General features: G+C 70.0%; 176 protein-coding genes, 5 tRNA genes and 1 pseudogene. 53 read left to right on the top strand and 129 right to left on the bottom strand.

Going from position 1 to position 196225, the window contains the following annotated elements; translation table 11 throughout:
- Positions 1 to 325: 325 nt before the first annotated feature.
- The 3 genes from OG709_RS27160 to thyX all read right to left on the bottom strand — a co-directional run bounded on the left by OG709_RS27160 (position 326) and on the right by thyX (position 3940).
- Complete coding sequence (locus tag OG709_RS27160; protein WP_250297425.1) at positions 326 to 2011, bottom strand: ribonuclease J; 1686 nt, start codon at positions 2009 to 2011, stop codon at positions 326 to 328.
- A gap of 110 nt (positions 2012 to 2121) precedes the next feature.
- Positions 2122 to 3021 carry a 4-hydroxy-tetrahydrodipicolinate synthase gene (gene dapA, locus OG709_RS27155; RefSeq protein WP_250297426.1) on the bottom strand — a complete coding sequence of 300 codons (900 nt, stop codon included), beginning with the start codon at positions 3019 to 3021 and terminating at the stop codon, positions 2122 to 2124.
- A gap of 178 nt (positions 3022 to 3199) precedes the next feature.
- Positions 3200 to 3940, bottom strand: coding sequence for an FAD-dependent thymidylate synthase (gene thyX, locus OG709_RS27150; RefSeq protein WP_329167901.1), 741 nt, complete (start codon positions 3938 to 3940; stop codon positions 3200 to 3202).
- A 199-nt stretch (positions 3941 to 4139) separates the two neighbouring features.
- On the opposite strand from thyX, the gene OG709_RS27145 reads away from it, so the two are divergent.
- Together OG709_RS27145 and OG709_RS27140 are read left to right on the top strand one after the other, a co-directional pair.
- Entirely contained in the window at positions 4140 to 4379 is a 240-nt protein-coding gene (locus OG709_RS27145; RefSeq protein ID WP_250297428.1) for a hypothetical protein, read from the top strand.
- 93 nt (positions 4380 to 4472) lie between these two features.
- The gene (locus tag OG709_RS27140; RefSeq protein ID WP_250297429.1) at positions 4473 to 5033 is read left to right on the top strand and encodes a hypothetical protein; all 561 of its coding nucleotides are present in this window, start codon (positions 4473 to 4475) and stop codon (positions 5031 to 5033) included.
- Positions 5034 to 5060: 27 nt separating this feature from the next.
- Here OG709_RS27140 and OG709_RS27135 read toward each other — a convergent pair whose 3' ends face one another.
- From OG709_RS27135 to rpsO, 5 genes are all read right to left on the bottom strand, one after another.
- The gene (locus OG709_RS27135) at positions 5061 to 5513 is read right to left on the bottom strand and encodes a tetratricopeptide repeat protein (RefSeq protein ID WP_250297430.1); all 453 of its coding nucleotides are present in this window, start codon (positions 5511 to 5513) and stop codon (positions 5061 to 5063) included.
- 6 nt (positions 5514 to 5519) lie between these two features.
- Positions 5520 to 6275 (bottom strand): 4-hydroxy-tetrahydrodipicolinate reductase, encoded by a 756-nt coding sequence (dapB, locus tag OG709_RS27130; protein ID WP_250297431.1) that lies wholly within the window; start codon positions 6273 to 6275, stop codon positions 5520 to 5522.
- A 19-nt stretch (positions 6276 to 6294) separates the two neighbouring features.
- A complete protein-coding gene (locus OG709_RS27125; RefSeq protein ID WP_250297432.1) occupies positions 6295 to 7695 on the bottom strand; it encodes a M16 family metallopeptidase in 1401 nt (466 codons plus the stop codon).
- A complete protein-coding gene (locus OG709_RS27120) occupies positions 7692 to 9917 on the bottom strand; it encodes a polyribonucleotide nucleotidyltransferase (RefSeq protein ID WP_250297605.1) in 2226 nt (741 codons plus the stop codon). The genes OG709_RS27125 and OG709_RS27120 overlap by 4 nt, the downstream gene beginning before the upstream one ends.
- 305 nt (positions 9918 to 10222) lie before the next feature.
- Positions 10223 to 10513 carry a 30S ribosomal protein S15 gene (rpsO, locus tag OG709_RS27115; protein WP_250297433.1) on the bottom strand — a complete coding sequence of 97 codons (291 nt, stop codon included), beginning with the start codon at positions 10511 to 10513 and terminating at the stop codon, positions 10223 to 10225.
- Between the two features lie 298 nt (positions 10514 to 10811).
- Between rpsO and ctaD the strand changes: the two genes are divergently transcribed.
- The 9 genes from ctaD to OG709_RS27070 all read left to right on the top strand — a co-directional run bounded on the left by ctaD (position 10812) and on the right by OG709_RS27070 (position 22971).
- Positions 10812 to 12542, top strand: a complete 1731-nt coding sequence (gene ctaD, locus OG709_RS27110) for an aa3-type cytochrome oxidase subunit I (protein ID WP_250297434.1) — start codon at positions 10812 to 10814, stop codon at positions 12540 to 12542.
- A gap of 62 nt (positions 12543 to 12604) precedes the next feature.
- Complete coding sequence (locus OG709_RS27105; RefSeq protein ID WP_266644859.1) at positions 12605 to 12913, top strand: hypothetical protein; 309 nt, start codon at positions 12605 to 12607, stop codon at positions 12911 to 12913.
- A 119-nt stretch (positions 12914 to 13032) separates the two neighbouring features.
- Entirely contained in the window at positions 13033 to 13326 is a 294-nt protein-coding gene (locus OG709_RS27100) for a DUF397 domain-containing protein (RefSeq protein ID WP_250297435.1), read from the top strand.
- Between the two features lie 397 nt (positions 13327 to 13723).
- Positions 13724 to 16933 carry an SCO5717 family growth-regulating ATPase gene (locus OG709_RS27095; RefSeq protein WP_329167898.1) on the top strand — a complete coding sequence of 1070 codons (3210 nt, stop codon included), beginning with the start codon at positions 13724 to 13726 and terminating at the stop codon, positions 16931 to 16933.
- Between the two features lie 179 nt (positions 16934 to 17112).
- Positions 17113 to 18987 (top strand): ABC transporter substrate-binding protein, encoded by a 1875-nt coding sequence (locus OG709_RS27090; RefSeq protein ID WP_329167896.1) that lies wholly within the window; start codon positions 17113 to 17115, stop codon positions 18985 to 18987.
- Positions 18988 to 18990: 3 nt separating this feature from the next.
- Entirely contained in the window at positions 18991 to 20061 is a 1071-nt protein-coding gene (locus OG709_RS27085; protein WP_250297438.1) for an ABC transporter permease, read from the top strand.
- Positions 20058 to 20963, top strand: a complete 906-nt coding sequence (locus tag OG709_RS27080) for an ABC transporter permease (RefSeq protein WP_266640480.1) — start codon at positions 20058 to 20060, stop codon at positions 20961 to 20963. The genes OG709_RS27085 and OG709_RS27080 overlap by 4 nt, the downstream gene beginning before the upstream one ends.
- On the top strand, positions 20960 to 21970 hold the full coding sequence (locus tag OG709_RS27075) for an ABC transporter ATP-binding protein (RefSeq protein ID WP_250297440.1): 1011 nt from the start codon (positions 20960 to 20962) through the stop codon (positions 21968 to 21970). Before OG709_RS27080 ends, OG709_RS27075 begins: the two co-directional genes overlap by 4 nt.
- Positions 21967 to 22971, top strand: coding sequence for an ABC transporter ATP-binding protein (locus OG709_RS27070; RefSeq protein WP_329167894.1), 1005 nt, complete (start codon positions 21967 to 21969; stop codon positions 22969 to 22971). Before OG709_RS27075 ends, OG709_RS27070 begins: the two co-directional genes overlap by 4 nt.
- Before the next feature lie 33 nt (positions 22972 to 23004).
- On the opposite strand, the gene OG709_RS27065 is transcribed toward OG709_RS27070, so the two are convergent.
- Complete coding sequence (locus tag OG709_RS27065) at positions 23005 to 24207, bottom strand: MFS transporter (RefSeq protein ID WP_250297442.1); 1203 nt, start codon at positions 24205 to 24207, stop codon at positions 23005 to 23007.
- A gap of 59 nt (positions 24208 to 24266) precedes the next feature.
- On the opposite strand from OG709_RS27065, the gene OG709_RS27060 reads away from it, so the two are divergent.
- The gene (locus OG709_RS27060; protein ID WP_329167892.1) at positions 24267 to 25229 is read left to right on the top strand and encodes a helix-turn-helix domain-containing protein; all 963 of its coding nucleotides are present in this window, start codon (positions 24267 to 24269) and stop codon (positions 25227 to 25229) included.
- 57 nt (positions 25230 to 25286) lie between these two features.
- Here the strand turns inward: OG709_RS27060 and OG709_RS27055 are convergent, their stop codons facing one another.
- From OG709_RS27055 to rimP, 9 genes are all read right to left on the bottom strand, one after another.
- Positions 25287 to 26240 (bottom strand): bifunctional riboflavin kinase/FAD synthetase, encoded by a 954-nt coding sequence (locus OG709_RS27055; RefSeq protein WP_250297444.1) that lies wholly within the window; start codon positions 26238 to 26240, stop codon positions 25287 to 25289.
- A 37-nt stretch (positions 26241 to 26277) separates the two neighbouring features.
- Positions 26278 to 29850: a serine protease gene (locus tag OG709_RS27050; RefSeq protein ID WP_329167890.1), complete on the bottom strand. Its 3573-nt coding sequence runs from the start codon at positions 29848 to 29850 to the stop codon at positions 26278 to 26280.
- A gap of 227 nt (positions 29851 to 30077) precedes the next feature.
- On the bottom strand, positions 30078 to 31004 hold the full coding sequence (gene truB / locus OG709_RS27045) for a tRNA pseudouridine(55) synthase TruB (protein WP_250297446.1): 927 nt from the start codon (positions 31002 to 31004) through the stop codon (positions 30078 to 30080).
- Positions 31001 to 31459 carry a 30S ribosome-binding factor RbfA gene (gene rbfA / locus OG709_RS27040; RefSeq protein ID WP_250297447.1) on the bottom strand — a complete coding sequence of 153 codons (459 nt, stop codon included), beginning with the start codon at positions 31457 to 31459 and terminating at the stop codon, positions 31001 to 31003. Before rbfA ends, truB begins: the two co-directional genes overlap by 4 nt.
- Positions 31460 to 31485: 26 nt before the next feature.
- Positions 31486 to 31782 carry a DUF503 domain-containing protein gene (locus tag OG709_RS27035; protein ID WP_250297448.1) on the bottom strand — a complete coding sequence of 99 codons (297 nt, stop codon included), beginning with the start codon at positions 31780 to 31782 and terminating at the stop codon, positions 31486 to 31488.
- A gap of 170 nt (positions 31783 to 31952) precedes the next feature.
- Complete coding sequence (gene infB / locus OG709_RS27030) at positions 31953 to 35072, bottom strand: translation initiation factor IF-2 (RefSeq protein WP_250297449.1); 3120 nt, start codon at positions 35070 to 35072, stop codon at positions 31953 to 31955.
- Between the two features lie 147 nt (positions 35073 to 35219).
- The gene (locus tag OG709_RS27025) at positions 35220 to 35498 is read right to left on the bottom strand and encodes a YlxR family protein (protein ID WP_266640488.1); all 279 of its coding nucleotides are present in this window, start codon (positions 35496 to 35498) and stop codon (positions 35220 to 35222) included.
- A gap of 109 nt (positions 35499 to 35607) precedes the next feature.
- Entirely contained in the window at positions 35608 to 36600 is a 993-nt protein-coding gene (gene nusA / locus OG709_RS27020; protein ID WP_250297451.1) for a transcription termination factor NusA, read from the bottom strand.
- Between the two features lie 2 nt (positions 36601 to 36602).
- On the bottom strand, positions 36603 to 37100 hold the full coding sequence (gene rimP, locus OG709_RS27015; protein WP_250297452.1) for a ribosome maturation factor RimP: 498 nt from the start codon (positions 37098 to 37100) through the stop codon (positions 36603 to 36605).
- 149 nt (positions 37101 to 37249) lie between these two features.
- Here rimP and OG709_RS27010 point away from each other — a divergent pair, with 149 nt between their 5' ends.
- Genes OG709_RS27010 through OG709_RS27000 form a run of 3 tightly spaced genes read left to right on the top strand, consistent with a single transcriptional unit; the run spans position 37250 to position 39128 of the window.
- The gene (locus OG709_RS27010) at positions 37250 to 37777 is read left to right on the top strand and encodes a hypothetical protein (RefSeq protein ID WP_329167889.1); all 528 of its coding nucleotides are present in this window, start codon (positions 37250 to 37252) and stop codon (positions 37775 to 37777) included.
- Entirely contained in the window at positions 37777 to 38229 is a 453-nt protein-coding gene (locus tag OG709_RS27005) for a ferritin-like domain-containing protein (protein ID WP_329167888.1), read from the top strand. The genes OG709_RS27010 and OG709_RS27005 overlap by 1 nt, the downstream gene beginning before the upstream one ends.
- Positions 38226 to 39128: an aminoglycoside phosphotransferase family protein gene (locus tag OG709_RS27000; RefSeq protein ID WP_250297455.1), complete on the top strand. Its 903-nt coding sequence runs from the start codon at positions 38226 to 38228 to the stop codon at positions 39126 to 39128. The genes OG709_RS27005 and OG709_RS27000 overlap by 4 nt, the downstream gene beginning before the upstream one ends.
- A 120-nt stretch (positions 39129 to 39248) precedes the next feature.
- On the opposite strand, the gene OG709_RS26995 is transcribed toward OG709_RS27000, so the two are convergent.
- From OG709_RS26995 to OG709_RS26935, 13 genes are all read right to left on the bottom strand, one after another.
- The gene (locus OG709_RS26995) at positions 39249 to 40943 is read right to left on the bottom strand and encodes a proline--tRNA ligase (protein ID WP_329167886.1); all 1695 of its coding nucleotides are present in this window, start codon (positions 40941 to 40943) and stop codon (positions 39249 to 39251) included.
- A gap of 69 nt (positions 40944 to 41012) precedes the next feature.
- A complete protein-coding gene (locus tag OG709_RS26990) occupies positions 41013 to 41636 on the bottom strand; it encodes a GNAT family N-acetyltransferase (protein WP_329167885.1) in 624 nt (207 codons plus the stop codon).
- 88 nt (positions 41637 to 41724) lie between these two features.
- Positions 41725 to 42459 carry a DUF1684 domain-containing protein gene (locus OG709_RS26985; RefSeq protein ID WP_250297460.1) on the bottom strand — a complete coding sequence of 245 codons (735 nt, stop codon included), beginning with the start codon at positions 42457 to 42459 and terminating at the stop codon, positions 41725 to 41727.
- 162 nt (positions 42460 to 42621) lie between these two features.
- Positions 42622 to 43482 (bottom strand): GNAT family N-acetyltransferase, encoded by an 861-nt coding sequence (locus OG709_RS26980; RefSeq protein WP_250297461.1) that lies wholly within the window; start codon positions 43480 to 43482, stop codon positions 42622 to 42624.
- A gap of 105 nt (positions 43483 to 43587) precedes the next feature.
- Complete coding sequence (gene ispG / locus OG709_RS26975) at positions 43588 to 44742, bottom strand: flavodoxin-dependent (E)-4-hydroxy-3-methylbut-2-enyl-diphosphate synthase (protein ID WP_250297462.1); 1155 nt, start codon at positions 44740 to 44742, stop codon at positions 43588 to 43590.
- Between the two features lie 181 nt (positions 44743 to 44923).
- Positions 44924 to 46228 carry a M50 family metallopeptidase gene (locus tag OG709_RS26970; RefSeq protein ID WP_250297463.1) on the bottom strand — a complete coding sequence of 435 codons (1305 nt, stop codon included), beginning with the start codon at positions 46226 to 46228 and terminating at the stop codon, positions 44924 to 44926.
- Positions 46225 to 47484: a 1-deoxy-D-xylulose-5-phosphate reductoisomerase gene (gene dxr / locus OG709_RS26965; protein WP_266640498.1), complete on the bottom strand. Its 1260-nt coding sequence runs from the start codon at positions 47482 to 47484 to the stop codon at positions 46225 to 46227. Before dxr ends, OG709_RS26970 begins: the two co-directional genes overlap by 4 nt.
- 21 nt (positions 47485 to 47505) lie before the next feature.
- Positions 47506 to 48282 carry a hypothetical protein gene (locus OG709_RS26960; RefSeq protein ID WP_250297465.1) on the bottom strand — a complete coding sequence of 259 codons (777 nt, stop codon included), beginning with the start codon at positions 48280 to 48282 and terminating at the stop codon, positions 47506 to 47508.
- An 88-nt stretch (positions 48283 to 48370) separates the two neighbouring features.
- Complete coding sequence (gene aroA / locus OG709_RS26955; RefSeq protein WP_250297467.1) at positions 48371 to 49600, bottom strand: 3-phosphoshikimate 1-carboxyvinyltransferase; 1230 nt, start codon at positions 49598 to 49600, stop codon at positions 48371 to 48373.
- A gap of 73 nt (positions 49601 to 49673) precedes the next feature.
- Positions 49674 to 51611, bottom strand: coding sequence for an acyl-CoA dehydrogenase family protein (locus tag OG709_RS26950; RefSeq protein ID WP_266640501.1), 1938 nt, complete (start codon positions 51609 to 51611; stop codon positions 49674 to 49676).
- A 169-nt stretch (positions 51612 to 51780) separates the two neighbouring features.
- Complete coding sequence (locus tag OG709_RS26945; protein WP_250297470.1) at positions 51781 to 53226, bottom strand: aldehyde dehydrogenase family protein; 1446 nt, start codon at positions 53224 to 53226, stop codon at positions 51781 to 51783.
- A gap of 260 nt (positions 53227 to 53486) precedes the next feature.
- A complete protein-coding gene (locus tag OG709_RS26940) occupies positions 53487 to 55055 on the bottom strand; it encodes a PucR family transcriptional regulator (protein WP_250297471.1) in 1569 nt (522 codons plus the stop codon).
- Positions 55056 to 55158: 103 nt separating this feature from the next.
- Positions 55159 to 57531, bottom strand: coding sequence for an ATP/GTP-binding protein (locus tag OG709_RS26935; RefSeq protein ID WP_266640503.1), 2373 nt, complete (start codon positions 57529 to 57531; stop codon positions 55159 to 55161).
- 225 nt (positions 57532 to 57756) lie between these two features.
- On the opposite strand from OG709_RS26935, the gene gabT reads away from it, so the two are divergent.
- Together gabT and OG709_RS26925 are read left to right on the top strand one after the other, a co-directional pair.
- Complete coding sequence (gabT, locus tag OG709_RS26930; protein WP_329167880.1) at positions 57757 to 59088, top strand: 4-aminobutyrate--2-oxoglutarate transaminase; 1332 nt, start codon at positions 57757 to 57759, stop codon at positions 59086 to 59088.
- 103 nt (positions 59089 to 59191) lie between these two features.
- On the top strand, positions 59192 to 60022 hold the full coding sequence (locus tag OG709_RS26925; RefSeq protein WP_329167878.1) for a phosphatase PAP2 family protein: 831 nt from the start codon (positions 59192 to 59194) through the stop codon (positions 60020 to 60022).
- Here OG709_RS26925 and OG709_RS26920 read toward each other — a convergent pair.
- The 8 genes from OG709_RS26920 to OG709_RS26885 form a co-directional block, all read right to left on the bottom strand.
- Positions 59973 to 61781 carry a chitinase gene (locus OG709_RS26920; protein WP_266640506.1) on the bottom strand — a complete coding sequence of 603 codons (1809 nt, stop codon included), beginning with the start codon at positions 61779 to 61781 and terminating at the stop codon, positions 59973 to 59975. The genes OG709_RS26925 and OG709_RS26920 overlap by 50 nt on opposite strands.
- Before the next feature lie 99 nt (positions 61782 to 61880).
- A complete protein-coding gene (locus OG709_RS26915; protein WP_266640507.1) occupies positions 61881 to 62360 on the bottom strand; it encodes a hypothetical protein in 480 nt (159 codons plus the stop codon).
- A gap of 255 nt (positions 62361 to 62615) precedes the next feature.
- Complete coding sequence (locus tag OG709_RS26910) at positions 62616 to 64034, bottom strand: NAD(P)/FAD-dependent oxidoreductase (protein ID WP_250297479.1); 1419 nt, start codon at positions 64032 to 64034, stop codon at positions 62616 to 62618.
- 24 nt (positions 64035 to 64058) lie between these two features.
- Positions 64059 to 64868: an ABC transporter permease gene (locus OG709_RS26905; RefSeq protein ID WP_250297480.1), complete on the bottom strand. Its 810-nt coding sequence runs from the start codon at positions 64866 to 64868 to the stop codon at positions 64059 to 64061.
- The gene (locus OG709_RS26900; RefSeq protein WP_250297482.1) at positions 64868 to 65794 is read right to left on the bottom strand and encodes an ABC transporter permease; all 927 of its coding nucleotides are present in this window, start codon (positions 65792 to 65794) and stop codon (positions 64868 to 64870) included. Before OG709_RS26900 ends, OG709_RS26905 begins: the two co-directional genes overlap by 1 nt.
- A complete protein-coding gene (locus tag OG709_RS26895) occupies positions 65791 to 66948 on the bottom strand; it encodes an ABC transporter ATP-binding protein (RefSeq protein WP_250297484.1) in 1158 nt (385 codons plus the stop codon). The genes OG709_RS26900 and OG709_RS26895 overlap by 4 nt, the downstream gene beginning before the upstream one ends.
- A 59-nt stretch (positions 66949 to 67007) precedes the next feature.
- Positions 67008 to 68255 (bottom strand): polyamine ABC transporter substrate-binding protein, encoded by a 1248-nt coding sequence (locus OG709_RS26890; RefSeq protein ID WP_250297485.1) that lies wholly within the window; start codon positions 68253 to 68255, stop codon positions 67008 to 67010.
- An 18-nt stretch (positions 68256 to 68273) separates the two neighbouring features.
- On the bottom strand, positions 68274 to 69779 hold the full coding sequence (locus OG709_RS26885; protein ID WP_250297487.1) for a gamma-aminobutyraldehyde dehydrogenase: 1506 nt from the start codon (positions 69777 to 69779) through the stop codon (positions 68274 to 68276).
- Between the two features lie 174 nt (positions 69780 to 69953).
- Between OG709_RS26885 and OG709_RS26880 the strand changes: the two genes are divergently transcribed.
- Complete coding sequence (locus OG709_RS26880) at positions 69954 to 70508, top strand: NADAR family protein (protein WP_250297488.1); 555 nt, start codon at positions 69954 to 69956, stop codon at positions 70506 to 70508.
- Between the two features lie 26 nt (positions 70509 to 70534).
- Here OG709_RS26880 and OG709_RS26875 read toward each other — a convergent pair whose 3' ends face one another.
- Complete coding sequence (locus OG709_RS26875; RefSeq protein WP_329167871.1) at positions 70535 to 71353, bottom strand: DUF4190 domain-containing protein; 819 nt, start codon at positions 71351 to 71353, stop codon at positions 70535 to 70537.
- Between the two features lie 155 nt (positions 71354 to 71508).
- Here OG709_RS26875 and OG709_RS26870 point away from each other — a divergent pair, with 155 nt between their 5' ends.
- Together OG709_RS26870 and OG709_RS26865 are read left to right on the top strand one after the other, a co-directional pair.
- Positions 71509 to 72534, top strand: a complete 1026-nt coding sequence (locus OG709_RS26870) for an adenosine deaminase (protein ID WP_250297490.1) — start codon at positions 71509 to 71511, stop codon at positions 72532 to 72534.
- A 33-nt stretch (positions 72535 to 72567) separates the two neighbouring features.
- Positions 72568 to 73248 (top strand): glycerophosphodiester phosphodiesterase, encoded by a 681-nt coding sequence (locus OG709_RS26865; RefSeq protein ID WP_250297492.1) that lies wholly within the window; start codon positions 72568 to 72570, stop codon positions 73246 to 73248.
- A gap of 18 nt (positions 73249 to 73266) precedes the next feature.
- On the opposite strand, the gene OG709_RS26860 is transcribed toward OG709_RS26865, so the two are convergent.
- On the bottom strand, positions 73267 to 74445 hold the full coding sequence (locus OG709_RS26860; protein WP_250297493.1) for a polyamine ABC transporter substrate-binding protein: 1179 nt from the start codon (positions 74443 to 74445) through the stop codon (positions 73267 to 73269).
- Between the two features lie 84 nt (positions 74446 to 74529).
- Positions 74530 to 75969, bottom strand: a complete 1440-nt coding sequence (locus OG709_RS26855) for a gamma-aminobutyraldehyde dehydrogenase (protein WP_250297495.1) — start codon at positions 75967 to 75969, stop codon at positions 74530 to 74532.
- 162 nt (positions 75970 to 76131) lie between these two features.
- Here OG709_RS26855 and OG709_RS26850 point away from each other — a divergent pair, with 162 nt between their 5' ends.
- The 5 genes from OG709_RS26850 to OG709_RS26830 all read left to right on the top strand — a co-directional run bounded on the left by OG709_RS26850 (position 76132) and on the right by OG709_RS26830 (position 81205).
- Positions 76132 to 76635, top strand: coding sequence for an Lrp/AsnC family transcriptional regulator (locus tag OG709_RS26850; protein WP_250297497.1), 504 nt, complete (start codon positions 76132 to 76134; stop codon positions 76633 to 76635).
- Positions 76636 to 76637: 2 nt separating this feature from the next.
- Positions 76638 to 77999, top strand: a complete 1362-nt coding sequence (locus OG709_RS26845; RefSeq protein ID WP_250297499.1) for an aspartate aminotransferase family protein — start codon at positions 76638 to 76640, stop codon at positions 77997 to 77999.
- 181 nt (positions 78000 to 78180) lie between these two features.
- Entirely contained in the window at positions 78181 to 78918 is a 738-nt protein-coding gene (locus OG709_RS26840) for an ABC transporter ATP-binding protein (RefSeq protein ID WP_250297501.1), read from the top strand.
- Entirely contained in the window at positions 78900 to 80072 is a 1173-nt protein-coding gene (locus tag OG709_RS26835) for a hypothetical protein (RefSeq protein WP_326693904.1), read from the top strand. Before OG709_RS26840 ends, OG709_RS26835 begins: the two co-directional genes overlap by 19 nt.
- A gap of 26 nt (positions 80073 to 80098) precedes the next feature.
- Positions 80099 to 81205, top strand: coding sequence for an LOG family protein (locus OG709_RS26830; RefSeq protein WP_329167864.1), 1107 nt, complete (start codon positions 80099 to 80101; stop codon positions 81203 to 81205).
- 40 nt (positions 81206 to 81245) lie between these two features.
- Here the strand turns inward: OG709_RS26830 and OG709_RS26825 are convergent, their stop codons facing one another.
- Together OG709_RS26825 and OG709_RS26820 are read right to left on the bottom strand one after the other, a co-directional pair.
- Positions 81246 to 81704, bottom strand: a complete 459-nt coding sequence (locus tag OG709_RS26825) for an SRPBCC family protein (protein ID WP_250297505.1) — start codon at positions 81702 to 81704, stop codon at positions 81246 to 81248.
- Entirely contained in the window at positions 81679 to 82044 is a 366-nt protein-coding gene (locus tag OG709_RS26820) for an ArsR/SmtB family transcription factor (RefSeq protein WP_250297507.1), read from the bottom strand. Before OG709_RS26820 ends, OG709_RS26825 begins: the two co-directional genes overlap by 26 nt.
- A gap of 396 nt (positions 82045 to 82440) precedes the next feature.
- On the opposite strand from OG709_RS26820, the gene OG709_RS26815 reads away from it, so the two are divergent.
- Positions 82441 to 83625 (top strand): Cmx/CmrA family chloramphenicol efflux MFS transporter, encoded by a 1185-nt coding sequence (locus tag OG709_RS26815; protein ID WP_329167859.1) that lies wholly within the window; start codon positions 82441 to 82443, stop codon positions 83623 to 83625.
- 48 nt (positions 83626 to 83673) lie between these two features.
- On the opposite strand, the gene OG709_RS26810 is transcribed toward OG709_RS26815, so the two are convergent.
- The 12 genes from OG709_RS26810 to rpsB all read right to left on the bottom strand — a co-directional run bounded on the left by OG709_RS26810 (position 83674) and on the right by rpsB (position 95775).
- Positions 83674 to 84696, bottom strand: coding sequence for an ABC transporter ATP-binding protein (locus OG709_RS26810; RefSeq protein ID WP_266640523.1), 1023 nt, complete (start codon positions 84694 to 84696; stop codon positions 83674 to 83676).
- Positions 84696 to 86351 (bottom strand): ABC transporter permease, encoded by a 1656-nt coding sequence (locus OG709_RS26805; protein ID WP_266644861.1) that lies wholly within the window; start codon positions 86349 to 86351, stop codon positions 84696 to 84698. Before OG709_RS26805 ends, OG709_RS26810 begins: the two co-directional genes overlap by 1 nt.
- Positions 86352 to 86458: 107 nt before the next feature.
- On the bottom strand, positions 86459 to 87619 hold the full coding sequence (locus OG709_RS26800) for a thiamine ABC transporter substrate-binding protein (RefSeq protein ID WP_266640525.1): 1161 nt from the start codon (positions 87617 to 87619) through the stop codon (positions 86459 to 86461).
- A 183-nt stretch (positions 87620 to 87802) separates the two neighbouring features.
- Positions 87803 to 88909 carry a 23S rRNA (adenine(2503)-C(2))-methyltransferase RlmN gene (gene rlmN / locus OG709_RS26795; RefSeq protein ID WP_250297514.1) on the bottom strand — a complete coding sequence of 369 codons (1107 nt, stop codon included), beginning with the start codon at positions 88907 to 88909 and terminating at the stop codon, positions 87803 to 87805.
- 175 nt (positions 88910 to 89084) lie between these two features.
- Positions 89085 to 89576 carry a histone deacetylase gene (locus OG709_RS26790; RefSeq protein ID WP_329167854.1) on the bottom strand — a complete coding sequence of 164 codons (492 nt, stop codon included), beginning with the start codon at positions 89574 to 89576 and terminating at the stop codon, positions 89085 to 89087.
- 456 nt (positions 89577 to 90032) lie between these two features.
- Complete coding sequence (locus OG709_RS26785) at positions 90033 to 90404, bottom strand: outer membrane protein assembly factor BamB family protein (RefSeq protein ID WP_329169213.1); 372 nt, start codon at positions 90402 to 90404, stop codon at positions 90033 to 90035.
- Positions 90405 to 90531: 127 nt separating this feature from the next.
- Positions 90532 to 90693 carry a hypothetical protein gene (locus tag OG709_RS26780; protein ID WP_326693908.1) on the bottom strand — a complete coding sequence of 54 codons (162 nt, stop codon included), beginning with the start codon at positions 90691 to 90693 and terminating at the stop codon, positions 90532 to 90534.
- Positions 90694 to 91207: 514 nt separating this feature from the next.
- Positions 91208 to 92311, bottom strand: a complete 1104-nt coding sequence (locus OG709_RS26775) for a phosphatidate cytidylyltransferase (protein ID WP_250297516.1) — start codon at positions 92309 to 92311, stop codon at positions 91208 to 91210.
- Positions 92311 to 92868 (bottom strand): ribosome recycling factor, encoded by a 558-nt coding sequence (gene frr, locus OG709_RS26770; RefSeq protein WP_250297609.1) that lies wholly within the window; start codon positions 92866 to 92868, stop codon positions 92311 to 92313. Before frr ends, OG709_RS26775 begins: the two co-directional genes overlap by 1 nt.
- 125 nt (positions 92869 to 92993) lie before the next feature.
- Positions 92994 to 93758 (bottom strand): UMP kinase, encoded by a 765-nt coding sequence (pyrH, locus tag OG709_RS26765; RefSeq protein ID WP_250297517.1) that lies wholly within the window; start codon positions 93756 to 93758, stop codon positions 92994 to 92996.
- A 157-nt stretch (positions 93759 to 93915) separates the two neighbouring features.
- On the bottom strand, positions 93916 to 94752 hold the full coding sequence (gene tsf / locus OG709_RS26760; protein ID WP_250297518.1) for a translation elongation factor Ts: 837 nt from the start codon (positions 94750 to 94752) through the stop codon (positions 93916 to 93918).
- Positions 94753 to 94845: 93 nt separating this feature from the next.
- Positions 94846 to 95775, bottom strand: a complete 930-nt coding sequence (gene rpsB, locus OG709_RS26755) for a 30S ribosomal protein S2 (RefSeq protein ID WP_250297520.1) — start codon at positions 95773 to 95775, stop codon at positions 94846 to 94848.
- A 276-nt stretch (positions 95776 to 96051) separates the two neighbouring features.
- Between rpsB and OG709_RS26750 the strand changes: the two are divergent.
- Positions 96052 to 96552 (top strand): annotated as a pseudogene (locus OG709_RS26750) (peptidoglycan DD-metalloendopeptidase family protein); the annotation flags it as partial.
- A 280-nt stretch (positions 96553 to 96832) separates the two neighbouring features.
- Here OG709_RS26750 and OG709_RS26745 read toward each other — a convergent pair.
- From OG709_RS26745 to proS, 18 genes are all read right to left on the bottom strand, one after another.
- On the bottom strand, positions 96833 to 97390 hold the full coding sequence (locus OG709_RS26745) for a TetR/AcrR family transcriptional regulator (RefSeq protein ID WP_250297610.1): 558 nt from the start codon (positions 97388 to 97390) through the stop codon (positions 96833 to 96835).
- Between the two features lie 72 nt (positions 97391 to 97462).
- Positions 97463 to 98299, bottom strand: a complete 837-nt coding sequence (gene whiG / locus OG709_RS26740; RefSeq protein ID WP_250297521.1) for an RNA polymerase sigma factor WhiG — start codon at positions 98297 to 98299, stop codon at positions 97463 to 97465.
- Between the two features lie 208 nt (positions 98300 to 98507).
- The gene (gene dprA / locus OG709_RS26735; protein ID WP_329167849.1) at positions 98508 to 99725 is read right to left on the bottom strand and encodes a DNA-processing protein DprA; all 1218 of its coding nucleotides are present in this window, start codon (positions 99723 to 99725) and stop codon (positions 98508 to 98510) included.
- Positions 99722 to 101344 (bottom strand): YifB family Mg chelatase-like AAA ATPase, encoded by a 1623-nt coding sequence (locus tag OG709_RS26730; RefSeq protein ID WP_326693911.1) that lies wholly within the window; start codon positions 101342 to 101344, stop codon positions 99722 to 99724. Before OG709_RS26730 ends, dprA begins: the two co-directional genes overlap by 4 nt.
- Before the next feature lies 1 nt (position 101345).
- On the bottom strand, positions 101346 to 101705 hold the full coding sequence (locus tag OG709_RS26725) for a YraN family protein (RefSeq protein WP_250297527.1): 360 nt from the start codon (positions 101703 to 101705) through the stop codon (positions 101346 to 101348).
- An 84-nt stretch (positions 101706 to 101789) separates the two neighbouring features.
- Entirely contained in the window at positions 101790 to 102098 is a 309-nt protein-coding gene (locus tag OG709_RS26720; RefSeq protein ID WP_003965949.1) for a DUF2469 domain-containing protein, read from the bottom strand.
- Between the two features lie 56 nt (positions 102099 to 102154).
- Positions 102155 to 102667 carry an NUDIX hydrolase gene (locus OG709_RS26715; RefSeq protein WP_326693912.1) on the bottom strand — a complete coding sequence of 171 codons (513 nt, stop codon included), beginning with the start codon at positions 102665 to 102667 and terminating at the stop codon, positions 102155 to 102157.
- Complete coding sequence (gene lepB / locus OG709_RS26710) at positions 102657 to 103403, bottom strand: signal peptidase I (protein ID WP_329167845.1); 747 nt, start codon at positions 103401 to 103403, stop codon at positions 102657 to 102659. Before lepB (OG709_RS26710) ends, OG709_RS26715 begins: the two co-directional genes overlap by 11 nt.
- Before the next feature lie 44 nt (positions 103404 to 103447).
- Positions 103448 to 104380 carry a signal peptidase I gene (lepB, locus tag OG709_RS26705; protein WP_329169212.1) on the bottom strand — a complete coding sequence of 311 codons (933 nt, stop codon included), beginning with the start codon at positions 104378 to 104380 and terminating at the stop codon, positions 103448 to 103450.
- Positions 104295 to 105356: a signal peptidase I gene (gene lepB, locus OG709_RS26700; RefSeq protein WP_329167843.1), complete on the bottom strand. Its 1062-nt coding sequence runs from the start codon at positions 105354 to 105356 to the stop codon at positions 104295 to 104297. Before lepB (OG709_RS26700) ends, lepB (OG709_RS26705) begins: the two co-directional genes overlap by 86 nt.
- Complete coding sequence (gene lepB, locus OG709_RS26695) at positions 105349 to 106116, bottom strand: signal peptidase I (RefSeq protein WP_329167841.1); 768 nt, start codon at positions 106114 to 106116, stop codon at positions 105349 to 105351. The genes lepB (OG709_RS26700) and lepB (OG709_RS26695) overlap by 8 nt, the downstream gene beginning before the upstream one ends.
- Before the next feature lie 33 nt (positions 106117 to 106149).
- The gene (gene rplS, locus OG709_RS26690; RefSeq protein ID WP_250297533.1) at positions 106150 to 106500 is read right to left on the bottom strand and encodes a 50S ribosomal protein L19; all 351 of its coding nucleotides are present in this window, start codon (positions 106498 to 106500) and stop codon (positions 106150 to 106152) included.
- A 131-nt stretch (positions 106501 to 106631) separates the two neighbouring features.
- Positions 106632 to 107453, bottom strand: a complete 822-nt coding sequence (gene trmD / locus OG709_RS26685; protein ID WP_250297535.1) for a tRNA (guanosine(37)-N1)-methyltransferase TrmD — start codon at positions 107451 to 107453, stop codon at positions 106632 to 106634.
- Positions 107453 to 107998 (bottom strand): ribosome maturation factor RimM, encoded by a 546-nt coding sequence (gene rimM, locus OG709_RS26680; RefSeq protein ID WP_250297536.1) that lies wholly within the window; start codon positions 107996 to 107998, stop codon positions 107453 to 107455. The genes trmD and rimM overlap by 1 nt, the downstream gene beginning before the upstream one ends.
- Before the next feature lie 171 nt (positions 107999 to 108169).
- On the bottom strand, positions 108170 to 108409 hold the full coding sequence (locus OG709_RS26675) for an RNA-binding protein (RefSeq protein WP_164265900.1): 240 nt from the start codon (positions 108407 to 108409) through the stop codon (positions 108170 to 108172).
- Positions 108410 to 108411: 2 nt separating this feature from the next.
- Positions 108412 to 108858 (bottom strand): 30S ribosomal protein S16, encoded by a 447-nt coding sequence (gene rpsP / locus OG709_RS26670; protein ID WP_250297537.1) that lies wholly within the window; start codon positions 108856 to 108858, stop codon positions 108412 to 108414.
- Between the two features lie 228 nt (positions 108859 to 109086).
- The gene (locus OG709_RS26665) at positions 109087 to 109680 is read right to left on the bottom strand and encodes a hypothetical protein (protein ID WP_250297538.1); all 594 of its coding nucleotides are present in this window, start codon (positions 109678 to 109680) and stop codon (positions 109087 to 109089) included.
- 285 nt (positions 109681 to 109965) lie between these two features.
- A complete protein-coding gene (proS, locus tag OG709_RS26660) occupies positions 109966 to 111393 on the bottom strand; it encodes a proline--tRNA ligase (protein ID WP_250297539.1) in 1428 nt (475 codons plus the stop codon).
- Between the two features lie 234 nt (positions 111394 to 111627).
- On the opposite strand from proS, the gene OG709_RS26655 reads away from it, so the two are divergent.
- Positions 111628 to 112491 carry a methyltransferase domain-containing protein gene (locus OG709_RS26655; protein ID WP_329167835.1) on the top strand — a complete coding sequence of 288 codons (864 nt, stop codon included), beginning with the start codon at positions 111628 to 111630 and terminating at the stop codon, positions 112489 to 112491.
- Positions 112492 to 112587: 96 nt separating this feature from the next.
- Here OG709_RS26655 and ffh read toward each other — a convergent pair whose 3' ends face one another.
- The 5 genes from ffh to nsdA all read right to left on the bottom strand — a co-directional run bounded on the left by ffh (position 112588) and on the right by nsdA (position 120238).
- The gene (gene ffh / locus OG709_RS26650; RefSeq protein WP_250297542.1) at positions 112588 to 114129 is read right to left on the bottom strand and encodes a signal recognition particle protein; all 1542 of its coding nucleotides are present in this window, start codon (positions 114127 to 114129) and stop codon (positions 112588 to 112590) included.
- 126 nt (positions 114130 to 114255) lie between these two features.
- Positions 114256 to 116727, bottom strand: a complete 2472-nt coding sequence (locus OG709_RS26645) for a [protein-PII] uridylyltransferase (protein ID WP_329167833.1) — start codon at positions 116725 to 116727, stop codon at positions 114256 to 114258.
- A 25-nt stretch (positions 116728 to 116752) separates the two neighbouring features.
- Positions 116753 to 117091 (bottom strand): P-II family nitrogen regulator, encoded by a 339-nt coding sequence (locus OG709_RS26640; RefSeq protein WP_250297544.1) that lies wholly within the window; start codon positions 117089 to 117091, stop codon positions 116753 to 116755.
- A complete protein-coding gene (locus OG709_RS26635) occupies positions 117088 to 118452 on the bottom strand; it encodes an ammonium transporter (RefSeq protein ID WP_329167831.1) in 1365 nt (454 codons plus the stop codon). The genes OG709_RS26640 and OG709_RS26635 overlap by 4 nt, the downstream gene beginning before the upstream one ends.
- Positions 118453 to 118762: 310 nt before the next feature.
- The gene (gene nsdA, locus OG709_RS26630; RefSeq protein WP_250297546.1) at positions 118763 to 120238 is read right to left on the bottom strand and encodes a transcriptional repressor NsdA; all 1476 of its coding nucleotides are present in this window, start codon (positions 120236 to 120238) and stop codon (positions 118763 to 118765) included.
- Between the two features lie 428 nt (positions 120239 to 120666).
- Between nsdA and OG709_RS26625 the strand changes: the two genes are divergently transcribed.
- A complete protein-coding gene (locus tag OG709_RS26625) occupies positions 120667 to 121323 on the top strand; it encodes a bifunctional DNA primase/polymerase (protein WP_250297547.1) in 657 nt (218 codons plus the stop codon).
- A gap of 83 nt (positions 121324 to 121406) precedes the next feature.
- Here OG709_RS26625 and ftsY read toward each other — a convergent pair whose 3' ends face one another.
- Entirely contained in the window at positions 121407 to 122627 is a 1221-nt protein-coding gene (ftsY, locus tag OG709_RS26620) for a signal recognition particle-docking protein FtsY (RefSeq protein WP_250297548.1), read from the bottom strand.
- A gap of 179 nt (positions 122628 to 122806) precedes the next feature.
- On the opposite strand from ftsY, the gene OG709_RS26615 reads away from it, so the two are divergent.
- The gene (locus OG709_RS26615) at positions 122807 to 124267 is read left to right on the top strand and encodes a purine-cytosine permease family protein (protein WP_329167827.1); all 1461 of its coding nucleotides are present in this window, start codon (positions 122807 to 122809) and stop codon (positions 124265 to 124267) included.
- A 61-nt stretch (positions 124268 to 124328) separates the two neighbouring features.
- A complete protein-coding gene (locus OG709_RS26610) occupies positions 124329 to 125309 on the top strand; it encodes an LLM class flavin-dependent oxidoreductase (RefSeq protein WP_250297550.1) in 981 nt (326 codons plus the stop codon).
- 28 nt (positions 125310 to 125337) lie between these two features.
- On the opposite strand, the gene OG709_RS26605 is transcribed toward OG709_RS26610, so the two are convergent.
- The 4 genes from OG709_RS26605 to OG709_RS26590 form a co-directional block, all read right to left on the bottom strand.
- The gene (locus OG709_RS26605; RefSeq protein WP_250297551.1) at positions 125338 to 126753 is read right to left on the bottom strand and encodes a sugar porter family MFS transporter; all 1416 of its coding nucleotides are present in this window, start codon (positions 126751 to 126753) and stop codon (positions 125338 to 125340) included.
- A gap of 125 nt (positions 126754 to 126878) precedes the next feature.
- Positions 126879 to 130790 carry an AAA family ATPase gene (locus OG709_RS26600; protein WP_329167823.1) on the bottom strand — a complete coding sequence of 1304 codons (3912 nt, stop codon included), beginning with the start codon at positions 130788 to 130790 and terminating at the stop codon, positions 126879 to 126881.
- 260 nt (positions 130791 to 131050) lie between these two features.
- Positions 131051 to 131266, bottom strand: a complete 216-nt coding sequence (locus tag OG709_RS26595; RefSeq protein ID WP_250297553.1) for a hypothetical protein — start codon at positions 131264 to 131266, stop codon at positions 131051 to 131053.
- A gap of 372 nt (positions 131267 to 131638) precedes the next feature.
- On the bottom strand, positions 131639 to 131920 hold the full coding sequence (locus OG709_RS26590) for an acylphosphatase (protein ID WP_250297555.1): 282 nt from the start codon (positions 131918 to 131920) through the stop codon (positions 131639 to 131641).
- Between the two features lie 133 nt (positions 131921 to 132053).
- On the opposite strand from OG709_RS26590, the gene OG709_RS26585 reads away from it, so the two are divergent.
- Positions 132054 to 132959, top strand: coding sequence for a CAP domain-containing protein (locus OG709_RS26585; protein ID WP_329167819.1), 906 nt, complete (start codon positions 132054 to 132056; stop codon positions 132957 to 132959).
- Positions 132960 to 132979: 20 nt separating this feature from the next.
- On the opposite strand, the gene OG709_RS26580 is transcribed toward OG709_RS26585, so the two are convergent.
- The 5 genes from OG709_RS26580 to OG709_RS26560 are packed head-to-tail and all read right to left on the bottom strand — an operon-like array spanning position 132980 to position 136503.
- Complete coding sequence (locus tag OG709_RS26580; RefSeq protein WP_329167818.1) at positions 132980 to 134215, bottom strand: tyrosine-type recombinase/integrase; 1236 nt, start codon at positions 134213 to 134215, stop codon at positions 132980 to 132982.
- Positions 134215 to 134412 (bottom strand): helix-turn-helix transcriptional regulator, encoded by a 198-nt coding sequence (locus OG709_RS26575; protein WP_329167816.1) that lies wholly within the window; start codon positions 134410 to 134412, stop codon positions 134215 to 134217. Before OG709_RS26575 ends, OG709_RS26580 begins: the two co-directional genes overlap by 1 nt.
- On the bottom strand, positions 134409 to 135842 hold the full coding sequence (gene repSA / locus OG709_RS26570) for a replication initiator protein RepSA (protein WP_443068552.1): 1434 nt from the start codon (positions 135840 to 135842) through the stop codon (positions 134409 to 134411). The genes OG709_RS26575 and repSA overlap by 4 nt, the downstream gene beginning before the upstream one ends.
- The gene (locus OG709_RS26565; protein ID WP_329167814.1) at positions 135839 to 136051 is read right to left on the bottom strand and encodes a hypothetical protein; all 213 of its coding nucleotides are present in this window, start codon (positions 136049 to 136051) and stop codon (positions 135839 to 135841) included. Before OG709_RS26565 ends, repSA begins: the two co-directional genes overlap by 4 nt.
- Complete coding sequence (locus tag OG709_RS26560) at positions 136048 to 136503, bottom strand: hypothetical protein (RefSeq protein WP_329167812.1); 456 nt, start codon at positions 136501 to 136503, stop codon at positions 136048 to 136050. Before OG709_RS26560 ends, OG709_RS26565 begins: the two co-directional genes overlap by 4 nt.
- Positions 136504 to 136685: 182 nt before the next feature.
- Here OG709_RS26560 and OG709_RS26555 point away from each other — a divergent pair, with 182 nt between their 5' ends.
- The 4 genes from OG709_RS26555 to OG709_RS26540 all read left to right on the top strand — a co-directional run bounded on the left by OG709_RS26555 (position 136686) and on the right by OG709_RS26540 (position 140061).
- Positions 136686 to 137552, top strand: a complete 867-nt coding sequence (locus tag OG709_RS26555) for a winged helix-turn-helix domain-containing protein (protein ID WP_329167810.1) — start codon at positions 136686 to 136688, stop codon at positions 137550 to 137552.
- Positions 137542 to 138240, top strand: coding sequence for an HAD family hydrolase (locus OG709_RS26550; RefSeq protein ID WP_329167808.1), 699 nt, complete (start codon positions 137542 to 137544; stop codon positions 138238 to 138240). Before OG709_RS26555 ends, OG709_RS26550 begins: the two co-directional genes overlap by 11 nt.
- Positions 138241 to 138471: 231 nt before the next feature.
- Positions 138472 to 139464 (top strand): DUF4145 domain-containing protein, encoded by a 993-nt coding sequence (locus tag OG709_RS26545; RefSeq protein ID WP_329167806.1) that lies wholly within the window; start codon positions 138472 to 138474, stop codon positions 139462 to 139464.
- A gap of 183 nt (positions 139465 to 139647) precedes the next feature.
- Positions 139648 to 140061: a winged helix-turn-helix transcriptional regulator gene (locus tag OG709_RS26540; protein ID WP_250297557.1), complete on the top strand. Its 414-nt coding sequence runs from the start codon at positions 139648 to 139650 to the stop codon at positions 140059 to 140061.
- 64 nt (positions 140062 to 140125) lie between these two features.
- Here OG709_RS26540 and mutM read toward each other — a convergent pair whose 3' ends face one another.
- The 9 genes from mutM to OG709_RS26495 all read right to left on the bottom strand — a co-directional run bounded on the left by mutM (position 140126) and on the right by OG709_RS26495 (position 149202).
- Complete coding sequence (gene mutM, locus OG709_RS26535) at positions 140126 to 140986, bottom strand: bifunctional DNA-formamidopyrimidine glycosylase/DNA-(apurinic or apyrimidinic site) lyase (RefSeq protein ID WP_250297558.1); 861 nt, start codon at positions 140984 to 140986, stop codon at positions 140126 to 140128.
- Between the two features lie 98 nt (positions 140987 to 141084).
- Positions 141085 to 141888 (bottom strand): ribonuclease III, encoded by an 804-nt coding sequence (gene rnc, locus OG709_RS26530; protein ID WP_250297559.1) that lies wholly within the window; start codon positions 141886 to 141888, stop codon positions 141085 to 141087.
- Positions 141889 to 141907: 19 nt separating this feature from the next.
- Positions 141908 to 142081, bottom strand: a complete 174-nt coding sequence (gene rpmF / locus OG709_RS26525; protein WP_250297561.1) for a 50S ribosomal protein L32 — start codon at positions 142079 to 142081, stop codon at positions 141908 to 141910.
- Positions 142082 to 142083: 2 nt separating this feature from the next.
- Positions 142084 to 142728, bottom strand: coding sequence for a YceD family protein (locus OG709_RS26520; RefSeq protein WP_250297612.1), 645 nt, complete (start codon positions 142726 to 142728; stop codon positions 142084 to 142086).
- 169 nt (positions 142729 to 142897) lie between these two features.
- Complete coding sequence (locus OG709_RS26515) at positions 142898 to 144013, bottom strand: cell division initiation protein (protein ID WP_329167803.1); 1116 nt, start codon at positions 144011 to 144013, stop codon at positions 142898 to 142900.
- Positions 144014 to 144109: 96 nt separating this feature from the next.
- Entirely contained in the window at positions 144110 to 144592 is a 483-nt protein-coding gene (gene coaD / locus OG709_RS26510) for a pantetheine-phosphate adenylyltransferase (RefSeq protein WP_326695557.1), read from the bottom strand.
- A gap of 26 nt (positions 144593 to 144618) precedes the next feature.
- On the bottom strand, positions 144619 to 145203 hold the full coding sequence (gene rsmD / locus OG709_RS26505; RefSeq protein WP_250297564.1) for a 16S rRNA (guanine(966)-N(2))-methyltransferase RsmD: 585 nt from the start codon (positions 145201 to 145203) through the stop codon (positions 144619 to 144621).
- A 58-nt stretch (positions 145204 to 145261) separates the two neighbouring features.
- Positions 145262 to 147457: an ATP-dependent DNA helicase RecG gene (gene recG, locus OG709_RS26500; RefSeq protein ID WP_266640563.1), complete on the bottom strand. Its 2196-nt coding sequence runs from the start codon at positions 147455 to 147457 to the stop codon at positions 145262 to 145264.
- 107 nt (positions 147458 to 147564) lie between these two features.
- Positions 147565 to 149202, bottom strand: coding sequence for a DAK2 domain-containing protein (locus OG709_RS26495; protein ID WP_329167799.1), 1638 nt, complete (start codon positions 149200 to 149202; stop codon positions 147565 to 147567).
- A gap of 234 nt (positions 149203 to 149436) precedes the next feature.
- Here OG709_RS26495 and rpmB point away from each other — a divergent pair, with 234 nt between their 5' ends.
- A complete protein-coding gene (gene rpmB, locus OG709_RS26490) occupies positions 149437 to 149622 on the top strand; it encodes a 50S ribosomal protein L28 (RefSeq protein WP_028426177.1) in 186 nt (61 codons plus the stop codon).
- A 128-nt stretch (positions 149623 to 149750) separates the two neighbouring features.
- Here the strand turns inward: rpmB and thiD are convergent, their stop codons facing one another.
- Complete coding sequence (gene thiD, locus OG709_RS26485) at positions 149751 to 150572, bottom strand: bifunctional hydroxymethylpyrimidine kinase/phosphomethylpyrimidine kinase (RefSeq protein WP_405688565.1); 822 nt, start codon at positions 150570 to 150572, stop codon at positions 149751 to 149753.
- On the bottom strand, positions 150542 to 151507 hold the full coding sequence (locus OG709_RS26480; protein WP_250297569.1) for a thiamine-phosphate kinase: 966 nt from the start codon (positions 151505 to 151507) through the stop codon (positions 150542 to 150544). Before OG709_RS26480 ends, thiD begins: the two co-directional genes overlap by 31 nt.
- A 326-nt stretch (positions 151508 to 151833) precedes the next feature.
- On the opposite strand from OG709_RS26480, the gene OG709_RS26475 reads away from it, so the two are divergent.
- Positions 151834 to 152067 carry an Lrp/AsnC family transcriptional regulator gene (locus OG709_RS26475; protein ID WP_250297571.1) on the top strand — a complete coding sequence of 78 codons (234 nt, stop codon included), beginning with the start codon at positions 151834 to 151836 and terminating at the stop codon, positions 152065 to 152067.
- A 20-nt stretch (positions 152068 to 152087) separates the two neighbouring features.
- Entirely contained in the window at positions 152088 to 152558 is a 471-nt protein-coding gene (locus tag OG709_RS26470) for a DUF3515 domain-containing protein (RefSeq protein WP_266640567.1), read from the top strand.
- A gap of 57 nt (positions 152559 to 152615) precedes the next feature.
- Here the strand turns inward: OG709_RS26470 and OG709_RS26465 are convergent, their stop codons facing one another.
- From OG709_RS26465 to OG709_RS26455, 3 genes are read right to left on the bottom strand one after another with little or no spacing between them, the layout of a single operon-like run.
- Entirely contained in the window at positions 152616 to 153779 is a 1164-nt protein-coding gene (locus OG709_RS26465) for a D-alanine--D-alanine ligase family protein (RefSeq protein WP_250297573.1), read from the bottom strand.
- 35 nt (positions 153780 to 153814) lie between these two features.
- Positions 153815 to 154816, bottom strand: coding sequence for an NAD(P)H-dependent glycerol-3-phosphate dehydrogenase (locus tag OG709_RS26460; RefSeq protein ID WP_266640568.1), 1002 nt, complete (start codon positions 154814 to 154816; stop codon positions 153815 to 153817).
- Positions 154813 to 155565: a lysophospholipid acyltransferase family protein gene (locus tag OG709_RS26455; protein WP_250297577.1), complete on the bottom strand. Its 753-nt coding sequence runs from the start codon at positions 155563 to 155565 to the stop codon at positions 154813 to 154815. Before OG709_RS26455 ends, OG709_RS26460 begins: the two co-directional genes overlap by 4 nt.
- Before the next feature lie 140 nt (positions 155566 to 155705).
- Here OG709_RS26455 and cofC point away from each other — a divergent pair, with 140 nt between their 5' ends.
- Both cofC and OG709_RS26445 read left to right on the top strand, forming a co-directional pair.
- Positions 155706 to 156356 (top strand): 2-phospho-L-lactate guanylyltransferase, encoded by a 651-nt coding sequence (gene cofC, locus OG709_RS26450; protein WP_250297579.1) that lies wholly within the window; start codon positions 155706 to 155708, stop codon positions 156354 to 156356.
- 60 nt (positions 156357 to 156416) lie between these two features.
- The gene (locus OG709_RS26445) at positions 156417 to 156620 is read left to right on the top strand and encodes a hypothetical protein (protein WP_250297580.1); all 204 of its coding nucleotides are present in this window, start codon (positions 156417 to 156419) and stop codon (positions 156618 to 156620) included.
- A gap of 102 nt (positions 156621 to 156722) precedes the next feature.
- On the opposite strand, the gene OG709_RS26440 is transcribed toward OG709_RS26445, so the two are convergent.
- The 4 genes from OG709_RS26440 to leuC form a co-directional block, all read right to left on the bottom strand.
- A complete protein-coding gene (locus tag OG709_RS26440; RefSeq protein WP_250297581.1) occupies positions 156723 to 157376 on the bottom strand; it encodes an HU family DNA-binding protein in 654 nt (217 codons plus the stop codon).
- Positions 157377 to 157468: 92 nt separating this feature from the next.
- Positions 157469 to 157747 carry a hypothetical protein gene (locus tag OG709_RS26435; protein WP_250297583.1) on the bottom strand — a complete coding sequence of 93 codons (279 nt, stop codon included), beginning with the start codon at positions 157745 to 157747 and terminating at the stop codon, positions 157469 to 157471.
- Between the two features lie 104 nt (positions 157748 to 157851).
- On the bottom strand, positions 157852 to 158445 hold the full coding sequence (gene leuD / locus OG709_RS26430; protein WP_329167786.1) for a 3-isopropylmalate dehydratase small subunit: 594 nt from the start codon (positions 158443 to 158445) through the stop codon (positions 157852 to 157854).
- A gap of 5 nt (positions 158446 to 158450) precedes the next feature.
- Positions 158451 to 159875, bottom strand: coding sequence for a 3-isopropylmalate dehydratase large subunit (gene leuC, locus OG709_RS26425; RefSeq protein WP_266640570.1), 1425 nt, complete (start codon positions 159873 to 159875; stop codon positions 158451 to 158453).
- 173 nt (positions 159876 to 160048) lie between these two features.
- On the opposite strand from leuC, the gene ndgR reads away from it, so the two are divergent.
- Positions 160049 to 160765: an IclR family transcriptional regulator NdgR gene (gene ndgR, locus OG709_RS26420; protein ID WP_250297589.1), complete on the top strand. Its 717-nt coding sequence runs from the start codon at positions 160049 to 160051 to the stop codon at positions 160763 to 160765.
- A 154-nt stretch (positions 160766 to 160919) separates the two neighbouring features.
- On the opposite strand, the gene OG709_RS26415 is transcribed toward ndgR, so the two are convergent.
- From OG709_RS26415 to OG709_RS26375, 9 genes are all read right to left on the bottom strand, one after another.
- Positions 160920 to 160992 (bottom strand) — tRNA-Glu (locus OG709_RS26415).
- Positions 160993 to 161016: 24 nt separating this feature from the next.
- Positions 161017 to 161088 (bottom strand) — tRNA-Gln (locus OG709_RS26410).
- 8 nt (positions 161089 to 161096) lie between these two features.
- Positions 161097 to 161169 (bottom strand) — tRNA-Glu (locus OG709_RS26405).
- Between the two features lie 61 nt (positions 161170 to 161230).
- Positions 161231 to 161303: transfer RNA gene (locus tag OG709_RS26400), tRNA-Glu, on the bottom strand.
- Between the two features lie 34 nt (positions 161304 to 161337).
- Positions 161338 to 161409 (bottom strand) — tRNA-Gln (locus OG709_RS26395).
- An 87-nt stretch (positions 161410 to 161496) separates the two neighbouring features.
- Complete coding sequence (locus OG709_RS26390; RefSeq protein ID WP_250297591.1) at positions 161497 to 162216, bottom strand: HAD family hydrolase; 720 nt, start codon at positions 162214 to 162216, stop codon at positions 161497 to 161499.
- Positions 162217 to 162260: 44 nt separating this feature from the next.
- A complete protein-coding gene (gltX, locus tag OG709_RS26385; protein WP_326693923.1) occupies positions 162261 to 163739 on the bottom strand; it encodes a glutamate--tRNA ligase in 1479 nt (492 codons plus the stop codon).
- Positions 163732 to 164517 (bottom strand): fumarylacetoacetate hydrolase family protein, encoded by a 786-nt coding sequence (locus OG709_RS26380; RefSeq protein WP_250297594.1) that lies wholly within the window; start codon positions 164515 to 164517, stop codon positions 163732 to 163734. The genes gltX and OG709_RS26380 overlap by 8 nt, the downstream gene beginning before the upstream one ends.
- Before the next feature lie 91 nt (positions 164518 to 164608).
- Complete coding sequence (locus tag OG709_RS26375; RefSeq protein WP_250297595.1) at positions 164609 to 164803, bottom strand: hypothetical protein; 195 nt, start codon at positions 164801 to 164803, stop codon at positions 164609 to 164611.
- Positions 164804 to 165395: 592 nt separating this feature from the next.
- Here OG709_RS26375 and OG709_RS26370 point away from each other — a divergent pair.
- The 8 genes from OG709_RS26370 (at position 165396) to OG709_RS26335 (ending at position 175816) form a co-directional block, all read left to right on the top strand.
- Positions 165396 to 169163, top strand: coding sequence for a nitrate- and nitrite sensing domain-containing protein (locus OG709_RS26370; RefSeq protein ID WP_329167781.1), 3768 nt, complete (start codon positions 165396 to 165398; stop codon positions 169161 to 169163).
- A 9-nt stretch (positions 169164 to 169172) separates the two neighbouring features.
- Entirely contained in the window at positions 169173 to 169586 is a 414-nt protein-coding gene (locus OG709_RS26365) for a roadblock/LC7 domain-containing protein (protein ID WP_250297614.1), read from the top strand.
- A gap of 120 nt (positions 169587 to 169706) precedes the next feature.
- Positions 169707 to 170114: a DUF742 domain-containing protein gene (locus OG709_RS26360; RefSeq protein ID WP_250297599.1), complete on the top strand. Its 408-nt coding sequence runs from the start codon at positions 169707 to 169709 to the stop codon at positions 170112 to 170114.
- Positions 170095 to 170676, top strand: coding sequence for a GTP-binding protein (locus OG709_RS26355; protein ID WP_250297600.1), 582 nt, complete (start codon positions 170095 to 170097; stop codon positions 170674 to 170676). The genes OG709_RS26360 and OG709_RS26355 overlap by 20 nt, the downstream gene beginning before the upstream one ends.
- 336 nt (positions 170677 to 171012) lie before the next feature.
- Complete coding sequence (locus OG709_RS26350; protein ID WP_329167779.1) at positions 171013 to 174189, top strand: nitrate- and nitrite sensing domain-containing protein; 3177 nt, start codon at positions 171013 to 171015, stop codon at positions 174187 to 174189.
- A gap of 10 nt (positions 174190 to 174199) precedes the next feature.
- A complete protein-coding gene (locus tag OG709_RS26345) occupies positions 174200 to 174613 on the top strand; it encodes a roadblock/LC7 domain-containing protein (RefSeq protein ID WP_250297615.1) in 414 nt (137 codons plus the stop codon).
- Positions 174614 to 174702: 89 nt separating this feature from the next.
- Positions 174703 to 175254: a DUF742 domain-containing protein gene (locus tag OG709_RS26340; protein ID WP_250297602.1), complete on the top strand. Its 552-nt coding sequence runs from the start codon at positions 174703 to 174705 to the stop codon at positions 175252 to 175254.
- Positions 175235 to 175816 carry a GTP-binding protein gene (locus tag OG709_RS26335; RefSeq protein WP_250297603.1) on the top strand — a complete coding sequence of 194 codons (582 nt, stop codon included), beginning with the start codon at positions 175235 to 175237 and terminating at the stop codon, positions 175814 to 175816. The genes OG709_RS26340 and OG709_RS26335 overlap by 20 nt, the downstream gene beginning before the upstream one ends.
- A gap of 225 nt (positions 175817 to 176041) precedes the next feature.
- On the opposite strand, the gene OG709_RS26330 is transcribed toward OG709_RS26335, so the two are convergent.
- From OG709_RS26330 to OG709_RS26305, 6 genes are all read right to left on the bottom strand, one after another.
- Positions 176042 to 176248: an acyl-CoA carboxylase subunit epsilon gene (locus OG709_RS26330; RefSeq protein ID WP_250297604.1), complete on the bottom strand. Its 207-nt coding sequence runs from the start codon at positions 176246 to 176248 to the stop codon at positions 176042 to 176044.
- Between the two features lie 29 nt (positions 176249 to 176277).
- On the bottom strand, positions 176278 to 177861 hold the full coding sequence (locus OG709_RS26325) for an acyl-CoA carboxylase subunit beta (RefSeq protein WP_266640577.1): 1584 nt from the start codon (positions 177859 to 177861) through the stop codon (positions 176278 to 176280).
- Between the two features lie 201 nt (positions 177862 to 178062).
- Positions 178063 to 180453, bottom strand: a complete 2391-nt coding sequence (locus tag OG709_RS26320; RefSeq protein WP_266640578.1) for a polysaccharide lyase 8 family protein — start codon at positions 180451 to 180453, stop codon at positions 178063 to 178065.
- Between the two features lie 186 nt (positions 180454 to 180639).
- A complete protein-coding gene (locus OG709_RS26315) occupies positions 180640 to 184485 on the bottom strand; it encodes an endo-alpha-N-acetylgalactosaminidase family protein (RefSeq protein WP_326693928.1) in 3846 nt (1281 codons plus the stop codon).
- 115 nt (positions 184486 to 184600) lie between these two features.
- Entirely contained in the window at positions 184601 to 185110 is a 510-nt protein-coding gene (locus OG709_RS26310; protein WP_250297618.1) for a hypothetical protein, read from the bottom strand.
- 220 nt (positions 185111 to 185330) lie between these two features.
- Complete coding sequence (locus OG709_RS26305) at positions 185331 to 185780, bottom strand: RICIN domain-containing protein (RefSeq protein WP_266640582.1); 450 nt, start codon at positions 185778 to 185780, stop codon at positions 185331 to 185333.
- Between the two features lie 278 nt (positions 185781 to 186058).
- On the opposite strand from OG709_RS26305, the gene OG709_RS26300 reads away from it, so the two are divergent.
- The gene (locus OG709_RS26300; protein ID WP_250297620.1) at positions 186059 to 186667 is read left to right on the top strand and encodes a YceI family protein; all 609 of its coding nucleotides are present in this window, start codon (positions 186059 to 186061) and stop codon (positions 186665 to 186667) included.
- On the opposite strand, the gene OG709_RS26295 is transcribed toward OG709_RS26300, so the two are convergent.
- Complete coding sequence (locus OG709_RS26295; protein WP_266640584.1) at positions 186654 to 187196, bottom strand: CGNR zinc finger domain-containing protein; 543 nt, start codon at positions 187194 to 187196, stop codon at positions 186654 to 186656. The genes OG709_RS26300 and OG709_RS26295 overlap by 14 nt on opposite strands.
- Positions 187197 to 187252: 56 nt before the next feature.
- On the opposite strand from OG709_RS26295, the gene OG709_RS26290 reads away from it, so the two are divergent.
- On the top strand, positions 187253 to 188422 hold the full coding sequence (locus OG709_RS26290; protein ID WP_329167773.1) for an MFS transporter: 1170 nt from the start codon (positions 187253 to 187255) through the stop codon (positions 188420 to 188422).
- Positions 188423 to 188458: 36 nt separating this feature from the next.
- Positions 188459 to 188590, top strand: coding sequence for a DUF397 domain-containing protein (locus tag OG709_RS26285; protein ID WP_443068551.1), 132 nt, complete (start codon positions 188459 to 188461; stop codon positions 188588 to 188590).
- A gap of 59 nt (positions 188591 to 188649) precedes the next feature.
- Here the strand turns inward: OG709_RS26285 and cimA are convergent, their stop codons facing one another.
- The 6 genes from cimA to ureA all read right to left on the bottom strand — a co-directional run bounded on the left by cimA (position 188650) and on the right by ureA (position 196166).
- A complete protein-coding gene (cimA, locus tag OG709_RS26280; RefSeq protein ID WP_250297624.1) occupies positions 188650 to 190257 on the bottom strand; it encodes a citramalate synthase in 1608 nt (535 codons plus the stop codon).
- Between the two features lie 279 nt (positions 190258 to 190536).
- On the bottom strand, positions 190537 to 191940 hold the full coding sequence (locus OG709_RS26275) for an MFS transporter (RefSeq protein WP_250297625.1): 1404 nt from the start codon (positions 191938 to 191940) through the stop codon (positions 190537 to 190539).
- A gap of 97 nt (positions 191941 to 192037) precedes the next feature.
- Positions 192038 to 192640, bottom strand: coding sequence for a TetR/AcrR family transcriptional regulator (locus OG709_RS26270; RefSeq protein WP_250297626.1), 603 nt, complete (start codon positions 192638 to 192640; stop codon positions 192038 to 192040).
- 61 nt (positions 192641 to 192701) lie between these two features.
- A complete protein-coding gene (locus OG709_RS26265; RefSeq protein ID WP_326693931.1) occupies positions 192702 to 193715 on the bottom strand; it encodes an agmatine deiminase family protein in 1014 nt (337 codons plus the stop codon).
- 106 nt (positions 193716 to 193821) lie between these two features.
- A complete protein-coding gene (locus OG709_RS26260; protein ID WP_250297628.1) occupies positions 193822 to 195486 on the bottom strand; it encodes an urease subunit alpha in 1665 nt (554 codons plus the stop codon).
- Entirely contained in the window at positions 195483 to 196166 is a 684-nt protein-coding gene (gene ureA / locus OG709_RS26255; protein ID WP_250297629.1) for an urease subunit gamma, read from the bottom strand. The genes OG709_RS26260 and ureA overlap by 4 nt, the downstream gene beginning before the upstream one ends.
- Positions 196167 to 196225 lie beyond the last annotated feature (59 nt).

Below are 196225 nucleotides of genomic sequence, written 5' to 3'. Positions count from 1 at the left end.
GGAACGGACGCTTCCTTTGTACTCACCGCCGAACACTCTCCGCGGCTTTCCTCCGGGCTTTTCCCTTCGGTCTTGCGTTTCCGACTCTATCAGACTCTTTCGTGTCCGATTCCCGGTCGGCCGGGGTTCGCTTTCCAGTTCTTCGCTTTCGCGTTTCCCTTTCCGGCGATTCCGACTTTATCAGAGATTCTGAGTCGGAATTCCCCACCCGATTTTGGTTGGCCCTGGCGCACGAGTGCGCCTGCTTCCCGCTCAGGTGGAGCCGTAAACGTACTGGAGCGGGGCTCCCCGATGCAAATCGGGGAGCCCCGCTCCGGACGGCGCGTCAGACCTCGACGACGACGGGAAGAATCATCGGGCGCCGGCGGTAGGCGTCGGAGACCCACTTGCCCACCGTGCGGCGGATCAGCTGCTGGAGCTGGTGGGGCTCCAGCACGCCGTCCTGGGCCGACTTGTTGAGGGCGTCCTCGATCCTCGGCACGACGGCACTGAACGCCGCGTCGTCGATACCCGAGCCCCTGGCCTGGATGTGGGGACCGCCCACGATCTTGCCGCTGGAGCTGTCGACCACGATGAAGACAGAAATGATGCCCTCGTCGCCGAGGATGCGACGGTCCTTGAGCGAGGTCTCCGTGACGTCGCCGACCGAGAGGCCGTCGACGTACACATAGCCCGCCTGGACCTTGCCGACGATCCTCGCCTTGCCGTCCACCAGGTCGACGACGACGCCGTCCTCGGCGATGACGATGTGGTCCTTGGGGACCCCTGTCATCGCACCGAGTTCCGCGTTCGCACGGAGGTGGCGCCATTCGCCGTGCACCGGCATCAGGTTCTTCGGCCTGCAGATGTTGTAGAAGTACAACAGCTCGCCGGCCGAGGCGTGGCCCGAGACGTGGACCTTGGCATTGCCCTTGTGGATGACGTTGGCGCCCCAGCGGGTCAGGCCGTTGATCACCCGGTAGACCGCGTTCTCGTTGCCCGGGATGAGCGACGAGGCCAGGATCACCGTGTCGCCCTGGACGATCCGGATCTGGTGGTCCCGGTTGGCCATCCGGGAGAGGGCAGCCATCGGCTCGCCCTGCGAGCCCGTACAGACCAGTACGACCTCGTGGTCCGGAAGGTCGTCGAGCGTCTTGACGTCGACGACCAGGCCCGCCGGGACCTTCAGATAGCCCAGGTCACGGGCGATGCCCATGTTCCTGACCATCGACCGGCCGACGAACGCCACTCTGCGTCCGTACTCGTGCGCCGCGTCGAGGATCTGCTGGATGCGGTGCACATGGCTGGCGAAACTCGCCACGATGATGCGCTTCTGAGCGTTCGCGAAGACCGTGCGCAGGACGTTGGAGATGTCGCGCTCGGGCGGGACGAAGCCGGGGACCTCCGCGTTCGTCGAGTCGGAGAGGAGAAGGTCGATGCCTTCTTCGCTCAGCCGGGCGAAAGCGTGCAGGTCGGTGAGACGACCGTCCAGCGGGAGCTGGTCCATCTTGAAGTCGCCCGTGGCCACAGCCATACCCGCGGGGGTACGGATGGCGACCGCGAGGGCGTCCGGGATGGAGTGGTTGACCGCGATGAACTCGCAGTCGAAGACGCCGATGCGCTCGCGCTGGCCCTCGGTGACTTCGAGGGTGTACGGGCGGATGCGGTGCTCCTGGAGCTTCGCCTCGATCAGGGCGAGGGTCAGCTTGGAGCCGATCAGCGGGATGTCCGCCTTCAGACGGAGCAGATAGGGCACGCCACCGATGTGGTCCTCGTGGCCGTGCGTGAGCACGATGCCCTCGATGTCGTCCAGGCGGTCCTTGATCGTGGTGAAGTCCGGCAGGATCAGGTCGATACCGGGCTGCTCCTCCTCGGGGAAGAGCACGCCGCAGTCGACGATCAGCAGCCGGCCTCCGTATTCGAAGACCGTCATGTTCCGGCCGATCTCACCAAGACCGCCGAGTGGCGTGACGCGCAGGCCGTTCTTGGGAAGCTTCGGCGGTGCGCCGAGTTCGGGATGCGGATGACTCAAAAGACTCTCCTCACCACACACGCCACGTACCTGGGGCACGTGGCGCGCATGACATTCGTGCACTTGCTGTTGTCAGGGTGATCTTGCGTATTCAGTTGTGAAGTCTGTGTTTAAAGTTCTACCCCGCCGGCGGCAAGATCGATCTTGAGCTGCGCCGTTTCCTCAGGGGTGAGTTCCACCATGGGCAGACGCAGCGGTCCGGCAGGCAGGCCCTGGAGGGTGAGCGCCGCCTTGGTGGTGATCACTCCCTGCGTACGGAACATGCCGGTGAAGACCGGGAGCAGCTGCTGGTGGATCTCGGTCGCCTTCCCGACCTCGCCCGCGAGGTGCGCTTCCAGGAGGGCGCGCAGGTCGGGGGTGACGAGGTGGCCGACGACGGAGACGAATCCGCAGGCGCCGACCGAGAGCAGCGGGAGGTTCAGCATGTCGTCGCCGGAGTACCAGGCCAGACCACTGCGTGCGATGGCCCAGCTGGCGCGGCCGAGGTCACCCTTGGCGTCCTTGTTGGCGACGATCCGCGGGTGCTCGGCGAGCCGGACGATCGTCTCGGTGTTGATGGGGACACCGCTGCGGCCAGGGATGTCGTAGAGCATGACCGGCAGCTCGGTGGCATCGGCGATCGCGGTGAAGTGCCGGAGCAGGCCCTCCTGCGGCGGCTTGTTGTAGTACGGGGTCACAGCCAGCAGCCCGTGGGCGCCCGCGCGCTCGGCGGCGCGGGCCAGCTCCAGGCTGTGCCGGGTGTCGTTGGTACCTACACCTGCGATCACGTGGGCGCGGTCGCCGACCGCCTCACGCACCGCCCGTACCAGGTCGTTTTTCTCCGCGTCGCTGGTGGTCGGGGACTCGCCCGTGGTGCCGTTGACGACGAGGCCGTCGTTACCGGCGTCCACCAGATGGGTGGCGAGTCGCTGCGCGCCTTCGATATCGAGCGCGCCGTCCGCCGTGAAGGGCGTGACCATGGCGGTGAGGACCCGCCCGAAGGGGGTCTGCGAAGTGGAGATCGGAGCCATGGGTACCACGCTACTCGCTGCTCAGTACGTGCCGTCCCCTCGGGGGACGAGAGCTACGGAGCCCGGCACTGCCTGCTCGGGGGTTCAAGCAGTGCCGGGTCCGTTTGATCAGCCTAGATGAACTTCACCAAACGGTGCAATACGGACACCTCGCGCGGCCCAACCGTACATCTGTGCCCTATGGGGCGACCCGGCCGTTGGCATTGAAGGCCTCATGGGTGAGCGGCATGAGCTTCGTCCAGTGCTCTTCCATCTTCTCGCCGACCATCTCGATCTCCCGTTGCGGGAACGAGGGCACCTTCGCCATCTCGTGCTGGGTGCGCAGGCCGAGGAAGTGCATCAGCGAGCGCGCATTGCACGTCGCGTACATCGAGGAGAACAGGCCGACGGGCAGGACCGCACGGGCCACCTCGCGGGCCACACCGGCGGCCAGCATCTCCTGGTACGCGTCGTACGCCTGCCGGTAGGAGTCCTCCATCGCGCGGCCGGTGAGCTCCTGCTGGGCCTCGGTGCCCTCGACGAACTCGTACTTGCCGGGGCGGCCCTGCTGGACCAGCTTCCGGGCCTTGCCGGGGATGTAGAAGACCGGCTCCAGCTCACGGTAGCGGCCCGATTCCTCGTTGTACGACCAGCCGACGCGGTGCCGCATGAATTCACGGAAGACGAAGATCGGAGCGCTGATGAAGAAGGTCATCGAGTTGTGCTCGAAGGGGCTGCCGTGGCGGTCCCGCATCAGGTAGTTGATGAGCCCCTTGGAGCGCTCGGGGTCCTTCTGGAGCTCCTCCAGCGACTGCTCACCCGCCGTGGAGACTCGGGCCGCCCACAGCACGTCGGAGTCGCTCGCGCTGTGCTTCACCAGTTCGACGGTGACGTCGCTGCGGAAGCTCGGCTTGTGGTCTGGGGTGGGAGTGCTACTCACCGGCGGGGTCCTTCCAGTTGCATCGCTCGGGCGGCGCCCACTCTACGGCGCAGCACCGACAGCCGGGGTCGGACGAACCGTCAGCAGAAAACTTCTGCCCATTCCCGGAAATCGGGCACCGATCGGCGACTTCGGACGTCTGAACCAGTGGAACCACAGTGGAACCAGATGATGCGTGACCCAAGGAGAAGTGCCCCAAATGTTCCGCCGGCGAGAGGCCGTACCCTTCACATTCGTCGCTGACGCCGAACGCTTCCGAAGCAATGTCGAGCCGCCGCCCCGTCAGCGTCCCAGCAAGTCCCAGTTCGCCGGGCGCACCCTGCTCGGCCTCACGGTGGTCGCCGGTCTCGTCGGCTCGGTACTGTTCGGGCTGCCCGCCCTGGCCGCCGATCAGCCCCCCAGCCAGACGCATCAGTCCGAAGCGTCGCACGGACACTGACTCGTCCGGACCCCTGAGGTGGTCCGACGATGATCTCATCGGTAGCCTCACCGGGCACAGCCAATCGAGCGTGCTTGTGAGTGAGGATCAGTCGTGCCCCTGCCTTTCCTGACGGCCGACCGCGCGTTTGACGCAGCCGCCGAGAATGCCGACGATGTCGCGCTGCCGTTCGACGACCACGACCTGTGGCGCCGCCCCTACCGCCCCGGACCCTGGCGGGTCGGGGCGGCAGCTCTGCTTCTGCTGCTCGCCTCGTTCATCCTGCTGGCAGCGATGATCATTGCCTTCGCCGGTGCGCTGCCGGGCGCCGCCGCCTGTCTCGGCTTCGGCCTCGTGGTCGTCCTCTGCGCACTGCGACTGCTGCGCGTCGGCACCTGGGTGAGCAGGCACGGAGTGCGTCGTGTGGGCTTCCTCATGACGCATACCGTCCCGTGGGACAAGACACAGGCCGTGCGCACGGTGCAGCAGCCGGTCCGCTGGCTCGGGCTGCCGCGCACCGTGCAGGGCCAGGCTCTCGTACTCGTGCAGCAGGGTGGTGCGCAGTTGGCGCCGCTGCTCACCGACCACAACGCCGACTTCCTGTCACGTCACGAGGCCTTCGACCGGGCGGCGGACACCGTCGAGGCGTGGAGCGCGGAGTACGCGCGTACGTGAGGGAACGAAGTACCGCCCGCAGGCCCGTCAGATGCTGACGGGCCTGCCTGCGTGCAGGGCGATGGCGCGCTGCATCGCCTTGCGGGCCCGCGGGGTGTCCCGGGCGTCCTGGTAGGCGATCGCGAGCCGGAACCAGCAGCGCCAGTCGTCCGGGCTGTCCTCGGTCTCCTCCTTGCGGCGGGTGAAGACCGCGTCGGCCGAGTCACGGTCGATACGACCGCTGGGCGTCCGCACCAACTCGTCGACCGGCAGGCCGCCTTCGGCGTCCAGTTCGGCGGCGAGCCGGTTGGCCCGCTGCACGAACTGGGTGTTCTTCCACAGGAACCAGATGCCGATCAGCGGCAGGATCAGCACGGCCACGCCGAAGGTGACCGTGAGGAGCGTGCCGTTCTGGATGAGCAGGACGCCGCGGCTGCCGACCAGGACGAAGTAGAAGACCAGGACGGCGGCCGTGACGAGGTAAGTGATCTTTGCGCGCATCGTGTGTCAGCCCAGATCGAGGAAGTGTTCCAGGCCGAGTGTGAGGCCGGGGGTGGTCACCACGCGGCGCGCGCCGAGCAGGATGCCCGGCATGAAGCTGCTGTGGTGCAGGGAGTCGTGGCGGATGGTGAGCGTCTCGCCCTCGCCGCCGAGCAGCACCTCCTGGTGCGCCAGGAGGCCGCGCAGCCGTACGGAGTGCACCGGTACGCCGTCGACGTCTGCGCCGCGGGCGCCGTCCAGTGCGGTGCTCGTCGCGTCCGGCTGCGCAGCGCAGCCGGCCTTGTCGCGGGCAGCCGCGATCAGCTGTGCGGTGCGCCGGGCGGTGCCGGACGGGGCGTCGGCCTTGTTCGGGTGGTGCAGCTCGACGACCTCGACCGACTCGAAGAAACGTGCCGCCGCCTGGGCGAACGTCATGGTGAGCACGGCACCGATGGAGAAGTTCGGGGCGATGAGAACGCCCGTCGAAGGGGATGCGTCGAGCCAGGAGCGGAGCTGCGCGAGGCGCTCGTCGGTCCAGCCGGTGGTACCGACGACGCCGTGGATTCCGTTGCGTACACAGAACTCCAGGTTGTCCATCACCGAGTCCGGGTGGGTCAGGTCGACGGCGACCTGTGCACCGGAAGCGGTGAGTACATCGAGCTCGTCGTTCCGCCCGAGGGCGGCGACCAGTTCCATGTCTTCGGCGGCGTCGACGGCCCGTACCGCTTCGGAGCCGATGCGACCCCCGGCGCCGAGAACCGCCACGCGCAGCTTGTTGCTCATTGCTCGCTCTTCCTTGTGGTTAGGAGACCGCTTCGTGGAGGCGGTCGGCCTGCTTGTCCTTCAGCGGCCCGATGACGGACAGCGAGGGACGCTGTCCCAGGATGTCGTGGGCGACCTCCCGGACTTCCTCCGGGGTGACCGCCGCGATCCGCTCCAGCATCTCGTCGACCGAGAGCTGGGAGCCCCAGCACAGTTCGCTCTTGCCGATGCGGTTCATCAGCGCGCCGGTGTCCTCCAGGCCGAGCACCGTGGAGCCCGAGAGCTGGCCGATCGCGCGGCGGATCTCCTCGTCGGTCAGGCCCTCGTTCGCGGCCTGGTCGAGTCCGTCGCGGCAGATCTTCAGTACGTCGTGGACCTGGCTCGGGCGGCAGCCCGCGTAGATGCCGAAGAGCCCGCAGTCGGCGAAGCCCGAGGTGTACGAGTACACGCTGTAGGCGAGGCCTCGCTTCTCCCGCACCTCCTGGAAGAGGCGTGAACTCATGCCCCCGCCGAGTGCGGTGCTGAGGACGCCGAGCGCCCAGCGGCGGTCGTCGGTCCGGGCCAGGCCGGGCATGCCGAGGACGATGTGGGCCTGTTCGGTCTTGCGGTTCAGCAGCTCGACACGGCCCGCGGTGCGCAGGGTCCGGGAGCCGCCGCGCGGTGCGACCGGGACCGCGTCGGTGCGCGACAGGGCGCCGGCCCGGTCGAACGCCTCGCGGACCTGAGTGACGACCGTGTCGTGGTCGATGTTGCCCGCCGCCGCGACGACCAGGTTCGTCGGGTCGTAGTGCTTCTTGTAGAAGCGCGCTATCCGGCTGCGGTCCAGTCCGTTGACGGTGTCGACCGTGCCGAGCACCGGGCGGCCGAGGGGGGTGTCGCCGAACATCGTCTGTGCGAAGAGGTCGTGCACGACGTCGCCCGGGTCGTCCTCGGTCATCGCGATCTCTTCGAGGATGACGCCGCGCTCGGCTTCGACGTCCTCGGCGGTGATCAGCGAGCCGGTCAGCATGTCGCAGACCACGTCGATGGCGAGCGGCAGGTCGGTGTCGAGGACCCGCGCGTAGTAGCAGGTGTACTCCTTCGCCGTGAAGGCGTTCATCTCGCCGCCGACCGCGTCGATCCCGGCGGAGATGTCGAGGGCGCTGCGCTTGGCCGTGCCCTTGAAGAGGAGGTGTTCGAGGTAGTGCGTCGCGCCGTTCAGGGTGGGGGTCTCGTCGCGTGATCCGACGTTGGCCCAGATCCCGAAAGTGACGGAGCGTACGGAGGGCAGGGTCTCGGTGACGACGCGCAGGCCGCCCGGGAGGGTGGTCCTGCGGACCGCGCCGCTGCTCTGCGTTGCGCCTTTGCTCACTTTTCCGTCCTTGAGAAGCACTGGGGTACGGGCGACGGCCCGCGCCTCCGAGGAGGTGCGGGCCGTCGTCACGGAACTACGGGACGTCACTTGTCGGCGTCGTCCTTCTTCTCCGTGTTGTCGGAGTCGGCTTCGCCCTCGATCACGGGGACCAGGGACAGCTTGCCGCGGGAGTCGATCTCGCCGATCTCGACCTGGACCTTGGAACCGACCGCGAGCACGTCCTCGACGTTCTCCACGCGCTTGCCACCGGCGAGCTTGCGGATCTGCGAGATGTGCAGCAGGCCGTCCTTGCCCGGCATGAGCGACACGAACGCACCGAAGGTGGTGGTCTTGACGACCGTACCCAGGTAGCGCTCGCCGACCTCCGGCATGGTCGGGTTGGCGATCGAGTTGATCGTGGCGCGCGCGGCCTCGGCCTGCGAGCCGGCCTGGGCACCGATGTAGATGGTGCCGTCGTCCTCGATCGTGATGTCGGCGCCGGTGTCCTCCTGGATCTGGTTGATCATCTTGCCCTTGGGGCCGATGACCTCACCGATCTTGTCCACCGGGATCTTGACGGTGATGATCCGCGGGGCGTTCGGGGACATCTCGTCCGGGACGTCGATGGCCTCGTTCATCACATCGAGGATGTGGAGGCGGGCGTCACGGGCCTGCTTCAGCGCGGCGGCCAGGACCGAGGCGGGGATGCCGTCGAGCTTGGTGTCGAGCTGGAGCGCGGTCACGAACTGCTTCGTACCGGCGACCTTGAAGTCCATGTCACCGAAGGCGTCCTCCGCACCGAGGATGTCGGTGAGGGCGACGTAGTGCGTCTTGCCGTCGATCTCCTGCGAGATGAGGCCCATGGCGATACCGGCGACGGCGGCCTTGAGGGGCACACCGGCGTTCAGCAGGGACATGGTGGAGGCGCAGACCGAGCCCATGGACGTCGAGCCGTTGGAGCCCAGCGCCTCGGAGACCTGACGGATCGCGTAGGGGAACTCCTCGCGCGACGGCAGCACCGGCACGATGGCGCGCTCGGCGAGCGCGCCGTGGCCGATCTCGCGGCGCTTGGGCGAGCCCACGCGGCCGGTCTCACCGACGGAGTACGGCGGGAAGTTGTAGTTGTGCATGTAGCGCTTGCGGGTCACCGGGGAGAGGGTGTCCAGCTGCTGCTCCATGCGGAGCATGTTGAGGGTGGTGACGCCCAGGATCTGGGTCTCGCCACGCTCGAACAGCGCCGAGCCGTGCACGCGCGGGATGGCCTCGACCTCGGCGGCGAGCGTACGGATGTCCGTGACGCCACGGCCGTCGATGCGGACCTTGTCCTTGATGACGCGCTCACGCACGACGGACTTGGTCAGCGCGCGGTACGCGCCGGAGATCTCCTTCTCGCGGCCCTCGAACTTCGGGAGCAGCTTCTCGACGGCGATCTCCTTGACGCGGTCCAGCTCGGCCTCGCGCTCCTGCTTGCCGGCGATGGTGAGCGCCTTGGCGAGCTCGGGGCGGACCGCGGCGGTGAGCGCCTCCAGGACGTCGTCCTGGTAGTCGAGGAAGACCGGGAACTCGCCGGTGGGCTTGGCAGCCTTGGCGGCGAGGTCGGCCTGGGCCTTGCAGAGCGCCTTGATGAAGGGCTTCGCGGCTTCGAGACCGGCGGCGACGACCTCTTCGGTCGGGGCCTCGGCGCCGTCCTTGACGAGCTGGATGGTCTTCTCGGTGGCCTCGGCCTCGACCATCATGATCGCGACGTCGCCGTCCTCCAGGACGCGACCGGCGACCACCATGTCGAAGACGGCGTCCTCGAGCTCGGTGTGCGTCGGGAAGGCGACCCACTGGCCCTTGATCAGGGCGACACGGGTGCCGCCGATCGGGCCGGAGAAGGGCAGGCCGGCCAGCTGCGTGGAGCAGGAGGCGGCGTTGATCGCGACCACGTCGTACAGGTGGTCGGGGTTGAGCGCCATGATCGTCTCGACGATCTGGATCTCGTTGCGCAGGCCCTTCTTGAAGGAGGGGCGCAGCGGGCGGTCGATCAGGCGGCAGGTGAGGATCGCGTCCTCGGAGGGCCGGCCCTCGCGGCGGAAGAAGGAGCCGGGGATCTTGCCGGCCGCGTACTGCCGCTCCTCGACGTCCACCGTGAGGGGGAAGAAGTCGAGATTGTCCTTGGGCTTCTTGGAAGCGGTGGTGGCCGACAGCACCATGGTGTCGTCGTCCAGGTACGCCACGGCGGAACCGGCGGCCTGCTTGGCCAGCCGGCCCGTCTCGAAGCGGATGGTGCGGGTGCCGAAGGTTCCGTTGTCGATAACGGCCTCGGCGTAGTGGGTCTCGTTCTCCACTAGCGTTTTCTCCATACTCGTCGTCTTTCGTCCCCCTGCCCGTGTGGCGGGGAACGGTGTGGAGAAGCGCGCCTTGATTGCGGGGCCGGTCTTCGATCGAAGCACCCGGGTGATGTCCCGGGGGCCACTACCGAGGACCGGCGGCGGCGTGAGCGCGCTTCCCCTCGTTCGGTACTGCGTTGTACACCCAGATTACTGAGCTTGGTCCTGGTTCCGCACGTACAGCGGTCGTCCGTACGGAAGCCGTACGTACGGCAAAGGGAGCGGTCCCCAGGAAATGGGGCCCGCTCCCTCGCACAACGTTCTTACTTGGCGCCGCCGGCCGCACCGCGACGGATGCCGAGGCGGTCGACCAGCGCACGGAAGCGCTGGATGTCCTTCTTGGCCAGGTACTGGAGAAGGCGGCGACGCTGGCCGACGAGGATCAGCAGACCCCGGCGGGAGTGGTGGTCGTGCTTGTGCATCTTGAGGTGCTCGGTCAGGTCCGAGATACGGCGGGAGAGCATGGCGACCTGAACCTCGGGGGAACCGGTGTCGCCCTCCTTCTGGCCGAACTCGGTCATGATCTGCTTCTTCGTAGCGGCGTCGAGCGACACGCGTACTCCTCGTGAGTCTTCAGGCCACCGAGTGCCCCAGGTCGAATACTCTGGGGAGCTTCCGTTACTCGGGAGGCGGGGATCCGCTGGGCGCTGCCCCCGGAAAACCCGGAGACGCGTACACAAGCGGCCGTCACACAGCGTACCAGCCTTTTCCATGTACCTGAACGGCGTAACGCGACGCGCCGCACGGCCCCGGGATCTGATCTCCGCGATGTGAGCTGCGTCATGCTCCTCTTCTGCTCCGGGCACACAGTGCTGTCCGGGCGTGGTCAACGACAGCAGAAGGGGCGTCGCAGTGACGACGAGTACCGACGAGGGACCGGCCGAGGCGGACGACTCCTACGAGGACGAGGTGCCGGTACGCAAGAGGCGCCCCGGCAGCATTCTGGCGAGCTGGGCCAGCACCACCGATCATAAGACGATCGGGACCATGTACCTGTGCACCTCGTTCGCCTTTTTCTGCATCGGCGGGGTGATGGCCCTCGTGATGCGGGCCGAGCTGGCCCGGCCGGGCACGCAGATCGTGTCGAACGAGCAGTTCAACCAGGCGTTCACGATTCACGGCACGATCATGCTGCTGATGTTCGCGACGCCGCTGTTCATCGGGTTCACCAACTGGATCATGCCGTTGCAGATCGGCGCGCCCGATGTGGCGTTCCCGCGGCTGAACATGTTCGCGTACTGGCTGTACCTCTTCGGCGCGCTCATCGTGATGGGCGGCTTCCTCACCCCGAACGGCGCGGCCGACTTCGGCTGGTTCGCCTACTCCCCGCTGACCGACACGGTTCATTCGCCCGGGGTCGGCGGCGACCTGTGGATCATGGGGCTGGCGCTCCAGGGCTTCGGCACGATCCTCGGTTCGGTCAACTTCATCACCACGATCGTCTGCATGCGCGCGCCCGGCATGACGATGTTCCGGATGCCGATCTTCGTGTGGAACGCCCTGCTGACCGCCGTACTGGTGCTGCTGGCCTTCCCGGTCCTCGCCGCGGCGCTGCTCGTCCTGGAGGCGGACCGCAAGTTCGGCTCGCGTGTCTTCGAGGCGGCGAACGGCGGGGCGCTGCTCTGGCAGCACCTCTTCTGGTTCTTCGGCCATCCCGAGGTGTACATCATCGCGCTGCCGTTCTTCGGGATCGTGTCCGAGATCATCCCGGTCTTCAGCCGCAAACCGATCTTCGGGTACATCGGCCTGGTCGCCGCCACGATTTCGATCGCCGGTCTCTCGGTGACGGTGTGGGCGCACCACATGTACGTCACCGGCGGTGTGCTGCTGCCGTTCTTCTCCTTCATGACCTTCCTGATCGCGGTGCCGACCGGCGTGAAGTTCTTCAACTGGATCGGCACGATGTGGACGGGCTCGCTGTCCTTCGAGACGCCGATGCTGTGGTCGATCGGCTTCCTGGTGACGTTTCTCTTCGGTGGTCTGACCGGTGTGATCCTGGCTTCGCCGCCGATGGACTTCCACGTCTCCGACTCGTACTTCGTCGTCGCGCACTTCCACTACGTCGTCTTCGGCACCGTGGTGTTCGCGATGTTCGCGGGATTCCACTTCTGGTGGCCGAAGTTCACCGGCAAGATGCTGGACGAGCGGTTGGGCAAGATGACCTTCTGGACGCTGTTCGTGGGCTTCCACGGCACGTTCCTGGTGCAGCACTGGCTGGGTGTCGAGGGCATGCCGCGCCGGTACGCCGACTATCTCGCCGCTGACGGCTTCACCACGCTCAACACGATCTCGACCATCAGCTCCTTCCTGCTGGGCCTGTCACTCCTGCCGTTCTTCTACAACGTCTGGAAGACCGCCAAGTACGGGAAGAAGATCGAGGTCGACGACCCATGGGGCTACGGGCGTTCCCTCGAATGGGCGACGTCCTGCCCGCCGCCCCGGCACAACTTCGTCACTCTGCCGCGGATCCGTTCCGAGTCCCCGGCGTTCGACCTGCACTATCCGCACATCGCGGCTCTGGACGTGGCCCAGAACCACCACAAGAGCACGGCGGCCGTGGCGGGCGAGGACGAGCGGCGGTGACGCCCACACCCCGGAGCGGGCGAGAAGGGGCGGACACCGACAGGGACAGTGCGCGGGGTCTGATGCGGATCGAGGGGTACCTCCTGTGGAATGCGGAGGTCGAGGAGGCCCGGCGCCGGGCCTCCGACTTCGTCGCGCAGTTGCCGTGGCTGACGACCGCGCAGCGCGAGGACGTGGAGCGGGTCTACGCCGCGGACCGGATGGCCGCCTCACGGGACGCGCTGCTGCGGATCACGGCCCGCATCGCCGAGCTGCGGGACGAGTACACGGCGCGCTACCAGCAGCTCCAGAGGCGTTGCATGGCGGTCGCCGTCATGGCCGTGGGCGCCGCGGGCGGAACCTGCACCGCGGTCACGATGCTCATCCGGTGACCCTCCCGTCACCGGTGGGCCGTCCGTACGGGGTCTCCTTCCGAAGCCGTGAGCGGGCCGGGCTCCCCAAGTAAGGTGGGAGGGGAGCTCGTTCGCACCTCGGAAGGAACCATCGCGCCATGGCTGACGCAAGCGACAAGGCACGCAAGGAACGCGAGAAGGAGGAGCTCTACGCCCTCGACATCTCCGGTGTCGAGTGGAAGAGCGCGCCCGGCACCTCGGAGCACGAGGAGCGGGTCGAGATCGCGTACTTGCCGGACGGGGCGGTGGCCATGAGGTCGTCGATCGATCCCGACACGGTGCTGCGGTACACGGAAGCGGAGTGGCGGGCGTTCGTACTCGGCGCGCGGGACGGGGAATTCGACCTGGAGCCGGCTCCGCACAACGGCGGGCTCGCGAACGCGTCGGAGTAGCCGTCCGCCGCCAGGAGCAGTCCACGTCCCGGCGGGGCTCACGGCCGGGGTGTTCCGGCCGTGAACGTCTCCGGCCGAGACCCGATCGTTGAGTTCCTCTCCCGAAAAGGGTGACAGACCGATTTTGGAAGGCTTTTGACGCCTTCCCTCCGTTTTGCCTCAGGTGATACGGCGTAGCAGAGGCTCCTTTGGGCGGGTCCTGACGGATAGGTCACTACTCCCGGGGTGCTCCGCCATGCCGTGCCGGTGCGATTGGTGATTAGGCTGGGACCGGGCGCACGTCAGAACCCGTGAGCGGGTCGTACGCGTCCTACGGGGAGAGCCAGGCGGTTCGGACGACAACGGTCGCCCCACCACTACGGCACGAGGGTGCACGGCCACACCAGCGGGAGGCATTGTGAACAGCGATCGGGACGAGATTCGCGGGGGAACGAACTCACCCGTGGACGACCAGTCCGACGCGGATCCCGCCGAGTCGGGTGAGTTCACCATCGACTACACCCCGCCCGCCTGGTACACGCAGAATGCGTCCGAGGCGCAGGCCCAGGCCCAGGAGTCGGCACCGACCCCTCCGCCGCCCGCGCCCGTGACACCTTCACCCGCGCCGCCCGCACCGCCGGTTCAGCCGGTTCGGCCGTCGGAGCCCGCGCCGCCGGTCGGGGGTCCCGCAGCCGTACCGGGTCTGCCGTTGACCGGTGGGTTCCAGCCGAACTGGGCTCCCACGCCGCCGCCCGTCGCGCAGGAGGCGGCGGCCGACCCCGAGTTCACTGCGACGCCGGAACCCGAACGTGGGTCCGGGGCTGCGTCCGGGCCTGAGCCCGAGACCGCTTCCGAAGCCGATGTGGATGGCGATGTGGATGGCGCTCCTGTGGCCGAGGTTGCGCCGGAGGCGGAGCCGGAACCGGAGCCGGAACCGGAACCTGCGGCTGATCCTGAGCCCGAGCCCGTTCCCGAGAAGGCCGGCGAGGCGTTCGGTGGTGGGGAGTTGGAGAGCGGCGCGACCATGAAGTTCTCGCCCTCCGCGCTGAAGCGGGAGTTCGAGAAGCTCGAAGCGGCAGCCAAGGCAGCGCGGGAGCAGGCCGTCGCGCCGGCGCGCTCCGGACCGGAAAGCGCCCCCGTGGAGCCCCCCGCGCCCGCTGCCGAAGCGGTGGAGCGTCCTCCCCGCACGAGTCTGTCCGATGCGTTCGCTGAGATCTCCGCCGCGTTCGACGCCTCGGTCGCCGCGGATGCCGCAGGTACGGCGGGTGCTTCGGGTGCTTCGCGGACGTCCGCTCCGCACCCGGACGTCGAGGACGAGCCGGCTCCGGCGGTGCCCGAGGCCGAGGCCGCCGTGGAGAGCAGCGCGGAGACCGCACCGGTCGCCGGATCCGCTGAGCCCGTCGAGCCCTTCGAGCCCTTCGACGCTGTGCCCACCGGGCCGATCACGGATGCGGTACCGCAGGAGGTACGGCCCGCGCCGGAGCCGCAGGACGCTCCGCCCGCACCGGCCCAGCCCTGGTCGCCCACGCCGTCGGCGCCCCCGCAGAACGAACTGCCGCCGCTGCCGCCCGCGTTCCAGCCCGCGACGCCGGCCCCGGCGCCGCAGTGGCCGATGAGTGCGCCGACCGCAGATCAGTCCCAGCCCTACCAGCCTCACCCGCAGCAACAGCAGTCGCAGCCGCCTCAGGCCCCTCCGCTGGGCTCTCCGACGGCGCCGCCGTCCTGGCCCGCGCAACAGGCGGCCGGGGCTCCGGGTCCGTCGGACGGGTACGGATTCCCGCAGCCCACTCCGCCCCAGGCACACCAGCCCCAGGTGCCGCAGCAGCAGGCACCCCAGGCGGGTTACGGATTCCCGCAGCCCTCGGCGCCCATCCCGCAGCAGCCCCAGCCGCCGCAAGAGCACGCGGGCTACGGATTCCCCCAGCCGACACCGAATCCGCTGCCGCCCGCCGTACCCCACCAGCCCCAGGCGCCCCAAGTGCCCCCGCCGACCAGTGGCTACGGGTTCCCGCAGCAGCCCCAGCCACAGCCCCTCCCTCACCAGGCACCCCAGCCGCCGCAGGGCGGGTACGGCTTCCAGCAGCCGCCCGCGCAGCAGGCACCCCAGGGACAAGCACCTCAGGGACAGGGTCCTCAGGGACAGGGCCCTCAGGGACAGGGCCCTCAGGGACAGGCTCCCCAGGCGGGATACGGATTCCCGCAGCCGGCACCGGTTCCGGCCGCACCCGCCGTACCCCAGCAGCAACCGCACGCTCCGCAGCCGCAACCGCAGGCCCAGCAGCCCCAGGACCCCAACCAGCCGCCCCCGCCGCAGCATCAGCAGCAGCAGCCCGGCGCGCCGGTCGACCCGCGTACCGGCGCCGCCTGGCCGCAGCCCGTCGCGCACGATCAGCGGGAGCGTTCCGTTCCCGGCGCGCCTCTCGGGTACACGGCGGCCGTCGAGCTCTCCTCCGACCGGCTGATCCGCAACAAGCAGAAGGCGAGGAGCAGTCGCAGCGGCCCGGCGGGCGCGTCCCGCTTCAAGCTCGGCGGGAAGAAGGAGGAGGCCGAGCGGCAGCGCAAGCTCGAACTCATCCGTACGCCGGTGCTGTCCTGCTACCGGATCGCCGTCATCAGCCTCAAGGGCGGCGTCGGCAAGACCACGACGACGACCGCGCTGGGTGCCACGCTCGCCACCGAGCGGCAGGACAAGATCCTGGCGATCGACGCGAACCCGGATGCCGGAACCCTCGGCCGTCGGGTGCGCCGTGAGACCGGGGCGACCATCCGTGACCTGGTCCAGGCGATCCCGTACCTGAACTCGTACATGGACATCCGCCGGTTCACCTCCCAGGCGCCCTCCGGTCTGGAGATCATCGCCAACGACGTGGACCCCGCGGTCTCCACGACGTTCAACGACGAGGACTACCGGCGCGCGATCGACGTCCTGGGCAAGCAGTACCCGATCATCCTGACCGACTCGGGTACGGGGCTCCTCTACAGCGCGATGCGGGGCGTACTCGATCTCGCCGACCAGCTCATCATCATCTCCACCCCGTCCGTGGACGGTGCGTCCAGCGCGAGCACCACGCTCGACTGGCTCTCCGCGCACGGCTACGCGGAACTCGTGCAGCGCTCGCTCACCGTCATCTCCGGGGTTCGCGAGACCGGCAAGATGATCAAGGTCGACGACATCGTGCAGCACTTCGAGACCCGCTGCCGCGCGGTCGTCGTCGTGCCGTTCGACGAGCATCTGTCGGCGGGCGCCGAGGTCGACCTCGACATGATGCGGCCGAAGACCCGGGAGGCGTACTTCAATCTCTCCGCCCTGGTCGCGGAGGACTTCCAACGTGCCCAGCAGGCACAGGGGTTGTGGACCGGCAACGGTCAGGGGGCGCCGCCGCACATGGCGCCGCCGATGCCGGGCCAGCAGCAACAGCCGTACGCTCCGCAGGCACCTCAGGGGCCGCAGAGCCCTCACGGACCGCAGGCACCTCAGAGCCCTCAGCAGCCGCATCCCCCACAGCCGTATCCGCAGTATCCGCAAGGGTCGCAGCCGCAGCAGCCGTACGGTGGTCAGCAGCCTCCGCAGCAGCCCTATCCCCCGCAGCAGCAAGGCTGGCAGCAGCCGCCGGCCCCTCAGCAGTAAGGCGATAAGGGTATAGACCACTGAAGGCCCACACCGGCGGTAACGGTGTGGGCCTTCAGCCATTTACGCAGACCAGGCCGTGTCTGGAGGACCGTTGACACCTTTGGAGCACCGCTGATAAACCTTCGCTTCACCAGCTGGCGACTCCATGATTCACCCTGACGCGAGGTCAACGCCCCATGGACAGAAGAGTTCCGACCGGCATATCCCGACACCGATCCCGTTCCCGTCTGCTCCTGGCCACGGGTGTCACCGCGTTCGCCCTGGTGGCCGGGGCCGCGACCCCGCTGAACCCGGTCCCGCAGCAGGCCCACGCCGCCGAGGCCAAGGCAGGTTCCGGGTCCGGCGGCAAGAAGGTCCTCACCGTAGCCGTCAACCAGAGCGTCGACTCCATGAGTCCGTTCCTCGCCACGCGCCTGGTCTCCACCACCGCGCTGCGCCTGATGTACGACTACTTGACCAACTACGACGTCAAGGACGGCCACACCGTCCCCGGGCTCGCCACCGCGTGGAAGTCGTCGGCGGACAAGCTCACCTGGACCTTCACCATCCGCAAGAACTCCACGTGGTCGGACGGCGAGCAGGCCACCGCGGACGACGCCGCCTGGACGTTCAACAAGATGATGACGGACGAGGCAGCGGCCACCGCCAACGGGAGCTTCACCTCGAACTTCAAGAAGGTCACCGCCCCGGACCCGCGGACGCTGATCGTGCAGCTGAAGAAGCCGCAGGCCACGATGACCGCGCTCGATGTGCCGATCGTGCCGAAGCATGTCTGGGAGAAGGTCGGGGACTTCTCGAAGTTCAACAACGACAAGCAGCTCCCGGTCGTCGGCAACGGGCCGTTCATCCTCACCGACTACAAGGTCGACCAGTACCTGAAGTTCAAGCCGAACAAGAAGTTCTGGCGCGGCGCCCCGAAGTTCGACGAGCTGGACTTCAAGTACTACAAGGACAACGACGCGGCCGTCGCGGCCCTGCAGAAGGGCGAGGTCTCCTTCGTCTCGGGCCTCACCCCGGCCCAGACGGCAGCGCTGAAGACCGAGAAGAACATCAAGGTCAACGACGCTCCGGGCCGGCGCTTCTACGCGCTCGCCACCAACCCGGGGGCCAAGGCCAAGGACGGCAAGAAGATCGGCGACGGCAACCCGGCGCTGCTCGACCAGCGGGTGCGCCAGGCGCTGTTCGCCGCCACCGACACCAGGACCATCATCGACAAGGTCTTCCAGGGCCACGCCGTCGAGGGCGCCGGATACATCCCGCCGCGTTTCAGCGACTACTTCTGGAAGCCCGCCGCCGACCAGAAGATCGCGTACGACCCGGCCAGGGCCGCGAGCCTCCTCGACCAGGCGGGCTACAAGAAGAACGGTGACGGCAAGCGCGTCGGCGAGGACGGCAAGCCGCTCAGCTTCCGGCTGCTGTGCCACGCCACCGACCCGAACGACAAGGCCATCGGCAAGTACATGCAGGAGTGGTGGGGCAAACTCGGCATCGGCCTCAAGGTCGACTGCCTCGACAACGTCTCCGACCCCTGGCTGGCGGGCGAGTACGACCTGGCCTTCGACGGCTACTCGGTCAACCCCGACCCGGACTACGTCCTCTCCATCCACACCTGCGCCGCACTGCCGAGCACCCCCAAGAGCACCGGGGCCACCGACAACTTCATCTGCGACAAGCAGTTCGACGCGCTGTACGCCGAGCAGGCCGCCGAGTACGACCCGGTCAAGCGAGCCGATCTCGTCAAGCAGATGGAGTCACGGCTGTACGACACCGGGTACATGAATGTCATGGCGTACCCGAACGCGGTCGAGGCGTACCGCACCGACCAGATCAAGTCGATCGAGACGATGCCGTCGGCCGCGGGGAACATCTGGGGCCAGGACGGCTACTGGAGCTGGTGGTCGGCCGTCCCGACGAGCAGCGACGGGTCCTCCTCCTCGTCGTCGGGCTCGTCGACCGGTCTCGTCATCGGGATCGTCGCCGTCGTCGTCGTCATCGGGCTCGGAGGCTTCGTCGCCCTGCGCCGCCGTTCCACCGCGGAAGACCGTGAATAACCCATGAGCGCTGCAAGCACCACTTCGCTCGCGGAGGGTGCGGCCGACGGCCCGGTCCCGGTCAGGACCGGGCCGTCCGGCCCCCGCACCCGTAACGCGACCGCGTATCTGCTGTACGTGGCGGGCAAACTGGGCGGCGCGGCCGTCTCCCTGCTCGCCGTGCTGGTCACCAGCTTCTTCCTGTTCCGGATCATCCCGGGCGACCCGGTCCGCACGATGACACACGGCCACCCGGTCACCCAGGGCCAACTCAACCAGCTGCGCAAGCAGTTGGGACTGGACCTGCCGCTGTGGCAGCAGTTCACCGAGTACTGCACCAAGGCGCTCAGCGGCGACCTGGGCACCTCGTACCAGTTCCACGCGCCCGTCGGCGAGCTGATCGCGCAGAAACTGCCCGCGACCCTGCTGCTCACCGGGGTGGCCGTGGTGGTCTACTCCGCTCTCGGCCTCTGGCTCGGCACCCGTTCCGCGTGGGGCCACGGCGGGATCGGCGACAAGATCAGCACAGGGGTGGCGCTCACCCTGTGGTCGGTGCCGGCCTTCTGGCTCGGGCTGCTGCTGATCATCGTCTTCTCGGTGGGCATCGGCCCGATCCCGGGGATGTTCCCGACCGGCGGGATGGAGTCGGGCGGTCTGCACGGGTTCGCCTACGTCGCCGACGTGGCGCACCACATGGTGCTGCCCGTCATCACCCTCGTCGCGGTCGGATACGCCCAGACGCTGCTGGTCATGCGTTCCTCGCTGCTCGACGAGATGGGCAGCGACTACCTGACGACGGCGCGGGCCAAGGGGCTGCGCGACGATCTCGTACGCCGCCGCCACGCGGTGCCGAACGCGCTGCTGCCCACCGTCACCATGGTCTTCATCAACTTCGGTCATGTGGCGGCCGGTTCGATCCTGGTCGAGACGGTGTTCTCCTGGCCCGGCCTCGGCGGCCTCTTCTACTCGGCGCTGAGCGTGCCCGATCTGCCGTTGGTGCAGGGGCTGTTCGTCGTCTTCGCCGGCGCGATGATCCTGATGAATCTCCTCGCCGATCTGCTCTATCCGCTGCTCGATCCCAGGGTGGGCCGATGACGACCGCACATCCGACCGCGGGCTCGCTGGCCTGGACCCGGCGGCGACACTCCGTGGCCCGTTTCTGGCAGCAGTACCGCACGCACCGGGCCGGTGTCGTCGGCCTGGTGGGGCTGGTGCTCATCGCGCTGATCGCCCTGACCGCTCCGCTGCTGGTCGGTAGTGACGTCCAGAGCGTGACCAAGGCCCCCGGTACGGCCCTGGAGGCACCCAGCGGTGAATTCCCGCTGGGCACCGACCAGTTCGGGCGTTCGCTGCTCGGTCTGCTGGTGTGGGGGGCGCGGATCTCGCTGACCGTGGGGCTGCTGGCCGCCGCGCTGTCGGTGGCGATCGGCACCCTGGTGGGGATCATCGCCGGGCACTTCGGCGGCTGGTTCGCGACGGTGCTGATGCGGATCACCGACTGGTTCCTGGTGATGCCGACCCTGGTGCTGGCGATCGTGCTCGCGACCGTGCTCGACCACTCCGTGTGGACGGTGATCCTGGCGATCGGTGTCACCAGCTGGCCGACGACGGCCCGGCTGGTCCGGGCCCAGACCATCGCCGTCGAGTCGCGTCCCTACATCGAACGGGCCAGGGCGCTGGGCGGCGGTCACGGGCATGTGATGTCCCGGCACGTCCTGCCCAACGTCGTGCCGCTGGTGCTCGCCCAGACCACCCTCGGCATCTCCGGCGCCATCCTCACCGAAGCGACGCTGGCCTTCCTCGGCCTCGGCGATCCGACGGTCATCTCCTGGGGCGGCATGCTCCAGGACGCCCGCGAGGCCGGCGCGGTCTCGTCCGGGCACTGGTGGTACCTGGCGCCGCCCGGCATCGCCATCGCGCTCGTCGCGCTCTCCTTCACCCTCTGCGGCCGTGCCGTCGAGGCCGTGCTCAACCCGAAGCTGGGGGTGGCCCGTTGAGCCTCCTCGAAATCAAGGACCTCCGGGTGACCTACGGGTCGGGGGCCGCCGCCGTCCCTGCCGTACGCGGGGTGGACCTGACCGTGGGTTCCGGGCAGAAGCTCGGGATCGCCGGTGAGTCGGGGTGCGGGAAGTCGACGCTGGCGCTGGCCCTGCTCCGGCTGCTGCCCGCGTCGGCCACGCTGAGCGGCGAGATCCTGCTCGACGGCGAGGACGTCCTCACCATGAAGTGGGGCCGGCTGCGGGCCGTGCGGTGGGCGGGTGCTTCGATCGTCTTCCAGGGCGCGATGCACTCCCTCAACGCGGTGCACCGGATCGGCGACCAGATAGCCGAGCCGCTGCTCGTCCACCACCAGGCGTCCCCGGCCGCCGCTCGCAAGCGTGCCTGCGAGCTGCTGGAGCAGGTCGGTCTGCCCGCGGGCCGGGCGAACGCCTACCCGCACGAGCTCTCCGGCGGGCAGCGGCAGCGCGTGATGATCGCGATGGCGCTGGCCTGCGGTCCCCAGGTGATCGTCGCCGATGAGCCGACCACCGCGCTCGACGTGATGATCCAGGCCCAGATCCTGCGGCTGATCGAGCAGTTGGTGGCGGACCAGGACATCAGCCTGCTGATGATCAGCCATGACCTGGCGGTGCTCGCCGACACCTGCGACCGGCTGGCCGTGATGTACGCGGGCCGGGTCGTCGAGGAGGGCCCTGCCCAGGAGGTCTTCACCGCCGCCGCGCATCCGTACAGCCGGGCGCTGTCCGGCGCGTTCCCGCGGATCGGCGACCCGGCTTCCCGGCGGGCTCCGCGCGGCCTGCCGGGGGATCCGCCGGACCCGGCTTCGCTGCCCGCGGGCTGTACGTTCCACCCGCGCTGCACGGTGGCCGTGGACGCGTGCGCGACCCGGGACCAGGCGCTGCGGGACGCGGGCCCGGGCCGGCAGGCGGCCTGTCTGCTCGTGGAGCCCGGGGCCGGTACGCCCGCGCAGCACGGCACCGAGGAAGCAAGGAGTACGTCATGACCACCACTCCCCTGCTCAGCACGGCCGGACTGAAGGTGACCTTCCCCGGCCGTCGCGGTGCCGCGCCCGCCCGCGCCGTCGACGGGGTGGATCTCGACATCCGGCCCGGTGAGATCGTCGCGCTGGTCGGCGAGTCGGGATGCGGCAAGACGACTCTCGCGCGGGCGCTGCTGGGGCTCGTCAGGCCGACGTCCGGCGAGGTCACCTTCGGCGGTGAACCGCTCGACCACTCGTCCCGCGCGCTCAAGGCGTACCGCAAGCGGGTGCAGCTGGTGCTCCAGGACCCCAGCGGTTCGCTCAACCCCCGGCACACCGTGTACGAGGCGGTGGCCGAGGGGCTGCGAATACACCGGTACCAGGGCGACGAGCGGGCCGCGGTGGCCGAGGCGCTGTCCCGGGCCGGGCTGCGGCCCCCCGAGCGGTTCTTCCTGCGGTATCCGCACGAGCTCTCGGGCGGCCAGCGCCAGCGGGTGGTGATCGCGGGTGCGCTGGTACTGGAACCCGAACTCGTCGTGGCCGACGAACCGGTGGCCTCCCTGGACGCCTCCGTACGCGGGGAGATACTGGCGCTGCTGCTGCGACTGCGGGACGAACTGGGGCTCTCCGCGCTGATCGTCACCCACGATCTGGGCCTGGCCTGGAACATCGCCGACCGGGTCGCCGTGATGTACCTCGGCCGGATCGTCGAGACGGGTGAGGTGGACCAGATCCTGACCGCGCCCCAACACCCTTACACCCAGGCGCTGTTGTCGGTCATGCCGGACGCGGGGACCGATCCGGTGATCCTCACGGGGGAGCCGCCGGACCCGTCCCGGGTGCCGTCCGGCTGCCGGTTCCACGCCCGCTGCCACATTCTCGCCTCGGGCGAGGCGGAGCGCGCGGGGGTGGCCGACGCCTGCCGTACGAAGGAACTGCCGGTGCTGGCGAGCGGCGGGGAGAGCCAGGTGGCGTGCCACTGGGCGACGGCACGGAAACCCACGGGGACGGTCCCGGCGGCTTAGGACCTGTCCGGCCGGTGGAGTGGGAGCGGCGCGTCAGGGAGCCGTTCCCACCGGTGTCACGGGCCCGGCGCCCCGGACGCGCAGTCCGGGCGTCAGCGCGAGGGAGACCACGACGGAGGCGAGGGCCATCACCGTCATCGCCGTCGCGGCCGACGTGTGCTGGGCCAGGGCGCCCGCCAGCGCCGCCCCGACGCCCTGGAGCGTGAGCATCCCCGCGGTGTGCAGGCCCAGGGCCTGGCCCTGCACGTCGTCCGGGACCAGCTCCACCAGGCGTTCCATCAGCACCAGGCTCGCGGAGTAGCCGACGGAGGCCAGTACGACGGCGGCCACCGCGACCCACAGGGCGGGACGGAGCGCGAAGACCAGGTAGGGCGCGGCGAGCAACAGGCGCAGCGGGGTGGCGAGCCGGGCCCGCCACCCCGGTGGCACGATCCGGCCGACCGTCACGTCCCCGGCCAGCATCCCGAACGCCGCCACCGCGAGCAGCAGCCCCGCGTGCCGGGGCGAGTACGGCACGAAGACCGCCTCGCAGCCGACGATCAGACCGTTGGGCACCCACAGGGCGAGATAGACGTACCGGCGCGGCGCGGACGACCAGAGCACGGTGTTGACCCGCCAGGTCTCCCGGACCGGGCCCCTGCCGGGGTTGCCCGCCGAGCGGGCCGCGCGGGTCCGCAGTCCGATGAGCGCGACGAGGGCCCCGAGCAGATCGAGTGCGGCGGCGACCAGCAGCGTGCCGCGCGGCGACAGGGCCGTGACGAGCGCTCCGCCGACCGCGAACCCGGCGATCTGCATGATCCCCACCGACATGTTCAGGGCCGAACGCCCCAGTACGTACGCCTCCTTGGGGAGGATCTCGGCGAGCAGCCCGTAGCGCACCCCGCCGCCCACCGAGCCGGCCAGGCCGAGGCCGAACAGGACCACGAAGGTGCCCTGGATCGGCAGTTCCGGAACGGCGAGCACGGCGGTGCCGGCGCCGGCGGTCAGCGCCAGGCCGGTCATCGCCGCCCTGGGCGGCAGCCGGTCGGCCGCGGAGAGCAGTGCGACGGCGCCGACCACCTGCGCGAAGGAGCCGCCGAACATGCTCAGCGCGGAGAGCAGCGGCGAACGGGTCGCCGAGTAGACCAGCGAGGCCAGTGCGATCCCGCTGACGGTCGACGCCGCGACGAAGAGCGAGACGGCGGTGAAGAGCGGGGTGAACTCCGGTGCCCTGAACAGGTGTCGGTAGGTGCGCATGCGCTGGATTCTGAACAGGCGCCTCCCTGCGCGGATAATGTTTCGCGGGGAGGCGAAACATGGGGCTGTGGGTGCTCGACGCGGACACACTGGCGCGCAGCCGGTTCGTGATCTCACAGCTCACGGAGGCTTTCGCCTGTCTGGTCACGCTGGACTCCGGGCTGGCCGCGCACCCCGGCGAGCAGCACTGGCTGGCCGCGCACCGGCCCGCCTACCAGGAGCTGCTGGAGGCGGATCCGGTCACCCGGCTCCTGGTGCGGACGGCCCTGCGTCCGCACTGGATCGCGGACTTCCTGGTGCCCGCGCCGCCGCCCGACGGCGCGGAATTCCACGACGAACTGGCGGTGATCCGCGCCACCGCACCGTCCGAGGCCCGCTACGACCTGGCCATGGGGGTGGGCGGCCAGCTGCCCGCCGCGCTGTACCGGAACGATCTGCCGGAGCGCGCGGCCGACCTCCTGGAGTGGGTGTGGACCCGGACGGTGCTCCCGTACTGGCCGCGGCGCAAGCGTCTCTTCGAGGCCGACATCCTGGCGCGCACCCGGCTGCTGACCACGGGCGGCTGGGCCGCAGCGCTGGAGGGCATCCGGCCGGGGATGCGCTGGCTGGGCGAGGGCAGGCTGCAGATCAACCACTACGTCAATCCGCCGCTGGAGGTCTCGGGCGCGCAGCTGCTCTTCGTCCCGGCGAGCGGACGCACCGGCTGGGTCTCCTGGGACAAGCCGCACCGGTTCTCCGCGGCCTACCCGTGCGTGGGCCAGCTGGCGGAGCCCGACCGGAGGGCGGATCCCGGCGCGCTCGGCAGGCTGCTGGGCACCGGCCGGGCGGGGGTCCTCGTGCTGCTCGACGCGCCGAAGAGCACGACCCAGCTGGTGGCGCTGTCCGGGCAGGGGCTGGGGTCCGTGGGGCGCCATCTGAAAGTGCTGCTGGACGCCGGGCTGGTGCTCAGACGGCGGGCCGGACGGTCGGTGCTCTACTACCGCACGACCGCCGGGGACATGCTGGTGGCCGCGCAGGCCTGAGCGCTGAGCCCACGCCTCTCGGCCCACACCCCTCTGCCCACGGCCGGACAGGCCCGGTCAGCGCGCCTCGTACGCCTCGATCAGGGCGGTGCAACGCTTCACGTCGTCCGCCATGGCCACCAGCAGCGCGTCGATCGACTCGAACTTCTCCATGCCGCGTACGTACGCGAGGAAGTCGACGGCGACATGCATCCCGTACAGGTCGAGGCCGACGCGGTCGATCGCGTACGCCTCGACCGTGCGCTCCGTGCCGTCGAACTGCGGGTTGCTGCCGACCGAGATCGCCGCGGGCATCCGCTCGCCGTCCGCGGTGAGCCAGCCCGCGTACACCCCGTCGACCGGGATCGCGGTGTGCGGCAGCGTCTCCACGTTCGCCGTGGGGAAGCCGAGCTCCCGGCCGCGCTGCGCGCCCCGCACCACCACGCCCTCGACGCGGTGCGGACGGCCGAGGATCTCGGCGGCGCCCGTCATGTCGCCCTCGGCGACGAGGCGGCGGGTCAGGGTCGAGGAGAACGGCTCGCCGCCGCCCGCCTCGCCGCTCACCGAGAGGTCCACGACGTCGACCTCGTAGTCGTACGTCCCGCCCAGCTCGGCGAGGAAGCCGACGTTCCCGGCGGCCTTGTGGCCGAAGCGGAAATTGGGGCCCTCGATGACCGCCAGCGCGTGCAACTTGTCGACCAGCACCTTCACGATGAAGTCGGCGGGCGACAGCTTCGAGAATTCGCTGGTGAAGGGGAGGATCAGCTGTGCGTCCACGCCCAGTTCCGCCATCAGTTCGGCCCGCCGGTGGTGCGGGGCGAGCAGCGGCGGATGGCTGCCGGGGCGGACGACTTCGCTGGGGTGCGGGTCGAAGGTGACGACGACCGACGGCACGCCCAGTTCCCGGGCCCGCCGCACGGCCCGCCCGATGATGAGCTGGTGCCCGCGGTGCACGCCGTCGTACGAGCCGATGGTGACGACGCTGCGCCCCCAGTCCTGGGGGATGTCCTCCAAGCCACGCCAGCGCTGCACTGAGACCGCTCCTCGCCCGAACCCGTGTACGTGATCACTACTCTGTAGGTACAACAGGTCTAAGACTGCCATGTCCGGCGCGTGCGGCTTGCATCGGCATGGGCGCTGCCAGCTTCTGAACCATGTGCCGGGTACTCGGTCCGACCAGCAGCGCCCACTCCTGCGGTGCCAGGGCCAGCCAGTCGGCGAGCTGCCCGGCGAAGCCCGGCACCTCCCCGGCCAGTTCGACCAGGTGCCGGTCGAAGCAGGCCGCCCCCTCGGGCGTCCGGACCAGCAGCAGACCGGTGCGGCGTACCAGGTCACGGGTCCTGGGGTCGGTGCGGCGGTCCGAGCCGAGCGCCGCCGCCCGCAGCAGTGCCTCCAGTACCTCCAGGCCGTCCCTGGCCTCGTACCGTTCGTACTCCAGGAGTACGTCGAGCAGCTCGGCCCGCATGGCGCGCGAGCCCCGGCCGCCGGGCGCGGCGAGCACCGGCGCCAGGGCGACGCGCACCTGGCGGGGATGCCCGCGCAGCAGTCCGGTGACCAGCGGGAAGAGAAGGGAACGGGCCGCCGGGCCATCCTCCAGGCGGCGGTCGACGAACGCCGCGGCGTGCACGGCTCCCGCCGGGTGGCGGTCGACGTACTCGTGGACGAGGGCGGCGGCGCGGCGGGCGGGAGCCGGGGTACTGATCCCGGCGAGCGCGCCCAGGATCTCGGCCGCGTCCCGGGGCCGCCGGCGCAGCGCCGCCTCGAAGGCCGCGAAGACCGGCTCCGGGTGGGTGGGCAGCGCCTCGGCCAGCGCGGCGACGAGCAACGGTGACGACGGTTCCGCGGCGAACAGCGCCAGCGCGCACGGCAGATGGCGGGTGCGGGTGTGCGGATCCCGTACGAGGAGGGCCAGCGCGGCCCCGTGCAGCGCGCTGTCGGCGGGGCGGGCGAGCAGCGCGAGCGCCGCGTACCTGAGCAGTTCGCGGTCGGGGCCGGTCCGGGCGTGTACGGCGGCCCGCACTCCGAAGTCCGCTGCGGCGGCCCGGCGTTCGGGCCGGTCGTCGTGCGCCCAGCGGTCGACGGCGCGGCACAGCGCGGCCGGTTCGTCCTCGGCGAGCGCGACGAGCAGCTCGTCGGCGCGGGGGTGGGCGGTGGCGACCAGCGCCTCGGCGAGATCGTCGACGGCGAGCGCCCGCCGGGTGTACAGCAGCGCCTGGGCCGCTCCGGCGACGGTGGGCCGCAGCTCGGCGTGGGCTTCGGACGGCAGCGGCCGTTCGTCGCTGAACCACCGGCAGAGCAGCGGCTGTACGGAGCGGGGTTCGGCCGCGAGCCGCCGGGCCGCGGCATCCAGATAGCGGTCGCCCCCCTGCCCACCCGGTGCGCCGTCGGCGGGCACCAGCCGCCGCAGCAGATCGAGCCGCCCGCCCTCGCCGAGCCGCAGCCGCTCCCAGAACGCGCTGTCGAAGACGCGGAAGCCGCCGATGTGGCGCGGCCCGCCGGAGCGGACGGAGAGCAGCGTGATCCGGTCGGCGAGAAGCCGTAGCACCCCGATGTAGGGGCGGCAGTCGGGGACCCCCAGCAGGACGTCGCCCAGCAGATGTGCGGCCCACCACTCGGCGTCCCCGAGCGGCGCCGGGGGCTCGGCTGCTTCAGGTCCCCGTCCCGGCCGCGGAACCCGTGGTCCGACGGGAGCCCCGGCAGCGGACGCGTCCTGCAGCCGGTCCAGCTCCTCGATCAACTCGCGTAGCCTGCGCCCCAGTTCATGGGCCCCCTCCCGGCGTCCCAGCAGGAGCAGCGCCTGGACCACCGGGCCGATCCGGTGCCTGGGCACGGTGAGCGGGCGCTCCCTGACCTCCGTGCCGGGAGCCGGGGTGCCCCCGGACTCGGCGCCCGGCCGGGACGGCAGCCGGGTGGCGGGCCCGCCGGGCGTCTCCTCGTGGCGGCGGTGCACCAGCGCGTACAGCGCCGCGTCGACGTCGAGGTGCTCCCCCTGCACCCAGTCGGCGAGCTCGCCGTGGGCGAAGCGGTAGCCGGAGCCCGCGGGGACCAGCAGCCGTTCGGTCAGCACCGCGGACGCCCATCCGGTGCGCCAGGGGAACAGCTCCTCGAAGGAGGTCCGGTCCAACTCCCCCTGGCCGGGCCCCAGACAGCGGCGGGCCGCCTCGTGCACCTGCCCGGAGACGGTGGCGGCCAGCCGCCGCACCGCGGTGCCGCGCGGCGCCGGACGCTCCGTGGCGGCGATCCGCACGGCGATCCGCAGACACATCAGGTCCAGGTACGCGGCGAAGACGTCCTCCCGGGTGGGTCGGCCGTCCACCCCGCCGGGGAGGGCCGCCCGCACCTCGGCGAGCATCCGCAGCGTCAGCGGGTGGCCCGCGTCCCGCGCGGTGAGCATCCCCTCCGGAATGCCGTATCCCAGCCGGGCCCGCTCGGCCTCCCGGGGCGGCAGATCCCCGATCCGGACGCAGCCGCTGCCCGGCCCCTGGAGGGCCACGGCCTGCTCCCAGTACTCCGGGCGGCAGGCGACCACCATCCGCGCCCGGTGCCCGCGCAGCCACCCGGCCGTCCCGGCGGTCCACTCCGGCAGTGCGCGGGCCAGTCGGGGCGGCATCTCCTCGGGGCTGTCGAGCAGCACGAGCAGCGGCTGCCCGGCTGCGTCGGCGAGTGCGGCGATCCGCTCGGGAGTGGCGCCGTCCATGCCGTCGGTGCCCACGATGCGCCCGGCCTGGCGCACCGTACGGGCCATCGCGTCGGCGACCGAGGTGTCCTCGGCCCGCAGATCGGCGCCGCGCAGCCACAGCGTCGGGGCAGGCTGCGCCCCGCGCGCCCGTCGCGCCGCGAGGGCGGTGAGTTCCGTCGTACGTCCGGTGCCGGGGGCGCCGACCAGCCCGAGCACGGGTGCGCCGCCGTCCGGGAAGGCCGCCAACTCGCTGACGATGTCGGCCCGTTCCACGGGATCGCGGCAGAGGTCCGCTTCCGCCGACAGCCCGAGGGAGGTGGCCGTCAGCTCCAGCACACCCGCGAGGTTGAGGTCTTTTCCGTACCCCGGCACGGTGGCCGCGTTGCGCCGCAGCAGCGGGGCCAGCGCGGCCCCGCGCAGCGGGACGGCCAGACCTGCGGCCGGGTAGGTCCCGCGCAGTGCCGTGCCGAGCACCCCGAGCACCGCCCCGGTGGACGCGTCCACCACCGGTCCCCCGGCGGCCGACCCGCCCTGCCTGAGGGCGTCACTGCCCTGGGTGCCGATCGCCAACTCCACTGCGGCGCCCAACAGATGGGTGCTTCCGCCCGTGGTGTAGGTCGCCGGTGACTCGCCCAGGACGCGCGCCTCGCGCCAGCCGAGGGCGGCGACCCGTACGTAGGTGCCGGTCTCGATCCGGTCCCTGGCCGAGATGGGCAGCGGCGGGACGTCCAGACCGTCGGTCCGCACCAGCGCGAGCCCCAGGTCGGGCAGGGCGGTGATGTCATCGGATTCGGCGCGGCAGGTCAGCCCCGGCGCGCCGTGCAGCACGGCTCCGGTCAGCCCGTCGACCGCCTCGTGGCTGGTCACCACCGTGCCCCGGTCGTCGGCGACGAAGCCGGTGCCCCTCGGCCTGCCCGCCGGATCGCAGATGCGCACCAGCGTTTCCCGGTCCCCGCTTCCCATAGGTCCGACCGTAGGCGCGCAGTGATCGCGGGGAGAAGCGCGCAAGCCGAAAGCGCCCCCCAACGCTCCGGTCGTTCACTCCGAGCGCCTGCCCAAAGGAGTGAATCCAGGTGCCGGGATGGACAGACCTCTTGCGAGGGGGATCGTGGAGCGGGCAAGCGGCGCTGCCCGCTCCACGGTGGGTGGAGCGACGGGTCCCCGGCCGCCGGGCCGGGACCCGGTCGGTGTCAGCCGAAGACGGCGAGGCTCTTCGCCTTGCCGCCCTGGTCCTCGACCAGCGCGAGGAAGCGCCCCTCGGGACCGAAGGCCGCTACCGCTCCCGCGGGATACGCGGGCATGTCGAGCCGGACCCCGTTGAGCAGCAGCCGGGCCCGCCGGTCGTCCACGTCCCAGCGCGGGAACGCGGCGGCGGCGGCATCGGCGGCCGGCATCACGGTGAGCTCCTCCTGGAGCTGGTCCAGCGTCCGGGCCGCGTCCAGTCCGTACGGGCCGACGCGGGTGCGGCGCAGCGCCGTCAGATGGCCGCCGACCCCGGTGGCCGCGCCGAGGTCGCGGGCGATGGCCCGGATGTACGTACCGGACGAGCAGACCACCGAGACGACCAGGTCGACCACGGGGGTCCCGTCCTCGGCGACCTCGTGCCGCACGTCGTACACCCGGAACGAGGAGACGGTCACCGGGCGGGCCGGGATGTCGAACTCCTCGCCGCCGCGCACCCGCGCGTAGGACCGCTTGCCGTCGATCTTGATGGCGCTGACCTTGGACGGCACCTGCATGATGGCGCCGGTCTGCGCGGCCACCCCCGCGTCGATGGCCTCGCGGGTCACCCGGGAGGCGTCGGTGGACGAGGTGATCTCGCCCTCCGCGTCGTCGGTGACGGTGTTCTGGCCGAGCCGGATCGTACCGAGGTACTCCTTCTCGGTCAGGGCGAGATGGCCGAGCATCTTGGTGGCCTTCTCGACACCGAGGACGAGAACGCCGGTGGCCATCGGGTCGAGCGTGCCCGCGTGGCCCACCCGGCGCGTCCGCGCGATCCCGCGCATCTTGGCCACGACGTCGTGCGAGGTGAAGCCGGACGGCTTGTCGACGATGACAAGACCGTCCAGCGGGCCCTTCCCGGCGCCGGCCGGGGGGGTCGTGTTCTGCTGTGTCATTCGGAGGCGGTGTCCCCGTCGTTCTCGGCGTCCTCTTCCGGCTTGCGGTAGGGGTCGGCGCCGCCCGCGTACGTGGCGCCCGAGGACGCCTCGCGCACCTTGGCGTCCGAGGCCCTGGCCCGGTCGAGCAGGTCCTCGATCGCCTTGGCGTTCTCCGGCAGGGCGTCCGCCACGAAGGCGAGGGTCGGGGTGAACTTCGTCCCGGCCGCCGCTCCGACCGCCGAGCGCAGGATGCCCTTGGCGCTCTCCAGGCCCGCTGCCGCGCTGGCCCGCTCCTCGTCGTCGCCGTAGACCGTGTAGAAGACCGTGGCCTCCCGCAGGTCGCCGGTGACCCGGGTGTCCGTGATGGTCACGTGCGTGCCCAGCCGGGGGTCCTTGATGCCACGCTGCAGTTTCTCGGCGACCACCTCCTGGATGAGGTCCGCCAGCTTCTTCGCCCGCGCGTTGTCGGCCACTGGTCCGTCTCCTTCTTAAGCCGTGCTCAATCGTCTTCGTCGCCGTGCAGCCGCCGTCGTACGGACAGCAGCTCCACCTCCGGCCGGGCGGCGACATGGCGCTCGCACCGGTCGAGTACTTCGGTGAGGTGCTCCGTCTCGCCGGACACCATCGCGAGGCCGATCCTGGCCCTGCGATGAAGATCCTGGTCGCCGACCTCTGCCGCACTCACCGCGAATCTCCGCTGGAGCTCGGCCACGATGGGCCGTACGACGGAGCGTTTCTCCTTCAGCGACCGTACGTCGCCGAGAAGCAGATCGAAGGACAGTGTCCCCACATACATGCACGTCCGGATGTCCCGCCGGTTCGGGGTCGCGCCCCGCCAACCACTTGACGGGGACACCAGAACCGTACACGCAACAGCCGGGGCCGCTCGACGGATATAACTCCCGCCGAGCGGCCCCGACTGACGCTGTACGGATCAGCCGCAGTGCGGCTCAACCGCGATACGGATCAGCCGCGGGGCTTCTCGCGCATCTCGTACGTCGCGATGACGTCGTCGATCTTGATGTCGTTGAAGTTCCCGAGGTTGATACCGCCCTCGAAGCCTTCGCGGATCTCGGTGACGTCGTCCTTGAAGCGGCGCAGACCGGAGATGTTGAGGCTCTCCGCGATGACCTTGCCATCGCGCAGCAGGCGCGCCTTGGTGTTGCGCTTGACCTCGCCGGAGCGGACCAGCACACCGGCGATGTTGCCCAGCTTGGACGAGCGGAAGATCTCGCGGATCTCCGCCGTGCCGAGCTCGACCTCTTCGTACTCCGGCTTGAGCATGCCCTTGAGGGCCGCTTCGATCTCTTCGATCGCCTGGTAGATGACCGAGTAGTACCGGACGTCCACGCCTTCGCGCTCGGCCATCTGCGCGGCCCGGCCTGCGGCCCGCACGTTGAAGCCGATCACGATGGCGTCGGAGCCGGTCGCCAGGTCGATGTCCGACTCGGTGACCGCACCCACACCGCGGTGCAGGACCCGGATGTCGACCTCTTCGCCGACGTCGAGCTGGAGCAGCGAGGACTCGAGAGCCTCCACCGAACCGGACGCGTCGCCCTTGATGATGAGGTTGAGTTCCTGGACCAGACCGGCCTTGAGCGCCTCGTCCAGGTTCTCCAGGGAGAACCGGACACCCTTGCGGGCGAAGTTGGCGTTGCGCTCACGAGCGGCACGCTTCTCGGCGATCTGACGGGCCGTACGGTCCTCGTCGACCACCAGGAAGTTGTCGCCGGCACCCGGGACATTGGTGAGACCGAGGACGAGGACCGGGGTCGAGGGACCCGCCTCTTCCACGTTCTCGCCCTTGTCGTCGAGCATCGCGCGGACTCGGCCGTACGCGTCGCCGACCACCATCGTGTCGCCGACCCGCAGGGTGCCTCGCTGGACCAGGACGGTCGCGACGGCACCACGGCCGCGGTCGAGGTGGGACTCGATCGCAATACCCTGCGCGTCCTGCTCCGGGTTGGCCCGCAGGTCGAGCGAGGCGTCGGCGGTGAGGACGACGGCCTCCAGAAGAGCCTCGATGTTGAGGCCCTGCTTGGCGGAGATGTCGACGAACATCGTGTCGCCGCCGTACTCCTCGGCCACCAGCCCGAACTCGGTGAGCTGGCCGCGGACCTTGGTCGGGTCCGCACCCTCGACGTCGATCTTGTTGACCGCGACCACGATCGGCACGTCGGCCGCCTTGGCGTGGTTCAGCGCCTCGATCGTCTGGGGCATCACACCGTCGTTCGCCGCCACCACGAGGATCGCGATGTCGGTGGACTTCGCACCACGTGCACGCATGGCGGTGAACGCCTCGTGACCCGGGGTGTCGATGAAGGTGATCCGGCGGTCCTCGCCGTTGACCTCGGCGCCGACCTGGTACGCACCGATGTGCTGCGTGATGCCGCCGGCCTCGCCCGCAACGACGTTCGTCTTGCGGATCGCGTCCAGCAGCCGGGTCTTACCGTGGTCGACGTGACCCATGACGGTGACGACCGGCGGACGGGAGACCAGAGCCTCTTCGCCGCCCTCGTCCTCACCGAACTCGATGTCGAAGGACTCGAGGAGCTCGCGGTCCTCCTCCTCCGGGCTGACGATCTCGAGGACGTAGTTCATCTCGTCCGCGAGCAGCTTCAGCGTCTCGTCGGAGACGGACTGCGTGGCAGTGACCATCTCGCCGAGGTTCATCATCACGGCGACGAGCGACGCCGGGTTGGCGTTGATCTTCTCCGCGAAGTCGGTGAGGGAAGCACCGCGCGACAGCCGGACAGCCTGTCCGTTGCCGCGAGGCAGCATGACGCCGCCCACCGACGGGGCCTGCATGGCCTCGTACTCCTGGCGCCTCTGCCTCTTCGACTTGCGGCCACGGCGGGCGGGCCCGCCGGGACGGCCGAAGGCACCCTGTGTCCCACCACGGCCACCGGGGCCGCCGGGACGGCCGGCGAAGCCGGGACGTCCACCGAAGCCGCCACCGGGGGCGCCGCCACCGGGACGACCGCCGAAGCCGCCGCCACCGCCGGGACGACCGCCGCCGCCGGGACCTGCCGGACGACCAGCGAAGCCGCCGCCGCCCGGACGTGCGCCGCCGCCACCGGGACGAGCACCGCCGCCACCGGGACCACGACCGCCACCGCCGGGACCGCCGCCGGGGCGGGGGCTGGCAGCGGGACGCTGCGGCATCATGCCGGGGTTCGGACGGTTACCGCTGGGGGCACCGCCGGGACGCGGGGCGCCGCCCTGCGGACGAGGCATGCCACCGGGGCTCGGACGGGCGCCGCCCTGACCCTGGGGACGCGGAGCGCCACCGGGACCACCCTGCGGACGCGGGCCGCCGGGGCGGTCCTGACCGCCACCGGGGCGCGGGGCACCGCCGGGACGGGGCGCCTGCGGGCGCGCCATGCCGGTGGAACCGCCGGAGGTGAACGGGTTGTTGCCCGGACGGGGACCGGCCGGACGGTTGCCGCCGGGGCGCGGGGCGCCCTGGCCTGCGGGACGTGCCGGACGCTCGCCGCCACGCTGACCGCCGTCACGCTGGCCGCCGTCGCGCTGGCCACCCTCACGCTGACCGGCCGGAGCCGGACGGGCGGGACGGGGCCCAGGCGTGGCGCCCGCGGGACGCGGGGCCTGCGGGGCTGCGGGCTGAGCGGGCGCGGGGGCCGAGAACTCGGCAGCGGGAACCGGAGCCGCCGGAGCGGGCTTGGCCGCTGCGGGCTTCGGACCCGGACGCGGTCCTGCGGCAGCCGGGGAAGGCGCCGCGGGAGTGCTGGGTGCGGCGCTCTGCGGAGCCTCGGCGGCGGCCGGCTTGGGAGCCGGGGCACCGGGCTTCGGAGCACCGGGACGGGCCGCGGCAGCCGGAGAGGGCGCCGCCGCACGGGGGGCGGGGGAAGGCGCTGCCTTGCGGGGCGCGCCGGGCTTGGCAGCGGACTTGCCGGCGTTACCGCCGGGCCCCTGCAAAGCGTCAGTCAACTTGCGTACAACCGGCGCCTCGATCGTCGAGGACGCCGAACGTACGAACTCACCGAGTTCTTGGAGCTTGGCCATGACGACCTTGCTCTCAACTCCGAACTCCTTGGCGAGTTCGTATACCCGGACCTTAGCCACTTCGCTCCTTTTAGGTCCGGGTTACCGCCGGACCGTCGCTACTTCATGGGCGTACTCATCGCGTACTCATCGAGTGCTCATCGCAATCTCGACCTACTTCCAACTCGCGAGGTACCTGACCGCACGGGGACCCGTGCCGTTCTCTTCTTACGGTGCTGCCTGCTCGACATACTGGTTCAGCTCCGCACTGTCGAGCGGGCCCGGGGCCTTGAGGGCCCTGGAGAACGCCCGACGGCGGACCGCCAGGTCGAGACAGACCGAGGCGGGATGCAGATACGCACCCCGGCCGGGCAGCGTACCGCGCGGATCAGGGACGCATTTGCCCCCGACCGCGACGATGCGCAGCAGTTCGCTCTTGACCGCACGCTCCCGGCATCCCACGCAGGTTCGCTCAGGGCACGCTCGGTCGGCTGTCCGGCCAGACACGATTAAGTCTACCTCCCCGTATCGACCTCACCCATTTGGGGCAGGAATCGAACGGATGTTGTCTTGAACTTTTCTGGATCTTACGACTCCGGGCTCCGGCCGGGGACGCTCAGTCCTCGTCGGACCCCTGCTCGGTGTCCGGGCGGATGTCGATGCGCCAGCCGGTCAGCCGGGCGGCCAGACGGGCGTTCTGCCCTTCCTTGCCGATGGCCAGGGAGAGCTGGTAGTCGGGGACCGTGACCCGCGCGGAACGGGCACCCAGGTCCACGACCTCGACCTTGGTGACCCGGGCCGGCGACAGCGCGTTGGCCACCAGCTCGGCCGGGTCGTCCGACCAGTCCACGATGTCGATCTTCTCGCCCAGCAGCTCGGCCATGACATTGCGCACCCGACTGCCCATCGGGCCGATGCAGGCGCCCTTGGGGTTGAGGCCCGAACGCGTGGACCGTACGGCGATCTTGCTGCGGTGGCCGGCCTCGCGGGCGATCGCCTCGATGACGACCGAGCCGTCCGCGATCTCCGGGACCTCCAGCGCGAAGAGCTTCTTCACCAGGTTCGGGTGCGTACGGGAGAGGGTCACGGACGGGCCGCGGACCCCCTTCGCGACGCGGACCACGTACGTACGCAGCCGCAGGCCGTGCGTGTAGTTCTCGCCGGGCACCTGCTCCTGCACGGGCAGGATCGCTTCCAGCTTGCCGATGTCGACCAGCACGTTCCGCGGGTCCTTGCCCTGCTGCACGACCCCGGCGACGACGTCGCCCTCGCGCCCGGCGTACTCGCCGAACGTCAGGTCGTCCTCCGCGTCGCGCAGCCGCTGCAGGATGACCTGCTTGGCCGTGGTCGCGGCGATCCGGCCGAAGTCGGACGGGGTGTCGTCGAACTCCCGGGCCTCCTGGCCCTCTTCGAGATCAGCCGGGTCCTCCTTCGCCCAGACCGTCACATGACCGTTGTCGTGGTCGAGGTGCACGCGCGCGTGACGGCGGCTTCCCTCGGTGCGGTGGTAGGCGATGAGGAGGGCCGACTCGATCGCCTCGACCAGCAGGTCGAAGGAAATCTCCTTCTCCTTCGCCAAGCCCTTCAGAAGCTTTACGTCGATGTCCATGGCTACGCCTCCTCTTCCTTCTTGTCCTTGCGGTTGAATTCGAGCTCGACGCGCGCCTTGGCGATCTCCGCGAAAGCGATCCGGCGGGCGGTGGGCTTGCGCCCCTTCACGCCCGGCACTTCGAGATCGAGACCTTCGTCGTCCACCCCGAGGATGCGCGCGATCAGTTCGCCGCCGTCGTCCAGGGTCAGCTTGGCCAGGCGGCCGACGGCCCTGACGTAGTGGCGGTGCTCCGAGAGCGGGCGGTCCGCGCCCGGCGAGCTGACTTCGAGGACGTACTCGCCCTCGCCCATCAGGTCGCTCTCGTCGAGCTTCTCCGAGATGGCCCGGCTCAGCTCGGCGCAGGTGTCCAGTTCCACGCCCTCGTCGGAATCCACGGTGATCCTCAGTACGCCACGCCGGCCGGCCCGGGACACCTCGATCTCTTCCAGATCCAGGTCCTTGGCGGCGACGAGCGGTTCCAGCAGCCCGCGCAGCCTCTCGCTCTGGGTGGTGCTCATCCGGGTGACTCCTCGGCCGCGTGTGCTGTTGTGGGATCGTCGCGTGTCGGATCAAAGGGTATCCGGTCGCGAGGGGTGTTGCCGTCCTGCCGCCGTTGACCCGCAGGTACGCTCGCCTGCGGTGATCACTTCGGGCCGAGGGAGAACACGTGCGGCGCACGGGGACCACACGCAGGCATGTGCTGAGCGTGACGGCGGCTGCCACTGCCGGTCTGCTGACCGGCTGCTCGGAGCAGCCCGCTGCCCACCGTACACAGGGTGCGGGTGCCCCTGACGCCGAGGCCGCCCTGCGACGGCGCTCCGCGCGCACCAGCGGGACGCTCCTCGCCCTGTACGACGCGGTGCTCACACGCCATCCGGACCGGGCCACGGAGTCGTTGGTGCGACCGCTGCGGGACACGGTGGCACAGCACGTCACGGTGTTGACGGGGGCCGGCGGAACCGCTCCCGCACCGTCGCCGTCGGGCCACGGCCCCGCGGCAGGAGGACCGGCGGCGCCCGCGGTCCCCGCCGACCGGAAGGCCGCGGTGCGGGCCCTCGCGAAGGCCGAGCGGCACACCACCGACGCCCACACCACGGCGCTCGCCGACGCCCCGCCGGAGCTGGCCAGGCTGCTGGCCTCGGTCGCTGCGGCAGGCGCCGTCCACGCGTATCTGCTGACCCGGGGGGACCACTGATGAGCTCGCTGGAAGCGGCGCAGGCGGCGCTGGCCGCCGAGCACGCCGCCGTGTACGGGTACGGGGTGGTGGGCGGCCGGGTCGCCGCGGGCCGCAGGACCGAGGCGCACCAGGCGTACGACGCCCACCGCGCCCGGCGTGACTCGTTGGTCCGCACCGTGCGGGACCTGGGCGGCAAGCCGGTCGCCGCGTCGGCCGCGTACGCGCTGCCCTTCAAGGTGGCCGGCCCGGCCGACGCGGTGCGGCTCGCGGCGGAGCTGGAGGACCGGGTGGCGGATGTCTACTCCGACCTGGTGCGGGCCGCCCGGGGGCCGCTGCGGCACGAGGCCGCGCTGACCCTGCGGGAGGCCGCGGTGCGGGCTGCGCGGTGGCGGGGCGCCGGCAGCGTAGCCTTTCCGGGGCTCGTCGAGCGGGCTGCCGCAAGCGCCGGAAAGGGAACCACGCACGTATGACTTTCGAACCGCCGCAGCGGCTTGTCCGGGCGCTCGGCGAGACGTACGGGGAAGCCGCCGCCACCGACTGGCTGCACCGGATTCCGACTGATGCGCAAGTGGCCCTCGACGTACGGGAGTTGACCGCCGAGCGGGTACAGGCGCCGGGCGGCCGCAGCAGCCTGATCGTCCTGGTGCGCCGGCCCGACGGCGGCCCCGCGGTACTGAAACTGGCTCCGCCCTTCGCCAGGCCCGACCTGGAGCGGGCCGCTCTGGCGCACTGGGCCGGCTGGGGCGCGGCGCGGCTGCTGGACGAGCCGTCGCCCGACGCCACCGTTCTGCTGCTGGAGCGGCTGCACCCCGAGGTCTCGCTGCACTCCCTGCCGGAGGCCAAGGCGCTGCTGGAGGCCGCGGACACGGTCCGCAAGCTCTGGGTCGAGCCACCGGCCGGGCACCCCTTCGAGACGGTGGCCGAGCGGACGGCCCGGCAGGGCGAAGCGATGCGCGCGACGGCCGAGCCGCTGGTGCTCCCGCTGGTCGAGGCGGCTCTGGCGGCGCGCGACGAACTGCTCGCCGCTCCCCCGGAGCAGCTGCTGCTGCACGGCAATTTCCGCCAGAGCAAGGTCCTGGCGGGCGGACGCACGCCGTGGCTCGCCGTGGGTCCCGACCCGGTGGTCGGCGAGCGCGCGTACGACCTGGCGCGGCTGGTACGCGACCGGGTGGACGACCTGGTGGCCGCGGCGGTCGGGCCTTCGACGGTGCGGCGCCGGGTGAACCGGCTGGCGGACTCGCTGGAGGTGGAGCACGCGCGGCTGCACGGGTGGACGCTGTTCCGTGCCGTGGAGTCGGGGGTGCGGGCCGTTGCCGCCGGGCGGCGCCAGGACGGGGAACTGCTGCTGGAATTCGCGGGGTGGCTGTAGCCGCGCTGCCCGCGGAGGGGCGCACCGGTGTCCCTCGCCGGACGCACATGAGAACGCCGGACGGGCACGGAGCCCGTCCGGCGAGGACACAGGAGGTCCGGGGGCGCGGCCCCCGGGGGATCAGCCGACGATCCGCGCGATGGCCTCGTCCACCGTCAGCTCCTCGCGCTCCCCGGTACGGCGGTCCTTGAGCTCCAGGACACCGTCCGCGGACCGGCGGCCCGCCACCAGGATCGTCGGGACACCGATCAGCTCGGAGTCGGTGAACTTCACGCCCGGGGAGACCCCGGGGCGGTCGTCGACCAGCACCCGTACGCCTGCCGCGTTCAGCTTCTCGGCCACGTCCAGCGCCAGTTCGGTCTGGAGGGCCTTGCCCGCGGCGACGACGTGCACGTCCGCGGGTGCGACCTCGGCGGACCAGCAGAGGCCCTTCTCGTCCGCGGACTGCTCGGCGAGTGCCGCGACCGCGCGGGAGACACCGATGCCGTACGAGCCCATGGTGACCCGGACCGGCTTGCCCTGCTGGCCGAGTACGTCGAGCTGGAAGGTGTCCGCGTACTTGCGGCCCAGCTGGAAGATGTGGCCGATCTCGATCGCCCGGTCCAGCTTGAGGCCCGCGCCGCAGGAGGGGCAGGGGTCGCCCGCCTCGACCACCACGACGTCCAGGTAGTCGTCGACCTCGAAGTCGCGTCCGGCGACGACGTTGCGGGCGTGCTTGCCGGGCTTGTTGGCGCCGGTGATCCAGGCCGTGCCGGCCGCGACCCGCGGGTCGGCGATGTAGCGGACCTTCTCCAGGCCCTGCGGGCCGACGTAGCCGCGTACCAGGTCGGGACGGTCCTGGAAGTCCTCGGCGGTGACGAGTTCGACCACGGCGGGGGCCAGGTGCTCGCCCAGCTTGCCGAGGTCCACCTCGCGGTGGCCGGGGACGCCGACGGCCACGATCTCGCCGTCCACCTTCACCAGCAGGTTCTTCAGCGTGTCGGCGGCGGGGACACCGAGGTGCGCCGCCAGGGTCTCGATGGTGGGGGTGTCGGGGGTGTCCAGCTCCTCGACCGGGCCGTGCTGCTGGTCCGCCACCGGCGGGGCCTCGAAGGTCACGGCTTCGGTGTTCGCCGCGTAGGCACAGGACGGGCAGTCCGCGAAGGTGTCCTCGCCCGCCGCGGCCGGGGCCAGGAACTCCTCGGAGGCCGAGCCGCCCATCGCGCCGGAGACCGCGGAGACGATGCGGTGGTCGAGACCGAGCCGCTGGAAGATCTTGATGTACGCCTCACGGTGCAGGCGGTAGGACTCGGCCAGGCCCTCGTCCGTGGTGTCGAACGAGTACGAGTCCTTCATCTGGAACTCACGGCCGCGCAGCACACCGGAGCGCGGACGCGCCTCGTCCCGGTACTTCGTCTGGATCTGGTAGAGCATCACCGGCAGGTCCTTGTAGGACGAGCACTGGTCCTTGACGGTCTGGGTGAAGATCTCCTCGTGGGTCGGGCCGAGGAGGTAGTCACCGCCCTTGCGGTCCTTGAGGCGGAAGAGCAGGTCGCCGTACTCCTCCCAGCGGCCGGACGCCTCGTACGCCTCCTTGGGCAGCAGCGCGGGCAGCAGGACCTCCTGCGCCCCGATGGCGTCCATCTCCTCGCGCACGACGCGGGAGACGTTGTCCAGGACCTTCTTGCCCAGCGGCAGCCAGGACCAGATCCCGGCGGCGTTGCGGCGTACGTATCCGGCGCGGACCAGCAGCTTGTGGCTGAGCGTCTCCGCGTCCGCCGGGTCGTCGCGCAAGGTCTTGACCATCAACCGGGACATGCGCTGGACCTGGGCCATGGTGACTCTCCTGCTTGGCTGTGTTTTCCGGGGGAGACCCCCCGGACCCCCGTCGGTGATGTCAGGAGGTTAGCCGGGCCCGGTGGGCGGGCGGAAATCGGTCCCGTGGGCGGGACCGGGCCGACCGGGCCTGTTCAGCGGGAGCGGGGCGCCCATCACGGCGTACGGCATCGCCGCGCTCGGGAAGTGGACCCGGCGCGCGAGGTCCCGGTATCCCAGGGTCCGGTAGAGGCTGCGGGCGGGGCTCTCCTTGTCGATCGCCGACAGGATGGAGCGCGGCTGGCCGGCGCTGTCGGTGATCGTGGTGATCAGCCCGCGGCCGATGCCGCGGCCCTGGAAGCCGGGGTGGACGTGCAGTTCGGTGATGACGAAGGCATCGTCGAGCCAGGAGTCGCAGCCGGTGTTGTGCAGGTACGGCTCGACCACCGTGGACCACCAGTGGGAGCGGTCGTTGGGCATCCCGTAGACGAAGCCGACGAGCCGCCCGGTGCGGGTCGTCGCACCCAGGGCACGGGCGCCCGGGTTCTGCAGATGCCGCAGCACGATGTGGCGGCGTACGGAGACCTCGGCCTCGCTCAGCCCGAACGCGAGCGCCTGCACGGCCAGCGCCTCGTCCACGCGCCCGTCGAGATCGACCGGACCGATCCCGACGTCGTCCTGGTTCGGGGGCCGGTCCCCGGGGAAGCGCACCATGACGGGAGACTACCTGGCCCCGGACGGGTCACGCCGGGAGTCCCGGTACTCCCCCGCCGGCCCCGATCGGTGGCTGGTCGGCGAGTGGTCAGTGGGCGGGGAAACCCTCGCGGAAGACGGGAAGCTTCTCGCCCGCCTCGACGGGCAGGTGGAAGCGGTTCTGCCGGGGCGGCATCGGGCAGTTGTACTGGTCGGAGAATCCGCAGGGCGGCACGAAGGCACGGTTGAAGTCGAGGAGCACCTTGCCGTCACCGGTGTGGGTGACGAAGAGGAAGCGCCCGGCTCCGTACGTCGAGTCGCCGTTGGTCGGGTCGCCGAGGACCAGCAGCAGGGTGCCGTCGTCGTCGAAGGCGCTCAGCGTGTACGGCGTGCCGTCGACGGTGAGCACGATGTCGCCCGGGACGACGAGGTCGCGGCTGCCGCCGTTGTCCCTGATGTGCTCGAACCCCACCCGGCGCGCGCCGGGCACCGGGATGTACTCGGCCTCCCGTACCCACTCGGGGTCGTACGGGAAGACGTCGATGTGCTCGAAGTGCCGGACGGCGGGGGAGGCCGCGTCCCAGACGCGCAGTCCGTACTCCGGCTCTCCGCTGACCATGTCGGTGCGCTCGACCGCGGTGACCGTCACGGTCTCCGGCTGTCCTGCCCGGACCGCGTCGAGGTCGGGGCGTTCCCCCGCGGGCAGCCAGCGGGTCTCGACGAGTGCCAGGTTTCCGGTGGGGCCGGTGACGGAGCGGTGCCGTTCCGCACGCCAGGCCTCCCATGCCTGCTCGCCGGAGCCGGCGGGGACAGCGGGTACGGCGGGGACTTCGGGACCGGACATGGCAGCACTCATTCGCTCGGACGCTCGTCGGTTGTCGGTTGTCACACCACGAGGGATCGGACACCGCGTGAGGCTCACACCAAAGGGATTTCTTTATCGACCATAAGGCTCGCTGATGTCAAACGCCGCGAAACGGCCGAACCGCCCCCTGTGGGGCTCGTCTCAGAAGAGCACACTCATGAAGGCGCCGACCTCGCGGAAGCCGACCCGCCGGTAGGCCGCGCGCGCGGCGGAGTTGAAGTCGTTGACGTAGAGACTGACCACGGGGGCGACATCGGCGAGCGCGTACTCCAGCACCGCGGCCATGCCCGTTTCGGAGAGTCCACGGCCGCGGTACTCGGGGGCGACCCAGACACCCTGGATCTGGCAGGCCAGCGAAGTGGCGGCGCCGATCTCGGCCTTGAAGACGACCTTGCCGTCCTCGATGCGGGCGAAGGAGCGGCCGGAGCCCACGAGTTCGGCGACGCGGGCCTGGTAGAGCAGCCCGCCGTCCCCGGCCATAGGTGACACACCGACCTCCTCGGTGAACATGGCCACGCAGGCGGGCATGACCACATCCAGCTCGTCGCGGCGGATCCGGCGGACGAGCGGATCGGGGGCGATGTCGGCCGAGGGCTGTTCGGTGACCATCAGCGGCTGATTGGCGCGGACGTCACGGGCGGGGCCCCAGCTCGGTTCGAGCAGTCGCCAGAGCAGCGCGGTGGGCTCGGCGGGACCGACGATGGAGGAACAGCGGCGGCCGGCCTTCCGGGCCCGGTCCGCGAAGGCGCGTACCGCGTCGGGGCCCGCGCAGATCGGGACGAGGTTGGCGCCGGAGTAACAGAGCGAGCGGAGCCGCCCCTCCGTGTACCAGCCCCACATCTCGCCGCCGAGGCGCCAGGGGTCGAGCCCGGCGACCTGAACGCGGGAGGTCACGAAGGCATTGACGACGGGCTCGCTGTGGAGCAGTGCGAGCGCCGCGTCGAGATCGCTGGGTTCGAGGACCCGGGTGGTGGTCTGCGTCAACACGTGGGGCCTCACCATACTGTCTGCTGATCTCCGCACTGTACCTGGCGTGTCGGCCGGGCGCCGTGCATGGAAGAAGCCCCGTCCACCTGGTGGACGGGGCTTCCCGGGTACGGACCCGGATCAGCTGATGGAGACCTCGGGCTCACCGGAGGGGATGCCGTCCCGCTCCATCTGCTCGGCGATCTTCATGGCCTCTTCGATGAGGGTCTCGACGATCTTCGACTCGGGGACGGTCTTGATGACCTCGCCCTTGACGAAGATCTGGCCCTTGCCGTTGCCGGACGCCACACCCAGATCGGCCTCGCGTGCCTCACCCGGACCATTGACGACACAGCCCATCACGGCCACGCGCAGCGGTACTTCCATGCCCTCCAGGCCTGCGGAGACCTGGTCGGCCAGCTTGTACACGTCCACCTGCGCCCGCCCGCAGGACGGGCAGGAGACGATCTCCAGACGGCGCTGCTTGAGGTTCAGGGACTCCAGGATCTGGATGCCCACCTTGACCTCCTCGGCGGGCGGCGCCGAGAGCGAGACGCGGATCGTGTCGCCGATGCCCTCGCTGAGCAGCGCACCGAACGCGACGGCGGACTTGATGGTGCCCTGGAAGGCCGGACCGGCCTCCGTCACCCCGAGGTGCAGCGGGTAGTCCGACTGCGCGGCGAGCTGCCGGTAGGCGTTGACCATGATCACCGGGTCGTTGTGCTTGACCGAGATCTTGATGTCACGGAAGCCGTGCTCCTCGAAGAGCGACGCCTCCCAGAGCGCCGACTCCACCAGCGCCTCCGGGGTGGCCTTTCCGTACTTCTTCAGCAGCCGCGCGTCCAGGGAGCCCGCGTTGACCCCGATACGGATCGGCGTGCCGGCGTCGGAGGCCGCGTGCGCGATCTCCTTCACCTTGTCGTCGAACTGCTTGATGTTCCCGGGGTTCACCCGCACCGCCGCGCACCCGGCGTCGATCGCCGCGAACACGTACTTCGGCTGGAAGTGGATGTCCGCGATGACGGGGATCTGCGACTTCTTCGCGATCGTGGCCAGGGCGTCCGCGTCGTCCTGTGTGGGGCACGCCACCCGTACGATCTGGCAGCCCGACGCCGTCAGCTCGGCGATCTGCTGGAGCGTCGCCCCGATGTCCGAGGTCCGCGTCGTCGTCATCGACTGCACCGACACCGGTGCGTCCCCGCCGACGGCGACCGTGCCGACCTGGATCTTGCGGCTGACCCTCCGGTCGGCGAGCTTGGTCGGAACGTCCGGCATTCCGAGAGAAATCGCAGTCATGCGCAGTGCATCCCCAAGGGTGGATCGAGGTCCCGGATCACCGGGCTTCGGCCTCCGAGATTACGTCACCCCGGGCGCCACACGAACACCCGCGCCCACGAACCACCCAAAGCGGACGGCCGCACACGGAAGGTGTGCGGCCGTCCCGGAACGTCCGGCCCGGGGCCGTTTCCGACCGGTATCAGGTGATTTTGACCGGGTTGACGATGTCGGCGACCAGGACGAGCAGGGTGAAACAGATGAACACCCCGGCGACGACGTAGGCGACGGGCATCAGCTTCGCCACGTCGAACGGGCCCGGATCCGGCCGCTTGAAGACCTTGGCCAGATTGCGCCGCAGCGCCTCCCACAGGGCCCCCGCGATGTGTCCGCCGTCCAGCGGCAGCAGCGGCAGCATGTTGAAGAGGAACAGCGAGAGGTTGAAACCGGCCAGCAGGAACAGCATCATCGCCAGCTGGTTCTGCGCCGGTACGTGCAGCGTCATCACCTCACCGCCGATCCGGGCCGCGCCGACCACCCCGACCGGGGAGTCCGCCTTGCGCTCGCCGCCGTCGAAGGCCGCGTTCCAGAGGTCCGGGATCTTGGACGGCATGGCGATGATCGAGTCGACGCCGTTCCCGACCATGTCGCCCATGCGGCCCACCGAGGCGCCGAAGGAGAGCGGCTTGATCTCGGTGAGCGCGGCGAAGCCGAGGTACCCGGCCGGAACGTACTTGTCCGGGATCACGTCCCCGTTGGAGTCCTTCTTCGCCACCATGTTCTTGGCCAGGTCGGCGTGCAGGGTCTGCTGCTTGCCGTCGCGTACGACCGTGAGCGTGGCGGGGCCGATGGTGTCGCGGATGTGGTCGGACAGCTCGTTCCAGCTGGAGACCTTCGCGCCGTCGAAGGCGACGATCTTGTCGCCCGCCTTGAGCCCGGCGGCCTTGGCGGGTGAGACCGCGTCCCCCTTCTGGCAGGTCTGGCGCTTCTCGCTCTGCGAGATGACGCACTGCTGGACGCCCGCCACCTTGGTGGTCTGGGTCTCGAAACCGAAGGACATCGCGACCCCGACGAAGATCACGACCGCCAGGATCAGGTTCATGAAGGGGCCCGCGAACATCACGATGACGCGCTTCCACGGCTTGCGCGTGTAGAAGAGCCGCTGCTCGTCGCCCTCCTCCAGCTCCTCGAAGGCCGCGGACCGCGCGTCCTCGACCATGCTGCGCCAGGGGGACGTGGACCGGGACTCGATCCGGCCGTCCGGGCCCGGCGGGAACATGCCGATCATGCGGATGTAGCCGCCGGCCGGGATCGCCTTGACCCCGTACTCCGTGTCGCCCTTCTTCCGCGACCAGATGGTCGGGCCGAAGCCGACCATGTACTGCGGTACGCGGATGCCGAAGAGCTTGGCCGTCGAGAGGTGGCCCAGTTCGTGCCAGGCGATCGAGAAGAGCAGCCCGAACACAAAAATGACGATGCCGATGACCGTCAACAGAATCGTGGTCATGCGCGAGCCTCCGCTGTGGCCTTCTGGGCGAGTTCACGGGACCGGGCGCGTGCCCAGGTCTCCGCATGCAGGACGTCCGCGACCGTGAGAGAAGTTCCCGTACGCGGCTCGCCGTGCTCGGTCACGACCGCGGTGACCGTGTCCATGATCCCGTTGAACGGGAGTTTTCCGGCCAGGAAGGCGTCGACGCATTCCTCGTTCGCCGCGTTGAAGACCGCGGGGGCCGTGCCGCCGAGCGAGCCGACGTGGCGGGCGAGCCCGACGGACGGGAAGGCCTCGGTGTCGAGCGGGAAGAACTCCCAGCTGGACGCCTTGGACCAGTCGAAGGCGGGGGCCGCGTCCGGGACCCGCTGCGGCCAGCCGAGTCCGACGGCGATCGGGCCGCTCATGTCGGGCGGGGTGGCCTGGGCGAGCGTCGAGCCGTCGGTGAACTCCACCATGGAGTGCACGTACGACTGGGGGTGCACGACGACCTCGATACGGTCGAACGGCACGTCGTAGAGCAGGTGCGCCTCGATGACCTCAAGACCCTTGTTGACGAGGGTCGCGGAGTTCACCGTGATCACCGGGCCCATTGCCCAGGTGGGGTGCGCGAGCGCGGCATCGGGTGTGACGTCCGCCAGCTCGGCCCGCGTCCGGCCGCGGAAGGGGCCGCCCGACGCGGTGACGATCAGCTTGCGGACGTCCGCGCGCTTGCCCGCCGCCAGCGCCTGGAAGAGCGCGGCGTGCTCGGAGTCGACCGGGATGATCTGGCCGGGCCTGGCGAGTGCCTTCACCAGCGGGCCGCCGACGATGAGCGACTCCTTGTTGGCGAGGGCGAGCGTACGGCCCGCCCGGAGTGCGGCCAGGGTGGGCGCCAGCCCGATCGATCCGGTGATGCCGTTGAGCACGGTGTGGCAGTCGGACGCCGCGAGTTCGGTGGCGGCCTCGGGTCCGGCGAGGATCTCCGGGAGCGGTTCGGAGCCGTACTCCGCCTCAAGTGCCTCGCGCAGCGCGGGCACGGTGTCCTCGCGGGCGACAGCGACGGTACGGACGCGCAGCCGGCGGGCCTGTTCGGCGAGCAGGGTGACCCGACCGCCGGCGGCGGAGAGCGCCGTCACACGGAAGCGGTCGGGGTTGCGCAGCACCAGGTCGATGGCCTGGGTGCCGATGGACCCGGTCGAGCCGAGGACGACGATGTCCCGGCGTCCTTCGGTGGGGTCGAAGACGATGTGCGGGTCGGCGAGGGTGACGGGGCTGTCGCTCATGCCCCCCATTGTTGCCGCATCTGCTGTGCGTCAGGACAGTGCGCCCCGGTTCGGCCGGGCCGACGGGGTGTCCGGGCCGGTCGCGGCCAGAAACTTCTGCCACTGCTCGTCGACGACGGCCGCCGGCACTCCCCCGTCGTCGTCCGCCGAGCCGCCCCCGGAGCGGAAGGAGAGGGTGGTCGATCCGGACCGTACGACGGTCAGGTACGCGTAGCGCTCCGCCTTCCCCTCGGGTTCGCGGACGGTGAGGCGGAAGGCCTTCGCCTCGTCGCCGATCCGCGGTGACCGGATCGTCTCGGTCCTGAGGTATCCGGCCTCCACGACGGACCGGTCCTCGGTGAAGCCGCCCCTGCACCGGGTGCCCGCCACGGCGAGCGCCTTCATGACCCGGGCGGCGTCCCCGTGTGCGTACGACCGCAGTTGTACGGCGATGTCCTCGCCCAGCAGCCGGCCGGGCCTGCGGAGCTCGCGGTTGACCTCGGCGTGCGGGGCGCCGTAGCGGCTGCCCGCGTCCTTGAGGCTGACGAGGGGCAGGCAGTCGGCGGGCCGGGCGGTGTACTCGTCGCCGAAGGGGGCGCCGAGACCGTACTCGCTCGCGGTGAACGACCCCACGTCCTCGCCCGGCGTGAAAGAGGCGGCGGTGAGCCGGGCCCTGCTGAGCGGGCCGGGCACACCGGCGGGCTTCGCGGCGGCCGACTTCGCGTCCTTGCGGTCCTGGCCGCCGCAGGCCACCGCGCCCGCGCACAGGACGGTGATGAGCGCGGCAGCAGCCGCGCGGCACCACTGCCGGGTCTCCGTCTGGTACATCGTCACCCCTTGCTTCCGATCAAGGTCCGATTCTCGGGCACGGAAGTGCTCCGGGTCCGGCCGATCGGGCAATCGGCACCCGCTCCCCTCACCAGGTGCGCTGAAGCTCCGCGAACGCCTCGTGGAAACCGGGGAACGTCTTCCGTACGCAGCCGGGGTCGTCGAAGGTGATGCCCGGTGTACCCAGGCCGGTGACCGCGAACGACATCACGATGCGGTGGTCGCCGTGCGTGGTGATCCGGGCGGGGCGGGGCGCACCCGGCCGGATCTCGATCCAGTCCGGCCCGGTGGCGACGTCGATGCCGAGCGCGCGGAGGTTCTGCGCGCACGCCTCCAGCCGGTCGCACTCCTTCACCCGGGTGTTGCCGACGTCCTCGATCCGGACCGGGGACGCCGCGTAGGGGGCGATGGCGGCCAGCGTCGGCATGGTGTCGGAGATGTCGCGCATGGTGACCGTGAGCCCGCCGAGGCGGTCGGGGCCGGTGACGGTGGTTCCCGTCCCGGTCGTCCGGACGTCGGCGCCCATCCGCCGCAGCACGTCCACGAACCGCAGATCGCCCTGGAGCGCGCCGGTGCCGAGGCCGGGGACGGTGACGCTGCGCCCGGTGACGGCCGCCGCGGCGAAGAAGTAGCTCGCGGTGGAGGCGTCCGGCTCGACGGCGTACTCGGTGGCCCGGTAGCCGCCGGGCGGAACCGTGAACACCTGGCCCTCGCGGACCACTTCGACGCCGAAGCTGCGCATCATCGCGAGGGTGATCTCGATGTACGGGGCGGAGACGAGGTCCGTGACGGTGATGCGCAGACCCGTTTCGGTGAGCGGTCCGAGCATCAGCAGCGCGGTGAGGTACTGGGACGACTGGCCCGCATCGAGGGTGAGTTCCCCGCCCTTGATGCCCGTCGCGTCGATCCGCAGCGGGTGGTGCCCCTCGGCCTCCTCGTGCACCAGGTCGACGCCCAGCTCCTGGAGGGCGCGGGTGAGCGGGGCGAGCGGGCGGCGGCGCATCTGCGGTGACGCGTCGAAGCGGTAGACGCCGCGGCCCGCACTCGCGAGGGTGGGCAGGAAGCGGGCCGTGGTGGCGCCGTCCCGGCAGTACACCTGCGCCTCGGCCACCGCGGGGCCTTCGGGGCGGCCCTCGACGCGCCAGGCGTCCGGGCCGCGGTCCACCTGGTAGCCGAGTGCGGTCAGTCCCCCGGCGAACCCCTCGGTGTCGTCGGAGACGAGGGGGCGCAGCAGGGTGGTGGTGCCTTCGGCCGCCGCGGCCAGGAACAGGGCGCGGGCGGTGACGGACTTGGAGCCGGGGATTTCGATCACGGTCACGGACGGACATTCTGCCGTGCGTGCGCGCCGGGCGCCGGGGCGGTCCGGACAGTGGACCGCCCCGGGCAGGGGGTCAGCGGATTCTGCGGTGGACGTTGTCCGTCGTGGACGGTCCCGGGGTCGCGTCGGCGATCCAGGGGCCTTCGCCGGAGGGGTCGACGATGCCCTGTTCCAGCCAGGTGTACGTACCGGACAGGACCCCCGAGACCACCGTGCGGTCCAGGTCGTCGGTGTTGCTCCAGAGCCGGGTGAAGAGTTCGTCCACCCGGATGCGGGCCTGGCGGCAGAAGACGTCGGCCAGTTGGTACGCCTCGCGCCCGTGGTCGTCCGACGAGCGCAGGAGTTCGGCCCGTACGCAGGCCGCGCTCATCGCGAAGAGTTCCGCGCCGATGTCGACGATGCGGCCCAGGAAGCCCTGCTTGGTCTCCATCTTTCCCTGCCAGCGCGACATGGCGTAGAAGGTCGAGCGGGCCAGCTTGCGGGCAGAGCGTTCGACGTGGCGCAGGTGTACGGAGAGGTCCGGGTGGCCGTGCGGGTGGAACGCGGCGTACGCGCCGGGGAGCTGTCCCGGGCCCGCGACCAGCTTCGGCAGCCAGCGGGCGTAGAACGCGGTGGCCTGTCCGCCCGCCCGTGCCTTGTCCTTCAGCGAGGCGTCGGGGTCGATCAGGTCGCCCGCGACCGAGAGGTGGGCGTCGACGGCCTCCCGGGCGATCAGCAGGTGCATGATCTCCGTCGAGCCCTCGAAGATGCGGTTGATGCGCATGTCCCTGAGCATCTGCTCGGCGGGGACGGGCCGTTCGCCGCGGGCCGCGAGGGAGTCCGCGGTCTCGAAGCCCCGGCCGCCGCGGATCTGGACCAGTTCGTCCGCCATCCGCCAGCCCATCTCGGAGCCGTAGAGCTTGGCGAGCGCGGCTTCGATGCGGATGTCGTTGCGGTCCTCGTCGGCCATCTGGGAGGAGAGGTCGACGACTGCTTCGAGGGCGAAGGTGGTCGCGGCGATGAAGGAGATCTTGGCGCCGACCGCCTCGTGGCGGGCCACGGGCCTGCCCCACTGTTCCCGCTCGGCCGACCACTCGCGGGCGATTTTCAGACACCATTTGCCGGCGCCCACGCACATCGCGGGAAGCGAGAGGCGCCCGGTGTTGAGGGTGGTGAGGGCGATCTTGAGACCGGCGCCCTCCGGGCCGATGCGGTTCGCGGCGGGGACCCGGACCTGGTGGAACCGGGTCACGCCGTTCTCCAGGCCGCGCAGGCCCATGAAGGCGTTGCGGTGCTCGACGGTGATGCCCGGGGAGTCCGCCTCGACGATGAAGGCGGTGATGCCGCCCTTGCGGTCCGCGGTCCTCGGGACCCGGGCCATCACGACGAGCAGATCCGCGACGACACCGTTGGTCGTCCAGAGCTTCACCCCGTCGAGGACGTACGTGTCGCCGTCCGGGACCGCCGAGGTCGCCAGGCGGGCCGGGTCGGAGCCGACGTCCGGCTCGGTGAGCAGGAACGCCGAGATGTCGGTGCGGGCCAGCCTCGGCAGGAAGGTGTCCTTCTGCTCCTGGGTGCCGAACTGCTTCAGCGGCTGCGGGACACCGATGGACTGGTGCGCGGAGAGCAGCGCGCCGACGGCCGGGCTGGCCGAACCGATCAGGGACAGTGCCCGGTTGTAGTACACCTGCGTGAGGCCGAGACCGCCGTACTTGGTGTCGATCTTCATGCCGAGCGCGCCGAGCTTCTTGAGCCCGTCGACCGTCTCGTCGGGGATCCGCGCCTCGCGTTCGATCAGCGCGCCGTCGATCCGCGTCTCGCAGAAGACGCGGAGCTTCGCCAGGAAGGCCTCGCCGCGCCGGGCGGCCTCCGCGTCGGGCAGCGGATGGGGATGGATCAGGTCGAGGCGGAAGCGGCCGAGGAACAGCTCCTTGGCGAAGGACGGCTTGTGCCAGTCCTGCTCCCGCGCGGCCTCGGCGACCTGGCGCGCTTCACGCTCGGTGACCCGGGGCTTGTCGAGTGGTGCGGTCATGAGGGGTACTCCTCACCGCGGATGTGGGGTGGACACACCTGCCTGCGACCAGGGTGGTGCTACTCGTCCGTATCTACCCCATTCCTGCCACTGCGGCCACCCCTCGCGCGTACGAGGGGTGGCCGGGCCGGGAACAGCTGCGTCCGTTCAGGTCACGCGGTCACTACGGTCACAGCGAGACGCCCGTGAAGACCATGACCCGCTCGTAGGTGTAGTCCTCCATGGCGAAGCGCACGCCCTCGCGGCCGACGCCGGACTGCTTGGCACCGCCGTAGGGCATCTGGTCCGCGCGGTACGACGGGACGTCGCCGACGATCACGCCGCCGACCTCCAGGGCGCTGTGGGCGCGGAACGCCGCCTGCACGTCGTGCGTGAACACGCCCGCCTGCAGGCCGTACTTGGAGTCGTTGACGGCGGCGAACGCCGCTTCCTCCCCGTCGACCCTGGTGAGGGTCATGACGGGGCCGAAGATCTCCTCGCGGGCGACCGTGGTGTCCGCCGGTACGTCGGCGAGCACGGTCGGCGCGTAGGCGGCGCCGTCGCGGGTACCGCCGGCGAGCAGCTGGGCGCCCGCCTTCACGGCCTCGTCCACCCAGGTCTCGACGCGCCTGGCCGCGTCCTCGCTGACCAGCGGGCCGACGTCGGTGGCGGCGTCCGCGGGGTCGCCGGTGCCCTGCGCGGCCACGGCCGCGACGATCTTCGGGACGAGCCGGTCGTACACCGAGGCGTCGGCGATCACCCGCTGCACCGAGATGCAGGACTGGCCGCCCTGGTAGTTCGAGAAGGTGGCGATCCGGGACGCGGCCTGGTCGAGGTCCTTCTCGGAGGCGTAGTCGGCGAGGACGACGGCCGCGCCGTTGCCGCCGAGTTCCAGCGTGATGTGCTTGCGCGGAACCGAATCCATGATCGCGTAGCCGACCTTGTCGGAACCCGTGAAGGAGATGACCGGGAGCCGCTCGTCCTGGACGAGGGCGGGCATCCGGTCGTTGCTCACCGGGAGGACCGACCAGGAGCCCGCGGGCAGCTCGGTCTCGGCCAGCAGCTCGCCGAGCACGAGTCCCGACAGGGGCGTCGCCGGGGCGGGCTTGAGGATGATCGGCGCGCCGACCGCGATCGCCGGGGCGATCTTGTGGGCGCACAGGTTGAGCGGGAAGTTGAACGGCGCGATGCCGAGGACCGCACCACGGGGGAAGCGGCGCGTCAGCGCGAGGCGGCCCACGCCACCGGCGTCGGTGTCCAGGCGCTGTGCCTCGCCGCCGTTGTAGCGGCGGGCCTCCTCGGCGGCGAACCGGAACACCGAGACGGCCCGGCCGACCTCGCCGCGGGCCCACTTGATGGGCTTGCCGTTCTCGGCCGTGATCAGCTGCGCGATCTCCTCGGTGCGCTCGACCAGGCGGCGCGAGACGTGGTCGAGGGCGGCGGCGCGTACGTGCGCGGGGGTCGCCGCGAATGCGTCGCGGACCGCGTGGGCGGCGGCGACGGCCTCCTCGACCTGGGCGTCGGTCGGAACGGCGACCGTGCCGACGGTCCGGCCGTCCCAGGGTGAGGTGACGTCGAAGGTGTCCTCGCCGGTGGCCTGGCGGCCGGCGAGCCAGAAGGCATGGGTGGAAGTCATGAGATTCCGGCCCTTCCGTGGTGGTGGGTGGTTGATTCCAACGGTAGGGGTACCGGAGCGGCGTTGTGTTTGTCCGGGGTGGAGTGGTGGGGGCGGTGCGGGGTGACGGAATGTCGCGTGACAGGGCGGGGCGGTGAGTTGCGCCCCGCCCCGTCACCACGGACCGTTCCCCGATCGCGGGTCCGCCGCCTCCTGCCTGGTCACGGCTCGGCCGGTCGCGGGTCGGCCGGGCACGAGTCGGCCGGGCACGGCACCGCTGGTCACGGCATGCTGGTCGCCTTCAGCGCCAGCCACAGCTCCATGCGTACGTCCGGATCGTCCAGCGACCGCCCCAGGATCTCCTCCACACGCCGCATCCGGTAGCGCAGCGTGTGGCGGTGCACCCCGAGGTTCGCCGCCGCCGCGTCCCACTGGCCGTGGTGGGCGAGCCAGGCGCGCAGGGACGCCACCAGGTCGCCGCGGCCGGTCGCGTCGTGCTCGTGCAGCGGCCTCAGCATCCCGTCGGCGAACGCCCGTACCGCGTCGTCCGCGAGCAGCGGGACCACCGAACCGGCCGCCAGGTCCTCGTGCTCGACCAGGACCCGGCCCCGGCGGCGGGCGACCGAGAGCGCCTGTTCGGCCTGGCGGTACGCGGAAGCCGCGGCGATCGTGCCGGCCGGGGCCGACTGGCCGACGACCACCTCGCTCTCCTCGCCCGTGGGGACCGGGGGCTCCACACGAGCGCGGTCGGCCTCCAGCCCGCGGGCGTACGCCGTGCAGGCCGTGACCGCCGCTCCCGCGTCGGCGGCCAGCACGACCAGCCGTTCGCCCTCGGGGACCACGAGCACCATCTCGCCCGCGCGGGACGCACCGGACTCCAGGGCCTCGGCCAGTTCGTGGAGAGCGGTCGGTGCGCCCTCGGCGATGAGGAGTCGGTACGGAGCGTCCAGCAGACCGTTGTAGAGGTCCCCGGCGACCGTCCGCGCGTGGTCGGGCTCCCCGGCCAGCAGCATCCGGAGCACCGCCGCACCCAGCCGCTGCTCGGCCGCGCGCAGTGCACGCGAGCGCTCCGTGGTCAGGGTGAGCAGGGCGACCGCGGAGTGCACGGCGTACCGCTCGGCGGTGCCCAGGGGCGCGCCCGTGCCCACGGCGAGCGCGCCGTGCGGGCGGCGGCCGGTGCCGAGGGACTGGAGTTCGACGCGGTCGTCCGAGCCTCCGACGACGGCGCTCGCCGGGGCCGGGCGCCCGCCGAGCCGCGCCACGTCGGGGGTGAGCCGGGCGGCCCGGCGGGCGGCCCACTCCGGGGCGGCGGCCACGACGGCTCCGGACGCGTCGTACAGCGCGGCCCAGCCGTTCACGTGCGAGGCGAGCCGCGCCAGCAGGTCGCCGGGGCCGTCGCCGCCCAGCGCGGCCCGGGTCAGCTCGCGCTGGGCCTCGAAACCCGCGGTCACCGAGCGGTACTGGTCGGCCGCGATGGCCGCCGAGACCGCCTTGCTGATGGCCAGGAACGGCGTACGGCGGGGCACCTCCAGGAGGGGCAGGCCCTCCTCCTCGGCCGCGGTGACCAGAGTTGCCGGGATGTCCTCGTAGTGGACGCCCACCGCGAAGCCGAGCCCGACCACTCCGGCCTTGGCGAGCCGTCGTACGTACCGCCGCATCGCCTCCGGGTCCTCGGTGTCCAGCGTCATGGCGGTGATGAGGAGGAGCTCACCGCCCTCCATGTACGGAACGGGGTCGGCGAGCTCGCTCACATGGGCCCAGCGCACCGGCGTGTCCAGGCGGCCCTCCCCCGCTCGCACGGTCAGTTTGAGCGTGGAGTGGTGGACGAGCGAGGCGAGCGTGGGCGGCATGGCAGGACCGTAGGACCTTCGGCTGAAGAACGGGTGAGAAGTGCGCCGTCCCGTATGAACGGCTCCCCCGATTCTGCCAGGGCGTACGAGTCGCTGTACCGGATCAGCCGCGCAGATCCACCAGGAGCGGTGGCGCGTGTTCGCCGCGCACCGTGGTCAGGGACAGCACCGCGTGGCTCGCGGGCACGGAATGTGCCAGGTCGGAGGCCGACCACCGCTCGCGCTCGACCTTCCGTACCGTCACCGCGTCCGTCGTCACCGCCTTCCCTGTGACAAGTTTCCTGAACGAGTGGATGGCCCGGGTCAGCGGCTGATCTGCGAAGACCGTGCGCTGGGTGACGTCCCTGGTCTCCACCCACTCGGTGCCCCACGCCTCCGCGAACGACCGGCCCTCCCAGGTGGTCACACCGGAGAAGGCCATCCGGCAGCCGACGGCCCCGAGCAGCGCGGTGTGCAGTTCCTCCGGGACGTCGCTGAGGCTGCGCAGGGTGAGTACCGCCCCGGCGTGGGCGGAGCGCAGCCGCTGGACGGAGCGGACCGAGTCGGCGGTGACGGTACGGGTCGCGTCGTCGAGGACGAGGCAGGCGAAGAGCGAGCGGTCGGCGCGGACCGACGCGCTCGCGGTGAACTGGGCGAGCACCAGCCGTGCGAGCACCCGCGAGGCCTCGGCGTGGCCGCGCTCGGGCAGGTCGATCCGGACCCGGACGGGGTGTTCCAGGGAACGCAGCGAGAAGGGCCTGGACCTGCCGTCGGTGTCGAAGAACCCGGCGAAAGCGGGCCGGTCGAGGGTGGCGACCCGGTCGGCGAGCGCGGGTCCGGGATCGCCGGGCGCTCCGGACTGCCGGGCGCGGGCGTCGAGTTCGCGCTGGAGGCCGAAGTGGCCGCCCGCGTCGAGCGCCTCGCGCAGGGTGGCGAGCGCCGCGGGCACTCCGTCGAGGAGCTCGCGCAGCTCGGGCACGGAGGGGAAGTGGCCGTGGGCCGCGCGGTAGGGGCCGAGCAGCTGGGCGAGCGCGGTGGACGCGCGCCTGCTGTCCACCTCGGGGAGGTCGCCGGTGAAGGCCTCGGCGAGTACGGCCGCGGCCTCGTCGGGGTCGGTGGTGCCGCCGTAGAGGTCGAAGTCGTACACGGAGGCGGGGTCGCCGAACTTGACCACCACGTCGTACGCGTCGTCGGGCCCGAGCTGGGTGCCCGCCGCGGCGACGACGATGACGGCGGCCTGGCCCGCGAGCGCCTGGAGGGCCAGCGATTCGACCACGGGCCGCACCAGATGGCGGGTCTTCCCGGTGCCGGGCGGGCCGACGGCCAGCAGCGAGGTGCCGAGCAGTTCGGGGTCGAGGGCGAGTCCGGTGCCGCGCCTGGCGTACGGATTGCGCTCGCCGGGCTCGACCGTGCCGAGCCTGACCTGGCGTTCGAACAGATCGTGCCGGGCCGCGCGCACCGGCAGGTCACGGGCGCCGGAGGGGTGCACACAGGCCGCCGAGCCCATCCTGCGCACCGCGTCGGTGAAGGATTCGAGCCGGGAGGGATCCGCCTGCACGGAGCGCCAGGCCCGGCGGACCCGGGTGTAGTCGACGTCGTTCATCCGCCCGGAGCGCACCTCGTCGGAGAGCCGGTCGGCGAGTTCGACGAGGCCCTGGGCCCGCAACTCCGGCCAGTCGGCCGGGCCGGTGGCAGGTGCGTCCGGCGCGGCGCGGTGCGCGGTCGCGGCGTGCGGCGGCGCGGGGCGGTCCTGCGGGTGGCGGGCGGCCCGCAGCAGCGAACCCCAGCGGCCGAGCCTGGCGAACGGCCAGGCAATGGCGAGTGTGATCAGCGCGTACACCGTGTACGCCACGGCCGCCGCCGCGACCGGGTCGCCGCCGCCGGTCAGCCAGGGCCGCGGCAGCAGCATGAAGACCAGGTCGAGACCGGGCAGGGTGCCCGCCCAGACGAACATCCAGACGACGAACCCGACGGCCGCCGCGGCCACCGCGCGGACGCGCGGCCCCCGGCCGTCGACGGTGCGCTCGAAGAGCGCGCGCCAGTTCCCCAGGCGGCCGAATCCGTAGAGCAGCGCACCGGCGATCAGGAACCGGTAGAACTCCAGGGCCCGGACGGCACCCTCCGGCGCGGGTTCGCCCATCCGCTGGCGGCTCCACCAGTCGCCGGGGGTGAAGAGTTCCAGCGGGATGCGCCAGTACGGGATGTAGCCGTTGCGCCACAACGACCAGACCAGCACACAGGCCAGCAGCGAGATCACCGCGCCGCTGACCAGGGTGCGGCCGGGGACGTGTGCGGACTCCGGCGGGCGCTCCACGTGTCCGTACGCCCAGACGCCCGGCCCCGCGTGGTGGCGCGGGGCGTCCAGCCACTCGGTGAGCACCGGGCCGGTCGCGGGTGCGTAGGTCGGCGCGGGCGGGACCACGGGCGGCCCGGCAGGACGCGGTAAGGGGGTGGCCCCCCGGGTGCCGCGTGCGTCGTACGTGCCTTCGGTGTCCATGACCCCTGCCCCCTGTACCAGCCAGGTCTGCCCTGTGCGGTGCGCCTCGATCTCGCGCCTCAATCTAGTGCCACGTGCCCACTGCCGGGCGCCGTCACGCGCCTATGTCCGTCACGGACAACGACACGCCCCGATCACTCCCGAACGGAGCATGCCGCGGCCCGGAGCGCACCCCTAGCCTGCTGAAAAGAGGAAGCGTCCGATTTCGTCCCACAGGAGCCCCCCATGTCCGCTCTCCCGCAGGAGCGCCGCGTCGTCACCGCCATCCCCGGCCCGAAGTCGCAGGAGCTGCAGGTCCGTCGCAACGCCGCGGTCGCCGCGGGTGTCGGCTCCGTGCTGCCGGCCTTCACGACCCGCGCGGGCGGCGGCATCATCGAGGACGTCGACGGCAACCGGCTGATCGACTTCGGTTCCGGCATCGCCGTGACCTCGGTCGGCGCGTCCGCCGAGGCCGTGGTGCGCCGGGCGTCCGCGCAGCTCGCCGACTTCACCCACAGCTGTTTCATGGTCACGCCGTACGAGGGGTACGTCGAGGTCTGCGAGCAGCTCGCCGAGCTGACCCCCGGCGACCACGCCAAGAAGTCGGCGCTCTTCAACTCCGGCGCCGAGGCCGTCGAGAACGCGGTGAAGATCGCCCGCGCGTACACCAAGCGGCAGGCCGTCGTGGTCTTCGACCACGGCTACCACGGCCGTACGAACCTCACGATGGCGCTGACCGCCAAGAACATGCCGTACAAGAACGGCTTCGGCCCGTTCGCGCCCGAGGTCTACCGGGTGCCCGTGGCGTACGCCTACCGCTGGCCGACCGGCCCGGAGAACGCCGGAGCCGAGGCCTCCGCCCAGGCCATCGACATGATCAAGAAGCAGATCGGCGCGGACAACGTCGCCGCGATCATCATCGAGCCGGTGCTCGGCGAGGGCGGCTTCATCGAGCCCGCGAAGGGCTTCCTGCCCGCCGTCGCGCAGTTCGCCAAGGACAACGGCATCGTCTTCGTGGCCGACGAGATCCAGTCCGGTTTCTGCCGTACGGGCCAGTGGTTCGCGTGCGAGGACGAGGGCATCGTCCCGGACCTGATCACCACCGCCAAGGGCATCGCGGGCGGGCTGCCGCTCTCCGCGGTGACCGGCCGCGCCGAGATGATGGACGCCGCGCACTCCGGCGGCCTGGGCGGTACGTACGGCGGCAACCCGGTGGCCTGCGCCGCGGCTCTCGGCGCCATCGAGACGATGCGGGAGCTCGACCTCAACGCGAAGGCGAAGCGCATCGAGGAGGTCATGAAGACCCGCCTGGCGGCCGTTCAGGAGAAGTACGACATCGTCGGCGACATCCGCGGCCGTGGCGCGATGATCGCGATCGAGCTGGTCAAGTCCGGCACCAAGGACCCGAACCCGGAGGCGACCGCAGCTTTGGCCAAGGCTTGCCACTCCGTGGGACTGCTGGTCCTGACCTGTGGCACCTACGGGAACGTGCTGCGTTTCCTGCCGCCCCTGGTCATCGGTGAGGACCTGCTGAACGAGGGTCTCGACTTGCTGGAACAGGCCTTCGCAGGCGTGTGACCTCCGGCTACAGTCGGGCACTGTGAAGAACGTGTGGGGGGCCGATGGCGGGATGGAGTTCCGTCTGTCGGCCCCCGGGGCATCTGCCGTACGGTTGCGGCAGATGAGAGAAACACCCCGCTCACAGGTGACTGTGAGCGATTCCAGGCAAGGGCCTCCCCAGCTCACGCCTGGCTGTGCCTTCGCGCACACCACCGGAGCTTCGGACTCCGGGTCTCCTCACCGATCGGATGGCCGCTCGCCCCACACCCCCCGGGGCGCGCGGCACACCGGTCCTGGCGGCCGCCCCGGAACTACCCCCCCTGTTCCCGGGCGGCCGGCTTCCCTTCCTCCCCGGACCCCGCTGCGGCGTGTGCTGTTCTCCGCGCTCGGCTGTGCGGTCCTCTTCGCGCTGATCACCTGGCAGGTCATGTCCACGGGGCCGCTGCTGCAGCTGGACGTGCGCGTCGACCACCAGCTGGTCGGCACCGGCCCCGGTCGGCTGAGCGCGTACCTCTCGGACCTGGGCAACGCGCAGGTCGCCGTGGTGGTCCTGGTGGCCGCGATGGCGTACGCGCTGTGGCGCGGCAGCCGTTTCGACGTGCTGGCCGCCGGGCTGGCGATGGCCGCGGTGCCCGCCCTGGTGGTCCCGCTGAAGCTCTGGGTGGCGCGGCCGGGACCGCTCGACCCGTCCACCGGGTACTTCCCCTCGGGTCACACGGCGACCGCGATGGTCGCGTACGGCGGAGCGGCCCTGCTGCTGACGCCGTACACGCGGCGGAACTGGCCGGTACCCGCCGCCGTCGTCCTGACGCTGGCGACGAGTACCGGTCTGGTGCTGCACGGCTACCACTGGCCGCTGGACGTGGTGGCCAGTTGGTGCCTGTGCGGTGCGCTGCTGCTGATCAGCTCCACGGGTATGCGTCGAAGTTCTTCGAGAACTCCTCCTTGTTGAACAGGTCCCAGTTGATGGACCAGGTCATCAGGCCGCGCAGGTCCGGCCAGCTGCCGTGGGTGGCGTAGGAACCGCAGTCGGTCTTCTTCGTCAGGCAGTTGAGCGTCTTGTTCACATCGGCCGTCGAGGTGAAGCCGTTGCCCGCGTTGGTCGAGGCCGGAAGACCGATGGCCACCTGGTCCGGGCGGAGCGGGGCGAAGATCTTCGTCTGGTCGCCGGCCACCGGGAAGCCGGTGAGCAGCATGTCGGTCATGGCGATGTGGAAGTCCGAGCCGCCCATGGAGTGGTACTGGTTGTCGAGGCCCATGATCGAGCCCGAGTTGTAGTCCTGGACGTGCAGCAGGGTCAGGTCGTCGCGCAGCGCGTTGATCACCGGCAGGTAGGCGCCGGCCCTCGGGTCCTGTCCGCCGAAGGGGCCCGAGCCGTAGTACTGGTACCCGAGCTGGACGAAGAAGGTCTCCGGCGCCATGGTCAGGACGAACGTGTCGCCGTACTTCGCCTTGAGCGTCTTCAGCGCGGAGATCAGGTTGACGACGACCGGGGTGGTCGGGTTGCGGAAGTCGGTGTCGCCGGTGTCCAGGGAGAGCGAGTGGCCCTCGAAGTCGATGTCCAGGCCGTCGAGTCCGTAGTCGTCGATGATCTTCGAGACGGAGGAGACGAAGGTGTCGCGGGCGGCGGTGGTGGTGAGCTGCACCTGGCCGTTCTGGCCGCCGATGGAGATCAGCACCTTCTTGCCCGCCGCCTGTTTGGCCTTGATGGCGGCCTTGAAGGCGTCCGCCGACTCGACACCGGGGCACTCGGTGACCGGGCACAGGTTGAAGCGGATGTCGCCGGAGGTGGGCGACGTCGGTTCGCCGAAGGCCAGGTCGATCACGTCCCAGGAGTCCGGGACGTCGGCCATCTTCGTGTAGCCGGAACCGTTGGCGAAGCTGGAGTGGAGATAGCCGACCAGCGCGTGCGCGGGCAGCGCCCCCGCGCCGGTGCCGCCTCCGCCCGTCGCGCCGGTGGTGGCGGTGACGGCCGCCGACTTCGACGACTCGCCCGCGGAGTTGGTCGCGGTGACCTGGAAGTTGTACGCGGTCTGCGCGGTGAGCCCGCTCACGGTGGCCGAAGTGCCGCTCACCGAGAGGGCCTTGGCGCCGTCGCGGTAGACCGTGTAGCCGGTCGCCCCGGGCACCGCGTTCCAGGAGAGGCCGACACCGGTGGCGGTGACGGTGCCGGTCCTGAGCCCGTCGGGAGCGGCCGGGAGCTGTACGGCGGGACCGCCGGGGCCGACCAGGCTGACGTCGTCAGCGTAGTAGGCGGGGGTGCCGTACCAGCCGTGCGTGTAGATCTGCACCGATGTGGTGCTCGCGCCGGTCTTGAAGGTGGTCTTGAGCTGTTGCCAGCTGCCCGCCGACTGGGTCCAGGTGGAGACGTCGGTGGTTCCGGTGCCGGAGGCGCCGAGATAGACGTAGCTCCCCTGCACCCAGGCGCTGAGTGTGTACGTCGAGTCGGGCGCGACCGTGACGGTCTGTGCGCACTGGGCGTCGTCCCCACCGGCCGGGGTCGCCTTGAGGGCCGAACTGCCGCCGTGCACGGGCGAGCTCACGGCGGCGCCGCTGCCCGCCGTACAGCTCCAGCCGTCCAGGCCGGACTCGAAACCGCCGTTCCCGGCGAGTTCCGAGTCGGCCGCGTGGGAGACCTGGGCCGTCGCGACGAGTCCGCCCGCCGCGAGCGCGGCCGTGGCGAGCACGGCCAGGAGTCTTGAGCGTTCCACAACTGCCTCCGGACATGGGGGGATTGATGTGGTGAAGCGCGCTCAACATGGTCCAGACCAATTGGACTGTCAAGACTTCCCGCACGTGCCGACGGTGGTTCAGACCAATCCGTCACCAATGTCGTCCGCCATGAGGGCCGCCGCCTCGTGCATGGCCAGTTCGAGAAGGGCCGGATCGATGAGGGTCCCCGAACCGTCCGGGGCGATCAGCCAGCGCACCCCGCCGACCGGCCGGAAGGCCGGACGTCCGGGATGCGGCACCACGATCCAGGTGCCGTGTCCGGCGCCGCGTACGCCCGTACCGATCCAGCGGGAGGCGGTGCCCGGGGGTACGAAGAAGCCCGTCCTGGCCTCCCCGAAGTCCGCGAGGACCGGACCCGGCCGGTCGACGAGGCGGGTCAGGACGTCCAGGGTCGGATAGCCGAGCTCCCCCGGAACGATGAGTACGTCCCAGCGCAGTCCGGCGGGCAGGAGCGCGACCCCCGACGGGTTGCGCTCCCACTCCCACCGGCACGCATCAGGGTCCGGTGCCACCGAAACGAGCCACTCCACCGCGGTCCTTGCCCCCGTGCCAACCATCGCCCGGCCTCCATTCGTGTACGCGCAGATGTTGCGTGCACAAGGAGAGAGGGGCCCGGCCGTGATCCATGACGCGGGTTCCGCACCTTTCCTGCGGTGAACCGGGTCACATCCGGATCGCGGCCGGTCCCCTCGGGGCCCGCTTCGCCCAGGACCGGGGCAGGCTCTGCTCAGCACCCGGTCAGGCTTCACTCGGAAGCGCTCGGACGTCCGGAGCGCTCGGACGTCCCGGATCGCTCCGGAGCCGGAGAGCGCTCAGGAGTCGAAGCCGAGTCCCAGCTTGTCCATCGACTTCAGCCAGAGATTGCGCCGCCCGTCCCGCTCGTCCGCCCGCGCCAGCGACCACTTGGTCAGCCCGATCCCCGCCCAGGCGAACGGCTCGGGCGGGAACGGCATCGGCTTGGTGCGCACCATTTCCAGCGCGGTGCGCTCCGTCCGCTCGCCGGAGAGCAGGTCGAGCATCACGTCGCCGCCGAACCGGGTGGCCCCGACGCCCAGGCCCGTGAAGCCCGCCGCGTAGGCGACCCGGCCGCCGTGCGCCGTACCGAAGAAGGCCGAGAACCGTGAGCAGGTGTCGATCGCGCCGCCCCAGGCGTGACTGAAGCGGATCCCTTCGAGCTGTGGGAAGCACTGGAAGAAGTGCTCGGCGAGCCTCAGATAGGTGTCGGGGCGGTGGTCGAGATCGGCGCTCATCCGCCCGCCGTACGGATAGATCGCGTCGTAGCCGCCCCACAGGATGCGGTGGTCGGCGGTCAGCCGGAAGTAGTGGAACTGGTTGGCGCTGTCACCGAGCCCCTGCCTGTTCCGCCAGCCGATCGCGGCCTGCTGCTCCTCGGTGAGCGGCTCCGTCATCAGCGCGTAGTCGTAGACCGGGACGGTGTACGGACGCACCCGCTTGACCAGCGAGGGGAAGATGTTCGTACCCAGCGCGACGTGCCGGGCGAAGACCCTGCCGTACGGCGTACGGACCGCCATCCCGGTGCCCGAGCGGGCCAGGTCGAGCCCCCGGGTGCGTTCGTGGATCCGTACGCCGAGACCGAGGCAGGCCTGCTTGAGGCCCCAGGCCAGCTTGGCGGGGTGCAGCATCGCCACCCCGTCCCGGTCGTACAGCCCGCCGAGGAAGGTCGGTGAGTCGACCTCGGACCGCAGCGCGTCCTGGTCGAGGAACTCACCGCCCCCGAGGCCGAGTTCGGTCACCTCCTGGTGCCACTCGCGCAACTCGTCGACCTGGTAGGGCTGGGTGGCCACGTCGATCTCGCCGGTGCGCTCGAATTCGCAGTCGATCCCGTACCGGGCGACGGCCGCCTCGATGGCGTCGAGGTTGCGCGCGCCCAGTTCCTCCAGCTTCTTGATCTCGCCGGGCCAGCGTTCCAGCCCGTTGGCGAGGCCGTGGGTCAGCGAGGCGGCGCAGAAGCCGCCGTTGCGGCCCGACGCGGCCCAGCCGATCTCGTTGCCCTCGATCAGTACGACGTCCCGGCCGGGGTCGCGCTCCTTGGCGAGCAGCGCGGTCCACAGACCGCTGTAGCCGCCGCCGACGACCAGCAGGTCGCAGCTGGTGTCGCCGGTGAGCGCGGGCAGGGCGGCGGGCTTGCCCGGGTCCTCCAGCCAGAACGACACCGGCTCGGCGTCGGCGAGTGATGCGGCAAGGGCACGGGTCATGGCGGCTGGGGCCATGGGTTCCACTCCTTCAGGGACTGCTCAGTGCTGTGTGCTGTTCTTGCGGCGGTTGCTGATCAGCTGACCGCCGAGTACCACCAGTACCGCAATGATGAACATCGCCGTACCGATGACGTTGATCTGCACGGGCGTGCCGCGCTGCGCCGATCCCCAGACGTACATGGGGAAGGTCACGGTCGAGCCCGCGTTGAAGTTGGTGATGATGAAGTCGTCGAAGGAGAGCGCGAAGGCGAGCAGTGCGCCCGCCGCGATCCCCGGTGCGGCGATGGGCAGGGTGACCCGCAGGAAGGTCTGCACCGGGCTCGCGTAGAGATCGCGCGCGGCTTCCTCCAGCCGGGGGTCCATCGACATCACACGTGCCTTGACCGCCGTGACGACGAAGCTGAGGCAGAACATGATGTGCGCGATGAGGATGGTCCAGAAGCCCAGCTGGGCGCCCATGTTGAGGAAGAGCGTCAGCAGCGAGGCGGCCATGACGACCTCGGGCATCGCCATCGGCAGGAAGATCAGCGAGTTGATCGCACCGCGCGCCCGGAACCGGTAGCGGACCAGCGCGAAGGCGATCATCGTGCCGAGCACGGTGGAGCCGATCGTGGCCCAGACCGCGATCTCCAGCGAGAGATTGAGCGAGCCGCACATGTCCGCGACGCCGCAGGGGTCCTTCCAGGCGTCGAGGGAGAACCGCTGCCAGGTGATGTTGAAGCGCCCGTTGGGCTTGTTGAACGAGAACACCATCACGACGATGTTGGGCAGGATCAGATAGGCGAGGGTGATCAGGCCCGCGATGGTGACGAGATGGCGGCGGAGCCAGCGCGTGGAGTTCCTCAGCATCAGACCAGGTCCTCCGTGCCGGCTCGGCGGATGTAGACGGTGACCATGATCAGCACGATCGCCATGAGAATGAAGGAGAGCGCGGCGGCTGTCGGATAGTCGAGCACGCGCAGGAACTGCGACTGGATGACGCTGCCGACCATCTTGGTGTCGGTCGAGCCGAGCAGTTCGGAGTTGACGTAGTCACCGGCCGCCGGGATGAAGGTGAGCAGGGTTCCGGAGACGACACCCGGCATGGACAGCGGGAAGGTCACCTTGCGGAAGGTGGTGGCCGGGGTGGCGTAGAGGTCCCCGGCCGCCTCGTGCAGCCGTCCGTCGATCCGCTCCAGCGAGGTGTAGAGCGGCAGGATCATGAACGGCAGGAAGTTGTACGTGAGTCCGCAGACCACCGCCATGGGGGTCGCCAGCACCCGGCTGCCCTCGGTCCAGCCGAGCCAGCTGGTGACGTCCAGGATGTGCAGCGTGTTCAGCACGCCCACGACCGGGCCGCCGTCCGCGAGGATCGTCTTCCAGGCGAGCGTGCGGATCAGGAAGCTGGTGAAGAACGGCGCGATGACCAGGATCAGCACCAGGTTGCGCCAGCGGCCCGCCTTGAAGGCGATGAGGTACGAGAGCGGATAGCCCAGCAGCAGACAGAGGATCGTCGCCGTGCCCGCGTAGAGCAGGGAACGGATGAACTGCGGGTAGTACTCGTGCAGGGCGTCCCAGTAGGTCTGGAAGTGCCAGGTGACCCGGAAGCCCTCCTCCAGCGAACCGGTCTGCACGGACGTCGACGCCTGGTAGATCATCGGCAGGGCGAAGAAGACCACCAGCCAGACGATGCCGGGGAGCAGCAGCCAGTACGGGACGAGCCGCTTGCGGACCGGGCGCTTGTGGACCACGGGCCCGGCCTCGGGGGCGGCGGGCGGTGCCTCGGTGACGGTCACGCCGCCTCCTCGACACCTGCGGTGCCCGACTTCCCTGCGTCCACTGCCTGGCCCGCGTCGAGGCCGAAGGTGTGCTCGGGGTTCCAGTGCAGCACGACCTCGGCGCCGGGCCGAAGCCGTGCGTCGCGCTCGACGTTCTGTACGTAGACCTCCAGCTGCGGGCAGACCGGGCTGTCGACGACGTACTGGGTGGAGACCCCGATGAAGCTGGAGTCGGCTATCCGGCCGGTGACGCGGTTGCGTCCGTCGGCTATCTCCGCGGCGTCGTCCGCGTGCGCCAGGGCGATCTTCTCCGGGCGGACCCCGACGAGCAGCTTGCCGCCGCTGCTGGTGGCGGCCGTACATCGGCTCGCGGGCAGCCGCAGTTCGGTGCCGGACGCGTGCACGGTGATGTCCTTGCCCGCCGTGACGACCTCGGCCTCGATGAGGTTCGACGTGCCGAGGAAGTTGGCGACGAAGGTGGTCTGCGGGTTCTCGTACAGATCGGCGGGCGCGCCCAGTTGCTCGACCCGGCCGCCGTTCATCACCGCGACGGCGTCGGCCATGGTCATGGCCTCCTCCTGGTCGTGGGTGACATGGACGAAGGTGATGCCGACCTCGGTCTGGATCCGCTTGAGTTCCAGCTGCATCTGACGGCGCAGCTTCAGGTCGAGGGCGCCGAGCGGCTCGTCGAGGAGGAGCACCTGCGGGTGGTTGATGAGCGCGCGGGCGACGGCGACGCGCTGCTGCTGGCCGCCGGAGAGCTGGTGCGGCTTGCGGTGCGCGAAGTCGCCGAGCTGGACGAGGTCGAGCATGTCGCCGACCTGCTTCTTCACGGACTTGATGCCGCGCCTGCGCAGCCCGAAGGCGATGTTCTCCGTCACGTCGAGGTGCGGGAAGAGCGCGTACGACTGGAAGACCGTGTTGACCGGGCGCTTGTACGGCGGCAGGTCGGTGACGTCCCGGTCGCCGAGCCGGACCGTTCCGGTGCTGGGGTCCTCAAGCCCGGCGATCATGCGCAGGGTGGTGGTCTTGCCACAGCCCGAGGCGCCGAGGAGGGCGAAGAACGTGCCCTGGGGAACGGTCAGATCCAGCGGGTGCACCGCGGTGAAGGACCCGTAGGTCTTGCTGATCCCGGCGAGACGGACGTCGCCGCCTTCATTCGTCTGTGTCATGGGTACGGTCCCAGGTTCGTAAGGGAGGAGGAGCAGAAGGAAGCAGAGAAAGGGGGAGGTCAGGTGCCGATGAGCTTGGCGAACTTCTCTTCGTACGCCGTCTCTTCCTTGCTGGAGAGCGAGCGGAAGGAGTGCGACCTCGCGGCCATCGCCTTGTCCGGGAGGATCAGCTCGTTGGCCGCCATGGCGGGGTCGATCTTCGTCAGTTCCTCGCGCACGCCGTCGACGGGGCAGACGTAGTTCGTGTACGCGGTGAGCTTCGCGGCGACCGCGGGCTCGTAGTAGTAGTCGATGAGCCGCTCGGCGTTGGCCGTGTGCCTGGCCTTGACCGGGATCATCATGTTGTCCGTGGACGTCATGTAACCGGCGGCCGGGATCACGTACTTGACGTGCGGGTTGTCGTGCTGGAGCTGGGTGATGTCGCCGCCCCAGGCCACGCAGGCGGCGATGTCGCCCTTGTCCAGGTCGCTGATGTAGTCGTTCCCGGTGAAGCGGCGTATCTGGTTGCGGTCGACGCCCTTCTGGAGGCGGCCGATCGCGGCGTCGTAGTCGGCGTCGGTGACCTTCGCCGGGTCCTTGCCCATGTCGAGCAGGGTCATCCCGACGGAGTCCCGCATCTCGGAGAGGAAACTGACCCGGCCCTTGAGCTTCGGGTCGTCGAGCAGCTGGGTGACCGAGTCGACCTTCCGGCCGCCGGTCGCCTTGCTGTTGTACGCGATGACGGTGGGGATTCCGGCCCAGGGGTACGAGTAGGCGCGGCCCGGGTCCCAGTCGGGGCTGCGGAACTGGGCGGAGAGGTTGGCGTACGCGTGCGGGAGCAGTGACGAGTCCAGCCGTTCCACCCAGCCGAACCGGATCAGCCGGGCGGCCAGCCAGTCGGTCAGGATGATCAGGTCCCGGCCGGTGTCCTGGCCGGCCGCGAGCTGCGGCTTGATCTTGCCGAAGAACTCGACGTTGTCGTTGATGTCCTCGGTGTACTTGACCTTGATCCCGGTGCGGCGGGTGAACGCCTCCAGCGTGGGCCGGTGCTTCCCGTCGTCGGTGACGTCCATGTACTCGGTCCAGTTGGAGAAGTTGATCTCCTTCTCCTTGGCCGAGTGGTCGTCGGAGACCGGGGCCCCGCCGTCCCGTTTGGCTGCCGGGATACCGCAGCCGGTCAGGGTGGCGAGGCCGCCGGCCGTCAGCGCGCCGAGGCCCGCCGTACGCAGCAGCGCACGGCGGCCGAAGGCCCCTCTGCCGCTGGTCAGCGTGCGGTGGGCGGCGGCCAGCTGGGCCGGGGAGAGACGGTCTGGCTCGTACTGCTCCATGGGCGGTGTGCCCTTTCTTTATCGGTCCCCGAAGATCGTGCGGTGCCAGTCCTTGCGGGCCACCGCGGTGTTGTCGTACATGACGTGCTTGACCTGTGTGTACTCCTCGAACGAGTACACGGACATGTCCTTGCCGAAGCCGCTGGCCTTGTAACCGCCGTGCGGCATCTCGCTGATGATCGGGATGTGGTCGTTGACCCAGACACAGCCGGCCTGGATCTCCCGGGTCGCGCGGTTCGCGCGGAAGACGTCGCGGGTCCAGGCGGAGGAGGCCAGACCGTACGGGGTGTCGTTGGCGAGCGCGATGCCCTCGTCGTCGGAGTCGAAGGGCAGCACGACGAGGACCGGGCCGAAGATCTCGGCCTGGACGATCTCGCTGTCCTGGGCGGCGTCGGCGATCAGCGTGGGGAGATAGTAGGCGCCGTCGCCGTCGGGCGCCGCACCACCGGTCACCACCCGTGCGTAGCCACGCGCGCGCTCGACGAACGCGGCGACCCGGTCGCGCTGGGCATGGCTGACCAGCGGACCGAGGTCGGTCGACTCGTCGAAGGGGTCGCCGAGCCTGAGGGTGCTCATCAGCGCGGCGACGCCCTCCACGAAGGCGTCGTAGAGCGGGCGCTGGACGTACGCGCGGGTGGCGGCCGTGCAGTCCTGGCCGGTGTTGATGAGCGAGCCGGCGACCGCGCCGTGCACGGCGGCCTCCAGGTCGGCGTCGTCGAAGACCAGGAAGGGGGCCTTGCCGCCCAGTTCGAGGTGGATCCGCTTGACGGTGTCGGTGGCGATCTCGGCGACGCGCTTGCCGACGGCCGTCGACCCGGTGAACGAGGTCATGACCACGTCGGGGTGGCCGACGAGGTGCTCGCCCGCCTCCTTCCCGAGGCCGTTGACGATGTTGACGACGCCGTCCGGGATGCCCGCCTCGGTCGCGGCCTGCGCGAACATCAGCGAGGTGAGCGGGGTGATCTCGGCGGGCTTCAGCACGATGGTGTTGCCCGCGGCGATGGCGGGCAGGACCTTCCAGGCGGCCATCTGGAGCGGGTAGTTCCAGGGGGCGATGGAGCCGACCACGCCGATCGGCTCGCGCCGTACGTACGAGGTGTGGTCCCCGCTGTACTCACCCGCGGACTGGCCCTGGAGGTGACGGGCGGCGCCCGCGAAGAAGGAGGCGTTGTCGACCGTGCCGGGGACGTCGAACTCACGGCTCAGCTTGATCGGTTTGCCGCACTGGAGGGATTCGGCGTACGCGAACTCCTCGGCCCGCTCGGCGAGTACCGCCGCGAAGCGGTGCAGCGCGTCGGAGCGCTCGCCCGGGGTCGCCGCGGACCAGCCGGGGAAGGCCGCGCGGGCCGCCGCCACGGCGGCGTCGACATCGGCGGCACCGGCCGTCTCGTAGCTGAACACCACCTTGCCGGTCGCCGGGTCGACCACGTCCTGGGTCTTCCCTGAGGAACCGGGCCGCAGCTGCCCGTCGATGTACTGTGCGCCCGCCGCGAAGCGGTCCTGCACCTGGAAGCTGTTGACCATCGTGCTCTCCGTAGCTCACGCTCGAATTGACTGCCGATCCTGGCAGAGCAACAGATATGCAACAAGTGATTCCGTTGTTTCCTTTTGGTTACGCGACGGAATCGGTCGACCATGTGTCGCGTCGGCCAGGAAATCCACGACGGAGTGTCAGTGGCGGCTGCCAGACTCCCGTGCATGGAGAGGACCGACGCACTCGCCGCCCGGATCGACGCGGGCGAGCGGATCAAGTTCCTGGCCTTCTGGGGGCATACGCCGAGGCCGGACGGCCGTATCGGGACGAGTTGTCTCAGTCAGTGGTGGCCGTCACCGTTCGAGGTCGACGGCGTGCGGTACGCGACGGCCGAGCACTGGATGATGGCGGCCAAGGCACGGCTCTTCGGCGACGCGGACGCGGAGCGCGCGGTGCTGGCGGCGGCGAATCCCGCACTGGCGAAGAAGGCCGGGCGGCTGGTGCGCGGCTTCGACGAGGAGATATGGCAGCGCGAGCGCTACGGAATCGTGGTCGAGGGCAGCGTGCACAAGTTCGGCGCGGACGCGGCGCTGCGTGAGTTCCTGCTGGCGACCGGGGACCGCGTGCTCGTCGAGGCCAGCCCGATGGACCGGATATGGGGCATCGGGCTGGCCGCGGACGACGAGCGGGCCCAGCAGCCGGCCCGCTGGCGCGGGCTCAATCTGCTGGGGTTCGCGCTGATGGACGCCAGGGACCGGCTGCGTACGGCGACCGGCTGACGGACCGCCGCACGCGGCCGGTCCGGTTACCGTCCGGCGTCGGTGGCCAGCGCGCTGGAGTACGAGGAATCGTCCCCGTAGTCGTACGAACCGGAGTCGTCGCTGTTCGCGATGGTCCAGATCATCAGGCTGAGAAAGGCAGCGCTGAACAGGATCCCGACCGAGCCCAGGATGATCCCGGCGAGCGCCATGCCGCCGTTGTTCGCCTCGCCGCGGTTGGCCCGCTTACGGCCCAGGATCCCGAATATCAGGGCGAGTCCGCCCAGGATGATGCCCAGACCCCAGCCGCAGAAGAAGACCACGCTGATGATGCCGAGCACCAGCGCGGCGGTCCCGAAGCCGTTCTCCGGACCACGCTGGACGGTTCCCCAGCCGCCCTGGCTGCCGTACCCCGGGTATCCGGGGTAGCCACCGTAGGGAGCGGGGCCGGGCTGCTGGCCCGCCCCCGGGTAGGACGGGTAGCCGTACGCCCCGGGAGCCTGCCCGGGACCGTTCGGCCCGATCGGCGGGGGCGGTACGGAGCCGGGCGGCGGGAATCCGGGCGGTGCGAAGCCCGGCTGCGCGAACCCGGGCGGCGCGAACCCGGGCTGCGGATAGCCGGGAGGTACCGAACCGGGCTGCGGGTCACCCGGCTGCGCGGGACCCGGCTGTCCCGGAACGGCGCCGGAGGGAGCCTCCGGCACGGCCGTGACCGTCTGCTGATCGTGCACCGGACTCTGCGGCTGCGGCGGTGTCTGCGGCTGCGGCTTGTCCAGCGGCACCTTGTTCTCGCTGTTCCCGGGCGGAGCCCATGGGTCCTTCGGCGGTTCGGGATCCCCCGAAGGGTGCGGTACGTGGTCTGACATGGGCCTCCCCCATCCTCGGCTCGTCATGCTAAGGCCTGCATGCCGGACAGGTCCCGGGGCCCGCACCCCGGACCACCCGCCGGGAGAGCGTGCCTACGATGTTCTCCGACCGGCAGCACCGACCACACCCCCGACCGCACCCCGGAGGACCCCCGATGACCGACCTGCACCCCTTCGTCGCGGGGCTCCCCAAGGCCGAACTGCACGTGCACCACGTGGGTTCCGCGACGCCGCGCATCGTCGCCGAACTCGCGGCGCACCACCCGGACTCCATAGTGCCCACCGATCCCGAGGCGCTCGCCGACTACTTCACGTTCACCGACTTCGGGCACTTCATCCAGGTGTACCTCTCCGTGGTGGACCTGATCCGTACGCCGGAGGACGTGCGGCTGCTGACCTACGAGATCGCGCGCGACATGGCCCGCCAGAACATCCGGTACGCGGAGCTGACGGTCACCCCGTACTCCTCCACCCGGCGCGGCATCCCCGAGGCCGCCTTCATGGAGGCGATCGAGGACGCCAGGAAGTCGGCCGAGTCGGAGCTGGGCACCGTACTGCGCTGGTGCTTCGACATCCCGGGTGAGGCGGGGCTCGAATCCGCCGCGGAGACCGCGCGGCTCGCGGTGGATCTGCGCCCCGAGGGGCTGGTCTCCTTCGGGCTCGGCGGCCCCGAGATCGGGGTGGAGCGCCCGCAGTTCAAGCCCTTCTTCGACCGGGCGCGCGCGGCGGGCCTGCACTCGGTGCCGCACGCCGGTGAGACGACGGGCCCCGAGACCATCTGGGACGCGATCAACCACCTGGGCGCGGAGCGCATCGGCCACGGCACCAGCGCGACGCAGGACCCGAAGCTGCTGGCCCACCTCGCCGAGCAGCGCATCGCGCTGGAGGTGTGCCCGACCTCCAACATCGCGACCCGGGCCGTCCGTTCGCTCGACGAGCACCCGGTCAGGGAGATGGTGGACGCGGGCGTCCTGGTGACGATCAACAGCGACGATCCGCCGATGTTCGGCACCGATCTCAACAACGAGTACCTGGTCGCCGCCCGGCTGCTGGACCTCGACGAAGCGGGCATCGCGGCCCTCGCGAAGAACGCCGTCGACGCGTCCTTCCTCGACGACGCGGGCAAGGCCCGGCTGACCACGGAGATCGACACGTACACCGCGAACTGGCTGGCGCGGTAGCCCTCGGCGGGAGGGGTCGGCGAGGATGACTCCATGCGCACCGTCACTGCCGTCGGCCACCGCGGCGATCCCTATCTCTTCCGTGAGAACACCCTGCCCTCCGTCCGCTCCGCGGTGGAGCGGGGCGCGGACGCGGTGGAGATCGATGTCCGGCTGACCCGCGACGGCGAGGCCGTGCTGCTGCACGACGCGACACTGGAGCGGCTGTGGCGCCACGACCGACCGCTCTCCCGGGTGTCGGCGGACGAACTGCGGGGGCTCACGGACGGTGGCGTCCCCACGCTCCGCGAGGCGCTCCTGGCGGCCGGCGGCCATCGCGTCATGATCGATCTGCCGGATGCCACACCGGCCGCGGTCCGCGAGGTCGTCGCCGTCGTGCGGGAGTGCGGCGCGGGCGAGCGCGTGTACTACTGCGCGGGGCCCACCACCATGCTCCGTGTGCGGGAGGCCGATCCCGGCGCCGAGATCGCCATGACCTGGACGACGCTCGCCCCGCCGCGTCCGGTGCTGCTCGACGCGGTGAAGCCGCGCTGGCTCAACTACCGTTTCGGGCTGCTGAGTCCGCAGCTGTGCGAGCGGGTGCACCGGGACGGGCTGCTGGTCTCGGCCTGGACCCCGGACACCAAACGCGCGATGCGGCGGCTGATCGGCGCCGGCGTCGACTCGATCACCACGAACCGCGTCGACGCACTGTGCGCGGTCCGCGCGGCCTGACCGGCAGCCGCAGGCCGCTCACAGCCCCACGATCTTGTTCCACCGCTTGGTGAACTCGACCCGCTCCGCCGACGTGATGTCCCGGGCTATGGCGAGACGCTTGCGCATCGTGTCGTCGGGGAAGATCAGCGGGTCCTCGGCCAGGTCGGCCAGGTCCTTGTCCTTCGACGAGGCCAGCACCTCGCGCGCCGCCGGGACGGGGCACACGTAGTTCACCCATGCCGCCAGCTCCGCCGCGACCGCGGGCTCGTAGTAGTAGTCGATCAGCTTCTCCGCATTGGCCTTGTGGCGGGCGAGGTTGGGGATCATCATCGACTCCGCCCACAGCTCGCCGCCCTCCTCGGGCACCACGAACTCGATGTCCGGGCTGTCCGCCTGGAGCTGGATCACGTCGCCGGAGTACGCCTGGCAGGCGAGCACATCGCCGGTGGACAGGTCCTTGATGTAGTCGTTGCCGGTGAAGCGGCGGATCTGCTTCTTCCGTACGAGCTTCTCGACCTGGTCGCACATGGTGTGGAAGTCGTGCGCGGTCCACCGGGTGATGTCGGCGCCGTTCCCCTGCATGAGCAGCGCGAACGCCTCGTCGAGCCCGGAGAGCAGCGTGACCTTGCCGCGCAGGTCGGGCGCCCAGAGGTCGCTCATGTGCTTGATCTCGCGGCCGACCTTCTTGCGGTTGTACGCGATGCCGGTGATCCCGGACTGCCACGGCACGCTGTGCAGGCGTCCCTTGTCGAAGGCGGGCGAGAGGAGCTGCGGGTCCAGGTACTTGGCGACGTTCGGCTGCTTGGCCCGGTCCATCTCCTGGACCCAGCCCAGCCGTACGAACCGGGCCGCCATCCAGTCACTGATGACGATCAGGTCCCGCCCGGTCTGCTGGTGGTTCATCAGCGCCGGGCTGATCTTCCCGAAGAACTCGTCGTTGTCGTTGATCTCCTCGGTGTACTTCACCGAGATCCCGGTCCGCTTCTCGAAGGCGTCGAGCGTGGGCCGTTTCGACGGGTTGTCGTCCGCGGTGTCGATGTACAGGGGCCAGTTGGCGAAGACCAGGCTCCTGTCCTGCGCCGAACTGTCCTGCCCGGCCCGCTGTCCCGGCTTCACGTACGCCGCGGGCACCCCGCATCCGGTGAGCGCGGCCAGCGCGGCGAGCGCGCCGGAACCACGGAGGACCGTACGCCGGGAAACACCAAGATCTGCCATGCCGGACAGCCTCTCCTCATGCAGGTGGGGCGGGCAATGGACAAGGTGTCCACTGCCCGCCCCGTCGGGCGACACTCCGCCGTATCAGCTGTCCAGGGACGTCATCACGTGCTTGATGCGCGTGTAGTCCTCGAAGCCGTACGCCGACAGGTCCTTGCCGTAACCGGACTTCTTGAATCCGCCGTGCGGCATCTCGGCGACGAGCGGGATGTGGGTGTTGATCCACACGCAGCCGAAGTCCAGGTTCTTGGACATCCGCATGGCCCGTGCGTGGTCCTTGGTCCACACCGAGGAAGCCAGCGCGTACTCCACGTCGTTGGCGTAGGCGAGGGCCTGCTCCTCGTCGCGGAAGGGCTGGACCGTGATCACCGGTCCGAAGACCTCGTGCTGGATGATCTCGTCGTCCTGCTTCAGCCCGGACACCACCGTGGGGGCGTAGAAGAAGCCCTTCTCGCCGACGCGCTTGCCGCCCGCCTCGACCTTGGCGTGCGCGGGCAGCCGGTCGATGAACCCGCTGACCTGCGCCAGCTGGTTGGCGTTGTTGAGCGGGCCGTACAGCACGTCCTCGTCGTCCGGCTGACCGGTCTTCGTGTCGGACGCGGCCTTGGCCAGTGCCGTCACGAACTCGTCGTGGATCGACTCGTGCACGAGCACCCGGGTGGCGGCCGTGCAGTCCTGACCGGCGTTGAAGTATCCGGCGACGGAGATGTCCTCGACGGCCTTGGCGATGTCGGCGTCCTCGAAGACGACGACCGGCGCCTTGCCGCCCAGCTCCAGGTGAACGCGCTTGACGTCCTTGGCCGCGGACTCGGCGACCTGCATACCCGCCCGTACCGAACCGGTGATGGAGGCCATCGCGGGCACCTTGTGCTCCACCATCGCGCGGCCGGTGTCCCGGTCGCCGCAGACGACGTTGAACACGCCCTTGGGTGCGACGGCCCCGATGATCTCGGCCATCAGGAGCGTCGAAGCGGGGGTGGTGTCGGAGGGCTTCAGTACGACGGTGTTCCCCGCGGCCAGGGCCGGGGCGAACTTCCAGACCGCCATCATCATCGGGTAGTTCCACGGCGCGACCTGCGCGCAGACACCGACCGGCTCGCGCCGCACGATGGAGGTCAGGCCCTCCATGTACTCACCGGCGGAGCGGCCTTCGAGGAGCCGTGCGGCTCCCGCGAAGAAGCGGATCTGGTCCACCATCGGCGGGATTTCCTCGGTGCGGGTCAGCCCGAGGGGCTTCCCGGTGTTCTCGCTCTCCGCGGCGATCAGGTCCTCGGCCCGCTCCTCGAAGGCGTCGGCGATCTTCAGAAGTACGCGCTGGCGCTCACCGGGCGTGGTGTCGCGCCAGGCGGGGAAGGCCGCGGCAGCCGCCTCCATGGCGGCGTCGACGTCCGCCTGCCCGGAGAGCGGGGAGGTCGCGTACGTCTCGCCGGTGGCCGGATTGACCACATCGATGGTCCGGCCGTCAGCGGCGTCCCGGAATTCTCCGTTGATGTAGTTACGCAGCCGGCGAAGCTCGGTGGTCACAGCCACCCCTCCTGTCAGATGTCCGATGGGTGAGACACCCACCCTAATCGCAGAGGTGTCGCTTTCGACATAGCTGACCACCATGAACTTCGGATTCAGTTCCCAAAACGCCCTTCCGCAACGAATTTCATCGCATCGGGCTTGCGGGACGGGCGAGACCTCATGCAGAGTGTGGGCGTGGCCAGTCGCAGCGCAGACCCCAGGAACGGGAACGGCACTCCCCCGATCGACGCCGTCTCCCTGGCAATCATCGAACAGCTCCAGCAGGACGGCCGGCGGCCGTACGCGGCGATCGGCAAGGCCGTCGGCCTCTCCGAGGCGGCCGTGCGCCAGCGGGTGCAGAAGCTCCAGGACCAGGGGGTCATGCAGATCGTCGCCGTCACCGACCCGCTCACCGTGGGTTTCCGGCGGCAGGCCATGGTCGGCATGCGGGTCGAGGGCGACCTCGACCCCGTCGCGGACGCGCTGGCCGCAATGAACGAGGTCGACTACGTGGTGATGACCGCGGGCTCCTTCGACCTCATGGTGGAGGTCGTCTGCGAGGACGACGACCACCTGCTCGAACTGATCAACAAGCGGATCCGCGCGCTTCCCGGCGTGCGTGCGACCGAAAGTTTCGTCTACCTCAAGCTGAAGAAGCAGACCTACCAGTGGGGCACCCGATAGTCATGAGCAAGGACCTCAGCCAGACCGCGTACGACCACCTGTGGATGCACTTCACGGACATGTCGTCGTACGAGAACGCGCCCGTTCCCACCATCGTGCGTGGCGAGGGCACCTACATCTACGACGACAAGGGCAAGCGCTACCTCGACGGGCTCGCGGGCCTGTTCGTGGTCAACGCGGGCCACGGCCGCCACGAGCTGGCCGAGACCGCGTACAAGCAGGCCCAGGAACTGGCCTTCTTCCCGATCTGGTCGTACGCCCACCCGAAGGCCGTGGAACTCGCCGAGCGCCTCGCGCACCACGCGCCCGGCGACCTCAACAAGGTCTTCTTCACCACGGGCGGCGGCGAAGCGGTCGAGACCGCCTGGAAGTTGGCGAAGCAGTACCACAAGCTCACCGGCAACCACACGAAGTACAAGGTCATCTCCCGTGCGGTGGCCTACCACGGCACCCCGGCGGGCGCCCTGTCCATCACCGGACTGCCTGCCCTGAAGGCCCCGTTCGAGCCGCTCGTCCCCGGCGCGCACAAGGTTCCCAACACCAACATCTACCGCGCCCCGATCCACGGCGACGACCCGGTGGCCTTCGGCCGCTGGGCCGCCGACCAGATCGAGCAGGAGATCCTCTTCGAGGGCCCGGAGACCGTCGCGGCCGTCTTCCTGGAGCCGGTGCAGAACGCGGGCGGCTGCTTCCCGCCCCCGCCCGGTTACTTCCAGCGGGTGCGCGAGATCTGCGACAAGTACAACGTGCTGCTCGTGTCGGACGAGGTCATCTGCGCCTTCGGCCGTCTCGGCACGATGTTCGCCTGCGACAAGTTCGACTACATCCCCGACATGATCACCTGCGCCAAGGGCATGACGTCGGGGTACTCGCCGATAGGCGCGTGCATCGTCTCCGACCGGCTGGCGGAGCCGTTCTACCGGGACGGCAACACCTTCCTGCACGGGTACACCTTCGGCGGCCACCCGGTCTCCGCGGCCGTCGGTCTCGCCAACCTCGACATCTTCGAGCGCGAGAACCTCAACCAGCACGTCCTCGACAACGAGGGCGCCTTCCTCTCCACGCTGCAGAAGCTGCACGACCTGCCGATCGTCGGCGACGTCCGCGGCAACGGCTTCTTCTACGGCATCGAGCTGGTCAAGGACAAGGCCACCAAGGAGACCTTCAACGAGGAGGAGACCGAGCGCATCCTCTACAACGCGGTCTCCAAGGGCCTCTTCGAGAACGGCCTGTACTGCAGGGCCGACGACCGCGGCGACCCGGTCGTCCAGCTGGCGCCGCCGCTGATCGCCGACCAGTCGACGTTCGACGAGATCGAGTCCATCCTGCGCGTGGTCCTCACCGACGCCTGGGCCAAGCTCTGACCTTCCGCACGGCCCGCTGACAACCGGCCCGGCTGCACCCGTCCGAGTGGATACGGGTACGGCCGGGCCGCGTGCTGTCCGCGCACCCCGGTCCGGAGTCCTTACGGTGCCCAGTGACCGATCGGCTCCGCTTTCGTTCCCCCGTGCGGGGGGCCAGGATCAGAACCGAGGTGTGTTCGCGATGGCTGCCCCGCCCGACAACGACGTGCTCTGGACGCGCTCCGCCCACTTCTCCCACAGCGGCTCGCCCGCACTCACCAATGTCTCGCTCGGCGTCCACGACGGGGAGATCCTCTCCGTACTCGGCCCGCGCGGCAGCGGGAAGACGACCCTGCTGCGCTGCCTCTCGGGTCAACTCGTCCCGCAGGAGGGCGAGGTGTGGTTCAACAGCGGCCCCGTCCACACCCTGGGCCAGGCGGCCCGTGAGCGGCTGCGCCTCGAACGGTTCAGCTGGATCGACCCCGAACCCCGGCTCGTGCCCGAACTGACGGCCTGGGAGAACGTGGCTCTCCCGCTGCTGCTGAACGGCGCGCCGCACCGGGTGGCCAAGCGCGCCGCCGCCGAATGGCTGGAGCGGCTCGACATCGGCGCGTACGCGCGCAAGCGCCCGCCCGCCCTGCTGCAGGCCCAGCGGCAGCGGGTCGTCATCGCCCGCTCGCTGATCTCCGCTCCTTCGGTCCTCTTCGCCGACGAGCCCACCGCGTCGCTGCACCAGGCGGACTGCGGCCAGGTGCTGCGCACGCTCGTCGCGGCGGCCCGCTCGCACGGCATCACCGTCGTCCTCGCCACCCATGACCCCGAAGTGGCCGAGCACGCCGACCGGACCGTGCGGCTCCGGGACGGGCGCCTCGTCACCTCCGCCGCCGATACCGGCTCCCTGACGACGGAAGGCCGCGCCGCGTGCTCGCTCTCCGTCTAGCCCGCGGCGCACGGCCCGTGGTCCTGCTGCGGCGGCTGACGGTCGCGGCGGCATCGGCCGGTGTGGGGTTCCTCCTGCTCTCCGCGCTCGGCCGGGCGACGGGACATCCCGGCGCGGCGGCCGGATCGGGACCGCGGCTGCTCTGGTGCCTGGTCCCGCTGGCCGCGGCGGTGTACTTCGCGGTCGCGGTGGCCCGTACCGATCCGAGCACCCGGCCCGGCTCCCCGATGACAGCCGCCGGACTGGGGCCGGCCGGGCTCTCCGCGCTCTCCGCGGTGTCCACGGCGCTCTCCTGCCTGCTGGGCAGCGTGGTGGCCCTGCTGTTCTTCCTCGTCCTGCGGGGCGACGTCACCGGTCTGCCCTTCACCGGCGCCGCCGCACGGCTGCTCGGGGCGGGTTCCGCGCTCCCGGTGGCCGCGGCGCTCACCCTGCTGGCCGTCACACCGGTCGCGGCGGCGGTCGGCAGCGCCTGGACGCTGCGCCCGCGCAGACCGGCGCGGGCACGCTCGGGCCAGGACGGACCGGAGCGCGCCGGGGCGGACCCGGAGGCCGCGCCGACCGGCCTGCCCTGGGGGGTGGCGCTGGTGGCCGCCGGTCTGGCGGTCGAGGTGTACACCAGCCGCCGTCCGGCCGGTGCGCCGCTGCCCGTCCCCGGTCGCTTCGACGGCAGCCCCGCGGGGATGCTCGCCGGCTGGACCCTGACGGCGCTGGGGCTGGCCCTGGCGGGCCCGGCCCTGACCCATCTGTGCGGCCGGATCCTCCAGTCCGTGCGCCCGGGTGCGGTGCGTCTGCTCGCGGGCCGTGTGCTCCAGTACGAGGCCGGGCGGATCGGCCGCCCGCTCGGTGCGCTCTGCGCGGTGGTCTCGGGCGTCGTCGCCGCCGCTTCCGTGCACGGCGAAGGCCCGCCGCTCTTCGGCCCGTTGACCGCGCTGGGCGCCACCCTGGTGGTGGCCTGCACCACGGCCACGCTCCTGACCTCGGCCGTGGAAGCGCGTCAGGACCGGGCGGAGACGACGGCCGCCCTGGTGCGCGGATGCGTTCCGGCCGGTGTACTGCGCTCGGCCGCGGCGCTGCGTGCGGCGGCCCTGTTCGTGGTGTTCGCCACGGTGACCTGGGCGGTCGCGGCACTGGCGGCGGCACCCCTGTCGGCGTGAACCTGCCATCCCCTTACGATGACCGGATGCCGACCACACCTGAGCGTGACCGCGAGATCGCGACCCTCGACCAGTTCGACCGGGTCGTCGCCCGTGGCTCGCTCGGCGGTTACCGCGTCCAGGCCGTCGACCTGACGGACCGTACGGACATCCTGCGGTCGGCCGACACCTCGGGGGCCGTCTTCCTCGGCTGCCCGATGCTCCCCGAGGCCGAGGCCGCGGTGGGCGCGGCGGGCGCGCTCGTCTTCCCGCCCGTCCCCGGTCTGCCCTTCGCCCCGTACCGCGGACTCCTCTACCGCGCCGACGAGCTCTTCGAAGGTCTGCGGGGCAGCGGCTACGAAGCCACCCCCGACGCCCTGGCCTACGCATGGTTCCAACGGACCAGGAACAACGGCGACATACTCGCCTCGATGCTCCGCTCCATCCATGACGACGCGATCTCGGACGCCCTCGACGAGCACCTCGAGAGCGCCCGGGTGGTGGGCGTCATGGGCGGTCACGCGATGGCCCGTGGCACCGAGGAGTACGCGGGGGCGGCGCGGCTGGGACGTACGCTCGCCCGCACCGGTCTGACCGTGGCCACCGGCGGCGGACCCGGCGCCATGGAGGCGGCCAACCTCGGCGCGTACGCGTCGCCGTACCGGGACGGGATGCTGGACGAGGCCCTCGAACTCCTGGGCAAGACACCGTCGTTCGCCCCGTCCGTCTCCGACTGGGCGCGCGCCGCGTTCGAGGTCCGCGCCCGCTGGTCGGACGGCGGGGACTCCGTAGGGATCCCCACCTGGTTCTACGGGCACGAGCCGCCGAACGCCTTCGCCGGCCACATCGCCAAGTACTTCGCCAACGCCACCCGCGAGGACGGCCTGCTGGCCCGCTCCACCGCGGGTGTGATCTTCCTGCCCGGTGCGGCGGGCACGGTCCAGGAGATCTTCGACAACGCGACGTCCAACTACTACGGCTCGCACGGCGAACCCGCCCCGATGGTCCTGGTGGACCGGGCCCACTGGACCGGGGAACTGCCCGCCTGGCCACTGCTCCAGGCGCTGGCGAAGGGCCGTGCGATGGAGTCCCGTATCGCGCTCGTCGACACGGTGGCCGAGGCGCCGGAGGCGCTGGCCCGGATGGCGTTCTGACCCCGGGCGGCCGGTCCGCCCGAGGTCAGCTCCCCGCCGCTCAGCCCTCGACCAGCACCTGGGCCAGGGCGTCGAAGAAGGTGTCCCAGCCGGCCTCGGCACGTTGGTAGTCCTCGGGGCCGAGGTTGCCGCCGCCCTGGTGGAAGACCATCTCGGTGCTGCCGCCGAGGTCGGCGAAGGTAACGGTGACGATCTCGCCCTCGATGTCCGCGGGCGCTCCGCCGTCCTTGAGGGTGAAGACCAGCCGTCGCGGGGCGTCGACCTCGCGGTAGACCCCGTGGAACGGCATCTCACCATGGCCGGGGACGACCAGCACCAGGCTCCAGCTGCCACCGGGACGGACGTCCATCGAGACCCGGTCCAGGGGGGCCGGCGCGTCGCCCCCGTACCAGGCGGCGAACTGCTCGGGTGTCGTCCAGGCCCGGAAGACCAGCTCACGCGGTGCGTCGAAGACGCGGGTGATGGTGATGCCGTCAGTCGCTTCGTTGTCGGTGCTCATGATGTCCTCGCCCTTTCTGGAGCTCATTCAGATGGTCTCCGAGGCGGTCGAAGCTGTCCTGCCAGAACGTCCGGTAGGTCTCCAGCCACTGGGTGGCGTCTCCGAGCGGGGCGGCCTGAAGTCTGCAGGGCCGCCACTGTGCGTTCCGGCCCCGGCTGATCAGCCCGGCCCGCTCCAGCACCTTCAGGTGCCGGGAGACCGCCGGGAGACTCATGTCGAAGGGTTCCGCCAGATCGGTGACCGTGGCCTCGCCCTCGGAGAGCCGGGCGAGGATCGCCCGCCGTGTCGGATCGGCGAGGGCTGCGAAAACGCTGCTCAGCGGGTCCTGCTGGTTCGCCATGGTCGTTAACCACCTCGTTAATTAACCAATAAGTTCAATATAGCGCGCAGTACCTCGGATGGACACCACGGGACCGGGCTCACTATCCTGCGCCCATGTCCAGCCCCGAGGCGTCAAGACTCTAGCCACCGGTCGTCCGGTGGCCCGCCCGCCCGATCACGCCGCCCCCTCCACTGCCGTGGCCGGGGTACGGCAGGGTGCGCCCCGCCGCTGTCGGACAGCCGTGTCGAGGACCGGTCTCCATCCGCCCCACGCCCTCCGCGTGCCGGTGCGGGTGATCCCGCGCGGAGGCCGCGCCCGTCCCGCCGGAGAGTCGTCATCGACACCGGGGCGGTGACGCCGCGGCCGACCGCCACCCCGTTGTCTTTCGGTCTCACGTGGTTGTGGAGTCCTGCTGTGCCATTCGCTGTCTACCTGCTCGGCCTGGCCGTTTTCGCCCAGGGAACATCCGAGTTCATGCTGTCCGGCCTCGTACCGGACATCGCGCAAGAGATGCAGGTGTCCATCCCGGCCGCCGGGTCGCTGACCTCCGCCTTCGCAGTGGGGATGGTCGTGGGCGCGCCGCTGATGGCCGTTCTCGGTCTGCGCTGGTCGCGCAGGAGGGCGCTCCTGGTCTTCCTGTGCACGTTCCTTCTGGTCCATGTGGTCGGCGCAGTGACCACCAGCTTCGCGGTACTGCTGGCGGCGCGGGTCGTCGGGGCGTTCGCCAACGCCGGGTTCCTCGCCGTGGCCCTGGTGACCGCGGCCGGCCTGGTCGGGCCGGACGCCAAGGGGCGCGCCACCTCGACGCTGCTCGGCGGCATCACCCTCGCCTGCGTCATCGGGGTGCCCGCCGGTGCCTGGCTCGGCCAACTCTGGGGCTGGCGTGCGGCGTTCTGGGCGGTGGCCCTGCTGTCGGTGCCTGCCGTGTTCGCCATCCTGCACGCGGTACCGGCCGCCGCCCCGGACTCCGTACGGGTGGGTGTGCGTGGCGAACTGCGGGCGCTGCGCGGCCCCCGGCTGCTGGTGACCCTGCTGCTGGGGGCGCTGGTGAACGGCGCGACGTTCTGCACCTTCACGTATCTCGCCCCGCTGCTCACCACCGTGACCGGTTTCGGTACCGGCTGGGTTCCCGCGCTGCTGGCGCTCTTCGGCCTGGGCGCGTTCACCGGTGTCACCGTCGGCGGCCGGGTGGCCGACGTGCGGCCGGATCAACTCCTGTCGGCCGGTGGGGTGCTGCTGCTCGCCGGGTGGGCCGCCTTCGCGCTGTCCGCCGGAAATCCGGTGGTGGCGCTCGTGCTCGTCTTCGTCCAGGGGGCCCTCTCGTTCGCCGTCGGGTCCACCCTGATCTCACAGGCGCTCTACGCGGCGACCGGGGCACCGGCCCTGGCCGGCGGGTTCGCCACCGCCTCGTTCAATGTGGGCGCCGCGGTCGGCCCCTGGTTCGGCGGCGCGGCCATCGGAGCAGGGTTCGGCTACCGCTCGCCGCTCTGGGTCAGCACCCTGCTGGTGGCTCTCGCACTCGCCGTCGGAGCCCTGGCCCACGCGGTCCGGCACGGCGTGGCGAACCGCAGGAAGGAGCTGCCCGCGAACGTGTCGTAGCCGACCGGCCATTGGGGGGGGGAGCGGCGGTTCGGAGGCGAGCCGCCGCTACGCCCCCGCGAGCAGCACCACATCGGCGGCGTCGAAGGCCGCTCCGACCGTCTCCCCCACTCCGGGCGCGGTGAGCAGCGGGCACTCGGCCTCCAGCTGCGGGCCGTGCTCCGGGTCCAGGAGCACGGCCACGTGGTTGCCCCGGAAGGTCCGCGCCCGCACCGTGCAGCGCACCCCCTCGTCCTGCGGTACGAGGCGTACGCCCGCGGGCCGCACCAGCAGCCGGCTTTCCCCCTGCGGCGAGCCTCCCGGTACCGGGATCCTGCCCCAGGGGGTGTCGGCGGCCTCGCCGGCCACCGTCGCGGTCACCACGTTGTCGAAGCCGAGGAAGCGCGCGACGAACTCCGAGGCGGGCCGCTGCCACACCTCCAGCGGCGTGCCGACCTGGGCGATCCGGCCGTCCCGCATCACCACGACCCGGTCGGCGAGCGCGAAGGCCTCGCCCTGGTCGTGCGTGACGGCGAGCACGGTCGTACCCAACCGGCCGAAGAGCTCCCGCAGTTCGACGACGAGACGCTCGCGCAGGCTGCGGTCGAGCTGGCCGAGCGGCTCGTCCAGCATCAGCAGTTTGGGCTGCGGGGCCAGGGCGCGGGCGAGCGCGACGCGCTGCTGCTCGCCGCCGGAGAGCGCGGCCACGGCGCGCCGCTGGGCGCCCGGCAGTCCGACCAGGTCCAGCAACTCCGTTACCCGGCGGTCCCGTTCGGGCCTCGGGACGGAGTGCATCCGCAACCCGAAGGCCACATTGCCGCCGACGTCACGCTGCGGGAAGAGCTGGTGGTCCTGGAACATCAGGCCGACGCCCCTGCGGTGCACCGGCACTCCGGTCTGTTCGGCGCCGTCCAGCAGCACCCGCCCGGCAGCGGTGGGCTGGAGGCCCGCCACCACCCGAAGCAGGGTGGATTTGCCGCTGCCGCTGGGACCGAGCACACAGACGGTCTCGTGTGCGCCGACCGTCAGCTCCACCGCGTCCAGCGCGGTCCGCTGTCCGAAACGGACCGTCACGCCGTCCAGTTGCAGCATCAGAACTCTCCCGAGCGGTCGGAGGGGGTCCCCCCGGGCTGAGCCCGGGGGCGGATACGTTCCAGCACCAGCAGCGACACCGCGCACACCAGCATCAGGATCGTGGACAGCGCCATCGCCTGCCCGTAGTTGAGTTCACCGGCCCGTGCGAGCAGCCGCGCCACGGCCACCGGAAGCGTCGGGTTGTCCGGCCTGGCGATGAAGACCGTCGCACCGAACTCCCCCAGGGACACGGCGAACGCGAACCCGGCGGCGACCAGCAGCGCCCGTCGCACCATCGGCAGGTCCACCTCCCGCCAGGCCCGCAGCGGCGAGGCCCCCAGGACCGCCGCCGCCTCGCGCAGCCTGCCGTCCACCGCTCGCAGCACGGGCAGCATGGTCCGTACGACGAAGGGCACGCCGACCAGCGCCTGGGCCAGCGGGACCAGGATCCAGGACGCCCGCAGATCGAGCGGCGGCTTGTCGAGGGTGATCAGAAAGCCGAAGCCGACGGTGACCGCGGAAACCCCGAGGGGAAGCATCAACAGCGCGTCGAACCCGCGCACGAGCCGACCCGCGCGCCGGGTGAGTGCCGCCGCCGCCAGTCCGCCGACGGCCAGCGCGATACCGGTGGCGACCAGCGCGTACCGCACGGAGTTCCAGATGGCCTCGATCGGCGGGACCAGGAACGTACCGCCGTTCGCGCCCTGCGACTGGAGCGCCCGGTAGAACCCGAAGCCGTACCCGCCGGGGGTGTCCAGCGAGTGTTCGACGAGTACACCCAGCGGCAGCAGGATCAGCACGACGATCACCGCGAGCACCCCGCCGAGCAGCGTCCACTGGCCGGCGCCGCGAGGCCGGCGCGCGGTCTGCGCCGGGTCCACCAGTTTCAGCGTGCTCTCCCTGCGCCGCACCGTCCACGCGTGCAGCGCGAGGATCGCGCCGACCGCGGCGAACTGCACCAGGGTCAGCACGGCCGCCGTCGGCAGATCGAGGAGTTCGGCGGTCTCCCGGTAGATCTCTACCTCAAGGGTGGAGAAGGTCGGTCCGCCGAGGATCTGCACCACCCCGAAGGAGGTGAAGGTGAACAGGAAGACCATCAGCCCGGCGGCGGACACGGCGGGGGCCAGCGCGGGCAGCGTCACCCGCCGCCAGGCGGCGAACCGGGAGGCGCCGAGCACCCGTGCGGCCTCCTCCTGGCGCGGGTCGAGCTGCGACCAGAGGCCGCCCACGGACCGTACGACCACCGCGTAGTTGAAGAAGACGTGCGCCAGCAGGATCGCCCACACCGTGGTGTCCAGACGCACCCCCCACAACTGGTCGAGCAGCCCGCCCCGGCCCAGCAGGGCGAGGAAGGCGGTGCCGACGACCACGGTGGGCAGTACGAAGGGAACCGTCACCACCGCGCGCAGCAACTGCTTGCCCGGGAACTCCAGGCGCGCGAAGACGTAGGCGCCGGGGAGCGCGATCAGCAGCGTCAGCCCGGTCGACGCGCCCGCCTGCCAGGTGGTGAACCACAGGACGTGCAGGATGTCGGGGCTGCTCAGTACGTCGGCTATCCGCCCGAACTGCCAGGCTCCGCCCACCTTGAGACCGCGACCGACGATCGCGGCCACGGGGTAGGCGAAGAAGACCGCGAAGAACGCGACGGGCACGACCAGCAGTCCGAGCCGCACGGCGTTCGCGCGCCGTGCGGTCCGGGCCACGGCCCCGGATCCTGCTTCTGCTTCTGCTTCTGCTTCTGCTTCTGCGGCGGACTCGGCTCCGGCCCCTGCGCCGGGCTCTACCTCAGGACGAGCGAGGACCACGACTTGACCCACTGGTCACGGTTCTTGGCGATGGTGTCGGGCGCGACGCTCTGCGGGGCGGTGATCTTCGCGCCGAACTCGGTGAACAGCGGGGGCAGTTCCGCGTCCTTCGCCACCGGGTCCACGAACATGTTCAGCGGCATGTCCTCCTGGAATTTCTTGCTGATCAGGAAGTCGAGCAGCGCCTTGCCGCCCGCCTCGTTCTTCGCACCGTCCAGCAGTCCCGCGAACTCGATCTGCCGGAAGCAGGTCGAGGTGGCGACACCGGTCGGGGCGGTCTTCGGCTGCGGCTTGGCGTACAGCACCTCGGCGGGCGGGCTGGAGGCGTACGAGACGACGAGCGGCCGGTCGCCCTTGGCCTTCCTGCCACCGGCCGAGCCGGAGAACTCCTGGTTGTACGCCTGCTCCCAGCCGTCCACGACCTTCACGCCGTTGGCCTTGAGCTTCTTCCAGTAGTCCTGCCAGCCGCTGTCGCCGTACTTCGCCACGGTGCCGAGCATGAAACCGAGCCCCGGGGACGAGGTGGCGACGTTCTCGGTGACCAGGAGGTTCTTGTACGCCGGCTTGACCAGGTCGTCGAAGGACTGCGGCGGGGCGAGCTTGTGGTCGGCGAAGTACTTCTTGTCGTAGTTGACGCAGAGGTCACCGGTGTCGATGGGGGTGACCCGGTGCTTCTCCGCGTCGAGCTGTACGTCGGCGGGTATCCGGTCCAGGCCCTTCGCCTCGTACGGCGTGAAGAGCCCGTTGTCGAGCGCCCGCGACAGCAGCGTGTTGTCGACACCGAAGAAGACGTCACCGCGCGGCGATCCCTTGGTGAGGATCTCCTGGTTCAGCGCGGCGCCCGCGTCCCCGCTCTTGAGGACGTGGACGGTGTAACCGGTCTCCTCGGTGAACTCCTTCAGCACGGAGGGAGAAGCGACGAAGGAGTCGTGGCTGACCAGCGTCACGGTCTTGGACGCCTTGGCCGTCTTGCCCGACGCACCGGAGCCGCTGTCCGAACTCCCGCACGCGGCGAGCGTCGAGACACCCAGCGCGGCGGCCAGCGCGGTGACCGTCAGCTTCTTCGTGGCGAGCGTTCGCCGGGTGCGGGACGCTCTCGTGGTGGTGCTCACTGAATTCCTCCTGGGATGGGACATCCAGGAAGAGACGCGGCCCTGCCCGCAGAAAACGGGCAGGGCGCAACAGCTCGAGTAGTGACCGAACTTCCTACCCGGAATGACCCGGGCGAGGTTCAGAGGGTCTGCGGCATGGCCGCACTCTCAGCGCTGTGGCGCTCCCCTGTCGGAATATGAAAATGTGCGGCCCACGTTACACCGGGCCTACCGCTCGGAGGCCGCCAGCTGTCCGCACGCTCCGTCGATCTCCTGGCCACGGGTGTCCCGCACGGTCACCGGCACACCGTGTGCGGCGATCGCGGACACGAACGCCCGCTCGTCCTCCGGCCTGGACGCGGTCCACTTGGAGCCCGGCGTCGGATTCAGCGGGATCAGGTTGACGTGCACCGGCTTGCCCTTGAGCAGGCGGCCGAGCCGGTCACCGCGCCACGCCTGGTCGTTGATGTCGCGGATCAGGGCGTACTCGATCGAGACCCGGCGGCCGGACTTCTCCGCGTACTCCCACGCCGCGTCCAGCACCTCGCGTACCTTCCAGCGGGTGTTCACCGGGACGAGGGTGTCGCGCAGCTCGTCGTCGGGGGCGTGCAGCGAGACCGCGAGGCGGCACTTGAAGCCCTCGTCGGCGAAGCGCAGCATCGCGGGCACCAGGCCCACCGTGGAGACGGTGATCCCGCGCTGCGAAAGGCCGAGCCCGTCGGGCTCGGGATCGGTCAGCCGACGGATGGAACCGACGACCCGCTTGTAGTTGGCGAGCGGCTCGCCCATGCCCATGAAGACGATGTTGGAGAGCCGCGCGGGACCTCCGGGGACCTCACCGTCACGCAGCGCGCGCATCCCGTCGACGATCTGGTGCACGATCTCGGCGGTCGACAGATTCCGGTCCAGGCCCGCCTGCCCCGTGGCGCAGAAGGGGCAGTTCATACCGCAGCCCGCCTGCGAGGAGATGCACATGGTCACCCGGTCCGGGTAGCGCATCAGCACCGACTCGACGAGCGTGCCGTCGTGCAGCTTCCAGAGCGTCTTACGGGTGGTGTCGTCGTCGCAGCTGATGTGCCGCACGACACTCATCAGCTCGGGGAGCAGCGCCTCCCGCAGCTTCTCGCGCGAAGCGGCCGGGATGTCGGTCCACTCGGCGGGGTCGTGGGCGTACCGCGCGAAGTAGTGCTGCGACAGCTGCTTGGCGCGGAACGGCTTCTCGCCGGTCTCGGCCACGGCGTCCTTGCGCTCGGCGGGCGTGAGGTCGGCGAGGTGGAGCGGGGGCTTCTTGGCTCCGCGGGGCGCGACGAAAGTGAGTTCTCCGGGCTTAGGCATGGTTCATCCAGTGTCGCAGACACCCGGTGGTACTCACGGTCGTCGTGCTGCTGAGAGGCGAGAGAGGCCGGCTCGGGACGGTCGTCGTTGGTCGTTGCCGGTCACCCTTGGCCACCCTCCGACGGCCCACAGCCGGCCCGAACGGCATCGTCGCTCAGGCCGGCTGAGCTGCGGCTCACTCCGCGATCAGGCCCCGGATCGCCTCTTCCGACCAGTGACCGGCGGCCCCGCGCGACGAAGCGACGTAGGCCGCCACCGTGTCCGCGTCCCAGGCCCCGGCCTCAAGCAGGCCGGAAGCGACGAAACTCACGTAGGCACGAGAGGGCGGCACCAAGGTCACGTCGTCGGCTCCCCAAGGGGCTGTGAAGGTGAGAACGGGCAGTCCGTCCATCTGCCCCGCGCACACCAGAGTCTCGTACCGCCCACTCCCCAGCTGCGCGACGCCCGAGGTGAGGACCGCGCTGAGATCGAGGTCTTCGCCGGGGCTCCTGTACATCTCCTGAGCGGCGATGTCCGCGAACTGCGCCGCCGAGACAAGGTAGGCGCGGGCATAGACCCGTCCCTCCTGTTCCGGGTCGTAGAAGGCTCGTCCGCCGCCCCAGACCGGCGATTCCGTGGCGAAGTAGAGGACGCCTCTCAGCTCCACGGGCACGGATCGACTGGGCATGCGCCGGTCCCTGCACCCCGGATACGTCATGCTCCCACCGGGCGGCTGACCACCCTCGATGTAGGCGGCAAGCCGGTCAAGGTGCATGTTCGAGCCGTACGAGGTGTACCAAACGTGCTGGGGCGCGGACTCCTCCACGGCCCCTGGCTCGATGGGATGCGCGCCAACCACAGTGCCTCCACTTCTCTATCGGATCCGAACCGATGACCTACACATGACGAGGGCCTACAAGATCGTGAACGATGGTGTCGACTCCTGTCGCCGAGTCCCGTCGCTCCGGCCAGAGACCGATTACCCGAGGCCCGAGTACGGCCCGGTCCCACCTGGGACGAACTCATGTGCGGCGCTCGGAAAACGACACAGCCACTGCCCCGACCATGACGCCTCACCAGGTCGAACAACGCTTTCAGCGGTGCCGGACCCAGCCAAGACGTCATCCGGACGCCGTTGTCGCGCTCAGGCCGGGCTCGGCGCCGCGCCCGTGGCCGCGTCGAGGGCCACCACACCGTCCGCAGTGCTGACATACACGAAGCCGTACGCCGTGACCAAGCCGTCGCCCAGCGTGGCTTCGGACCTGCCGGACCAGGTCGAGGTGGACCAGCGCTCGGAGCCGTCATCGGCGTCGAAGGCATGAACGATGCCGTCGGGGGGGGCGGTCCTGCCGACGAAGACCAGGCCCCCCGCCACCACGATCTGCGTGGTGTGCGGCGTCGAGAGGTCCTTCTCGAGGGTCCACTTCTTGTGTCCCGTCGACGGGTCGAGCGTACATGTGCCTGTCCCGGCACGCGAAGTAGACGGTTCGCGGTGCGTTCCCGCGTGCGAACGGATCGGCCGTCCGCGTCGGCAACTAGGTGCGCCGCGGGAGGCTGTTCGGGAGTGCTCGGCACATATGTGGGCGGGTGAGCCGTGGCCTGGGGTATGAGGGGAGCGGCAGGCATCGCCACCTGCGCCGAAGTCAGGTCAGAGCCCGCAGTTCGTCACCGCCCAGAGCCGCGGACTGCGGTCGGTCGACCGGTCGTTTCGCGAGCAGCCGCAGGACCAGAGCGTCGAGTGCGGCGGGAAGCCCGGCGCGCAGCGACCCCGGCGTGTCAGGCGCCTTGTTCAGATGGGCAGTCATCAGGGACACCGGGTCGCTCGCCGTGAACGGCGGTTCCCCGGTGAGCAGTTCGTACAGGACGCAACGCCACCAGTTCGTACCTGTCCGCGATGACCCGCACAGCTGACCCCCTCCGTACCGCACCTGGCGCCACGCTCCGAAGCACCCACGGTCGGACCCCGTTGTACCCGAAGCGCCCGACACCCTCGCCAACCGGGTCTCCCTACGCCACTCCAGAAGGGCAAGGCCAAGCGGCCCAAGAAGTGGACCGCTTGGCCGCTCGGCTCACGCATCGCCACGCAAGCAGTTCCGCGGCATCCCCGTCGTGCGGCCCGGCATGCCCCGGGCATGAAAAACCCCAGGTCACGGCGAGTGAGTCCTGGGGTATTCCGAGACGCCTTCGGGATCCGAACCCGAGACCTACGCATGACGAGCTTGTACATGGTTCATCCAGTGCCACAGACACTGGAGGGAGGGCCCGCCGCCCTGTGGACGACGCCCCTCCCTCCGGTGAAGACGCAGGTCGGAACCGGTGTCAGGAGCCCACGAACAGCACCATCAGCAGCCATACGACCGGAGCCGTGGGCAGCAGGGAGTCCAGCCGGTCCATGATGCCGCCGTGGCCCGGCAGCAGCGTGCCCATGTCCTTGATCCCGAGATCCCTCTTGATCATGGACTCGCCCAGGTCACCGAGGGTGGCGCTGGCCGCGACGGCGAGGCCGAGCAGCAGACCCTGCCACCACTGCCCGTCGTCGATCAGGAACTGCATGCACAGCGCGCCCGCCACCATCGCGAAGGTGACCGCACCGACCAGTCCCTCGCGGGTCTTGCCGGGGCTGATGCGCGGTGCGAGCTTGTGCTTGCCGAAGCGCCAGCCGATCGCGTACGCCCCGGTGTCGCTGACCACGGTCAGCAGCAGGAAGGTGAGCACCCGCCAGGGTCCGTCGTCCGACGTGAGCAGCAGCGCCACGAAGGTCGCGAGGAACGGCACGTAGAACGCGGCGAACACGCCCGCCGTGACGTCCCTGAGGTATCCCTCGGGCGACGCGGCCATCCGCCACACCAGTACCGCCAGCGCGGTGAGCGCCATGGCGACCCAGGCGCCCTCCGCACCGCGGGCGTACCCGGCGACGACCATGGCGGCGCCGCCCACCGCGAGCGGTACCAGCGGAGCCTTGATGCCCTTGCGCTCGTCGAGCCGGGAGGTCAGCTCCCAGAGACCGACGACCACCGCGACCGCGATCACTCCGACGAACGCGGCCTTCCAGATGAAGAGCGAAGCGACGACCACCACCCCGAGACCGACACCGACCCCTATCGCGGACCGCAGATCACGGCCGGCTTTCTTCTTCTCGGGGGGCGGCGGCGGGGCGGACATGGGCTCCTGCGGCATCTCGTCACGGAACAGGGGGCCACTCGGGCGAGTGGCCCCCCGGTCGTGTGCGGCACGTGCGTGTTCCGCACGGTCGTGATCTTCGGCGTCTCTGCCTGCGTCGGGCACGATGGGCATGGGCCGAGTCTGCTCAACTTCGTGCTCGCCGTAGGCGGGACCCGCCGGGACAGGCCCCTGGTCGGGGGCCTGTCGCCATTCCCCGACGGAGTGGCCGCTCTGCGGGGCACCCCAGGAAGAGTCGTTCATCAGACCTCGAGCAGCTCGGCTTCCTTGTGCTTGAGCAGCTCGTCCACCTGCGCGACGTACCTCGCGGTGGTGTCGTCGAGCTCCTTCTCGGCGCGGCGGCCCTCGTCCTCGCCGACCTCGCCGTCCTTGATCATCTTGTCGATCGTCTCCTTGGCCTTACGGCGGATGGAACGGATCGAGATCTTGGAGTCCTCGGCCTTGGTCCTGGCGACCTTGGTGTACTCCTTGCGGCGCTCACCGGTCAGCTCGGGGAACGTCACACGGATGATGTTTCCGTCGTTGCTGGGGTTGACGCCGAGGTCCGAGTCACGGATCGCCTGCTCGATGTTGCGCAGGGCGCTCTTGTCGAACGGGGTCACCACGGCCATCCGCGCCTCGGGCACGGAGAACGAGGCGAGCTGGTTGATCGGGGTCAACGCGCCGTAGTAATCCGCCACGATCTTGCTGAACATCGCCGGGTGCGCACGCCCGGTGCGGATCGCAGCGAAGTCCTCCTTGGCGACCACGACGGCCTTCTCCATCTTCTCCTCGGCCTCGAGGAGGGTCTCTTCGATCACCACTTGCTCCCGCATGTCTTGAGTGGGCCCTGTGCTCTCAGGCCCTGGAGTAAACCCGTGTCTTGCCCTGCACGGTGTCCGACCGGCAGGTTCTTGTCCACCTTTTCGGCGGCCGTCCCCGGTGTTCAGGCCCGGGTGCCCTGGTCGTTCACAAGAGTCCCGATCTTCTCACCCTTGACGGCACGCGCGATGTTGCCCGAGGCGAGCAGCTCGAAGACGAGGATGGGCAGGCTGTTGTCACGGCAGAGAGTGATAGCGGTGGCGTCGGCGACCTTGAGGTCGCGCGAGAGGACCTCGCTGTACTCCAGCGCGTCGAACTTCACCGCACCGGGGTTCTTCTTCGGGTCGGAGTCGTAGACCCCGTCCACGCCGTTCTTGCCCATGAGCAGCGCCTCGGCGTCGATCTCCAGAGCGCGCTGCGCGGCCGTGGTGTCGGTGGAGAAGTACGGCATGCCCATGCCCGCGCCGAAGATGACGACGCGTCCCTTCTCCAGATGCCGCACGGCGCGCAGCGGGATGTACGGCTCCGCGACCTGCCCCATGGTGATGGCGGTCTGGACGCGGGAATCGATGCCCTCCTTCTCCAGGAAGTCCTGGAGGGCGAGGCAGTTCATGACCGTGCCGAGCATGCCCATGTAGTCGGAGCGGGCCCGGTCCATGCCGCGCTGCTGGAGCTCGGCACCGCGGAAGAAGTTGCCGCCGCCGATGACGACCGCGATCTCCGCGCCGTCACGGACGACCGCCGCGATCTCGCGGGCGATGGCGTGTACGACGTCGGGGTCGACGCCGAGGCCTCCGCCACCCGCGAACGCCTCGCCGGACAGCTTCAGCATGAAGCGGCCGTACTTCTTGCCGTTGTCGCTCTGATCGGCTTTATCGGCCTGTTCCATGGAGATCTCCTCGTGCGCATACGAAGAAGGCCATTGCCGGGGGTCCTTGCGGTTCCCTGTGCGGCAATGGCCTCCTCGTCAGATCTGCGGCCGTCCGGCGCGGACGCGGACGACTGCGTCAGACCCTATCGGGGTCTTCGGTGGATCGCGTACAGACTCAGATGCCGACCTTGATGCGCGAGAAGCGCTTCAGGGAGACACCGGCCTCGTCCAGAACCTTCTGGACGGACTTCTTGTTGTCCAGGGCGTACGGCTGGCCAAGGAGGGTGGCCTCCTTGAAGAAGCCGTTGACCCGACCCTCGACGATCTTCGGGAGGGCGGCCTCGGGCTTGCCCTCGGCGCGCGTGGTCTCCTCGGCGACGCGGCGCTCGGCCGCGACGACCTCGGCCGGAACGTCTTCCCGGTCCAGGTACTTCGGCGCGAAGGCGGCGATGTGCTGGGCAATACCGCGGGCGAGCTCGGCGTCGGCCTTGTCCAGCTCGACCAGGACACCGATCTGCGGGGGCAGGTCGGGCATGGTGCGGTGCATGTACGAGGTCACGTAGGCGCCCGAGAACTGCGCGAAGCGGTCCAGGACGATCTTCTCGCCGAGGTTGGCGTTGGCCTCGTCCACGAACGCCTGGACGGTCTTGCCGGCCTCGATCTCGGACGCGAGCAGCGTCGCGATGTCGGCGGGCGAGGTCGCGGCGACGTGCGCGGCGATCGCGTTGGCGACGGCCTGGAACTTGTCACCCTTGGCGACGAAGTCCGTCTCGCACTTCAACTCGACGAGGACACCGGAGGTGTTGTCGTCGGCGATGAGGGTGACGACGGCGCCGTTCTCGGCGGAGCGGCCCTCGCGCTTGGCGACGCCCTTCTGACCCTTGATGCGGAGCGCCTCGACGGCCTTGTCGACACTGCCGTCGGCCTCGTCGAGCGCCTTCTTGCAGTCCATCATGCCGGCGCCGGTGAGCTCACGGAGCTTCTTGACGTCAGCGGCGGTGTAGTTCGCCATGATCCTGAAATTCTCTCTCGAAGTCTGAAAGATCTTACGGGTGAACGGCGGAGGCCCTGAGGCCTCCGCCGTCAACTACCGAACCGGTGAAGGTCAGGCCTGCTCGGCGTCCGCGGCCGGAGCGGCCTCGGCGGCGGGCGCCTCGGCGGCGGGCGCCTCGGCGACGGCCTCGGCCGGGGTCTCCGCGGCGTCCGCGACCTTCTCGGTCTCGGCGGAGGTCTGGACGGCCTCGGCGCCGTCCTTCTTCTCACCGTCGAGCAGGTCACGCTCCCACTCGGCGAGCGGCTCGGACGCGGCCTTCTCGCCCGGCTTCTGGTCGCCGGTCGCAGCGCCGGAGCGGGCGATGAGGCCCTCGGCGACGGCGTCGGCGATCACGCGGGTGAGCAGGGTGACGGAACGGATCGCGTCGTCGTTGCCCGGGATCTTGTAGTCGACCTCGTCGGGGTCGCAGTTGGTGTCGAGGATCGCGACGACCGGGATGTGGAGCTTGCGCGCCTCACCGACGGCGATGTGCTCCTTCTTGGTGTCGACGATCCAGACGGCGCTGGGCACCTTCTGCATTTCGCGGATACCACCGAGGGTCTTCTCCAGCTTGGCCTTCTCACGCGAGAGGACCAGGAGCTCCTTCTTGGTGAGGCCGGAGGCGGCCACGTCCTCGAAGTCGATCTGCTCAAGCTCCTTCAGACGCTGAAGGCGCTTGTAGACGGTGGAGAAGTTGGTCAGCATGCCGCCGAGCCAACGCTGGTTGACGTACGGCATACCCACGCGCGTCGCCTGCTCGGCGATGGCTTCCTGGGCCTGCTTCTTCGTACCCACGAACATGATGGAGCCGCCGTGGGCAACGGTCTCCTTGACGAACTCGTAGGCGCGGTCGATGTACGACAGCGACTGGAGCAGGTCGATGATGTAGATGCCGTTGCGCTCCGTGAAGATGAAGCGCTTCATCTTCGGGTTCCAACGACGGGTCTGGTGACCGAAGTGGACGCCGCTTTCCAGCAGCTCCCGCATCGTGACGACGGCCATGGCCGTACTCCTTGAGGTGCTCGGTTGTCGCGACCGCAGGATTGCTGCCGCGCCTGACGCCCCTACGCGCCGTGCCACTGGGACCGAGAGGCGCGTCCATCGACCGCAGAAGGGGTGATGGGGGGCGTGCGAAGTCGACCCGGTGACCCGGATCGCCATCAGAAGTGTACGGGACCCGGTGGGCGCCGGGTGACGGCGTTGTCCACAACCGGCTGGTAGTCCACAGATACCGGCCATGATCCCCACGAATGGACTCGCTGCGGGACGGTTCCGTCCATGTACCTGACCCGCAATGCCCGGACGGCCGGGCAGACGACGACTCCGTCCCCGCGTACGGGGACCCTCCTGGCGGTGGCCCTCCCTGTGGTGGGCCTGCTCGCGGTGGCACTCCTGGCGGGATCGCTCTTCGCGGCGGCTCCTTCGCTGGCCGCACCCGGAGAAGCTGATCGACCGGTGGCCCACACGCTGCCCGGTGGGGACCGCAGCTGGCCGGTCGGTGGCCGCCCGCGGGTCGTGCACGGCTGGGACCCGCCGGCCTCTCCGTACGGCCCGGGTCACCGTGGGGTGGATCTGGCCGCGGCGCCGGGCACACCGGTACGCGCCGCAGCCCCGGGCCGGATCACATTCGCGGGCAGAGTGGCCGGACGCGGGGTACTGACGATCACCGTGGCCGGCACACAGCTGCGTACGACGTTCGAACCGGTACGGGCGCTCGCCGAACAGGGCGACGAGGTTTCCGCGGGCCAGGTGGTCGGGGCCCTGGAGGACGGGCCGTTCCACTGCCCGTCCGGGTGCCTGCACTGGGGGCTGCTGCGCGGGGAGACCTATCTGAACCCGCTGACGATGCTCCCGCCCGGGATGCTGCACCCGGGTCCGTCACGGCTGCTCCCGGTGTTCGGGATCCCCGTGCGGACAGCGGCGGGGACGCCGGACGCGGTCCGGGCGCTGCTCCTGGCAACGGTCGCGGCCTGGGCGCACCGGCGCCGCTCACGCCGCCCGGACGGGGGAACCAGGAGGACCGGCCCGGCCCGGCGAACCGCTGGCCCGCCCACGGGCTTCAGCCGCGGACCCCTCTCAGCGCCATCGCGACGGCAGCGTCGGCGACCGCACCGGGATCTTCCACCGCTCCCGTCTCGATCCGGCGCACCGCCGCGTCGACGACCCCTTGGAGCAGCATCGCCGCCAGCCGCGGCTGATCGTGGTCGAGCGCCTGGAGCGCTTCGACGATCATCGCGATCAGCCCGCCGTGGGCGGCACGGATCTTCTCGCGGGCACCCGCGTCCAGTTCACTGGCGGAGATGGCCACCACGGCCCGGTGCCGCTGATCGCCGACGAGCGCCAACTGCTGACGCACATACGCCTCGACCTTGTCCTCCGGCGTCGGAGCCTGCTCCATGGCAGCCTCGATCTCCGCCGCCCAGACGGGGAAGTCGACAGCACAGAGCTCTTCCACGACGGCGGCGCGTGAGCGGAAGTACTCGTACACGGAGGAGCGCGCGAGGCCGGTGCGCTCGGCGAGAGCGGGGAAGGTCAGCGCCTCCGTACCGCCTTCGGAGAGCAGGGTGCGGGCCGCGTCCAGCAGGGCGCTGCGCTGCATGGTTCGGTGTTCGGCCACGGAGGCCGCTCGAATCCTGGGCACGGCCCTACTTTACGGAAATACTCCCGGCAGGGACGATTCAGCTCCGGGTCAACGTCCGACGTCGGCCAGTTTGGCCCGAAGCTGCAGTACCGACTTGGTGTGGATCTGGCTGACCCGGCTCTCCGTGACCCCGAGGACGTTGCCGATCTCGGCCAGCGTGAGGCCTTCGTAGTAGTAGAGGGTGACCACGGTCTTCTCCCGGTCGGGGAGCGTATTGATCGCCCGCGCCAGGAGTCTGCGCAGCTCACGCCCCTCGGCCAGCTCGACCGGATTGTCCGCGGCGGTGTCCTCCAGGGTGTCCATGAGGCTCAGCCGGTCACCGCCCTCGCCACCGACGTGCAGCAGTTCATCGAGGGCCACCACGTTCGCCAGCGACAACTGACTGAAGACGGCGTGCAGTTCCTCGACGGCGATCCCCATCTCCGCGGCGACCTCGATCTCCGACGGGGTACGGCGCAGCTGCGCCTCCAGAGTCGCGTAGGCCCGCTCGACGGCCCGCGCCTTCTGCCGGACCGAGCGCGGAATCCAGTCCAGGGCCCGGAGTTCGTCGATCATCGCGCCACGGATGCGGGTGATCGCATAGGTCTCGAACTTGATCGCCCGCTCGATGTCGAACTTCTCGATCGCGTCGATGAGCCCGAACACACCGGAGGAGACGAAGTCGGCCTGCTCGACGTTGGGCGGCAGCCCGACACTGACCCGGCCCGCGACGTACTTCACCAGGGGCGAGTAGTGCAGGATCAGCTGCTCTCGCAGCCGCCTGTCGCCCGTGGACTTGTACGACCGCCACAGCTCATCGAGCGTCGATGGCGCGGAGGGCCGCATGTGGCCACGTGCAGCCGGTGGCGCTGCCGCGCGGTCAGACCCGGACGTGTGCTGGGGCATTCGTTGCCTTGAGCCGTTCTGCTGGGACCTGCGTGGGACGTGTCTCTGTGCTGGATTCCTTGTGAGCGTAGCGTGACTGTGGGGTCGCAGGGTGCGATGAGCAGGTCATCGCGCCCGTGCGACGGCATCCCGGCGACCGCATTCCGGGGGCGCTGCCGGGAGGCCCTCCCGGGCCTGCGACATCACCTTTTCACCCGATTGCCCCAGGTCAAGCACCGCCTCGCCGCGCGTCGGCACTCTGTGTCGTCCCCGAGACCAACTGCCAGCCATCACTTCGCCGTTCAACAAACCCCAACGAGTGCAGTTCGTACAGCTTCGCGAGCGCTTCATCGGCCGTCATTCCCGCTTCGCGGGCAACGTCCCGCCCGTCGGCAGCCTCCCGGCCCGGCAGCGCCTCCAACACCCGGACCGCGTCCGGTTCGAGCAGATCCCTGGCCAGCACCGGACCACGTCGGTCCGGCGCGAGGTCCCCCATGTCCCCCACCAGCTCAGCGACTTCGGCGGCGTCGGTGACCAGTACGCCCTCGCCGCGCAGCAGTTCGTGCACCCCCGCGGAGAGTCCGCTGGTGACCGGGCCGGGGACACCCATGGTGAAGCGGCCCAGTCGCTGCGCGCTGCGCGCGGTGGCCAGTGAGCCGCTCCGGTACTCGGCCTCGACGACCACTGTTCCCCTGGTGAGTGCGGCGATCACCCGGTTCCTGAGAATGAAGCGGCTCGGCGAGGGGTGGTCTCCCGGGGGCAACTCGCTGATGATCAGCCCCTGTTCGGCGATGCGGCCGATCATCTGGGCGTGGCCACGCGGATAGACCGTGTCCACGCCACAGGCCAGCACCGCGATCGTGGCCCCGCCCGCGGCGAGCGCACCACGGTGCGCGGCGCCGTCCACCCCGAACGCGGCTCCGGACACCACCACCCAGCCCAGCTCGGCGAGCCCCGACCCCATGGCTGCGGCCATGTGCGCGCCGTACGCCGTGCACGCGCGGGCCCCGACCACCGCGACCGAGCGCAGCGCCCATATCCGCAGATGGGGACGGCCCCGCACCCACAGCCCGATCGGCCGGGCATCGCCCAGGTCGTCGAGCTGGCCCGGCCATTCCTGGTCGCCGGGACAGATGAACCGCCCGCCACCGGCCGCTGCGGCCGTCAGGTCCCGCTCCGGTTCCGCCGCGGCGGCCCGAAGCCGATACCCGCTCAGTCGCCGGGCGCTCACCCGCGGGAGCGGCACCCCTTCGCCCTCTTCCGAACGCTGGGCTCTCTCACCCCCGGAGAGCTCCCGCACGTCACCCGCCGTGGTGCGGAGCCGCCGCCACAACTCCACGGCTCCGAACTGCCGCAGCAACCGCCCGCCCTGTTCGTCTCCGGGTTCGATCACCCGGGTCAGCGCGGCGCGCGCCAGCCGCTCGCCGTCGCCCACGTCCCCGTTCATCCGGCCCGGCCTCCCGAAGCCGCCAGCGCCCCCCGGTCCACCCCGGTTCGCAGTTGGAGGGCCAGCCCGACATCCGGAGCGCCCGGCCGGTCGCGGCCCGCCAGATCGGCCACCGTCCAGGCGACCCGTAACACCCGGTCGAGGCCGCGGGCCGTGAGCAGCCCCCGCTCCATGTCCCGTTCCGCCACGGCGAGCGCCCCGGGTGCGACCGTCCAGCGCGTCCGCAACTCGTGGCCCGGTACCTCGCTGTTGGTGGTCCACGGCGTACCGATCAGCCGCGCGGTCGCCCGTTCCCGGCCTTCCCGCACCCGGTCGGCGACGGCTGCCGTCGACTCACCCGCGTCCCCCTGCCCCATCAGATCGGAGCGGCGCACCGGCTCGACCTCGACCCTGAGGTCCACCCGGTCGAGGAGCGGGCCGGAGAGCCTGGCCTGGTAACGCCGGACCGCGGACGGCGGGCATTCGCACCCGGCGCCGGTCAGCGTGTGCCGGCCGCAGGGACAGGGGTTGGCCGCCAGCACCATCAGGAATCGGGCGGGCAGCCGCACCACTGCGGCGCTGCGCGCGACCACCACGTGCCCCGACTCCAGCGGCTGGCGGAGGGCATCGAGAGCGCGAACCGAGAATTCAGGAGCCTCGTCCAGGAAGAGGACCCCTCGGTGAGCCAGCGATACCGCTCCCGGCCTGGGCAGTCCGTTGCCTCCGCCGACGAGCGACTGCATCGTCGCCGAGTGGTGCGGGGCGCAGTACGGCGGCGTCCTGACCAACGGCTCCCCCGGCGGCAGAATGCCCGCCACCGAGTGCACCGCCGTCACCTCCAGGGATTCACGCCGGGTCAGCGTCGGCAGGATGCCCGGCAACCGCTCGGCCAGCATCGTCTTCCCCGCGCCCGGCGGTCCGTGCAGCAGCAGGTGGTGCCCTCCGGTGGCCGCGACCTCCAGCGCCTTGCGTGCTGCCGCCTGCCCGGCCACATCCGCCAGTTCGGGACCGCTGCCGTGCCCTGTGCCCGAAGCCAGTCCGGTACCCGCGCCGGCGCCCGGCATCATCAGCCCGGCCAGTATCGAGTCGGGCCGCCCCTCCGCGGGAGCAGCCTCCTCGGGGACCGGTTCGCCGGTCAGAACGGCGATGAGCTGCCGCAGGCTCCGCACTCCGAGGACCGAGATCCCCGGCACCAACGATGCCTCCCCCGCAGTCTGTTCCGGCACGACGACCTGGCGGTATCCGGCCTCCGCCGCCGCCAGCACGGCGGGCAGGATCCCGCGCACCGGCCGGACCCGGCCGTCGAGACCCAGTTCCCCGATGAGCACCAGGTCGGCGATCTCGCGGGGGTCGATCCGCTCGGCCGCGCCCAGGATGGCCACGGCCACAGCAAGATCGAACCCGCTGCCGCTCTTCGGTACGGATGCCGGGCTCAGCCCGACGGTGAGCTTCTTCTGCGGCCACTCGCCGCCGGAGTTCACCACAGCGGCCCTGACCCGGTCCCTGCTCTCGACCAGGCTCTTGTCCGGCAGTCCCACCAGTGCGAAAGCGGCAACGCCCGGCTCCAGATCCGCCTGGACCTCCACCACCACACCTTCGACACCGACGAGCGCCACCGAACACGCGCGTGCGAAGCCCATGTCAGGCCACCCCTCGCGCATGCTCGACCAGCGGCGCCCCGCGCTTCGGCAGCACCACGCCGACCAGGTCGATCCGTGCCCCGCCGGGTGGCGCCCCGCCATGGGCCGCGAGCCAGCGCTCGGCGAGACGGACCAGCCGCTCGGCCTTGGCCGGGGTGACGGCTGCCATCGGATGCTCGAAGGAGCCTTCCCTGCGGGTCTTGACCTCACAGACGACCAGTACGTCGCCGTCGCGCGCCACAATGTCGATCTCGCCGGCCCTGCACCGCCAGTTCCGCTCGACGACGGTCATTCCGGCCCCGGCCAGCGTCCTTGCCGCCAGCTCCTCGCCGTACCGCCCGAGTGCCCCCCGTGCGTTCATATCGGCACCACCTCCGGTACCGACTGTGCCGCGCGGGCCTCCAGTGAGTGGATCTTGGTGGACTACTCGCCGGTTGTGGACAACTCAGCCACCCGGAAGTTCGAGATCGCTCTTGTTGAGCTCCTCGATGTTCACGTCTTTGAACGTGAGTACCCGCACCTGCTTGACGAACCTGGCCGGCCTGTACATGTCCCAGACCCAGGCATCCGCCATCGACACCTCGAAAAAGACCTCCCCCTGCACCGAGTGCACCTGCATCTCGTAATCATTGGTGAGGTAGAAGCGCCGCTCGGTCTCGATCACATATTTGAACAGACCGACGACGTCGCGGTACTCCCGGTAGAGCTTCAGCTCCATCTCGGTCTCGTACTTCTCGAGGTCCTCGGCGCTCATTGGCATGTTCCCCTTCAGCCGTGCGTCCCCCTATTGTGCGCCGGTCCTCCGCACCCCTACACGATTTCCGGGGCCAGAACCACCGGCGCAACCGGGGGACCCTCGTCGAGCAGCGTGCGCAGCAGCCCGGCGAGCTTGGTCGGGTACACCGTCTCACGCGTCGTGGACAGTTCGGCGGAAGTCCACCACCTCAGACCCGCGACACTGCGCTGCTCCAGCGGCGTCAGCCCGTCCATGGCCGTGTCCGTCTGCATGGTTCGACCGAGAAAGTACTGCTCGTCCTGGTTCCAGCGCCGCCCGTCGAACGGAAACGAGCACACCCGCGTCCAGAGCACGGGCCCGAGCTCGATGCCGGCGATCCCGGTCTCCTCCCGCACCTCGCGCAGCGCGGCCTCTTCGTGGCTCTCGCCCTCCTCGACGCCGCCTCCCGGTGTGAACCACCAGGTACTCGCCGGATCCGCGGGCTCGAACCCGTGCATCAGCAGGATCCGGTCCTCGGGGTCGAGCAGAATCACGCGCGCGACCCTGCGCAACGCTCCCGGCGACTCCGCCGCCGGCTCAGCCGACACCAGCAGTCACCTTTTTCCGTCCCAGCCGTCGCGCCACCGGCCCGTACGCGGTCCCGCCCAGGATCAGCACGGCCCCGGCGAGCACCGCGCCCAGCACCAGTTTCAGCGGCCCCGGCTGCGAGACCCCGCCCGGCAGCGCGGCGAACCCTTTCGGGCGCTCCAGCACCCCGCCGCTCAACGGCCACGCGATAGCGTCCACCCGGCCGGTCACCGTCGAGCGCGGCACGGCTCCGTGGTCCGCGTCCTGGAGATGGACGCGCGAGTCCATCGAGTTGGTGCGCTCGTCGCCGAGCAGGAAGAGCTGGCCCTCCGGCACCTTCGCGGTGAAGTCGACCGCCGAGGCCCGCCCCTTGGTCAGCGGATTGGCTTGGAGATACGGTTCTGCGATCCCCTTGCCGTTGATGGTCAGCTGGCCCCGGGAGTCGCAGCAGGCGATCTCGTCCCCGCCGGTCCCGACCACCCGCTTCAGCATGGGCACGTCGCCCCAGTCGGGATCCTTGAAGACCACCACGTCTCCGCGGTGCACGTCGCTGCCGTCTATTCGCTGTGCCAGTACCCGGTCCCCCACCTTGACGGTCGGGGTCATCGAGTCGGTCGGCACGGTGTACGGCTTGTACTCCACCGCTCCCCAGGCGAACCCTCCGAGAAAGAGCACACAGCCGACGGCCACAGCCAGACCCGACAGCGCGCTGCCGAGCCGGCCGCCGCCGTCACTCGTACGTACCGTTCCGCTCATCCCAGGGCTCCCCCGCATCGGAGATCGACATCTGGGAGGGCACCCTACCCGGCAGTACCCTCACGGGTCAGCTTGCGCCTGCGGCGGATCACGATCGGCAGGGCACCTGCGAGACCCAACGCCCCGGGTCCCATCGCCGCAGCGGCGTTGATGCCCTTCTGGTCGAAGGTGCTGGGGATCCCCAGCCACGTCCAGTGGTTGACCGGCCAGGCCACGACGAAGGCCCGTCCGACGACCTCCTTGTTGGAGACCGTGCCGCCGCCCGGCAGTTGCTGGTGGTAGCGCGAGTCCAGCGAGTCCTGACGGTGGTCGCCCATCACCCAGATCCGGCCCTTGGGCACATGGATCGGGCCGAACGGCTGGTCGTTGCAGGGAGTGTTGCCGGGGAAGATGTACGACTTCTCGGAGAGCGCCTTGCCGTTGACGACGACAGGGCCCCCCGCCTTGCACGAAACCGTGTCACCGCCGACCGCGATCACCCGCTTGATCAGGTCCTTCTCCTCGGCCGACGGCATCAGGCCGATGAAGCTGAGGAACTTCTGGGCCACGTTCGGATGCGCCGCGGGCTCGCCTTCGAGCCAGCCGCCCGGGTCGTGGAACACCACGACCTCGCCACGCTCCGGCTCCGATCCGAACCATGGAGTCAACTTGTCGACCAGTACCCGGTCGCCACGCTCCAGCGTGTCCTGCATCGAGTCGGAGGGGATCGAGAACGCCTGGACCAGAAATGTCTTGATCAGCAGAGCAAGAATCAGTGCGATGCCGATGAGGAGCGGAAGCTCCTTCCAGAAGGACCGTTGCTTCTTCGGTCCGCTTGCCTCGTTCTCCTCGGCCGCTCCGTCGGCTCCGCCGTGCTCGCCGGAGCCGTCGACCGGGCCGGAGGGCCCCATGTCAAAGGCTTCGGTCCCGGCGCCACCAACGGGCGATCCGGGCCGGTCCTCCGGCTCCTCGTGTCCGGATCGTGCGCCGACCGCCACGTCCCCCACATCCACTCCTCACTCCGTGCCGTCGCCCGCGTCCGATGAGACGCAGGCCCACCACTCCCATAACGAGCGGGAGTTCCGCAGGAGTCGGGAGTTCTCCCATTGGGTGCCGATCCTGGGAGGTCACACTATTCGACGTCCCGCCCGCGCCGGACGGCAAGCCCGAGGCGTCCGTCACCGATGAGAAGGTGGGCGGCTCCTTGAGCCGGCTCCAGTGCCCGAACGGCCATGCGATGACCACTGCCCGTCCCACCACCCCGCTCACCGGGACCGTTCCCTGGTACGGCCCGTCGAGATGGAAGCGCGAATCCGCCGAGTTGGACCGGTGGTCCCCCATCACGAAGAGCCGTCCGGCCGGCACCTTCACGTCGAACGTCAGCTCTGAGGGCGGATTCCCCGGATGCACATAGGGCTCGTCGAGGGGTACGCCGTTGACGGTGACCTGGCCGTTCTTGTCGCAGCACTTCACGGTGTCCCCGCCGACTCCGATGACCCGCTTGATCAGGTCCTGTTCATCGTCGGAAGGCAGCAGTCCGATGAAGGTGAGGCCCTGCTTGAGCTCCTTGACCACGAACGGGGAATCCGTCGTCCTCGCCTCCCCCGGCGGCAGCCAGTGACCGGGATCCTTGAAGACGACCACATCGCCGCGGTGCGGTTCCGAACCGAACCACGGTGTCAGTTTGTCCACCAGCACCCGGTCGCCGATCCGGATCGTCTCCTCCATCGAGCCCGACGGGATGACGAAGGCCTGCACCAGGAAGGTCTTGAGTACGAGCGCTATCAGGACCGCGAAGACGAGGAGGGCCGGTACCTCCTTCACCGTGGAACTGCGCCGTCGCCGCTTGACCTTGCGCGCGAGTCTGCGTCGCTCGGCCCGTGTGGGCAGGGCCCGTTCGCCGGGCGGCCGGGGCTCCAAGTCCGTCCGGCCACTGCTCTCGGCACTCCCCCGCACTCGTCCCCGGTTACCCATGGCCCCCGCCGGGAGGCGGTACCCGCGTGAAGGCCGTGGTCTGCGAGAGTGCGGTCCAGCGTCCGGGGGGCCAGCCGATCCAGCCGGCCCGCCCGATCACATGGTCGACCGGGACCATCCCGCCGCCCGGATCACCGAGATGGTCTCGGGAGTCGCTGGAACGGGACCGGTGATCACCCATCACCCAGAGCGTGCCGTCGGGCACGACGATGTCGAAAGGCACCTGCGACGGCGGGTTGCCCGGATACACATAAGCCTCGTCCACCGACCGCCCGTTCACCTCGAGCCTCCCCCGCTTGTCGCAGCAGACGACGTGATCGCCGCCGACTCCCACCACACGCTTGATGTAGTCGGTATCGGCGGGCGCCGCCAGCCCCAACGCCGCAGCAGCACCGTGCACCACACGGGCCACAGGGTTCTGCGGCGGCTTCTCCCGTACGAAGGAGTCGGTGCCGTCGAAGACGATCACGTCGCCGCGCCGGGGCACGGCGCCGAACCGGTAGGCCAGCTTGTTCACCAGCACCCGGTCCCCCACCTGGAGTGTGGGTTCCATCGAGCCGCTGGGGATCAGGAACGGCTGCATCACATACGTGCTCAACAGCAGCAGGAACACGGCGCAGAGCAGCACGAGCAGCCCGGCCCTGCGCCAGGGCCCCTCCAGCCAGGCGGGGAAACACGCGGAGCGCGACCCCGCCGCCTCACCGGACGTATCCGGTTCGGCGGAGAGATCGCGCTCCGTGTGCTGTGCTTCGGTGTCCATCGCGGCCAGAGCCTATCCGGCCGCCCTGTGGACTCAGTGGTCGCGCTTCTCCTTGATCTTCGCGGCCTTGCCGCGCAGCTCACGGAGGTAGTACAGCTTCGCGCGGCGGACGTCACCACGGGTGACGAGCTCGATCTTCTCGAAGATCGGGCTGTTCACCGGGAAGGTGCGCTCGACGCCGACGGAGAAGGAGACCTTGCGGACCGTGAAGGTCTCGCTGACGCCCGCGCCCTGGCGGCGGATGACTACACCCTTGAACTGCTGGATACGCGAGCGGTTGCCCTCGATCACGCGGACGTGAACGTTGACCGTGTCACCGGCGCGGAAGGCCGGGAGGTCGCTCCGCAGCGAAGCGGCGTTGACGTCATTGAGCAAGCTGGACATGATCTTCTGCTTTCTTCGCCGATGCCACAGGTCATCGACGGCATCATCGTGATGAGTTTCGGGAGCTGATCGCGTCGGGCGGACGTCGTTCCCCCTGTGGCAGGGGCGCACGCCGGACGTACAGCAGCGGCCTATTCTTCCACGGCTTCGGGCTCACGCCCAAATCGCCCGTCGGGCCCCGGCTTCCAGCCCAGGATCGAGAGCATTTCCCGGTCCTTCTTCCCGAAGGAAGCGGGGTCGCTGCGCTCCAGCAGATCCGGCCTGTTGAGGTCGGTACGGCGGAAGGCCTCGTCCCTGCGCCAGCGCGCGATCTTGCCGTGGTGCCCGCTGAGCAGCACGTCGGGGATGCCCCGGCCGCGCCACTCGGGCGGTTTGGTGTAGACGGGCCCTTCGAGGAGGTCGGCCATCGCTCCGGTGGCGAAGGAGTCGTCCTGGTGCGATTCGGCGTTGCCGAGGACACCGGGAAGCAGCCGTGCCACGGCTTCCGTGATCACCAGCACGGCGGCCTCGCCACCCGCCAGGACGTAGTCACCGATGGAGACTTCGTACACCGGCATCCGGGTCGCGTACTCGTCGATGACACGCCGGTCGATGCCCTCGTACCTGGCGGGCGTGAAGATCAGCCAGGGGCGCTCGGAGAGTTCGACCGCGACCTGCTGGGTGAAGGGGCGTCCGCTGGGGGTGGGCACCACCAGGACCGGCTGGTTCGCGCCCGCCTCGTAGCCGGCGGCCAGCGTCTCGTCCAGCGCCTCGCCCCAGGGCCCGGTCTTCATGACCATGCCGGGGCCGCCGCCGTACGGGGTGTCGTCCACCGTGTTGTGCCGGTCGTGGGTCCAGTCACGGAGGTCGTGCACCTGGACGTCGAGCCGACCGCGGGCCCGCGCCTTGCCGACGAGCGAGACGTTCAGCGGTTCCAGGTACTCGGGGAAGATCGTGACGACGTCGAGCCGCATCAGTCGTCGTCCCTGCCGGACGCGGTCTCCGCCTGGCTCTCGTCGATCAGCCCCGGCGGCGGGTCGATGACCGCCCGCTGCTCCTCCAGGTCGATCGAGGTCACGATCTCCTCCACGAAGGGGATCATCACCTCGCTGCCGTCGGGGCGCTCCACGATGAACAGGTCCTGCGAGGGCAGGTGCGTGATCTCGGTGATCCGGCCGATCTCCGTGCCGTCCGCCAGGACCACGTCGAGGTCCATCAACTGGTGGTCGTAGAACTCCTCGGGATCCTCCGGCTTCTGCTGCGGATCGACCTCGGCGATCAGCAACGTGTTACGGAGGGCCTCGGCGCCCGTGCGGTCCGTGACACCGGCGAAGCGCAGCAGCAGCCTGCCGCTGTGCACCCGGCCGGTCTCGATCGTCAGCGGCCCGGTGGCCGCCGGGTCGGTGGCGAGTACGGCACCGGGCCCGAGCCGCAGCTCGGGCTCGTCCGTGCGCACCTCCACGGTGACTTCGCCCTTGATGCCGTGGGCGCGCCCGATCCGCGCGACTACCAGCTGCACGTTCCGCTCCTTCTCCTGCTTCTTGCTGCGTCTTGCTGCCGAACCGCCGCCGCTCGCGCCGGGTGGCCGAGGACCGTCGTGGTTCCTCGATGCGCCTGAATGGTGGGGGACGACAAAGGCCGGGGACGGCTTGGCAGCCCTCCCCGGCCCGAGCCGGTGTTCAACTTGTTCTCAGCGAACCTGATCCACATCGACGAGGTCGACGCGGATACCACGGCCACCGATGGCGCCCACGATGGTGCGGAGGGCGCGCGCGGTGCGGCCGTTACGGCCGATCACCTTACCGAGGTCGTCGGGATGTACCCGGACCTCCAGCACCTGCCCACGACGGAGGTTGCGCGAGGCGACCTGTACGTCGTCGGGGTTGTCGACGATGCCTTTCACGAGGTGCTCGAGAGCCTCCTCGAGCATGCTCAGGCCTCGGTCGACTCGGTGGACTCAGCGGCAGGAGCCGCCTCGTCCGCCTTCTTGTCGGCCTTCTTCGCCTTGGGGGTGATGGCCTCACCCTTCGGCTCGTCGCCCTCCATGGACTTGGCGAAAGCCTCGAACGCGGCGCGCTTGTCGGCCTTCGGCTCCGGCTGGAGCAGCGGCGCGGGGGCCGGAAGGCCCTTGTGCGCCTGCCAGTCACCGGTGAGCTTCAGGATCGCCATGACCGGCTCGGTCGGCTGGGCGCCGACGGACAGCCAGTACTGCGCGCGCTCCGAGTTGACCTCGATACGCGAAGGGTTCTGCACCGGGTGGTACAGGCCGATCTCCTCGATGGCCCGGCCATCACGGCGGGTACGGGAGTCGGCGACGACGATGCGGTAGTGAGGCGAACGGATCTTGCCCAGACGCTTCAGCTTGATCTTGACTGCCACGGAAGTGGTGTCTCCTGGTCTTGACGTGGTTGGGCACAACGAGATGCCACGTGGGGTTGCGGTACTCGGGTGCCCGATGGACGCGTCAGCCGGAGGACGAGAGGGTTCCTGTGCGGCTGTCGAGTACAGCTAGCCATTGTGCCATACGTCCGGAGCACCCGGTGCCCCGGTCACCACACCGCCGACCGGCGGCCGGGGGTGGCACGGAAGCGGGGGCGACGTCCGGGATCACCCGGCCGCGGCCACCACTTCCGGGATACGGAAAGCCTTCCCGCAGCCACCGCAGACGATGGGCGCCTGGGCCAGCACGGACGGAACGACCCGCACATTGCGACCGCAGTCGCAGACCGCCTTCACGCGCACGCCACCACCGGAGGAGCCGTGCCGGGCGGCAGGTCCGCGGAAGGAACGCTTGGTGTCGGCGGCCGTCGCGACGGTGTGCGCCTTGAGCGCACGCTGCAGTCGCTCGATCGTCTGGCGGTATCTGCGCTTCGCCTCGGGGTTGAGCGAGACCAGCGAGAAGCCGCTGCTGGGATGCGGCTCCTCAGGGTGGTCGAGGCCCATCTCCTCTGCGATGGCCAGGAATCGACGGTTGTGATAGCGGCCTGCGCGTGAGGTGTCGCGGACACCTCGCGCGGCGGCGATGCCGTGGACTGCCTCATGGAGCAGTCGCTCGAAGGAGAGTTCAGCGCCACAGGCGGACGAGGACTCGCCGATCAGGGACTCGGGCGCGGCTAGATCCGGCAGCTCGGGGTGGTACCGCTGAATGTCGGCCCACGCCTGCGCCAGTTCTGCGGCGAGGACAGTTGGTGTCGTGCTCACGTCGTGACAACGAGCCGGGGTGCCGCTGTGTTCCTATTCCGGGGCATCCCAAATAATTTGCACGTACCCGTCAGTTGCCCTTGATGCGTCCGGACGCGGGCGGGTGCGCTGATCTGCGGAGAAGCCTCACAGCTCCCACCAAGGTGGTACTTAGGACTGCGCGGAGTCGTCGTGGTTGCGTGCGCCCCGGCGCGCGGTCCGGGGCGCACGCCGGTACAGCACACTCTCCTGCGCGCAAGGGCCGTTCCGGCCTCGTCGGGCGCTGCCGCCACCGGCCGGTCGCTCTCAGTAGGCGCGCGCGACCAGAGCGACCGTACCGGGAGCATCGTCCGAGTCGGGCACCGACCCGTCCTCGGCGACCAGGCACCGTACGGACACCGAGTGCCCGGCGAGCTCCGCCTCGCCGTCGGGGCCGAGTTCGGCCCACGGGATGCGCGCCCAGCCCCCGGCGGTCGCGGCCTCGACGGCCTCCCCGACGGTGGCGACCTCGCTCGTCCGGGACGCCCGGCGCTCGCGGGACTCCCGCAGCAGCTGCGTCTGGGCCTCTTCGAGCACCGTGGGCAGCAGCTCGGTCAGTTCGTCGATCCGTACGGACTCCTTGCCGCCGGGGCTGTGCGGGTCCACCACCCGGCGGACCAGGACCGCGGTGCCCTCCGCCAGATCGCGCGGGCCGACCTCGATCCGTACCGGAACGCCCTTGAGTTCCCAGTCGACCGCCCGGCGGCCGAAGGGGGTGTCGGTGCGGTCGTCCACCTGGGCGCGGATGCCCGCCGCCCGCAGCTTCGCGCCGATCTCCCGGACCTTCGTCACCGCCTCGTCCCCCTTGATCGCGACGACCACGACCTGGACGGCGGCCAGCCGCGGCGGCACCCGGAGCCCGTTGTCGTCGCCGTGCGACATGATCAGCCCGCCGATCAGCCGGGTCGTGGCGCCCCAGGAGGTCTGCCAGACCAGCTCCTGCTTGCCGTCCTTCGACAGGTACTCGGTGTGGAAGGCCTTGGCGAAGTTCGTCCCGAGTTCATGGCTCGTACCCAGCTGAAGGGCCTTGCCGTCCCGCATCATGCCTTCGAGGGTCAGGGTGTTGATCGCTCCGGCGAAGCGCTCCCTGGCGGTCTTACGGCCCAGTACGACATCGATGCCGAGCACATTGACCATGAAATCCGCGTAGACATTCCGGTGGATGTGCGCAGCGTAGTCACGGGCCTCCTCGCGGGTCGCGTGAGCGGTGTGGCCCTCCTGCCAGAGGAATTCCGTCGTACGCAGGAAGACCCTCGGCCGCAGCTCCCAACGGACCACATTGGCCCATTGATTGATGAGCAGCGGAAGATCCCGGTAACTCTGCACCCATTTCGAGAAGTATTCGTTGACGATCGTCTCGGAGGTGGGCCGTACCACGATGGGCTCTTCCAGCTCCTTGCCGCCACCGTGTGTCACCACCGCGAGCTCGGGTGCGAATCCCTCGACATGCTCAGCTTCGCGAGTCAGGTAAGACTGGGGGATGAAGAGCGGGAAGTAGGCGTTCTGAGCGCCCGCGTCCTTGATGCGGGCGTCCAGGTCCTGCTGCATCCGCTCCCACAGCCCGTAGCCGTACGGGCGGATGACCATGGTGCCGCGCACCGGTCCGTTGTCCGCGAGTTCGGCCTTGTTGATCAGGTCCTGGTACCAGCGGGGAAAGTCGTCCGCCTGGGGCGTGAGAACGGGAGCCTTTGCCATGGCGCGAATGGTACGGCGAGTACCCCGGGGCCCGCGATTCGATTTTCCTCGTGGGACGCACGTCCAGGGCGCATATTCGGGGTTCGCAAGCATTGCCTCGCCACCCCTGGACTTGCGTGCGGATGCGGAGTTCTCTGGCTTACGGGGAGTCTCCGTCTCACGGGGACGCGCACACCGGCACGGAGATTTGCAGTCGGAGCACCACTGATCTCTCGGCGAATTGGGGCGCATTCGATGTCATCAACGCTCGTCCGGAACCACCGGCAGACGGCTGCGGCTCCTTCTGCCGAGGCGATCACGCGTGCCCGCGACTGGGCCGAGATCCAGGAGCGGATGCTCGTACCGCTCTACGAAGCGGTGTACAAGCGGCTGGACGCGGGCAGCGCCACCCGGCTGCTCGGCATCGGCTGCGGTTCGGGCCTGGCCCTGCTGATCGCCGCCGCCCGGGGCGCGAGCGTCACCGGCGTGGACTCGCACGCCGAACGCATCGCGCTGGCCCGTGAGCGACTGCTGCCCGGTGCGGACGGCGAAATGGCCCCGGCGGGCGGCCGGGCGGGCCGAACGCGCCTGGTCCACGGCGGCCCCGCCGACGCGTCCGACGCGGGGTCCGGCACCTGTGCGGGGCCGCCCTTCAACCTGCTCACCGCCTTCGAGCCGATCGGCTGCACGGCGGGCGATTCCGACGGGCTGGTCCCGGCCGTCGAGGACGCCGTGCCCCTCATGGAGCGCGGCAGCGCGGTGGTCCTGACCGGCTGGGGGCCGCCGGAGCGCTGTGCGACCTCGGCCGTGCTCCGGGTCGCCGCCCGGCCGGCTGACGAGGCGCGCCGCCCGCTCAGGGACGATCTGGAAGAGGTCGCGGCGCGGGCGGGGCTGCAGCTCGACGGGTCCGGCCGGGTGGCGTGCCCGTTCGGGTACGCGGACATGAAGAGCGCGGTACGGGGGCTGCTGTCGACCGGGCTGTTCGACGCGGCGATACAGGCGGCGGACCGGGCCCAGGTGAAGAAGGAGGTTGCCGAGGCGCTCCACCCCCATCTGCGGCGTGACGGCACGGTGTGGATGCCGAACGTCTTCCGTTACGTGGTCGCCCGCTCCGCCTAGTACACGGCGGAGCGGCCCCCCGCTCGGTGGAATTCACCGAGCGGGGGGCCGCTCCGCCGAGTCCGCTCCACGGGAGCGGGGCGTACCGGTGCGGGATCAGCCCATGAACTTCTTGAACTCGTCGGGAAGTTCGAAGTTCTTAGCTTCCTGACCGGCCGGCAGCCCCGGCACGCCGCCCTGCTCACGGCGCTCGGCCGCCGCCTGCTCCTCGGCCTTGCGCTTCATCGGGTTGCCGCTCTTGCGCTTCCCCTTGGCCTGCTTCTGCTGCTTCTTCTGCCGGCCGGGACCGCCGCCCATGCCGGGGATGCCCGGCATACCGGGCATCCCGCCGCCCTGAGCCATCCGCGACATCATCTTGCGCGCCTCGAAGAACCGCTCCACCAGGCTCTTCACCGCGCTGACCTCGACACCGGAGCCCTTGGCGACGCGGGCCCGGCGCGAGCCGTTGATGATCGTCGGGTCCTGGCGCTCGGCCGGGGTCATCGACTTGATGATCGCGGCGGTACGGTCCACGTCCCGCTCGTCGATGTTGTTGATCTGGTCCTTCATCTGCGCCATACCGGGCAGCATGCCGAGCAGCTTGGAAATGCTGCCCATCTTCCTGACCTGCTCCATCTGGGCCAGGAAGTCGTCGAGCGTGAAGTCCTTGCCCTTGCTGCTCGCCAGCTTGGAGGCCATCTGCTCGGCCTCGGCCTGGCTGAAGGTCTGCTCGGCCTTCTCGATCAGGCTGAGCATGTCGCCCATGCCGAGGATCCGGGACGCCATGCGGTCCGGGTGGAAGGTGTCGAACTCGTCCAGCTTCTCGCCGTTGGAGGCGAACATGATCTGGCGGCCGGTGACGTGGGCGATCGACAGGGCCGCACCACCGCGGGCGTCGCCGTCGAGCTTCGACAGCACGACGCCGTCGAAGCCGACGCCGTCACGGAAGGCCTCCGCGGTGTTGACCGCGTCCTGGCCGATCATCGCGTCGACGACGAACAGGACCTCGTCGGGGCTGACGGCGTCGCGGATGTCCGCGGCCTGCTGCATCAGCTCCTGGTCGATGCCGAGGCGGCCCGCGGTGTCGACGACGACGACGTCGTACTGCTTGGTCTTCGCGTACTCGATCGAGTCCTGGGCGACCTTGACCGGGTCACCGACGCCGTTGCCCGGCTCGGGCGCGTAGACCGCGACACCCGCGCGGTCGGCGACGACGCTCAGCTGGTTGACGGCGTTGGGGCGCTGGAGGTCGCACGCCACGAGCAGCGGGGCGTGGCCCTGGCCCTTCAGCCAGAGGCCGAGCTTTCCGGCCAGGGTGGTCTTGCCCGCGCCCTGCAGGCCCGCGAGCATGATCACGGTCGGCGGCTGCTTGGCGAAGCGGAGACGGCGGGTCTCGCCACCGAGGATGCCGATGAGCTCCTCGTTGACGATCTTGATGACCTGCTGGGCCGGGTTCAGCGCCTGGGAGACCTCGGCACCGGCCGCGCGCTCCTTGATCTGCTTGATGAAGGCGCGGACGACGGGCAGGGCGACGTCCGCTTCCAGCAGCGCGATGCGGATCTCGCGTGCGGTGGCGTCGATGTCCGCCTCGCTGAGGCGCCCTTTGCCACGGAGGTTCTTGAATGTCGCTGCAAGGCGGTCGGAGAGGGTATCGAACACGGCGGTCGCGGATCCTCGGGTCAGGGGGCGGGGGGACGGTTTCCCCCAGGGTATCCGGACGCCGTGGGTGGGGTCTGCCCCTGTCCCGGTTAGGGCCTGTTCCGGCCCGCCCCCACCTCTCCGCCCTCACCTCTCGCGCAGCGCGCTCTCCATCTCCTGGACCAGCCCGGCCGCCCGCTCCCCCGACAGCGGCTCGCCCTTCTCGCACGTCACGTAGAACGCGTCCACCGCATTGGCGCCCAGCGTCGAGACGTGCGCGCTCCGTACCCGCACCTCCGCCGCCTCCAGCGCCCGCCCGATCCGGTGCAGCAGCCCCGGGGCGTCCTGCGCGCGGACCTCGATCACCGTGGCCAGCCGCGATCCCGCCGGTGCGACCTTCACCGTCGGCGGCGGGGCCTGCGTGCCCCGGCGGCGCGGGTACGCCGCCTCCCGTTCCGCCAGCCTGGCCCGGATGTCGAGCGAGCCGTCCAGCGCCCGTACGAGATCCGCGCGCAACCGCGCCGCCTGCGGCAGCGATCCGTACTCCGCAGCCACCCGCCAGCTCAGCAGCAGGACGGCCGTCCGCCCGACCGGTTCGGGCAGTTCGACGGCGCGCAGGTCGGCCGCGCGTACGGTCAGGCGGTGCAGTGCCAGGACCCCCGCGACGGCCGGCAGGACGCCCGGCTGGTCGGGAAGGGCGATGAGGAGTTCCACGCCGACCGGTTCGGGGGCGCCGGTGACCGCGCCGTCGCCGGGCCGGGTCTCCGTGCGGGCGTGCAGGGCCAGGACCGGACCGCCGGTGCGCACCGCCTCGACCGCGAGCCGTTCCTGTTCCGCTCCCGGAGCGGCGGGCTCGGGTTCGTCGGGGGTCTCGCCCGCCAGGACCGCGGCCACCTTCTTGACCAGACCGGCCACCAGCGAGGCCCGCCAGGACGACCAGGCCGCGGGCCCCGTCGCCAGGGCGTCTGCCTCGGTCAGCGCATGCAGCAGCTCCAGAGTGGGGGCGGACTTCACCGCTTCGGCCACCGAACGCACCGTCGCCGGGTCCTCCAGATCGCGTCTGGTCGCGGTCTCGACGAGCAGCAGATGGTGCCGTACGAGCGTGGCGAGCACCTCGGCGTCCGTACGGTCGAAGCCGATCCGGCCCGCCACGTCCCGCGCGATGACCTCACCGGCCACCGAGTGGTCGCCGGGCCAGCCCTTGCCGATGTCGTGCAGCAGCGCGGCGACGAGCAGCAGGTCGGGGCGGCCCACCCGGCGGGTGAGTGACGACGCCCGGACCGCGGCCTCGACGAGGTGCCGGTCCACCGTCCAGGTGTGTACGGGGTTGCGCTGCGGCCTGCACCGCACCCGCTCCCAGTCCGGCAGCAGCGCGGTGATCAGCCCCTCGGCCTCCAGCGCGTCCCAGACCGGCACCATGGACTCGCCCGCGCCGAGCAGGGTGACCAGCTGTTCGCGCGCCTCGGCCGGCCAGGGCACGGGCAGCGGGCGTGCGTCGTGGGCCAGGCGCCGCACGGCGTGCAGCGAGACCGGCAGTCCGGCCTGGGCCGCCGCGGCGGCGGCCCGCAGGGGCAGTACGGGGTCACGCTCGGGCCTGGCCGTGCGGGCCAGCACCACCTCGCCCTCCAGCTCGACGACCCCCTCCGCCAGCGGGGTCCGCTCGGCCGCGGGCCTGCCGCCCACGCCGAGGAGGGCCCGCAGCCGGGGGCGCGCGGAGCGGGCGCGCAGGACGCGGTTGACCTCGCGCCAGGTGACGTCGCTCGCGTACGAAACGGTGCGTGCCGCCTCGTACACCTCACGCAGCAGCACATCGGCGTCCAGCAGTTCCAGCTCCGCCGCGACCTGCTGCTGTTCCTGGAGGGCGAGCCGGTCGGTGGCCCGGCCGGTCACCAGATGCAGCGCGTCTCGCGCGTCGAGGAGGTGCCTGCGGGCTCCGTCGAGCCCCTCGCGGGGGGCGTCGGCCAGCCAGGAAGCGGCGACGGCCCGCAGCGCCGTCGCGTCCCGCAGCCCTCCCCTGGCCTCCTTGAGGTCGGGTTCGAGGAGGAACTGGAGCTCGCCGTGGCGCTCGGCCCGCTCCTGGCACAGCTCGTACAGTCCGGGCAGCCGCTTGGGCGCCTGGTTGCGCCAGTCGGCGAGCACGGTCGTCCGCAGCGCGGTGGTCAGCCCGAGATCCCCCGCGACGTGGCGGGCGTCGAGCAGCCCGAGCTGGACCTTGAGGTCGTCGCCCGCGGCCTTCCGCGCCTCGCCCGGGGTGCGTACGGAATGGTCCAGCGCGAGCCCCAGGTCCCACACCGGGTACCAGACCCGGTCCGCGAGGGCGGCGACGGCGGCCGTGTCCGCCTTTCCGTCGTGCAGGAGCAGCAGGTCCAGATCGCTGCGCGGCGACAGCTCACCGCGTCCGTACCCGCCGACGGCGACCAGGGCCGCGCCGCGCACCCCGGCCGAGGTGGCCGCGGCGGTGAAGAGCGCGCCCGCCCAGTCGTCCGTCAGCCGGGCGAGCGCGGAACGGCGCGGCGGCCCGGACCGCGCCTTCTCCTGGAGGAGGCGCAGCCGGGCCGCCGCGTAGCCGCCGGGTCCCTGTTCGTCCGCCTGACCGGTCGTCCCATCCGTACGAGTCACCCGGCAGCTCCCGTCTCTCGATCGTTCAGAGTGCGTCCGGACCGCGTTCGCCGGTCCTGACACGGATCGCCGTTTCGACCGGAATGCTCCATACCTTGCCGTCCCCGATCTTGCCGGTCCGGGCGGCTTTCACCACGACATCGAGGAGCTGTTCGGCGTCCGCGTCCTCGACGAGGACCTCGATACGGATCTTCGGAACCAGGTCCACGGTGTACTCGGCGCCGCGGTAGACCTCGGTGTGGCCGCGCTGGCGTCCGTATCCGCTGGCCTCGGTGACCGTGAGCCCCTGGACGCCGAAGGCCTGCAGGGCCTCCTTGATCTCGTCGAGGCGGTGCGGCTTCACGACTGCGGTGATGAGCTTCATACGTCCACCTTCTTGTTCCTGGTCCCTGCCACGGCCTTCTTGTCCCTGGTCCCGGTGTCCGCCGTGGGTACGGCCGTACGGGAGCCGCCGCCCGCGCCGCTGTAGTCGTACGCGGTCTCGGCGTGCTCATCCTGGTCGATGCCCGCGACCTCGACGTCCTCGGTGACCCGCATCCCCATCGCCTTGTCGATCAGGAAGGCCAGGACCGCGGAGGCGACCAGGGAGTACCCGAGGACCGAGAACACCCCGATGGCCTGGATGCCGAGCTGGTGGAAGCCGCCGCCGTAGAAGATGCCCGCCACGTCGGACTGCACCCCGCCGGTGGCGAAGAAGCCGATGAGCAGCGAGCCGAGGATCCCGCCGACCATGTGGACGCCGACGACGTCGAGCGAGTCGTCGAAGCCGAAGCGGTACTTGAGGCCGACGGCCATGGCGCACACCACACCCGCGACGACACCGATCGCGATGGCGCCGAGCGGGCTGACCGCGCCGCCGGACGGGGTGATGGCGACCAGGCCGGAGACGGCGCCGGAGGCCGCGCCGAGGGTGGTGAAGGAGCCGTGCCGGATCTTCTCGTACGCGAGCCAGGCCAGCATCGCCGCGGCGGTGGCGACCTGCGTGTTGACGAACATCACCGCGCCGACGCCGTCGTCGTTGCCCAGCCAGGATCCGGCGTTGAAGCCGAACCAGCCGAACCACAGGAGCGCGGCGCCGAGCATCACCAGCGGCAGGCTGTGCGGGCGCATCGGGTCCCGCTTGAAGCCGACCCGCCTGCCGATCACCAGGATCACGCCGAGTGCCGCCGCTCCGGCGTTGATGTGGACCGCTGTGCCGCCGGCGAAGTCGATGACCCCCTTCTTGAAGAGCCAGCCGTCGGAGGCCCAGACCCAGTGCGCTACGGGGAAGTAGACGAGGGTGACCCACAGCGTGATGAACAGCGCCCAGGCGGTGAACTTCACCCGGTCGGCCAGTGCACCGCTGATCAGCGCGGGTGTGATGATCGCGAACATCAGCTGGAAGACGGCGAAGACGTACACCGGGATGGTGTAGCCGGGCCACAGCTCGGTGAGTCCGATGCCGCTGAGCCCGAGGTAGTCCTTGGACCAGCCGAGGAATCCGTTGCCGGTGCCGAAGGCGATGCTGAACCCGTACAGCACCCAGAGGATCGTGACGATGCCGAGGCTGATGAAGCTCATCATCAGCATGTTCAGGGTGGATTTGACCCGGACCATGCCTCCGTAGAAGAAGGCGAGACCCGGTGTCATGATCATCACCAGGGCGGAGCAGATGAGCATGAACCCGGTGTTGGCAGATGACAGTTTCGGGGCATCTGCAGCAAGGGTCATGATGCCTGAGGGCATCGGCGTCTCCTCGTCGTCGGTGCGGCCCGCGGGCGGGCGGGGCTGCGGGGAAGCCGCGGGAAGGTGCGAGCCGGTTATGCGCCACGAGACTGACGCAGCGCGGTTTCCGACGATGCCACTCGATGTTTCGCCGCAGTGACGAAGAGGACGGGCGTGTTACGCCCGGATGAAGCGCGGGGTCGGCCCGGGTGTCCGCCGATACCCTGCGCACAGCGTGGACCGGCCACGACAACCACCCTGGTGACCTGGCGCGGGGGAGCCGAGTCGGGCATCACGGGGTGAGCTGTCGTGGCCGGGGTTCGGGTGCTGCTCAGACCGCTTCCGCGGTCTCCGGCAGTTGTTCGGCGAGACGGTCGGTGAGGGCGATGACCGCGGGCACGTCCCCGAAGTCCCGCACCGCCGTGGCGACGGTCTTGCGGAGCCTGGTGTTCACCCGCTCGGAACGGATCCGCCCCGCGATCTCCAGGGCCTCCCCGGCGAAGCGGGTGGACTGCTCGGGCTCCCGCCTCAGCAGCTGGACCGTGGCCATGCCGACGAGGTTCAGGGCGTAGGAGCGCTGGTGCTCGTTGTCCTTGCCGAAGAGCGCGACCGCGTTGTCCAGGACGGGTTCGGCGAGCGAGGCGTAGGTGGGGCTGCGGCCCGCCACATAGGCGAGATCGCGGAACGAGTGGCCGTTCTCGCCGTTCAGCTCGGCCTCGGAGAAGAAGCGGATCCAGTCCGGCTCCGGCTCGCCGTCCAGGCCCGCGTCCGAGAAGGTGTCCTCGGCCATCCGCACGGCCCGTTTGCACTTGCTGGGCTGCCCCATGTTCGCGTATGCGCGGGCCTCCATCGCATACAGCATCGCCTGGGTGCGGGGGGTGGCGCATTCACGGCTGCCGTACTGCGCGAGATGGACCAGTTCCAACGCGTCCTCGGGGCGGCCCAGATGGATCATCTGGCGGCTCATGGAGGACAGGATGTACGAGCCGAGCGGCTTGTCCCCGGCCTCCTTGGCGGCGTGCAGGGCGAGGACGAAGTACTTCTGCGCAGTGGGCTGGAGCCCCACGTCGTAACTCATCCACCCGGCCAGCTCGGCCAGTTCGGCCGCGCAGCGGAACAGGCGCTTCGAGGTGGCCACGGGCTGCGGCTCCTGGAGCAGGTCGGTGACCTCGTGGAGCTGGCCGACCACCGCCTTGCGGCGCAGTCCGCCGCCGCACTGCGCGTCCCACTGGCGGAACATCGCGGTGGTGGACTCCAGGAGTTCGAGCTCGGGCTCGGAAAGCTTGGACGGGCGCCGCGAGTGACCCGCGGGCTCCTCGGCGACGGGCTCGCCCCCGGGTGTGGGTACCAGCCAGCGCTGCATCGGTTCGATGAGCGTCGGACCGGCGGCCAGCGCCAGTGAGGTACCGAGGAATCCGCGCCGCGCGAGCATCAGGTCGCTGCGCGAGAACTCGCTGAGCAGGGAGACGGTCTGCGGGCCCGCCCACGGCATGTCGACACCGGACACCGAGGGTGACTGGTGCGCCGCGCGCAGCCCCAGGTCCTCGATGGCGACCACGCTGCCGAACCGTTCGGAGAAGAGTTCCGAGAGGATGCGCGGAATCGGCTCGCGCGGCTGCTCGCCGTCGAGCCAGCGCCGCACCCGCGAGGTGTCGGTGCTGATGTGATGGGCGCCCATCTGCCGCGCCCGGCGGTTCACCTGGCGGGCCAGCTCCCCCTTCGACCAGCCGCTGCGCACGAACCACGAACCCAGTTGCTCGTTCGGGCGCTTGCCGGCACTCGTACTGCCGTCGCCACTGCCGCCCACTGGAACGCCCCCATCCCGCTGAAGCCTCATTACGCCAACCCATATCAGAATGCCGTGAGTTGAGGTCCACTGTCCGGCGCTTGTGCCCTGTCGAACAGAGAACCGACTTGCCCCCGGCATACCCGAGCGGGCACTGGATCCGAGGGTTCGTGCACTGAACGTAATCCCACGATCACTGACCCGGCGAGGTCGATCCCGGAAACGCCACCATTCGCCACCCCCACGAATGAACCCGCCCACCTCCGGGCGCGATTGACTGGATACCTGACGATCAGAGGCGGGCGGAGCGGTGTGCGCCGGGGCGCGCGAGCCGTTCCGCACCACCACCCTCGTCACTCCACACCGCCGGGACCAGGGTGTTTGCGACGTAGAGTGACGGAGAGACTCCAGGTCGTAACCACCGACGAGTTCGACCTGTTGGAGGGGGCATGGGCTTCACCATCGGCGGCATCCGGGACATCCGCTCCGGCACACGGCGTCGCAGCCGCACACCGGAGGGTACGGCCGTGGCCGAGTTCACCGGACTGTGGGGCTGGGACGTGGTCCCGGGCGCTCGCGCCGTGTCCGGGAGTTGTTCCTGCGGGGACCCGCTGTGCGCCTCGCCGGGCGCCCACCCGCTCGGATTCACCCCGGAGGTTCCGGCCGGGGCCACACTCGACGAGGCCACCAGAGTCTGGTCCGAGACGCCGGGCGCTGCGGTCCTTCTGCCAGTCGGCCGCCGCTTCGACATCATCGACGTCGCCGAACCCGCCGGGCGCACGGCCCTGGTCCGGATGGAGCGGATGGGGCTCCCCCTGGGCCCGGTCAGTGCCACACCGGACGGACGCGCCCAGTTCTTCGTCGCTCCCGGGGCCGCCCGCGCACTCCCCGAACTGCTCTACCGCATGGGCTGGGACGACGCGGACCTCGATCTGCACTGCCTGGGTCCCGGGGACCACATCACCGCCCCGCCGTCGCACCACGCGGGGCTCGGCCCGGCCCGCTGGCTGCGCCCGCCGTCGCTGGAGACGGCCGGTGGCCCGCCGCAGGCCCGGCTGCTGCTCGGCACCCTGGCGTACATCTGCCACCGCCAGTTGTCCGCCTGATCAGCCCGGCACGGCCCGGCTTGGCGAAGGGGTACGGAAAAGGCCCCGCCGCACCGTGCGACGGGGCCTTCGTGCGACGGATGTCAGTCTCCGACCAGGGCGTCCACGAACGCCTCCGGCTCGAACGGCGCCAGGTCGTCCGGTCCTTCACCGAGACCGACCAGCTTCACCGGTACGCCGAGTTCCCGCTGGACCGCGATCACGATGCCGCCCTTGGCGGTGCCGTCCAGCTTGGTCAGCACGATGCCGGTGATCGCCACGACCTCCGCGAACACCCGCGCCTGCACCAGGCCGTTCTGCCCGGTCGTCGCGTCCAGTACGAGCAGCACCTCGTCCAGCGGGCCGTGCTTCTCCACGACGCGCTTGACCTTGCCGAGCTCGTCCATCAGCCCGGTCTTGGTGTGCAGCCGTCCCGCGGTGTCGATGAGGACGACGTCCGCACCTTCCTTGATGCCTTCCTTCACCGCGTCGAAGGCGATGGACGCGGGGTCGCCGCCCTCGGGACCGCGCACGGTACGCGCCCCGACCCGGTCACCCCAGGTCTGGAGCTGATCCGCGGCGGCGGCCCGGAAGGTGTCGGCCGCGCCGAGCACCACGCTGCGGCCGTCGGCCACCAGCACGCGCGCGAGCTTGCCGGTGGTGGTGGTCTTGCCGGTGCCGTTGACGCCGACGACCATCACGACACCCGGGGTGTCCAGACCGCTCTCGGTCCTGACCGCGCGGTCGAAGTCCGTACCGAGCAGGTTCAGCAGTTCCTCACGCAGCAGGGTGCGCAGCTCCTGCGGTGTACGGGTGCCGAGGACCTTGACCCGCTCGCGCAGCCGCTCGACCAGTTCCTGGGTCGGCGCGACACCGACATCCGCGGTGAGCAGGGTGTCCTCGATCTCCTCCCAGGTCTCCTCGTCGAGGTTGTCCCGGGAGAGCAGGGTGAGGAGTCCCTTGCCGAGCGAGTTCTGCGAGCGGGCGAGCCGGGCGCGCAGCCGTACGAGACGGCCCTCGGTGGGCTCCGGGATCTCGATCTGCGGAGCCAGTGGCTCCGCGACGACCGGGTCCTCGACGGCGACGGGCGTCCCTGCGGCCTCGTCGGCCGTCGGGAGCTCCACCTCTTCGATGGTGCGGCGCGACTCGTCGCGCGGTGGGGCAGCTTCCTCGCCGACCTGCGGTTCGGCGGGCGCTGTGATGGTCGGCGCACTCGGCGGTGCCGTGGGCAGCTGCTTCTTCTTCTTGCGGCTGCTGACCACGAGCCCGCTGATCGCGCCGACAGCGACCAGGGCGATGACTACAGCAAGGATGACGATTTCCATAACCCACCCAGTATCAGTCACCGGTCAGCGATCATTCACAGCCCGGCCGCACGAGCCTTCGCAGGATCACACAAGGGACTAAATCCTCTATGTGAAAAATTCGCGGCGCCCCTACGATGATGTCGCCTTCTACGCGCGTCACCTCCCCCATTCCCCCTCACGCCTGCACGGAGCCCCCCATGCCCCACGCCTCCGACGTTACCGAAGGCGCGGTGGAAACCCGCGGTCTCGAACCGGTCCCGGACAGCGAACGCAAAGGCCGTGTCCGCGATCTCATTCCGACCTGGGTCGCCGCCAATATCAGCGTGCTGCTGCTCGCCATGGGCGCGAGTCTGGTGGTCGCCGACAAACTGAACTTCTGGCAGGCGCTGATCGTCGCCTTCGCGGCCCCGGTGATCAGTTACGGGCTGGTCGGCTTCATCAGCATCGCGGGAAAGCGCGGCGGCGCTCCCGGCATGGCGCTGTCGCGTGCGGTCTTCGGACAGCGCGGCAATCTGCTGCCCGGTTCGCTGATCTGGATCGCCCGCTGGGGCTGGGAAACGATCAATGCGGTGACCGGTGCGTACGCGCTGCTGACCGTGCTGGACATCTGCTTCGGCATCCACAGCAGCACCCCGCTGATCGTCGTGACCCTGGTGCTGTTCGTCGCCGCCACGTTCCTGATCTCGGGCCTCGGCATCAACGCCCTGCACGTGTGCAACAAGTGGTCCACATATCTCTTCGGGGCCTTCTCCGCCCTGGTGCTGGTCTATCTGATCGCCGACACCGACTGGTCGGCCGTGTTCGCCAAGCCCGCCGGTACCACCGCGTCGCTGGTCGCGGGTATCGGCCTGATCGCCGCGGGCGGTCTCAGCTGGGTCCCGTCGGGCCCGGACTTCGCGCGGTACCTGCCGCGGCGTTCCTCCGGCGCGGGCATGATCGGCGCGTCGATCGGCGGCGCGGGCATCGTCGTCCTGCCGATGGTGCTGATGGGCGCCGTGATGGCGGTCTCCACCCCGGACCTCGCGGGCGCTGCCGACCCGGTCTCCTTCCTGGGCAAGGTCCTGCCGATGTGGATCGCGGTGCCGTATCTGCTGATCGCCCTGGTCGGCATGGTCCTGATCAACGCGATGTCGATGTACTCGGCCGGTTTCACCGCGCTGACGCTGGGCATCAAGGTCCCCCGCGCCTGGGCGGTCTCCGTGAACGCCGTGATCAGCGTGGTGCTCGGGCTGGTGCTGATGCTGGCGGCCACCAGTTTCCTGGGCTCCTTCATCGCATTCCTCTCCCTGCTCGCCGTGGCCTTCTCCGCCTGGATAGGGGTGTTCGGCGCGGACATGCTGCGCGGACGCAGGTACGACGCGGTGGCCCTGATGGACACCACCCGGACCAGCGCCTACTGGTACCGGGGCGGGTTCAGCCCCGCCGCCGTCGGCGCCTGGCTCGCCGCGCTGATCACCGGGATGCTGTTCACCCGGGCGGGCACCGCGGACTCCGCGTGGTTCAGCGGACCGTTCGCGGACAGCTGGCTCGGCCGCAACGGCCTCGGCTGGGTGGTCACCATCCTGGTCTCGGCCGCGCTCTACGCCGTACTCCCGAAGCCGAAGGCGGACGTCAGCGGGCCTGACGCGGACCGTGAGCCCGCGACCCTACCCATCTGACGCTACGTCAGCTACCGTCCCCCTTCGCCAGCTCCCACCCGGCGAAGGGGGACTTCCCGTCATGGCCTTCACAGTCGTCAGGTTCAATCTCGTCGATCCCCGGGCGACTCCCGAGTCCCTCTCGACCCGCTACCGGGCCGCCCTGGAGATGGCCGTGTACGCGGACGGCCACGGCATCGACACCGTCCAGACCGAGGAACACCACGGCGTCGCCAACAACTGGCTGCCCTCCCCCTTCGTCTTCGCGGGCTCCGTCTTCGGCGCCACCCGCCGGATCGCGGTCACCGTCTCGGCGATCATCGGCCCGCTGTACGACCCGCTGCGGCTCGCGGAGGACATCGCGGTACTGGATCTGATCAGTGCGGGCCGCCTGGTGACGGTCGCGGGCATCGGGTACCGGCAGGAGGAGTACGCGCAGCTGGGCGCCGAGTGGGGCAGGCGCGGGAAACTCCAGGACGAGCTGCTGGAAACCCTGTTGAACGCCTGGACCGGCGAACCGTTCGAGTACCGGGGGCGCACCGTCCGGGTCACTCCGCGTCCGTACACACAGCCCCATCCGCTGCTGCTCGTCGGCGGCTCGTCCCGGGCGGCGGCCCGCCGGGCGGCCCGGCTGGGGCTGCCGCTCTTCCCGAGCGCGCATCTGCCCGAGCTGGAGGCGTACTACCACGAACAGCGCGCCGAGCACGGCACCGACGGGTTCTGCATGATGCCCGCGGCGGAGGTCCCGCTGCTGCACGTGGCCGAGGACCCGGACCGGGTCTGGGCCGAGTACGGCGAGCACTTCCTGCACGAGGCGCGGACGTACTCCTCCTGGCAGTCCAAGGACATCCGGTCCGCAGTGCGTTCGTCGGCGGACACCGTGGCGGAACTGCGCGCCGAAGGGATCTACCGGGTCGTCACACCCGACGCGTGCGTGGCGCTGGCCGAGTCCGGCGCCGACAGCCTGGTCCTGCATCCGCTGTGCGGAGGAATGCCGGTGGACGAGGGCCGGCGCAGCCTCCAGCTGTTCGCCGAACAGGTACTGCCCCGGCTGAAGAGCTGAGCAGGGTGGCGGAGAGGGGGCGCTGCGGTCAGCCCATGGACTCCAGCGTCCTGCCCTTGGTCTCCTTCACGAACAGGAGCACGAACGGGATCGAGAGCGCCGCGAAGAACGTATAGATGACGTACGTCGCGGAGAGGTTCCAGTCGGACAGGCTCGGGAAGCTGGCCGTGATCGCCCAGTTGGCGATCCACTGGGCGGACGCGGCCACACCCAGGGCGGCGGCCCGGATCTTGTTGGGGAACATCTCGCCGAGCAGCACCCAGACGACCACACCCCAGGACATCGCGAAGAAGAAGACGAACCAGTGGGCCGCGATCAGGGCGACCCAGCCCTGGGCGGTCGGCAGCTTGCCGTGGACCAGGTGGTACGAGAAGGCCCAGGCCTCCAGCGCGAGTCCGATGACCATGCCCACGGAACCGATCAGCACGAGCGGCCTGCGGCCGATCCTGTCGACGAAGATCATCGCGACGACGGTGCCGATGATGTTGATGATCGACGTCGTGAACGAGTAGAAGAACGAGGTCGTCGGGTCGATGCCGACCGACTGCCACAGCCTCGACGAGTAGTAGAAGGCCACGTTGATGCCGACGAGTTGCTGGAAGGCGGAGAGGCCGATACCGATCCAGACGATCCGCTTGAAGTAGAAGCCGCCGCCGAGCAGGTCCTTGAAGGTCGACTTGTGCTCGCGCCGCATGGCGTGCTCGATCTCGGCCACGCGGGCGTCCAGATCGATGTCCGTGCCCTCGACGTCGGCCAGCACCTGCTTGGCCCGCGCCTCCTTGCCCGCCGAGATCAGATAGCGCGGGGACTCGGGGATCGCGAAGGAGAGCAGACCGTAGATGACGGCCGGGATGACCATGACGCCGAGCATCACCTGCCAGGCCTCGACGCCCAGCAGCTGTCCGCGCTGGTTGCCGTTGGCCGCCTGCAGGATGCCGTAGTTGACGAGCTGCGAGACGGCGATACCGATGACGATCGCCGCCTGCTGGAAGGACCCGAGCCGGCCGCGGTAGGCGGGCGGTGAGACCTCGGCGATGTAGGCGGGACCGATCACCGAGGCCATCCCGATACCGAAGCCGCCGATGATCCGCCACATGGCCAGGTCCCAGAGAGCGAAGGGCAACGCGGAGCCGATGGCGCTGATGGTGAACAGCACCGACGCGATCTGCATGCACCGGATCCGTCCGATGCGGTCGGCGATGCGGCCCGCGGTGGCAGCGCCGATCGCACAGCCGATCAGCGCGATGGCGATGACCTGGGCCAGGGTGGCGGACCCGATGTCGTAGCGACTCTGGATGGCCTCGACCGCACCGTTGATCACAGAGCTGTCGTAACCGAAGAGGAACCCGCCCATGGCGGCAGCCGCGGTGATGAAGATGACGTGCGCGAGGTGCTCCGTGGCAGCCGGACTGCCCCCGGGCTGCGGTGTCGCCGTGCTGGTCACATGAACTCCTCGGGCACGTCCGCTAGGACGGGCATGGGGGTACGAGCCCCTCCAGTTGGTCACAGCTTCCGGGAGGTCACCACTCGGCGGACCGGCAGGTGGAGAGCCCGCCGGACGCTGTCCTCTCAGCGCAGGCGCTGGCTGATGACCTTGGACACCCCGTCGCCCTGCATGGAAACGCCGTAGAGCGCGTCGGCCACTTCCATCGTCCGCTTCTGATGAGTGATCACGATCAGCTGGGAACTCTCCTGGAGCTCCTCCATGATCCTGATCAGCCGCTGCAGATTGGTGTCGTCCAGCGCGGCCTCGACCTCGTCCATCACGTAGAAGGGGCTCGGCCTGGCCTTGAAGATCGACACCAGCAGGGCCACGGCGGTCAGCGAACGCTCCCCGCCGGACAGCAGCGAGAGGCGCTTGACCTTCTTGCCCGGGGGCCTGGCCTCGACGTCGATGCCGGTGGTCAGCATGTTGTCGGGGTCGGTCAGGACCAGCCGCCCGTCGCCGCCGGGGAAGAGACGTGCGAAGACCCCTTCGAACTCGCGGGCGGTGTCGCGGTACGCCTCGGTGAAGACCTGTTCGACCCGCTCGTCGACCTCCTTCACGACCAGCAACAGGTCGGCCCTGGTCTTCTTCAGGTCCTCCAGCTGCTCGGAGAGGAACTTGTGCCGCTCCTCCAGGGCCGAGAATTCCTCCAGGGCGAGCGGATTCACCTTCCCGAGTTGCTGATACGCCCGTTCGGCCGACCGGAGCCGCTTCTCCTGGTCGGCCCTGACGAACGGCACGGGCTGGTTCCGCGGGTGGTCCGGGTCGTCGGGCAACTCCTCGCCCTCCGCGGCCGGGGACGGCGGTACCGGCTGGCCCGGCCCGTAGTCCGCCACCAGACCGGCCGGTTCCACACCCAGCTCCTCCAGGGCCTTCTCCTCCAACTGCTCGATCCGCAGCCGCTTCTCGGCGCCCAGCACTTCGCCGCGGTGGACCGAGTCGGTGAGTTTGTCCAGCTCGCCCTTGAGGTCCCGGCCGCGGTTCCGCTCGGCCACCAGTTCCTGCTCGCGCCCGGCCTTCGCGGCCTCGGCCGCGGCCCGCTCCTGCTCGGCCCGTACGAGGGACACCTCGACATGGGCGAGCAACTGCCGGGCGCCGTCCGCGACGGCCGACGCCACCTCGGCCTCCTGACGCAGCCGGGCCCGGCGCTGCTCGGCCCGCGCCCGCGCTTCCCGCTCGGCGCGCGCTCCCCGGTCGAGTGACTCGGCCCGCCCCGCGAGCCCCTTCACGCGCTCCTCGTGCGTACGGGCCTGGAGCCGCGCCTCCATCTCGGTCTGCCGGGCGTTGGCGCCGTCGGCGGCCAGCCGGTCCCGTACGGAGGTGTCCGGCTCCTCGTCCCCGACGGGGCTCGCCTCCTCGGCCACCAGCAGCCGCTCGGCCAGTTCCTCGGCCTCACCGGTCGCACGCTCCAGCGCGTCCTGCGCCTTGGCAGCAGCCGCCGCCGACCGCTCGGCCTCGCCCGCCGCACCGCGCGCCTGCCCGGCCAGCCGCCCGAGCTGCTGGGCGACACCGGACTTCTCCCGGTCGGCGGCGCGCCGCAGCTCCACCAGTTCCTCGACGAGGGCCGCACACTCCGTACGACGCTCGCCCGCGGTGTGCTGGGCCGCCGCCAGTTCCTCGCACCGCACGGCCAGATCGGCCAGTTCGGCGGCGGCCTCGTCGACGGACGCCTGGACTTCGAGCAGACTGGGCGCGCCCGCGGACCCGCCGTGCGCGAAGTGCGCCCCGAGGACATCTCCCTCGGCGGTGACCGCGGTCAGTCCGGGACGGGCGGCGATCAGATCCTCGGCGTCCTCCAGCGTCCCTACGACCACGATGTCCCGCAGCAGCCTGTGTACGGCGGGCAGTAGCCCGGCGGGCCCGTCGACGAGATCCACGGCGAGGGGCGCGACGAGCGGGACGGTGCTGCGGGGGTGCTGCGCCGGTTCGCCCGACAGCTCGGCGGACGTCCCTGCGGACGGTTCGCCGGACAGCCCGTCGGACGGTGGCTCCGTGCGGCCCCTGCCTGCGCCGTCGGTCCCCGCCACGCGCGCCACGGCGCCAGATGTGTCCCCGCCGGCCTGCCCGGGAAGTGCCACCGGCGCCGGGCCGTCGGGTGCCGTGTGCTGTCCGGGGACGGTGTCCGGGGAAGAGGACAAGGACAGGGACGAGGACGAGGACGGGGACGAGGACGGGGACGGGGACGGGGACGGGATCACGGCGTCGGCCGCGGGTGCTCCGCTCTCCCCTGCGGCCTGGCCGGGAAGCCCGTTCACCCGGTTCTCCTGCGGCGCCGCGGCCGTACCGGGCAGCAGCGTCGCCCGCCCCGCGTCCCGTTTCCGCAGCAGCCGGATCGCGTCCGCGGCCGTGGCCGGGTCGCGCACAGCGAGCGCGTCGGCGGCGACGCCCAGTGCCGCCGCCACCGGGACCTCGTACCCGGCCGTCACCGTCAGCAGTTCGGCGGCCGGACCCAGCAAACCCTCGGGCCGGTCCTCGGCTCCCAGCAGGACGCCCGTACCGTCCTTGCGACGCAGCCCCAGCGCCAGCGCCTCGCGTCTGGCCGCCACCGCGGCGCGCTTGCGCTCGGCGGCCGTCGCCGCCTCCCGGGCGGCGGTGAGCCCGGCCTCGGCTTCCACGAGGGCGGTCTTCGCCGCGCTGTGCCGGTCGGCCAGCTCCCGGTCGTCGACATCGAGGCCGTCCACCTCGGCCTTGAGCTGCTCGTACTCCTGCTGCGCGGCGACGGCCCGTTCCTGCGCCCCGTCCCGTGCCTCGGCGAGCCGGTCGATCTCGGCCTGGGCCGAACCCGCCCTGCTGCGGGCCGCGTTGACCTGCCCGTGCAGCCGGGCGAGACCCTCGCGCCGGTCGGCGATGGCCCGCGCCGCGTCCTTGAGCCTGCGCTCCTCGGCCGCCAGGTCCCGCTCCAGATCGGCCCGGTGGGCGGCGGTGTCCTCCAGCGCGCGCTCCGCCGATTCGAGCGAGGCCTCCAGTTCGGCCTCCTGCTCCCGGATCCTGGCGGCCTCGCGCTCCATCTCCTCGGGGTCGCGCCCCCGCCGCTCCTCGTCCGGGGCGGCGGACGCGCTCTTCACGCGCGCGTCCGCGAGCGAGACGGTGCCACGCACCCGTTCGGCCAGCTGCGACAGTTCGTACCAGGTCTGCTGGGCCTGCTGGAGCCGTGGCGCCAGCCGCCGCACCTCGTCCTCCAGGCCTGCCTCGCGGGACAGCGCGGCCTTCAGCGCCGCCTCGGCCGTCTCCCTGCGCTGTTTCAGCGCGGCCTCGTCGGCGATCTCGGTGCGCAGGGCCTCCCGCATCGTCACCAGGTCGTCGGCAAGCAGCCGCAGTCTGGCGTCGCGCAGATCGGCCTGGATGACGGCGGCGCGCCGGGCGACCGCGGCCTGCCTCCCCAACGGCTTGAGCTGGCGCCGCAGTTCATCGGTCAGGTCCTGGACACGCGCGAGGTTGGCCTGCATCGCGTCCAGCTTCCGCAGCGCCTTCTCTTTCCGCTTGCGGTGCTTGAGCACGCCCGCCGCCTCTTCGACAAAGGCTCTCCGCCCCATCGGGTCGGCGTGCAGGACGGAGTCGAGCTGGCCCTGCCCGACGATGACGTGCATCTCACGGCCGATACCGGAATCCGAGAGCAATTCCTGGATGTCGAGCAGCCGGCAGGTGTCGCCGTTGATCTGGTATTCGCTGCCACCGTTGCGGAACATGATCCGGGTGAGCGTGACTTCGGCGTACTCGATGGGCAGCGCGCCGTCCGAGTTGTCGATGGTGAGCGAGACCTCGGCGCGTCCCAGCGGCGGCCGGCCGGTCGTCCCGGCGAAGATCACGTCTTCCATCTTGCCGCCGCGCAGCGACTTCGCCCCCTGCTCGCCCATGACCCAGGAAAGCGCGTCGACCACATTGGATTTACCTGATCCATTGGGCCCCACGACGCAGGTGATGCCCGGCTCGAACCGCAGTGTGGTGGCCGAGGCAAAGGATTTGAACCCGCGCAGGGTCATGGCCTTGAGGTGCACGCCGCCGGACTCTACCTTTCGCTGTCGGTTTCACCCACGAAGGTGCAGGGCACATCAGACGGTAAAGGACGTACGCGCGACGAAGCGATGTACAGCGGGGGAAGTCCGCGTCTGCGTGATGCGGCCATCGGCAAGCGGGGGAGAGTGAGCAGAAAGAAGGGACGCCGAAGCGTCCCTTGCATATCCTTGCGCATTGGATCTCAAGCGGCTGACGGATCAGCCCGACCGTCCCTTGTGGGGCTTCCTTTGTGAGGCTTCGGTCAGGTGAGCGCAGGCTCCGCGTGGGGTACGTCGATGTCGATACCGTCGAGCAACGAGTCTCCGTGGTGCTGAACAGCGGCGGCCAGCGCGTCGTTCTCGGACTGAATCCGTACGAGCTCGGATTCGAGGTCCTGGACGCGCTGCTGAAGCCGTCGCATCTCGGAGAGAAGTCGCGGGTCGGAACCGCCGACGTAACCGAGAAGCGCCTTTGCCATGATGGATGGTCCTCCACACTGAGTGACCGACCGGAGAAGTGGCGGGTCATAGGGGGAATCGCACCCGCGGTACTCGGCAGCCTCTAGAGTCTCTGCGTTTTCCTACTGCCAAGCAGCTGAGGTGCGCGGGGCTTCCAGGGTCTCACCAAAAAGTTTGACGGTCAACACGATCACAGCCCGTATCGAAGGGCAGACCCGGGGGCGCACGGCAGGGCGACCTGCGGTGCGGCTCTCCTGCGGGGCCCTGAGGGCGTGGAGATCATCGCTACCGCCGCAGCCTGGCACGGAGTGCGCTTCTTGGCAACCACCAGGCATTTTCTGCCTTACGTATATGCCAGGGGCAGATGGTCCGTCCGGCGCGCCCCGGCCGGGTCAGCGGATCGCGAAGGTCGCGTACCCACCGCGCGGAGTGTCCCAGATCTCAGTGACACCGTCGACTCTGCCGGGTGTGTCGGACGACCTCAGCCACTCCAGCAGAAGGTGACACTTCTCGCGCGGGCCCTCGGCCACGATCTGCACTCTGCCGTCCTCCAGATTGAGGGCGAATCCGGTGAGGCCACCGATCTCCAGCGCATTGGCCCTGGTGAACCAGCGGAACCCCACTCCCTGGACCTTGCCGCGCACCCAGGCGGTAAGCCGTGCATCTTCGTTCATAGCCGAAACGCTAACCGGCCAATCGGCTCACCCGCACCTCGCCCCCACGCCTCATGGACTACAGTCCCGACCCAATGCGCCTCACCCGTACGGGTGAATTTCGTTGACGTCGAGCTTGAGGAAGGCACCGCCTGTGGGACGCCATCGTCGCTCTGCCGCCGTACCGGCGCCCGCCCCTGACCACCCGGCGGCCCCGGACAGCTCGCACCACGGCCGCGCGCGCCGCAAGGAGCGGAAGGCCACGCCCGTACGCGCCGGGCTGCTGGGGGTGTCGGCCGCCGTCGCGGTCGGCGCCGTGGCCATGGCATCAGGGCTGCTGCCCGGCGGGGACACCTACACGGTGGGCGGTTCCGGCGGCAGTGACCAGGTGCGCGCCGACGGGGTGCCGGACCTCCAGACGCAGGGCGGATCGTCCGCCACACCTACATCGGGCACCCCCTCCGCCCCGACCGGCTCGGCCTCCGCCCACGCGCCGTCGGCCGCTCCGTCGCCACGTAAGGAGAAGGCCTCCGGTTCGCCCTCGGATTCCCCCTCGGAGCGGACCGGCCCGAAGGCGAAGCAGAGCAGCGGGGCCGCGGCGCACAGCGCCGCCCCGACCCGTACCACCACTGCGACGCCCGAGCGTACGGAGTCCGCGCGGCCCCGGGCAGCGACCAGCTCCGAGAGCGCTGCGGCGGCAGCGGTGCTGAGCCTGGTCAACCAGCAGCGGGCGCAGGCCGGTTGCCGGCCCGTACAGGCCGACGGCGACCTCGCCGCGCTGGCCGGGGCCTTCAGCGACGACATGGCGGCGCGCGGCTTCTTCGACCACACCGACCCCGACGGCGCCACCCCCTGGGACCGGGCCGACAAGGCCGGGGTCACGGGTCTGGGCGGCGAGAACATAGCGAAGGGGCAGAGCGACGCCACCGCGGTGATGAACGCGTGGATGAACAGTCCGGGCCACCGCGCGAACATTCTCAACTGCGACTTCAAGACGCTGGGCGTCGGCGTGCACTTCGGGTCCGGCGGTCCCTGGTGGACCCAGGACTTCGGCTTCTAAGAATTCCGCAGGTCAGCGACCTATGAACTCTCGTGGGCCGTCTCGGGGCCGTCATTGGCGACCGGGGCGGCCCACACTGCGTCCACGGCTGCTCGCGTACGCGTCTGACTGGCCGGCATGAGGTGCGTGTAGGTCCGCAGCGTGAAGCCCGGATCGTGATGGCCGAGGTACTCGCTCAGGGCCTTGATGCTTTCCCCGGCGTCCAACAGCACGGATGCATAGAAGTGCCGTAGCGCGTGCATCCCGTTATCCCTCCCGTTGGCGATACCGGCAGCACGGAGACCAGGGCGCCACTGCCGGTCGTTGAAGCGATTCCGGTTCAGGGAAAAGCCCTCAGGGCTCCGGAAGATCAGAGAAGCGGTAACCGGCGGGCCGTCCAAAGACTTCCAGGGCAAGGTGACCTCCGCCGCCGGGTACTGCGTGAGGTGGCCGGCCAACGCGAAGGCGATGGACTCCGGCAGGGGAACCTCCCGCTCCTTGCCACCCTTGGGCGGTGCGAACACGGGCCGGTTGCGCAGAAGCTTCACCTGTCGGACCACATGCACGACACCGCCGAGGAAGTCGACATCCTCGACAGCCAGGCCGAACACCTCCCCCTGTCGAAGACCGCACCCGGCGGCGGGGTCGACAAGCGCCCGATACCGCTCAGGCAGGACAGCCCGCACAGCCTTGACCTGATCACCAGACCAAGGCTTGACCTTGCGCGGGTCGAGGCGGGGAGCCTTCACAGACCTTGCGCTGCATGGATTGGCCCGGATCACCCGGTCTTCGACAGCGGCCGTGAAGACGGTCGAGACGTGAGCGAAGATGCCGCGCCGATACGCAGGCGAGAGCCCCGCGTCCTCAAGGATCCGCATCCACAGTCGAATGTGTGTCGGGTTGAACGAACCGATGGGGCGCTTGCCGATGTGCGGGAGCGCGTGAAGACGCAACCGCATCTCGACAGACTCCCGAGTGGAGGGGTCGGTCATCTGCGTCTTCATCCACTTCGTGGCGTACTGCTCGAAAGTGGCCTTACCAGCCTCAGGAGCGATGTAGTCGCCACGGGACATGTCGGCCTCGATGTTCGCCAACCAGGTCTCAGCCTTGCGCTTCTGCTTGTCCGGGAAGCTCTTGGACTTCTCGCTGCCATCGGGACCGACGTAGCGGGCGCGGTAACGCAGACCGACTCCATGTCGTTCGGTCGCAACCTTGACCGTCTTGCCTTTCGGCCCCGGCTCGGTCTTATACCAGCGGTCTTGGATGTGTCCGGCCATCAGACAGCCTCCTTGTCCATCAGTGCGGCGACCCACACGCGGACGTCTTCGGGGTCGTAGCGGAGGTGCCGGCCGACGCGGAAGCCACGGGGCCCGGTGTCCTTGCGCCGCCACTGATAGACCGTCTCGACCGGAACGCCGAGGAGGTCAGCCAGATCGAGCGGTGTCAGGTAGCGATCGGGGAGCGGCCGCCTCATGCCCACACCTCCGGTCCGTCGACGTCTTCGAGTTCGGCGCGTGCTTCGCGGGCGGTCTCGCGGTTGGTGTGGATGTCGCGGTGGATGGTGGCGGCGAGCCAGGATTCGCCGGGGGTGTGGCCGTGTCCGGCGTAGGTCCAGTGGGCGAGGGTGAGTGTGGAGCCCTCCGGGGAGTCGTCCGAGTCGGGCAGGCCCCGTTCGCGGCGTTCCTGGCGGGCGCGGAAGTCGGCCCGGACCTGGCGCAGGGCGCCGAGGGTGGTCGAGTAGCGGCGGGACTTGGTGGAGAAGTGGCCGCGGAAGCCGAGCATGTGGGCCCACTGCCAGAGCTTGCGTTCGGGGTAGGCGTCGTCCAGGTCGAAGCACGCTTCGATCAGGCACCGGGCGTGGTCGGGGAGGTCGGTGAGCTTGTCGAGTTCGGCCAGCTCTCCGATGCGCCGGTCCACGGTGCCGGTCGTCTCGGCTGCCTTGGTGGCGTACTTCGCGACGTACGCGGCCACGGCCTGTTCGGTCAGGTCGTCGTTCGCGTTGTCCGAGCCGATCGGCCGTACGTCTACCTGAGCACCCCACCGCAGGGTCCGGGCCGGTTGCTCGCCCGAAGGTGGGACGGGCACGCTCACGCGGGCAGCAGCCGCCTGGATCGCGTCCGACAGCAGGCCGACGCTGGCCCAGGGCGGCGGGGTCGTGTCGGGGCCGTCGGGTCCGTCAAGTCGGACGATCGCGTGGAAGTGGACCGCGCCCCTTTTCTGGAACTCCGCGACCTTCCCGAAGGAGATCCGGCACTCCTTGGCCGAGGCTTTCTGGGAGAGGCCGGCGCGGGCGGCGACCTCCCGTCGGAGGTAGATGGTGAAGCGCCGCCACAGGTCTCCGGCGTGGTTGTTCCACAGCACCGCACCCGCGTAGTCGTACGTGGCCGGGTTCAGCGCCGAGCCCAGCAGCGGGGAGCCATCGGCGTGGTCGGTGCCGCATCGGCAGGCGCCCTTGGTGGGGCGGTTGTGGACCGGGCCGAACGACGGGGCGGTGAGGGTCGCGAAGACCTTGGGGTGCGTGCGCACGGTGACCGGGGTGCCCTTGTTCACGTCGCCGGTCAGTCCGGCGCGGATCAGGTGGAAGGTGTCTCCGGCGTAGGTCCAGGCGCAGGAGGGGCACCGGGAGGCGCGACGGTTGCCGCAGGCCACCCGCAGCCGTCCGCCGGGCTCGCCCTGGGTGCTGTAGGAGTAGAGCACCTGCCCCGACTTCGCGTCGCGGGTCGTGGTCATGCCCTCCAGGTGGATCGGGTCCGAGCAGCCACCGGTACGGCGAACCTGTTCCTGCCACCGGTCGAAGCCGGGGGCATTGGCGACGCGTAGGAGGTCGGCCAGGGTCAGGGGGTCGGTGCCCACGACCGCAGCAGTACCGGCCACGGCCGACGGCTCGACGGGGAAGACCGTCACTGGTCCTCCCTCGGGTAGCCGTGCCCGATCGGCGGGTAGAGCCCGCGCACCTTGGCGTCTTCCTCGGCGTAGTGGGCGTCATCGATCACGGTGAAGAACCGGGTGTAGGGGCGGACGTCATGAGCGTCGAGGTACATGCCGATCTGCTCGGTACGCCTCTCGTCCGCCCACTCAGCCGCGTGCAGGGCGTCATCGGGGAAGGCGGTCACACGCCCACCTCGTCCACGTCATCGCCGTAGGCGCGATACACCCGGAAAGTGTCGTCCCCGACGTAGCCGGAGACCGGCTCGTAGTCGCCCAGGCGGAAGGTCAGCATGGCGTTGGCCTGCTCCACACAGTCCAGCCGCGCACGGTCGGGGAAACGACCACGAAACCAGCGCCGCGCCGCTGCCGAGACCTGACCGGCCAGACGCAGAACCCTGTAGTGCTGCGCCTCCACACCGGAGCGGTACACGTCGTCGAAGCCGAGGCGGTCAACGCCCTGCATGACCCAGGCGATCACCTGCGGTGTGATGCCCCTCGACCAGGAGAAGCCCGTGGGCATGTCCGAGGCGTACAGCGCGACCGTCCGTTCAGCACCCGTCATCCGCAAGGTTGTGCGCAAGTCACGCTCAGCGGAGGTGTCCGGACTGGTACGCGCAGCTAAGAGTGTTGCATGCATGATGGAAGCTCCCTCAGGGGACGAGGGGCGGCACATCTGCTTGGCCGTAGGGTGCCGCCCCGACGTGACCAACCTGACTAGCTTGGTTGGCCATGTCCCAAGTTAGAGAGCATGGCTAGCCATGTCAACAACTTGGCTGACATGACTGTCCTAGTCCGCCTCCGGTCACCTACCATCGAGAAATGACCTACGTTCCCGACCCGTTGGATCCAGACGACGACCGACCGCCGTACGAGCAGGTGGCAAGCAGCCTGAGCGCCGCCATCCGCACCCGTCGAATCGCCCCCGGAGAGAAGCTCCCCTCCCACAAGGAGCTAACCGAGCTGTACGGCTTCGCGCGGGCCACGATCCAACGGGCCTTGCGGGACTTGGAGGACGAGGGCCTTGTCATCTCCCGAAAGGGCAGCGGGGTCTACGTCCGTAACCGCACCGAGCGTCCCTCTGGTCTTCGCCCGTATGTAGAGCAGGCGTTCAGCCGGGATGAGGTCACCATCGACTTCGCTGGGTTCTCCAGCGAAACCCTGCATGGTGCACTCCAAGAGCCACTGGACAAGATCCGAGTAGGCAGGCTGACGCCGCAGAGCATCACCATGCGGATACTCGTCCCGGACATGTCGGTGCCCCAGGCCGCGCCGGTCCGGATGACGGACGGCCAGGATGATCAGCGTCTCCGCGACCGTATGCGGGAGATCATGATCAGCTACACCCGCAGCATCCGTGACTCCGTCGCTGAGCTGAAGCACCTGGGCCTCGTCTCAGAAACCCGCATCCAGGTGCGCGTCCACAGCGGGACGCCCTTCTTCAAGCTGTACGTCATCAACGGCGAGGACGCCTTCTTCGGGTACTACCCGATCCGGCCCAACAAGGTCGTCGCCCAAGGCGAAACCATCGAGATCTACGACTTGGTGGGCAAGGACACTGTGCTGTTCCACCACTCCCTCAACGATGGTGCATCCTCCAGCGGCGCCCAACAGGTGCAGCAGGCTGGCATGTGGTTCGACAGCGTGTGGGGAACCATCGGAAGGGACTTCGATCTCGATGCCCACTGACCCTCTCAGCCAGGCGCTCATCGGAGCCCGTGTCCTGTTGTTCGACTTCGACGGGCCTCTCTGCGACGTGTTCGCCGGACTGCCGGCACCGCAAGTTGCCAGCGAGCTGGCGGGGCTGCTTTCGGCTGAAGATGGAGCTGCGGCGGCGAAGGCGATGGGAACGACCGACCCCATCGAGGTACTCAGCATTGCCCACGAGGCGGATGCAGCCTTGGGCCAGAGGATCGAGCAGGCCCTAACGGCAGCAGAGGTTCGGGCGGTTGAGGTTGCTGGAGCTCCGACGCCGGGTTCTGTGGCTGCGCTGCTGGCAGCTAGGAAGTCCAACCGAGGGATTGCGGTGGTGAGCAACAACTCTGCCCAATGTGTAAAGGCCTTCTTGGACCGTCATGGGTTGGGGGGATACGTCGCCGAGATCGTGGGCCGCCCATCCGAGCAGCCGCATCTCATGAAGCCGAACCCGTATCCGCTGATACACGCCGCTGAACTGATGCACGTAGACGTCTCTGTATGCGCTCTGATCGGTGACTCAGTGACTGACATCCAAGCTGCGCGAGCTGCTGGAGCCAGCGTGATCGGCTACGCCAACAAGCCCACCAAGGCCGAGACGTTCGCTTCTCTGGGTGCCAACGCCATCACCCATGAGATGCAGGCCATCGCGGACGCCCTCTCCGCCGAGCAGATCTCCTAGCCAGCGCGCAGGCCGGGTTACAGGTTTCTCTACCTCATCAAGGCACCCGGCTGCGCTCCGCTCCGCCGGGCGCGCTTCCCGGCTCTGGCCGCTCCCGCGCTCCTGCCTTCGGCCCGCTCGTCGCTGCCGCCGCCGACGCGCGCCCGCAGTGGATAGGCCCGGAGGGCATGAGACGAGAACCAAGCCCGCGGCTCAAGGACATGCCTCCGGCGGGGGCGCTCAGACTCCGGGATGGGAGGGGCGCCGTTCGCGGGTGCCGGCCGGAGCGTTGTGAGCGTTGTGGGGCTCCCATCCCGTCCGCCTTCGACCCAGGCAGAGCCGAGCAGTCGCGGCCCAGGGCGTCAAGGTCGTTCGTACAGTGGCGCGCTCCACCTTGACGCCCTGAACCACGCCCGCTCCACGGTGTGTGGGTCGAAGGCGGACGGGATGGGAGCTGAGGTGAGTGGTGGGTTTCGGAGCTGGGCTCGGCCTCTGAGACCCCGTCGACGCTGCACCCGGCAACCTCTGCCATTGAGGACACAAGCGACTGGACACCCCGCTAGTCTCCCAAGAATGACGACCGCGAATGGGTGGGGGGCCGCCCCCTTACCACCGATGTTGATCGAGTGTCCTCGCTGCGACGGGCACACACTGAGCACCCAGCGAGGAACTTATACGCTGGCGCCCGAGGGCGATGAGGGGTTCGAGCCTCTGCTCTACACACTTGTGTCGTGCGACGGGTGCCGAAACCCTCAGCTACTCATGCAGATGTCAGAGATGGTGGCTGGTGGCCACTGGGGCTGGACAAGCCCGACGCAGGAATGGCCTAGCAGTGCTACAGGACCGCTGAGCCCGAGCATCCCCCTACCGATAGCCCGCGAAATGCGCGAGGCTCGGGCCTGCTTCAGCGCCAAGTTGTACACCGCCACTGCCGTTATGGTCCGACGCACTCTTGAGGGCATGTGCTTCGACCAGGGAACAGGCAAGAAGGCGCTTTTTGCTGCGCTGGGTGAGCTGCGTGACGCAAAAAAGATCGAGGGGCGTCTCTTCGACTGGGCGCAAGCACTGCGCGTGCTCGGCAACCAAGGAGCCCACTTCAGCAAGGAAGCATTGGGCCGGGAGGACGCCCAGGACGCTCTAGAACTCGCCGAAGCGCTTCTTGACTACATCTACGTCTTCACCGCCAAGTACGACGAATTCCAGCAGCGTCGCACAAAGGCTTCGGAGGATAAGTCTTCCAGCTAGGTATGACGGTGCGGGCCGTCTGTGGGCCGTCCGCGGCCGCACAGCGATGACCAACGTTGACACCCATCGACACCCCAGCCGCAGGTCACAGCATTGATCGTCAAGAAGTCCGCAGGCTGCGAACCCGCACCGTCACTTCTTCGGCTTCTGAACCGCGGCGCGGTACCGCAGTAGGCTGGCCGTATGGAAAGCACGGTTCGCGACGACAGCGCCGCCGACCTGCCGTTCGACGTGTTCGCCAGAGCGTGCCCTTCGCGCGGCACCCTGGAGAACGTCACGGGCCGCTGGGGCAGCCTGACGGTCGGCGCCCTGCACGAGCACCCCTTGCGCTTCAACGAGCTGCGCCGGCGCGTCGACGGCATCAGCGAGAAGATGCTCTCCCGGACGCTGCACGCGCTGGAACGTGACGGCCTCGTGCACCGCGAGGCGCAGCCGACCAATCCGCCCCGCGTCGACTACGAACTCACGGCCCTGGGCCACGATGTCGCGGAGCGGCTGCTCGGGCTGATCGAGCTCGTCGAGGGGCGGATGGACGAAGTACTCACAGCACGCGGGCGGTACGACTCGGCGCACGGCGATCCGCAGGAGCGCGCGTAGCGTTCCGGGGCCCGAAGCTCACTCACTGGATTCCAGCAGGTCGGAGCCTTCTAGCCGGAGCCTTCTAGAGCGAGCCGGCCGGTGGGCGCTGGCAGCGCGGGCAGAAGTAGCTCGACCGGTTCATCCAGGGGCGGCGGCGCATGGCGGTGCCACAGCGGCGGCATGGTTCGTCCTCGCGCCCGTAGGCGTCCAGCGACCGTTCGAAGTAGCCCGATTCACCGTTCACGTTGACGTAGAGGCTGTCGAAGCTGGTGCCGCCGACAGCGAGCGCCTCGTTCATCACATCCCGTACGTGACCGAGGAGTTCCGCGGTGCGCGGGCGGGTGAGGGTGGCGGTGGGGCGCTCGTAGTGCAGGCGCGAGCGCCAGAGCGCCTCGTCCGCGTAGATGTTGCCCACCCCGCTGATCAGCGACTGGTCGAGCAGAGCGCGTTTGATGGTGGTACGGCGCAGGCGCAGCGCCGTGTGGAACGCGGCGTCGTCGAACTTCTCGTCCAGCGGATCGCGGGCGATGTGCGCGATGACGTCCGGCAGCCCGTCCGCGGTGTTGGGGTGCAGGGAGAGCCCGCCGAACGTGCGCTGGTCGACGAAGCGCAGCTCGGTGCCCAGGGTGTCGTCGAACCGGATACGGATCCGCAGATGCTTCTCGTCGGTGGCGTCCTCGGGCTGCACGAGGAGCTGTCCGCTCATCCCGAGATGGCCGAGGACCGAGGAGTCGGTGTCCGCCAGCGGCAGCCAGAGGTACTTCCCCCGTCGGCTCGCCACCCCGAACCGATGGCCCCGCAGCGCCGCCGCGAAGTCCTCGCCGCCCGCGGTGTGACGGCGTACGGCACGAGGGTGCAGCACCTGCACCTCGGCGACGGTACGGTCGGTGACCCAGCGCTCCAGCCCGCGCCGGACGACTTCCACCTCGGGCAACTCGGGCACGACTGATCCTCCGAAGGTCTGGCCGGTCAACGCGACGATGGCCGGTGCATGCGGAACCGCCCGCCCCCGTGAGGGGACGGGCGGGGAAAGAACCGGCGTCAGGCCGAAGCCGTACCGGCGGCAGGGGCCGAAGAGGTGTCGGCGTCCTCTTCGGGGGCGTCGGCAGCGGTCCTGGCCGCCACCGCACGCTCTTCCGCCGCGGCGCTGATCTCACGCCACGCGGATTCCGCCGCCTGCTGTTCCGCTTCCTTCTTGCTGCGGCCGGTGCCGGTGCCGTACGAGACACCACCGACGCGAGCAGCAGCGGTGAAGGTCTTCTCGTGGTCCGGACCGGTCTCACTGACCAGGTACTCCGGAACCCCGAGACCTTCGCTTGCGGTGAGTTCCTGAAGACTGGTCTTCCAGTCCAGGCCCGCGCCGAGGTTGGAGGACAACTCGATGAGGGGGTCGAAAAGCCGGTGCACCAGCTCCGATGCCGCTTCGAGGCCCTGATCGAGATAGACGGCGCCGATCACCGCTTCCAGGGTGTCGGCGAGAATGGACGCCTTGTCCCGCCCGCCCGTGCCTTCTTCACCGCGGCCGAGCCGGATGAAGAGACCGAGTTCGAGCCCACGGCTGACCCCTGCGAGCGCACGCGAGTTGACCACCGCGGCCCGGAGTTTGGCCAGCTGGCCCTCCGGGAGATCGGGGTGGGTGCGATAGAGCGTGTCCGTGACCACCAGGCCGAGCACGGAGTCCCCGAGGAACTCCAGTCGCTCGTTGGTGGGCAGACCGCCGTTCTCGTACGCGTACGAACGGTGGGTCAGCGCACGCACCAGAAGGGCGGACTCGAGTGTGTACCCGAGCCGCCCTTCCAGAAGCGTGTGGGACGAGGCATTGTCCGTCTTGTTGACGTCAGACATTGCGCCTCTCACCAGCCGCTCAGACCTCGAGGACCTGGCGCTTGTTGTAGGTGCCGCAGCTCGGGCACGCGATGTGCTGGAGCTTCGGCTCCTGGCAACGCTCACACGTAACCAGGGTGGGGACCGCAGCCTTCCACTGCGACCGGCGGTGGCGCGTGTTGCTGCGCGACATCTTCCGCTTCGGAACAGCCACGGCTACTTCTCCTGCTTCTCGTCGACGCCAGGCTCGGCGCCGTCAACGTTGTCCTTCTCGTCGACCTGGCCGGTCCCGACGAGTCCCTGCAGCGCCGCCCAACGTGCGTCGACGGCGTCATGGTGGTGACCGGGTTCGTCGTCCAGCCTGATTCCGCATTCGGAACACAGGCCGGCGCAATCCTCCCGGCACACCGGCTGCATCGGCAGTGCGAGCACCACCGCATCACGCAGCACGGGTTCGAGGTCGAACAAGCCGTCCTCAAGTGGGGTGATTTCCTCGTCCTCGTCGTCGGCACTGTCAGCCGGGTCCGCCTTCTTGCTGCGGCCCCGGTCGTCGGCTTCGGGGTACGAGAACATCTCCTGGAAATCCGCTTCGAGCTCTCGCTCCAGCGGCTCCAGACACCTTACGCACTCCCCCTTGGCGGATGAACGGGCGGTGCCTGTGACAAGCACCCCGTCCATGACCGACTCAAGGCGGAGCTGGATTTCGACCGGAGCGCCCTCGGGCACTCCGATGACCCCTTCGATACCGAAATCCTTGGGGGCTGCGACCGAGCGGGTGAGCCGCTGGAGCGCACCGGGACGCCGACCCAGCTCGTGTGTGTCGAACACGAGGGGGTTGCGGTGGTCGAGGCGGGCGTTCAGGGCTCTTCCTGCTTTCGGATCGCTGAAGAATAGGGCGCCGCCACGTCGGAAACCGTCCGGAGACCATCGGAACGGGCAGCACGGATCGCGGAGATACGGGCGACCGAAGAGCCAGGATACTGGACCGGCCGCCATAGACCCAATCGGCCCCTTCGGGACCGGAAAGCTCCTAGCGTCCCTGTTCGTACTCGCGGAGCTGATCGAGGTTGATCATGCTCGTGTCGAAGAGGCTGGTCTCGTCGAGGGCGCTCTGCTGCGGGGCCTGCTGCGGGAGCTGCTGCGGCTGGATCTGCTCGGGCTGCTGGTACGCGTAGGGGTCCTGCTGCTGGGGCTGCTGATAGCCGTACGGGTCCTGCTGGTATCCGTACTGCTGCTGGTACGCGTAGGGGTCCTGCTGCTGGGGCTGCTGGGGCTGCTGGGGCTGCTGGGGCTGCTGATAGCCGTACGGGTCGTACGTCTGCTGGGCCGGGACTTCGGTCTGCCGCTGCGGAAGGGCCTCCGGCTGCGCCTGGGCCGCCAGCGGCGCGGGCATCGACGCGGGCTGCTGAGCCGGAACGGCCGGCTGCGGCTCGGCCAGGTCCGACAGGAAGTCCGCGTCGCTGCTGTGCCGGTGGCCCATCTCGTCCTGCTCGGCCATGTGCACACCGAGCTCGTCGGAGGCGACCCGGCCGTGCAGCTTCTGCCGGCCGCGCCCCACCGCTTCGAGCGTCTTGGCCAGTACGGCCTCGAAGGCGCCCAGCTTGGTGTCGACGTACTCGTCGGCCCGCTCCCTGAGCGTCTCCGGGTCGTGACTGCGCTCCGGGGCCTCCGGGTCCTCGTACCCCTGTTCGTCCAGACCCGGGCCGCGGCCGAGCAGCTTCTCGCGCCCGCGGTCGACGGAGCCGATGGTCTTGGTGAGGACGACCTCGAAGTTCGCCAGCTTGGAGTCGACGTAGTCGTCGGCCTCGGCGCGGATCTCCTCGGCGTCCCGGCGGGCCTCCGCGAGGACGCGGTCGGCCTCGTCCTGGGACTGCCGGGCGACCTCCGTGTCGGAGATCAGGGAGCCGCGATGGGCATGGGCCGCCTCGATGATCCGGTCGGCCTCGATACGGGCCTCCTCGACCATCTGCTCGCGGCCGCCGATCAGTTCCTGTGCCTGCGCCAGGGACCCCGGCAGGGCCTCGCGCATCTCTTCGAGCATCGCCAGCAACTCGGCGCGGTTGACCACGCAGGAGGCCGACATGGGCATGGACCTGGCGCTGCCGACCGTGTCGACGATCTCGTCGAGTTTCTTCTGCACGTCCACCGTGTGCTCGCCACCTGTTCTTCCGGCCTGGAGACGGACGGGGACGACTGTACGGCCAGTCGGCGCCCGCCCGACACCGGGTGACGCATGGTCAGTTCATCGCTTCTCGCCGAGGCGCTGCACCAGGGCCTCGTGGACGAGCGACGGCAGCAGGTGCGAGACGTCTCCGCCCCAGGTCGCGACCTCTTTGACCAGACTGGACGAGAGGAAGCTGTAGGTGGGATTGGTGGGGACGAACAGCGTCTCGACACCGGAGAGCCCGTTGTTCATCTGGGCCATCTGAAGCTCGTAGTCGAAGTCGCTGACGGCACGCAGCCCCTTCACGATGGCCGGGATGTCGCGCTGCTTGCAGAAGTCGACGAGCAAGCCGTGGAAGGACTCGACCTCGACGTTCCCGAGATCGGCGGTCACCTCACGGATCAGCTCGATCCGCTCGTCGATGGAGAACAGACCCTGCTTCGACTGGTTGATCATCACGGCCACATGTACGACGTCGTACAGCTTCGACGCTCGGGCGATGATGTCGAGGTGTCCATTGGTGATGGGGTCGAACGACCCCGGACAGACGGCGCGGCGCAACTGAAGTCCCTCGTTCCCGGGTCCGGTCATCGTGCGTCTTCGCACGTAAAGGCGGCGCGACCGTACCAAAGCGTGCCCTCGCCGTAGCGACGGGCCCGCAAAGGCTCAAAACCCTTGGGCCACTTGAATTCTCCGCCTCGTGTGCTCCGTTCCACCGTGACGAGGGCATCGCCGCTGAGCCACCCCTGGGCACGGAGTGTGAGCAGGATCTCGCGAAGATCGCCATCGGTCACGGCGTACGGGGGATCGAGGAAAATCACGTCGTACGGGGCTTCGGGCGCCGGTCCCGTCACGATCTGCTCCGCTTTGCCCGTCCGTACCTCCGCCCCGGGGAGACCCAGGGTGCGTACGTTGTCACGGACGGTCGCCGCGGCCCGGACGTCGGCCTCGACCAGTAGGGCGTGCACCGCGCCGCGGGAGAGCGCCTCCAGACCGACGGCGCCGGATCCCGCGTACAGATCGGCGATCCGGGTCCCCTCCAGGGTGCCGAGGAGCGCTTCCCAGGTCGAGAAGAGCCCTTCGCGCGCGCGGTCGGATGTGGGGCGGGTGCCGTTGCCCGGCGGAACGGCGAGGCGGCGCCCGCCGGCCGTACCGGCGATCACGCGGGTCATCTCAGTCCTTCTCGGTGAGCGGAGTCAGTCCTGGTCGGGCTCCTGTCCCGTCAGTCTCTCAGCCCTTGTCGAGATACTGCTCGCGGTCCTGGTCGAGGAGGGCGTCCAGCGCGGTCCTCAGCTCGGGCAGGTTCGTCAGCTCGGGGTCGGCGGCGACGACCCTGGCGGCCTCCTCACGGGCCGCGGCGATGACTTCCTCGTCCTCGATGACGGCGAGCATCCGCAGCGAGGACCGCACACCGGACTGCGCCTGGCCCAGCACGTCGCCCTCACGGCGCTGTTCGAGGTCGATGCGGGAGAGCTCGAAGCCGTCGAGCGTGGCGGCCACCGCGCTGAGTCTGGCCCGGGAGGGGCCGGCCTCGTGGGCCTCGCTCACCAGCAGACAGAGACCGGGTGCCGAGCCGCGGCCCACCCGGCCGCGCAGCTGGTGCAGCTGGGATACGCCGAACCGGTCAGCGTCCATGATCACCATGGCGGTGGCATTGGGGACGTTGACGCCGACCTCGATGACGGTCGTGGCGACCAGCACGTCCACCTCCCCCGCGGCGAAACGGCGCATCACGCCGTCCTTGTCGTCGGGCGCCATCCGGCCGTGCAGCATCTCGATGCGCAGCCCCTTCAGCGGGCCCCCGGAAAGCTGTCCGGCGATGTCCACCACGGCGAGCGGCGGCCGTTTGTCCGCCTCCGGCTCGTCCCCGGCGGCCCGCTTCTTGTTCTTCGGCTCGTCCTCGCCGTCCCCGATGCGCGGGCACACGATGTAGGCCTGGTGTCCGTTCTCCACCTCTTCGCGCACCCGCTCCCAGGCGCGGGCCAGGAAGTGCGGCTTGTCCTTGGCCGGTACGACGTGGGTGGCGATCGGCGAGCGGCCCGCCGGAAGCTGGTCGAGGACCGAGGTCTCCAGGTCGCCGAACACCGTCATCGCGACCGTGCGGGGAATGGGCGTCGCCGTCATGACGAGCAGGTGCGGCGGCTGCTTGCCCTTGCCGCGCAGGGCGTCGCGCTGCTCCACCCCGAACCGGTGCTGCTCGTCGACGACCACCAGGCCCAGGTCGTGGAACTGCACCTTGTCCTCGATCAGCGCGTGCGTCCCGATGACGAGCCCGGCCTCGCCGGTGACCAGGTCGAGCAGCGCCCTGCGGCGGGCGGGCACCCCCATGGAGCCGGTCAGCAGGACCACCTTGGTGGACTCCTCGGCGCCGCCCAGTGTCCCGCCCTCGGCCAGCTCGCCCATCATCTCGGTGATGGACCGGTGGTGCTGCTGCGCGAGCACTTCGGTGGGCGCGAGCATCGCGGCCTGACCGCCCGCGTCGACCACCGCGAGCATGGCCCGCAGCGCGACCATCGTCTTCCCGGAACCGACCTCGCCCTGGAGCAGGCGGTGCATCGGATGCTCGGCCGCGAGCTCGCCGAAGATCTCCGCGCTGACCTTCTGCTGCCCTTCGGTGAGGGTGAACGGCAGCTTGGCGTCGAAGGCGTCGAGCAGCCCGCCCGGTACGGGTTTCCTTGCCACGGCGGGCAGTTGGGTCTCGGCGTGCCGTCGTCTGGCGAGCGCGACCTGGAGGACGAATGCCTCGTCCCACTTCAGCCGGTCCCGTGCCACGGCGACATCGGCCCTGGACTGCGGGCGGTGGACCTTCAGCAGCGCTTCGGGCAGCGTGGTCAGCCCCCGTCCGTCGCGCAGCGCGGGCGGCAGCGGATCGGCGGCCTCCCGGGCGCTGGGCAGCACCGCGGAGACCGCTTTGGCGATCTTCCAGGACTCCAGGCCCTTGCAGGCGGGGTAGATGGGGATCAGTTCGTTCGCCCAGGCCTCCACGGCGTCCGCGTCGGTGTCGTCGTCCAGCAGCTCGTACGTGGGGTGGGCGAGCTGGAGCTTCTGGTTGAACTTGGAGACCTTGCCCGCGAACATCGCACGACGGCCGGGAAGCAACTCCTTGTGCGGCTTGTGGATGCCCTTGCCGAAGAAGACGAGCTGGAGACGGCCACTCCCGTCGGTGATGTTCACCTCCAGACGCTTTCCCCTGCCCTGGTTGAAGGTCAGCACCCGGGCGTCGGCGACCTGCGCGAAGACGGTGACGTGTTCGTCCAGGGGCAGTTCGGCGAGCGGGGTCAGCTCGCCGCGCTCCGCGTATCTGCGGGGGTAGTGGTGCAGGAGGTCGCCGACCGTGTGCAGGTCGAGGTGCTCGGCCATCACCTTCGCGGTGGGGGCTCCGAGCGTGTTCTTGAGTGGTTCGTCGAGCGCGGGCACAAGGTCCATTGCACACCATGGGTGTGACAGCGGGTGGTTCCCGGCGCGGGGTGCGGGGACGGGGGGTGCGGGGGCGGGGCGGCGGGCCGGGCTCCGTGCCGTTCCGCCCACTGCGCCTACTCCACGCCGATGAGCAGCGGCGCCGCCTGCACGCCGCCGTCGTAGACCACCGTGTCGACCGCCAGGTGCCCGCCCCGTACGAACGCCTCCAGCCGGTCGGCGACAGCCACCGGCACCCCGTCGCCCAGTACCAGCGTGACCAGTTCGCCGCCTGCGGACAGCATCCGGTGCAGCACCGTCTCCGCCGTCGTGGCCAGGTCCGCCCCGATCACGGCGACATCGCCGTCGATCAGGCCCAGTACGTCGCCCGCCTGGCAGATCCCCGCGCTCGTCCAGGACTGCCGCTCGGCGACGGCCAGTTCGGCGTAGCGGGTGGCGCCCGCCGCGGCCGTCATGGCGACCACGTCCTCGTCGAAGCGGCGTTCGGGCTCGTGCACGGCCAGGGCCGCGACTCCCTGGACAGCCGCCCGGGTGGGGACGAGCGCCACCCGTACGCCCTCCGCCCTGACCTGTTCCGCCGCCGCGGCGGCCGTGTGCCGCAGCGCCGCGTCGTTGGGCAGCAGGACGACCTCCCGGGCGTGTGCGCGCCGGATCGCGTCGACCAGTTCGCCGCTCGCGGGCGGCTCCCCGGGGCGGGCGAGCACCGTGGTCGCGCCCGCCTCCCGGCACAGCCCTGCCAGGCCTTCGCCGGGCACGACCGCGACGACCGCGCGCTGTACCTGTTCGCGCTCGGGTGTTCCGGCGGAGCCGAAGTGGGTGATGCGGATCCGGTAGGGGCGTCCTGCGTCGACCCCGGCCTCCACGGCCGCCCCCGCGTCGTTCACGTGCACATGGACGTTCCAGAGACCGTCGCCGCCGACGACGACGAGTGAGTCACCGAGCGCGTCGAGCCGGGTACGGAGCCGGGCCACCGCGTCGTCCGCCGCCTCCAGGAGGTAGATCACCTCGAAGGCCGGTCCGCCGTCGGCCGGGCAGTCCTCGGTGAAGTGGGGTGGCAGGACCGGCGCGGCCCGCCGCCGCTCGGCCACCGGGGCCTCGCCGGAGAACGCCCCGGCCAGCGCGGCGAGCACATCGACCAGGCCGCGCCCGCCCGCGTCCACCACGCCCGCACGCCCGAGCACGGCCAGTTGTCCGGGGGTCGCGTCCAGTGCCGCGCGCGCCCCCGCGTGGGCCGCGCGCGCGACCGCCGTACAGCCGCCTCCCGAGCCACCGGCCACGACGGCCGCCTCGGCCGCTGCCGTGGCCACCGTCAGGACGGTGCCCTCCACGGGGTGGGCGACCGCCTGGTACGCCGATTCGGCCGCCCGGCGAAGTGCGGCGCTCAGCAGTTGTGAGTGATCATCGTCACCTGCCGGAGTACCGAGGACCTCGGCCATGCCGCGCAGCAACTGGGCCAGGATCGTCCCCGAGTTGCCCCGGGCGCCGATGAGCGCGCCGTGCGCCATGGCCCCCATCGCGTCGGCCAGCGCGGGAGCGGATGCGCCGTCCACGGTCCCGTGCGCGGTGAAGACCGCTTCCACCGCCTGAGCAGCGGATTCCACGGTCAGGTACAGGTTGGTGCCGGTGTCCCCGTCCGCGACCGGATAGACGTTGATCGCGTCGATCTCCTCGCGGTCCCTGCCCAGCGCTTCGAGCGCCAGTGAGCACCAGGTGCGGACCACGACGGCGTCCATCTCGTCGGGCAGCTGCGGCACCTGGAGCCTCCTTGAGCAGCGGGGTTGCACCGCAGGGTAGACCCGGGTCCGGGAGAGGCTGCCGGGAAGGGAGCGGTGCGGGTCATGGTAGTTTCGTTCTACCGACGCAGTCGTTGTATGCTGCTTCGGTTGCCCGATGAGAATCGGGCCATTCCCCCGGTACCGCCACTTCAGTTAATGATTCCGGCGCGCCGGAATTCACTGTAAGTGCATCTGAAGTCTTTGGAGTGACCCGTGGCTGCCAACTGCGACGTCTGCGGCAAGGGGCCGGGCTTCGGCAATAGTATTTCGCACTCGCACCGCCGTACGCCGCGTCGCTGGAATCCCAACATCCAGCGCGTGCGTGCCGTGGTCGGTCGGACGCCGAAGCGGCTCAACGTCTGCACATCGTGCATCAAGGCCGGCAAGGTCTCGCGCTAACGCCGACGGTTCGTCGTTGCGCAGCCCCTTGCGGTTGCCTTGAAAAGCCGGTCCACCTCGGTGGACCGGCTTTTCTCATGCCCGCACGCTGTCTCATGCCCGCACGGCGTCTCCTGCCCGCACGCCGTCTACGCGGAGCGCAGCCGCCAGCCGTGGTCCACCGGGCCGATGCCGGCCCCCAGCGGGAAGCCGGCCGCGATGGCACCCGTGACGTACTCCTTGGCCGCGACGACCGCGTCGGGTACGGCACGGCCGTGCGCCAGATACGAGGCGACCGCCGAGGCCAGCGTGCACCCGGTGCCGTGCGTATGGCGGTTGTCGTAGCGGGGCGCCCGCAGCCAGTGCTCCTCGCCGCCGTCCGTCAGCAGATCGACCGCGTCGCCCGCGAGATGGCCGCCCTTGATCAGCACCCACTTCGGGCCGCGGGCCAGTACGGCCGCCGCCGCCCGTGGCAGGTCCGCCTCCGACTCCACCCGTACGCCGGTGAGCTGGGTCACTTCGTCCAGGTTGGGCGTCGCGACCGTCGCCGTGGGCAGCAGCTCGGTCCGTACGGATTCGAGCGCCTCCGCCGCGAGCAGCGGATCCCCGTGCTTGGAGATCCCCACCGGATCGACGACCACCGGGGCGTCCGTCCCGGACAGCAGCGCGGCGACCGTCTCGACGAGTTCGGCGGACGACAGCATTCCGGTCTTCACCGCCTGCACGCCGATGTCGTCGACCACGGCCCGGTACTGGGCGCGTACGGCGTCTGCGGGCAGCTCCCACGCCCCGTGCACACCCAGCGAGTTCTGTGCGGTGACCGCGGTGAGCACGCTCATCCCGTGCACGCCCAGCGCCAGCATCGTCTTCAGGTCGGCCTGGATACCCGCACCGCCGCCGGAGTCCGATCCGGCGACGGTGAGGACCAGCGGTGGCGCCGTCACGAGGGGTCGTCCCCGAAGTGGTCCCAGCCGCCCTTGCTGGTCCACGGCGCTCCGTCGACCGTCACATGGGGCAGCGCCGACGGGTTGAGCACCTCGCCGATCACCTTCCAGCGGGCGGGCAGCTTCACGTCCGGCGGGAAGGTCGCCACGATCGCGTGGTCCTCTCCCCCGGTGAGCACCCACTGGAGCGGGTCGACACCGACCGCCTGGCCGATGTCGCTCATCTGGGTCGGGACATCGATCAGCCCGGCCCGCAGGTCGATCCGGACCTTGCTGGCCTCGGCGATGTGACCGAGGTCGGCGACCAGCCCGTCGCTGACGTCGGTCATCGCGGTGGCGCCGAGTCCGGCAGCCGCGGGGCCCGCGTGGTACGGCGGTTCGGGGCGACGGTGCGCCTCGACGAAGGCGCGCGGCGAGCGGAATCCGCGGGAGAGCACCGCGTAACCGGCGGCCGACCAGCCCAACCACCCGGTGACGGCGACGACATCGCCGGGCATGGCTCCGGATCTGGTGACCGGCTCGTGGTTGCGGAGGTCGCCGAGGGCGGTGATGGAGACGGTGATGGTCTCGCCGCGTACGACGTCACCGCCGACCACGGCCGCGCCGGCCACCTGGCACTCGTCGCGGATGCCGTCCATCAGCTCGGTCGGCCAGGTGACCGGGAGTTCGGCGGGCACCACCAGGCCCAGCAGAATCGCGGTGGGCACCGCGCCCATGGCCGCGATGTCCGCCAGGTTCTGCGCGGCGGCCTTGCGGCCCACGTCGTACGCCGTGGACCAGTCCCGGCGGAAATGCCGCCCTTCGAGCAGGATGTCCGTGCTGGCGACCACCCGCCGGTCGGGTGCGGCCACGACCGCGGCGTCGTCGCCCGGTCCCAGCCGTACCGCCGGCGTGGTCGTGAGCCGGGAGGTGAGCTCTCTGATCAGCCCGAACTCCCCGAGCTCCCCCACAGTGCCCTTCATCGCCCCTCGCCTCTCATCGTGATCCCGGACATCAGGTCCGGCCTGCTTGTCGGCTTTTTCCCGCCGGGGCCCCGGGCGCGGTCCCGGCAGGGGACGGCGTCCCCGTGCGGACAGCGCATCGCCGTACCCCTTCGGCCCCGGTCCACTCGCGGTCGCGGGCCGTCACTGCTGTAGGTACCGTCAATCGGGTACGTCAACCCTGTATCCCATACGCCCCGAACGCGTGGCACTGCCGGGCGCGCAGGTCTCCCCGCTGCCCGGAACGACGCGATACCGTGGCGTCCCTTTATCCCCCACATGATCCTCGTGGCCGCCTTGGAGGTTCCGTGGTACAGGCGTACATCCTCATCCAGACCGAAGTGGGCAAGGCGACCGCCGTCGCCGAGCTCGTCGGCAAGATCCCCGGGGTGATCCAGGCCGAGGACGTGACCGGCCCCTACGACGTGATCGTCCGGGCGCAGTCCGACACGGTCGACGAACTCGGCCGCATGGTGGTCGCCAAGGTCCAGCAAGTGGACGGCATCACACGAACCCTGACCTGCCCGGTCGTGCACATCTAGCCCCCGTCTACGCTGGGCCGGTGACGTCTTCCCGCCATCGGCTCCTGACGCTTTCCGCCCTGGCCCTGCTGCTGGCTGCCGCGGGCTGCTCATCGACGGACGACGCGACATCGGTCGCGGTTCCCGAGCCGCCCGCGGACCAGGTCGAGCTGTGCAAGGCACTCGACAAGGAGCTGCCGAAGACCGTCGCGGGGCAGAACCGCTCCGAGCTGGCGCCGAAGTCCGAACTGACCGCGGGATGGGGGGATGCGGCGATCGTACTGCGCTGCGGTGTCCCGCGCCCCGACGAGATGGACGATCCGCAGGCCAAGGCGGTCGAGGCGGACGGGGTCAACTGGATGCTGGAACAGCGGGCCGACGGCCCGCGGTTCACGACCACCTACCGCAAGGCCTACGTCGAGGTGACCCTGGGGCAGAAGTACGCCCATGACGTCACCCCGCTCTCCGACTTCGCGAGCGCCATCAAGAAGACGGATCCGTCCAGCCTCTAGAACCTGTCCCGGACCGCCGGGCCCCGCCGGACCGGACGGCCCGGCGGCAAGCCCTGCTCAGCGCAGCCCTGTCGAGCGGTCGAGCGCGGCCTGGATCAGCCGGTCCACCAGCTCCTGGTAGCTGACGCCGCTCTCCTGCCACATCCGCGGGTACATGGAGATCGGGGTGAACCCCGGCATCGTGTTGATCTCGTTGATGACGAACCCGCCGTCCTCGGTGAGGAAGAAGTCGGCGCGCACCAGGCCCTCGCAGGAGACCGCGTCGAACGCCTCGACCGCGAGCCGCTGCACCTCGGCGGTCTGCTCGGCGGTCAGCGGCGCGGGCACCAGACCGGCCGCGGACTCCCCGGGGATGTACTTCGCCTCGAAGTCGTAGAAGTCGTGCGCGGTGACCGGCGGGATCTCGGCGGGCACGCTGGCCCGCGGTCCGTCCGGGAACTCCAGCACCCCGCACTCGATCTCACGGCCGCGCAGCAGCGACTCGACGAGCACCTTCGGGTCGTGGCGCTGCGCCTCCTCGACGGCGTCGTCCAGGCCCGCCAACGAGTCGACCTTGGTGATGCCCATCGAGGAACCGCCCCGGGCGGGCTTCACGAAGAGCGGCCAGCCGTGCTCACCGGCGAAGTCCACGATCTTCTTGCGGGCAGCGGCGGGGTCCCGGCTCCACTCGCGGGGCCGGATCACCTCGTACGGGCCGACCGGCAGCCCGAAGGAGATGAACACCCGCTTCATGTACTCCTTGTCCTGGCCGACGGCGGAGGCGAGCACGCCCGCGCCGACGTAGGGCACACCGGAGAGTTCCAGCAGACCCTGCAGGGTGCCGTCCTCGCCATACGGACCGTGCAGTACCGGGAAGACCACGTCGACGTCGCCCAGCGCCTTGGGCACCGAGCCCGGCTCGCTGTAGACGACCTCACGGTTGCCGGGGTCGACGGAGAGCACCACGCCGCCCTCGATGGGCTCGGCGATCTCGGCCACCGTCGGCAGGGTGCGGTCGGTGATGGCCATCCGGTCGGGATCGTCCGCGGTCAGCGCCCAGCGGCCGTCCGTCGTGATGCCGATGGGCAGCACGTCGTACTTCGTACGGTCGATGGCGCGCAGCACCGCGCCCGCGGTGACCACCGAGATGGCGTGTTCGGAGCTGCGCCCGCCGAAGACGACCGCCACACGCGGCTTACGACGCTGCTGCTCAAGGCTCTGGGAGGAGTTCTCGCTGCTCATATCGCGTTGAGGGTACCTGCTGGTACGTGCCGAGTTCAGCGTCGCTCGGCCTTGGCGCTGCGCGACATCAGTTCCTTCAGCGCGACGACCGGCGCCTTCCCGTTGTGGACGATGTCCACAACGGTTTCCGTGAGCGGCATTTCGACCTCGTGTCGCCGGGCCAGATCCGCCACCGACTCACAGGACTTGACGCCTTCGGCCGTCTGGCTGGTGGCCGCGATGGCCTCTTGGAGCGTCATGCCACGGCCGAGGTTGGTGCCGAAGGTGTGGTTGCGCGAGAGCGGTGACGAACAGGTGGCGACCAGATCGCCCAGGCCCGCGAGGCCGGAGAAGGTCAGCGGGTCCGCGCCCATCGCCAGCCCGAGCCGGGTGGTCTCGGCCAGGCCGCGGGTGATCAGCGATCCCTTGGCGTTGTCGCCCAGGCCCATGCCGTCGGCGATCCCGACGGCGAGGCCGATCACGTTCTTGACGGCGCCGCCGAGTTCACAGCCGACGACGTCGGTGTTGGTGTACGGACGGAAGTACGACGTGTGACAGGCGGCCTGGATGCGCCGGGCCACCGCTTCGTCCTGGCAGGCGACCACGGCGGCGGCGGGCATGCGGCCGGCGACCTCCCGGGCGAGGTTGGGCCCGGTGAGTACGGCGACACGCTCTGCGGGGACCTTGGCGACCTCCTCGATCACCTCGCTCATCCGCTTGGCCGTGCCGAGTTCGACGCCCTTCATCAGCGAGACGAGGACGGTGCCGGGGTGCAGCAGGTGCGCCCAGTCCGTGAGGTTGGCGCGCAGCGTCTGCGAGGGCACGGTGAGCACCGTGAACTCGGCGTCGCGGGCGGCCTCCGCGGGGTCCGTGGTGGCCCGTACCGTCGCGGGGAGTTCGATCCCCGGCAGGTAGTCGGGGTTGGTCCGGGTGGTGTTGATGGCGTCGACGAGACCGGCGCGACGCCCCCAGAGGGTCACGTCACAGCCCGCGTCGGCCAGGACGACGGCGAAGGCCGTGCCCCAGGATCCACTGCCGAAGACGGCTACTCGCGTCACTTGGTGCCCTCTCCTGCGGCCTTGCGCCGCGCTGTTGCGCGGGCCTTGCGGTGGTCGTACGGTTCGGCGGGCGCCTTCTCCCCGCGCAGCTCCTCCAACAGGGCGGTGACAGCGGCCATGATGGTCTCGGTCGCCTCCCGGAGCACCTCGGGGGTGGGTTCCACGCCGTCGAACCGGCTGAGGTCGACCGGCGGTCCGGCCTTCACCTCCAGCGTCTTGCGCGGGAAGAAGCGGACCTTCTTCTCGGTGGCGTACGGCGGCATGGCCAGGTTGGCGCCCCACTGGGCCACCGGAATGACCGGCGCCCTGGTGAGCAGCGCGGCCCGCGCCACCCCGTTCTTCGCGGTCATCGGCCACTGGCCGGGGTCGCGGGTGAGGGTGCCCTCGGGGTAGAAGGCGACGCACTCACCACGCTGCACGGCGTCCACAGCGGCCCGGAAAGCACCGAAGGCGTTGGAGGACTCGCGGTAGACCGGGATCTGCCCGGTACCGCGCAGCAGCATCCCGACCACCGGGACCTTGAACAGCGCCGCCTTCGCCAGGAAGCGGGGCACCTTGCCCGTGTTGTACTGGAAGTGACCGTAGGAGAACATGTCGAGATACGAGTTGTGATTGACCGCGGTGATAAAGCCGCCGTCCTCCGGCATGTGCTCCATTCCGCTCCAGTCCCGCTTGAACAGAACCAGCAACGGCGGTTTAGCAATGACCGCCGCGAGGCGGTACCAGAAGCCGATTCTGCGGCGGGACACCCGGACACCTTCCACTAGGACCTCAACTCTGCCTGGCTGTCGAACACGTCACGTCTCGCCCCAGGCCCCTGCTCTGTCGAGAACACCGTACGCCCGGCCCGGCCCGCCCGGTATCGCGGGCTCAGGCCACAATGGGGCCGATGCCGAACATGGATCGGACCGTCAACTGGTCCCTGGTGGTACCCCTGAAGCCCCTGGCGCTGGCGAAGAGCAGACTCGCACCGGCGGCGTCCGACGCGGTGCGCCCGGGGCTCGCGCTGGCCTTCGCGCAGGACACGGTGGCGGCGGCGCTGGCTTGTTCCGCGGTACGTGATGTGGCCGTCGTCACCAACGACGCACTGGCCGCGGTGGAACTGGCCGCACTGGGTGCCCGGATTGTGCCGGATATCTCCGCGAGCGGGCTCAACCCGGCGCTGGCGCACGGTGCGCGTTCGGTCCGTGCGCTGCGCCCCGGTGCGGCCGTGGCAGCACTGAATGCCGATCTTCCGGCGCTGCGCCCGGAGGAATTGCTGCGGGTACTCGAACGGGCCGCTGATTTTCCCCGCGCATTTCTGACGGACGCCGCGGGAATCGGCACGACTTTACTGACAGCGACGCCGGGCACGGAATTGATCCCGGCTTTCGGTGGCCTTTCACGGGCCCGGCATTCCGCGTCGGGAGCGGTGGAAATACTTCTCGATGACGTCCGTTCGGTGCGCCAGGACGTGGACACCGGGGACGATCTGCTGGCCGCGGTGGCCCTGGGCCTCGGCCCGCACACGGCCGTACGGTACGCGGCCACGGCGGGGTGACGGTCCGGGCCGGCACCGGCAGCCCGACCTCTGTCGCGCACCAGGTCGTAAGCTTCGGGCATGCAGGCGACCGCGTACACGTACGACTCCGAGTCCCGCAGCGGCAGCGTGCTGCTCGACGACGGCACCCCGGTGGCTTTCGGCGCCCCGGCCTTCGACGCGGGGGGCCTGAGACTGTTGCGGCCCGGACAGCGGGTACGGATCGAGACGACGGGCGAGGGCGACTCCCTGAACATCTCGCTGGTGACGCTCCAGACCTTCTGAAACCCGCGCACAGCCCGCGCACGCAGCACGACACACGGCAGAACGCACCGCGGGCCGGACTCCCGAAGGAGTCCGGCCCGACGCGTGGGTGGCCCGTGCCGCCTACTTCTTCCTGGCGGTGGCCTTCTTGGCGGTGGTCTTGCGCGCCGTGGTCTTCTTCGCGGGCGCCTTCTTGGCCACGGTCTTCTTGGCCGGCGCGGTCTTCTTGGCGGTGGCCTTCTTCGCAGTGGCCTTCTTCGCCGGGGCGGCCTTCTTCGCGACCGCCTTGGCCGTGGTGGCCTTCTTGGCCGTGGTGGCCTTCTTGGCCGCCACCGTCTTCTTGGCGGCGGTCTTCGCTGCCGTGGTCTTCTTCGCGGCCGTCTTCTTGGCGGCGGTGGCCTTCTTGGCCGCGGCCTTCTTGACGGTCGTACGGGTGGAAGAACCGCCCGAGAGGCTGCCCTTGGGCGCCTTCTTCACGGCCACGTCGTTCTTCGGGAGCTTCTTCGAGCCGCTGACGAGGTCCTTGAAGCCCTGGCCCGCGCGGAAACGCGGCACCGAGGTCTTCTTGACCCGTACGCGCTCACCCGTCTGCGGGTTGCGGGCGTAACGGGCCGGACGGTCGACCTTCTCGAACGAGCCGAAGCCGGTGACCGATACACGGTCGCCGCCGACAACTGCGCGGACGATCGCGTCCAGTACGGCATCGACAGCGTCTGCGGCCTGCTGGCGGCCACCGACCTTGTCGGCAATGGCCTCTACGAGCTGCGCCTTGTTCACGTCTTCCCCTTCGGAGACATTGCCCGAACGAAACTGTTCAGGCTTTTTCGCACGTTAGGCAGATATATACCGCAAATCAAACACGAAACGGTCTAATCACCCTTGTGCCGCAACGAACTCAACCGCTGCGGAGTTGCACCAAGGGAGTTGCCATCGGGGAATCGACCCTCGTCGAGGTCCTTCATCAACCGGTCCAGCCGCGTTGCTGCATCGGTGAGATCGTGCTTCGCCGTGGCCGTGATGACCAACAGCTTCCGGGACAGCGCCATCCTTACGCCCTCCGGGACTTGCAGTTCACGCACCCTTGTGTGCGCTTCTTTCATTTGTTCGGCGACTTCCGCGTAGAGCTTGAGTTGGTTGTCGCGTCCCATGCGCCGATTGTGCCATCTGGGGCGAGTTGTCGCCCGACGGGGGCTCAACAAGCGACTGCGCCCCCTGCCGGCTGGCAGGGGGCGCAGTCCTGAATAAGTGCTGCTCAGGCGTTAATTGTACGCGGCTTGAAGGCCGGTCGGGCCGCCTCGTAAGCCGTGATGTCCGCTTCGTTCTGAAGGGTGAGGCTGATGTCGTCCAGGCCGTTCAGCAGCCGCCAGCGGGCGTTCTCGTCGAGCTCGAAGTCGGCGGTGATGCCCTCCGCGAGCACCTGGCGGCTCTCCAGGTCCACCGTGACCTCGGCGGTCGGATCGGCCTCGGTCAGCTCCCAGATGGCGTCCACGATCTTCTGGTCGAGAACCACCGTCAGGAGCCCGTTCTTGAGCGAGTTCCCGCGGAAGATGTCGGCGAACCGGGACGAGATCACGGTCTTGAAGCCGTAGTTCTGCAGGGCCCACACCGCGTGTTCGCGGGAGGAGCCGGTACCGAAGTCGGGACCCGCGACCAGCACCGTCGCACCCTTGCGCTCGGGCTGGTTGAGCACGAACTGCGGGTCCTTGCGCCAGGCCTCGAAGAGCCCGCCCTCGAAGCCGTCGCGGGTGACCTTCTTCAGCCAGTGGGCCGGGATGATCTGGTCGGTGTCGACGTTGCCGCGGCGCAGCGGGACGACCCGGCCGGTGTGCTTGGTGAAAGCTTCCATGGAAATCAGGCCTCCACGAGGGTCGGAGCGTCGGACAGGTCGGCCGGCGAGGCCAGCCGGCCCAGCACGGCGGTGGCGGCGGCCACCTGCGGGGAGACCAGGTGCGTACGGCCGCCCTTGCCCTGCCTGCCCTCGAAGTTACGGTTGGAGGTGGACGCCGAACGCTCGCCGGGCGCGAGTTGGTCCGGGTTCATGCCCAGGCACATCGAGCAGCCCGCGTGCCGCCATTCGGCGCCCGCCGCGGTGAATACCTTGTTCAGGCCTTCCTCGACGGCCTGCAGGGCGACGCGTACCGAGCCCGGGACGACCAGCATCCGTACCCCGTCGGCGACTTTGCGGCCTTCCAGGACGGCCGCCGCGTTGCGCAGGTCCTCGATACGGCCGTTGGTGCAGGAACCTACGAAGACCGTGTCGACCTTGATGTCACGCAGCGGCTGCCCGGCGGTCAACCCCATGTATTCCAGGGCCTTTTCGGCGGCCAGACGCTCCGAGGCGTCTTCGTACGAAGCCGGGTCGGGGACGCTGGCGGAAAGCGGGGCGCCCTGGCCGGGGTTGGTGCCCCAGGTGACGAACGGGGCCAGTTCGGCGCCGTCGATGAACACCTCGGCGTCGAAGACCGCGTCGTCGTCGGTGCGCAGGGTCTTCCAGTACTCGACCGCCGCGTCCCAGTCTGCGCCCTGCGGGGCGTGGTCGCGGCCCTGGAGGTAGTCGAAGGTGGTCTGGTCGGGGGCGATCATGCCGGCCCGCGCACCCGCCTCGATCGACATGTTGCAGATGGTCATGCGGGCTTCCATCGAGAGCTTCTCGATGGCGGAGCCGCGGTACTCCAGGATGTAGCCCTGGCCGCCGCCGGTGCCGATCCGGGCGATGATCGCCAGGATCAGGTCCTTGGCCGTGACGGAGTCGGGCAGTTCGCCCTCGACCGTGATGGCCATCGTCATGGGGCGGGCCATCGGCAGCGTCTGGGTCGCCAGCACGTGCTCGACCTGCGAGGTGCCGATCCCGAACGCCAGCGCTCCGAAGGCACCGTGGGTGGAGGTGTGGCTGTCACCGCAGACCACCGTGGTGCCCGGCTGGGTCAGACCCAGCTGCGGCCCCACGACGTGGACGACACCCTGCTCGACGTCGCCCAGCGGGTGCAGTCGCACGCCGAACTCCGCGCAGTTCTTGCGCAGTGTCTCCAGCTGGACCCGGGAGACCGGGTCCGCGATGGGCTTGTCGATGTCGATGGTCGGGGTGTTGTGGTCCTCGGTGGCGATGGTGAGGTCGAGGCGCCGCACCGGCCGGCCGTTCTGGCGCAGGCCGTCGAACGCCTGCGGGCTGGTCACCTCGTGCAGCAGGTGCAGATCGATGAAGAGGAGGTCGGGCTCGCCTTCCGCGCGCCTGACGACATGGTCGTCCCAGACCTTCTCCGCGAGTGTCCTACCCATCGCTTTCCCTCCGGCCGGCGCCTTCGCCGGCCCAACTAGAAATCGGGCGTCCCCGTCCGAACCCCCGTACCGGGCGGGCAACTGCGAGTCGTTGTACGACCGCCCCTACAGGTTGGCAAGTTCCCTGGAAAATTGAACTTGCGTTTCACAGAGTGAGACGCGAGTATCGTTGCATGGACAACTCTAGCGGCGTCGGCGTTCTCGACAAGGCAGCTCTGGTATTGAGCGCTCTGGAGTCCGGTCCGGCCACCCTCGCCGGGCTGGTCGCGGCGACCGGGCTCGCACGACCCACGGCACACCGGCTCGCCGTGGCACTGGAACACCACCGTCTGGTGGCGAGGGACATGCAGGGCCGGTTCATACTCGGCCCCCGCCTCTCCGAGCTCGCCGCGGCGGCGGGCGAGGACCGGCTGCTGGCCACGGCCGGACCGGTACTGACACATCTGCGCGACGTCACCGGTGAGAGCGCCCAGCTCTACCGGCGCCAGGGCGACATGCGGATCTGCGTGGCGGCGGCGGAGCGGCTGTCGGGGCTGCGGGACACCGTCCCGGTCGGCTCCACACTCACCATGAAGGCCGGTTCGTCCGCCCAGATCCTGATGGGCTGGGAGGAGCCCGAACGTCTCCACCGGGGGCTCCAGGGCGCCCGGTTCACGGCGACGGCGCTCTCGGGCGTCCGGCGCAGGGGCTGGGCCCAGTCGATCGGCGAGCGCGAGCCCGGCGTGGCCTCGGTCTCCGCTCCGGTACGCGGGCCGTCGAACCGCGTGGTCGCCGCGGTCTCCGTATCGGGACCGATCGAGCGGCTGACCCGGCACCCGGGGCGGATGCACGCCCAGGCGGTCATCGACGCCGCGGGCAGGCTCTCCGAGGCGCTGCGCCGTACCGGCTGAACCACCCACCCGCACCGACCCGCACATCCAGCCCCCGAGGCCGCCCCAACGTCGTGGCGGCCCCTGTCCCCCACTGCCGCGCTCATCCGCGACGAATTCCCAACTCGGCATACAGAAAAGGTCCTTCACCGAAGTGAAGGACCTTCCTCATGGGTACCCCCGACCGGATTCGAACCGGCGCTACTGCCGTGAGAGGGCAGCGTGCTAGGCCGCTACACAACGGGGGCTTGTACTGCGGTCGAGCAACTACGCTGGGCTACCAGGACTCGAACCTAGAATGACGGTACCAGAAACCGTTGTGTTGCCAATTACACCATAGCCCATGGTGGAGTACCCCCGACCGGATTCGAACCGGCGCTACTGCCGTGAGAGGGCAGCGTGCTAGGCCGCTACACAACGGGGGCCCTAGCGATCCTGCATCAAGTTCATCGGGTGCGACCCTGAAGAACTCACGGGAAGGATCTGTACCCCCGACCGGATTCGAACCGGCGCTACTGCCGTGAGAGGGCAGCGTGCTAGGCCGCTACACAACGGGGGCTTGTACTGCAAGGATTGCTACTACTGGTTTTGCGCTGGGCTACCAGGACTCGAACCTAGAATGACGGTACCAGAAACCGTTGTGTTGCCAATTACACCATAGCCCACCAAAGCGCAACCCCTTTATGGGGTCTTGCTCGGCTTGCGCTGTCCGCTCCGGCCTTCCGGCCCGGTCGGGCGGCGCAAGAAGAACATTACCTGAAGGTGGACGGCGCTCCAAAACGGGTATCGCCCCGCAGCAGGCCGGGTAGCCGGCCGAGTCCGGTGATCCGGACCAGTTCGGGCCGCCCTCCGCGATCTTGGCGGTCGAGCCAGACCGCGGACAGTCCGGCGGCGAGCGCACCGGCCGCGTCGATGTCCGGCTGATCTCCGACGTACAGGACCTCCCCCGGTACGAGCCCCAGGGCGTCACAGGCGGCGTGGAAGGCCCCCGGTGCGGGTTTGGCGACGCCCAGTTCGGCGGCGCAGACCAGCACCTCGAACCGGTCCCGTACACCGAGCGTGCGCAGTTTGTGTTCCTGGTTGTGGGCGGCGGAGTTCGACAGCACGCCATGGCGGTAGTCCGCCGTCAGCTGGTCCAGGGCCGGCAGGAAGTCGGGGAAGAGCTCCCAGGCGGCCTCGTAGCGGGCGAGATGACGGGCGAACCAGGCGTCCGCCGCCTCGTCGCTCAGTGCCCCGCCCGTGAACGAGCGGACCCGGTCGCGGCGCTGGCCCTGCCAGTCCGTCTCCCCTGCCGAGAAACGCGCCCAGCACTGGTCGGTGATCTCCCGCCAACGGACGAGGGCCTGCTCGACGGACTCGTATCCGTCGGGCAGGCCCTCGGCCTCCAGATGCTGTCGCATGCCGATGCGGTCGGCGCTGGTGTAGTCGAAGATCGTGTCGTCGATGTCCCAGAGGATCGCGCGTATCTGCATGTGTTCCAGCCTAGGACGGCAACACCCGGGCTGTCGGTGGTTCTTTACGCGGACAGCTTCGCCAGCGCCGCGTCGATCCGCTGGAGCGAGCGCTCCTTGCCCAGGATCTCCAGGGACTCGAAGAGCGGCAGGCCGACCGTGCGGCCGGTGACCGCGACGCGGACCGGGGCCTGGGCCTTGCCGAGCTTCAGGCCGTGGGTCTCGCCGGCTGCCAGGACGGCTGCCTTGAGCGCCTCGGGGCTGGTCCAGTCGGCGTCGGCCAGGTTGGCGCGGGCCGTGGTGAGGAGGGCGACCGGGTCGCCCTTCATCGCCTTGGTCCAGGACGCCTCGTCCTCGACCGGCTGGTCCAGGAAGAGGAAGTCGACGTTGGCCGTGATGTCCGAGAGGACCGTGAGGCGGGTCTGGGCGTGCGGGGCGATGGCCTCCCAGGCGGCCTGGTCGAAGTTCTCCTCCGGCCAGTTCGCGTGCGGGGCGCGCAGCCACGGGGTGCAGGCCTCGGTGAAGGCCTTCACGTCCAGCAGCCGGATGTGGTCGGCGTTGATCGCCTCGGCCTTCTTCAGGTCGAAGCGGGCCGGGTTGGCGTTGACGTCCTTGATGTCGAACTTCTCGACCAGCTCGGCGACCGTGAAGATGTCCCGGTCCGCGGAGAACGACCAGCCCAGCAGGGACAGGTAGTTGAGCAGCCCCTCGGGGAGGAAGCCGCGCTCGCGGTAGAGGTTGAGGGACGCCTCGGGGTCACGCTTGGAGAGCTTCTTGTTGCCCTCGCCCATGACGTACGGGAGGTGTCCGAAGAGCGGGATCTGCTTGGCGACGCCCAGTTCGATCAGCGCCTTGTAGAGCGCGATCTGGCGCGGGGTGGAGGAGAGCAGGTCCTCGCCGCGCAGCACGTGCGTGATCTCCATCAGCGCGTCGTCGACCGGGTTGACGAGCGTGTAGAGGGGGGCGCCGTTGGCCCGGACGATCCCGAAGTCCGGCACGTTCTCCGGGGTGAAGGTGAGTTCACCGCGGACCAGGTCGTCGAAGGTGATCGTCTCGTCGGGCATCCGGAAGCGGACGATGGACGTACGGCCCTCGGCCTTGTAGGCGGCGGTCTGCTCCTCGGTGAGGTCGCGGCAGTGGCCGTCGTACCCCGAGGGCCTGCCGGCCTTGCGGGCGGCGTCGCGGCGCTCGTCCAGCTCGGCGGTGGTGCAGTAGCAGTCGTACGCGTGGCCCGCGTCCTGGAGCCTCTTCGCGATGTCCGCGTAGATGTCCATGCGCTGCGACTGGCGGTACGGCGCGTGCGGGCCGCCGACCTCGTCGGGGCCCTCGTCCCAGTCGAGACCGAGCCAGCTCAGCGAGTCGAGGAGCTGGTTGTACGACTCCTCGGAGTCGCGGGCCGCGTCGGTGTCTTCGATACGGAAGACCATGGTGCCGCCGGTGTGCCGGGCGAACGCCCAGTTGAACAGGGCGGTACGGACCAGGCCCACGTGCGGGTTGCCGGTCGGGGAGGGACAGAAACGTACGCGGACGGTCGCGTTAGCCACGCTTGATCACCTTGTTGGTGAGAGTGCCGATGCCTTCGATGGTGACGGCGACCTCGTCGCCGATGTTGAGCGGTCCGACGCCGGCCGGGGTGCCGGTCAGGATGACGTCTCCGGGAAGGAGTGTCATGGCGTCGGAGATGTTGACGATCAGATCCTCGATGGAGTGGATCATCTCGCTGGTCCGGCCGAGTTGGCGCTGGTCGCCGTTGACCGTGGCCTGGATGGTGAGGTCGGACGGGTCGAGGTCGGTCTCCACCCAGGGGCCCAGCGGACACGAGGTGTCGAAGCCCTTGGCCCTGGCCCACTGCTTCTCGCGCTTCTGGACGTCGCGGGCGGTCACGTCGTTGGCGCAGGTGTAGCCGAAGATGACGTCCTTGACGCGTTCGCGCGGGACCTCGCGGCACATCCGGCCGATGACCACGGCCAGTTCGGCCTCGTGGTGCAGCTCGCTGGAGAAGGAGGGGTACTCGATGGCGTCGCCGGAGCCGATCACCGAGGTGGTGGGCTTGAAGAAGGCGAACGGGGCGTCCGGGACCTCGTTGCCGAGTTCTGCCGCGTGCTCCGCGTAGTTGCGGCCGAAGGCGACGACCTTGTTGGGGAGCACGGGCGGCAGCAGCCGGACCTTGCTCAGCGGGACCTTGGTGCCCGAGAGCTCGAAGTCGGCGTACGGAATGCCCTTGATGATGTCGAGGACGAGACCGGCTGCGTTGCCGGTGTCTTCGCCCTCGACCGCGCCGAAGGCGACATTGCCGTCGATGGAGAATCTGGCGATGCGCACGAGTGCTGTCGCCCCTCACTTACTGGCTGGCTGGAGTCTGACGCTCCAGGCTAACTCGGGCGGGGAGGGGCTGCCGCGCGATTACCCCGCGTCACTCGGCGTCGGTGACCTGCGTCGGGGCGGGTGCTTCCATCAGGATGGTGCGGCGGGGGTTGGCCGTCGCGGTGGGCAGGGTCACGGCGTGCTCCGGCTGCTCGGGGCGCTGCAGCTGCTCGGCGTCCGCGAGGTGGGCGAGCGTGGTGCGGCGGGGGTTGGCAGTGTTGCGGAACAACGTCGTCGTCTTCATCTGCTTGTTCGGCCCTGTCGGTCGGGGGCGCGGAGCGCCGGGTTGTCGGATTCGCCATCCCTGTAAAGCGTCAGGCTAAACATCTGATTCCCCGCAGAAGCGTGGAGGGGACAACGATCTAGGTGTGAGTTTCCTCACGACTCACCGGATAATTGGGGCATCTCAGACAGTCAACCCTCTACCACCAAAGGGACATTGCGTACCTGAACCATTCATTCCGCTCCTGATCGTCGCGACTGGGACACCCCCCGGCCGTAAGCGGTACGTAAACAAAAGTCCGATTCCTCCGTGATCACTTTCTACGCCTGGTAACTCGGTGCTCACGCCCTGTCAATAAGGTCACGGCCAGGTACTTGGCCCTTGTTGGAGATCCGTCACTGTGCTGGAATTCCACGCACTGCCGCGCAGTCTTTGTGGAGACACGACCGGACCGGCGCACGACGGGCGCAACGCAGCGCCGAGTGGCGGCGGTGAAGGGGGAAAGTAAAGACGCCGGTCACTGACGACCACCATGGGGCGCGCCGCGCCCCACGACTCGACACCGTGCCACCGCCTGTGCGGAGGGACGCCTGGTCCAGAGGTTGCGACGCTAGTGCAGGGACGTTTCAAGAGGGATGGCAGCGCTGCGGCGGAACAGGAGCCGCGCGGCGGGACCGACCGCGCCTCCTCCCCCCAGCACGCCCAGAACCCGCAGAACCACGGTCCGGCCTCGGCCGGCGCGGGTGAGTCCAGAGGTTCGGCCTCGGCCTCGGTCCCGGCTGCTCCGAAGTCGAAGGGCCCGGTCAGCACCGGCTCACGAATAGCCCTGCGCAACTGGCGCATCAGTACCCGTCTCGTGTCGCTGCTGGCACTGCCCGTGGTCGCCGCGACCACCCTCGGCGGGCTGCGCATCGACGACTCGCTGACCAAGATGCAGCAGCTGGACCACATGCAGCTGCTCACCCAGATGACCAAGCAGGCGACCGAGCTGGCCGCCGCGCTCCAGGAGGAGCGGGACAAGTCCGCGGGTCCGCTGGCACACGGCGCGAAGGCCGACGACTTCAACGTCGCGGAGCCGCGCAAGCGCACCGACCTCGCCGACAAGGCATTCCTCGACGGCACCACGCAGTTCGACAGCACCAAGCGTGACGAGTCGATCGAGTCGATCCGGGGCAGCCTCCGCGGCATCGCCACCAAGCTGACCCGCCTCAAGGCCATCCGCGCCGACGCCTACCAGGGCAATGCCACCACCACGCAGACGGTCAACGAGTACAGCGAACTGATCGACTCGCTGCTCGGCCTCTCGCAGGACATGGCACAGGCGACCGCCAACCCCGAGATGATCAAGCGCACGCGCGCCCTGGCGGCCTTCTCGTCCGCCAAGGAGTACGCGTCCATCCAGCGGGCGGTCATCTCCGCGGCCCTGCCGCCGAACAAGAAGGACCACGGCCACCTGGAGGAGAGCGACCGGCTCTTCGCCAAGTCCGCGATGCAGAGCGAGGAGGACGCGCTCAAGTCCTTCAAGCTGGTCTACGCGGGCAACTCCGCGACGCTGACCGCCCCGTTGGACACCGGTAACCCGGAGATCACGGCGGCCAACCTGTACGCGAAGCACGTCCTGGAGAACCAGGGCGGTCTGGCCAACCAGGCCCCTCGTTCGTACAAGGACTGGTACGACGCGGACAGCAACCGCATCACGGCCATGAAGACCATCGAGGCCACGCTGCTCGGCGAGATGGAGCAGAAGGCCCGCTCGCTGCGGAACGACGCCGAGAGCGAGGCGATCATGAACGCCGCGCTGATCGTGCTCGTCCTGGGTGTGTCGCTGGTCGGCGCCTACGTCGTCGCCCGGTCCATGATCCGTTCGCTGCGCCGGCTGCAGGACACCGCCACCAAGGTCGCCGGGGAGCGCCTGCCCGAGCTGGTCAAGCAGCTGTCCGAGACCGACCCGCAGGACGTGGACACCTCCGTCGAGTCCGTCGGTGTGCACAGCCGGGACGAGATCGGACAGGTCGCCGCGGCCTTCGACGACGTGCACCGCGAGGCTGTCCGGCTCGCCTCCGAGCAGGCCATGCTGCGGGGCAACGTCAACGCGATGTTCACCAACCTCTCGCGCCGCAGCCAGGGCCTCATCCAGCGCCAACTCTCGCTCATCTCCGAGCTGGAGTCGCGTGAGGCCGACCCGGACCAGCTGTCCTCGCTCTTCAAGCTCGACCACCTCGCGACCCGTATGCGCCGGAACGGTGAGAACCTCCTCGTCCTCGCGGGCGAGGAGCCGGGCCGCCGGTGGACCCGTCCCGTGCCGCTGGTCGACGTGCTCCGCGCCGCCGCGTCCGAGGTGGAGCAGTACGAGCGCATCGAGCTGGCGGCGGTTCCCGCGACCGAGGTCGCGGGCCGCGTGGTCAACGACCTCGTCCACCTGCTCGCCGAGCTGCTGGAGAACGCGACGTCGTTCTCCTCGCCGCAGACGAAGGTCCGCGTCACCGGGCACGCGCTGCCCGACGGCCGGGTCCTCGTCGAGATCCACGACACCGGTATCGGTCTCTCCCCCGAGGACCTCGCGGCGATCAACGAGCGGCTCGCCTCGCCGCCCACCGTGGACGTCTCGGTGTCCCGCCGGATGGGTCTGTTCGTGGTCGGCCGGCTGTCCCTGCGACACGGCATCCGCATCCAGCTCAGGCCGTCCGACTCCGGTGGTACGACCGCGCTGGTCATGCTGCCCGTCGATGTCGCCCAGGGCGGCAAGAAGGCCCCGGCCAAGCCCGGAGTCCCCGGCGGACAGCCGCAGATGGGGCAGATGGGGCAGAAGCCTCCGTCGGCCGGCTCCGGCCGGGTCGGTCCGGGTACTCCGCGCGGCCAGGTCGGCGCCGGTACTCCGCGTGGTCAGGTCGGGGCGGGCACCCCGCGCGGCCAGGTCGCGGGGAACGGACCGCGCGCCGCGCTGCCCTCCCGCGACGGAGACCGTTCGATCCACCCCGGCGGCCCGCAGCAGGGCGGGGCACCGCAGCAGCCCGGTCCGCCGCAGGGCACTTCGGCGCCGGCCCCCGCTTCGATGAACGCCTTCGGCGCCGGGGCGCCCATGCCCCGCCGCATGGGCCAGGGCGGTCAGGACGGCCAGGGCGGTAACGGTCCCGGGCGCCGGCAGCCCGGCCAGCAGTTCCCCCAGCAGTCGGGGAACGACGCCTTCCAGCCTCAGCCGGGACGTCAGCAGCAGCTGCCGCCCAGCGGCGGTCCCCGGGCCGAGCTGCCCGGCGGTAACCCCCAGCCGCAGGCGGCGCAGCGCCCGCAGACCCCGAGCTGGGGCAACGAACTGCCGCAGCGCGGTGGGCCCGACGTGCCGCGCGGCCACGAGGAGACGGACGCGGGCGGACCGGGTGCGCAGTACCGGCAGCCGTTGCGGCCGATGCGTCAGTCCAACGGGGCGCCGCCCCATGGCGCCCAGCCCGGCGGATTCCCTTCCCAGGACCGGCAGGGCGGGTCCGACACGTTCTTCAACGAGCGGCAGGGCCCGGGATCCACCGCCGAGTTCCAGCGTCCGGACTTCGACGGGCCGCCGCCGCAGAGCACCGGCCAGTTCGAGCGCTCCGACGTCTTCGAGCGCCCGGACGTCCGTGGCCCCCAGCGGCGCCCGCAGATTCCTCAGGTGCCCCAGGTGCAGCAGCACCAGGAACCGCACCAGCAGGACGCCGGGTACCAGGAGCCGCAGTACCAGGAGCCGCAGCAGCAGCCGCAGGACCCCGCGTCCACGGCGCAGTTCCCGCGGCCGGAGTTCTCGGACTTCAACGCACCGCGCCCGCCTGCCCCTTCGGAGGCTCCGGGCGGTCTGCCGAACCGGCGTGACCGCGAGAACGACGGCCCCGCGCCGGGCCTGCCGCGTCCCGCCGTCCCCCACAGCCTGCCGCAGCAGCCCCAGTACGACGCGCTGCCGCCGGCCGCCGATCCCGGTGACGGCCGTACGCCGCTCTACGACACGCTGGAGACCAACTGGTTCCACGGCGCGCAGGCCGCGAGGGCCGCCGAGCCGCAGGAACCCTCCGTACCCCAGCAGCCGACGGCGGCTGCCTCTCCGGCACCCCGCCGTGAGCCCGCCGGGCAGGGCGGACCGAGCACCACCTGGCGCTCGTCTCCCAACGACGAACTCGTACGGCAGGCGGAGCGGGCGAAGAAGCCCGCAGCCGGTGGTGTCACCACATCCGGTCTGCCCCGACGGGTACCGCGTGCCAATCTGGTCCCCGGCACCGCACAGCAGCAGGCCCACCAGGCCGGTCCGCAGGTTTCGCGTGCGCCAGACGACGTACGCGGCCGGCTGACCAATCTCCGGCGTGGCATCCAGCAGGGCCGCCAAGCCGGAACCGGCCCCTCTCACCAGCAGGAGCACTAGTTGAGTCCGATGAGCCAGGCGGCGCAGAATCTGAACTGGTTGATCACGAACTTCGTGGACAACACCCCCGGGGTGTCCCACACGGTGGTGGTCTCTGCCGACGGACTTCTTCTGGCCATGTCCGAAGGCTTTCCGCGTGACCGTGCCGACCAATTGGCGGCAGTGGCCTCCGGGCTGACCTCGCTCACCGCGGGTGCCTCCCGGATCTTCGAAGGCGGCGACGTCGCCCAGACCGTGGTGGAGATGGAGCGCGGCTTCCTCTTCCTCATGTCGGTCTCGGACGGCTCCTCGCTGGCCGTGCTCTCCCACCCGGACTGCGACATCGGTCTGGTCGGATACGAGATGGCCCTGCTGGTCGACCGTGCGGGCAGCGTCCTCACCCCGGACCTGCGCGCCGAACTCCAGGGGAGCTTGCTCCACTAGACAGCGTCACCCACAGGTTTTGCCCGTACCTTCCTCACCTACCGTCCGGCCGTATCCCGACCCCCCCACCGGCCCAAACAGACGGCACTCCGACTCACCGCTGTCACGCCCGGAGGATCCATGACCCCGCCCCCCGCCTCGCACGATCCGTACGGCGCCCTGCACGACGCGTCGTACGACAGTGAGGGCAACCAGCCGCTGGTACGTCCGTACGCCATGACCGGCGGCCGGACCCGGCCGCGCTACCAGCTCGCCATCGAGGCGCTGGTCAGCACCACGGCCGACCCGGTGCATCTCGCGGGCCTGCTCCCCGAGCACCAGCGGATCTGCCACCTGTGCCGCGAGGTCAAGTCGGTGGCCGAGGTCTCGGCGCTGCTCTCGATGCCGCTGGGCGTCGCCCGGATCCTCGTGGCCGACCTGGCGGAGGCCGGCATGGTGGCCATCCACCAGCCGGGCAACGGCGAGGCCGGCGGTACCCCGGACGTCACACTGCTCGAAAGGGTGCTCAGTGGACTTCGCAAGCTCTAGCGGCGGAGCGGCTCGATCGACCACCTCCGCGAAGATCGTGGTGGCGGGGGGCTTCGGCGTCGGCAAGACCACCTTCGTCGGCGCCGTCTCGGAGATCAACCCGCTGCGTACCGAGGCCGTCATGACGTCCGCTTCCGCGGGCATCGACGACCTCACGCACACCGGGGACAAGACGACGACCACCGTCGCCATGGACTTCGGACGCATCACGCTCGACCAGGACCTGATCCTGTACCTGTTCGGCACCCCCGGGCAGGACCGCTTCTGGTTCATGTGGGACGACCTGGTGCGCGGCGCGATCGGCGCCATCGTGCTGGTCGACACCCGCAGGCTGTCCGACTGCTTCCCGGCGGTCGACTACTTCGAGAACTCGGGGCTGCCGTTCGTCATCGCCCTCAACGGCTTCGACGGACACCAGCCGTACACCCCCGACGAGGTCCGCGAGGCCCTGCAGATCGGCCCCGACACCCCGATCCTCACCACGGACGCGCGACACCGCGCAGATGCAAAGAGCGGACTCATCACCCTCGTCGAGCACGCACTCATGGCACGTCTCAAGTAGTCGTCCCCATACGGCAGTTGCCGTAGGTGTTCTGGGGCGGGCTGCGTCCTTTGACACGATCCGCCCCCATGTTCATAACGTTTCGACAGAGAATTCATCGACTGCGGACACCCGTTGCACTCGATCGGTGTCGCTGTGCTCATATCGGTCCCTGCTTTTGGCTGGGCTCGCTCTGTATGACCGTTTTATCTGAGGCGTACGCCACTCGGTGCGGCTGGTTCCAGCTGTTTGGAGCCATGCCGCCCGACGTGCTGGAATTCGACGAACTCCCGAGTAGTACGGCTCTGAACGAAAACGGCACACCGTAGGTGCCGACGCCGAGAGGTTGTTGGTCGAGTGAGGCGAAGCAGGAACAGCTCCGCGGCGGAACAGACGCGGGGGAACTTCACCCCGCCGTCGCGGTCGGCTGCGTCTTCCGCCGGAAGGACCGGGGCTGCCACCCCCTCGGGGGACGGTGACCTCGGCAGCAGCGGGAGCAGACTGTCGCCTCGCAACTGGCGTGTGCCCACCAAGCTCAACGCGATCCTCCTCATCCCGGTCGTCGTCGGCCTGGTCATGGGCGGATTCCAGGTCAAGGACTCGATCACCACCTGGAACCAGGCGCAGGACGCCGAGCAGGTCGCTCTCGTCGTACGGGCCGCCTCCGCGTACAGCGAGGCGCTGCTGGCCGAGCGCGACATCAGCGCCGAGCCGCTGCTGTCCAACCACCGCGACGGCAACGCGCTCGTCGCCGAGGCGTACCGGCGCACCGACGACGCCGCGAAGTCCTTCGACACCGCGGTGAAGAACCTGCCCCGGAAGAAGGGCCTCCAGCGCCGTCTGCAGCTCTTCCGGGTCGAGGAACCCACCCTCCCCACGCTGCGCAAGACCGCCTACATCCAGGCGATGGACCCGGTGAGGACCGAAGAGGGCTACGTCAAGGTCCAGCACTCGCTGATGGAGTTCTCCAACGAACTCGGCCTCGGCACCGGCAACATCACCAGCTACGGGCGTACGGTCTACGCGATCCAGCTGGCCCAGGCCGCAGAATCGCTTCAGCGGGCCATCGGCACCCATCTGCTGGTGCGGCCCAGCAAGGATCCCGCGACCTTCCAGGCACAGGTCGTCGCCTTCAACTCGTACAACTACCTGGAGCAGATCGCCCTCCAGGAGTACCTCTCCGGCGGCACCCAGGCCGACGCCGACAACCTGAAGTCGGAGATGGCGGCGCAGGCCGCCTCGGGCAGGACCCGAATCGACCAGGACAGGCAGGCGGCCAAGGACGCGAAGAAGTCCTATGTGACGCCGCCGTCCAAGGGCGGTTCGGTGTTCGACGGCATCGCGGCGGAGATCGGCAAGGGCCAGAGCCCCGCCGCGCTGCGGGCCAAGGGCATCACGGCCGAATCCTGGAGCACGGCGGCCGGGGTGAAGTTCAACGGCTACAGCGCCCTGGAGAAACACCTGGTCGACAACGCGGTCGGGGACGCGGCGAAGATCTCGCGCGACGCGAAGAAGGACGCCGTCACCAACGGCGCCGTCGTCCTGGTCGCCCTCCTCGCGGCCTTCGTGCTGGCCGGGATGATGGCCCGCCAGATGAGCCACGCGATGCGACGGCTGCGCACGGCCGCCTTCGGGATAGCCGAGCAGCGGCTGCCGACGCTGGTCGACCAGCTCTCGCGTACCGATCCGGGCCGGGTGGACACCCGCGTACAGCCCATCCCGATCAACACCCAGGACGAGATCGGCGAGGTCGCCCGCGCCTTCGACCAGGTCCACCGTGAGGCGGTCCGGCTCGCGTCCGAGCAGGCCATGCTCCGGGGCAACGTCAACGCGATCTTCACCAACCTCTCGCGCCGCAACCAGTCGCTCATCGAGGGCCAGCTGACGCTGATCACCGCGCTGGAGAACCGCGAGGCCGAGCCGGAGCAGTTGGAGAGCCTCTTCAAGCTGGACCACCTGGCGACCCGGATGCGCCGCAACGGTGAGAACCTGCTGGTCCTCGCGGGTGAGGAGCCCGGCCGCCGGTGGAACCAGCCGGTGCCGCTCGTCGATGTGCTGCGGGCCGCGTCGTCGGAGGTCGAGTCGTACGAGCGCATCGAGCTGACCGGCGTCACCGAGACCGAGATCCACGGCCAGGCCGTCACCGACCTCGTGCATCTGCTCGCCGAGCTGCTGGAGAACGCGACCACGTTCTCCTCGCCGCAGACCAAGGTGCGGGTCACCGCGACCCGGCTGCCGGACGGCCGGGTGATGATCGAGATCCATGACAAGGGCATCGGCCTCACCGCCGAGGACTTCGCGGACATCAACCACAAGCTGGCCAACCCGCCGACGGTGGACGCGGCGATCTCGCAGCGCATGGGGCTCTTCGTGGTGGGCCGCCTCGCCGACCGGCACGGGGTACGGGTCCAGCTGCGCCCCTCGGGCGAGCAGGCGGGCACCACTTCGCTGGTCATGCTCCCCGACGCCATCACCCACGGGGGCGGCGGCGAGCCGCTGCCCGCGGACGACTTCGACGTCTCCTCGATCATTCCCGAGCAGCAGTCCCGGGAACAGCTGTCCTTCGAGACCGCTCCGTCGCCGACGGCGGCCGAACTCGGCTTCGACGACACCCGGTACGGCGACGGCGAGCCCCTTCAGCCGCTGCCCGTCGCACCGCCGCGCGGGCGGCCCGCGCTGGACGGACCGTCCTCCGGCGGCGGACGGCCGCTCTTCCGCGACGAGGCGCCTGCTCAGGCCGGTTACGGGCAGGACGAGTTCGGCCGGCAGCAGTACCAGCAGCCGCAGCACGAGGACTACGCGCAGTACGTACAGCAGCCGGCGCAGCCGCAGCAGGAGTCGTACGGACAGAACGGCTACCCGGGCTCCGACGGCTACCCCGGAACTGACTATGCGGAACCGGTTCCGACGGACTCCGGACACCTCGCCCCGGCGGCTCAGCAGGCTTCGTACGACAGCCCGTTCGACCCCCAGGCACATCAGGACGACTGGGCTGGTCAGGCCACGTACCAGGACGGTTTTCGGACGGCTTACCAGCCGGAAGCGGAATCTGCTCCGGTCGCTCCCGCGAGCGCTTCCGAGCGCGTAGGCTTCCCCCGTCCGGGACCGTCTCCGAGCACCTCCCACGAACTGACCGACGCAGGGCTTCCCCGCCGCGGAGGTCAGCCGCAGCCGCCGAAGCCGGACCCCGAACAGCAGAGTGGGGACGGGGAACGCAGCGGACCCGAGGACTGGCAGTCGTCGAACGACGAGCGCTGGCAGCGGGCGGAGAAGCTGCGCGAGCCGAAGGCAGGCGGGGTCACCCCCTCCGGCCTCCCCGTGCGGGTGCCCAAGGCCAACTTGGTCGAGGGCAAGGCTGAACAGACCCCGCAGGGCGGCCCCCAGGTCTCCCGCGCGCCCGAAGACGTCCGGGGCAGGTTGAGCAACCTGCGCCGTGGCGTCCTGCGGGGACGCAATGAAGGTAGTGACACGAACGGTCAGGCCACCGGGATTCACCACAGTGGTCCTGACAGCACCTACAACCAGGAGCGTTAGTGTGAGCCCGATGAGCCAGGCGGCGCAGAACCTGAACTGGTTGATCACCAACTTCGTGGACAACACCCCCGGGGTGTCCCACACCGTGGTGGTCTCCGCCGACGGACTCCTTCTGGCGATGTCCGAAGGCTTTCCGCGTGACCGCGCCGACCAGTTGGCGGCAGTCGCTTCCGGGTTGACCTCGCTCACCGCGGGGGCGTCCCGGATCTTCGAGGGCGGTCATGTCAACCAGACCGTCGTGGAGATGGAGCGCGGCTTCCTCTTCATCATGTCCGTCTCCGACGGTTCCTCGCTGGCCGTACTCGCCCATCCCGAGGCCGACATCGGTCTGGTGGGGTACGAGATGGCCCTGCTGGTGGACCGTGCGGGCAACGTGCTCACCCCGGACCTCCGTGCGGAATTGCAGGGCAGCCTTCTCAACTAGCAAACAGACAGTGCGTTTCTGGCCACCGCGCCTTATGGTGCGGTGGCGCGGCTCCACAGGAACAGCGACCGGCAGTCGGAGGAGGAAACGTGTCAACACCACCAGGCGATCACCCCTACTACGGCGGGCAGCAGTCTCCGGGCGAGTTCGACCGGAACCGTTTCGATTTTCCCTCCACGCCCGGCAGACACGGTCGCCCCTCCGGTGAGCCGCAGCCGCCTTCTCCGTACGACCAGCCGCCCCGTATCCAGCCGGTGCAGCCGCACTGGGCCCCTGAGCCGGATCCGGCTCCCGCGGCCCACAATCCTTTGGTACGCCCGTACGCCATGACCGGCGGCCGGACCCGGCCGCGCTACCAGCTCGCCATCGAGGCACTGGTCAGCACCACGGCAGAACCTTCGCAGTTGCACGGGCAGTTGCCCGAGCACCAGCGGATCTGCCGACTCTGCGTCGAGATCAAGTCCGTTGCCGAGATCTCGGCGCTGCTCACGATTCCCCTCGGCGTCGCCCGCATCCTCGTCGCCGATCTGGCCGAGGCCGGGCTCGTCGCGATTCATCAGCCCGGCGGCGACGATGCCGTCGGCGGCCAGCCAGATGTGACACTGCTCGAAAGGGTGCTCAGTGGACTTCGCAAGCTCTAGCGGCGGTGCAGCCCGCTCCACTACCTCCGCGAAGATCGTGGTGGCAGGGGGCTTCGGCGTGGGCAAAACCACGTTCGTAGGCGCCGTCTCGGAGATCAACCCGCTGCGTACCGAGGCCGTCATGACGTCTGCTTCGGCAGGCATCGACGACCTCACGCACACCGGGGACAAGACCACCACGACGGTGGCCATGGACTTCGGACGCATCACCTTGGACCAGGATCTGATCCTGTACCTGTTCGGCACCCCCGGGCAGGACCGTTTCTGGTTCATGTGGGACGACCTGGTGCGCGGCGCGATCGGCGCCGTGGTCATGGTCGACACCCGCCGCCTCGCCGACTGCTTCCCGGCGGTGGACTACTTCGAGAACTCGGGGCTGCCGTTCGTCATCGCCCTCAACGGCTTCGACGGACACCAGCCGTACACCCCCGACGAGGTCCGCGAGGCGCTCCAGATCGGGCCGGACACCCCGATCCTCACCACCGACGCGCGACACCGCGCGGACGCGAAGAGCGCGCTGATCACGCTGGTGGAGCACGCGCTGATGGCCCGCCTGCGGTAGGTCCGCGGCCAGTACGCGACGAAGGCCCGCGCCCTTTCGGGGGTGCGGGCCTTCTGCTGCCTGCGGGGCTCCCGCCCCACCGCCCCGGCTCCTCGATCGCCGGAGGGGCTCCAAGGGTGTCCTCGGTCGCCGGACGGGCTTGGTTCGTCCCGGCGGACCGGGGACACAAGAAACAGGCCCCCGCCGCTCCCCGGAGGGAGCAGCGAGGGCCCGGAAGCCAGGGGCTCAGCCCTGCCAGGAGTGCGGCGCGCGGAATCCCGGCGTGCGCTCCAGGCGGCGCCAGCCGGCCGTGGAGCGGCTCACGTGGGCCGGGGCCGCGGGCTGCGTACCGGCGCGGGCCAGCAGGATCGCGGTGATCGCGGCCAGCTCCTCCGGCTCCGCGTGCCCCTTCTCGACCCGGAGCAGCGATGCGGCGGCGGTGGGAGTACTCAAGGTGTGTCTCCTCTGCTGAGGCGTGCGGGTTACTGAGGCGGGTTGCCGTGCTTGCGCGAGGGCAGATCGGCGTGCTTGGTCCGCAGCATCGCGAGCGAGGCGATGAGCACTTCACGGGTCTCGGCCGGGTCGATGACGTCGTCGACCAGCCCGCGCTCCGCGGCGTAGTAGGGGTGCATCAGCTCGGCCTTGTACTCCTTGACCATGCGGGCACGCATGGCGTCGGGGTCCTCGGCCTCGGCGATCTGCTTGCGGAAGATGACGTTGGCCGCGCCCTCGGCGCCCATCACCGCGATCTCGTTGGTGGGCCAGGCGTAGGTGAGGTCGGCGCCGATGGACTGGGAGTCCATGACGATGTACGCACCCCCGTAGGCCTTGCGCAGGATCAGCGAGATCCGCGGCACGGTCGCGTTGCAGTACGCGTAGAGCAGCTTCGCCCCGTGCCGGATGATGCCACCGTGCTCCTGGTCCACACCCGGCAGGAAGCCGGGCACGTCGAGCAGCGTGATGATCGGGATATTGAAAGCGTCACACATCTGCACGAAGCGCGCGGCCTTCTCGGACGCCTCGATGTCCAGCACACCCGCCAGGGACTGCGGCTGGTTGGCGACGATGCCGACGACCTGTCCGTCCATCCGGGCGAGGGCGCAGATGATGTTGCGGGCCCAGCGCTCGTGGATCTCCAGGTAGTCGCCGTCGTCGACGAGCTCCTCGATGACCTTGTGCATGTCGTACGGGCGGTTGCCGTCCGCGGGCACCAGGTCGAGCAGAACCTCGGAACGCCGGTCGGCCGGGTCCTCGCTGGGGTGCGACGGCGGGTTCTCACGGTTGTTCGAGGGGAGCATCGAGATGAGGTAGCGGACCTCGGCGATGCAGGTCTCCTCGTCGTCGTACGCGAAGTGCGCGACGCCGGAGGTCTCGGCGTGCACGTCGGCGCCGCCGAGCCCGTTCTGGGTGATCTCCTCACCGGTCACCGCGCGGACCACGTCCGGTCCGGTGATGAACATCTGGGAGGTCTCACGGACCATGAAGACGAAGTCGGTCAGGGCGGGCGAGTACGCCGCGCCGCCCGCGCACGGGCCGAGCATCACCGAGATCTGCGGGATGACCCCGGACGCCTTGGTGTTGCGCTGGAAGATGCCGCCGTACCCGGCGAGCGCCGAGACACCCTCCTGGATACGGGCGCCCGCACCGTCGTTCAGCGACACCAGCGGCGCACCCGCCGAGATCGCCATGTCCATGATCTTGTGGATCTTCGTGGCGTGCGCCTCGCCCAGCGCGCCGCCGAAGATCCGGAAGTCGTGCGCATAGACGAAGACCGTCCGGCCGTCGACCGTGCCCCACCCGGTGATGACACCGTCGGTGTACGGCTTCTTCGCCTCAAGGCCGAACCCGGTCGCCCGGTGCCGCCGCAGCTGCTCGACCTCCCTGAACGAGCCCGGGTCCACCAGCAGCTCGATGCGCTCGCGCGCCGTCAGCTTGCCCTTCGCGTGCTGGGCCTCGGTCGCGCGCTCACTCGGTCCGCGCCGCGCCTGCTCACGCAGCGCCAGCAGCTCGGCCACCCGGCCACGCGCGTCGGTGGGCTCACCCACGGTCTCGTCCAAAACGGTCATGTACTGACCCTACGAAGCCTGCCAAGAAAATACGCAGTGCACTTCGTACAGTCTCCGGACCAGTTTCCTGGTTGCCCTGGACAGAAGTCCCCGGCCGATCGGCCGAAGTACCAGTCCAGGGCCACCCTGGATTGTGCAGGTCCTACAAGTGGGGTCCTGCGGGGGTCTCCCGCCGGGCCCGGCCCGCCGGGTCGGCCCGGATCAGCCGAGCGTCACCTGACAGGTGTGCGTCGCCCCCACCGTGCCGGGGGTGATCCGCAGCCGCAGCGAGCGCCCGGTGGACAGTACCTGCACCGAGGGGTCGGCCGCGGTCACCCGGCGTACCGGCTGCTTCCAGGTGATTTCCACCGGCTGTCCGGTGCGCGGCGGCTCACTGATGTGCAGGGTCGCGGTGCGCTGCTTGCGCCGCACCAGGACGCTCGCCGGGGCGGAGGCGGTCAGCGGGCCCACCGTACCCGCCTGCCAGAAGTTCGCGGCGGTCAGTCCGAGCGAGCGTACCGCGACGGCCTGCCGCGCGGCCGTATTGGCGAGTACCTCCAGCCAGCCGTGGTCGTCCGCGCGGGCCGCGAGCGTACGGCGGGAGGCGCCGGGCATCAGCAGGTAGGCGTAGGACGCGTCCGACGGGTCCTTGCCGTGGTCCAGCCAGAGGGTCTGGAAGGTCCTGGTCTGCTGTTCGGTGGAGCTGGTGGTGTTGATGTCGTTCCACGACCCGGTGCGGGCCTCGCGCAGGGTGTGCAGCGCGTCCGTGCCGCCGGGGAAGACCCAGCCGCCGTGGCCCGCGAGGTGCGCCCACTTCGGGCGGCGGCGCTCGTCGAGGGTGAACGCGCCCTTGCCGCCCGCGCCGAGGTTCCGGTTGTCGACGACCGTCTCGACCGGGACGCCGTCGGTGGCGGTGATCCCCGCCCCGAGGCAGATCACGGTGTCGGCGACGCAGAACCAGGACTTCCGGGCTTCGAGGGTCGAGTTCAGCCCCTTCACATGCTGGCCGACGGCGGCGAACTCCCCGTCGCTCGCACCGCCCACCCACTGGACGGCGGGCTTCGCCGCGCCCCACTCGCCGCCCGCATTGTCGGCAAGTCGCTTGGTGGACACGGTCGTTCCGGGCATCCGGTACGGGTCGACGGTCGGCCAGAACCAGTCCGTGTACTGGTCGTTGGCCTGCTCCCCCGGCCACCAGTAGAGCATTCCGGCGCCGGTGTGCCAGCCGTGCGGGTTCTCGCCGTTGCCGCACTCGTAGTACGAGATGCGCTCGGAGCTCATCGAGAGGTTCGCGGCCCAGCCGGGGCGGCGGTGGACGGCCCGGTCCATGGACGCGAACAGCGCGTGCGCGACCGGTTCCGGGGCCGCCTTCACCGGGGCATCGGCGACCGCCTGGAGCCGGGAGAGGTCCGCGACGCCGAACTGGGGGGCGGTGAGCGGCGGCGTGACGGTGTTCCGCCGGATCCAGCCCTTGATCATTCCCTGCCAGCGCAGCCGCTCCTCGTCCGGCGCTCCGCCCGCGATGACGGCCATGGCGGCGATCAGCCCGTTGCCGTGGAAGTGGTCGCTGCGCATCACGTGCGCGTCGTCACCCTTGAGGTAACCCCGGCTCACCGCGCGGCCGTTGACGCTGTCCATCGCCAGACCGTTGTAGATGACCGGCGCGTAGGCGTGCTCGACGCTGTCCAGGATGATCTGCCGGTTGGGGTCGGTGACGTCCCAGGTGGAGCCGGCGAGCAGGGTGAAGAGCCTGCCGAGCCCGTCGAGCATGACCTGTCCGTACGTACCCGAGTAGGCGATCGTGGTGTGCTGGATGAACGAGCCGTCGGCGTGCAGGCCGTCGCCCTCGGTGACGTACGGGAACACCGGCGAGAGGGCGTCCCTGGCGAGCGCGATCTTCTCGGCGGAACGGCCGTTGACCCCGCGCATGGCGACCGAACGGCAGAGGTCGACCCGGTTGGCGCCGGTCGACGTGCCGGAGTAGTCGGCGAGGACGGCGTCCGGAATGAAATGGTCGACGGCGGCGCACGCCGCCTGGATCTGCGCCTCGGTGAGGTGGTCGTACAGCGCGGCGACCAGGTCCATGAGCAGGCGCGGGCTGCCGATCTGCCACTCCCACCAGTTGCCGTAGGGGGTGGTTCCCGCGTGGTAGACCTTCGCCGAGACGTGGTCGATGCCGCTGATCACATCGGCGAGCAGGCCCGCGTCGCCGGTGAGTCCGGTGCCGTCCTGGAGGTAGGCCTGCGTCATCGTCCAGAGCCGCGAGTAGCTCTGGGTGATCCCGGCCGGCGGGTCGAACGGGCAGTCCGCCCAGAGGGACGTCGCGGCGGGGGCCATCGAGGCGCGGAAGCCGGCGGCCATGGTGCCCGTCTGCTTGAGCCGGGTGGCGTAGGGCTCGGTGGTCGCGTCGTAGCCGGTGCCGAGCGCGAGGTCCAGCCAGCGTCCGCGCAACGTGGCGAACTCGTCGCCGCCCGCGGCAGCGGCCGGCGCCGTGGTCCCGGTCGCGGTGGTGCCCGGTGCGGCGGCGGCGTACGGCACGGCGGTGAGGGTCAGCGCACTCGCGCCCGCGGTGGCGAGGAAGGTACGGCGGGACCAAGGGGGCAACAGGGGCACGGCGAACTCCCGGGCGAAGAGGGGGTGTCGAGAACTACTCCTGGCGGTTCTAGCAGGGCTTTCGGGGCCGGAGCAATGGTCTGGACAACACAAACAGAAAGCGCTTGCCCCCGGATCCTCACGAACCGGGAGCAAGCGCTTTCTCACCGACTGCGCGAAACGGTCGGCCCGACTGCGCGAAGAGGGTCAGCCTCCGCAGTGGAAGCGGGCGTCACCCCAGTCCGCGTGATCGTTGCCGGGGCCGTCGCCACCGTCGCCGGTCACCAGATCGACGTACTTGGCGCCGGTCACGTCGGCCGTCAGCGACCAGGCGTCGTCGGCGCCCTTGAGGACCGGCGACTTCACCTTCTCCGTGCCGTCGGCGGACACGATGAACTGGACGCTGCCACGGGTCCCCTGCGAGGCGTCCTGGCCCACCTGGGCGGTGAAGGAGGTGCACTGACCGCCGAGGTAGTAGCGGATCGTGCCGGGCGACGCGGTGCCGAGACCCTTGGCGAAGACCACACCGTTGACGGTCAGCGGCTTGCCGTCACCGGCGGCCTGCTCGCCGTTCTCCTGGTCCTTCTCGGCGGGTCCCCAGCCGTTCTCCATGGACGTCCAGTCGAGATCGCTCGCGTAGGTGTCCTTGACCGGCGGCGGCGGGAGCGTGGTGACCGAGGTGGCCGCCGTGAGCTTCCTGGTGGCGCCGCCGACCGTGTAGGTGCCCGTCGCGCTCAGCTCGTACGGCTGGTGCGCGGCGTCCACCGGCGGGGTGACCTGCCAGACGCCCGTGACCTCGGCGCCCGGTGCGACCGAGTCGAAGGTGACGGGGCCCGCGGGCTCCGCCTGCCAGCCCTCGGGGAGCTTCAGGCTCACCGAGACGCCGGTCGCCGCGGTCGTCTCGTCGTTGGCGAAGGTCACCGAGACCTTGTTCTTGGCGCCCGGCTCCAGGGTCTGCGCGGCCGGGTCCACGGAGAGCGTGCCGCAGGCCGCCTGCTCGCTCGCCGGGCCGAGGTCGGTGACGGTGAAGTTGTCCAGGACGAAGTCGGCTCCCGCGGCGGCTCCGTCGAGCTTGCGCAGCCCGGTGAAGGTGTCGCCGCAGCCCGCCGTGACGTTCTCGCTGAAGTGACCGGTGGTGCGCTGCTCGCCGATCGGGGTGGACCGGGTCTCCACCGATTTCGCCCCGGAGCCCGACGTGCGGTCGTAGCCGTCGACCCAGGCGTAGGAGCCCGCGTCGCTCGACTGGTAGTCGAACTTCACCTGGTACGCGTGGCCGTCGGTCATCGGTACGGTCCACGGCGCCGTCCGGTAGACGACGCCGGTGTTCTCCTCGTGGGACTTCAGCGACTGGCCGCCCCCGATCACGTCGTCGACGGCCTTGCCGTTCCAGCCCGCCTGCGTGTACGGCGCGTGCTTCTGCGCGATGTGCGTACGGGGGTCCGTGGAGCCGCCCGCGTCGCCCTTGAGGAAGGGGCCCCAGCCCTGGTCGACGTTCTCGAAGTCCTCGTACGCGACCGTGCCCGCCTTGACGGTGGGCGCGTTGGCCACCACCCGGACGTCATCGAGCCTGACCGTGGCCGGTGAGCCCTTCGCCGCCTCGATGCGGAAGGTCGTGGCGCCGTTCTTCGGGGCGGTGAAGTTCACCGCGGCCCGCTGGAAGTAGGTGCCGTGCCAGTCGGAGGCGTCGACCAGGTTCTTCGCGGTGGAGCGTTCGACGGCCACCGACGCGCCGCCCGCCGAGAGTGTCGTACGTCGCGACTTGCCCGGCTGGACCTCGATCCAGGCGGAGGCGGAGTAACGGGCGCCCGGCTTGAGGCCCTTGAGCTGCTGGGAGACGGCGGCGGTGCCGGTGCCGGACAGGGCGGCGCTGTTGCGTCCCTGACTGTCCGTGTCCCGTACCGCGGTGCCGGTCTTCTGCCAGTCACTCAGCCGCGCGTCGTTGAAACCGGGGTCCTTGACCAGGGTGTCCTGACCCCACTTCGGGTCGGCCTGGCTGGGGGCGTGGTCCGGGTAGAGGACGTACGGCTGACCCGCGTCCGCCGTCAAGGTGATCTTCCCGTGCACCGGCTTGACCGTGCCGACCTTGGTCCGGCCGTTGTCGGTGAGCTTGTACACGGTGTACTTCCCGGCGCCCGACACGTCCCAACTGGTCGTGCCGCCGGTCTGGTTGTAGTGGTACAGCTTCTTGCCGCCGTCCCACGGAATCAGGTAGTCGGTCCCGTCGATGACCTGCCGCCCGTGGTCGTACACGGCCCGCTTGCCGTCCTTGACGGTGCCGGTCACCCCGCCCGTGAAGGTGATGTCGTTGCCGTCCCAGCGGGTGATCTTCTGGTGCTGGAGGTACTTGGCGGGGAGGTCACGCTGCCAGACGTTGTCGTAGAACTTCGTCCAGTCGGTCTCGCCGGTCCAGCCCTCGAACTCCTGGATGGCGGTCTGACCGAGCACCGGGTCGTTGTTCCAGACGTCCTTCTCGTCGTTCCGGATGAACCGGATGATCTTCGAGTTGAGGCCCTTGTTGGTGGGGCCGCCGTAGTCCAGGTCATTGGCCCAGTGCGACCAGAGCGAACTCCGCTCGAACTTGTCGCCCCACTCGGAGGCCATGTTCCAGCCCTGGTTGCCCACCGCCTCGGCCGTCTTGTCGGCGATCCAGCCGTGCGTGTAGTAGACGTCCAGGTAGAGCAGGGAGAGGTTGGGGTCGGTCTCGTTCCTCAGCTGCTGGAGCCGGTCGACCAGGTTGCCGCTGTTGATGTCGTGGCGCTGGTCGATGTAGTAGCTCTGGTCCAGCCAGTTCCAGCCCTGCGCGGTCTTGTCCACGAGGCTGTCGTCGAAGTGGTTGGCGACCGGGTACGCCTCGGTGGCGTTGATGTGCGCGCCGAAGGTCGCGCCCCACTTCTTGCCGTCCTTGAGCAGCTTGTTGAGGTCGGTGAGGCCACCGGCCCGGGTGTTGTAGTTGCCGCCGTAGTCCGGGTGCGCCGAGTCGTGACCCTCCGACTGGTACCCCTTCAGCAGCGCGAGCTGGCCCAGGCCGTCCGTCGCGAGGGAGATGCGCTTGACGTCGTCGAGCGTGCGCAGGAAGGGGTGGGTGGCCTGGCTGGCGAAGTTGAACGGGATGTGGGTGATCACCCGGTCCGGTGTCTGGTTCCCGCCCTTCGGTTCGATGCCGATGGAGCGGAACGCGACGGCGCCGTCCTGCCAGTCGACCTTCTTGTCACCGTTGGCGTCCGGGGTGACGACGACCTTCGCCCAGGGCAGGTCGTTCCCGCTCTCCGGCTTGGCGGCACCGTCCCCGCGGTAGGTCCACTGGCCGGACCAGACGCCGACGCGGACACTGCCGTCGGTCTCCTTCTGCGCACGGTGCCAGAAGCGGGCGGCGTCACCGTTGGTGGCGCCGCTCGGCTTGTCGTACGAGGAGTTGGACTCGACGGCGGCGGCCAGCTGCCCGGTGTTGACGATGGCGTACGAGGCCCCGACGGGTGCGGCGTCGGCCGCGGTGCTGTCGGTGACCTTGCCGAACACGTCGGCGGTGCGGGTGGAGTCGGTGTCGAGCCGGGTGAACGCGGTGGCGGCGCCGGGCTCGTCCGACCCCACGGAGACCAGGTCGTGGCCGGGGATGTCGATGGTCCCGACCCGGAAGGCCGCGGTGTCGCGGACGGCCGTCACCTTGAAGGTGGTGGCCCGCCCGGAGACCGAGAGGGTGGCATCGATCTCGACGCCGGGCAGCGCGTCGAAGGTGAGGGTGTACGCGGCGGACGCGGCCTTGACGGCCGGAGCGCCCTTCACCTGCACGGGGTAGGCCTTGCCGTTCAGGGTGACGGAGGTGACCGGCTGCGTACTGCCGAGCAACTGCGCTCCGGTCCCCCGGTCCGTGTACGAGACGACGCGGGGAAAGTCCTTGGCAACGGTGACCGAGAGCTGGGCCGAGCCGATGACGGCGTCCGCGCCGCCGCCCGCCGCGGGGGCGGCGGCGGAGACGGACGACACGGGCCCGGCCAGGGCGAATACGGCTGAGGAGGCGGCGACGAGCGCGCACACCGATCTGAATCTTCGGGACATGATCCTGAGGTATCCGCGCCACGGCCGTCCGGTCAATGTCCAACGGCCTTACGGGCAGCGGCAGTCCAACAACCACTGCCCGAAAGTCCAAGCCGGTCGGAACGACCTGGTGCGGTCAGCAGCCGCCGCAGTTGTAGAACGTGACGTCCCAGTGGCTGCCCTCGTCCGCGTACACATTGCCGGCGCCGGACTGCCACTGCGGGTAGCCGTCGCCGCGCAGACCGATGTACGCGAACGTGTTCTTGACGTAGTTCGTCAGGCAGGTGGTCTTGCCGATGTCGAGCTTGTAGCCGTTCCAGTGCGAGTAGGTACCGCTGGCGTGCCCGGTCTCGGTGCCACCGGTGATGTTCGTCGCGCAGCCGTCGGCGCGCTTCAGCGTCTGGGCACCCTGCGCGGTGGCCAAGTTGAGCTGGTCGAAGGAGGTGCAGGTGGAGTTGTTGCGGTCGGAGCAGCCACCTGAGGAGGACCAGGTGATGCCGGAGGAGCTGAACATCGAGGTGGCGGTGGCATGGCTGATCTTGGTGGCGGCGAAGGCGTCGGTGGCACCGCCGAGTATGCCGATGCCGGGGGCGAAGAGGACGCCGAGGACCAGCGCGAGCGCGCCGAGGACCGAGCGGAGCTTCATGGGGGATTCCCTCCTGCTGTGAACCGTGCTGCTGGTGGACCGTGCGGTCTGTGGGACAGCTGTGCAGGTGGCGCGGGAGAGATACTGCCGCAGTTCTACGCGCGTCCGCCAGAGGGCGGACGGCACTCGTCCGCTACGTCCTCACCGAACAGGGCAGGAGCACGCAACAAGGCGCCCCGGAAGGCGAGTTGAGCCTTCCGGGGCGCCAGGCGGGCGGGTGTCAGTCGACCGGCTGCAGGTGCCACTCGGCGGGCGAACCGGGCTCGGCGACCACGCGGTCACCGCGCGGGGTCAGGTTGAGGTCGGTATGTGCGCTGGTGATGACGAAGCCCTCGTGGGCCCGGCGGATCTGCCACAGGTCGCGCCCTTCGCCACAGCGGGCCACATCGGTGAACGGCGGGAAGATCGGCACCGGGGCGAGACGCAGACAGCGGTCCTCGCCACGGACCTCGGCGATCTGGAACTCATCGCCACCGCGGCGGATGACCCGCCACGCCGCCGCGGGCGAGCACTCCCCGAGCGCACCCTCCCGCCCGTGCTCGACGGTCAGACACCGGCCGCTCCGTGCGTCACGAATGAGGAAGGCACCGCCCTCGGCGTGGGCGGGGGTGGCGAAGGCCAGGGCCGCGGCGGCGGAAGCGGCGACGGACAGCACAGCACGGAAACGCATCACAAGCACTCCACTTGAAGTGAGCGACAGGCGGTCGGACCGACGGTCCGGCCGGGAACGCTCTCGCGCTCCGGGTGGTGACTCCCCCGCCCCGACCCGCCCCAAGAGTCCGTTCACCCGTTCAGCGGGGGGCGTGTCAGGAGCGCACCGGACGAGCCCGTGCGTCCGCACGCCCGGACAAGATGTTGAACTTTGAACAAGATGGGTCTACAGTGAATCTCGTTGAAGGTTAAACAACCTTGTCAGCGATCCCGTCAGACACCACCCGAGGAGGAGCCATGGCTCTGTTCAACCGCAAGAACGACACCGTCCGGGCCGCCACCACCACCCTCGCGGTGGACCCGGCCCTGGCCGCCCTGTCCGGCACCTACACGATCGACCCGGCGCACAGCAGCATCGGCTTCACCGTGCGTCATGCGATGGTCACCAACGTGCGCGGCTCCTTCGCCGAGCACGAGGGCACGCTGCAGCTGGACGGTTCGGACCCGGCGAAGTCCAGCGCCTCGATCGACATCAAGATCGAGAGCATCGACACCGGCATCGCCGACCGCGACGGCCACCTGCGCAGCGGCGACTTCTTCGACGCCGAGCAGTTCCCGCACATGACGTTCCGCTCGACGCGCGCCGAGCAGCTCGGCGGCGACACGTACCGCGTGGTCGGCGACCTGACCATCAAGGACGTCACCAAGCCGCTCTCCATCGACCTGGAGTTCAACGGCTCGGCCACCGACGTCTACGGCAACCAGCGGGTCGGCTTCGAGGGCAGCGCCGAGATCCTGCGCTCCGACTGGGGCCTGACCTGGAACGCGGCGCTGGAGACCGGTGGCGTCATGGTCAGCGACAAGGCCAAGCTGAACTTCGACATCTCGGCGATCAAGGCTGCCTGAGACCGGTACCGCTCTTCCGCCGATGGGCCGCCACGCGTTCGCGGGTGGCACATCGGCGTGAGCAGTACCGGCGGGCAGGTCCGCTCCCCTCCACCACGAAGACGTTGCCGCAGCTCGGCGAAGCGCAGACCCCGCCCGGTGGGCGCTGGCGGTCCCAGATGCGGACAGCCAGCGCCAGGCAGGACGAGGCGAGGAACCACTCGCCCCAGGGGGCGTCGTCGTCGCGGTCCAGGTGGGGGTGCCAGGGCGTACTGCCGTGGTGCGAGGTGAGCCGGAGCCTGCCGGTGCTGCGGCACAGGAGGCGGTTGACGGCAGCTGCCGCACCGTCCGTGTCGGCGGCCTCGAAGACCTCCCGCAGCGCCCGTGCGGCGCGCCGCAGGTCCGTCATATCCCCCTCAGACAGAGCCAGTTCACCGGACTCACCATGTGCGCGCAGCACCTCGGCGACCTGATCAGGGGTCGCCTTCTCGTCGTTCAGGACATTGATGAGCGCTGCGGTCCGCTCAGTGGTGGCGTTCGGGGTGAGCACCGGGCCAATGTAACGCAACTAGCGCACTTTTGAGTTACCTGCGTAACGTGATGGTGATGGAAAAGCGTTACATGCTGCGGTGGTACCTCGCCGGCGCGACAGCGGCCCGTACCGGTGACGAGATGTCCGGTCCCGCCCTGCTGCTGGCGGGCTTCGCCGCCACCGGATCACCCTCCTCGGCGTCCGCGCTCCTCGCCGGTCTCACGATCTCGGCGGCTGTCGGCGGCCCCCTCGTCGGCGTACTTCTCGACCGTTCCGAACGGCCGGGCCGGGTACTGGCCGGGGCGCTCGCCCTGTACGCGGCTGCCCTGGCCGTCATCCTCGAAAGCCTGGGCCGCGTCCCGGTCGCCGTCACCGTCCTGATCGCCGCGTGCGCGGGGCTGCTGGGCCCCGCGCTGTCCGGTGGCTGGACCTCCCAACTCCCCTACGCGGCAAGCCGCAAGTCGCTTCCTCTCGCCCATGCACTCGACGCGATGACCTTCAGTTTCGCGAGCCTGGTGGGCCCCGCGCTCGCCGGACTTCTCGCCGGGTCGGCCGGGGCGCCGACCGGGGTGGCCCTTTCCGCCGCGCTGATCTGTTTCGCGCTGCCCGCGGCCTGGGCGCTGCCCGCACGCCGCGTCACCTCGACGGCCGCCCCTGTCCTCACCGACCTCGCCTCCGGGTTCCGCTCCCTCACGCACACCCGGCCGCTGGCCCGCGCGACCGCCACCTCGACGCTCTCCTGCGTGGGCGCGGGCATGCTGACCGCCTGCACCCCGCTTCTCGGAGAGCGGGTACTCGGCGACGCGGGACGGGGCGCGCTGCTGCTGTCCGGCATCGCGGTCTGTGCCCTCGCAGCCAACACCGTGCTCGCCCGCCACCCCGGCCTCATGCGCCCGGACAGCGTCATCCGGTACAGCACCCTCGTCCTCGCCGCCGCGCTGCTGCTCGCCTCAACCGGCGTTCCTGTACTCCTCATTGCCGCCGTCGTACTGACCGGCGCGGGCGAAGGCCCCCAGCTCGCCGCGCTCTTCGCGGTACGGCACCGGGAAGCGTCCGACCGGTTGCGGGCCCAGATCTTCACCACGGGCGCCAGCCTGAAGCTCACCGGGTTCGCGGTGGGTGCGGCCCTCGCCGGACCGCTCGCCACCTGGTCACTGCCCGGCGCGCTCCTGACGGCCGCCGGATTCCAGCTCCTCGCCACGCTGGCCTTCACGGTGCTCACCCCGGCGGATGCCGACCGGTAGGGGCGCGGACACCCTGCCCCGGGCTCGCGGGTCCGGGTGTCCGCCCACCCCCGCGCCGTCCGCGTCCGCGATTCCAAGCCCACCGACGGCCCGGTCCTGACCGTCGCGCCCGATGCCTGGGCCGCCTTCCTCGCCGAGCGCCGACCGCGCCACCGCACGTACAGCTGAAGGGCGTTACTCCCGCCGGAGCACCGCCCTTCAGTCGCGTCGTCGCCGGATTCCGCTCGTTACTCCAGCGGTTCGACGCCCGCCCGCAGCAGGCCGTACGTGTACGCGTCCTCCAGCGACTGCCAGGACGCCGCGATCACGTTCTCCGCGACGCCCACCGTCGACCAGTCGCCTTCGCCGTCGCTCGTGGTGATCAGTACCCGGGTCGTGGAGTCCGTGCCCTGCCTGCCCTCCAGGATGCGGACCTTGTAGTCGGTCAGCTGCAACTTCGCGAGCTGCGGGTAGATCCGCTCCAGGGCCACCCGGAGCGCCCGGTCCAGTGCGTTGACCGGGCCGTTGCCCTCCGCGGTGGCCACGATGCGCTCGCTCTTCGCCCAGAGCTTCACCGTCGCCTCGTTGGCGTGCGTACCGTCGGGGCGGGTCTCCACGATCGCGCGCCAGGACTCGACGCGGAAGTAGCGGCGGGCGCGCCCCTCGGCCTCCTCGCGGAGCAGCAGTTCGAAGGAGGCGTCGGCGGCTTCGTAGGTGTAGCCCTGGAGTTCACGCTCCTTGACCCGGTCGACGACGCGGCCGACCAGCTCGCGGTCGCCGCTCAGGTCGATGCCGAGCTCCTTGCCCTTCAGCTCGATCGACGCGCGGCCCGCCATGTCGGAGACCAGCATCCGCATGGTGTTGCCGACCTGCTCGGGGGCGATGTGCTGGTACAGGTCGGGGTCGACCTTGATCGCGGAGGCGTGCAGCCCGGCCTTGTGCGCGAAGGCGGAGACGCCCACGTACGGCTGGTGGGTGGAGGGGGTGAGGTTGACGACCTCGGCGATGGCGTGCGAGATACGGGTCATCTCGGCCAGCGCGCCCTCGGGGACGACGGTCTTGCCGTACTTGAGTTCCAGCGCGGCGACGACCGGGAAGAGGTTGGCGTTGCCGACGCGCTCGCCGTAGCCGTTCGCCGTGCACTGCACGTGGGTCGCGCCCGCGTCCACCGCGGCCAGGGTGTTGGCGACGGCGCAGCCGGTGTCGTCCTGGGCGTGGATGCCCAGGCGCGCGCCGGTGTCGGCGAGGACCGTGGCCACGACGGCCTGGATCTGGGCGGGCAGCATCCCGCCGTTGGTGTCGCAGAGGATGACCACGTCGGCGCCGGCCTCGGCAGCGGCCCGTACGACGGACTTCGCGTACTCCGGGTTGACCTTGTAACCGTCGAAGAAGTGCTCGCAGTCGAGGAAGACCCGGCGGCCCTGGGCACGGAGGTAGGTGACGGAGTCCCGCACCATGGCCAGGTTCTCTTCGAGGGTGGTGCGCAGGGCCAGTTCCACATGCCGGTCGTGGGACTTGGCGACGAGGGTGATCACCGGGGCGCCCGAGTCGAGGAGCGCCTTGAGCTGCGGGTCGTTCTCGGCGGGGGTGTTCGGCCTGCGGGTGGCGCCGAAGGCGACCAGCTCCGCGTGCTTGAAGTCGATCTCGGTCCGGGCGCGGGCGAAGAACTCCGTGTCGCGGGGGTTGGCGCCGGGCCAGCCGCCCTCGATGAAGCCCACACCGAAGTCATCGAGGTGCCGGGCGATCGTCAGCTTGTCCGAGACAGTGAGGTTGATGCCTTCGCGCTGGGCCCCGTCGCGCAGCGTGGTGTCGAAGACATGGAAACTGTCGTCCGTGGCCTTGGCCTCTGTGGTCATGCTGATCTGACTCCTGTCGGGTGGGTGGATCCCGGAATGTCTGGCTCCACTTGCCCCCATCTTCGCGTGCTCCCCGTTCCCGGCCGAGGTGGGGCCTGGAAACGAAAAAACCCCTCGCGGGTGCGAAGGGTTAGCGCGCGGGTCTGGGGCTCGATGGCCGCGCCGTACGTGGTGGTACGGCTGCGGTCACTGCGGACCGGCGCGCCTGCTGCCGATAATCATGGCGAACGAAGACACGGTCGCAGTGTGCCACATGGGCTGCGCCCGGCCGAGGGGGTCTCACGATGCGGGCGGGATGGTCGGCGGCAGGTCGGTGAACCGGGGGCGAGCCCCTGGACCCCCTGTGTCCTCAATCGCCGGACGGGCTTGATTTTCGGTCGCCGGACGGGCTCGGCTTTCCGTCCCCGGACGGGCCGGATTTCCGTGCAGGTCGATGTCCCGCGTCTCCCGCATCGTGAGATAGACCACCAGGGACACCGCCGCGCACCCGGCCACGTACCAGTAGAACCCCGACTCGATGCCCGCCTTCTTGAACCACAGCGCCACGTACTCCGCGGTCCCGCCGAACAGCGCGTTGGCCACCGCGTAGGGCAGCGCCACCCCCAGCGCCCGGATGCCCGTCGGGAAGAGTTCCGCCTTCACGCAGGCGTTGATCGAGGTGTACCCGGTGACGATGACCAGCGCGAGCAGCGCCAGGCCGAAGGCGGGCCAGAACGTTCCCGCGTGCTTGAGCATCGTCATGATCGGCACGGTCAGGAACGTCGACCCGACCGCGAACGTGATCAGCAGCGGGCGGCGGCCGATCCGGTCGGCGAGGAGGCCCGCCAGTGGCTGGAGACACATGAAGACGAACAGCGCGCAGAAACTGACCAGCGAGGCGGTCGACCTGGCCATGCCCGCGCTGGAGGAGAGGAACTTGGTGAGGTACGTGGTGTACGTGTAGTACGCCACCGTGCCGCCCATCGTCAGCGCCATCACCAGCGCCGCCTCACGCCGGTGCTCCCACAGCGCCTTGAGCGTGCCGCGGCTCTCGTCCGCCGCCGCGCCGGACTCCTCGTACACCTCGGTCTCCAGCATGGAGCGCCGCAGGTAGAAGACGATGCCCGCGCCGACGGCCCCGACGATGAACGGGATGCGCCAGCCCCAGCTGTGCAGCGCGTCCCCGGACATGGTGCGCTGGAGCACGATCTGGAGCCCCAGGCCCACCAGTTGGCCCGCGGTCATGGACACGTACTGGAAGCTGGAGGCGAACCCGCGCCTGTCGGCGGTGGACGCCTCGGTGAGGTAGGTGGCGCTGGCCGCGTACTCACCGCCGACCGACAGCCCCTGGAGCAGCCGGGCGACCAGCAGGACGGCGACGCCGCCGTACCCGGCGACCTCGTACGTGGGCGCCACCGCGATCAGGATCGCGGAGGCCGACATCAGGGTGACGGTGAGGGTCAGGGCGGCCTTGCGGCCTCTGCGGTCACCGATCCGGCCGAGCAGCCAGCCGCCGACCGGCCGCATGAAGAACCCCACGGCGAAGATCCCCATGGTGTTCATGAGGTTCGCGGTCTCGTTCCCCTCGGGGAAGAACGCGTCGGCGAAGTACACCGCGAAGGTGGCGTACACGAACCAGTCGAACCACTCGACCATGTTGCCGGCCGAGCCGACCCAGATCTTCTTCCACTGCTCTCGTCCCATGGGAGTTCACGGTGACGGAGCCGCCGGAAGGGCCACAAGAGGGCGGTACGCAACGATCACGCGTACTTGCGTGCGTTGCGTTCGCGACAGCGCGGCCTCAGCCGAGTGCCTCGTCGAGGAACTCCCCCACGTGGGCCAGGACCTGGGCCCGGTCCGAACCGGGCAGCGCCATCGCGACATGGGTGCTGAATCCGTCGAGCAGCGCCCTTATCCGGGTGGCGAACCGCTCGGTGTCCACGGCCTTCAGCTCACCGCGCGAGGCGCCCTCGACCAGCAGGGCGACCAGGTCGCGGTGCCAGGACAGCTCGATGTCGAGGAGCCGCGCGCGGGTGTCGTCGTCCACACCGTGCGCGCGGTTCCACAGTTCGAGCCAGAGCGACCAGTGCGGGTCACGGGGCCCCGCCGGGATGTACAGGTCGACGAAGGCGTCGAGCCGTTCGCGGACCGGAACCTGCCGGGCCAGTGCCGACCGGCGGTCCATGCCGAGCTGCTCCTCGCTCCATTCGAGGGTCTGGAGGAGCAGTTCGTCCTTGGTGCGGAAGTAGTAGAGGAGGTGCCCGCTGCTCATCCCGACCTCGCGGCCGAGCCCCGCCATGGTGAGTTTCTCCAGACCGCGGTCGGCGATGCTCGCCATGGCGGCGGCCAGGACGCTCTCACGGGGCGGGGCGTTCTTGCGCGCGCGGGCCGCCGGTTCGTTCATGGGGCTCAGAATATGGGCTCGGGGTATGCGTTCGGGGTACGGGTTCGTGCCGTGAGCGCGGTCAGCCGACGGCGGGCTGCTGCTGGGTGATGCAGTGGATGCCGCCGCCGCCCGCGAAGATCGTCCTGGCGTCGGCCTGCACCACGGTCCGGTCCGGGAACAGCGCGCGGAAGATCCCGGCAGCGGCCTCGTCCCTGGGGTCGTCGAACGAGCAGAGCACCACCCCGCCGTTGCAGAGGTAGTGGTTGATGTACGAGTAGTCGACCCACTCGCCGTCGGCCTCCAGGACCGTCGGCGCCTGTACCTCCACCACTTCCAGCGGGCGCCCCTTGGCGTCCGTCTCCGAGCGGAGCCGGGCCACGATGTCCCGGCAGAGCGCGTGGTCGGGGTGGGCGGGGTCGGGCTGGGTGTGCGCGACGACCACGCCGGGCCGGACGAACGCGGCGACGATGTCGACATGGCCCCGGGTGCCGAACTCCCCGTAGTCGCCGCTCAGTCCACGCGGCAGCCAGATCGCCTTCGTGGTGCCGAGCCGGGCATGGATCTCCGCCTCGACCTGCTCGCGCGTCCAGCCGGGGTTGCGTTCCGGGCCGAGCTGGACGGTCTCGGTGAGCAGGACCGTGCCCTCCCCGTCGACGTGGATCGCGCCGCCCTCGTTGACCAGCGCCGAGGTGTGCGTCTGCGCCCCGGCCAGCCCGGAGACCTCGGCGGCGATCTTCGCGTCGTGCTCCCAGCGGGCCCAGCTCTGCGCACCCCAGCCGTTGAACGTCCAGTCGACGGCAGCCAGCTGCCGCCCGTCGGTGACGAAGGTCGGGCCGATGTCCCGCATCCAGGCGTCGTCCAGCTCGCGCTCGGCCAGCGCGATGTCCGGGCCGAGCAGCGCGCGGGCCCCCTCCGACTGGCCGGGGCCGACGACCATCGTCACCGGTTCGAAGCGGCGCACCGCACGGGCCACGTCGGCCCAGGCCCGGCGCGCCTGCGCCAGGTCCACCGCACCGTCGAAGGTGGGGTTGGGTCCGGGCCAGGCCATCCAGGTGCGCTCGTGCGGGGCCCATTCGGGGGGCATACGGAACATGACGGTCCTCGGTTTCGTACGGGAGAGCTGGACTCGTGCGGGGGGGGCGTGTCCTTGCGGGGACTCGGGAACTGGCGGGCGTGTCCTTGCGCGGATTCGGGGACTGCTACAGGAAGTAGAGGCGGTTGAGGGAGACGGACTCGGCGGGCCGCGACTCCAGCGGGTCGCCGTCGAGCGTGACGAGCCCGGTGCGCTGGTCGACGTCCACCTGTCCGGTACGGCTGTTGAGCCGCAGATCCGCGGGGCCGATACCGCGGGTGCCGCGCACGGCGACCCGGCGCCTGCGGGTCGGCATGTGGTCGTTGCCCTGGTCGAGGGCCGCCTGCGCCACGAAGGCCACGGAGAGATCCGCCGCCGTGGCGCCGTACGAGCCGAACTGCGGGCCCAGGATCAGGGGCTGGCAGGTGTCGGTCGCCGCGTTCGGGTCGCCCGTCACCCCGTACGCCGGGAAACCCGACTTGAGGACGAGCTGCGGCTTCGCGCCGAAGGAGTCGGGCCGCCAGAGCACGATGTCGGCGAGCTTGCCGGTCTCGATCGAGCCGATCTCGTGGGCGAGGCCGTGCGCGATGGCGGGGTTGATGGTCAGCTTCGCCATGTACCGCAGCACGCGCGCGTTGTCGTCGTCGCCCTCCGCGCCGCGCTCCGCCTTCATCTTCCCGGCCATGGCGAAGGTCCGCCGCACGGTCTCGCCCGCCCGTCCCATGCCCTGCGCGTCCGACGAGGTGATCCCGATGGCGCCCAGGTCGTGCAGGACGTCCTCGGCGCCCATCGTCCCGGCGCGGATGCGGTCGCGGGCCATGGCGGCGTCGCCGGGCAGATCGGTCTTGAGGTCGTGTACGGAGACGATCATCCCGTAGTGCTCGGCGACCGCGTCCCGGCCGAAGGGCAGCGTCGGGTTGGTGGACGAGCCGATGACGTTGGGGACGCCGGCCATCTTCAGCACGTTCGGCACATGACCGCCGCCGCAGCCCTCGATGTGGAAGGCGTGGATCGTCCGGCCTTCGAGCACGCTCAGGGTGTCCTCGACCGACAGGCATTCGTTCAGTCCGTCGCTGTGCAGGGCGACCTGGACGTCGTGTTCCTCGGCGACCCGCAGCGCGGTGTCCAGGGCGCGGGTGTGCGCCCCCATGTCCTCGTGCACCTTGAAGCCTGACGCGCCGCCCTCGGCGAGCGCCTCCACCAGGGGCGCGGAGTCGGAGGACGAACCGCGGGCCAGGAAGCCGATGTTGACCGGCCAGGCGTCGAAGGCGTTGAAGGCGTGGCGCAGCGCCCAGGGCGAGTTGACACCGACGCCCCAGACCGGGCCGAACTCCTGGCCGATGATCGTCGTCACCCCGGAGGCCAGCGAGGCCTCCATGATGCGCGGCGAGAGGAGATGGACGTGCGCGTCGACGGCTCCGGCGGTGGCGATCAGCCCCTCGCCCGAGACGATCGAGGTGCCGGTGCCGACCACGACGTCGACCCCGTCGAGGGTGTCGGGGTTCCCGGCCCGCCCGATCGCCGCGATCCGGCCCTCCCGGATGCCGATGGAGACCTTGCGGATGCCCTGCACCGCGTCGATCACCAGCACGTTGCTGATCACGACGTCGCAGGTGTCGCGTACGGCGGCGGCCTTGAGGTGCAGTCCGTCGCGGGCGGTCTTGCCGAACCCGGCGAGGAATTCGTCGCCCGGCCGCTGGGCGTCGGACTCGACCCGGACGGTCAGGCCGGAGTCGCCGAGGCGCACCCGGTCACCGGCCCGGGGCCCGTGCACTGCCGCGTACTCACTCATCGTCCGGCTCCCAGGTATCCGCAGGCCGCCGCGCGCCGCAGGGCCTCTTCCTTCGCGCCGGGCGCGTCCAGCGGTCCGTCGACCAGCCCGGCGAAACCGATCGCGATCCGGTCGCCGCCGATCGCGGTCAGTGGCACCTCGGCGCTCTCCCCCGGTCCGAACCGCACGGACGACCCCGCGGGCACGCACAGCCGCCTGCCGTATCCGGCGGCCCGGTCGAAGTCCAGCCGGGGGTTGGCCTCGAAGAAGTGGAAGTGCGAGGTGACGCTGACCGGCACGGACGCGGTGTTCCGTACGGTCAGCGTCACCTCGGGGACGGGGTCCGGGTAGCCGGGCCCGGACAGCACCGCGCCGGGGGCGTCCTCGCCCAGCGAGCCGCCGCCGATGGGGTCGGCGACCACGGCGAGCCGCGAGCCGTCGTCGAAGACGGCCTCGACGTGCACCTCGGTGACGACATCGGCGACACCGGGCAGCACATCACCGGGGCCGAGCACCGCACGGGCCGCCTCGATCGCCTCGGCGAGCCGCCGGCCGTCCCGGGCCGCCTCGCAGACGGTGTCGGCGATCAGTGCGGTCGCCTCGGGGACATTGAGCAGCAGTCCGCGCGCCCGGCGCGCCCGCGCCAGCTCCGCGGCGCCGAAGAGCAGCAGCCGGTCGCGTTCCGTCGGGGTCAGTCTCACGTCGCACCCACCTCCATGAGTTAGATCGTCACTCTAACTTCATGTTTCGGTTAAAGAAA

Origin of the sequence: Streptomyces sp. NBC_01267 (assembly GCF_036241575.1) — a bacterium.
In the GTDB taxonomy this organism is placed as follows: Bacteria; Actinomycetota; Actinomycetes; order Streptomycetales; family Streptomycetaceae; genus Streptomyces.
Note: the sequence above shows the minus strand (reverse complement) of the source record. Positions and strands in the feature narration are given on the sequence as shown.

Coding starts and splice junctions, on each gene's coding strand:
- dapA (WP_250297426.1), bottom strand. CDS start 3,021: ATGGCTCCGATCTCCACTTCGCAGACCCCCTTCGGGCGGGTCCTCACC.
- OG709_RS27145 (WP_250297428.1), top strand. CDS start 4,140: ATGTTCCGCCGGCGAGAGGCCGTACCCTTCACATTCGTCGCTGACGCC.
- OG709_RS27135 (WP_250297430.1), bottom strand. CDS start 5,513: ATGCGCGCAAAGATCACTTACCTCGTCACGGCCGCCGTCCTGGTCTTC.
- dapB (WP_250297431.1), bottom strand. CDS start 6,275: ATGAGCAACAAGCTGCGCGTGGCGGTTCTCGGCGCCGGGGGTCGCATC.
- OG709_RS27105 (WP_266644859.1), top strand. CDS start 12,605: ATGCGGATCGAGGGGTACCTCCTGTGGAATGCGGAGGTCGAGGAGGCC.
- OG709_RS27100 (WP_250297435.1), top strand. CDS start 13,033: ATGGCTGACGCAAGCGACAAGGCACGCAAGGAACGCGAGAAGGAGGAG.
- OG709_RS27090 (WP_329167896.1), top strand. CDS start 17,113: ATGGACAGAAGAGTTCCGACCGGCATATCCCGACACCGATCCCGTTCC.
- OG709_RS27085 (WP_250297438.1), top strand. CDS start 18,991: ATGAGCGCTGCAAGCACCACTTCGCTCGCGGAGGGTGCGGCCGACGGC.
- OG709_RS27080 (WP_266640480.1), top strand. CDS start 20,058: ATGACGACCGCACATCCGACCGCGGGCTCGCTGGCCTGGACCCGGCGG.
- OG709_RS27070 (WP_329167894.1), top strand. CDS start 21,967: ATGACCACCACTCCCCTGCTCAGCACGGCCGGACTGAAGGTGACCTTC.
- OG709_RS27065 (WP_250297442.1), bottom strand. CDS start 24,207: ATGCGCACCTACCGACACCTGTTCAGGGCACCGGAGTTCACCCCGCTC.
- OG709_RS27060 (WP_329167892.1), top strand. CDS start 24,267: ATGGGGCTGTGGGTGCTCGACGCGGACACACTGGCGCGCAGCCGGTTC.
- OG709_RS27050 (WP_329167890.1), bottom strand. CDS start 29,850: ATGGGAAGCGGGGACCGGGAAACGCTGGTGCGCATCTGCGATCCGGCG.
- truB (WP_250297446.1), bottom strand. CDS start 31,004: ATGACACAGCAGAACACGACCCCCCCGGCCGGCGCCGGGAAGGGCCCG.
- OG709_RS27035 (WP_250297448.1), bottom strand. CDS start 31,782: ATGTATGTGGGGACACTGTCCTTCGATCTGCTTCTCGGCGACGTACGG.
- nusA (WP_250297451.1), bottom strand. CDS start 36,600: ATGGACATCGACGTAAAGCTTCTGAAGGGCTTGGCGAAGGAGAAGGAG.
- rimP (WP_250297452.1), bottom strand. CDS start 37,100: ATGAGCACCACCCAGAGCGAGAGGCTGCGCGGGCTGCTGGAACCGCTC.
- OG709_RS27005 (WP_329167888.1), top strand. CDS start 37,777: ATGAGCTCGCTGGAAGCGGCGCAGGCGGCGCTGGCCGCCGAGCACGCC.
- OG709_RS27000 (WP_250297455.1), top strand. CDS start 38,226: ATGACTTTCGAACCGCCGCAGCGGCTTGTCCGGGCGCTCGGCGAGACG.
- OG709_RS26995 (WP_329167886.1), bottom strand. CDS start 40,943: ATGGCCCAGGTCCAGCGCATGTCCCGGTTGATGGTCAAGACCTTGCGC.
- OG709_RS26990 (WP_329167885.1), bottom strand. CDS start 41,636: ATGGTGCGCTTCCCCGGGGACCGGCCCCCGAACCAGGACGACGTCGGG.
- OG709_RS26985 (WP_250297460.1), bottom strand. CDS start 42,459: ATGTCCGGTCCCGAAGTCCCCGCCGTACCCGCTGTCCCCGCCGGCTCC.
- OG709_RS26980 (WP_250297461.1), bottom strand. CDS start 43,482: ATGGTGAGGCCCCACGTGTTGACGCAGACCACCACCCGGGTCCTCGAA.
- ispG (WP_250297462.1), bottom strand. CDS start 44,742: ATGACTGCGATTTCTCTCGGAATGCCGGACGTTCCGACCAAGCTCGCC.
- OG709_RS26970 (WP_250297463.1), bottom strand. CDS start 46,228: ATGACCACGATTCTGTTGACGGTCATCGGCATCGTCATTTTTGTGTTC.
- dxr (WP_266640498.1), bottom strand. CDS start 47,484: ATGGGGGGCATGAGCGACAGCCCCGTCACCCTCGCCGACCCGCACATC.
- OG709_RS26960 (WP_250297465.1), bottom strand. CDS start 48,282: ATGTACCAGACGGAGACCCGGCAGTGGTGCCGCGCGGCTGCTGCCGCG.
- OG709_RS26950 (WP_266640501.1), bottom strand. CDS start 51,611: ATGACCGCACCACTCGACAAGCCCCGGGTCACCGAGCGTGAAGCGCGC.
- OG709_RS26945 (WP_250297470.1), bottom strand. CDS start 53,226: ATGACTTCCACCCATGCCTTCTGGCTCGCCGGCCGCCAGGCCACCGGC.
- OG709_RS26940 (WP_250297471.1), bottom strand. CDS start 55,055: ATGCCGCCCACGCTCGCCTCGCTCGTCCACCACTCCACGCTCAAACTG.
- OG709_RS26935 (WP_266640503.1), bottom strand. CDS start 57,531: ATGGACACCGAAGGCACGTACGACGCACGCGGCACCCGGGGGGCCACC.
- gabT (WP_329167880.1), top strand. CDS start 57,757: ATGTCCGCTCTCCCGCAGGAGCGCCGCGTCGTCACCGCCATCCCCGGC.
- OG709_RS26925 (WP_329167878.1), top strand. CDS start 59,192: ATGAGAGAAACACCCCGCTCACAGGTGACTGTGAGCGATTCCAGGCAA.
- OG709_RS26915 (WP_266640507.1), bottom strand. CDS start 62,360: ATGGTTGGCACGGGGGCAAGGACCGCGGTGGAGTGGCTCGTTTCGGTG.
- OG709_RS26910 (WP_250297479.1), bottom strand. CDS start 64,034: ATGGCCCCAGCCGCCATGACCCGTGCCCTTGCCGCATCACTCGCCGAC.
- OG709_RS26905 (WP_250297480.1), bottom strand. CDS start 64,868: ATGCTGAGGAACTCCACGCGCTGGCTCCGCCGCCATCTCGTCACCATC.
- OG709_RS26895 (WP_250297484.1), bottom strand. CDS start 66,948: ATGACACAGACGAATGAAGGCGGCGACGTCCGTCTCGCCGGGATCAGC.
- OG709_RS26890 (WP_250297485.1), bottom strand. CDS start 68,255: ATGGAGCAGTACGAGCCAGACCGTCTCTCCCCGGCCCAGCTGGCCGCC.
- OG709_RS26885 (WP_250297487.1), bottom strand. CDS start 69,779: ATGGTCAACAGCTTCCAGGTGCAGGACCGCTTCGCGGCGGGCGCACAG.
- OG709_RS26880 (WP_250297488.1), top strand. CDS start 69,954: ATGGAGAGGACCGACGCACTCGCCGCCCGGATCGACGCGGGCGAGCGG.
- OG709_RS26875 (WP_329167871.1), bottom strand. CDS start 71,353: ATGTCAGACCACGTACCGCACCCTTCGGGGGATCCCGAACCGCCGAAG.
- OG709_RS26870 (WP_250297490.1), top strand. CDS start 71,509: ATGACCGACCTGCACCCCTTCGTCGCGGGGCTCCCCAAGGCCGAACTG.
- OG709_RS26865 (WP_250297492.1), top strand. CDS start 72,568: ATGCGCACCGTCACTGCCGTCGGCCACCGCGGCGATCCCTATCTCTTC.
- OG709_RS26860 (WP_250297493.1), bottom strand. CDS start 74,445: ATGGCAGATCTTGGTGTTTCCCGGCGTACGGTCCTCCGTGGTTCCGGC.
- OG709_RS26850 (WP_250297497.1), top strand. CDS start 76,132: ATGCAGAGTGTGGGCGTGGCCAGTCGCAGCGCAGACCCCAGGAACGGG.
- OG709_RS26845 (WP_250297499.1), top strand. CDS start 76,638: ATGAGCAAGGACCTCAGCCAGACCGCGTACGACCACCTGTGGATGCAC.
- OG709_RS26840 (WP_250297501.1), top strand. CDS start 78,181: ATGGCTGCCCCGCCCGACAACGACGTGCTCTGGACGCGCTCCGCCCAC.
- OG709_RS26830 (WP_329167864.1), top strand. CDS start 80,099: ATGCCGACCACACCTGAGCGTGACCGCGAGATCGCGACCCTCGACCAG.
- OG709_RS26825 (WP_250297505.1), bottom strand. CDS start 81,704: ATGAGCACCGACAACGAAGCGACTGACGGCATCACCATCACCCGCGTC.
- OG709_RS26820 (WP_250297507.1), bottom strand. CDS start 82,044: ATGGCGAACCAGCAGGACCCGCTGAGCAGCGTTTTCGCAGCCCTCGCC.
- OG709_RS26810 (WP_266640523.1), bottom strand. CDS start 84,696: ATGCTGCAACTGGACGGCGTGACGGTCCGTTTCGGACAGCGGACCGCG.
- OG709_RS26800 (WP_266640525.1), bottom strand. CDS start 87,619: ATGTCCCATCCCAGGAGGAATTCAGTGAGCACCACCACGAGAGCGTCC.
- rlmN (WP_250297514.1), bottom strand. CDS start 88,909: ATGCCTAAGCCCGGAGAACTCACTTTCGTCGCGCCCCGCGGAGCCAAG.
- OG709_RS26790 (WP_329167854.1), bottom strand. CDS start 89,576: ATGCCCAGTCGATCCGTGCCCGTGGAGCTGAGAGGCGTCCTCTACTTC.
- OG709_RS26780 (WP_326693908.1), bottom strand. CDS start 90,693: ATGACTGCCCATCTGAACAAGGCGCCTGACACGCCGGGGTCGCTGCGC.
- OG709_RS26775 (WP_250297516.1), bottom strand. CDS start 92,311: ATGAACGACTCTTCCTGGGGTGCCCCGCAGAGCGGCCACTCCGTCGGG.
- pyrH (WP_250297517.1), bottom strand. CDS start 93,758: ATGGAACAGGCCGATAAAGCCGATCAGAGCGACAACGGCAAGAAGTAC.
- tsf (WP_250297518.1), bottom strand. CDS start 94,752: ATGGCGAACTACACCGCCGCTGACGTCAAGAAGCTCCGTGAGCTCACC.
- rpsB (WP_250297520.1), bottom strand. CDS start 95,775: ATGGCCGTCGTCACGATGCGGGAGCTGCTGGAAAGCGGCGTCCACTTC.
- whiG (WP_250297521.1), bottom strand. CDS start 98,299: ATGCCCCAGCACACGTCCGGGTCTGACCGCGCGGCAGCGCCACCGGCT.
- dprA (WP_329167849.1), bottom strand. CDS start 99,725: ATGAACGGGGACGTGGGCGACGGCGAGCGGCTGGCGCGCGCCGCGCTG.
- OG709_RS26730 (WP_326693911.1), bottom strand. CDS start 101,344: ATGGGCTTCGCACGCGCGTGTTCGGTGGCGCTCGTCGGTGTCGAAGGT.
- OG709_RS26725 (WP_250297527.1), bottom strand. CDS start 101,705: ATGAACGCACGGGGGGCACTCGGGCGGTACGGCGAGGAGCTGGCGGCA.
- OG709_RS26720 (WP_003965949.1), bottom strand. CDS start 102,098: ATGAGCGCCGAGGACCTCGAGAAGTACGAGACCGAGATGGAGCTGAAG.
- lepB (WP_329167845.1), bottom strand. CDS start 103,403: ATGAGCGGAACGGTACGTACGAGTGACGGCGGCGGCCGGCTCGGCAGC.
- lepB (WP_329167843.1), bottom strand. CDS start 105,356: ATGGGTAACCGGGGACGAGTGCGGGGGAGTGCCGAGAGCAGTGGCCGG.
- lepB (WP_329167841.1), bottom strand. CDS start 106,116: ATGGACACCGAAGCACAGCACACGGAGCGCGATCTCTCCGCCGAACCG.
- rplS (WP_250297533.1), bottom strand. CDS start 106,500: ATGTCCAGCTTGCTCAATGACGTCAACGCCGCTTCGCTGCGGAGCGAC.
- trmD (WP_250297535.1), bottom strand. CDS start 107,453: ATGCGGCTCGACGTCGTCACGATCTTCCCCGAGTACCTGGAACCGCTG.
- OG709_RS26675 (WP_164265900.1), bottom strand. CDS start 108,409: ATGCTCGAGGAGGCTCTCGAGCACCTCGTGAAAGGCATCGTCGACAAC.
- proS (WP_250297539.1), bottom strand. CDS start 111,393: ATGGCAAAGGCTCCCGTTCTCACGCCCCAGGCGGACGACTTTCCCCGC.
- OG709_RS26655 (WP_329167835.1), top strand. CDS start 111,628: ATGTCATCAACGCTCGTCCGGAACCACCGGCAGACGGCTGCGGCTCCT.
- OG709_RS26640 (WP_250297544.1), bottom strand. CDS start 117,091: ATGAAGCTCATCACCGCAGTCGTGAAGCCGCACCGCCTCGACGAGATC.
- OG709_RS26635 (WP_329167831.1), bottom strand. CDS start 118,452: ATGCCCTCAGGCATCATGACCCTTGCTGCAGATGCCCCGAAACTGTCA.
- OG709_RS26625 (WP_250297547.1), top strand. CDS start 120,667: ATGGGCTTCACCATCGGCGGCATCCGGGACATCCGCTCCGGCACACGG.
- ftsY (WP_250297548.1), bottom strand. CDS start 122,627: ATGGAAATCGTCATCCTTGCTGTAGTCATCGCCCTGGTCGCTGTCGGC.
- OG709_RS26615 (WP_329167827.1), top strand. CDS start 122,807: ATGCCCCACGCCTCCGACGTTACCGAAGGCGCGGTGGAAACCCGCGGT.
- OG709_RS26610 (WP_250297550.1), top strand. CDS start 124,329: ATGGCCTTCACAGTCGTCAGGTTCAATCTCGTCGATCCCCGGGCGACT.
- OG709_RS26595 (WP_250297553.1), bottom strand. CDS start 131,266: ATGGCAAAGGCGCTTCTCGGTTACGTCGGCGGTTCCGACCCGCGACTT.
- OG709_RS26590 (WP_250297555.1), bottom strand. CDS start 131,920: ATGAACGAAGATGCACGGCTTACCGCCTGGGTGCGCGGCAAGGTCCAG.
- OG709_RS26580 (WP_329167818.1), bottom strand. CDS start 134,215: ATGGCCGGACACATCCAAGACCGCTGGTATAAGACCGAGCCGGGGCCG.
- OG709_RS26575 (WP_329167816.1), bottom strand. CDS start 134,412: ATGAGGCGGCCGCTCCCCGATCGCTACCTGACACCGCTCGATCTGGCT.
- OG709_RS26560 (WP_329167812.1), bottom strand. CDS start 136,503: ATGCATGCAACACTCTTAGCTGCGCGTACCAGTCCGGACACCTCCGCT.
- OG709_RS26555 (WP_329167810.1), top strand. CDS start 136,686: ATGACCTACGTTCCCGACCCGTTGGATCCAGACGACGACCGACCGCCG.
- OG709_RS26550 (WP_329167808.1), top strand. CDS start 137,542: ATGCCCACTGACCCTCTCAGCCAGGCGCTCATCGGAGCCCGTGTCCTG.
- OG709_RS26545 (WP_329167806.1), top strand. CDS start 138,472: ATGGGAGGGGCGCCGTTCGCGGGTGCCGGCCGGAGCGTTGTGAGCGTT.
- OG709_RS26540 (WP_250297557.1), top strand. CDS start 139,648: ATGGAAAGCACGGTTCGCGACGACAGCGCCGCCGACCTGCCGTTCGAC.
- rnc (WP_250297559.1), bottom strand. CDS start 141,888: ATGTCTGACGTCAACAAGACGGACAATGCCTCGTCCCACACGCTTCTG.
- rsmD (WP_250297564.1), bottom strand. CDS start 145,203: ATGACCCGCGTGATCGCCGGTACGGCCGGCGGGCGCCGCCTCGCCGTT.
- recG (WP_266640563.1), bottom strand. CDS start 147,457: ATGGACCTTGTGCCCGCGCTCGACGAACCACTCAAGAACACGCTCGGA.
- OG709_RS26480 (WP_250297569.1), bottom strand. CDS start 151,507: ATGAAGGGCACTGTGGGGGAGCTCGGGGAGTTCGGGCTGATCAGAGAG.
- OG709_RS26465 (WP_250297573.1), bottom strand. CDS start 153,779: ATGAGCAGCGAGAACTCCTCCCAGAGCCTTGAGCAGCAGCGTCGTAAG.
- cofC (WP_250297579.1), top strand. CDS start 155,706: ATGCCGAACATGGATCGGACCGTCAACTGGTCCCTGGTGGTACCCCTG.
- OG709_RS26445 (WP_250297580.1), top strand. CDS start 156,417: ATGCAGGCGACCGCGTACACGTACGACTCCGAGTCCCGCAGCGGCAGC.
- OG709_RS26435 (WP_250297583.1), bottom strand. CDS start 157,747: ATGGGACGCGACAACCAACTCAAGCTCTACGCGGAAGTCGCCGAACAA.
- leuD (WP_329167786.1), bottom strand. CDS start 158,445: ATGGAAGCTTTCACCAAGCACACCGGCCGGGTCGTCCCGCTGCGCCGC.
- leuC (WP_266640570.1), bottom strand. CDS start 159,875: ATGGGTAGGACACTCGCGGAGAAGGTCTGGGACGACCATGTCGTCAGG.
- ndgR (WP_250297589.1), top strand. CDS start 160,049: ATGGACAACTCTAGCGGCGTCGGCGTTCTCGACAAGGCAGCTCTGGTA.
- OG709_RS26390 (WP_250297591.1), bottom strand. CDS start 162,216: ATGCAGATACGCGCGATCCTCTGGGACATCGACGACACGATCTTCGAC.
- OG709_RS26375 (WP_250297595.1), bottom strand. CDS start 164,803: ATGAAGACGACGACGTTGTTCCGCAACACTGCCAACCCCCGCCGCACC.
- OG709_RS26365 (WP_250297614.1), top strand. CDS start 169,173: ATGAGCCAGGCGGCGCAGAATCTGAACTGGTTGATCACGAACTTCGTG.
- OG709_RS26360 (WP_250297599.1), top strand. CDS start 169,707: ATGACCCCGCCCCCCGCCTCGCACGATCCGTACGGCGCCCTGCACGAC.
- OG709_RS26345 (WP_250297615.1), top strand. CDS start 174,200: ATGAGCCAGGCGGCGCAGAACCTGAACTGGTTGATCACCAACTTCGTG.
- OG709_RS26325 (WP_266640577.1), bottom strand. CDS start 177,861: ATGACCGTTTTGGACGAGACCGTGGGTGAGCCCACCGACGCGCGTGGC.
- OG709_RS26315 (WP_326693928.1), bottom strand. CDS start 184,485: ATGTCCCGAAGATTCAGATCGGTGTGCGCGCTCGTCGCCGCCTCCTCA.
- OG709_RS26310 (WP_250297618.1), bottom strand. CDS start 185,110: ATGAAGCTCCGCTCGGTCCTCGGCGCGCTCGCGCTGGTCCTCGGCGTC.
- OG709_RS26305 (WP_266640582.1), bottom strand. CDS start 185,780: ATGCGTTTCCGTGCTGTGCTGTCCGTCGCCGCTTCCGCCGCCGCGGCC.
- OG709_RS26300 (WP_250297620.1), top strand. CDS start 186,059: ATGGCTCTGTTCAACCGCAAGAACGACACCGTCCGGGCCGCCACCACC.
- OG709_RS26290 (WP_329167773.1), top strand. CDS start 187,253: ATGGAAAAGCGTTACATGCTGCGGTGGTACCTCGCCGGCGCGACAGCG.
- cimA (WP_250297624.1), bottom strand. CDS start 190,257: ATGACCACAGAGGCCAAGGCCACGGACGACAGTTTCCATGTCTTCGAC.
- OG709_RS26275 (WP_250297625.1), bottom strand. CDS start 191,940: ATGGGACGAGAGCAGTGGAAGAAGATCTGGGTCGGCTCGGCCGGCAAC.
- OG709_RS26270 (WP_250297626.1), bottom strand. CDS start 192,640: ATGAACGAACCGGCGGCCCGCGCGCGCAAGAACGCCCCGCCCCGTGAG.
- OG709_RS26265 (WP_326693931.1), bottom strand. CDS start 193,715: ATGTTCCGTATGCCCCCCGAATGGGCCCCGCACGAGCGCACCTGGATG.
- OG709_RS26260 (WP_250297628.1), bottom strand. CDS start 195,486: ATGAGTGAGTACGCGGCAGTGCACGGGCCCCGGGCCGGTGACCGGGTG.